Origin of the sequence: Streptomyces sp. NBC_01497 (assembly GCF_036250695.1) — a bacterium.
GTDB lineage: Bacteria > Actinomycetota > Actinomycetes > Streptomycetales > Streptomycetaceae > Streptomyces.
The window spans coordinates 8,228,370-8,459,055 of record NZ_CP109427.1; the positions used below are offsets into that span (position 1 = coordinate 8,228,370).

192 protein-coding genes, 1 tRNA gene and 8 pseudogenes (2 of these 201 only partly in view) are annotated in these 230,686 nt (G+C 69.7%); 96 read left to right on the forward strand and 105 right to left on the reverse strand.

The features are described from left to right. From OG310_RS34670 to OG310_RS34705, 8 genes are all read right to left on the reverse strand, one after another. A protein-coding gene (locus tag OG310_RS34670; protein ID WP_329459814.1) for a Gfo/Idh/MocA family protein crosses the window boundary here: on the reverse strand, positions 1–558 show its start. It extends 648 nt beyond the left edge of the window; only the first 558 of its 1,206 coding nucleotides appear in the window; it begins with the start codon at positions 556–558; its stop codon lies off the left edge, out of view. Further along, positions 555–1,634 (reverse strand): glycoside hydrolase family 130 protein, encoded by a 1,080-nt coding sequence (locus tag OG310_RS34675; protein ID WP_329459815.1) that lies wholly within the window; start codon positions 1,632–1,634, stop codon positions 555–557. The genes OG310_RS34670 and OG310_RS34675 overlap by 4 nt, the downstream gene beginning before the upstream one ends. A gap of 8 nt (positions 1,635–1,642) precedes the next feature. Beyond that, on the reverse strand, positions 1,643–2,533 hold the full coding sequence (locus tag OG310_RS34680; protein WP_329459816.1) for a carbohydrate ABC transporter permease: 891 nt from the start codon (positions 2,531–2,533) through the stop codon (positions 1,643–1,645). Positions 2,534–2,537: 4 nt separating this feature from the next. Next, positions 2,538–3,467, reverse strand: coding sequence for a carbohydrate ABC transporter permease (locus OG310_RS34685; RefSeq protein ID WP_329459817.1), 930 nt, complete (start codon positions 3,465–3,467; stop codon positions 2,538–2,540). Positions 3,468–3,474: 7 nt separating this feature from the next. Then, the gene (locus OG310_RS34690; protein ID WP_329459818.1) at positions 3,475–4,761 is read right to left on the reverse strand and encodes an extracellular solute-binding protein; all 1,287 of its coding nucleotides are present in this window, start codon (positions 4,759–4,761) and stop codon (positions 3,475–3,477) included. Positions 4,762–4,827: 66 nt separating this feature from the next. After that, the gene (locus OG310_RS34695; protein ID WP_329459819.1) at positions 4,828–5,829 is read right to left on the reverse strand and encodes a LacI family DNA-binding transcriptional regulator; all 1,002 of its coding nucleotides are present in this window, start codon (positions 5,827–5,829) and stop codon (positions 4,828–4,830) included. Positions 5,830–6,857: 1,028 nt separating this feature from the next. After that, positions 6,858–7,049: a ferredoxin gene (locus OG310_RS34700; protein ID WP_329459820.1), complete on the reverse strand. Its 192-nt coding sequence runs from the start codon at positions 7,047–7,049 to the stop codon at positions 6,858–6,860. Between the two features lie 20 nt (positions 7,050–7,069). Further along, positions 7,070–8,287, reverse strand: coding sequence for a cytochrome P450 (locus tag OG310_RS34705; protein ID WP_329459821.1), 1,218 nt, complete (start codon positions 8,285–8,287; stop codon positions 7,070–7,072). A 108-nt stretch (positions 8,288–8,395) separates the two neighbouring features. Between OG310_RS34705 and OG310_RS34710 the strand changes: the two genes are divergently transcribed. The 4 genes from OG310_RS34710 (at position 8,396) to OG310_RS34725 (ending at position 11,669) form a co-directional block, all read left to right on the forward strand. Further along, on the forward strand, positions 8,396–9,037 hold the full coding sequence (locus tag OG310_RS34710; RefSeq protein WP_329459822.1) for a TetR/AcrR family transcriptional regulator: 642 nt from the start codon (positions 8,396–8,398) through the stop codon (positions 9,035–9,037). Positions 9,038–9,437: 400 nt separating this feature from the next. Continuing rightward, positions 9,438–9,662, forward strand: coding sequence for a hypothetical protein (locus tag OG310_RS34715; protein WP_329459823.1), 225 nt, complete (start codon positions 9,438–9,440; stop codon positions 9,660–9,662). Between the two features lie 317 nt (positions 9,663–9,979). After that, a complete protein-coding gene (locus tag OG310_RS34720; RefSeq protein ID WP_329459824.1) occupies positions 9,980–10,636 on the forward strand; it encodes a hypothetical protein in 657 nt (218 codons plus the stop codon). Between the two features lie 178 nt (positions 10,637–10,814). Continuing rightward, positions 10,815–11,669 (forward strand): SAM-dependent methyltransferase, encoded by an 855-nt coding sequence (locus OG310_RS34725; protein WP_329459825.1) that lies wholly within the window; start codon positions 10,815–10,817, stop codon positions 11,667–11,669. Positions 11,670–12,122: 453 nt separating this feature from the next. Here OG310_RS34725 and OG310_RS34730 read toward each other — a convergent pair whose 3' ends face one another. The 3 genes from OG310_RS34730 to OG310_RS34740 form a co-directional block, all read right to left on the reverse strand. After that, a complete protein-coding gene (locus tag OG310_RS34730; RefSeq protein ID WP_329459826.1) occupies positions 12,123–12,836 on the reverse strand; it encodes an SDR family oxidoreductase in 714 nt (237 codons plus the stop codon). A gap of 256 nt (positions 12,837–13,092) precedes the next feature. After that, the gene (locus OG310_RS34735) at positions 13,093–13,884 is read right to left on the reverse strand and encodes an SDR family NAD(P)-dependent oxidoreductase (RefSeq protein ID WP_329459827.1); all 792 of its coding nucleotides are present in this window, start codon (positions 13,882–13,884) and stop codon (positions 13,093–13,095) included. A 310-nt stretch (positions 13,885–14,194) separates the two neighbouring features. Further along, a complete protein-coding gene (locus OG310_RS34740; RefSeq protein ID WP_329459828.1) occupies positions 14,195–14,770 on the reverse strand; it encodes a TetR/AcrR family transcriptional regulator in 576 nt (191 codons plus the stop codon). Positions 14,771–14,999: 229 nt separating this feature from the next. On the opposite strand from OG310_RS34740, the gene OG310_RS34745 reads away from it, so the two are divergent. After that, positions 15,000–15,614 carry a TetR/AcrR family transcriptional regulator gene (locus OG310_RS34745; protein ID WP_329460517.1) on the forward strand — a complete coding sequence of 205 codons (615 nt, stop codon included), beginning with the start codon at positions 15,000–15,002 and terminating at the stop codon, positions 15,612–15,614. Positions 15,615–15,845: 231 nt separating this feature from the next. After that, a pseudogene (locus OG310_RS34750) lies at positions 15,846–16,391 on the forward strand (MHYT domain-containing protein); the annotation flags it as partial. 303 nt (positions 16,392–16,694) lie between these two features. Here OG310_RS34750 and OG310_RS34755 read toward each other — a convergent pair. The 4 genes from OG310_RS34755 to OG310_RS34770 all read right to left on the reverse strand — a co-directional run bounded on the left by OG310_RS34755 (position 16,695) and on the right by OG310_RS34770 (position 23,110). Next, entirely contained in the window at positions 16,695–21,278 is a 4,584-nt protein-coding gene (locus tag OG310_RS34755; RefSeq protein ID WP_329459829.1) for a caspase, EACC1-associated type, read from the reverse strand. Continuing rightward, positions 21,278–21,664 carry an effector-associated constant component EACC1 gene (locus OG310_RS34760; RefSeq protein ID WP_329459830.1) on the reverse strand — a complete coding sequence of 129 codons (387 nt, stop codon included), beginning with the start codon at positions 21,662–21,664 and terminating at the stop codon, positions 21,278–21,280. The genes OG310_RS34755 and OG310_RS34760 overlap by 1 nt, the downstream gene beginning before the upstream one ends. Positions 21,665–21,876: 212 nt before the next feature. Further along, the gene (locus OG310_RS34765; protein ID WP_329459831.1) at positions 21,877–22,098 is read right to left on the reverse strand and encodes a carbohydrate-binding protein; all 222 of its coding nucleotides are present in this window, start codon (positions 22,096–22,098) and stop codon (positions 21,877–21,879) included. An 82-nt stretch (positions 22,099–22,180) separates the two neighbouring features. Beyond that, the gene (locus OG310_RS34770) at positions 22,181–23,110 is read right to left on the reverse strand and encodes an NADP-dependent oxidoreductase (RefSeq protein ID WP_329459832.1); all 930 of its coding nucleotides are present in this window, start codon (positions 23,108–23,110) and stop codon (positions 22,181–22,183) included. 75 nt (positions 23,111–23,185) lie between these two features. Between OG310_RS34770 and OG310_RS34775 the strand changes: the two genes are divergently transcribed. Both OG310_RS34775 and OG310_RS34780 read left to right on the forward strand, forming a co-directional pair. After that, positions 23,186–23,566, forward strand: a complete 381-nt coding sequence (locus OG310_RS34775) for a winged helix-turn-helix transcriptional regulator (RefSeq protein ID WP_329459833.1) — start codon at positions 23,186–23,188, stop codon at positions 23,564–23,566. Positions 23,567–23,884: 318 nt separating this feature from the next. Continuing rightward, positions 23,885–24,259, forward strand: coding sequence for a DUF488 domain-containing protein (locus OG310_RS34780; RefSeq protein ID WP_329459834.1), 375 nt, complete (start codon positions 23,885–23,887; stop codon positions 24,257–24,259). Positions 24,260–24,298: 39 nt separating this feature from the next. Here the strand turns inward: OG310_RS34780 and OG310_RS34785 are convergent, their stop codons facing one another. Beyond that, positions 24,299–24,688 carry a winged helix-turn-helix transcriptional regulator gene (locus OG310_RS34785; protein WP_329459835.1) on the reverse strand — a complete coding sequence of 130 codons (390 nt, stop codon included), beginning with the start codon at positions 24,686–24,688 and terminating at the stop codon, positions 24,299–24,301. Positions 24,689–24,897: 209 nt separating this feature from the next. Here OG310_RS34785 and OG310_RS34790 point away from each other — a divergent pair, with 209 nt between their 5' ends. The 3 genes from OG310_RS34790 to OG310_RS34800 are packed head-to-tail and all read left to right on the forward strand — an operon-like array spanning position 24,898 to position 26,661. Beyond that, positions 24,898–25,293: an alcohol dehydrogenase catalytic domain-containing protein gene (locus tag OG310_RS34790; RefSeq protein WP_329459836.1), complete on the forward strand. Its 396-nt coding sequence runs from the start codon at positions 24,898–24,900 to the stop codon at positions 25,291–25,293. Further along, on the forward strand, positions 25,290–25,859 hold the full coding sequence (locus tag OG310_RS34795) for a zinc-binding dehydrogenase (protein WP_329459837.1): 570 nt from the start codon (positions 25,290–25,292) through the stop codon (positions 25,857–25,859). The genes OG310_RS34790 and OG310_RS34795 overlap by 4 nt, the downstream gene beginning before the upstream one ends. A 37-nt stretch (positions 25,860–25,896) precedes the next feature. Next, on the forward strand, positions 25,897–26,661 hold the full coding sequence (locus OG310_RS34800) for an SDR family oxidoreductase (protein WP_329459838.1): 765 nt from the start codon (positions 25,897–25,899) through the stop codon (positions 26,659–26,661). 20 nt (positions 26,662–26,681) lie between these two features. On the opposite strand, the gene OG310_RS34805 is transcribed toward OG310_RS34800, so the two are convergent. From OG310_RS34805 to OG310_RS34820, 4 genes are all read right to left on the reverse strand, one after another. Next, on the reverse strand, positions 26,682–27,821 hold the full coding sequence (locus tag OG310_RS34805) for a PP2C family protein-serine/threonine phosphatase (RefSeq protein WP_329459839.1): 1,140 nt from the start codon (positions 27,819–27,821) through the stop codon (positions 26,682–26,684). A gap of 215 nt (positions 27,822–28,036) precedes the next feature. Then, the gene (locus tag OG310_RS34810) at positions 28,037–28,276 is read right to left on the reverse strand and encodes a non-oxidative hydroxyarylic acid decarboxylases subunit D (protein WP_329459840.1); all 240 of its coding nucleotides are present in this window, start codon (positions 28,274–28,276) and stop codon (positions 28,037–28,039) included. Positions 28,277–28,338: 62 nt separating this feature from the next. Beyond that, entirely contained in the window at positions 28,339–29,763 is a 1,425-nt protein-coding gene (locus OG310_RS34815; protein ID WP_329459841.1) for a non-oxidative hydroxyarylic acid decarboxylases subunit C, read from the reverse strand. A 51-nt stretch (positions 29,764–29,814) separates the two neighbouring features. Beyond that, positions 29,815–30,405: a non-oxidative hydroxyarylic acid decarboxylases subunit B gene (locus OG310_RS34820; protein ID WP_329459842.1), complete on the reverse strand. Its 591-nt coding sequence runs from the start codon at positions 30,403–30,405 to the stop codon at positions 29,815–29,817. A gap of 171 nt (positions 30,406–30,576) precedes the next feature. Here OG310_RS34820 and OG310_RS34825 point away from each other — a divergent pair, with 171 nt between their 5' ends. After that, positions 30,577–31,464 carry a helix-turn-helix transcriptional regulator gene (locus tag OG310_RS34825; RefSeq protein ID WP_329459843.1) on the forward strand — a complete coding sequence of 296 codons (888 nt, stop codon included), beginning with the start codon at positions 30,577–30,579 and terminating at the stop codon, positions 31,462–31,464. A gap of 267 nt (positions 31,465–31,731) precedes the next feature. On the opposite strand, the gene OG310_RS34830 is transcribed toward OG310_RS34825, so the two are convergent. Then, the gene (locus OG310_RS34830) at positions 31,732–32,613 is read right to left on the reverse strand and encodes an alpha/beta fold hydrolase (protein ID WP_329459844.1); all 882 of its coding nucleotides are present in this window, start codon (positions 32,611–32,613) and stop codon (positions 31,732–31,734) included. Between the two features lie 156 nt (positions 32,614–32,769). Here OG310_RS34830 and OG310_RS34835 point away from each other — a divergent pair, with 156 nt between their 5' ends. Both OG310_RS34835 and OG310_RS34840 read left to right on the forward strand, forming a co-directional pair. Beyond that, positions 32,770–33,339 (forward strand): TetR/AcrR family transcriptional regulator, encoded by a 570-nt coding sequence (locus OG310_RS34835; RefSeq protein ID WP_329459845.1) that lies wholly within the window; start codon positions 32,770–32,772, stop codon positions 33,337–33,339. Positions 33,340–33,441: 102 nt separating this feature from the next. Next, positions 33,442–34,620: a GDSL-type esterase/lipase family protein gene (locus OG310_RS34840; RefSeq protein WP_329459846.1), complete on the forward strand. Its 1,179-nt coding sequence runs from the start codon at positions 33,442–33,444 to the stop codon at positions 34,618–34,620. Positions 34,621–34,931: 311 nt separating this feature from the next. Here OG310_RS34840 and OG310_RS34845 read toward each other — a convergent pair whose 3' ends face one another. Then, positions 34,932–35,420 carry a GNAT family N-acetyltransferase gene (locus OG310_RS34845; protein WP_329459847.1) on the reverse strand — a complete coding sequence of 163 codons (489 nt, stop codon included), beginning with the start codon at positions 35,418–35,420 and terminating at the stop codon, positions 34,932–34,934. Between the two features lie 282 nt (positions 35,421–35,702). Between OG310_RS34845 and OG310_RS34850 the strand changes: the two genes are divergently transcribed. Together OG310_RS34850 and OG310_RS34855 are read left to right on the forward strand one after the other, a co-directional pair. Continuing rightward, positions 35,703–36,506 (forward strand): SAM-dependent methyltransferase, encoded by an 804-nt coding sequence (locus tag OG310_RS34850; protein ID WP_329459848.1) that lies wholly within the window; start codon positions 35,703–35,705, stop codon positions 36,504–36,506. Between the two features lie 568 nt (positions 36,507–37,074). After that, the gene (locus OG310_RS34855) at positions 37,075–37,320 is read left to right on the forward strand and encodes a hypothetical protein (RefSeq protein ID WP_329459849.1); all 246 of its coding nucleotides are present in this window, start codon (positions 37,075–37,077) and stop codon (positions 37,318–37,320) included. 155 nt (positions 37,321–37,475) lie between these two features. Here OG310_RS34855 and OG310_RS34860 read toward each other — a convergent pair whose 3' ends face one another. From OG310_RS34860 to OG310_RS34870, 3 genes are all read right to left on the reverse strand, one after another. Then, positions 37,476–38,024: a GNAT family N-acetyltransferase gene (locus OG310_RS34860; protein WP_329459850.1), complete on the reverse strand. Its 549-nt coding sequence runs from the start codon at positions 38,022–38,024 to the stop codon at positions 37,476–37,478. Positions 38,025–38,209: 185 nt separating this feature from the next. Further along, a complete protein-coding gene (locus tag OG310_RS34865; RefSeq protein WP_443078806.1) occupies positions 38,210–39,013 on the reverse strand; it encodes a restriction endonuclease in 804 nt (267 codons plus the stop codon). 551 nt (positions 39,014–39,564) lie between these two features. Continuing rightward, positions 39,565–40,395 carry an oxidoreductase gene (locus OG310_RS34870; RefSeq protein WP_329459851.1) on the reverse strand — a complete coding sequence of 277 codons (831 nt, stop codon included), beginning with the start codon at positions 40,393–40,395 and terminating at the stop codon, positions 39,565–39,567. Positions 40,396–41,679: 1,284 nt separating this feature from the next. On the opposite strand from OG310_RS34870, the gene OG310_RS34875 reads away from it, so the two are divergent. The 3 genes from OG310_RS34875 (at position 41,680) to OG310_RS34885 (ending at position 45,483) form a co-directional block, all read left to right on the forward strand. Beyond that, a complete protein-coding gene (locus OG310_RS34875; RefSeq protein ID WP_329459852.1) occupies positions 41,680–43,260 on the forward strand; it encodes a Re/Si-specific NAD(P)(+) transhydrogenase subunit alpha in 1,581 nt (526 codons plus the stop codon). Between the two features lies 1 nt (position 43,261). Further along, the gene (pntB, locus tag OG310_RS34880; RefSeq protein ID WP_329459853.1) at positions 43,262–44,677 is read left to right on the forward strand and encodes a Re/Si-specific NAD(P)(+) transhydrogenase subunit beta; all 1,416 of its coding nucleotides are present in this window, start codon (positions 43,262–43,264) and stop codon (positions 44,675–44,677) included. A gap of 545 nt (positions 44,678–45,222) precedes the next feature. After that, positions 45,223–45,483 carry a chaplin gene (locus OG310_RS34885; RefSeq protein ID WP_329460519.1) on the forward strand — a complete coding sequence of 87 codons (261 nt, stop codon included), beginning with the start codon at positions 45,223–45,225 and terminating at the stop codon, positions 45,481–45,483. Positions 45,484–45,966: 483 nt separating this feature from the next. On the opposite strand, the gene OG310_RS34890 is transcribed toward OG310_RS34885, so the two are convergent. Both OG310_RS34890 and OG310_RS34895 read right to left on the reverse strand, forming a co-directional pair. Further along, a complete protein-coding gene (locus tag OG310_RS34890; protein WP_329459854.1) occupies positions 45,967–48,186 on the reverse strand; it encodes a M64 family metallopeptidase in 2,220 nt (739 codons plus the stop codon). 1,206 nt (positions 48,187–49,392) lie between these two features. Further along, a complete protein-coding gene (locus tag OG310_RS34895; RefSeq protein ID WP_329459855.1) occupies positions 49,393–49,881 on the reverse strand; it encodes a spore-associated protein A in 489 nt (162 codons plus the stop codon). A 783-nt stretch (positions 49,882–50,664) separates the two neighbouring features. On the opposite strand from OG310_RS34895, the gene OG310_RS34900 reads away from it, so the two are divergent. The 3 genes from OG310_RS34900 to OG310_RS34910 all read left to right on the forward strand — a co-directional run bounded on the left by OG310_RS34900 (position 50,665) and on the right by OG310_RS34910 (position 53,368). After that, positions 50,665–51,576 (forward strand): helix-turn-helix transcriptional regulator, encoded by a 912-nt coding sequence (locus tag OG310_RS34900; protein WP_443078923.1) that lies wholly within the window; start codon positions 50,665–50,667, stop codon positions 51,574–51,576. Between the two features lie 66 nt (positions 51,577–51,642). Next, complete coding sequence (locus tag OG310_RS34905) at positions 51,643–52,692, forward strand: SDR family oxidoreductase (protein WP_329459856.1); 1,050 nt, start codon at positions 51,643–51,645, stop codon at positions 52,690–52,692. Positions 52,693–53,291: 599 nt separating this feature from the next. Further along, positions 53,292–53,368, forward strand: a tRNA-Met gene (locus OG310_RS34910). A 459-nt stretch (positions 53,369–53,827) separates the two neighbouring features. Here the strand turns inward: OG310_RS34910 and OG310_RS34915 are convergent. Then, on the reverse strand, positions 53,828–54,196 hold the full coding sequence (locus OG310_RS34915) for a DUF1330 domain-containing protein (RefSeq protein ID WP_329459857.1): 369 nt from the start codon (positions 54,194–54,196) through the stop codon (positions 53,828–53,830). A gap of 676 nt (positions 54,197–54,872) precedes the next feature. Between OG310_RS34915 and OG310_RS34920 the strand changes: the two genes are divergently transcribed. The 4 genes from OG310_RS34920 (at position 54,873) to OG310_RS34935 (ending at position 58,198) form a co-directional block, all read left to right on the forward strand. Continuing rightward, positions 54,873–55,334, forward strand: a complete 462-nt coding sequence (locus OG310_RS34920; RefSeq protein ID WP_329459858.1) for a putative quinol monooxygenase — start codon at positions 54,873–54,875, stop codon at positions 55,332–55,334. After that, positions 55,331–56,083: an SDR family oxidoreductase gene (locus tag OG310_RS34925; RefSeq protein ID WP_329459859.1), complete on the forward strand. Its 753-nt coding sequence runs from the start codon at positions 55,331–55,333 to the stop codon at positions 56,081–56,083. The genes OG310_RS34920 and OG310_RS34925 overlap by 4 nt, the downstream gene beginning before the upstream one ends. 101 nt (positions 56,084–56,184) lie before the next feature. Beyond that, on the forward strand, positions 56,185–57,018 hold the full coding sequence (locus OG310_RS34930; RefSeq protein WP_329459860.1) for an SDR family oxidoreductase: 834 nt from the start codon (positions 56,185–56,187) through the stop codon (positions 57,016–57,018). Between the two features lie 253 nt (positions 57,019–57,271). Then, a complete protein-coding gene (locus tag OG310_RS34935) occupies positions 57,272–58,198 on the forward strand; it encodes a LysR family transcriptional regulator (protein WP_329459861.1) in 927 nt (308 codons plus the stop codon). 152 nt (positions 58,199–58,350) lie between these two features. Here the strand turns inward: OG310_RS34935 and OG310_RS34940 are convergent, their stop codons facing one another. After that, a complete protein-coding gene (locus OG310_RS34940; RefSeq protein ID WP_329459862.1) occupies positions 58,351–60,444 on the reverse strand; it encodes an MFS transporter in 2,094 nt (697 codons plus the stop codon). Between the two features lie 133 nt (positions 60,445–60,577). Here OG310_RS34940 and OG310_RS34945 point away from each other — a divergent pair, with 133 nt between their 5' ends. From OG310_RS34945 to OG310_RS34955, 3 genes and pseudogenes are all read left to right on the forward strand, one after another. Further along, entirely contained in the window at positions 60,578–61,027 is a 450-nt protein-coding gene (locus tag OG310_RS34945; RefSeq protein WP_329459863.1) for a MarR family winged helix-turn-helix transcriptional regulator, read from the forward strand. Positions 61,028–61,485: 458 nt separating this feature from the next. Further along, positions 61,486–62,159, forward strand: a pseudogene (locus tag OG310_RS34950) (NAD(P)-dependent oxidoreductase). Positions 62,160–62,614: 455 nt separating this feature from the next. Then, positions 62,615–63,097, forward strand: coding sequence for a hypothetical protein (locus OG310_RS34955; RefSeq protein ID WP_329459864.1), 483 nt, complete (start codon positions 62,615–62,617; stop codon positions 63,095–63,097). A 395-nt stretch (positions 63,098–63,492) separates the two neighbouring features. Here OG310_RS34955 and OG310_RS34960 read toward each other — a convergent pair whose 3' ends face one another. Then, on the reverse strand, positions 63,493–64,206 hold the full coding sequence (locus OG310_RS34960) for a tectonin domain-containing protein (protein WP_329459865.1): 714 nt from the start codon (positions 64,204–64,206) through the stop codon (positions 63,493–63,495). Between the two features lie 737 nt (positions 64,207–64,943). After that, positions 64,944–65,903 carry a prolyl aminopeptidase gene (gene pip / locus OG310_RS34965; protein ID WP_329459866.1) on the reverse strand — a complete coding sequence of 320 codons (960 nt, stop codon included), beginning with the start codon at positions 65,901–65,903 and terminating at the stop codon, positions 64,944–64,946. A 478-nt stretch (positions 65,904–66,381) separates the two neighbouring features. On the opposite strand from pip, the gene OG310_RS34970 reads away from it, so the two are divergent. Together OG310_RS34970 and OG310_RS34975 are read left to right on the forward strand one after the other, a co-directional pair. Continuing rightward, positions 66,382–67,131, forward strand: a complete 750-nt coding sequence (locus tag OG310_RS34970; RefSeq protein WP_329459867.1) for an oxygenase MpaB family protein — start codon at positions 66,382–66,384, stop codon at positions 67,129–67,131. Between the two features lie 122 nt (positions 67,132–67,253). Continuing rightward, positions 67,254–67,871 (forward strand): TOPRIM nucleotidyl transferase/hydrolase domain-containing protein, encoded by a 618-nt coding sequence (locus OG310_RS34975; protein ID WP_329459868.1) that lies wholly within the window; start codon positions 67,254–67,256, stop codon positions 67,869–67,871. 345 nt (positions 67,872–68,216) lie between these two features. Here OG310_RS34975 and OG310_RS34980 read toward each other — a convergent pair whose 3' ends face one another. The 3 genes from OG310_RS34980 to OG310_RS34990 all read right to left on the reverse strand — a co-directional run bounded on the left by OG310_RS34980 (position 68,217) and on the right by OG310_RS34990 (position 70,827). Further along, the gene (locus OG310_RS34980; protein WP_329459869.1) at positions 68,217–69,530 is read right to left on the reverse strand and encodes a YcaO-like family protein; all 1,314 of its coding nucleotides are present in this window, start codon (positions 69,528–69,530) and stop codon (positions 68,217–68,219) included. A gap of 82 nt (positions 69,531–69,612) precedes the next feature. Beyond that, a complete protein-coding gene (locus OG310_RS34985) occupies positions 69,613–69,765 on the reverse strand; it encodes a hypothetical protein (protein WP_329459870.1) in 153 nt (50 codons plus the stop codon). Positions 69,766–70,134: 369 nt separating this feature from the next. Next, positions 70,135–70,827: a VOC family protein gene (locus OG310_RS34990; RefSeq protein ID WP_329459871.1), complete on the reverse strand. Its 693-nt coding sequence runs from the start codon at positions 70,825–70,827 to the stop codon at positions 70,135–70,137. Between the two features lie 249 nt (positions 70,828–71,076). Between OG310_RS34990 and OG310_RS34995 the strand changes: the two genes are divergently transcribed. From OG310_RS34995 to OG310_RS35010, 4 genes are all read left to right on the forward strand, one after another. Continuing rightward, positions 71,077–71,457, forward strand: a complete 381-nt coding sequence (locus OG310_RS34995; protein WP_329459872.1) for an antibiotic biosynthesis monooxygenase family protein — start codon at positions 71,077–71,079, stop codon at positions 71,455–71,457. A 67-nt stretch (positions 71,458–71,524) separates the two neighbouring features. Then, entirely contained in the window at positions 71,525–71,713 is a 189-nt protein-coding gene (locus OG310_RS35000; RefSeq protein WP_329459873.1) for a hypothetical protein, read from the forward strand. After that, entirely contained in the window at positions 71,710–73,107 is a 1,398-nt protein-coding gene (locus tag OG310_RS35005) for an RNA-guided endonuclease TnpB family protein (protein WP_329460521.1), read from the forward strand. Before OG310_RS35000 ends, OG310_RS35005 begins: the two co-directional genes overlap by 4 nt. 41 nt (positions 73,108–73,148) lie before the next feature. Continuing rightward, the gene (locus OG310_RS35010) at positions 73,149–73,355 is read left to right on the forward strand and encodes a hypothetical protein (protein ID WP_329459874.1); all 207 of its coding nucleotides are present in this window, start codon (positions 73,149–73,151) and stop codon (positions 73,353–73,355) included. Positions 73,356–73,668: 313 nt separating this feature from the next. On the opposite strand, the gene OG310_RS35015 is transcribed toward OG310_RS35010, so the two are convergent. Beyond that, positions 73,669–74,271: a transglycosylase SLT domain-containing protein gene (locus OG310_RS35015; RefSeq protein ID WP_329459875.1), complete on the reverse strand. Its 603-nt coding sequence runs from the start codon at positions 74,269–74,271 to the stop codon at positions 73,669–73,671. A 1,320-nt stretch (positions 74,272–75,591) separates the two neighbouring features. Between OG310_RS35015 and OG310_RS35020 the strand changes: the two genes are divergently transcribed. The 4 genes from OG310_RS35020 to OG310_RS35035 all read left to right on the forward strand — a co-directional run bounded on the left by OG310_RS35020 (position 75,592) and on the right by OG310_RS35035 (position 82,987). Beyond that, on the forward strand, positions 75,592–77,826 hold the full coding sequence (locus tag OG310_RS35020; RefSeq protein WP_329459876.1) for a serine/threonine-protein kinase: 2,235 nt from the start codon (positions 75,592–75,594) through the stop codon (positions 77,824–77,826). 532 nt (positions 77,827–78,358) lie between these two features. Then, a complete protein-coding gene (locus OG310_RS35025; RefSeq protein WP_329459877.1) occupies positions 78,359–78,790 on the forward strand; it encodes an SRPBCC family protein in 432 nt (143 codons plus the stop codon). A gap of 1,314 nt (positions 78,791–80,104) precedes the next feature. Continuing rightward, positions 80,105–81,901, forward strand: coding sequence for an FAD-dependent monooxygenase (locus tag OG310_RS35030; RefSeq protein ID WP_329459878.1), 1,797 nt, complete (start codon positions 80,105–80,107; stop codon positions 81,899–81,901). Between the two features lie 585 nt (positions 81,902–82,486). Next, a complete protein-coding gene (locus OG310_RS35035; protein ID WP_329459879.1) occupies positions 82,487–82,987 on the forward strand; it encodes a GNAT family N-acetyltransferase in 501 nt (166 codons plus the stop codon). Between the two features lie 917 nt (positions 82,988–83,904). On the opposite strand, the gene OG310_RS35040 is transcribed toward OG310_RS35035, so the two are convergent. The 4 genes from OG310_RS35040 to OG310_RS35055 form a co-directional block, all read right to left on the reverse strand. Further along, entirely contained in the window at positions 83,905–84,642 is a 738-nt protein-coding gene (locus OG310_RS35040) for an SDR family oxidoreductase (RefSeq protein ID WP_329459880.1), read from the reverse strand. 523 nt (positions 84,643–85,165) lie between these two features. After that, the gene (locus OG310_RS35045; protein WP_329460522.1) at positions 85,166–85,633 is read right to left on the reverse strand and encodes an HAD family hydrolase; all 468 of its coding nucleotides are present in this window, start codon (positions 85,631–85,633) and stop codon (positions 85,166–85,168) included. Positions 85,634–85,646: 13 nt separating this feature from the next. Further along, the gene (locus tag OG310_RS35050; RefSeq protein ID WP_329460539.1) at positions 85,647–85,898 is read right to left on the reverse strand and encodes a hypothetical protein; all 252 of its coding nucleotides are present in this window, start codon (positions 85,896–85,898) and stop codon (positions 85,647–85,649) included. A gap of 373 nt (positions 85,899–86,271) precedes the next feature. Beyond that, positions 86,272–86,814 (reverse strand): RBBP9/YdeN family alpha/beta hydrolase, encoded by a 543-nt coding sequence (locus OG310_RS35055; RefSeq protein ID WP_329459881.1) that lies wholly within the window; start codon positions 86,812–86,814, stop codon positions 86,272–86,274. A 352-nt stretch (positions 86,815–87,166) separates the two neighbouring features. On the opposite strand from OG310_RS35055, the gene OG310_RS35060 reads away from it, so the two are divergent. Beyond that, a complete protein-coding gene (locus tag OG310_RS35060) occupies positions 87,167–88,570 on the forward strand; it encodes an FAD-binding oxidoreductase (protein WP_329459882.1) in 1,404 nt (467 codons plus the stop codon). 367 nt (positions 88,571–88,937) lie between these two features. On the opposite strand, the gene OG310_RS35065 is transcribed toward OG310_RS35060, so the two are convergent. The 4 genes from OG310_RS35065 to OG310_RS35080 all read right to left on the reverse strand — a co-directional run bounded on the left by OG310_RS35065 (position 88,938) and on the right by OG310_RS35080 (position 96,997). Beyond that, on the reverse strand, positions 88,938–92,081 hold the full coding sequence (locus tag OG310_RS35065) for a BTAD domain-containing putative transcriptional regulator (RefSeq protein ID WP_329459883.1): 3,144 nt from the start codon (positions 92,079–92,081) through the stop codon (positions 88,938–88,940). 874 nt (positions 92,082–92,955) lie between these two features. Then, positions 92,956–94,242 (reverse strand): MDR family MFS transporter, encoded by a 1,287-nt coding sequence (locus OG310_RS35070; protein ID WP_329459884.1) that lies wholly within the window; start codon positions 94,240–94,242, stop codon positions 92,956–92,958. Then, positions 94,239–95,510 carry an ATP-grasp domain-containing protein gene (locus tag OG310_RS35075; RefSeq protein ID WP_329459885.1) on the reverse strand — a complete coding sequence of 424 codons (1,272 nt, stop codon included), beginning with the start codon at positions 95,508–95,510 and terminating at the stop codon, positions 94,239–94,241. Before OG310_RS35075 ends, OG310_RS35070 begins: the two co-directional genes overlap by 4 nt. A 131-nt stretch (positions 95,511–95,641) precedes the next feature. Beyond that, positions 95,642–96,997: an aminotransferase family protein gene (locus OG310_RS35080; protein WP_329459886.1), complete on the reverse strand. Its 1,356-nt coding sequence runs from the start codon at positions 96,995–96,997 to the stop codon at positions 95,642–95,644. Positions 96,998–97,219: 222 nt separating this feature from the next. On the opposite strand from OG310_RS35080, the gene OG310_RS35085 reads away from it, so the two are divergent. Together OG310_RS35085 and OG310_RS35090 are read left to right on the forward strand one after the other, a co-directional pair. Continuing rightward, complete coding sequence (locus tag OG310_RS35085; protein WP_329459887.1) at positions 97,220–98,404, forward strand: LLM class flavin-dependent oxidoreductase; 1,185 nt, start codon at positions 97,220–97,222, stop codon at positions 98,402–98,404. A 13-nt stretch (positions 98,405–98,417) separates the two neighbouring features. Then, a complete protein-coding gene (locus OG310_RS35090; RefSeq protein WP_329459888.1) occupies positions 98,418–99,422 on the forward strand; it encodes an alpha/beta fold hydrolase in 1,005 nt (334 codons plus the stop codon). A 123-nt stretch (positions 99,423–99,545) separates the two neighbouring features. Here the strand turns inward: OG310_RS35090 and argJ are convergent, their stop codons facing one another. The 5 genes from argJ to OG310_RS35115 all read right to left on the reverse strand — a co-directional run bounded on the left by argJ (position 99,546) and on the right by OG310_RS35115 (position 106,106). Continuing rightward, positions 99,546–100,727, reverse strand: coding sequence for a bifunctional glutamate N-acetyltransferase/amino-acid acetyltransferase ArgJ (gene argJ / locus OG310_RS35095; RefSeq protein WP_329459889.1), 1,182 nt, complete (start codon positions 100,725–100,727; stop codon positions 99,546–99,548). A gap of 180 nt (positions 100,728–100,907) precedes the next feature. Next, positions 100,908–101,882, reverse strand: coding sequence for a clavaminate synthase Cs1 (cs1, locus tag OG310_RS35100; protein ID WP_329459890.1), 975 nt, complete (start codon positions 101,880–101,882; stop codon positions 100,908–100,910). After that, positions 101,879–102,829, reverse strand: coding sequence for an agmatinase (gene speB, locus OG310_RS35105; protein WP_329459891.1), 951 nt, complete (start codon positions 102,827–102,829; stop codon positions 101,879–101,881). Before speB ends, cs1 begins: the two co-directional genes overlap by 4 nt. Positions 102,830–102,868: 39 nt before the next feature. Next, positions 102,869–104,389, reverse strand: coding sequence for an asparagine synthase-related protein (locus tag OG310_RS35110; RefSeq protein ID WP_329459892.1), 1,521 nt, complete (start codon positions 104,387–104,389; stop codon positions 102,869–102,871). A gap of 1 nt (position 104,390) precedes the next feature. After that, positions 104,391–106,106: a thiamine pyrophosphate-binding protein gene (locus OG310_RS35115; protein WP_329459893.1), complete on the reverse strand. Its 1,716-nt coding sequence runs from the start codon at positions 106,104–106,106 to the stop codon at positions 104,391–104,393. Between the two features lie 397 nt (positions 106,107–106,503). Here OG310_RS35115 and OG310_RS35120 point away from each other — a divergent pair, with 397 nt between their 5' ends. The 5 genes from OG310_RS35120 to OG310_RS35140 all read left to right on the forward strand — a co-directional run bounded on the left by OG310_RS35120 (position 106,504) and on the right by OG310_RS35140 (position 112,398). After that, positions 106,504–107,496 (forward strand): aldo/keto reductase, encoded by a 993-nt coding sequence (locus OG310_RS35120; RefSeq protein WP_329459894.1) that lies wholly within the window; start codon positions 106,504–106,506, stop codon positions 107,494–107,496. 173 nt (positions 107,497–107,669) lie between these two features. Beyond that, the gene (locus OG310_RS35125) at positions 107,670–108,104 is read left to right on the forward strand and encodes a nuclear transport factor 2 family protein (RefSeq protein ID WP_329459895.1); all 435 of its coding nucleotides are present in this window, start codon (positions 107,670–107,672) and stop codon (positions 108,102–108,104) included. A 40-nt stretch (positions 108,105–108,144) separates the two neighbouring features. Continuing rightward, positions 108,145–109,344, forward strand: coding sequence for a serine hydroxymethyltransferase (locus OG310_RS35130; RefSeq protein WP_329459896.1), 1,200 nt, complete (start codon positions 108,145–108,147; stop codon positions 109,342–109,344). A 66-nt stretch (positions 109,345–109,410) separates the two neighbouring features. Beyond that, complete coding sequence (locus tag OG310_RS35135; protein WP_329459897.1) at positions 109,411–109,986, forward strand: flavin reductase family protein; 576 nt, start codon at positions 109,411–109,413, stop codon at positions 109,984–109,986. 594 nt (positions 109,987–110,580) lie between these two features. Further along, positions 110,581–112,398 carry an AfsR/SARP family transcriptional regulator gene (locus OG310_RS35140; protein ID WP_329459898.1) on the forward strand — a complete coding sequence of 606 codons (1,818 nt, stop codon included), beginning with the start codon at positions 110,581–110,583 and terminating at the stop codon, positions 112,396–112,398. A gap of 331 nt (positions 112,399–112,729) precedes the next feature. Here OG310_RS35140 and OG310_RS35145 read toward each other — a convergent pair whose 3' ends face one another. The 6 genes from OG310_RS35145 to OG310_RS35170 all read right to left on the reverse strand — a co-directional run bounded on the left by OG310_RS35145 (position 112,730) and on the right by OG310_RS35170 (position 118,167). Then, a complete protein-coding gene (locus tag OG310_RS35145) occupies positions 112,730–113,326 on the reverse strand; it encodes a hypothetical protein (protein ID WP_329459899.1) in 597 nt (198 codons plus the stop codon). Next, a complete protein-coding gene (locus OG310_RS35150; protein WP_329459900.1) occupies positions 113,323–114,633 on the reverse strand; it encodes a hypothetical protein in 1,311 nt (436 codons plus the stop codon). The genes OG310_RS35145 and OG310_RS35150 overlap by 4 nt, the downstream gene beginning before the upstream one ends. After that, positions 114,630–115,424 carry an ATP-binding cassette domain-containing protein gene (locus tag OG310_RS35155; protein ID WP_329459901.1) on the reverse strand — a complete coding sequence of 265 codons (795 nt, stop codon included), beginning with the start codon at positions 115,422–115,424 and terminating at the stop codon, positions 114,630–114,632. The genes OG310_RS35150 and OG310_RS35155 overlap by 4 nt, the downstream gene beginning before the upstream one ends. Before the next feature lie 22 nt (positions 115,425–115,446). Continuing rightward, the gene (locus OG310_RS35160) at positions 115,447–116,247 is read right to left on the reverse strand and encodes a hypothetical protein (protein ID WP_329459902.1); all 801 of its coding nucleotides are present in this window, start codon (positions 116,245–116,247) and stop codon (positions 115,447–115,449) included. Beyond that, on the reverse strand, positions 116,244–116,783 hold the full coding sequence (locus OG310_RS35165) for an RNA polymerase sigma factor (protein ID WP_329459903.1): 540 nt from the start codon (positions 116,781–116,783) through the stop codon (positions 116,244–116,246). Before OG310_RS35165 ends, OG310_RS35160 begins: the two co-directional genes overlap by 4 nt. 727 nt (positions 116,784–117,510) lie before the next feature. Then, positions 117,511–118,167: an alpha/beta hydrolase gene (locus OG310_RS35170; RefSeq protein ID WP_329459904.1), complete on the reverse strand. Its 657-nt coding sequence runs from the start codon at positions 118,165–118,167 to the stop codon at positions 117,511–117,513. Positions 118,168–118,374: 207 nt separating this feature from the next. Between OG310_RS35170 and OG310_RS35175 the strand changes: the two genes are divergently transcribed. Then, positions 118,375–119,064: a formylglycine-generating enzyme family protein gene (locus OG310_RS35175; RefSeq protein WP_329459905.1), complete on the forward strand. Its 690-nt coding sequence runs from the start codon at positions 118,375–118,377 to the stop codon at positions 119,062–119,064. 279 nt (positions 119,065–119,343) lie between these two features. Here OG310_RS35175 and OG310_RS35180 read toward each other — a convergent pair whose 3' ends face one another. Next, positions 119,344–119,859 (reverse strand): hypothetical protein, encoded by a 516-nt coding sequence (locus OG310_RS35180; RefSeq protein ID WP_329459906.1) that lies wholly within the window; start codon positions 119,857–119,859, stop codon positions 119,344–119,346. A 375-nt stretch (positions 119,860–120,234) separates the two neighbouring features. Between OG310_RS35180 and OG310_RS35185 the strand changes: the two genes are divergently transcribed. Further along, positions 120,235–120,357 (forward strand): hypothetical protein, encoded by a 123-nt coding sequence (locus tag OG310_RS35185; RefSeq protein WP_329459907.1) that lies wholly within the window; start codon positions 120,235–120,237, stop codon positions 120,355–120,357. A gap of 36 nt (positions 120,358–120,393) precedes the next feature. On the opposite strand, the gene OG310_RS35190 is transcribed toward OG310_RS35185, so the two are convergent. Continuing rightward, on the reverse strand, positions 120,394–120,981 hold the full coding sequence (locus tag OG310_RS35190; protein ID WP_329459908.1) for a TetR/AcrR family transcriptional regulator: 588 nt from the start codon (positions 120,979–120,981) through the stop codon (positions 120,394–120,396). Positions 120,982–121,037: 56 nt separating this feature from the next. Between OG310_RS35190 and OG310_RS35195 the strand changes: the two genes are divergently transcribed. Then, complete coding sequence (locus OG310_RS35195) at positions 121,038–121,958, forward strand: alpha/beta fold hydrolase (RefSeq protein WP_329459909.1); 921 nt, start codon at positions 121,038–121,040, stop codon at positions 121,956–121,958. A 455-nt stretch (positions 121,959–122,413) separates the two neighbouring features. On the opposite strand, the gene OG310_RS35200 is transcribed toward OG310_RS35195, so the two are convergent. Continuing rightward, a complete protein-coding gene (locus OG310_RS35200) occupies positions 122,414–122,722 on the reverse strand; it encodes a hypothetical protein (RefSeq protein WP_329459910.1) in 309 nt (102 codons plus the stop codon). Positions 122,723–123,287: 565 nt separating this feature from the next. After that, the gene (locus tag OG310_RS35205) at positions 123,288–124,622 is read right to left on the reverse strand and encodes a YhgE/Pip domain-containing protein (RefSeq protein ID WP_329459911.1); all 1,335 of its coding nucleotides are present in this window, start codon (positions 124,620–124,622) and stop codon (positions 123,288–123,290) included. A gap of 739 nt (positions 124,623–125,361) precedes the next feature. Here OG310_RS35205 and OG310_RS35210 point away from each other — a divergent pair. The 5 genes and pseudogenes from OG310_RS35210 (at position 125,362) to OG310_RS35230 (ending at position 130,988) form a co-directional block, all read left to right on the forward strand. Continuing rightward, on the forward strand, positions 125,362–125,565 hold the full coding sequence (locus tag OG310_RS35210) for a cold-shock protein (protein WP_069775160.1): 204 nt from the start codon (positions 125,362–125,364) through the stop codon (positions 125,563–125,565). 1,103 nt (positions 125,566–126,668) lie between these two features. Then, positions 126,669–126,937 (forward strand): annotated as a pseudogene (locus OG310_RS38655) (transposase); the annotation flags it as partial. Between the two features lie 14 nt (positions 126,938–126,951). Beyond that, positions 126,952–127,632, forward strand: coding sequence for an enoyl-CoA hydratase/isomerase family protein (locus tag OG310_RS35220; RefSeq protein WP_329460523.1), 681 nt, complete (start codon positions 126,952–126,954; stop codon positions 127,630–127,632). 167 nt (positions 127,633–127,799) lie between these two features. Next, positions 127,800–128,261 (forward strand): winged helix-turn-helix transcriptional regulator, encoded by a 462-nt coding sequence (locus OG310_RS35225; RefSeq protein WP_329459912.1) that lies wholly within the window; start codon positions 127,800–127,802, stop codon positions 128,259–128,261. Positions 128,262–129,002: 741 nt separating this feature from the next. Beyond that, positions 129,003–130,988, forward strand: coding sequence for a potassium transporter Kup (locus OG310_RS35230; protein ID WP_329459913.1), 1,986 nt, complete (start codon positions 129,003–129,005; stop codon positions 130,986–130,988). Positions 130,989–131,750: 762 nt separating this feature from the next. On the opposite strand, the gene OG310_RS35240 is transcribed toward OG310_RS35230, so the two are convergent. Beyond that, entirely contained in the window at positions 131,751–132,344 is a 594-nt protein-coding gene (locus tag OG310_RS35240; protein WP_329459914.1) for a TetR/AcrR family transcriptional regulator, read from the reverse strand. 123 nt (positions 132,345–132,467) lie between these two features. Between OG310_RS35240 and OG310_RS35245 the strand changes: the two genes are divergently transcribed. Continuing rightward, positions 132,468–133,577 (forward strand): FAD-dependent oxidoreductase, encoded by a 1,110-nt coding sequence (locus OG310_RS35245; RefSeq protein ID WP_329459915.1) that lies wholly within the window; start codon positions 132,468–132,470, stop codon positions 133,575–133,577. Positions 133,578–134,032: 455 nt separating this feature from the next. Here the strand turns inward: OG310_RS35245 and OG310_RS35250 are convergent, their stop codons facing one another. The 7 genes from OG310_RS35250 to OG310_RS35280 all read right to left on the reverse strand — a co-directional run bounded on the left by OG310_RS35250 (position 134,033) and on the right by OG310_RS35280 (position 143,329). After that, complete coding sequence (locus OG310_RS35250) at positions 134,033–134,977, reverse strand: S66 peptidase family protein (protein WP_329459916.1); 945 nt, start codon at positions 134,975–134,977, stop codon at positions 134,033–134,035. After that, the gene (locus tag OG310_RS35255; protein WP_329459917.1) at positions 134,974–135,981 is read right to left on the reverse strand and encodes an ABC transporter ATP-binding protein; all 1,008 of its coding nucleotides are present in this window, start codon (positions 135,979–135,981) and stop codon (positions 134,974–134,976) included. The genes OG310_RS35250 and OG310_RS35255 overlap by 4 nt, the downstream gene beginning before the upstream one ends. Further along, positions 135,978–137,006, reverse strand: coding sequence for an ABC transporter ATP-binding protein (locus tag OG310_RS35260; protein ID WP_329459918.1), 1,029 nt, complete (start codon positions 137,004–137,006; stop codon positions 135,978–135,980). The genes OG310_RS35255 and OG310_RS35260 overlap by 4 nt, the downstream gene beginning before the upstream one ends. Then, the gene (locus OG310_RS35265; protein ID WP_329459919.1) at positions 137,003–137,917 is read right to left on the reverse strand and encodes an ABC transporter permease; all 915 of its coding nucleotides are present in this window, start codon (positions 137,915–137,917) and stop codon (positions 137,003–137,005) included. Before OG310_RS35265 ends, OG310_RS35260 begins: the two co-directional genes overlap by 4 nt. Further along, positions 137,914–138,975 (reverse strand): ABC transporter permease, encoded by a 1,062-nt coding sequence (locus tag OG310_RS35270; RefSeq protein WP_329459920.1) that lies wholly within the window; start codon positions 138,973–138,975, stop codon positions 137,914–137,916. The genes OG310_RS35265 and OG310_RS35270 overlap by 4 nt, the downstream gene beginning before the upstream one ends. Further along, positions 138,968–140,806, reverse strand: a complete 1,839-nt coding sequence (locus tag OG310_RS35275; protein WP_329459921.1) for an ABC transporter substrate-binding protein — start codon at positions 140,804–140,806, stop codon at positions 138,968–138,970. The genes OG310_RS35270 and OG310_RS35275 overlap by 8 nt, the downstream gene beginning before the upstream one ends. A gap of 435 nt (positions 140,807–141,241) precedes the next feature. Continuing rightward, positions 141,242–143,329 (reverse strand): prolyl oligopeptidase family serine peptidase, encoded by a 2,088-nt coding sequence (locus OG310_RS35280; RefSeq protein ID WP_329459922.1) that lies wholly within the window; start codon positions 143,327–143,329, stop codon positions 141,242–141,244. 350 nt (positions 143,330–143,679) lie between these two features. On the opposite strand from OG310_RS35280, the gene OG310_RS35285 reads away from it, so the two are divergent. Genes OG310_RS35285 through OG310_RS35295 form a run of 3 tightly spaced genes read left to right on the forward strand, consistent with a single transcriptional unit; the run spans position 143,680 to position 146,284 of the window. Then, positions 143,680–143,964 carry a hypothetical protein gene (locus OG310_RS35285; RefSeq protein ID WP_329459923.1) on the forward strand — a complete coding sequence of 95 codons (285 nt, stop codon included), beginning with the start codon at positions 143,680–143,682 and terminating at the stop codon, positions 143,962–143,964. Next, positions 143,961–145,493: an N-acyl-D-amino-acid deacylase family protein gene (locus OG310_RS35290; RefSeq protein WP_329459924.1), complete on the forward strand. Its 1,533-nt coding sequence runs from the start codon at positions 143,961–143,963 to the stop codon at positions 145,491–145,493. The genes OG310_RS35285 and OG310_RS35290 overlap by 4 nt, the downstream gene beginning before the upstream one ends. Then, a complete protein-coding gene (locus OG310_RS35295) occupies positions 145,487–146,284 on the forward strand; it encodes a serine hydrolase (protein WP_329459925.1) in 798 nt (265 codons plus the stop codon). The genes OG310_RS35290 and OG310_RS35295 overlap by 7 nt, the downstream gene beginning before the upstream one ends. Positions 146,285–146,406: 122 nt before the next feature. On the opposite strand, the gene OG310_RS35300 is transcribed toward OG310_RS35295, so the two are convergent. From OG310_RS35300 to OG310_RS35310, 3 genes are all read right to left on the reverse strand, one after another. Beyond that, on the reverse strand, positions 146,407–147,342 hold the full coding sequence (locus OG310_RS35300; RefSeq protein WP_329459926.1) for a LysR family transcriptional regulator: 936 nt from the start codon (positions 147,340–147,342) through the stop codon (positions 146,407–146,409). Between the two features lie 228 nt (positions 147,343–147,570). Next, entirely contained in the window at positions 147,571–147,945 is a 375-nt protein-coding gene (locus tag OG310_RS35305; RefSeq protein WP_329459927.1) for a fluoride efflux transporter FluC, read from the reverse strand. After that, the gene (locus OG310_RS35310) at positions 147,942–148,469 is read right to left on the reverse strand and encodes a fluoride efflux transporter FluC (protein WP_329459928.1); all 528 of its coding nucleotides are present in this window, start codon (positions 148,467–148,469) and stop codon (positions 147,942–147,944) included. The genes OG310_RS35305 and OG310_RS35310 overlap by 4 nt, the downstream gene beginning before the upstream one ends. Positions 148,470–148,995: 526 nt before the next feature. Here OG310_RS35310 and OG310_RS35315 point away from each other — a divergent pair. Genes OG310_RS35315 through crcB form a run of 3 tightly spaced genes read left to right on the forward strand, consistent with a single transcriptional unit; the run spans position 148,996 to position 150,208 of the window. After that, the gene (locus tag OG310_RS35315) at positions 148,996–149,490 is read left to right on the forward strand and encodes a fluoride efflux transporter FluC (RefSeq protein ID WP_443078808.1); all 495 of its coding nucleotides are present in this window, start codon (positions 148,996–148,998) and stop codon (positions 149,488–149,490) included. Continuing rightward, complete coding sequence (locus OG310_RS35320; RefSeq protein WP_329459929.1) at positions 149,487–149,837, forward strand: DUF190 domain-containing protein; 351 nt, start codon at positions 149,487–149,489, stop codon at positions 149,835–149,837. Before OG310_RS35315 ends, OG310_RS35320 begins: the two co-directional genes overlap by 4 nt. Continuing rightward, positions 149,837–150,208 (forward strand): fluoride efflux transporter CrcB, encoded by a 372-nt coding sequence (gene crcB, locus OG310_RS35325; protein WP_329460525.1) that lies wholly within the window; start codon positions 149,837–149,839, stop codon positions 150,206–150,208. Before OG310_RS35320 ends, crcB begins: the two co-directional genes overlap by 1 nt. 406 nt (positions 150,209–150,614) lie before the next feature. On the opposite strand, the gene OG310_RS35330 is transcribed toward crcB, so the two are convergent. Both OG310_RS35330 and OG310_RS35335 read right to left on the reverse strand, forming a co-directional pair. Beyond that, positions 150,615–151,670 (reverse strand): PP2C family protein-serine/threonine phosphatase, encoded by a 1,056-nt coding sequence (locus OG310_RS35330; protein ID WP_329459930.1) that lies wholly within the window; start codon positions 151,668–151,670, stop codon positions 150,615–150,617. A gap of 780 nt (positions 151,671–152,450) precedes the next feature. Then, the gene (locus OG310_RS35335) at positions 152,451–153,995 is read right to left on the reverse strand and encodes an FMN-binding glutamate synthase family protein (protein ID WP_329459931.1); all 1,545 of its coding nucleotides are present in this window, start codon (positions 153,993–153,995) and stop codon (positions 152,451–152,453) included. Between the two features lie 504 nt (positions 153,996–154,499). Here OG310_RS35335 and OG310_RS35340 point away from each other — a divergent pair. Further along, entirely contained in the window at positions 154,500–154,940 is a 441-nt protein-coding gene (locus OG310_RS35340; protein WP_329459932.1) for a VOC family protein, read from the forward strand. Between the two features lie 395 nt (positions 154,941–155,335). Here the strand turns inward: OG310_RS35340 and OG310_RS35345 are convergent, their stop codons facing one another. Continuing rightward, on the reverse strand, positions 155,336–156,190 hold the full coding sequence (locus OG310_RS35345; RefSeq protein ID WP_329459933.1) for a helix-turn-helix transcriptional regulator: 855 nt from the start codon (positions 156,188–156,190) through the stop codon (positions 155,336–155,338). A gap of 252 nt (positions 156,191–156,442) precedes the next feature. On the opposite strand from OG310_RS35345, the gene OG310_RS35350 reads away from it, so the two are divergent. Beyond that, entirely contained in the window at positions 156,443–157,435 is a 993-nt protein-coding gene (locus OG310_RS35350; RefSeq protein ID WP_329459934.1) for an aldo/keto reductase, read from the forward strand. Positions 157,436–158,189: 754 nt separating this feature from the next. Here the strand turns inward: OG310_RS35350 and OG310_RS35355 are convergent. Continuing rightward, on the reverse strand, positions 158,190–158,585 hold the full coding sequence (locus OG310_RS35355; protein ID WP_329459935.1) for a hypothetical protein: 396 nt from the start codon (positions 158,583–158,585) through the stop codon (positions 158,190–158,192). 185 nt (positions 158,586–158,770) lie between these two features. Next, the gene (locus OG310_RS38660) at positions 158,771–159,052 is read right to left on the reverse strand and encodes a hypothetical protein (protein WP_443078809.1); all 282 of its coding nucleotides are present in this window, start codon (positions 159,050–159,052) and stop codon (positions 158,771–158,773) included. Between the two features lie 482 nt (positions 159,053–159,534). Between OG310_RS38660 and OG310_RS35365 the strand changes: the two genes are divergently transcribed. From OG310_RS35365 to OG310_RS35375, 3 genes are all read left to right on the forward strand, one after another. Beyond that, positions 159,535–160,185 (forward strand): serine hydrolase domain-containing protein, encoded by a 651-nt coding sequence (locus OG310_RS35365; protein ID WP_329459936.1) that lies wholly within the window; start codon positions 159,535–159,537, stop codon positions 160,183–160,185. A 235-nt stretch (positions 160,186–160,420) separates the two neighbouring features. Further along, positions 160,421–160,564 (forward strand): hypothetical protein, encoded by a 144-nt coding sequence (locus OG310_RS35370; protein ID WP_329459937.1) that lies wholly within the window; start codon positions 160,421–160,423, stop codon positions 160,562–160,564. A 405-nt stretch (positions 160,565–160,969) separates the two neighbouring features. Beyond that, complete coding sequence (locus tag OG310_RS35375) at positions 160,970–163,693, forward strand: glycoside hydrolase family 97 catalytic domain-containing protein (protein WP_329459938.1); 2,724 nt, start codon at positions 160,970–160,972, stop codon at positions 163,691–163,693. Between the two features lie 441 nt (positions 163,694–164,134). On the opposite strand, the gene OG310_RS35380 is transcribed toward OG310_RS35375, so the two are convergent. Then, positions 164,135–164,968 (reverse strand): PIG-L family deacetylase, encoded by an 834-nt coding sequence (locus OG310_RS35380; protein WP_329459939.1) that lies wholly within the window; start codon positions 164,966–164,968, stop codon positions 164,135–164,137. A 1,132-nt stretch (positions 164,969–166,100) separates the two neighbouring features. Between OG310_RS35380 and OG310_RS35385 the strand changes: the two genes are divergently transcribed. From OG310_RS35385 to OG310_RS35395, 3 genes and pseudogenes are all read left to right on the forward strand, one after another. Next, positions 166,101–166,676: a YdeI/OmpD-associated family protein gene (locus tag OG310_RS35385; RefSeq protein ID WP_329459940.1), complete on the forward strand. Its 576-nt coding sequence runs from the start codon at positions 166,101–166,103 to the stop codon at positions 166,674–166,676. A 297-nt stretch (positions 166,677–166,973) separates the two neighbouring features. After that, positions 166,974–167,186, forward strand: a complete 213-nt coding sequence (locus OG310_RS35390; protein ID WP_329459941.1) for a hypothetical protein — start codon at positions 166,974–166,976, stop codon at positions 167,184–167,186. Between the two features lie 471 nt (positions 167,187–167,657). Continuing rightward, positions 167,658–168,233: pseudogene (locus OG310_RS35395) on the forward strand (TMEM175 family protein); the annotation flags it as partial. A 69-nt stretch (positions 168,234–168,302) separates the two neighbouring features. On the opposite strand, the gene OG310_RS35400 reads toward OG310_RS35395, so the two are convergent. After that, positions 168,303–169,049, reverse strand: a complete 747-nt coding sequence (locus OG310_RS35400) for an SDR family oxidoreductase (RefSeq protein WP_329459942.1) — start codon at positions 169,047–169,049, stop codon at positions 168,303–168,305. Positions 169,050–170,323: 1,274 nt separating this feature from the next. Between OG310_RS35400 and OG310_RS35405 the strand changes: the two genes are divergently transcribed. Beyond that, positions 170,324–170,677: a hypothetical protein gene (locus OG310_RS35405; protein WP_329459943.1), complete on the forward strand. Its 354-nt coding sequence runs from the start codon at positions 170,324–170,326 to the stop codon at positions 170,675–170,677. A gap of 7 nt (positions 170,678–170,684) precedes the next feature. Here OG310_RS35405 and OG310_RS35410 read toward each other — a convergent pair whose 3' ends face one another. The 5 genes from OG310_RS35410 to OG310_RS35430 all read right to left on the reverse strand — a co-directional run bounded on the left by OG310_RS35410 (position 170,685) and on the right by OG310_RS35430 (position 176,403). After that, complete coding sequence (locus OG310_RS35410) at positions 170,685–171,455, reverse strand: transposase family protein (protein WP_329459944.1); 771 nt, start codon at positions 171,453–171,455, stop codon at positions 170,685–170,687. Positions 171,456–171,809: 354 nt separating this feature from the next. Continuing rightward, positions 171,810–172,886, reverse strand: coding sequence for a CU044_5270 family protein (locus tag OG310_RS35415; RefSeq protein ID WP_329459945.1), 1,077 nt, complete (start codon positions 172,884–172,886; stop codon positions 171,810–171,812). Then, complete coding sequence (locus OG310_RS35420) at positions 172,883–173,539, reverse strand: RNA polymerase sigma factor (protein WP_329459946.1); 657 nt, start codon at positions 173,537–173,539, stop codon at positions 172,883–172,885. The genes OG310_RS35415 and OG310_RS35420 overlap by 4 nt, the downstream gene beginning before the upstream one ends. 1,037 nt (positions 173,540–174,576) lie before the next feature. Continuing rightward, positions 174,577–175,164, reverse strand: coding sequence for a hypothetical protein (locus OG310_RS35425; protein WP_329459947.1), 588 nt, complete (start codon positions 175,162–175,164; stop codon positions 174,577–174,579). 741 nt (positions 175,165–175,905) lie between these two features. After that, entirely contained in the window at positions 175,906–176,403 is a 498-nt protein-coding gene (locus OG310_RS35430) for a peptidylprolyl isomerase (RefSeq protein ID WP_329459948.1), read from the reverse strand. A gap of 212 nt (positions 176,404–176,615) precedes the next feature. On the opposite strand from OG310_RS35430, the gene OG310_RS35435 reads away from it, so the two are divergent. Further along, positions 176,616–176,948: a DUF5133 domain-containing protein gene (locus OG310_RS35435; RefSeq protein ID WP_329460526.1), complete on the forward strand. Its 333-nt coding sequence runs from the start codon at positions 176,616–176,618 to the stop codon at positions 176,946–176,948. Positions 176,949–177,851: 903 nt separating this feature from the next. On the opposite strand, the gene OG310_RS35440 is transcribed toward OG310_RS35435, so the two are convergent. Beyond that, positions 177,852–178,319: a winged helix-turn-helix transcriptional regulator gene (locus OG310_RS35440; RefSeq protein ID WP_329459949.1), complete on the reverse strand. Its 468-nt coding sequence runs from the start codon at positions 178,317–178,319 to the stop codon at positions 177,852–177,854. 109 nt (positions 178,320–178,428) lie between these two features. On the opposite strand from OG310_RS35440, the gene OG310_RS35445 reads away from it, so the two are divergent. Further along, entirely contained in the window at positions 178,429–179,733 is a 1,305-nt protein-coding gene (locus tag OG310_RS35445) for an MFS transporter (protein WP_329459950.1), read from the forward strand. Between the two features lie 785 nt (positions 179,734–180,518). Here OG310_RS35445 and OG310_RS35450 read toward each other — a convergent pair. Together OG310_RS35450 and OG310_RS35455 are read right to left on the reverse strand one after the other, a co-directional pair. Further along, positions 180,519–180,734 (reverse strand): DUF6243 family protein, encoded by a 216-nt coding sequence (locus tag OG310_RS35450; protein ID WP_329459951.1) that lies wholly within the window; start codon positions 180,732–180,734, stop codon positions 180,519–180,521. A gap of 543 nt (positions 180,735–181,277) precedes the next feature. Continuing rightward, a complete protein-coding gene (locus tag OG310_RS35455) occupies positions 181,278–182,177 on the reverse strand; it encodes an aminoglycoside phosphotransferase family protein (RefSeq protein ID WP_329459952.1) in 900 nt (299 codons plus the stop codon). Positions 182,178–183,115: 938 nt separating this feature from the next. On the opposite strand from OG310_RS35455, the gene OG310_RS35460 reads away from it, so the two are divergent. The 3 genes and pseudogenes from OG310_RS35460 to OG310_RS35470 form a co-directional block, all read left to right on the forward strand. Beyond that, entirely contained in the window at positions 183,116–183,640 is a 525-nt protein-coding gene (locus OG310_RS35460) for a hypothetical protein (RefSeq protein ID WP_329459953.1), read from the forward strand. Further along, positions 183,637–184,026: a RidA family protein gene (locus OG310_RS35465; protein ID WP_329459954.1), complete on the forward strand. Its 390-nt coding sequence runs from the start codon at positions 183,637–183,639 to the stop codon at positions 184,024–184,026. Before OG310_RS35460 ends, OG310_RS35465 begins: the two co-directional genes overlap by 4 nt. A gap of 126 nt (positions 184,027–184,152) precedes the next feature. Next, positions 184,153–185,052 (forward strand): annotated as a pseudogene (locus OG310_RS35470) (amidase); the annotation flags it as partial. Between the two features lie 924 nt (positions 185,053–185,976). Here OG310_RS35470 and OG310_RS35475 read toward each other — a convergent pair. Both OG310_RS35475 and OG310_RS35480 read right to left on the reverse strand, forming a co-directional pair. Next, a complete protein-coding gene (locus OG310_RS35475; RefSeq protein WP_329460527.1) occupies positions 185,977–186,789 on the reverse strand; it encodes a class I SAM-dependent methyltransferase in 813 nt (270 codons plus the stop codon). A 659-nt stretch (positions 186,790–187,448) separates the two neighbouring features. Continuing rightward, entirely contained in the window at positions 187,449–188,267 is an 819-nt protein-coding gene (locus OG310_RS35480; RefSeq protein ID WP_329459955.1) for an SDR family oxidoreductase, read from the reverse strand. A 119-nt stretch (positions 188,268–188,386) separates the two neighbouring features. On the opposite strand from OG310_RS35480, the gene OG310_RS35485 reads away from it, so the two are divergent. The 4 genes and pseudogenes from OG310_RS35485 (at position 188,387) to OG310_RS35500 (ending at position 192,845) form a co-directional block, all read left to right on the forward strand. Further along, entirely contained in the window at positions 188,387–189,097 is a 711-nt protein-coding gene (locus OG310_RS35485) for a TetR family transcriptional regulator (protein ID WP_329459956.1), read from the forward strand. 667 nt (positions 189,098–189,764) lie between these two features. After that, entirely contained in the window at positions 189,765–190,853 is a 1,089-nt protein-coding gene (locus tag OG310_RS35490; protein ID WP_329459957.1) for a sulfite oxidase, read from the forward strand. 101 nt (positions 190,854–190,954) lie between these two features. After that, positions 190,955–191,548 (forward strand): annotated as a pseudogene (locus tag OG310_RS35495) (IS5 family transposase); the annotation flags it as partial. Between the two features lie 274 nt (positions 191,549–191,822). Continuing rightward, a complete protein-coding gene (locus tag OG310_RS35500) occupies positions 191,823–192,845 on the forward strand; it encodes a DUF4331 family protein (RefSeq protein ID WP_329459958.1) in 1,023 nt (340 codons plus the stop codon). 371 nt (positions 192,846–193,216) lie between these two features. Here the strand turns inward: OG310_RS35500 and OG310_RS35505 are convergent, their stop codons facing one another. Both OG310_RS35505 and OG310_RS35510 read right to left on the reverse strand, forming a co-directional pair. Then, positions 193,217–193,429 (reverse strand): hypothetical protein, encoded by a 213-nt coding sequence (locus OG310_RS35505; RefSeq protein ID WP_329459959.1) that lies wholly within the window; start codon positions 193,427–193,429, stop codon positions 193,217–193,219. Positions 193,430–193,532: 103 nt separating this feature from the next. After that, on the reverse strand, positions 193,533–196,991 hold the full coding sequence (locus tag OG310_RS35510) for a glycosyl hydrolase (RefSeq protein ID WP_329459960.1): 3,459 nt from the start codon (positions 196,989–196,991) through the stop codon (positions 193,533–193,535). Between the two features lie 1,029 nt (positions 196,992–198,020). On the opposite strand from OG310_RS35510, the gene OG310_RS35515 reads away from it, so the two are divergent. Further along, the gene (locus tag OG310_RS35515; RefSeq protein ID WP_329459961.1) at positions 198,021–198,896 is read left to right on the forward strand and encodes an NAD(P)H-binding protein; all 876 of its coding nucleotides are present in this window, start codon (positions 198,021–198,023) and stop codon (positions 198,894–198,896) included. Positions 198,897–199,183: 287 nt separating this feature from the next. Continuing rightward, positions 199,184–199,843 carry a restriction endonuclease gene (locus OG310_RS35525; RefSeq protein ID WP_329459962.1) on the forward strand — a complete coding sequence of 220 codons (660 nt, stop codon included), beginning with the start codon at positions 199,184–199,186 and terminating at the stop codon, positions 199,841–199,843. A 91-nt stretch (positions 199,844–199,934) separates the two neighbouring features. Here the strand turns inward: OG310_RS35525 and OG310_RS35530 are convergent, their stop codons facing one another. Beyond that, on the reverse strand, positions 199,935–200,579 hold the full coding sequence (locus OG310_RS35530) for a dihydrofolate reductase family protein (RefSeq protein WP_329459963.1): 645 nt from the start codon (positions 200,577–200,579) through the stop codon (positions 199,935–199,937). A gap of 533 nt (positions 200,580–201,112) precedes the next feature. Continuing rightward, the gene (locus tag OG310_RS35535) at positions 201,113–201,610 is read right to left on the reverse strand and encodes a MarR family winged helix-turn-helix transcriptional regulator (RefSeq protein WP_329459964.1); all 498 of its coding nucleotides are present in this window, start codon (positions 201,608–201,610) and stop codon (positions 201,113–201,115) included. A 115-nt stretch (positions 201,611–201,725) separates the two neighbouring features. On the opposite strand from OG310_RS35535, the gene OG310_RS35540 reads away from it, so the two are divergent. Next, positions 201,726–202,046, forward strand: a complete 321-nt coding sequence (locus OG310_RS35540; protein WP_329459965.1) for an FAD-dependent oxidoreductase — start codon at positions 201,726–201,728, stop codon at positions 202,044–202,046. Here the strand turns inward: OG310_RS35540 and istB are convergent. Together istB and istA are read right to left on the reverse strand one after the other, a co-directional pair. Continuing rightward, positions 202,012–202,782 carry an IS21-like element helper ATPase IstB gene (gene istB / locus OG310_RS35545; protein WP_329453874.1) on the reverse strand — a complete coding sequence of 257 codons (771 nt, stop codon included), beginning with the start codon at positions 202,780–202,782 and terminating at the stop codon, positions 202,012–202,014. The two genes, OG310_RS35540 and istB, sit on opposite strands and share 35 nt — an antisense overlap. Beyond that, a complete protein-coding gene (istA, locus tag OG310_RS35550; RefSeq protein ID WP_443078513.1) occupies positions 202,779–204,131 on the reverse strand; it encodes an IS21 family transposase in 1,353 nt (450 codons plus the stop codon). The genes istB and istA overlap by 4 nt, the downstream gene beginning before the upstream one ends. A gap of 199 nt (positions 204,132–204,330) precedes the next feature. On the opposite strand from istA, the gene OG310_RS35555 reads away from it, so the two are divergent. After that, the gene (locus OG310_RS35555) at positions 204,331–205,647 is read left to right on the forward strand and encodes an FAD-dependent monooxygenase (RefSeq protein ID WP_329453872.1); all 1,317 of its coding nucleotides are present in this window, start codon (positions 204,331–204,333) and stop codon (positions 205,645–205,647) included. Between the two features lie 1,522 nt (positions 205,648–207,169). Here the strand turns inward: OG310_RS35555 and OG310_RS35560 are convergent. Together OG310_RS35560 and OG310_RS35565 are read right to left on the reverse strand one after the other, a co-directional pair. Next, a complete protein-coding gene (locus OG310_RS35560) occupies positions 207,170–207,607 on the reverse strand; it encodes a DUF2267 domain-containing protein (RefSeq protein WP_329453871.1) in 438 nt (145 codons plus the stop codon). 408 nt (positions 207,608–208,015) lie between these two features. Then, positions 208,016–208,456 carry an Hsp20/alpha crystallin family protein gene (locus tag OG310_RS35565; RefSeq protein WP_329459973.1) on the reverse strand — a complete coding sequence of 147 codons (441 nt, stop codon included), beginning with the start codon at positions 208,454–208,456 and terminating at the stop codon, positions 208,016–208,018. A gap of 133 nt (positions 208,457–208,589) precedes the next feature. On the opposite strand from OG310_RS35565, the gene OG310_RS35570 reads away from it, so the two are divergent. Then, positions 208,590–209,246 carry a type III effector protein gene (locus tag OG310_RS35570; protein ID WP_329453870.1) on the forward strand — a complete coding sequence of 219 codons (657 nt, stop codon included), beginning with the start codon at positions 208,590–208,592 and terminating at the stop codon, positions 209,244–209,246. 520 nt (positions 209,247–209,766) lie between these two features. Here OG310_RS35570 and OG310_RS35575 read toward each other — a convergent pair. Beyond that, positions 209,767–210,159 carry an ATP-binding protein gene (locus OG310_RS35575; protein WP_329453869.1) on the reverse strand — a complete coding sequence of 131 codons (393 nt, stop codon included), beginning with the start codon at positions 210,157–210,159 and terminating at the stop codon, positions 209,767–209,769. Between the two features lie 832 nt (positions 210,160–210,991). On the opposite strand from OG310_RS35575, the gene OG310_RS35580 reads away from it, so the two are divergent. Continuing rightward, positions 210,992–211,330: a MerR family transcriptional regulator gene (locus OG310_RS35580; protein ID WP_329453868.1), complete on the forward strand. Its 339-nt coding sequence runs from the start codon at positions 210,992–210,994 to the stop codon at positions 211,328–211,330. 252 nt (positions 211,331–211,582) lie between these two features. After that, positions 211,583–212,458 carry a SigB/SigF/SigG family RNA polymerase sigma factor gene (locus tag OG310_RS35585; RefSeq protein ID WP_443078512.1) on the forward strand — a complete coding sequence of 292 codons (876 nt, stop codon included), beginning with the start codon at positions 211,583–211,585 and terminating at the stop codon, positions 212,456–212,458. A gap of 714 nt (positions 212,459–213,172) precedes the next feature. Here OG310_RS35585 and OG310_RS35590 read toward each other — a convergent pair. The 3 genes from OG310_RS35590 to OG310_RS35595 all read right to left on the reverse strand — a co-directional run bounded on the left by OG310_RS35590 (position 213,173) and on the right by OG310_RS35595 (position 214,963). Further along, the gene (locus OG310_RS35590) at positions 213,173–213,346 is read right to left on the reverse strand and encodes a hydrophobic protein (RefSeq protein WP_329453867.1); all 174 of its coding nucleotides are present in this window, start codon (positions 213,344–213,346) and stop codon (positions 213,173–213,175) included. 67 nt (positions 213,347–213,413) lie between these two features. Then, complete coding sequence (locus tag OG310_RS38665; RefSeq protein ID WP_443078811.1) at positions 213,414–214,025, reverse strand: MFS transporter; 612 nt, start codon at positions 214,023–214,025, stop codon at positions 213,414–213,416. Positions 214,026–214,267: 242 nt separating this feature from the next. Continuing rightward, positions 214,268–214,963 (reverse strand): type 1 glutamine amidotransferase domain-containing protein, encoded by a 696-nt coding sequence (locus OG310_RS35595; protein ID WP_329453866.1) that lies wholly within the window; start codon positions 214,961–214,963, stop codon positions 214,268–214,270. A gap of 118 nt (positions 214,964–215,081) precedes the next feature. Between OG310_RS35595 and OG310_RS35600 the strand changes: the two genes are divergently transcribed. The 4 genes and pseudogenes from OG310_RS35600 to tkt all read left to right on the forward strand — a co-directional run bounded on the left by OG310_RS35600 (position 215,082) and on the right by tkt (position 220,282). Continuing rightward, positions 215,082–216,038 (forward strand): LysR family transcriptional regulator, encoded by a 957-nt coding sequence (locus OG310_RS35600; protein WP_329453865.1) that lies wholly within the window; start codon positions 215,082–215,084, stop codon positions 216,036–216,038. An 813-nt stretch (positions 216,039–216,851) separates the two neighbouring features. After that, positions 216,852–217,179, forward strand: a pseudogene (locus OG310_RS35605) (IS5/IS1182 family transposase); the annotation flags it as partial. Between the two features lie 100 nt (positions 217,180–217,279). Further along, positions 217,280–217,945 (forward strand): HAD family hydrolase, encoded by a 666-nt coding sequence (locus OG310_RS35610; RefSeq protein WP_329453864.1) that lies wholly within the window; start codon positions 217,280–217,282, stop codon positions 217,943–217,945. A 99-nt stretch (positions 217,946–218,044) separates the two neighbouring features. Next, positions 218,045–220,282, forward strand: a complete 2,238-nt coding sequence (gene tkt / locus OG310_RS35615; protein ID WP_329453863.1) for a transketolase — start codon at positions 218,045–218,047, stop codon at positions 220,280–220,282. A 338-nt stretch (positions 220,283–220,620) separates the two neighbouring features. Here tkt and OG310_RS35620 read toward each other — a convergent pair whose 3' ends face one another. Next, positions 220,621–221,457, reverse strand: a complete 837-nt coding sequence (locus OG310_RS35620; protein WP_443078511.1) for a cytochrome c oxidase assembly protein — start codon at positions 221,455–221,457, stop codon at positions 220,621–220,623. Continuing rightward, a complete protein-coding gene (locus OG310_RS35625; protein ID WP_329453862.1) occupies positions 221,457–222,023 on the reverse strand; it encodes a DUF2243 domain-containing protein in 567 nt (188 codons plus the stop codon). Before OG310_RS35625 ends, OG310_RS35620 begins: the two co-directional genes overlap by 1 nt. Positions 222,024–222,813: 790 nt before the next feature. Here OG310_RS35625 and OG310_RS35630 point away from each other — a divergent pair. Next, positions 222,814–224,625: a thiamine pyrophosphate-requiring protein gene (locus tag OG310_RS35630; protein ID WP_329453861.1), complete on the forward strand. Its 1,812-nt coding sequence runs from the start codon at positions 222,814–222,816 to the stop codon at positions 224,623–224,625. Between the two features lie 126 nt (positions 224,626–224,751). On the opposite strand, the gene OG310_RS35635 is transcribed toward OG310_RS35630, so the two are convergent. Both OG310_RS35635 and OG310_RS35640 read right to left on the reverse strand, forming a co-directional pair. Then, positions 224,752–225,072 (reverse strand): hypothetical protein, encoded by a 321-nt coding sequence (locus tag OG310_RS35635; protein WP_329453860.1) that lies wholly within the window; start codon positions 225,070–225,072, stop codon positions 224,752–224,754. An 850-nt stretch (positions 225,073–225,922) separates the two neighbouring features. Next, a pseudogene (locus tag OG310_RS35640) lies at positions 225,923–226,042 on the reverse strand (IS5/IS1182 family transposase); the annotation flags it as partial. Between OG310_RS35640 and OG310_RS35645 the strand changes: the two are divergent. Then, positions 226,023–226,211, forward strand: coding sequence for a manganese catalase family protein (locus tag OG310_RS35645; RefSeq protein WP_329453859.1), 189 nt, complete (start codon positions 226,023–226,025; stop codon positions 226,209–226,211). The pseudogene OG310_RS35640 and the gene OG310_RS35645 overlap by 20 nt on opposite strands. Positions 226,212–226,287: 76 nt before the next feature. On the opposite strand, the gene OG310_RS35650 is transcribed toward OG310_RS35645, so the two are convergent. Then, positions 226,288–226,728, reverse strand: a complete 441-nt coding sequence (locus OG310_RS35650) for a DUF2267 domain-containing protein (RefSeq protein ID WP_329453858.1) — start codon at positions 226,726–226,728, stop codon at positions 226,288–226,290. 270 nt (positions 226,729–226,998) lie between these two features. Further along, positions 226,999–227,436, reverse strand: a complete 438-nt coding sequence (locus tag OG310_RS35655) for an Hsp20/alpha crystallin family protein (RefSeq protein WP_329453857.1) — start codon at positions 227,434–227,436, stop codon at positions 226,999–227,001. 126 nt (positions 227,437–227,562) lie between these two features. Between OG310_RS35655 and OG310_RS35660 the strand changes: the two genes are divergently transcribed. Further along, positions 227,563–228,231: a hypothetical protein gene (locus OG310_RS35660; protein WP_329453856.1), complete on the forward strand. Its 669-nt coding sequence runs from the start codon at positions 227,563–227,565 to the stop codon at positions 228,229–228,231. A gap of 636 nt (positions 228,232–228,867) precedes the next feature. Here the strand turns inward: OG310_RS35660 and OG310_RS35665 are convergent. Further along, on the reverse strand, positions 228,868–229,425 hold the full coding sequence (locus tag OG310_RS35665; protein ID WP_329453855.1) for a hypothetical protein: 558 nt from the start codon (positions 229,423–229,425) through the stop codon (positions 228,868–228,870). An 87-nt stretch (positions 229,426–229,512) separates the two neighbouring features. On the opposite strand from OG310_RS35665, the gene OG310_RS35670 reads away from it, so the two are divergent. Continuing rightward, entirely contained in the window at positions 229,513–229,770 is a 258-nt protein-coding gene (locus tag OG310_RS35670) for a hypothetical protein (protein ID WP_329453854.1), read from the forward strand. A gap of 213 nt (positions 229,771–229,983) precedes the next feature. Next, positions 229,984–230,686, forward strand: partial view of an alpha/beta fold hydrolase gene (locus tag OG310_RS35675; protein WP_329453853.1) — the 5' portion only. It continues 101 nt past the right edge of the window; only the first 703 of its 804 coding nucleotides appear in the window; its start codon is at positions 229,984–229,986; its stop codon lies off the right edge, out of view.

Below are 230,686 nucleotides of genomic sequence, written 5' to 3' on the forward strand. Positions count from 1 at the left end.
GTCGAAGAAGTGCACACCGTGTTCGACGAAGATGCCGCCACTGCGGGCGGGGTCCCAGAACCAGTGGTCGCGGTCCAGGTCCTCGTCGGCGGCGTCGTTCTCGAACAGGAAGCGCCGGGGCCGGTCCAGCAGCCCCTCGGCCATCAGCCGTTCGACCGCGCGCAGCAGCGGGTTGTAGCGCAGGACGTGGTCGACGGTCAGCACCGTGCCGGATCGCGCCGCCTCGGCGCTCACCCGCGCCGCGTCGGCCTCGGTGAGGGCGAGCGGCTTCTCGCAGAAGACGTGGCGGCCGGCGCGCAGGGCCCGGACGGTGAGGTCCGCGTGGGTGTGGGGCGGGGTGGCGAGGGCGACGACGTCCACGTCGTCGCGGGCGAGCAGCGCGTCGAGCCCGTCGCACACCGAGGCGCCGTGGCGGGCACCGAGCGGCTCGGCACGGCGCCGGTCCGGGTCGGCGACGCCGGTGATCCGCAGGCCGGGCAGGCCGGCCACGGCGTCGAGGACGTACGCCCCGAACGCGCCGCAGCCGACCAGCCCGACTCCGAAGTGGCCGGAGCTCACGCGGTGCGCTCCAGTACCGCGACGCCGATGTGCGCGTCGGCCATGCCGTAGAAGACGTACCGGGTGCCGTCGACCTCTTCGATCGCGGTGGGGAACACGACGTTCGGCACGGTGCCGGAACGTTCCTGCTCCGTCTCGGGTGCCATCAGCGGCTCGGCGGAGCGAGCCAGGACGCGCGAGGGATCGGCCGGGTCCAGGATCATCGCACCGGCCGCGTAGGAGACCCGCTGGTTCGGGACGAACGGGTCGTCCCCCATGACGCCGGAGACACCGTGGTGAATCAGCAGCCAGCCCTCGTCCACCCGGACCGGGGCCGGACCCGCGCCGATCTTCAGCGCCTCCCACGGGTACGCGGACAGCGCCACGAGCCGGTGGTCGCGCGGCCGGGCCAGGGCCCGGATGTCCCGCTCCACCTCGGCGACGGGCACGTACGAGATCCAGATGCCGGGGCGCTCGTCCGTGACACCCGCCGGCAGGTGGACGCCCTCACCGGGCCGGAACCAGCCGAGGTCCCACATGGGGCGGTGCAGCATCGCGTACGAGGGCTCCCCGTCGGGGCCGGGGACCGGCTCGGGGAAGTGGACGACGTCCTTGTTGGGGAAGAGGTTGAGGTCCGTGTCCAGGTCGGGCTGGTAGGCGAACTGCACCGGGCCCAGGCGCGTCCAGTCGGTCAGGTTCTCCGACACCGCGAGGGCCGGCTTCGGGCCGAGCGGACCGTAGGCGACGTACGACATCACGTGCAGGCCGAGGCTCGGGACCCAGGTGGTCCTGGGGTCCTCGACACCCGCGTTGTTCTTGCCGCGTTCCCAGCCGGCGTCGGGTTCGAGGACCGTGCCGCGGCGCTGGACACCGGACGGCACGCCGTCGGTGAAGGTGACCTCCGCGAGGCCGACGCGGGAGACGTTGCCCTGCGAGACCAGGCGGGGCAGCAGGTGCAGCGTGCCGTCCGGCGTACGCCCGGACGCGGGGTTCAGGACGCCTTCCGTCTCGTTGGCCTCGCCGGGCAGCGGTGACATCACCACGCCCTTGCGGACCAGCCGGAACGGGATGTGGTGGTGGGGGTCGGTATTGCTCATGGCGCGGGTCAGCCCTTTATTCCGGAATCGATGTTCGTGTGGGTGAAGTGGCGCTGAAAGATGAGGAAGAGCACCACAGCGGGAGCGGCCAGCACGCACGCTCCGGCCATCAGCGCGCCGGTCGGGTTCGACACGGTGCCCTGGAGATTGCTGAGGAAGCCGGCGAGTGAGACGGCCAGCGGCTGCATGTCGGCGTTCTTCGTGACGAGGAAGGGCCAGAGGAACTCGTTCCAGGGGCCGATGAACGTCAGCAGGGCGCCCGTGAGCAGCGCGGGGCGGGCCATCGGGATCGCTATCTTCCACAGGATGCGCAGCTCGCTGGCGCCGTCGATCCGCGCGGCCTCGAACAGGGAGGCCGGCATCTGCAGGAAGAACTGCCGGAAGAGGAAGACGGCGGTCGAGTTGATCGCGAAGGGGAGGATCATGCCCGCGTAGTTGTCGCCGAGTCCGTAGTCCCGCACGACCAGCACGTACAGCGGCAGCGTCAGCAGCTGGAACGGGATGGTCTGGACGAGCAGCAGGACGGAGAAAGCGCCGCTCCTGCCGCGGAACTCCAGGCGGGCGAGGGCGTATCCGGCGAGCACGCCGAGGACCAGGGTGCACAGCAGCACACCGACGGTCATGATCCCGGAGTTGACCAGGGACCTGCCGAGCGAGAGGGCGCCGTCGATCGCCGAGTAGTTGCCGCCGGTCAGGCCACTGGGCGCGGCCGACGACAGATCGCCTGCCGTGACCTTCCGCAGCGACCCGACCACCATGTAGTAGAAGGGGAAGAGGAACGCGAGGGCGCCGAGGAGCAGGACGCCGAGCTGGACCGCGCGGGTCGCCCGCCGACGCGAGTGCCTGGGGGCGAGGACCGGCTCGGGTCGGGCGGTGGAGGCGGGGGCGTGCGTGCTCATGGCGTCAGTTGCCCCTCTCGGTGAGCTTGCGGGTGATCAGGGATATGGCGAGCACGAGGACCACGAGGACGACGCCGAGCGCGGCCGCGAAGTCGGGGTGGCCCTGCTCGATGCCCTTTTGGTACATGAGCAGGACGGGGGAGGTCGACGAGTTGTCGGGACCGCCGCCGCCGGTGAGCAGGTACGGCTCGCTGAACAGGTTCGCGCCGGTGACGATGGCGTACACCGTCACCAGGGTCGTGGCGGGCCGGACGCCGGGCACGGTGATCGACCAGAACTTCCTGACCGCTCCCGCGCCGTCGACGGAAGCCGCCTCGTACAGGTCGTTGCCGACGTTCTGCAGCGCGGCCAGGTAGAGCATCACGAAGAAGCCGAGCTGCTTCCAGGTCACGAACAGGGCGATCATCGGCATCGCGAGGTGCGTGTTGACCAGCCACGACGGGTCCGGAGCCAGACCGCCGAGGGCGTGGTTGACCAGGCCGTCCGAGCCGAAGAGGAACTGCCAGACGGCGACGAGCGCCACGCTGGCGGTGATGTACGGCAGGTAGTACGCCGCACGGAAGAACGACCGGAACGGCATCTTCGCGTTGAGGGCAGTGGCGAGCACGAGGGCCAGCACCACCGTCAGCGGCACGTTGATGACCAGGAAGATCCCGATGTTGAGGAAGGACTTCCCCACCACCGGATCCGTCAGCACGTCACGGTAGTTGGCGAAGCCGACCCACGGACTCGGCGCGTGGGCGCCGGGCGCCGTGAAGTAGAAGCGGTGGAAGGAGATCCAGATCGTGTAGCCGAGGGGTATCGCGAAGACAGCCAGCACGTACAGCAGGTACGGGGTGACGAACAGCGCGCCGATGCCGGAGCGGCGGCGCCGGTGGCGCGAGGCGGTGCCGCGGGCGGTCAGGACCTGCGCGGGACGTTGTGTCAGGGTCATGGTCGCCTCAGTACTCGCCGAGAATCGTGGCTGTCTTCGCGGCGGCATCGCGCAGCGCCGACGAGGGGGACTGCCGGCCGAAGACGACCGAACTGGTCCATGCGTCGCGGAAGGTCTGCCACACGTCGATGGAGCCGGCGACGTTCGGCACCTCCACCTCGCGCTTCGCCTGATCAGCGAACGGCTTGTACGCGGGGTTCTTCGCGAAGAAGCCGGCGTACTCGTGCGCGAGGTCCTCGCGCACGGGCATCTGGCCGGTCGTGGAGAGGAACTTCCCGTCCTCCTGCTCGGAGGTGGCGAACTTCATCACGTCCCAGGCGGTGGCACGGTTCTTGCACGAGGAGAACATGCCGATGGACTTCTGGTCGCTGAAGGTGTGGATCTGCGACGCGGGCCGGCCGTCGGACGTCGGCACCGGTACGACACCCCAGTCGATCTTGTCCTTGTACGCGGCGATGGCCCAGGGGCCGACCGTCGCCATCGCGGCCTTGCCGTCCGCCAGCGCGTCTCCGGGATAAAGCTCTTGGGGAGCGAGCTTCTCCTGGTAGAGCGAGCGCCAGAAATCGGCGACCTTGAGGCCGGCGGGCGAGTCGAACTGCGGCTTGCCGTCGACCACCAGGGACGTGCCGCCGCTCTCGGCGGCGAAGGCAGGGTAGAAGTCGAACCAGGACTGGAAGAACTCGCTGCTCGGCGCGGGCCAGATCGCCGCGTCGGTCGCGCCGCTCTTCACGAGCTTGCGCGAGGTGGCGAGGAACTGGTCGTACGTGGCCAGCCGGGGATGCTCGGGATCGAGTCCCGCCTTCGCGAAGATCTTCTTGTTGTAGAGGATCATCACCGGGTTGCTCTTCCACGGCAGCTGGTAGTACTTGCCGTCTTCGGAGCGGTACTGCCCGGCGAGGGAGCCACTGCGGGACTCGATGTACTTCTTGCCGTCCGGGAAGTCGTTCAGCGGCACGAGGCCGGCCTGCTTCTGGAACTGCGGCACCGAGGCGGGAGAGGTGTTGAAGACCAGGCACGCGCTGGTCCCCGCGATGATCGAGGCGCTGATGGCCTCCTCGGACGTCTTGCCCGCGGGGATGTTCTGCGCCCTGACCCGCTGATCGGGATGCTGCCTGTTCCAGTCGGCGACCATGTTCTGGCCCCACTGGACCTCTTGGGCGTTGTTCGACAGCCATATGGTGATCGGTCCGCGCGACTCGGCCGCGGTGGCCGGGTCCGGAGCAGATCGCGCGCACGCCGCCGCGGTGCCCGCAAGGGCGATCACGGCCAGCGCGGACGCTGTTCTCCTGAGCATGGTTCTCTCCGAAATGTGCACGCCCGGCCTCGTTGCCGGACGGAGTCCCCCGGGTCGGTCGTCGGCTCAGGGCGTGGGGCCGGCCGGAGCCGGGCCTATCGACGCCCGGGGAAGGAAAGCGGCCGGGGGCAGGACGACATCGGGTGCGCTGCCGTCCGCGATCACGGTGTGCAGAGCACGGGCCGCGGCCTCGCCCCACCCCCTTGCGTCCGCCCGGGCCGAAGCCAGCGGCGGATGGGTGTACTGGGCGAGTGGAGTGTCGTCGTAGCCGACGACGGACAGCCGCCCGGGCACGGGCACACCCAGCTCGTGTGCGACGGCGAGTCCGGCGGTGGCCGCCAGGTCGTTGCCGTACACGATCGCGGTGGGAGGTTCGCCGAGCGCCAGCAGCTCCCGCGTGGCGTGCGCCCCGCCTTCGGCGGTGAAGCCGCCGGGGCGCAGCGGACCCCGCGGCAGGCCCAGTTCCGTCATGGTGTGCTCCCAGGCCAGCCGGCGCCGACCCGCGTGCCGGAACTCCCGCGGGCCTTCGACGTGGGCTATCCGGCGGTGGCCCGCCGCCGCGAGCGCCCGGACCGCGGCGACGTAAGCGGGCTCGTCGTCGAGTTCGACCGCGCAGTGCCCCTCGGCCCACTCGGCCCGTCCGACGACGACGGTCGGCAGGCCGAGCGACGTCGTGAGTGCGGGACGGGGGTCGTCGACCCGGAGGTCGGTGAGCAGGACACCGTCGACCCTGCGGTCCGCGGCGAGTCGCTCGTACACGGCCCTCTCCCGGTCGGGGGAGGCGATGTGGAGGACCAGGCCGTCACCCACCTCGGACAGAACGGCCTCGATGCCCGCCGTGAAGGCCGGGTAGAACGGGTCCGCCCCGATGAGGTCGGGCTCCCGGGTCAGGACCAGGCCGAGAGCGCCCGCCTTGCCGAGCGAGAGAGCCCGCGCGGGACGGCTGGGCTGCCAGCCCAGTTCCTCGGCGGCGGCCAGGATGCGGGCCTTGGTCCCGGCGGCGAGCCCGGGACGGTTGTTGAGAGCAAAGGAAACGGAGCTGCGGGAGACCCCCGCTCGTTGCGCCACGTCGGCAATCGTCGGTCGCCGCATCATCAGCCCTCTCACCGTCGAGCGACGCCCCGGCACCGCACTGAACCGGTTTAGGCGCCGGTAGTGCCGTCACTAAATCGGTTTAGATGCAGATCTGGCAAGAAGAGGGGGCGTGTGACCTCGGTCACGTGACATGGAAGGCCCCGAGGAACCCCTTCGCGATGGCGAAGCAACTGGCATGTCCGCGGGCCGTGTTGCGACCCGACCGGGAGGGCGGCAGGAGATCGCTCTCGTGGGTCCCGGGCCCCCGCGCATGCGGAGTCCCGGGGAGAGGGTGGCGCCGGTACGGCGGAGGAGTGTCGGCACCCGCTCCGCCGCAACGGCGACGCTCGGGCACATGCCGCGCGATCCCACAGGGCCCGCGTGCCGCTGAGCGGTCGGGCGCGGGGGCCGAGGACGGTCCGGCGCGTGCGGGGCGGTGGCGTGGTCCACGGCCGCGTCGCACTGCCCCGGCGGGCGGGAGGCACCGGGGGCTTCGCCGGGTCGCGGTGCCGGTTCGCGCGTCCGGACGCGGCTCCACGCCGGCAGGGAACGGGTTCTCGAACGGTTACGGCATCGCGGGGAGCGGGCCGCAGCCCATGCCGCCGTACGACCTGTGGCGGCAGCAGGGAGCCGTTCGGACGGGGTCCACGACGGCCTGAGGGGGGCCGGTCGGCTGGCGTTGACGGTCGTCCGGGGAGGCAGGCGTGTCTCAGTCGCGCCTTCGCCGCCCGCCGTCTGCGACGCCGTCTGGTCTTCATCGCCCGGCCGATCCTCGCGGCCATGCCGGGATCCGGGATACCCGGCTGACGCGGTACGGGCTGTGGCCCATCAGTGAGCGGGGAGCGGGGAGCGGGGAGCGGGGAACGCGATCGGGAACGGAACTCCGGGCCCCCTCGACAACGCTGTGGACACGAAACACACCGCACCGCACCGCACCGCACCGCGCCCGCGCCCGGGGGCCGGCTCGACGGGGGAGAGCGCGGCACCGCGCCCCAACCGTGTGTGCCGGCCCCCGGGAGGGTCTACTCGACGACGCGCACCGCACCCGACGGGCAGAGCATGCCCGCCTCGCGTGCCGCGGTGCGGGTCTCGTCACCGGGCTCCGCGGCCAGGACCGTCACCACGCCGTCGTCGTCCTGGTCGAAGACCTCCGGCGCCGTCAACGCGCACAGGCCTGCCCCTACGCAGACCTCCCGGTCTGCGGTCACCCGCATGGCTGCTCCTTTCGCCGCGGTCACCAGGTGACCGGGAGTTCGTTCACACCCTGGATCGTCGTGCCCGGTCGCAGTGTCAACCGGTCGACCGGTACCGTCAGCCGCAGGTTCGGCAGCCTGTCGAACAACGCCGAGAGGATGACCTCCAGTTCGAGGCGGGCCAGGTTCTGGCCGAGGCACTGGTGCACCCCGTAGCCGAAGGCCAGGTGGTGGCGGGCATCGCGCCGCACGTCGAACGTGTCCGGTTCCGCGAAGACCGAACCGTCGCGGTTGGCGATGGAGTTGGTGACGATGACCCCCTCACCCGCCCGGATGCGCTGCCCGTCGATCTCGATGTCGGCCGTCGCGATACGCCCTCCGGCGATGTCGGCGATCGCCAGGTAGCGCAGCAGTTCCTCCACCGCGCCCGGCACCAGCGAGCGGTCGTCGCGCAACGTGGCGTACTGGTCGGGGTGTTCGAGCAGGGTGATGACGCTCAGCGAGGTCATCGACGCCGTCGTCTCATGGCCGGCGACCAGCAGCAGGATGGCCGTCGAGACGAGTTCCTCGCGGTCGATCGTGCCCTTCTCCAACTGCTCCGTGACGAGGGTGCTCAGCAGGCCCGGCCGGGGCTCGTCCCGCAGGGTGTCGACCAGGCCGCCCAGATAGCTCTCCAGGTCGTCCCGAGCGGCAAGCGCCCCCGCGGCGTCCGGCGACTGGATCAGCCGCTTGCTGGCGTCCTGGAAGAAGTCGTGGTCGGCGTAGGGCACGCCGAGCATCCGGCAGATCACCATGGACGGGACGGGCAGGGCGAACTGGCTGACGAGGTCGGCGGTCGGCCCGGCGGCGATCATCTCGTCCAGGAAGCCGTGCACGATCTGCTCGATCTCGGCCCGCATGCCCTTGATGCGCCGGACGGTGAACTCGCTGATGGTCATGCGCCGCTTCGGGCCGTGTTCGGGTGGGTCCAGGCTGATGAACGCCGGCCGGCGATCCCGGAAACTCTCCACCCGCCCCGAGGTCGCGGGGAAGTCGGCGTGCGTCCGGTCGGAGGACAGCCGGGGATCGGCCAGCAGCTTCCGCGCCGTTTCGTACCCGGTCACCAGCCAGGCCTCACGACCGTCGTACAGGGTGACCCGCTGCAGCGGCCCCTCCCGTTCCCGGAGGTCGTTGTACTGGTCCGGCAGACGGTAGGGGCAGGTGCGGTCGCTGGGGAAGGAGGGGGCGCCTGATCGTGGCGTCGCAACGGTCTCGGTCATCAGTCCCTCGATGTGCTCGACGCTTAAAGAACGGTCAGTTCTCTAATCTGAGGCTAGGGTGATCGGTCCGAGGTCTACAACGGGTGATCCGACAAATGGCCGGGAGTCATGCCTCCAACCACCGGGGACGCGCTGGACCGTTCGGTCGGCGACCATCGAAGAAATCCTCGCCGCCGAGGTGAGGAGTTGGAGCAGGCCATCCTGACGGCGGCTCTCGAAGAGCTCGCCGAGGTCGGTTACGCCGGGCTGACGATGGAACGCGTGGCCGTACGGGCCCGCACCGGCAAGGCCGTCCTGTACCGCCGCTGGCCCGGCCGTGCCGAACTCGTCGTCGACGCCTGCGCAGCCCACCGTCTGACCGATGTCGACCCGCCCGACACCGGCGCCCTGCGCACCGATGTGATCGCCGCGCTACGGCAACTCTCCGCCAAACTGGCGGCCTCGCACGGCGACATCCTCCGCGGCCTGCTCACCGAGGCCATGCACGATCCCGAGTTCGCCCGGCTGGTCCGCGAGCGGGTCCAGACCGCGGGCTCCGGGCCGATCCAGGGGGTCCTGTGGCGTGCCGTGGAGCGCGGTGAGATCGAGTCGTGGGTCCTCGGCTCGCGGCGCGCCGCCGTGGCGGTCGACCTGCTGCGCAACCAGTTCCTGCTGCACGGGGCCCCGATCCCCGAGGATGTCATCACCGAGATCGTCGACGAGGTCTACCTTCCCCTCCTGCTCGCGCCGCCCCTCACGTCCCCCGAGTAACTCTCCTCGGTCCGCCTGACGAACGGGACCGCGAGGGACGGGCAGGGCGGAGGGAAGGGCCCGGCGGACCGGGAGCGCCCCGGCGGCAGGACGACGGGGGTGAGGGCGAGGGCGCTCACGCCGAGCTCCTGAGGAGGCCCGTTCAACCCAGGGGATGGCCGAGGGGCGGCGGCGTGGCCGGGGGCAAGGCACTCACGCAGGCCCGTGCCCGGACGTCGAAGGCGCCCCGTGACGACCACGCGCCGCGCCGGTGCGCGATCACCCCGGGCGCCTCCGCCCTGATGGCCGTGCCCGGCTGTCTCCGGGACGGCGCCCGCGTCCGACCGGCCGCTGACGCCCTCTACGATCATGCTCAGGAGCAGCAGTGCTGACAGACTCGCCGCGACGACGATGAGGCCCCATGTCATACCGTCCCTACCCCGACGCCCCCCGCGCCCTGCGGCAGCTCGACCGGCACGCACAGGGGCCCGTACGCCCCCTACGCCGGCCGTCGGCGCTGGAACGACAGCTCGCCGAGCAGGCTCACACCGCGCTTCGTGCGATGGGGCGCAGTGCCCGCCCCGTCGGGGGGCAGCCGCACGCGAGACCGAAGCTCGATGTCTGGAAGCTGGCCAACGACAGGTAGCCACAGCCCGACGCCCCGTCCTCCGCCCGCCTGACGGGCGCGCGGCGTCGCCGTGGGGGACTCCCCGTTCATGGGCCGTGGTGGCGCCCCGGTCGAGCCACTCACCAACCGCTCCCGCGCCGCCCCTTGCTGCGCGTCCTGTGGCTCGGTCCTCCGAAGCCGTGCAGTGGCCGTGGGACCGGACACCGTCCGGTGGACTGGTTCCGCACACGTGATCGCCCCGGGCATGTGCCCGTGGTGTGACCGTGAAGCCCCACCGGGTGGTGGGCCCGCCGGTTGAAGGGCGCGGGCCTCCCCGCCCGCGATACGGTCCTGACATGTCAGGACCAGCGGAACCCGCACCATCGCCCTCTCCCGTCACCGCGGACGACGTCGGCCTTGCCGTGCTGCTCTCGGTGGCCGTCCTTCGGGAGGCACCCCCGGCGGCGTGGGACCGCAAGGCCGGTTCGTTGGAGTGGGACTGCTGGGAGACCGCCGAGCACCTGGCCGACGACCTGTTCTTCTACGCCGTCCAACTGGGCCCGCAGCGGCCGCCGCTGGACACCCATGTCCCCTTCGCCCTGAGCCGGAAGAGGCCGGGCGGACCGGCCAACTTCACTTTCGCGGACCGTGAGGCGGGCCCGGCCGGCCTGCTGCAGGTACTGGAGGCGAGTGGCGCACTGCTGGTGGCCATGGTGCGAACGACCCCGCACCGGGTCCGCAGTCACCATGCCTGGGGAGTGTCGGATCCCGAGGGCTTCGCGGCGATGGGTGTGGTCGAGACACTCGTGCACACGCACGACCTGGCGGAGGGGCTCGGGCTCACCTGGTCCCCGCCCGCAGAGTTGTGCTCGCGCGTACTCGCCCGGCTGTTCCGGGAAGCCCCGGAGAGCGCGGATCACTGGCTCACCCTGTTGTGGGCCACGGGGCGCGCCGAACTGCCCGGGCACGCACGGCTGTCCACATGGCGCTGGGACGGCACACCACGGTCGTGAGCCGGACCTTCGGGGTTCCCCGGTGCGTCCATGGTGTGCGCGGGGGCACCGCACACGGGTACGGGCAGCTCAGCACTCTGTCGCGAGTCCGGGGGAGACCCCGCCCCGGCGCAAGGACTAGGTTGGGACGGGAGCAGGTAACGGCCCCGGTTCGCAGGGGTGTTGTGGGAGGGTACGTATGGATACGTCGTGGATGGACCGTCAGCCCGCGCAGCCGGCGGTCGAATTGGAAACGGGCAAGGCACATCCGGCGCGGTTGTACGACTACTTCCTGGGTGGCAAGACGAACTACCCTGCCGACCGGGCCGCCGCGGAGGCGATGCTCACCGGGGGGCTGCCGACTGCCCGTCGTGACGCACGTGCGTCCAGGGACTTCATGATCCGGGCCGCGACCTACATGGTCGACCAGGGCGTACGCCAGTTCCTCGACATCGGGACCGGCATCCCCACTTCTCCCAACCTGCACGAAGTCGCGCAGTCGCGGTCGCCCGAGTCCAGGGTCGTCTACACGGACAACGACCCCATCGTCCTGGCGCACTCCCGGGCCCTGCACACCAGCAGCCCCGAAGGGCGCGCCGTCTATCTGCCCGCCGACGCGGAGGACCCGGACACGATCCTGGGGTCCGAGGCTCTGCGTGACACGCTCGACCTGAGCCGGCCGGTCGGCCTCACGCTGCTCCTCCTTCTGCACTGGCTCCCCGCGGATGCCGGAAGCCGGCTTGTGCGGCGACTGATGAACGAACTCGCGCCCGGCAGTCACCTGGTCGTCTCCTACCTGGCGCGGGACCTCTTCGACAACGAGGGCGACGCCGCCGCCCTGGAGGGCACTTTCGCCAACGGCAGCACCAACAAGCTGCAGGGCGCCACCAGGCCCGAGGTCGAGGCACTGTTCGACGGACTGGAGATGGTGGAGCCCGGCCTCGTCCCGACGAACCAGTGGCGCCCGACCCTGGTGCCGGTCCAGGTCGGTGATCCGGCGCTGGCGGCGAAGGGCGTAGTCCCGGCGTGGAGCGGGATCGGCGTCAAGCGGTGACCTGGCGTACGGGGGATCGCGCCCCCGCCCCCGCCCGACTGCCCGTGGGTGCGGGCCGGGCCGGCGAGCGCTGAGTACGTGAGGGCAGGCCCCGAGGGCGCCTGACACAGCGGGCCGGGCCGTGGCCACGCACGGATCGGGCGGTGGACCGTGCCGATCGCCGCGTCCGCCTCCCGCGCTCGAAGGCTCTGCCGCCTCCGCACTCCGCCTTTCCCGGACGTGACCAGCTACCTTGGCGTCGCCCGGTGCGTACGGGGCGGACAGTGGCCGGCTCGGCTCTCACGTGGGCTCCGTACGGAATGCCACCGCACCGCGCGTGCCACGGACGCGCGGTGCAGAGCGTGGCGGGCCGGATGTCCGACGCCGGGCGCGCCGATGCTGTGGCGCGCGCCCGCCTCATGGACCGCGGGCGCGGATCACGGGGCGCACCCGGGCCGGTACTTCGCGGGAGTGCTACCGCTGTGCGGGAAGCCCCACGTACACGTCTTCCGGTGCGCCGGAGAGTCCTGCCTTGGCGTTCCTGCTCTTGTCGTCCCCGATCACTTCCAGGGCGCGGGCCTCGATGCCGTCTAGCGCCAGTGCCGCGACCTTCACCGGGTCGGCCTTGTCCGACGCGTCGACGTAGGAGGCCATGTCGGTGTCCATGTAACCGACGTGCAGCGCCGTCACGTCGGTGTGCTGCGCGGCGAGCTCCTGCCGGACGACGTTCGTCATCGCCCAGGCGGCGGCCTTCGCGGCACTGTAGGCGCCGTAGTTGGGGAAGTGGACCCAGGAGAGGACCGACAGCACGTTGAGGATGGCGCCGCCGCCGTTGCGGGCGAGGGCGGGGGCGAAGGCACGCACCATGCCGAGCGTTCCGTAGTAGTGCGTCTCCATTTCGAGCCGGACGTCCGCCATCTCGCCACTGAGGAAGTTGGTGTGGGTGCTGATGCCCGCGTTGTTCACCAGGAGGGTCGTGTCCGACGCGATGGCCGCGGCTTCGGCGATGGAGGCGGGATCGGTGATGTCGAGCCGGAGGGGGACCACTCCCGGCAGATCCACGGTGCTCGTGTCGCGTGCCGTCGCGTAGACCTTCGCCGCCCCGCGGGACAACAGCTGTTCGGTGAGGTGGCGACCGAAGCCACGGTTCGCACCGGTGACCAGCGCGACAGAGTTCTCGATGTGCATGATGTCTCCTTGACGAAAAGGATGGTGGGACGGCCGGGGTGGGTCTGCCGTCTCTTACGGACCCTGGCGCCGTCGTCCGCAGGGGGCGCTCAGGACAGCCGTGGATGGAATGCGGAGCCGGGCGCGGGCGCCGGAGCGCGTGGTGTGCCCCGCTGGCTCGGGCAGCAGCGGCCTCACGGCGAGCGGCGGCCGACGTCCCCGGGCCGGGGAGCACATGGTGGTTCCCGGCCCGGGGCGGGGCCGGACCCGCCGAGCCTCAGCCGCGGTAGCGGTTGGCGGGAGTGGAGCGGGAGAGGTTGGGGACGAGGGTCTGCCGGGCCTTCTCGAACGCCTCCCAGTCGCTGATGTCGGGCAGGGAGGGGATGGTGACGGGTTCCCCGGCGTCGAGGCCGGCGAGCGCGGCGTCGACGACGTCCTCCGCGGTCATGACCCACTCGTCCGGGAACGCCGAGAGCTCGATGCCCGAGCCCTCCCAGAACTCGGTGCGTACGGCGCCGGGCAGTACCGCCTGCACGGTGACCGGGCTCTCGGCGAGCTCCTGCTGGAGGGCCTGGGTGAGGGTGAGGACGTAGCTCTTGGTGCCGCTGTAGACAGCGCTGACCGGCAGGATGTTGAGGGCGAGCGCGGACGAGACATTCACGATCGTGCCCCGGCCACGGGCCGTCAGCCCGGGCAGCACCGCGGCCGTGAGGCGGGTCAGCGACGTCACATTGAGGGCGATCAGGGCGCCGAACGCGGACGGGGCCAGGCCGTTCAGGGGAGCGAAACCAGATCCGCCCGCATTGTTGATCAGCGCTTCGATGCTCTCGTCGGTGCGCAGCCGGTCTTCCACGGCGCTCAGTTGGGCTTCGTCGGTCAGATCGGCGGCGAGGACCTCCACCTTCCGGCCGGTGCGGGAGGCGATCGCGGTGGCGAGGGTCTCCAGCCGGGACGCGTTACGGGCGACGAGGACCAGGTCGTAGCCGCGGTCTGCCAGGCGCTGCGCGTATGCGGCCCCCAGACCGGCCGAGGCGCCGGTGATGACGGCGGACTTGCGAGGTGTGCTCATGGTGGGTCTCTCTTCCTTGACATGCGGGTGACCAGGGGCGGTTACCGGCATCCGGCCTTCTTGGACGAAGAGCCGGTCGCGGGATTTAGATTACACACTCTATCTAAGAGGTTCCACTCGGTGGAACCTCCGGCCGGACGCGGTCGCGACGGTGGCAATGCCGGCGCGGGCGGCGCACGTCCTTGAGTGGTGGGGGTCGTCGTCGTCTCCGGCGGCGCGGTGCGGTGCGATCGTTTCTAGAACGATTAGTGCAATATTGGCTCATGCCTGACCCCTGCTCGACGCGGGGGCGGGCTCGGTCGAGCGGGGTTCAGTCGAGCAGGTTCAGGGTGGCCCGGAGGTCGGCCATCAGGGGATCGAGGCCCGTGCCGGCCCGGACGCGCACGCGAAGGCCCAGCCAGACGTTGAACAGCGCCGCGGTCAGGACTTCCGGGTCACCCGCGCCGGAGATGCTGCCGTCGGTGCCCCCGCGGATGATCTGGTCGAGCAGGAGCCGGCGAGTGCGTCCGAAGTGGCTGTCCACGATGGTGAAGGCCTCCGGATCCCCGGGTGCCACCTCGGTCGCGGTGTTCACGGCCAGGCAGCCTCGCCTGAGCACCATGCCTGTGGTGATCGACGTTTCGAGCAGGCGTTGGACCGCCTGGCGCCCGTCGGGCGCCAGCTCGGCGCTCTCCGCCGCCATGGCTTCCTGCTCTGCCACGTACTGGGTGAGCGCCCGGACGAAGAGCTTGTGCTTGTCGCCGAACGTGTCGTACAGGCTGCGGCGTCCCACGCTCATGCGCTCGACGAGATCCTGCAGGGACGTCTGCTCGTAGCCGCGTTCCCAGAACAGGTCCATGGCGCGGCGCAGGACGCTGTCCGGGTCGAACTCCTTGGTGCGGGCCATGGGGACTCCCTTCCGTGTCGTGCTCAGTCAGCGTACCTATTGAGAACGGTTAGTGCAAAAAGAAGCCGACCGTGGTCGCCCGGTGACAGGGGTGGAGCGGTCGTCCCCGCCTCGGAGCCCTGTCTCGAAGCCTTGGGCCGGTGCCTTGGGTGGCGCTCGCTCCGGGCGGCGATGAGTCGACGTATCATAGATAGTCGGACTAATCTAAACCGCAAGGTGGTGGGTGGCCATGAGTCGCGTTTCGCAGGCGCAGGCACAGGAGAACCGTGCGCGGACCGTCGCGGCCGCTTCGCACCTCCTGCGCGAGCGGGGGGTCGACGCCCTCAGCATCGCTGATCTGATGAAGTCCGTCGGCATGACCACCGGTGGCTTCTACAAACAGTTCGCTTCCAAGGAAGCTCTTGTCTCGGAGGCGACGGACCACGCCTTCGGGGATCTCGCGACGCTTCTGACGGGCTTCGACGAGCAGCACGACGATCGGGCGGGCGCGCGAGAAGCGGTGATCGACTTCTACCTGTCCACCGAGCACCGCGACCACCCCGGCGTCGGCTGCCCGGCCGCAGGCCTGGCCGGCGACATGGCCCGGGAGGCGGGCAGGGGAGAGGCCCACGTCCCCTATACGAACGGCCTGGAACAGTTCGCGCAGTGGCTCTCGGGGTCCGATCGGGCCGAAGGGGATGAGCAGGGCGGGCGCGCCGAGTCCGACGGCCTCGCCACCATGGCGACTCTGGTGGGCGCGGTCCTGCTGGCCCGGGCCGCGGTGGGGACCGATCTGTCGGAAGCGATCCTGAAGGCGGCGCGCCAGGCGCTGGACCCGGAGAAGGGTACTGCCTCGGCAAGGTAGTCACGTCGGCGTCGCGCCAGGGCCTCCGCCACGGCGGCCTCGCGTGAGAACGGTGGTACGCCACGTCGGCCTCGCGCCGGAATCGCCATACGCCACGTCGGCCTCGCGCCAGAACCGCCGTACGTCGCCTCGGCACTGCGCCACAGGGGCCGTGCGCCCCGGCGGCCTCGTACCACGACGGCTTCCCCCCACGACGCCTGCGGCGTGGCCGGCGAGGGCGGGGCGGCGGCGGGAGCCACGCGCACGAACCTGCTGGCAGCCGGCGTCATCACCGGCCTGGGTGTCGCGGCCATGCACTACCTGGGCATGGCGGGCATCCGTTTCCAGGGCCATCTCCTCTACAGCGTGCCGATCGTGGTGCTGTCCGTGGTCATCGCGCTCGTCGCGGCGACAGCGGCCCTGTGGGCGGCCGTGTCCGTCCGGGGTTTCCTCGCCAGCCTCGGGGCGAGCCTGGTCATGGGGATCGCTGTGACCGGCATGCACTACACGGGTATGGCTGCCATCCACGTCCCCGTGCAGGACCGTTCGGCAGCGGCCCTCGGTCCTTCTCCCAGGTCGCTGCTGTTCCCGATGCTGATCGGGCCCGTGGTGTTCCTCCTCATCGCGGGAGTGGTCGTCATGTTCGATCCCCTGCTCATCCTGGGCGAGGGCGAATGGTCGCAGTCCACCACCACCGTGCCGGAACAGGGTCACACCGCGGTGCGGAGCCAGGAACCGGACACCGGCTTCGGCAACGCTTTCGGGGTCCAGAACTCCCGCAGATGGAACGACGAGTGACCAGCACGCCGGGTACCCGGTCGCGATCCCACGCGCCGGGCAGGCCCCGTGCGCGGCCCGCCCGGCCGTGCTTCGGGACGCGGATCTTCTCCAGCACCGCCTCGCGTTCCGCGCGGTCGGCCAACCGGCCCAGGGCGGCCCGATCGGGGAGAGCGGGGCGGCCATGTCCCTCCGTACTCTGATGGAGTTCGGTGGTGAACCGCTGTGCGAGGGTTCCCGCCGACGGCGTGCCCGGCGAGCCCTCTCAGGGGCGCGGTCCCGGAGACGAGGGGCGCGGGCCGGTCCGGATCTCTCCCTCTCCTGTCATTCGCCGCACGGATCCTGGTAGGCGTGGATCTTGCCCACCAGTTGTGCCCACCGAGTCCGGCTGAGGGGACGCGGGTGGAGAGCGCAGAGGTGCCGGTAGGCGTCCGCGGGCTGGTAGTCGGTGAGCTCGATGCCCTCGTCGCCATTGGGCAACCGGCTCGTCGTCATGGCGAGGGTGTGGCCGTCGGGGCTGAACTCGCCCGGCTTCGCGGCCGGATCAGGCAGCGGGCCCCTGTCCGATGGGCTGTTGGGGTCACTGATGTCCCACAGATGAGCCTGCCCGATGAAGCCGGGCTCGCCGGCCAGCACGCGGGCGTCCGGGCTGAGGGTGAGGCTCGACAGCTCGCTGTCGCCGGTGACCACTGCGGTGCGCTCCGGGTGCGTGGCAGTCTCGCCGACGTCCCACATCGTGATGGCGGAGTCGTTGGCGGTGGCCACGGTCAGCGTGTGTTCCCCGATGAAGGCCGCGCTCTGCACCTTTGCCGGGATCCGGCTGGAGGGTTCTGCTTTCGTGTGGGGGAGATGCTTCAGGTCGAACAGGTACAGCGCCCCTTCGAAGCCGTACATCGCGAGCAACTGCGTCCTGTTGTTGTAGGCGAGGCCACTGAGGTCCTGTGGTTGTCCGAAGGTGTTGAGGCGCCGGGGCTTGCCCGTGCCGCCGATCTTCCACAGGCTTGCACCGTCGTCGTCCCAGACCAGGAGCCTCTCGTCGTTCAGCAGGTGCAGGAGGACCTGCGAGCCCCTCCGTGTGCTCTTCACCGGGATCGCGCCGACGGCCTTCGGACGTTTCGGATCGGCGATGTCGAAGACCGAGATCGTCGACTGCCCCGCGATGCCCACGGCAATGACGCCGGCGTCATTGGAGACGGTGGGAGTGCCGGTCACCCGGAACTGGGACAGGTGCGCGGGGTGTCGGGGGTCGTCCATGTTCCACAGGGAGATGGTGTGGGCGCTGGTGTCCTGTGCCATCAGTGTGCGCCCCCCGCCGATGAACGCTGCTCTCGTCCACTGCCGCGGGAGAGTCGCGGCTACCTTCGGGTGCCGGTGGTCCGCGAGGTTCCACACCTGGGCGCGCTGGTGATCGACGTCGCCCGCGATGACGGCGAGCAGGCTGCCGTCGTCGCTGAACCCGGTGCCCGGTACGTCCGTGCCTCCCGGGTTGAGGTACCCGGGCAGGAGGGGGCTCGGTGTACTCCACAGGCCCAGCGAGCCGTTCTCACCCCCACTGAGGAAGGTGGCACCGTCGGCGCTGTAGGCGACCGCGTAGACGGGCTGGGCGGTGGGGAAGCTGCTGAAGACGTCAATCTGCTGGTCGTCGGCACCACCGGATGCCTCCCACTGTTCGACCGTCCCGGTCCCGTCGGCGGCGAGGAACGTCCTGCCGTCCGGCTTGAAGGAGATCGACAGAATGTCGCCGGCACCGCTCTCCGTGAACTCGTCCACGTTCCTGGCGGTGGGCCGGTTGATCTTCGTGGTGTCCCACACCGCCATGGATCCGAGCGATCCGCCCGCGGCCAGCAGGGTCCCCTGCGGGTTGAAGGCCAGACTCCAGGTGGAGTCGGTCTTCAGGGTCGCCGTCGGGTCCTTCGCGGCTCTGCCCTGCTCGTCGATGCTCCACAGGGTGACTCCGGCTGTGCCGCCCCGGCCGGGGGCGGTTGCCGCGGTGGCGACAGCGAGCGTCCTGCCATCGGGCGCGAAAGCGACGGCGTGTACGTCAGCGGTGCCAACGGTCAGGTCGGGGAGCGCCGTCGGCTGGTCGCCGTGCGTGTCCCACAGGTGGACGACCCCGTGGGCGTCGGTCACGGCCAGCTCCGAACCGTCCGGGCTGTAGGCGATGTCCTGCGGAACCAGCGCGGGGCTCTCCCGGTGCGCTGTGGACACGGGCTCGGCGGGATGGGTCACGTCCCAGAAGGTCAGGGTGCGCTTCGTCTGCACGGCCAGCGTGTGTCCGCCCGGCTGGTAGGCGATCGCCGCGAGCCCGTCGGTGTGGATGACCTTGCCGGCGGCCGGTTGCTGGAGATCTGAGATGTCCCACAGCTTCACCGTCTTGTCCTTGGACGATGCCGCGACGGTGCGGCCGTCACCGCTGTACGCCACGTTGAACACCCTGCCCGTGGCGCCGGTCAGCGGGGCGGGGGCGCTCGTCACGCTCGAGTGCAGCACGCTGGCGCCGGCCTCGGCGGTGTGGGAGATGGTGTAGGCGGCCAGACTCAACGAGAGGGCTGTCGCAGGATCGCCGTCGCGCAGGGAGTCCGCGAGCAGGCCCAGCTGCCTGGAATCGATGGTGTCCCGACGGGTTTGCGCCAGTTCGCTTTTCCGCACGGCGATGCCCCCGCTGACGAGGGCGGCCACGAGCGCGCCGACACCGGCAACGGCCAAGGAGCGGCGCAGCCGGTGAACGAGGACGCTCCGTTTGAAGAAACGCTCCTCGGTCGGGGTGAGAACGGCTCGACTGTCGCGGTCCGTGAACCGCTCCCGTGCCGCAGCCAGGCGCGCACCGCCGAGCAGGGCCCCACTGTCGTGCTTCTTCTTCCACTCACGTGCCGCGTCGGTGAGCTGACGGTGGATCCGCAGTGCGTCCCGGTCCTGGTCGATCCACCCGCGCAAGGTCGGCCACCAACGCAGAAGGGCCTCGTGGGCGATCTGGGCCGTGTGACCGTCGACGGTGATCAGCCGGGCATCGGCCAGCGCCTGGAGGGCCCTCGAAACGCGGGCGGCCTCCTCCTCGGACCGCCCCTCGGTGAGCTCGTTCAGGTCGGCTCGCCGACGGGCGTCCTCGAAGTCCTCACTGACGTTCACCATACGCAGGAGCAGTTTGCGTGCCGCGTCGCGAGCGTCGGCGTCGAGTTTTTCGTAGACGAGGTCGGCCTGCCGGGTGATGGCATTCCACACCCCGCCGCCGTCCTCGTAGCGCTGGATGAGCAGGTCCCTCCCCTCGCTGTGTGCCCACGTCTGCTCAAGGGCGTACGAGAGCAGGGGGAGGAAGCCGTGCTCGGTGGGGTCCTGACGGCCCGCGCCGATACGAAGGTCACGCAGCACGACCCGGCTGAGACCCTCCTCCATGCGGTGGCCGCTCAGCGCCGCCGGGCGTTCGATGGTGTCGCGCAGCTCGTCGGGTGTCATCGGCGTCACCGGCACCTGGTGGTCCCGGAACGTCGGGGCCAGGTCCGGATAGGCCAGGCACTGACCGTAGAAGTCCGCGCGGACGGCGATCAGGACCAGTGCCGCCGCGGGCAGCGTCCCGTCCGGTTCACCGGCCGTGCGGAGCGCGGTGATGAAGGCGCGGCGCTCCGCCTCGTCGGCGCACTGGGTGAACAGCTCCTCGAACTGGTCGACCAGGAGCAGCAGTCGCCCCTCGGCCTCGTCGCCTCTGCCGAGTGCCTGTCTGATCACGGCCGAAAGCTGCTCCGGGTGCTTGCGCAGTCGCTCGGCGATCACCTCCTGCGAGGTTCCGGCGCCCCGGGCGAACCGTCCGGCCAAAGTGGCCAGGGGGTGCGGCCCGGGAGCCATCGACAGGTGCGGCCAGGCACTCGCGTCGGTGCCCCCCAGCTCTCCCCGCCTGATCGCCGGCAGGAGACCGGCCTGCAGCAGCGAGGACTTGCCCGATCCGGACGCTCCGACGACCGCTATGGGCGCACCTTCGTCGGACCACTCCGCGATCTTGTCCAGGACGTCGCCGACCAGCCGGTCGCGGCCGAAGTAGTAAGCGGAGTCGTCCGCGGTGAACGAGCGCAGACCGAGGTAGGGGCACGGCAGCCTGGCCCCTGTCTCCTGGGTCCCGGATCCGGACATCTTGTGCGACGGCCGGGTCGCGACAGCGGCGGTATTGGGTGCGAGAACCAGGTCGTCCCCGCCGCCGCTGAGGTGACGCTGCGGCGCGGGCAGACCCCGAGGCGGCAGAGTGCGCCGCAGATGCCGGTACGCGGCCTCGACCGTCAGGTCCGGCAGCCCTGCGGCGCTGCCCTCCCGTAGGAAGTCCAGCAACTCGCCCGTGAAGGCCGTGTACGGCGCCCCGGCGGGAGCCAGGGCCTGCTCGTCCGCCGCCGCCGAGGCCAGGACGTATGTCCCGCCGAGCGAGGCGAGTTCGAACGCGTGGGTGGCCGCGGTGCCGAACGGGCCCTTGGCGCGCCCCGCGAAACAGCAGTCGAGTACCACGACGACCGAGCGCGCCCGGCACTCGCTCAGGGCCTCGCGCACGGCCTTGTACGGCAGGGCCTTGTACATCAGACCGGCTACGGGATCGTCGGTCGCCTGCGTGGCGAGGTACAACTCGTTGCCGGAGCTGACCAGTCCGTGCCCCACGTAGTACAGCAGCAGCACGTCGGTCGCCTCGGAGGCGACCTCGCTCAGCGCTGTGCCCACGGCGTCAGGGCCCCTCGGGTCGGTCAGGGAGCGGAGGTGGTCGGGGCGAAGACCGCAGCGTTCCACCAGAATCCGGCCCAGCTCCCGCACCGTCGCGTCCACTGCCGGTACGTCGGGAAGCGCCGATCCCGGTACGTGGTGACCCGACCCCACGATCAGCGCCCGGGACCCCCGCGAAGCCAGTGCGGTCGGCCGGTGCGGCAGTGCGGACAGCGCCATCAGACCTCCGTCTCTTCTTCGGTGGCGGGACCAAGAAGCTCCAGGAGGCGCTCGACTGCCTGCTGCACCTCCTCCGGTGTCTGCGGCCGGTCCACGTCCGAACTGACCTCCACCGTCGCACCGTCCGACCTGATGACCTTGATGTCCATCCGCCCCGTCCGGTGCCTCAACCAGGTCACGGCGGCCGTTGCGAACACCGTGACGGCACCGCCGTTGCCCAGGGCGACCGTCAGGGCGTCCAGACCGGAGCCGAGAGTCCCTTCCGCCGGTGCGACGGTGACGAGGTGCACCCGGCCACGCAGGGAATCGTCGGACACCAGCCACTCCCGCAGGGACCGCAACGCGTCCCCGGACTGTTCCCCCATCACTTCCACCCGTATGTCCACACGGACACTGTCGCATCAACGGGTCAGGCAACAACAGCAGTTGACAGTCTCCGCACAGGAAGACCGGATACTTCCGATGCACAGCGGGCCATCGACCGCTCAGCGAGCAGGAGGGCGCCGACATGCTGACGCCCACACGCCGACCCCGCTTCGGGTGGCGCGTGGACGGTCACGGCAAGGGTCGATGTCGCCTGCCGGGCCGGGGGAGTCGGTCAGCCCTTCGCGGTCGGCCGGGTGAGCGCGAATGAGTCGATGTTGGCGATGCCCTGGCCGCCCACCGCAACGAGGTACACGTCGTGGACACCCTTGGTGAAGGCGATCGGCGTCGACTGGCCGGTATAGGTGTCGAACCCGTCGGTGTTCAGGACGGTGGCCGTCCCGAGGAGTGGTCCGGTGCGACTGTCGACGCGGATCTCGAAATGCCCACCGCTCATCACCTCTTGCCGGGTGGCAACAGGCCGGTCGGTACCAGCCGTTCAGCAGGGGGCCTCGCCCACACGAGGCCCCCTGCCGGGATCAGACGGTGAGGACGAGCTTGCCCTGGAGATGACCGCCTTCGAGCAGCCGGTGCGCGTCGGCGACGCGCTCGAAGGGGAACGTCTCCTGCACGTGGACCTGGAGCCTGCCCTGTTCGACGAGTTCGACGAGACCCCGCAGGGCGACCGGATCGGGGTCGACCGCGATGCCGCTGAAGCGCATGCCGGCCGCCGCGTATGCGGCGGCGAGTTCCGCATCCTCCTCGGCGACCGCCGTCACCAGGTGACCCCCTGGGCGGAGCACTTCGAGTGACCGCTCGACGGTGTCGCCGCCGATCGTGTCGAGCACGACGTCGATGTCGCGGACCGCCTCGGTGAAGTCGACCGCCGTGTAGTCGATCACCTCGTCGGCGCCGAGCCCCTCGACGAACTTCCGCTTGCTCGCGCCTGCGGTCGTGATCACGTACGCGCCGAGCGCTTTCGCGATCTGGATCGCGACATGGCCGACCCCGCCGCCACCACCGTGCACCAGGACGCGGTCTCCCTCCCTCACGGCGCCGAGATCGACGAGGCCCTGCCACGCCGTCAGCCCGACGATCGGCAGCGCCGACGCCTCGACATGCGAGAGCGACGCCGGCTTGCGTGCCAGGTGCAACGCCGGCGCCGACACGACCTCGGCGTACGCGCTCGCCGCCCGCGGGAAGAGCGGCATCCCGAACACCTCGTCGCCGGGCCTGAACCGCCAGGTCTGCGGCGCCTCCTCGACCACGCCGCTGATGTCCCAGCCCAGGATGAACGGCGGCCGGCCGATCAGCGGGAACTCACCGGCACGCAGGCGCGCCTCCAGGGGGTTCAGCCCTATCGCCTTGACGCGGACGAGTACCTCGGTCGGGAGGGGCCGGGGCTCGGGCGCGTCCACGACGGTGAGCACCTCGGGACCGCCGAGCGTCTGCTGGGTGATGACTCGCATGACTCTCCTGGCTTTGAAGGGGGGAGAGAATCCAGGCTATGTATCCGACAGGAACCTCCAGGTACCTTTGACGCCATGAGCGGTTTCGGTCACGGTGACTCCTTTCTCGCCGACTGTCCGGCGCGTCTGGCGGTCGAGTTGATCGCCGACAAGTGGACGGCGGTCGTGCTCTACGGCCTCAGCAGGGGACCGGTGCGCCACGGCGAGCTGGTCGAGCTGATCGGCGGCATCTCCCGCAAGATGCTCACCCAGACGCTCCGACGGCTGGAGGCGCACGGACTCATCCGGCGGCACGCCTACGCCGAGGCGCCGCCCCGCGTCGAGTACGAGCTCACCCCGCTCGGGGCGACGCTGATCGATCCGATCCACATGCTGACGGAGTGGGCGAGGGCGAACGGCGACGCGGTGCTGGAAGCACTCGACACCGATGCCGAGCCGGCGGCCCACAGCGATTGAGGCCCGGGGAACTGGGATGACGTCTTCGGTGGCCGATTGCGCGGGCAGGCAGCGGTGCCGGCGCACTCACGGACGGTGTTCGCGAAGCGGACGGGCGAGGCCCGCGAGGTCCCGTCGGTCACCGTCTTCACAGCGGGATGGAACGTTGCGGATGGAACACCGCGGCCGGCCCTTCGTACGGGCCGGATCGACCTGACACACGTCGCTCGATGAGCCCCGGTGCCGGGCCGCCGATAGAGTCGTACCTGATGCCCGGCCTCGTCTCGGGGTCTGCAGCGGGGGCGCCGGGCAGCCCGATCGGGAAGGGTGACGGCGGCCATGGCCGGACGTTTCAACTGCCAGAGGATCTATGAGGACTCCACGTCGCAGGAGGGCAAGCGCGTGCTCGTGGACCGCCTGTGGCCGCGTGGAATGAGCAAGGAGCGGGCACACCTGGACGAGTGGCTCCGGGATGTGGCGCCGTCGACCGACCTGCGCCACTGGTACCAGCACGACCGGGATCGCTTCCCCGGCTTCCGTGACCGCTACATCGCCGAACTCGAAGACGCGGACCACCGCTCCGCGGTGGAGCACCTGCGCGACCTGGCCGACCACGACAAGGTCACTCTGCTCACCGCCACAAAGGACATCGATCACAGCGAGGCCGCGGTGCTCGCCCAATGGCTGGACACCGCCGGCACCTCGCGTTCTTAGCGTGGCGGCCGCGCTACACGAGGCCGGCGGTCCGGGGCGTCACTCCTGTCCGGCGTCGAACGTCGTCCGTGAGTCGAGGATGCCGACCGCGTGCTCCTCCGCCCACCGGGCCAACGCCTGAACCGTTTCCAGCAGAGTGAGTCCGCGGGCGGTGAGGGCGTAGTCGACGCGCGGGGGCTTGGTGTCGCGCACGGTCCGCGTCACGAGCCCGTCGCGCTCCAGCCTGCGCAGTGTCGCGCTGAGCATGCGCTGGGTGATGGGGCCGCTGAGGCGGCGCAGCTCGTTGAACCCGCGTGTGGTGTCGGCCAGTCTGCAGATCACCACGACGGACCACTTGTCGCCGATGCGCTCCAGCACGTCGCGGATGAGGTCACGGCTCTGTTCGCACACTGCGGGATCCGTGTCGCCGCGTTCCCTGACCGAGTCCATGGCGAAAGTATACGAGCGGAACCAGGTACGGCCCCCGCCATCGGGTACGGGCCGGATCGCCTCGCGTGATCTCGGTCCGGGGTGTTCTCTCAGGGATACCTGAGCACTTCGAAGTGCCTTCTTGCCGCATGGTTCCCCGTTCCGGAGACTCGATGTCAGGTACGGAATGCGTACCTGGTATTCATCGGGTACTCACTGAGGAGCTGTGCGTGCGAGCTGTGGGGTTGTACGAGTTCGGAGAGCCGGACGTATTGCGGGTGGTGGATCTGCCGAATCCGAAGGCCGGGCCGGGGGAGGTCCGCGTGCGCGTTCACGCGGCCGCGGTCAGTCCGGCGGACACACTGCTGCGAGCCGGTGTGCTCGCGGAGCGGTTCCGCGAGGTTCCGGGGCCGTACGTTCCCGGAATGGACATCGCGGGCGTGGTCGACGAGATCGGCCCGGAGACCAGGACCGACCTGCGCGTGGGCGAATCGGTCATGGCGATGGTCATGCCGCTGGGGATCGCCGCCGTCGGCGGCTACGCCGAGTACCGGGTGCTGCCGGCCGGCTGGGTCGTCCGCGCCCCGAGGGCCCCGACCACGCGCACGCTGCCACCCTGCCCATGAACGGGCTCACCGCGCTGTGGACCATCGACCTGCTGGGGCTGCCCGGCGGATCGGTGCTGGCCGTGGCCGGGGCGGCGGGGACACTCGGCAGCTACCTGGTGCAACTGGCCGAACAGGCGGGACTCACCGTGATCGCCGATGCCGCACCCGCTGATGAGGACCTGGTCCGCGGTTTCGGCGCGGACAAGATCGTGGCCAGGGGATCCGGCATCACCGAACGGCTGCGCGCCCTGTATCCCCACGGCGTGGACGCGCTTGCCGATGCCGCCCTCATCGGCCCCGCCCTGTTCGGAGCCGTCCGCGATGGCGGCACATTCGTCCGCTTCCGAAGTGCCGGGGAACCGGGCGGTTACGAGTCCGACGCGACCGGCAGGATCGCCGTGCGGACGACTTTCGTCCCCGATTACGCCGGGCGCACGGACAAACTTCACCAGATCCGGGAACTCGCCGAGGCGGGCGTCCTGATCCCGCGGGTCGCGCAGACCTATTCCGCCGACGAGGCCGCTGCAGCACACCGGCGGCTCGCCGCGGGCGGCGTACGCGGCCGGCTCGTCATCACCTTCTGAATCCCCCGACTACCAGCACAACCAGGAGTGGTCAGCAATGTCAGCTCGCTTCACGGACAAGGTGGTCCTCATCACCGGCGCCACCTCCGGCATGGGCCGTGCCGCCGCCGAGCGGATCGCCGCGGAGGGGGCGAAGGTCGTCCTCGCGGCACGCGGCGAGGAGGCCGGGGAGGCACTGGCCTCGGAACTGCGTTCCCGCGGTGCCGACGCCCTCTTCGTACGCACCGACGTGACTGCGGAGGCCGACGTCGCGGCGTTGGTCCAGCAGGTGGCCGATCGGCACGGGCGCCTCGACGGGGCCTTCAACAACGTCGGCGCGGCCACCGCGATCGGTCCGCTGACCGACATCGACAGCAAGGCCTGGGACGCGGACCTGGCGCTCAACCTCGGCAGTGTGTTCTTCAGCCTGAAGCACCAGATTCCCCTGCTGCGGGCGTCAGGCGGCGGTGCGATCGTGAACAACGCCTCCAACCTAGCCGTCACCGGAGCGGCCGGGATGGCCTCCTACAGCGCCGCCAAGCACGGGGTCGTCGGACTCACACGGTCGGCCGCCCTCGACACGGCGGCGGCGGGTGTCCGTATCAACGCGCTCGTCACCGGCGGCGTCGACACCCCTCTGCTCCGAGGCAACATGGGCATGCCGCCGGAGGAGGCCGTCCGGGTTGCGGGCGCGCATCACCCGCTCGGGCGGATCGCGCAGCCGAGCGAGATCGCGGCGTTCGTGGCCTTCCTCCTCAGTGACGAGGCGACGTTCATCACCGGAGCCGCACTCGCCATCGACGGGGGCCTGACCGCAGCCTGAGGGACGAGCGGTGCGGGTGCTCATGACGGTGAAGGCATCGTCGTGGCGGACCTGGCCGGGGCCGGGGCCAGTGTGATGGCCAGGACAGCCACGTCGTCCGCGAGTCGGCCCTCGGTGTGGGCACTCACCTCGTGGAGCAGGCGCTGGAGCAGTTCCTCCGGTTCGGCCGCAGGGAACGTGGCGGCACGCTCGGCCAGCGGATAGAAGCTGCCCTGGGGCGAGCGCGCTTCGATCACGCCATCGGTGTAGAGCAGGAGGGTGTCGCCGTCCGTGAAGGCGAATGTCTCGCTGTGCAGCCCGGAGGGTCCCAGATTGCCGAGACCGAGCGGCGGCGCGGGGGAGCCGGCGTGCAGGACGGTGACCTGGCCGTCGCGCAGGAGCAGGGGCGGGGGGTGCCCGCAGTTGATCATCGTGCCGTGTCCGCACCCGTCGGGCAGGTCCAGGACGAGGGCGGTGACGAAGTGCTCGCCGGGATCCTGTTCGGTGTCGGCGGCGTCCTCGATGTCGGCGCCGACACTGTCCTCCATGGCCTGCACCATCTCGGAGAGGGTCTCGCAGTGGCGGGCGCTCTCCCGGAAGGCGCCGAGGACCACGGACGCCTCACCGATGGCGGCCAGCCCCTTCCCCCGGACGTCGCCGATGATGACCCGGCTGCAGGACCGGCCCGTGTGCACGACGGCGAAGAGATCGCCGCCCATCTGGGCGTCGGTGTCGGCTGTGCGATACCGCCAGGCCACCCGCAGCGGTCCCACCCGTTGCGGCGGTGGTCGCAAAAGAACGCGCTGTGCGGTCTCGGCCACCACCCGTACCCGGCTCAGTTGACGGCTGTGCCGCTCCCGCAGGTAGCAGAAGAAGACCACCAGGGCCGACAGCACCACCAGCGCGATGAACTGCCAGACGTGATTGGGAGTGCCCAGCCCCCCGTTGAGTTCGGCCAGCAGAGCCTGTGCGCCCGCCGCGACAGTCCCGATCATGGCCGTCTGCCACGGTCCGGCGAACGATGCGGTCAGGGCCGGCGCGATCACGAGCATCGGGCCGAGATGGACATTGTTCGGCGACACCAGACCTGCCGTGGTGATCACGACGATCAGCGCCAGGGGGACAGCCAGCAGTCGTCCTGAGGCACGGCTCGGGAAGTCATCCAGCCACCGGATATCCATGAGTCCATTGTCGGAGCCATTCGTACGAAAAGCACTGTATGTGACTGTGTGGCGTGCCTGGCCTGTCGTACGGCCGACGTCTCTGGACTGCCCGGGCACGCCCGGCCGCCGTCAGGCGGGCCCGGCGGGGCCGGACACCGTCACGCGGGCCGGCCTCACCGATCCCGGGGGCTCGTGTTCTGCGGGTGAACGTGGTGGTGTGCGCCGCGACCCCGTCAGCCCCGCTTGATCACTGCTGGGCGGGCGGGTACCTCGATCGCCGCGTCGATGTCCGCCCGGGTCATCCTGAAACTGTCGGGATAGGCGTCCCGGGTGGTGCGCCTGTCCGGCTCGCTCGTGCGCCAGCAGTACAGGCACTGCTGGCACTGGAGTACGTGCCAGACGCCCGGCACCGGCGAACTGAACAGTGTCTCGATGTCGCTGTACGCGCACCGCGGGCAGATGGTCGCGGTCATGGGGGGCCTTCCAGTGGGTCGGATCGGGCAGTGCGTTGAGCGGTGGGATCCGTCGGGGCAGGTCAGCGGCGGGCGGCGAGGTGGCGCAGCCGGGCGAGCCACTCGTCGGTTTCCGGCAGGTCACGGACGGGATTGCCGGCGTGGCCGCCGCTCTGCGCGCCGACCGGTGTGGTGGCGTCGATGATGAGCTTGTCGACGATGCCCGGTGTCGTTGCCTGCGGGGCCAACTGCATGACGGACATGTTCGGAACGTGGACCAGGTCGTCGGCCGGGTTCATCTTCGTGGACAGCGCCCACATCACCTGGGGCAGGTTGAAGGGGTCCACGTCCTCGTCGACGACGATGACCGTGGCGGCGTAGCCGAGGCCGTGCGGTGTGGTGAGCACCCGCATCCCGACGGCCTTGGCGAAGCCGCCGTAGCGCTTCGCGGTGGAGACGATGACCACCAGGCCGTGCGTGTACATCGCGTTCACGGCCTGGACCTCCGGGAAGTCCTTCTTCAGCTGCTCGTACAGGGGTGCACAGGTGTTCGCGGCCATCAGGTAGTCGATCTCGGTCCAGGGCATGCCGAGATGGAGGTGCTCGAAGACCGGGTGGGTGCGATGCGAGATCCGGTCGATGCGTACGACCGGCAGGGCCCGTCCGCCGGAGTAGTGGCCGGTGAACTCCCCGAACGGCCCCTCGATCTCCCGCTTGTGACTTTCGATCACACCTTCCAGGACGACCTCGGAGCCCCACGGGACCGGCAGCCCGCTCAGCGGCGCCCTGGCGATCGGAGCGGGCGCGCCGCGCAGGGCGCCGGCCAGCTCGTACTCGTTCTCCTCGTACTTCATGGGAGTCGACGCGACAATCGAGATCACCGGGTCGTTGCCGAGCGTGATGGCGACCGGCAGGTCCTCACCGGCCTCCTCGGCCCTGCGCAGATGCTGGGCCAGATCGTGTACCGGAACCGGCTGGATGGCGAGTTTCCGCTTCCCCTTCACCTCGATGCGGTAGATGCCGACGTTCTGCTTCCCGTTGTTCTCCGCGTCCTCGGGGTCCCGGGAGACAACGGCGGCCTTGTCGATGTAGAACCCGCCGTCCCCGTCGTTCAGGCGGATCAGCGGGAGCACGGAGAAGATGTCGACGTCGTCGCCCTCAAGCGTGTTCTCGGCCCAGGGCGGATTCTCGCGCCACTCCGGCATGATCGGGAACTCGGCCCAGCGGCGTACGAACTCGTCCACCTGCTCCTTGATGCCCGTCTCCTTGGGCAGGTCGAGGGCGAGCGCGTGGTTGGCCCACGAGCCGTGCACGTTCATGGCGATGCGAGCGTCGGTGAAGCCCTGGACGTTGTCGAAGTACAGGGCGGGCGCGGCGTCGCCGAGGCGCGTCGCCGCGCCCGCCGCCGCGGCGATGTCCGGCTCCGGCATCACCTGGTCGGTGATCCGCAGCAACTGGCCCTGGTCGTCGAGGGCCTTCAGGAAACCGCGGAGGTCGTCGAATGGCATGAAAACTCCTTCTTCGGCCCGGGGGAGGAACGGTCGCCCCGGGGTCGGACATCACAGGGCGTGCTTGGTCTCCCGGGCGGCCCGCATGCCGTGCCACCTCTTGGCGGCGGGTGCGGGGAGGTCCAACTGATCGAGGACGCGGGCCACGACGTGGTCGACGATGTCGTCGACGGACGCCGGGTGGTTGTAGAAGGCGGGCATCGGCGGGACGATGCGCACACCCATACGGGAGAGCGCGAGCATGTTCTCAAGATGGATCTCGCTCAGCGGCGTCTCGCGCGGCACCAGGATCAGCCGTCGCCGCTCCTTGAGGACCACGTCGGCGGCACGGCCCACGAGCCCGTCGGCGTATCCGGCGCGTATGCCCGCGAGTGTTTTCATCGAGCACGGCACGACGACCATGCCGTCGGTCGTGAAGGAGCCGGAGGAGAGGGGAGCGGCCTGGTCCTCCGCGGCGTACACCTCGTCGGCGAGCGCGCCGACGGACCGTACGGACAGACCCGTCTCGAACTCGACGGTCGTGCGCGCCCACCGCGAGAGCACGAGATGGGTCTCCACGTCCGGCAGCCGTCTCAGGTTCTCCAGCAGGCGGACACCGAACACGGCACCCGTCGCGCCGGTCATGCCCACGATCAGTCGCACAGTGTTCTGCTCCTCGGGTCTTGGCGGAGGCGGGCAGCAGGGACATTTCCAGTCAGTGCGCTCTCCTTGAGACGTGCGGACGACGAGAGCCCACAGGGTCGGCAGGCGTTGTCCGCACACGTCACGCTAGGTCCGGAGGAGACCGTCGTGGTTGTAGTGTCGGGACACGTTATGGACAGAAACGGACAGCACAGTGTGGCCGAGGTGCCCTACCAGCCATCCGCCGGGACGCCGCCCGGCGCGGAGGTCCTCGGCTTCCCGGCCCTGCTCACCCGTGCGCAGCGGCATGGGGTGGCGCCCTACTCACCGAAACGACTCGCCTTCCACGAGCTGATCGCCGTGAGGTCAGGTGTGCTGCGCTGCTCGGTGGACTTCACCGAACACGAGCTGACGGCGGGGGACTGGCTGTGGGTTCGGCCCGGCCAGATCCAGCAGTACCGCTCGGATCTCGGCGCGGCAGAGGGCACCCTCGTGCTCTTCCAGCCCGGTTTCCTGGACACCCCCACCGCGGACGTGGCCCGCGTCGACCGGCCGGTCTGGAGTTTCGCCCGGATCCCGGAGCCCGAGGGGGAGCGGCTCAGGGGCATCCTGGACCTCCTGGAAGGCGAGTACCGGAGGTCGGAGGGCACACCGCCCGACGTGCACGTGGAAGTGGTGCGCCACCTGCTCGCCGTGCTCCTCCTGCGCCTGGCCCACGCGTACGGCGGTGAGGAGAACGCGGAGGCCGCCAACGATGCCTTCCGCCGCTTTCAGCAGGCGGTGGAGCGCGGTTTTCCCGGTTGCCGTCGCGTGGAGGCCTATGCGGCCCGACTGGGCTACAGCCCGCGCACCCTCACCCGTGCGACCCGGGCCGCGACCGGGCGCAGCGCGAAGCGCTTCATCGACGACCGCGTCCTGCTGGAGGCCAAGCGCCTCCTCGTGCACACGAGCCTGTCCGCCACCGCGATCGGCGAAAGGCTGGGCTTCTCCAGTGCCACGGTGTTCACCAAGTTCTTCCGGCAGCGGGAGGGTGAGACGCCGGCGGCATTCCGGGTTCGCGCGACGGCCGCCACGCCGTGACCGTTGTTGCTGTCGCCGCCACTCCTGTCGCCGCCACTCCTGTCGCCACTGCGACAGAGCAGGCCTGAACAGAGCAGGCCGGAACGGGAGAACGGGCGGGCACTGTTCTGTTCTCGGCGGTGGCGGCAAGCCGCGCCGCTGAGCGGCTCGTGGGTCGACCACGCGACCACAGCGTCCGGTCACCCGGGTCCGGGCGCCTCCAGGCGTCGGGGCGCGGTGTGTTGAGCCCTGAGTGAGGCCTCGAAACCCGGCCGTGCGACCGAGCACTCAGCGCATGTGCGCGTCCAAGGCGTCGATGATCTCGCGCCAGAGCTCACGTGGACGGTCGTGTCCCATGTCGGCAACGAGCAGGAGTTTCGCTCCGGGCACCAGGTCGGCGGTGCGCTTGCCGCCGCTCGGATCGATCAGTGTGTCATCGAGACCATGGACCACCAGGGTCGGTACGCGAAGTCCGCGCAGCGCGTCAGCGCGTGAACCGCCGAGGACCATCGCCCCGAGTTGGCGTCCCACGCCCGCCGGGTAGTAGGCGCGGTCGTAGCTCTCCCGGGCCAGCTCCCGAAGGAGCGCGGGGTCGCCGTAGCGCTTCGAGGACCACACCAGTTCTCTCTCCGCCGCAGCGACATACCCGTCGCGATCCGACGGCTTCGCACTGAGGAGCACCGCCTGGGCCTCGGCGCTGGGACGGCCGTGGTCGGGTTCGCCGGTCGAGGACATCATCGACGTCAGGGTCAGGACGCGGGCCGGCCGGCTGATGGCCATGGTCTGGGCGATCATGCCGCCCATCGAGGATCCGACCACGTGAGCCCGTTCGATGCCGAGCGCGGAGAGCAGGCCGAGGCCGTCGTCGGCCATGTCCTGCATTCTGTACGGCATCATCGCGAGGGCCGGCGGGATGTCTCCCGCAGTCACGAGGCCGATGAACCGGCCCAGATCGACGGGGTGCTCGTCGAACCTCGTGGACAACCCGCAGTCGCGGTTGTCGTACCGGATCACGTAGCGCCCGCGTCCGGCGAGCGCACGGCAGAAGTCCTCGTGCCAGGCGATCATCTGGGCACCGAAACCCATCACGAGCAGGACGGGCGGGTCCGAGGGATCGCCGAAGGTCTCGTACGCGATGGACACTCCTGGTGAGACTTCGGCGATCGGCATGCGGGGGGTGTCTCAATGCCGCCTGCCGCCGTGCATCCGGATATCGACGACCAAGGCGTCGTCGGGCCCACATCCTCTGCCTTCCCGGGCCATGGCGCATTTGCCTAAAGCCATTAGGTAAATGCATAATGGGCTTCGCCGAACGGGAGGAACATCATGGTTCGAGCAGGGCTGACGCCCGAGCGCCTGACCCGGGCCGGGGCCGACATGGCCGACGAGGTCGGCTTCGACCAGGTGACCGTCTCGGCGCTGGCCCGCCGATTCGACGTCAAGGTCGCGAGTCTGTACTCGCACCTGAAGAACTCCCAGGACCTCAGGACCAGGATCGCGCTGTTCGCGCTGGAGGAACTCGCCGACCGGGTCGCCGCCGCCCTGGCCGGGCGGGCCGGCAAGGACGCCCTGGCCGCCTTCGCGGACGCCTACCGCGACTATGCCCGGGAGCATCCCGGCCGCTACGACGCCGCCCGTCTGCGGCTCGATCCCGAGACGGCCGCGGCCAGCGCCGGGGTGCGGCACGCGCAGATGACGCGGGCGATCCTGCGCGGTTACGACCTGACGGAGCCCGACCAGACGCACGCGGTCCGGATGCTGGGCAGCGTCTTCCACGGCTACGTCAGCCTGGAGATGGCCGGAGGCTTCAGTCACACCGCCGTCGACTCGCAGGAATCCTGGGACTGGGTCGTGGATTCGCTCGACGCCCTGCTGCGCCATCGCGCCGCCCCTTGACCAGCAGCGGGCCGAATCGCCGGAGCCGAGCGGCGCACCGAGCACCGGCCATCGGGAACCGGCGTACCCGAACATCCGGAAAAAGATCAACAGGCTGGGGCAATGAACACTGAGCGCGACTGGATCACCACACCTGTCACCGCGGACATCCTGCGCGGCTACCTCGACGCGGAGACCACCGCGCACGGCCTGCTGCCGCATCGGCTGCCCGCTCGGGCCCGGCAGCAGATCCCCGACAGCCAACTCGCCGTGGCCGAGGCCCAGCCCTCCGGCGTCCGCCTGGTCTTCCGCACCCGGGCCACCACCATCGAACTGGAGACGCTGCCCACCAAGCGCGTCTACCAAGGGTTTCCGGCCCCGGCGGACGGTGTCTACGACCTGCTGGTCGACGGCCGGCTCGCCGGCCAGACCACGGTGACCGGCGGAAACGTCCGCACGGTCACCGACATGATCAGCCAGGCATCCGAACTGCGTGCGGGTCCGGCCGGCACCGCCCGGTTCACCGGCCTGGCGGCGCATGACAAGGACATCGAGATCTGGCTTCCGCATACGGAGATCACGGAACTGATCGCCCTGCGCACCGACGCCCCGGTCGAGCCGGCCGGGGAGCACGGCCGCAGGGTGTGGCTGCACCACGGCAGTTCCATCAGTCACGGTTCGAACGCCGCCCATCCGACCGCCATCTGGCCGGCCCTGGCAGCGGCCCGGGGCGGAGCGGAGCTGGTCAACCTGGGGTTCGGCGGCAGCGCGCTGCTCGACCCGTTCACCGCCCGTGCGATGCGGGACACCCCCGCCGACCTGATCAGCCTCAAGATCGGCATCAATATAGTCAACAGCGACGCGATGCGTCTGCGTGCCTTCGGTCCCGCTGTCCACGGATTCCTCGACACCATCCGTGAGGGGCATCCGAGCACGCCGCTGCTGGTCGTGTCCCCCATCCTGTGCCCGGTCCAGGAAGACACACCCGGCCCCCTCGCTCCCGACTTCGACGGCGGGACCCTGCGGTTCAAGGCCACGGGCGATCCGGCCGAACGCGCTGCCGGGCGTCTGACGCTCAACGTCATCCGTGGTGAACTCGCCCGGATCGTCGGACAGCGAGCGGCTGACGACACGCATCTGCACTACCTCGACGGCCGCGACCTCTACGGCGCGGCGGACCACGCCGAACTGCCGCTGCCCGACGAGATCCATCCCGATCCCGCGGGACACCGCCGCATCGGCGAGAACTTCGCGCGGCTCGCGTTCGGCGACGGTGGTCCGTTCGCCGTCAAGACCGGCTGACGGACGTCGCGGTCACGCACACCGTGATCGCGGCGCGAGCCTCGCTGGCATCGGAGGTTCCCGCCCGCTCGCCAGGTCCGCCACTTCGCCCACCGGGGAAGTCGCGGCGAACGCTCGTACCGCTCCGGGCGGTTGTCCCGGAACCAGGCCCGGCCCCGCCCTCGAACATCACCGAATCCGAACTGAGCGGGTTCGCCCGGTGGCGCGCCGGCCCGCGTCCGCCCGCGCCGGCCCACCTTCGCCCGCGTCCGCTTGCGGACGGGCACAGCGCATCGGGGCAGGGGCCGGCTCCGAGGTTCGAAAAGAGGCGTTCACAGGGAGCGGTACATGACGTGCAGTCCGACATAGCCAGCGGTCGGATGCCGGAATCCCTCCGGCAGTGTGCCCAGGACCTCGAAGCCGAGCGACCGGTACAGCTTCACCGCGTGGACGTTGGTCTCCACAACCGCGTTGAACTGCATCGCGCGATAACCCGCCGCGCGCGCCCAGTCCACTGTGTAAGCGCACAGCGCCCGCCCGACACCCTGCCCGGTGTGAGCCGGGTCCACCATGTAACTGGCGCTCGCGATGTGCGAGCCGTTGCCCATGTGGTTGCGATTCATCTTCGCGGTCCCGAGGACCGTCCCCGAGTCGTTCACCGCGACGACCGTACGGTTCGGAGCCGACAGCAGCCACCATTCCCGGCCTTGGTCCTCGTCGAGATCCGTCGGATAGGTGAAGGTCTCACCCGCGGCGACGATCGTATGGAAGAAGGGCCAGATCGCGGGCCAATCCTCCGCGCCGGCTTCCCTGATCAACATGCATGACAGCATGCCGTACGGCCGCGGCACGGCCCAGGCCTTTTCACCCGGAGCGCCCGAGACGGCCCGCGGAGGCTCAGAATCAGGCTCCGACCTCCTCGTTCTCCGGTTCGACGCCGTGTCGTGCCGTACCTCGTGGCGGGCCGGACGGCCGAACACCTCGCCGGTGGCAAGTGGCTCCGCCATGATCCGACGTGCGGTGCGCGTGGTCACCACCGTCTAGGGTATGAACGGGAGTTGACGACCACTATGAGAGGGCGCGCAATGCCGGGTTCGGGCTGGATGGACGCTTCGGCGGCGGGGCCGATAGATCTGCACACCGATCGCCCCCACGCGGCGCGGGTCTACGACTTCGTCCTCGGCGGCAAGACGAATTACCCCGCCGACCGGGAGGCGGGTCGCAAGACGCTGGAGGCGCTGCCGACCGCGGGGCGCGACGCCCGCGAGAACCGCGGCTTCATGAGGCGTGCGGTGACGATCGCGGCCGAGGCGGGAATCCGGCAGTTCTTCGACGTCGGTACCGGGATTCCCACCTCCCCCAACGTGCACGAGGTGGCGCAGGGGATCGCGCCCGAAAGCCGCGTCGTCTACACGGACAACGACCCGATCGTTCTCGCGCACTCGCGCGCCCTGCACGCCAGCACGCCCGAGGGACGCACCACCTACCTTCAGGCGGACGCGGGGGATCCTGACACGATCCTGCGGGCACCGGGGTTGCGGGAGACCCTGGATCTCGGCGAACCCGTCGCTCTGAGCCTGCTCCTCCTGCTGCACTGGCTGCCCGGCGACCCGTACGCGGTCGTGCGGCGCCTGATGGACGCGCTCGCCCCCGGGAGTTACTTGATCATCACGCACCTGGCCAGCGACATCTTCGACGGCGTCGCGGGCGTCGAGAAGACCTTCGTCGAGTCGGGCACCAGCCTCCGCGCCCGTTCCGGCCCGGAGGTACAGGGCTTCTTCGACGGCCTGGAGCTGCTGGAGCCCGGCGTCGTGCCGTGCAACCTCTGGCGTCCCGCGCTCGCCGCGGTCGGTTCGGTGAAGGCCTTCGAGGTGCCGGTGTACGGGGGCGTCGCCGTCAAGAGGTGAGTCGGTGGCCGGGGGTGCGGTGGCCCCGGTGATGCTGCTTCGGGACGACGCTGTCCGCATCCAGCGGGGCTGCCCAAGTGCCGCGTTTCGTGGGGCCGGTGCCGCCGGGCGGCAGGGGCAGTGCACGGGCGGGAGCGGCCGCCTGGTGGCGCAACGCCCGGATGCGGTGCCGTGTGCCCGGTCCCGAACGCGACGGACGGGGGTGGGACAGGTACGGGGTGAGCGTGCCGCGCGAAGTCCGAGGCGGAGCTCGCGTCGAATCGGAGGACGGCACGTGCGGCGCAGGCCGGCAAGGACCGGAGGCTCCTCCGCGAGGCCTGGCGGCCCTGGGCTCCGCGAGACCGCTTCGGTGCCTTGCGATGCACGGCACCCGACGACGCGGCCCATCGGACGCTCATCCGGCCGCTCATCCGGCCGGGACTCCTGGGAGAGCGATGGGCAAGCTCTCATCCTGCCCCCTGATCGGGGGACCGCGGCCGGCTTGCGGGCACGTCAGCACGTCCGGGTGCGGTCGGACCTGCCGGCGAACCTCGCACGGCAGCCGCCGGCGCAGGGGAGACTGGTAGGCATGATGCCGCGTGTCGAATGTCCTTCCTGCAACCGCCTCATCGCGGCCGCGCCGGTGTCCGGGCGGCCGGGCATGGGCCGGATCTTCCGGCATGACGAGCCGGGGGTGCGCCGGGAGCGCTCCGGTTCGCTGGTCTCCTGTCCCGGATCGCTGGACGTCGTCACGCTGCCCGATCCGGGCATGCAGCTCGATTTGTTCGGCGAGGCAGAGGAGCAGCAGGAGCACGATGATCCGGTCTTGTTCTAGGCCGGCGGCCCGAGGGGTGTGGCCGGTGTCGTCCAGCGCCTGCGGGGCCCGGCCGATCGACAGGGGGTCGCGCGGGACGACGCCGGCCGTGGACTGGTGCCTCCCGGTCCGGCGAGCGCTGAGGGGTCGCGTACCTCCGGCTGCCGGGCGCGAGCTCAGGCGGGCGGCGTTACCGGAGACCACACGCCGAACCACTGTTCGGCGCCCCAAGCCTCGAACCGTCGCACCTCGGTGAAGCCCAGTTTCGCCGCGAGGCGCATCGAACGGCCGTTGGCGGTATGGGTGCAGAGCACCACCGGCTCACCGGGAAGCGCGTCGGCGAACCAGCCGAGAGCCGCCGCGCACGCCTCGGTGGCGTACCCGCGTCCCCACGCCCGGGGCAGGAACAGGTAGCCGAGTTCGGCCTCCCCGGCGTCGGGACCGACATGGCTCCGATGCTCCGCGTCGCGCCGGTTGAGTTCGATGGTGCCGATCATCGCCCCGTCGAGTTCGATCACGAAAAGCCCGGGGCGCCTGCCGGGCGTCCCGGGCAACGCACGCTCCAACTCCGCATGCTGTCGAGGGCCGCCCAGGTAGGCACCCACCTCAGGCGATGCCAGCAACTCGACGAACGCCGCACGGTCCCGGGCCTCGGATGCGCGGAGCACGAGCCGGTCGGTCCTGATCGGAGCGGGCGGCCAGGAGACGGGTCCGACCTCGGTCATGGCGGGCAACTTATCGCAGGCTCCGGATCGTCGTCGCGGACGGCGTGGTGGAAGGCCGCAGAGGGAGTTCCAGAGGGACGTCAACTCCCCTTACCGGCAGGTGGGCTCAGGCGAAGCCGACCTGAGTGCGGGGGATCGCGTTTACGATCCGCAGCCCGTAGGGGCCTTCGTGCCTCGGCCACCTCTCAGGCTCCGTCCACCATGGCGGGGCCCCAGGGGGCGGGCCCCGAGCCCTCCGACCAGGCAGCGAGGGAGTCGCCGTCCACGCAGCGGATACCGCACTCCGCGGCGTACTCCCGCGCCGGTGCGGTGAACTGACTGGTGGTTACGACGGCAGCGAGCTGGGCTCCGTGTACTGACCAGCAGGTGCCGCCGAAGCGCTGGAGATCCTGGGAGCCGACCTTGTGGGCAGGACCGTACTGCTTGCACTGCACGACGACGCGCCGGCCGTCCGGTGCGGTGGCGAGGACGTCGGCGCCCAGGTCACCGGCGCCGCCGACAACCGCGACATCGTGGCAGCCGTCCCGTTCGCACAACGCTGCGACGGCCGCCTCGAAGCCGTCAGGGTCGAGGGCCGTGAAGTCGACGGCAGGCGCGGGCGCAGGCAGTACGGCGGTGAGGCCGTCCTGAGCGGTGGCGGGAGCGAGGTCGAGCGTATCTTCGCCCCCACCGGCCAGGGAGGGCGCGAAGGCCTCGCCGAGCGGAGCCGGCTCGATGAGTTCCCGGTCCGTCCGCGCCATCCCGGCCCGGGCGGCGCGACGCAACTCGCCGGCTCTCGGCATCGCCCGGAACAAGGTGTAGAGCATGGGAACCGCGAGTATCGCGAGGAGTACCGCAGTGAGTGGATGCGCCCCGGCCCAGCGCGCGAAGCACACGAAGAACAGCGCGGCGGCTGCGAGCAGGGCGCCCGCCATGGCGAGGATGACAACCGGCCGGGGCATCGACCCTGTCGCTCTGAGGCGGCCGGTGCTGGTCCTGGTCTCCCGCATCAGCACGGGGCCTCCTCCACGTCGTCATGAACCCGCTTCGACGGACGTGTGCCCCGAACAGCGCAATCCATGATCAACAAGCCGAGACCCGCGCCAAGCCCGTGGGTGGAGCCCGGTCAGGAACACGCCCACGAGCCCGCTCGCGGGCGCATTGTCGGCTCAAGGCCGATCCCGACCCACGAGGGCGTGGTGGTGCCTGTTCGCGGGGGTGCGCCCTTTCGCGCGAGGTATCGACTCGTCCCTGATCCGCGTTTCCCCCGCATACGGAGGTGCAGTGCTGCTTCCGAGGGCCGGCTGAACCGAGGAAGGGCTGCACGACCTCCTCACGAGGTGGTCGGCGTGCTGTGCGGAAGGTGGAGGAGCCCTCGCGCCCACCCGCCGGGGAAGTGGCTCGCTCGGTAGCGACGCGTACTGCGCGGACACCAGCGCGCAGTCTGCCCGCGCGGTCGACACGGCCCTGTCTGCCCACCCGCCCCGGCGAGCTGGAGCCCCGGCGGGCCCCGGTGGGGCACGGCCGCCGCGCGGAGCCGGAGCCGGACCCGGCCCGATCGTCAGTCGTGGTCGGTAGTGACGGCAACGCCGCGCCAAGCGTCCATCTCCTTGCGAACACTGGCCAGTTTGGCGTCGACGACCTGCAGGGTGTCCGTTCCGAGCTGGAGTCGCAGCGGCGGGTCGGAGGCGGCGGCCACGTCGACGATCGCGCGGGCGGCCTTGACCGGGTCGCCGGGCTGGGCATGGTTGATGTCGGCGACACGATCACGCACCGCGCCGGAGGTCGCCGCGTAGTCGTCGATCAGGTGGACGCCGGTCTGCAGGCTCGACGGGTCGAGGAAGTCGGTCCGGAAATATCCCGGCTCGACGATCGTCACGTGGATACCCAAGGGCGCCAGCTCGGCGTGGAGAGCTTCGCTGAACCCCTCGACCGCGAACTTCGTCGACGCGTAGATTCCCCAGCCCGCCCCGCCGGCGAAGCCTCCGACGGAGCTGATGTTGATCACATGCCCGGAACGCTGCTGCCGCAGCGTCGGCAGCACAGCCCGCTGTACGGCGAGGACACCGAGCACGTTGGTCTCGTACACCGCACGCACCGCCGTGTCGTCGGCCTCCTCCACCGCGGCGAGAAGACCCCGGCCGGCGTTGTTGACCAGAACGTCGATCCTTCCGAAACGCTCGACGGCGGCCGCGACACCCTCCTCGATGCTGTGGTGATCGGTCACGTCCAGGGGCACCGCGAGCAGCGCGTCGCCGGCGTCGGGAAACCGGCTTCGGACGGCGTCAGCGCTGCGCGCGGTGGCCGCGACCTGATGGCCGGCGGCCAGTGCCGCGCGGGTGATCTCCTGGCCGAAACCCCTGGACGCTCCTGTCACGAACCACACACTCATCGTTGCCTCCTCGTGGATGACGTACGCACACCGTGCCCGCGCCGGTGGGGCGTGGCGCTTGAGCACCACGGCCGAGACCGGACGACTCCGCTCCGGACCGCCGGCGACTGTTTCGCAACCGCGACCGACCATGCGGAGCCCGCCCGGCCTGCCGGGCAGCCGTCCGGGCACGCGCGGGTGACACGCGGTTCGGCCCGGTGCCGTTTCGGCCGGATGGCACATGCCTCCCTTCGACCCTGCCACGGGCCGGGACCGGCGGCATCATCGGCATCCCGCGCACGGCGGGGGAGGGGCACGCGGTGCCCGGCGCCACCGCTTGGGAGAGCCGATGCGCGGGACGCGAAGGCGGGAGGACAGGCCTATCCGCTCGGGCACCTGCCCCTTGTCACGGAGGCTCGCCATCCATGGCCGGCGGATTCTCCCCAGAACGTGGAGCCCGGTCGTCTCGTCCGGCGGACACCACGCCGCTGTGCGTGCCCGCGGCCACGTCCGCGCGCCCCCGGAAACGCCGGGCAGTGCACGACGTGCCGAGGGGCCACATCGGCAGACTCCCGCTACCCGCTACCCGCTACCCGCTACCCGCTACCCGTCGCCCGTCGCCCGTCGGTCGTCGCGCGCGACCCGGGACCCGGGCCGATCCGGTGAAGGGACCGTCCCGCGCCAGCGAAGCGCCGTCCCGCTCGGCAACGCAATCAAGGGGCCCGCGCCGTCGCGTCTCTCTCAGGGCGGCACGCCACGGGCGCTGTCGCAGGGCGAAAGCCCTCAACTGGCCTCTCCTCGACGGTGCATGAGAGCGAATCAGACCTGGCCGCGGACTCGCGAGGCCACCGGCCCGACGCGGCCGTCGGGCGGGCGCCCCTGCGTGCGCTGCTGCCGAGGCAGGCCCTTACGAGGGGTTTTGGCCTGGGGCGGCCCGGGGTTCCTGGGTTGCTTGTTCCCAGGCCGATCTCGGCGTGCCAGACTGCCCCGCAGGCCTCCCCGGCCCGGTTGAAGGGCGATCGTGCCGGAGCGATCCGCTGGTCGGCCGCGGGATGCGGATGCGTTGAATTGTCGAGATGTCGATCTGCCCGATCCTGGCCGCCGCACCACCGGCCTGTCCGCCCCGGAGCCCGGCGGGTTCCGTATCCATCACTTCGTTCCGGCGCGTCCTGGGCCCTGCGGACCGGCACGCGAACCCAGCAAGTCACGGTGCGCGCAGGTGTCCGCCGCCGCCGATCCCAGGAAGCGCCGCGCAGGGCCGAGCCACCACCCGGACCATCGTCGAGAACACCCATGGAGCAGACCATGCTCACCACTGACCCACTCACCGCTGAGCCCAGAGCGGCGTCGCCCATGCTCGTCGGAGTCGCGCGCGAGGCGCCCGGGGAGACACGAGTCGCCGCGACCCCCGCGACCGTCAAGCAACTGATCGGCCTCGGGTACGACGTCCTGATCGAGTCGGGGGCGGGCGACAAGTCCTCATTTCCCGACCAGGCGTACGCGGACGCCGGGGCACGGATCGGTTCCGCCGACCAGGCGTGGGGCGCGGATGTCGTCCTGCGCGTCAACGCGCCCGAGCCGCTGGACGTCGCGCGGCCGAAGGACGGCGCCACCCTCATCTCGACGCTAGCGCCGGCTCTCAACCCCGGGCTGGTCGACGCGCTTGCCCAGCGCCCCGTCACCGTCCTCGCGGTCGACGCCGTCCCGCGGATCAGCCGGGCGCAGTCCCTGGACGTCCTGTCCTCGATGGCCAACATCGCCGGTTACCGTGCGGTGATCGAGGCGGCCCACGAGTTCGGCCGCTTCTTCACCGGCCAGGTGACCGCGGCGGGCAAGGTGCCGCCGGCGAAGGTCCTGGTGGCAGGGGCCGGGGTCGCGGGCCTCGCCGCCATCGGCGCGGCGTCGTCACTCGGCGCGATCGTGCGGGCCACCGATCCTCGTCCGGAGGTCGCCGACCAGGTCGGTTCGCTGGGCGGGCAGTACCTGCCGGTGGTCGTGGACGAGAGCGCCCAGCGCTCCAGTGACGGCTACGCCAGGGACACCAGTGAGACGTACGACCGCCGGGCCGCCGAGATCTACTCGGAGCAGGCCGCCGACGTCGACATCATCGTCACTACCGCTCTCATCCCCGGCCGCTCGGCCCCTCGCCTGATCACCGCCGCGGACGTCGCGTCGATGAAGCCGGGAAGCGTCATCGTCGACATGGCCGCGGCCCAGGGCGGCAACGTCGAAGGCAGCCTCGCCGGACAGCGCGTGGTCACCGACAACGGGGTGGTCATCCTCGGCTACACCGATCTCGCCGGGCGCCTGCCCGTGCAGGCGAGCCAGCTGTACGGCACCAATCTGGTCAATCTGCTGAAGCTGCTGACCCCGGGCAAGGACGGACGGCTAGTCCTGGATCTCGATGACGTGGTGCAGCGCGGCATCACGGTGGTCCGTGAGGGCGAGAAACTGTGGCCACCGCCGCCGGTACAGGTCTCGGCCGCTCCCGTGCACAGCGCGGAACCGGTGGCCGAGAAGGAGGAGCGCGAACCGCGGTCCCCGGCGGTCAGGCTGGGCCTGGTCTTCGCCGGCGCCGCAGCCCTCTTCGTCGTCAACGCGCTCGCACCCGAGCCGATCCCGCGGCACTTCACGGTGCTGGTGCTGGCGATCGTCATCGGTTACTACGTCATCGGCCGGGTGGCGCACGCCCTGCACACTCCTTTGATGAGCGTCACGAACGCCATCTCCGGAGTGGTGGTGGTCGGTGCGCTGCTCCAGGTCGGCATGCATGACACCGTGATCCGGATCCTGGCCGCTGTCGCGATCCTGCTCGCCTCCATCAACGTCTTCGGCGGCTTCGCGGTGACCCGCAGGATGCTCGTCATGTTCAGCAGGGGGAAATGACATGACGTCACAGTCCGTCGCCGTCGCGGCGTATCTCGTCGCGGCCCTGCTGTTCGTTCTGTCGCTGGCCGGCCTCTCCCGCCACGAGACCTCCGCCAAGGGGTGGCTGTACGGCGTCGTCGGAATGGCCGTCGCCCTGGCCGCCACGATCGGGGTGGTCGCCTCCGACAGCCCCGGCTGGGGCATCTACCTGGTGGTCGGCGGGATCGTGGTCGGCGGGGCGATCGGGTTGTGGCGGGCCCGCGTCGTCGAGATGACGGGTATGCCGGAACTCATCGCCGCGCTGCACAGCTTTGTGGGCCTGGCAGCCGTCCTCACCGGCTGGAACGGCTACCTGGAGGTGGAAAGGGGCGGTCGGGGCGGCCTCGACGGCGCGCTGCTGCACATCCATCACGCCGAGGTCTTCATCGGGATCTTCATCGGCGCGGTCACCTTCACCGGTTCCATCGTGGCCAACCTCAAGCTCAGCGGAAAAATCGACTCCAAGCCGCTGATGCTGCCGGGAAAGAATCTGATCAACGTGGGCGCGCTGGTGGCGTTCGCCGCACTGACCGTGATCTTCATCGTGCACCCGGCGCTGTGGCTGATGATCGCGGTCACCGTACTGGCGCTCGCACTCGGCTGGCACCTGGTCGCCTCGATCGGCGGCGGTGACATGCCGGTCGTCGTCTCGATGCTCAACTCCTATTCCGGATGGGCTGCCGCCGCGGCCGGCTTCCTCCTCGACAACGACCTGCTGATCGTGACCGGCGCCCTCGTCGGCTCCAGCGGCGCCTACCTGTCGTACATCATGTGCCAGGCGATGAACCGGTCCTTCCTCTCCGTCATCGCTGGGGGCTTCGGCATCGAGGCCGCGGCCGGTGGGGGCCAAGAGCAGGGCGAGCACCGGGAGACCACGGTCCAGGAGACCGCCGATCTGCTGGCCGACGCCCGCAGCGTCGTCATCGTCCCCGGCTACGGCATGGCCGTGGCACAGGCGCAGTACCCGGTCGCCGAGCTCGTACGCGGTCTGCGTGAGCGGGGCGCCGAGGTGCGCTTCGGCATCCACCCGGTCGCGGGCCGGCTGCCGGGCCACATGAACGTGCTCCTTGCCGAGGCCAAGGTCCCCTACGACATCGTGCTGGAGATGGACGAGATCAACGACGACTTCGTCAACACCGACGTCGTCCTCGTCATCGGGGCCAACGACACGGTCAATCCGGCTGCTACGGAGGACCCGAGCAGCCCGATCGCGGGCATGCCGGTGCTACGGGTGTGGGAGGCCCAGAACGTCCTCGTCTTCAAACGGTCGATGGCGACCGGATATGCGGGCGTCCCCAACCCGCTCTTCTACCGGGAGAACTCGCGGATGCTCTTCGGTGACGCCAGGTCCAGGATGGAGGAGATCGTCCGGACGTTGACACCGGTCCGCGTCTGATCTGCGCAGGCACATCGCATCAGGGGCCGAGCCTGCCCTCTGGGATCCGCCGCGGGACCGGTGCGGCACCGCCCGTCCCCGGTGCGCGCCGGTCCCCGGGCCCCGGCCCGGAGGCGCCGGGTCGTGCTCGGGTCGACGTCCGGCGGTGGAGCGCGGCCACGTCGACCGGAGGGGCAGGGCTGAGGGTGAGCGCACACGCATGACGGCTACCCGGTCGGCGGGCCTGCCGGGATGCGTGAGGCGCGTGCCATGGGCGTACGGCAAGGCCGTGGTCGGCACTCCTGACGACACAAGAAGCTGTCCGCTAACGGTAAAGGGGACCTTCACCTGCCGGAGGGGCGGGCACGGGCATCTGCCCCGCCTGCGGGGTGTGGCGCCGGATAGAGGTCTGATCCGAGGAGTTACGAAAAATAGCAGGCATAATTAATATAATTCGATCTAGTTTATGAGCTCCTTGGGTGATTTTCTATGCTGTCCGACTAACGGCCCGGGGCCAAGGGGACTTCATCCTCATCCGCTCGACCTCGAACGAAATGAGGACCAACATGCGTATCCGGACTGCTTGCGTCGCCGCATCACTGGCTGCTGTCACCGTCCTCGGTGGCGCGGGAGCCGCAGCCGCCGACGGCCACGGGGGCGAAGGCCACGGCGCCAACGCCCAGGCCGCGGCGATTGGCTCGCCGGGTCTGCTTTCCGGCAACGTCATCCAGGTCCCGGTCCACGTGCCGGTCAACGTCTGTGGCAACAGCATCAACGTCATCGGATTGCTGAACCCGGCCGCCGGCAACGCCTGTGTGAACCGCTGACGCAGCTCCGGCCCCCGCAGGTGCTCTCGCTCCTCGACCTGGTGCGAGAGCACGTGTGAGGTCATGTGAGAAGCCCCGGACCCGCGTTGCGGTCCGGGGCTTCTCACATGCGCGACCAGCCCGGAAGCTCCGATCGTTCAAGCGGTGCGGAGAAGGCAAGCGGGCGGAGGAGTAGCGGCACACGCCGCGCCGGCCCGCACCGCACGCGCGGCCGAGGGAGCCGGACCGGGGTGCCGGCGGTGGAGGCGCCCCCGAACTCCTTGCGCGGGAACCGTCCGTGACAGCACCGATTTTCCCAGCTCCTGCCCGCGGGGGCCGCCCTCCGCCCGGCCTCAGGGGAATGCGAGGCGCAGGACGAAGGGGCGGTGCCCACCTCTGGTGGAGGTCCGCGACGGGCGAGGGCTCAGGTTCGTGCCTGCCCTCGCGTTGACGCGGCGCATCCGGGGGTTCGGGGACGGACCACCCCCCTGCCCCTGGCGCCGATCACTCGTAGCAGGCGAACCGGTTGTAGGGGACCTGGTAGGTGGCGTCCACGTTCTGCTTCCCCGAACCGTGGGGGCCCTTTACCGTCGCGTGCGCGGTCACGGTCACGCTGCCCGTTTCGGTGGTCGGCTCGCCGGTGCGGAAGACCGCGGTCACCTTGCCGCCGGCCCGGACATTCTTGAAGGTCTTCGAGCCGTACGCCGTCTGCACCGTCAGAGATGCACGGTCCTGCGACCGGTTCTGGGCGGACACCTCGATGCGCGTCTCGTCCTTGACGCAGCGGGTCACCGCGTTCGACGTGACGGGGATCGCGCCGGGCGCGGGCGGGTCCTTGGGCAGGACCGTGACGGTGAACTTCTTCGCCGGTGCGACGTTGCCGGCGGCGTCGACGGAGCGGTACTCGATCTGGTGCGTGCCGTATCCGGGGGAACGTTCGGCGAACGGCGACGTGGACAAGCCGCCGCTCCCGAGGTTTCCGTAGATCAGATCGTCGACGTTCGTGCCCGTGGGCGTGAAGAGGAACGGCTTCGAACTGTCGGTGGGCCAGCCGAAGTAGTGGAACCAGCCGTCGCCGTCGACCCGGAACTCGGAGAACAGCGCACCCTGCTGGTCGTCATGGGCCGTCAGCGCCAGGCTGAAGGAGTCCGTGACGGTGTAGTGCGGCGTACCGTCGCTGTTCTTGGAGACACTGACCGGGTCCGACACGGTGTAATCCGTGGTCGCCGGAGTGTCGTCGACGGTCCACTGCTTGGTGGCCACCGGCGACGTGCGGTTGTGGGGATCGCTCACACCGACCTGGACGCGGTGGGTACCCCTGTTGAGCCCGAGGCTCGCGAGGTGGAGGCTCGTCGAGTGGCCCACGACACGGCCGTCGAGGCGCCAGGTCACATCGAGTGCGTGGTCGCGCGGGTGGCCGGGGTCGACCCACAGGACGTCGGTCGCGCCGACCGGCTGGGTGTCGGGCGTCGCCAGGCTGATCGTCGGAGCGCCGTCCTGCCCTGCCGGGCCGGAGGCTGTTCCGACCGTCCACTCGCGTGTGGCGGTCATCCTGCTGCTGTCGCGCAGGGCGGGATCACGGACGAAGTCCGTGTCGTCGACCACCTTCACACTGATCGTGTCACCCGGTCGCGCGTGCAGGTCCCGTACGTTGACACTGCGCGCGTTGCCGGTTCCGCGGACGACCTTGCCGTTGACACTCCACGTGGCGTCGAGATCCTCGTGGACCGGATGAACGGTGTCGATCCACACTTCGTCCGTGGGGCCGACCGGGCCGTCCGTCGGTGTCGAGTCCTCGATGAGGTCGACAGCGCCCGAGAGGGCGGCGGTCATCTGCTCCCGGCTCACCTGGTCCATGTAGTACCCGAGGGTCTTCATCATGGAGTGCTGACTCGGCCGCCAGACCCCCTCGGTGTAGTACATGCCGCCCTCGAACCGGCCTATGGTGCCGCCGGATTCGCTCTTCTCCCCGAGCCAGCGCCACCACTTGGCCTTCTGGTCGAGCATCTGCTGCTCGGTCAGGAGCGTGTGGTGCACCGAATCGGGCTCCCCACCGGTGTACGTCCCGCTCGTCACGCCCCGCGTGTAGTAGTCGTACTCGTCCTGGAGACCACCGGCGGAGTGCCCGAGTTCATGCGGAGCGATCAGCGCGGACATGGCGTTGCCACCCGTCGCCGTGGCGTAGGAGCCTCCCGCACCGCCATAGGTGTCGCTGTTCGCGAGTGCGAGGATCTGGTCCGCCTTGGGCGCGAGGGCCGCGTACTTCTTCGCGGCGCCGTCGTCCATCACCAACAGTCGCTGGATGCCGGTCTTGGAGCAGCCGCTCCACAACTTCATGCTCAGCGGCGTCGTGCGCACCGGCGACGTCAGCTCAGGATCGCAGCTGATGCCCGATTCCTGGGACGGTGTCTCCACCGCGTAGACGTTGATGTAGTTCCGGTAGCTCTTGTACGGCTGGAGCCCCCAGAGCACGTTCAGTTGCTTGTCGACCTGGTCGAGGAACGTGGGCATCTCCGCGGCGGTGTAGCCGTCACCGAGAACGACGAGGTTCCAGCGGTTCGAGGGGTCGCCGGTCACCTGGATCGGGACGACCGTCGCGTCGTCGGTGGCGGCGGCACGTGTGGGTGCCGCCGCCTGTCTTTCCGCGCCCATAGCGACGGGTGCGGCGGTCAGCGTGCCGAGCGCCATCACCATCGCGAGGAGTGGACGCCATAGCCGTTTCACCGAAGTTGCTCCTTGAGCTGTGTCGTGACGTGCGATGGCCAAGAGGCCGGCGGCGCGTCGGGTTCTGATGGGGCGGTGCCGCGGCGCCGCCCGGAGAGTTGGCCGGGACCCGTGACACGATGTCACCCGGTGGCGGTGGCGGTGGCCCGCTGCCGCTCCACGGAGCGGGATCACGCTCGGCTGCGGCATCAACGGCCGTGCGGTGGGGGCCGGTCGGGCAGGCGATCAGAAGGTGCCGACGGGACCCGGCGTAGCCGTGCGGCGGCGCGATCGGGTTCGCGGGAGGAAGCGGCGGCCGCCGAATCGCCGGAGCGGGTGACCACACACGTCCGCCTCATGTCGTCGTCGGCCCACGGGCCGACCGGATGCCCACCTTCAACCACTTGAGCGGTCGCTTACTGTAATCACCTTGCGCGCAGCATGACAAGAGCATGGAGTCACCGGCTCCTGAGCCGTATCCCGAGCAAGTCGGCCCCACGGCTTCGCCGGTGGTCCGGTGGGCGGGCCGGTACGCCGCAGGACCACCACGGACGGGTCCGTCGCACTGGGTACGGAGCCGGTCGGGTGCGCCGTTCACCGAGGTCGGTTCGGCGATCGGAGCGGATGAATCCTGAGCGAGTGAGAGCCTCCGGGTCGGTGTGGACCGGCACATCGCTACGGAACGATCAACAGCGTCACGCCCTACCGTGACGTACCCCCGCCCGGGACGAGCCGTCCGCGTCCGGCCGGGCGTGTCCTGGTTGACGGCCGGCCCCTGCGGTGGGTCGCCGAAGGTTCCAGGTCTACACGCAGGGGGTCGGCGGTGGGCCGGCGTTACGACGACCTGCTGAGGCAGACATCAGCAACCGGCCCTCCAGCCCGCACCACAGCCCGCGCCGGCCCTCCCCTCATACCAGGCGGGGGACCGTCAACGTCCGTGTGCTGCGGTGCTGGGGACCGGCCGCACTGCCTACCGCGGACGCGCCACGCGCGAGAGCCCGCCATGTGCCGGCCGTGTCCTCAACCTGGCGGGTCCGCCGGTCAGTACGCCTGAGCCGGTCACGCTCAGGACACGAGACGTCCACCGCCCCGGGCGCGGATCGGGCGCTGTGCCCGGGGCAGTCCCGAAAGCGTCGATGACCCGTCCGCGCGACGTCAGCCATCACAGCAGCCGCGGCGCGAGCGCCGACGGAAGGTGCTCCCCACCGCCTCGGCCCGAACCCTCGGCTACCCGCAGTGGACGTGCTCTCGGAACGCGCTGTACCCGTTGATCAGGCCTCCCCAGTCGATGCAGGTGCCCGCCGCGTGGACGTAGACCGGCCCCGCGTACGTCTGGAAGTTCCCCTTGTCGATCGTGTCGGTTGTCGCGTCGGAACGCGAGATCCAGGCGTTCATGGGGACCGCGCTGCCGGAGGTGTTGCGGACGGTGACCACACAGTTGTAGCCGGTGGACGCGTTGTAGGTCAGGTACACGTGGCCGAGTGTCGTGATCGGCAACGTGTCGATCACGCTGTAACCGGAACCGCAGGCGCTGTTGTACGTGGCGGGTGCGGCCGCCTGTGCGGGCATGGCAGCGGCGACGGCCGGCCGGCCCAGGTCGACCGTCGCGTGCCTGTTTCCGACCGGTCGGTCAGGTGCCGCAACCGCACTGGTGGCCGAGCAGGCCAGCAGAGCACCGGCGGTGGCCACCGCCGCGGCTATCACGCTGTACTTCATGAACTCCCCCTGAAATCCTTCTGGATGGTCTCAACGCCAACCAGGGTGACAGTGATCCTCCCTCCACGGAAGACGATGATCCGAACATGGTGGAGACCGGCACCCGGGCGACCGCAGGCTCCGGTCGCCCTGGAGGGCATCGTCTTCGTCCGATGGCACACTGCTCTGTCGGCCACCCGGCAGGGCACGGCACGCGGCGGGCCTGTCCGTCTCGGCACCCACGCCGTCAGCACCATCGATGGTGCTCGCACTGCCGTCCGCCTACGCGGCTGGCTTCTCGTGCTTGCCTGTCCGCGTCGTTGTCCGCCGGACACGCAGGCGGGTTTCAGCTGCAGCAAGCACAGGGAGCGAAGCTTGCGCGTCCGAGCACTGGGATCCGGTCGGCATGTCCCTCGTCGACACCTGAACTCCAGGGGAGGGTGAGCCCGCGACGACGGCGTCACAGCACCGCCCGATGCCTGCCGTGACCGTGTGAGGCTGGGCAGGTCGACCTGGCCCGGAGCGGCGGGTCGGTCCGGCGGCGCTCGCCCCGGCGTCGGAGAGCATGACCGAGGAGGGCCGGACATGGTTGACCGCCTCGATATCCACCAGGCAGGACCTCGTGCCACAGCTGCAGGGTGTCGGCAGAGCCTGACATCCGACCCGCGAAACCCTGAGCGAAGCCTCCAGGCTTTGTCGCCCAGATCTTCGCTCCGCCTGGGACCAGGGGTACCAGGCGCGTCCGGGACCACGCACCGCATCCTTGAGGGTATGAGGCGAACGAATTCGGACGAAACCGCCGCAGTGGCAGGTCCGGGGCAGGCGGGAACTCGTACAGCAGCCCCGGCGCGGCAGGGGGACCGCGCCCTGGGCGACTTCTTGCGCGCCTTGCGAGGCCGGGCCGATCCGGTGCGGCTGGGAATGCTCGACGACGGCAGGGTGAGGAGAGTGCCGGGGCTCCGGCGCGAGGAGCTGGCTGAGCTCGCGCACGTCAGCGTCGACTATGTCGTCCGTATCGAACAGGGACGCAAACGGCGTGTCTCCCGGGCGGTCCTCACGTCGCTGGCGGACGCACTGGAGCTGGGCGCGGACGAGCGGCGGTACCTGTTCGCGGTGGCCGACGTCATCGTGTCGCCGGCTGATCGATCCGTCGCGGAAGAGGACCGTGTGCCGGACAACGTCCGGCGGCTGCTTGAGGGGCTCACCGCGCTGCCTGCCCTGGTCCTCAACCGCCGTATGGACGTACTTGCCTGGAACAAGGCCGCGACGTGGCTGCTTGTCGACTTCGAGGCGCTGCCAAGAGCCCGGTGCAACCTGGTGACACTCGCCTTTCTGGATCCCGCCTATCAGTCCCTGTTCGGTGCGGGCTGGGAGCCCATGGCGAAGGAGTCCGTCGCCGCCCTCCGTATGGAGGCCGGACGGAGCCCGGATGACGCCGCACTCCAGGCACTCGTGGGCGAGCTGTGCGTCCGGGACACCCGATTCCGTGATTGGTGGGCGGCCCAGTCGGTCAGCAGCCCGAAACTGCGCCGTAAGACGTACCACCACCCGCTCGCCGGACCTCTGACGCTGGACGCCCAGGTGTTCTCCGTTGAGGGGAGCCCGGGCCTGTCCCTGGTCAGCTACAGCGCGGTCCCCGGCTCTCCGTCCGAGGAAGCCTTGCGGTTCCTCGTGCAGTGGAACTCGGAAGGCCCGGGCGCCGACAGCCGGACGTAGCGAGGGCTCGCGGCTGCGGGCTCCTCGCCCGGCCGCCCGCAGCCGGGTCGGCTGAGGCCGGCCGCGATGGGGCGGCACCCGTGCCCGTCGCGCCCTGGACACACCATTCCACCGCACAGAAAGCAGAGCAGAGTGAGTGAGCACCACACATGGACGATGCCTGACCGCAGGGGATACACGGCGATCGTGACCGGAGGGAGCAGCGGCGTCGGATTTGAGGTCGCGAAGCAACTGGCCCGGGCGGGCAGCCGGGTGGTCCTTGCCGTCCGTAACCGGGAGAAGGGCCGGGTCTGCGTTGAGGCCATCCGCGCTGCGGTACCCGGCGCCGCCGTGGCGCAGGAACATCTGGACGTGTCCTCCCTTGCGTCGGTGCGCGAGTTCACGGCACGGCTCACCGAGGCCGGCACTCAGGTGGACATTCTGGTCAACAACGCCGGCATTATGGGCGTACCCCGACGGCAGTTGTCCGTCGACGGCTTCGAACTCCAGTTGGCGACCAACTTCCTGGGTCACTTCGCCCTGACGGGTGGGCTCCTCGGGATACTTCGCGCGTCGCCCCGGGGCGCCCGCGTCGTGAACATCGGAAGCCTGGCCGTGAACTTCCCCACGACCCGGCTTGATCTGGACGACCTGCAAGGGGAGCGCCGCTACTCGGGAATGCGGGCATACGGGCAGTCCAAGCTTGCCGCGTTGCTGTTCGCCTTCGAGCTGGGCCGCAGGAGCACCCTCGGGTCCTGGGGTGTCACAAGCACCGCCGCACATCCCGGTTCGTGCACCACGAACCTCCAGGTGACCGGCAATCGCTTCGGCAAGGACACGACGAAGCGGCCCGTCAACGCCACGACACTCGTGATGCGCCTTCCCGGCCTGCACCAGGGGGCCGACCAGGGCGCCCTGCCTGTGCTGCGGGCTGCCACCGATGTGGACGCCCTGTCCGGTGACTACTTCGGCCCGTCCCGCAACTTCGAGGCTGTCGGCGCGCCCCGGCCCGCCCGGGTCCCTCGCCTCGCGCGCCAACAGCAGCTCGCGACGGACCTGTGGGTTCGAGCGGCGGAGCTGACCGATACGCGCTGGCCCGGGGAGAGTTGTGCCCCGGCACCAGCGAATGGTCAGTGACACGGTGAGCGACCGGCGGGCCCCGGCCCCTCCTCCGTCGTCGGGTGGGTGCGGGAGTGGTAGCGGGAGCGTGGGCTGGGGTCCCGGGAGCCGTTGCAACACAAAGAAGCAGCACCGTTCGGCGGGTACGTAGCGATGGCGCGGCTCGATCTCGGTGGCGCATCCGGACCGGGCAAGACCGGGCAAGTTCCCGGACTCGCACGCGGTCCGGTGTCGTAGTGGACGCGCCTCTCCGGAGTCCCCCTGCGGGCGAGGACGACGCGAAGATCCGCAGATCCCCACTCCCCGCATGCCGGCGAGACGGAACCTGGGCGCATACAGGCGTCGGCATGACCGCCAGTCGAAGGGCCGGGGCCGGACCACCTCGGGACGTAGGACGGCTTCCTGCAGCCGCCGGGTGGTCTCGCACCGACGCTCAACTCCGTTGCCACACCGCGCAGAACGGGCGATCTGGGCGATGAGCGAGGCATCGTGGAGTCCGAGGCAGGGGAGGCCCCGCTCGGGCCGAGCAGGTTCTCCCCCTGTTGTGCCTACGAGACTGCACCTTTGCCGACGTGCGCGGGGGCGGCCCCGGGATGCCGTACAGTGAGCATTACCGACGCGGGGTGGAGCAGCTCGGTAGCTCGCTGGGCTCATAACCCAGAGGTCGCAGGTTCAAATCCTGTCCCCGCTACCAACTCCGGCCCCCCCACAGCACAACGGTGAGGGGGCCGGATGCATATCCGGCTCACAGGCCCCACGTGGCGCTGCCGACCGCCGCTTCCCACCTCGGGCGTGACCGCCAGGAGGGTGAGTGGGCGCGCCCTGGGATCGGGCAGGGCGAACGGGCGGAAACGAGCCGGGCCGCTCCTCGATACCTCACCGCGGCCACCCTGGTCGTCGGGCTTCGATCGTGAGCGCCACCATCTCGACACCGGTGGCAACAGGGGGCCCCGAACTCCGCGCCGCCCGTCATCGTCATCTGGCCGGACGCGCGGCAGCGTTCGCCCTCAGGAGTTGCTCCTTCCCCAGGACCGGGGAAGTCGGGACGCCGACCGAGCCGTGGCCGCGCCTCTGACGATGCCTCTCGCAGGTGGTCCATCGGTCCCATGAGGCAAGACGCAACCAGTTCACCACAGCGCTTTGACCCAGAGTGCTATGCGGTCCCGGAGGACGGGTCTTCCTTGACCGCTCCCCGGATCTGCTGGGCGAAACCACGGACGGTGTATCCCTGAGGGAGGCTGTCGATCAACACCATGTCGGAGATGGAGTTGTTGACGCGCAGCGGTCGGATACGCCGGTAACCGGGTGAGTCGTACCACCGTTCCGCGGCGGAGCGGTCGGGGAACTCCATCAGGACGACCGACCCGGGCCAGGTGCCTTCCACGACGGTGGCTTCGCCATTGGCGAGCCATCTTCCGCCGAACGGCTTCGCTGTCTCCTCTACCTGCTCAAGATAGGACAGGCCCGCCTCGTTGGGGATGCCACCGGGGATGCGCAGGTGGTTGATCAGATACGTGCTCATATCCCAGCTCCCAGTTCAGTGACTGCCTTTTCACGTCCTTACCAAATCATATCCGCACGTATCGGTCCTGCGGCGGTATGGCGCGAGAGCCGAGGCATTTCGGTGACCTGCTTTTCGGTGCCCTGGCTCGATGGGTGGACTGGTAGGGCATGAACCGGTTGGTGTGGCGGCGTCGAGACCTCGCCCCGGCATGGCCGGGAACCGGGCCGCGAGCCATGGGACCGGCTGTCCGGCGCTGGTCCAGCCGCGGCACCAGTAAGGCGAGGCGATTTTCTCCCACCGCGCGGTCGGCGGGCTGTACACGCACGATGTCGTGGACGTGCCCCCCGGAACGGCATGCGGCGCAACCGCGCGCTCGGCATGGTCCTGACCCCGTAGAGGCTGTGCCGCCGCCGTTGGTTCCTTCCCCTTCCGCACCGGGGCCGCCGGTTGAGCGAGTGGCCTCACGCCGGGCGCCGGCATTCGCCCTTCGCGCAGCCACCCCACTGTCGCCTCGAACAGCACCGGCGCTCTCCTACCGGCCGCAGAGACCCGCGCGGCCACCCGTCCCGGAACTCGGCCTCCAGGCATTGCCATGCGCAGATCGCATGCTTGCGATGAAAAACGATCGCTTGTGCGCATGGATTGGCGGGGCCATCGTGGAGATGTCCCCACCGCGACGACAAGGAGAAACACAGTGAGCGCGTCAGCAGACAGCACCGTCGGACACGCGGGTCACACCGTGCAGACGGGGCGGGAGCGGGGCCAGGCCGTGCCGGGCCCTGATCCGGTGTGTCTCGTCACCCGGTTCACCGCCGTCGACGATGCGGCCGCCAGGGGGCTGCTCGACGAGCTGCGAGCGATCGAGGGGTCGGTCGTGGCCGAGTACGGCCACCTCACCTACGACGTCTTCGCCGACCAGGACCATCCCCTGGACCTCTACGTGATCGAAACCTGGGCCGGCGCCACGGACGCTCAGCGGCACGAGGACCTCGTGCTCGGTAACGGCACCGTGCAGCGCGTCATGCCGCTCCTGACGGCGCCGCTTCGCACGCTGACCCTCCTGCCCGTCGCGACTGACAGTGCCGGTGCCACATACCGGCCGGCCCCCGTCAGGGCGCAGAGCGGATCCAACGACAAGGAAGCTGAACAAGAATGAAGACGACAGGACGGAAGGTGCTGATCACCGGCGCCGGCACCGGCATGGGGCTGGAAGCCGCCAAGAGATTCAGCGACCTGGGCAGCCGCGTCATCATGGTCGCGCGCAACGCGGACCGCCTGCGCACCGAGGCAGCGCGACTTCCGGGCGCCATCGCGTTCCCCGGCGACATCTCCAACGAGGAGCAGGTCGCGCGCCTGGTGAAGTCCGTCGTGGCGGAACACCCCGACCTCGACACGGTGCTGCTCAATGCCGGGGTGACCCACACCTACAAGCTGTTCGGCATGGAGGACGCTCCCGCCCACGCGGAAGTCGAGATGCGCACGAACTACCTTTCGGCGGTCCGGCTCATCGACGGTTTCGTTCCGCTGCTGCGGCGGCAGGCCGACCCGGCGCTGATCGTCACCACCTCCGGGGTCGCCTTCGCTCCGGACATCACCAACCCGACCTACAGTGCCACCAAAGCGGCACTGCACTCTCTGACGCAGTCGGTCCGGCTCCAGCTCGAACGCGACGGTTCGCCGGTCAGTGTTTTCGAATTCATGGCCCCGCTCGTCGACTCGCCCTTCTCGGCCGCTGTGATCTCCGAGCAGAAGGTGTCTGCCTCCGATGCGGTCGCCGAGCTGTTCGACGCACTGGAACGCGACGAGTTCGAACTCCACGCCGGCCTGACGAAGGACATCTACGAGGCGCTGCGCAGTTCCTCCGACGCCGCGGTGCGTGCCGTGAACGCCGCGACCGGCGGCTGACACCAGCCATGTACGCCCGCACCGGCACTGCCGCCGCCCAGCTCGACATGCGGCAGGACATTCAGCACGACATTCAGCAGGATCCATCACAGGAGAAGACCATGACCACCTGGCTCATCACCGGAGCGTCCCGCGGCATCGGCCGCGAAATGGCCGAGCAGGCCCTGACCCGCGGCGACCGCGTCGCCGCCACACTGCGCCGCCCCGAGCAACTCGACGACCTCGCTGAAAAGTTCGGCGACCGGCTGTGGCGCGCACCTCTGGACGTGACGGACAGCGCCCAGATCGAGGACGTGATGGCACGGGCGTTCGCCGACCACGAGCGTATAGACGTCGTCGTCTCGAACGCCGGTTTCGGCGTCTTCGGCGCCGGCGAGGACCTCAGCGACGAGCAGGTCGAGGGCGCGATCGCCACGAATCTCACCGGCTCGATCCAGCTCGCCCGCCGTGCGATCCCGCACCTTCGCGCCCAGGGCGGGGGCGTTTTCGTCCAGCTGTCGAGCATGGGCGGTCACATCACCTTCCCGGGCTTCGCGATCTACCACGCGACGAAGTGGGGAGTGGAGGGGTACTTCGAGGCGCTGGCGGCCGAGGTCGAGCCGTTCGGGATCAAGACGGTGCTCGTGGAGCCCGGAATGGTACGGACGAGCTTCTACGACGCGGCCGCACGGGTCCCGCTGAGCGAGCCGTACCGCGGCGGTCCGGCCGACGTGCCGGAGCTCCGGGTCGAGGACATGGTCGCGAGCCGGTCCGGCGTCGCCCACGCCACGATCGAGGCGGCTCTGTCCGACGACCCGCCGCTGCGTCTGCTGCTGAACTCCGACGCCTACGAGGCCGTGACCACCACGGTCCGTGGCCGGCTCGCGTCCCTGGAAGGCCGGCGCGAGGCCGCCTACGCCGCGGACGCCGAGTACCCGGTCCCGCTCGGCGGCTGAGAGGAACATGCCGGGGAGCCCGTGACTGAGCGAGCGGCAACGAAGCAGTCCGGGCAGGGCCACGGACGACGGCGGGCCCCGGGCCGAGGATGGCGTGAGGACCCGCCCTCGTGCGTCCCCCGTCGTACTCCCCGTGTCCCGCGCGTCCTCACGCGTGCGCCTCGTCACACGTCCCGCTTTCGCGTCGCCGCGCCATGCGCGGCATGAAGGGCCATCCTTTGCCGACCCCACGGCGCACGCATATCGTCCCACCATGCCGGAACTGACGTTGACGGGCCTGCGGGTCACGCTTGAAGTCGCTCAGCGCGGGTCCTTCACCGCGGCAGCCGAGGCTCTCGGCTACACGCAGTCTGCGGTCTCCCGCCAGATCATCGCGACGGAAGCCGCCGTGGGGGCCTCGCTGTTCGAACGGCACGCCCGTGGGGTCAGGCCGACGCCGTCCGGCGAGGCCCTGCTGCGGCACGCGCGGCACATGATCGCGCACGTGGAGGCGGCGGAACTGGAGATCGCCGGGCTTCGGGACCGCCTCGCGGGCCGCCTGGCCGTCGGCGCCTATCCGACCGCGGCGGCCGCGCTGGTGCCGCGCGCCGTCGCACGCCTGCGAGAGGCGCACCCGGCCCTCACCGTGAGCCTGTGGGAGGCGGGCAGCCCCGCCCAGCTACGCCGCCTTCGCGCCGGACGCCTTGAGATGGCCGTCGTGGCGATCGGGGACGGGCTCCCCGACTACGACTTCACCGGGCTGCGCATCGAAGTCGTACGAAGTGGCCGCGGCATGGGCGTGGCGGTCGGCGCGGACCATCCGCTGGCCTCCCGGGACTCCGTGCACGTCGACGACCTGGCACAGGAAGCGTGGATCGTGGGAGTCGGCGGAGAGGGGGAACCCCAGTTCGGTGCCTGGCCGACCCTTGAGGCTCCGCGCGTAGCCTACGAGGCCCGCGGCTGGCAGACACGCCTGGGCCTCGTCGCAGCGGGACTGGGCGTCTCGGTCCTGCCCGGACTGGCCGCGGACACGGTCCCGCACGGCGTGAAGTGGCTGCGCGTCGACGACCCGGCCCTCGTGCTCAAGAGAGAGACCCTCATGGTCACGGCCACCGACGCGTCGACCGCCGCGAGAGCCATGCTCCAGGCCGTGCGCGACGAGATCTCCGAATCCGCCACGGACGGCGAACCCCTCGTGTGACAGTTCCGTCGGGGCACTCCGTGCTCCGGGGCGACGACGACTCCGGTGGCGAGTTCCCGAGAAGCGAGGACCGGAAGCCGCAGCTCCCGTCGGGTCCCGGCATGTGCCGAGCGTGATGCCGACCCCCGCTCGCGTGCCGGTCCCTACCGTGGTCAGGCGCCGGTGAGCGCGTCGAGGTCGCCCGTCCGGAGGATGTCGGCCTGCTGGGGGAAGACCTTCTCGATCAGAACGCGGTGCACCTCGGCGTCGGGGTCGGAGGTGGCGTCGGCGAGGACGAACAGGCGGTAATCCTGGTCGGCCGCGTCGCGCAGGGTGGAGAGTACGACGCCTGAGGTCGATATGCCGGCGACGACGAGCGTGTTGACGCCCTTGGGGCGCAGGTCGCGGTAGAGCTCGGTGGTGCTGAAGGCGCCGAACCGGGTCTTGCGCACGACGATGTCGCTCGTACGGACCTCCAGTGAGGCGTGCAGCGCGGCCTCCGGGCTGCCGTCGAGCAGGAACCGGCTCTCGGCGATGGCGGCGAAGGATTTGCTGTGCGCGGGAATCTCGTCGAAGTCCTCCTCGGCGAAGGCGACGCGTACGTGGACGACCTGGATGTCGTGGTCCCGCGCCCAGGCCAGGGCCTGCCGCGCGTGGTCGAGCACCGGCTCGGCGTCGGCGATGGAGCCCAGGACGGCGTTCTGGTAGTCCATCAGCAAAAGGGCGGTACGGGCCGGGACGATGGCTGGGGAAATGCTGGCCGCGGACATGGGGTTGTTCTCCTTGCGGGGTGAGGGGACCTCGTCCGACGGCGCCTTCAGGCGCGGGTCGAACACGGACATCAGCAGCACGACGGCGCCGATGCCGATGAGGATGAGTGAGACGTGGTGCAGACCTGAGTCGCTCACGTGGGTGCGGAACACGCTGCCGGTGATCGTCGCCGAGGCGATCGAGCCGATGTAGCCGAACGTGCGCAGCAGGCCGGACGCGGTGCCGAGCTTCTCGGGAGGCGCCTCGCGGTACAGGGTGGTCTGGTTGGCGAGGTTGCTGATGCCCGACATGATGCCGAACAGCGCGGTCACGCCGATGACCGCGATCACCGGGGTGGTGCTGGTCAGGAACAATGCCGATATCGAGCCGGCCACGAGCAGGAGCGCCGCGAGGATCAGCGGCCCCCGCACGTCGACGTGGTTGGCCACCAGCCGGGCTGCGATCGCCGAGAGCAGGCCCATCGGCAGCAGCACGAGCCCGGCCGCGTAGGCGGACAGCCCGTGCGCGGCCTCCAGCCACTGAGTGAGCCCGTAGAGCATGACGTAGACGCCCAGCAGGCTGAGTCCGTTACGCAGGTAGGTGCGGGTGAGTGCGCCGTTCGAAGCGAGCAGCCGGACGTCGAGGAACGGGTTGGCCGCCCGCAGTTCCCACCAAACGAGGGCGGCGGCGAACGCGACGGCGAAGCCGAGCGCGGCCCAATGCGGCTCTCGCAGCGAGAGGAGGAAGACGAGCAGCGCCGTCATCGTGGCTCCGAAGCCCAGGACGCCGGGCACGTCAATGCGAGCGAGGACGTCGCGCGTCGCTCGGCCCCTGATGACGTCGGTGTCCTTGGCTATCCAGGCCAGCGCCATCGCGAAGGCGAGGACGGTAAACGGCACGTTGACGAGAAACGCCGCACGCCAGCCGAACCATCCGACGAGCAGGCCGCCGATCGCCGGTCCGATCGCCACCGTGACGGCGCCGGCGATGGCCAGGCTGCTGAGTACCTTGCCGGGAGGCGCGTCGAGCCCGATCGCGGTGGCTCGCCGGCGGATCAGCAGCATCGCTGCCGGGTAGCCGGCGGAGGTGCCCAACCCGATCAGTACCCGTGCCACGACCAGCATCGGCATGTCGGTGGCGATGCCTCCCAGCAGGCCACCGAGGAAGACCACGACGATCCCGGTCACGAAGACCCGCCGGGGGCCGAACTCCTCGGACAGGCGCCCCGCGGTCGGCTGGGCTATCGCGCTGGTCAGGTACAGGCAGGAGATCAGGATCGCGGTCTGGCCGACGCTCACACCCACGGAGGCGGCGATGGCGACGAGGGCGGTGGCGATGACTGAGCTGTTGACGGGGTTGAGTGTCGCGCCCATGAGCAGCGGCGCGACGAATCGCGGACCGAAAGGCCGCTGACGCCACGGCTGCGCACCCGGTGCGTGCGCGCCGGTGCGGGATTGGTGCTGGTCGTCCGGTGCGTGCGCGCCGGCTCCAGCACCTGCGCGGCCGGTCGAATCCATGGCGAATCTCCTCTCGTGCTCGGATGGATGAAGGCGGCGATCCTCCCGTCGTCCCGCTCGGGACCCTGAGAGATGTGCAGGCTGCCTGACAAATAATATAGCAGGCTACCTGCCTATCTGTTATCGTCGACCCATGGGCGCCGAGGAGAAGCGGGTGGATGAGACCGCGGCTGAACTGACGAAGGCGATGACGCGCCTGCGGGCACGGCTGCGCAGCGAGAGCGCACCTGATGAGATGCCCTGGACGTGGTCGCAGCTGACCACCCTCGGCCGCGTCGTCGAAGAGGGGCCGACGACGACCAGCGCACTCGCGCAGGCCGAACATGTGCGTCGCCAGTCAATGGCGGAGACCCTCTCCGCATTGCGCGGGCACGGCCTGATCATGTCCGAGCAGGACCCGGACGACGGGCGGAAAACGCTGATCAGCGCCACCCGAGAGGGGCGCGCGCTGATAGCCACGATTCCGGCGGCGCGGGAAGCGTGGCTGGCAGGCGTACTGCAACGCCTGCTGCAGCCGGGCGAGCAGCAGGTGCTGCTGCGGGCGGCCGAGATCATGAACAGGATCGCCGACGCCGACGGCTGACCGTCGGCGTCGGGCAGTCGGGGTCGGGCGGCTGGGGGTGGGCGGCCGGGTGGGGGCCGGATGCCACCCCCGGTGGCCTGCTGTACGGCGGGCAGGGCCTGTGTAGAGGCGTTCGTTGTTCGTGATGGGGGAGCGAGTGCCTCCATCCTTGTGCTTGTCTCGTGCTGTCCTCCCGAGCGCCCCCGACTGCCCGGATCGCATGGATGGTGGGCGATGGGTGGTGGCTTCCCGGGAGAGCTGTCGGTTGCCGGATCCGTGCGGGGACACTGCCTGGGACAAAGCACTGGTTCGGCTGAAGGATTCGGTCGCGCGGATCCGGTGAGGACCGTGCCCTCGGATCCGAGCGGCTCGCTGTCCGTGACCGATCCCAACGAAGACGAAGCCGGGGTGACCATTGGTGGCTTCGGTTGGCAGATGTCGGGTGCATCATATGGTGCCCGATGTGCTTCTGACGCCCGATCACGGTCGGCCAGGAGGGCAGCGTCCAGGCCAAGATCACGATCTTCGGTGTCAGCGGGACCCTCGGCAGCCGGATCCTGCGTGAGGCACTTGACCGCAACCGCTAGGCGACCGCAGTGGCGCGTGACACTGCCAAGGTCATGGCTACTCATCCGCATCTGACCGTTGTCACCGGCGATGTCCTCGACCCCGGATGTGTGGCCGAAGTGGCGGAGGGACGCGACATCGTCATCAGCGCGGTCAGGGGCGGCGGTCCGGCAGGTGCGGCCACCATCGAGCGTGCTGCCAGATCCCTGGTCGAGGGGTACGCACGTTGGGCGCCGACGCCGCGCGCCTGATCTCGGTCGGCGGCGCGGGCTCACTGCGCATGCCGGACGGCAGCCAGGCCTGGGACATGGAGGGCCTGCCGGATTCCGCTGTGCGGATCATGCACGCCCACGGTGACGCCTTGGACTTCTTCCGCACGGTCCCCGACGTCGGGTGGACCGTTTTCAGCCCGGCTGCCGCGATCGAACCCCGCGAGCGCACGGGTGGCTACCGCACCGCTCTGGACGATCTGGTCATCGATGCCGGGGGGAGCAGCAGCATCTCCGCAGATGACTACGCCGTCGCCAGCATCGACGAGTGCGTGGACGCCCATCACGTAGGCGAGCGCTTCACCGCGGGCTACTGAACGCGCCACTGAAGTCCCGGAAACGCGCTGCCGAAAGTTCACGTCTATGTGATCACCCTTGCGCGGTTCAAGCGGACGCGCGTGCGGGCTTCGTCCGATCTGCGCTCTGCCACGCAGCGCACGAAGAGTCCACGGGAACTCGCCGCGGTCCCGGTCCCCCGGGGGGTGCCCGAACGCCCCCGGGGCGTTCGGGCACCCCCCGGAACTCGCCGCGCTCCCTGCCGGCGGGTTGACGACGGTGGCCCTGTGCCGACGGCACGGTCCGGGACGGCGAGCAGTTTGCGGCGGCCAGTCTCCGATGAAGCCACATCACTGACTTCGACTTGTCATGCCAGTTTCAACACGCGTAGACCGGGGGAGGCATCCGCTTGTCGGCATCCCGCGAGTCCTCGCCCCTGGTACGGCGCGGATTCCGGTTGGGGAGCGCACTGTGCTCCGACACTCTGGAGAGTCAAATGAAGGTAAGAGCACTCCTCGCGCCGGCCGTCCTGGCCGCCGTGGCAACGGTCGGCGTCATTTCGGCCCCATCCGCCAGCGCCAGCGGCACCAAGCTGACGCAGGCCCAAGCGGCCTCGCAGTTCCGGGCGGCGGGCATCACCTGGAGCTCCAGCGGCAACTGCACCACCCGCTCCAACTCGACCTGCACGTCCTTCGATCAGATCAACTCCGGCACGGTTGACACGATCATCACCCTCAAACAAGCCAGCGGCTGCGCCATCAACATCACGGGCGGCACCGAGGTAGGCCACGCGTCCGGCACCTACAGCCACTACAACGGCTACAAGGTCGACACCTCGCACAACTCCTGCCTCGACGGCTACGTGCACAACAGTTTCACCTCCATAGGCCTGCGCGGCGACGGCTACCCTCAGTGGAAGGCCGCGTCGGGCAACCTTTATTGCGACGAGGGAAACCACTGGGACATCACCGCCTACTGACACGCTCCGCAGGTGCGTAGGGGGCCCTCGTGCCCGCGGTCCGTCCCGGTCGTGAGGTGGACCGAGGGCTGACTGGGGCGTACGCGGCGACCGCCCACCGCGGCGCCCCGGCGTCGAGGGCTGGGCGGCGTCCCGCTCCTCGCGCTGCCCCCGCCCGTACCGCCCCGTGCGGGTCCCCGGACGCGTACGGACGTCGCCCTCTTCGCGTATGGCGACGGGCAGTCGGAGGCGGTCCGCCTCGCGGGCGCGGGTGACGCCGGGCGGATCGTGCCGGAGTGGACGGCGTTCGCGTCGGTGTCGCGCTCGACCGGGCGACGTCGCGGCGGGGGACCGGCCACGTCATAGTGCGGGCCCCGGACTCTCTGGCCGGGGCCCGCAATGATGAGGGGCGGAGATCAGCTGGGCTGGTCTCCCGTGTAGCGGTAGATCTCGTTGCCGCTGTTGATGTGCCACGCGTTGCCGTCGGCACCCGCGGCGACGTCAGTGGCGGTCCCGGGGATCTTGACCCACGGATTGGCGCCGCTGGCGTCGTTGTTGGTGTATCGGTAGATGCTGCCGGCGGGATCGACGCCCCACACGTTCGTCCGGGAGCCCACCGCGATGCGTTTGAGGCTGCCGGGGACGTTCACCCACGGATTTGAGCCGTCCTGGTCACCGGTGTACCGGAAGACCTGGTTGCCCCTGTTGACGCCCCACACGGTGCCGTCAGCGCCCGCGCCGATGTCACTCAGGGCCCCGGGGATCTTGATCCAGGGATTGGCGTCATGGTTCGTGTACCGGTAGATGGCGTCGGCGGAGTCCACCCCCCACACATTCGTCCTGGAGCCCGCGTCGATGCGGACCAGGCTGCCGGAGATGCTCGGCCACGGATTCGAAGCACCCTGGTCCCCGGCATACCGGAAGATCTGGTGGCCCCCGTTGACGCCCCACACCGTGCCGTCCGACGCAGCGCCGATGTCACTCAGCGCCCCCGGAATGTTGATCCAGGGGTTGGCATCGTAGTTGGTGTACCGATAGATGGCGTTCGCCGCATTGACACCCCACACCGTTGTCCTGGACCCCGCCGAGATGGCAGTGAGACTGCCCGCGACCTTCACCCAATCCGCCATGCCCAAAACCCTTTCCATGAGCCGGTATTGAGTGTCATCTTCCGCGAAGAGACGGGGCAATAAGGTAGGCGAATGTTTGTCCTCATGCCAAACAAGACAGTAAATCGGTGTTTTGACTCTTATCGCCCCGCCGGGCGGGGGCATCAGGGCCTCGGCCGGAGGCATTCCGGCTGGAAGCGCTGTCCCACGCTGCGGGTATCGACACAAGCGCCGACCCATGCCTGCACCGGGAGGGCCCCGCGCAACACCTCGGCCGGCACCGGCCTCGGCCGCCTGGCCGACGAGAGCCCGAATGAGGCCGGCGATCGTCGTTGAGCCACTCGTCCGCTGCACGGCGGCGCCGTCCGAGGCGGCTCCAACGTGTCGGAGTTGAAGATGAGCGTGAGGGACGGGCTCCATTCGCCACGTTGTTCTCGCGCCCGACGGGCAGGCTTTCATCCGGCCGCACCGGTCGCACCGGTCGCACCGGTCGCAGCGGCCGCAGCGGCCGCACCGGTCGCGCCACGGAGGGTGCACTCGTCGCCCCTGTCATTCTCGTCGCCCTGGACGCGCGTGCGGATTGGAGTGTCCTGGGTGCCCGTGCGGTGGCGCAGTGCGCAGGGGACGCCCGTCTCGCGCCAGTGGCGCGCGAGCTCACGCATCTCCAGCAGCTCTGCCCTGGGGGAGCGGCCCCGGTGCTGTGACCCAGCAGCGCCTCGACGAGAGCCGGCGAACCCGCATCGGCCTCCTCAGGGGAGTCAGCGGTTCTTGAACTCCTCGATGGCGTCCCGGAGTACGTGGCCCGCGGCGTCGCTTCCGGCATGCCCCGCGTCCTCGATGATGTGGAGCCGTGCGCCGGGCCACGCCTTCGCCAGTTCCCATGCCGTCCGGACCGGGCAGCCCATGTCGTGCCTGCCGTGCACGATCACCCCTGGAATCCCGGCCAACTTGTATGCGTCACGGATCAGTTGATCTTCCTCCAGCCAGGCGCCGTTACTGAAGAAGTGCGCGCAGATCCGGACGAATGCGATCCGCGCGTCCGCCTCCCGGTCGCTGTACATGCCGGGGACGCCGTTGGGCTCGTCGGTGATGACGGCATCCTCCCAGGCGAGCCAGTTCGCGGCGGCCTTCTCGCGAACCGCATGGTCGGGGTTCTCCATCAGCCGCGCGTAGGCCGCGAGCAGTTCGCCGTCCCGCTCGCCCTCGGGAACGCCCGCGCGGAACCGGTCCCACGCCTCGGGGCGGAACCGCCTGGCGCCCCGGTAGAGCCACTCGATCTCCGAGCGGCGACTCGTCATCACCGCCTGGATGACGATCTCGGTGACCCGTTCGGGGTACTGCTCCGCGTAGGCGAGGACGAGCGTCGGGCCCCAGGAGGCGCCGTTGAGCAGCCACTTCTCGATGCCGAGGTGTTCGCGCAGCGCCTCCATGTCGTCGATCAGGTGCCGCGTGGTGTTGAGGCTCATGTCGGTGGCAGGGTCGCTGGCGTGCGGGGTGCTGCGGCCACAGTTGCGCTGGTCGTAGCGGATGATCCGGTACGCCTCGGGATCCCAGGCCCTCGTGGGGCGTCGCGAGGCGCCACTCCCCGGGCCGCCGTGGACCATCAGGGCGGGTTTGCCCTGGGGGTTGCCGAGTTGCTCGTAGTAGACGCGGTTGCCGTCCCCGGTGTCGAGGAAACCGGCATCGTAGGGACGTGTCGGCGGATAGAGATCGACCATGACCGCCGATCCTAACGAGCCCGTGCATGGTTGGCGGTGGAGCGTCGAAGCCCGTGATCGCCGACCTTGGTGGCCGTGGAGAGGAATCGGGCACGCGCGGCAGCCGGCCGCAGCCGGCGGATCACCGGGCGGGCCCACAGCCGACGGATTGGTCGATTCGTCACGGATAAAGACCCGTTGTGGTGAGTGGCGCGAATGACACCAGGCCGGGCTCGCGTCACGTCCTCGCGCCGGCGGGGGCCGGGACGCAGCGGTGTGCTGAGCGTCTGTCGGGCCGGGGCAGGAACGGGGCTGTCGGCAGGGGAGGGGTGCCGCGAGGCATGGCGCGGCGGCCGGGAGGCCTGGCGGGCCTCGGTACGGCGAGCCGCGCTCCCCGCCCGGTCGGTGCCATTGCGTTTGGCGTGTGGTGTTCGCGGTCTCCCCTAGGGTGATGGATTCCCGTCATCGGAGCGCTGCGGCGCGGTAGGGCGACACCACAATGATCAGTGAGGCAGCGGCACACGAGGTCTACCGTCAGCTGGCGTTGCTCGACTTCCCCGAGGAAGTGCGCATGGGGCTGAACCTGGGCTTCTACCGTACGTTCGCCGTGCCCGGCATCGCCACGGTACTGACGACGACGGGCAAGATGATCGAGCGGCCGAAGGAACGTGCGAAGGCGACCGGTGCCTTGATGTACAGCCTCATCGAGAACGGCCTCGACACGCCCGAGGGCACTTCCGCTGTGGCGCGCCTGACGGCCCTGCACGCTCATCTCCCGGTCGACGAGGCTGAGTTCGTGTACGTCCTGGGGGCGTTCTGTACCGCACCGCTGGAGTACATCGACCGGTACGGGTGGCGGCCGGTCACACCTGCGGAACGGGAAGCCGCCTACGTGTTCTACGCGGGGCTGGGCCGCCGCATGGGAATAGCCGGTGTGCCGGGATCGTATGCGGCACTGGAAGCTTGGATGTCCGACTTCGAGGTACGCACATTTGAGACGACAACCGAAGGCCGGGCGCTGCTTGAGGCCACCAGCGGCCTCCTGGCCTCGCGACTGCCACGCGTCCTCGCGCCGCTGGCACGCAGGGCCGCGGACACTTTGTTCGATGAGCGACTGCTGACGGCATTCGGGCGCAGGCCGGCACCCGGAGTGGCCCGATGGGCGATGCGGAGAGGACTCGCGTCGCGATCCCGGATCCTCCACGCGCGCCGACGCCTGAATGGCCCGGGCGGGCGGCAAGGAGCGTGACGTGGTCGGTGGCCTCCAGGCCACGTGTACCTCAGCCGGGCCGGGGCCCGAGGACCGTCGAATCGCCGGGGCCGTCGGAAAATCGTGTGCCGAACCATTCCATGGACGTGCAGACTTGCTCTGTGGCGGACGTGAGGGAGTTCCGGGATGCGCTCACGGCTTGGGCGAAGGGCGGTCCTGACGGGCCGGCGCGCGACCTGGCGGAGAGCCTGGGGGCGCGCACCGCGGTGCTTCTGGAAGGGCTGAGTGATCTCGCCGCCGTCGAGGCGTTGGCCGCCGGGCGGGGTCGGGACCTGGCCGCCGAGGGAGTGGTTGCCGTGCCGATGGGCGGGGCGATGAGCGTGGGCCGTTACGCCCGCCTCCTCGGGCGGCCCGGCCTCGGCCTGCGTGTGACGGGACTGTGCGACGAGCGCGAACAGGGCTTCTACGAGCGTGGTCTGACACGGGTCCAGGCGCCGCCCGAGGACGTCCACGTATGCGCGGCGGATCTGGAGGACGAACTCATCCGCGCGCTCGGCACGGCAGGAGTCGAGGAGATCCTGCACGCCGAGGGCGACTTCCGCGCCTGGCGGACCTTCCAGCGCCAGCCCGCACAGCGCGGCCGGGAGCTGGGCCAGCTGCTGCGGCGCTTCCTCGGCACGAAGAAGGGCCGCAAGATCCGCTACGGCCGTCTCCTGGTCGAGGCCCTCCCGCCGGACCGGACGCCGCCCCCGCTCGACGGCCTCCTCGCCGGGCTGTGAGGTCGTCGACCGTGCCAGTGGGTACACCGAGCGGGTCCGGGCAGCCCGGCAGGTGACCGCCGGTCGCATACGACCAGTCGGGATTCGAATCGATCAGCCACGGTTTCGCGGTGACGACCGCGCAGCCTCGCCCCGGTCCCCGTCCCTCCGCGGCTGAACACCGATGAGCAGATCACACTGCCGACCATCCTGGACCACCTACGGGAGCCGGCCCTCGCGAAAGCGGCCGGTGTCCCGGAGCCCGAGGTGCACGGCCAGGCCGAGGAGACCTCCGGGACGTTCAGCCCCACCACGGGGACGCGTCGGTACCGTTCCCTTCGCGTACGGGTGGCCCCAGCCGGAGCGCTACGTGTCCGACACTCGTCCGTTGCCCCCGCCTGCCGTCTGTGACGAGGGAGACAACCCGGTCAGGGCGGTGCGTCCGCGCGGTCCCGGTAGGACGAGTTGGCCGCTCGTGACCAGCATGAAGCGTTCCATGCCGGGGATGATCACGTTCAGGACGGACAGGTGGTCGCTCACATGACGCTGCCACACGCGCGGGGTGAAGCCCGCACGGTGCAGGGTCTCGCAGAGCGCCTCCAGGTACTCGGCCGGGGTGGCCGGGGCGGGCGTTTCGCTGAAGGGGATGCGGGCGGTCCGGGGGATGCGGAAGTCGGCCAGGTAGCAGCGGTGCAGCGCGGGATAAGCCTCAGTGCAGACATACCTGCGGCCCTTCTCGCCGGATGCGGCTCTCAGGCCGCTGTGTGTCTGGATCAGTTCGTTCAATGCCTGCTCTGCCGCGAAGCAGGCGGACAGAGAAGCGCCGAAGCCCCGCAGGAGGCTCGGCACCGCGGGCTCGGTCGCCGGGCTGTGGGCCCAGTAGGCGGGCACACCCACATCGGTGGTCATCTCCAGCAGCCACACCCGCCGATCGAGGCGACGTTCGGCCTCCTCGTGCAGAGCTGCCAGTGCTGCGGGCAGAGTGCCGGTGTCGATGACGGGCAGGGTGGCCGGGGCCGGGGAAAGGAACTGTCCGATCAACAGTATCGAGATGGCGTCGCGTTCGATGACTTCGTTGATGGCGTGGACCATCGCCTCGGCCGGAGTGGCCCCTGCGGCCCAGCCATTGGTGACGGAGTACCTACGCAGGGCCGTGTAGTCGTAGCTGTCCCCGGCGGCGGCACGCGCCGCCGCTTCCTGATGGAGGTAGTCCGGCGTGGACAGGAACACCGGCACGAGCATCTCGTCACCGGCGTGGCCGGGCAGGGGCGTGTAGGGCAGGCAGGCGATCGGGACGTCAGGGCCCTCGGCCAGCAGGGCACAGGCCGCGTCCCGCGCCAGTTCGCCGGCAGCCGCCTCGTGGGCACCGCGTAGCACGACGCTGGTCTGTGGCGGCATTCCGGCACTGAGGTGGTGTTCCAGCGCTTCGAAGATCGCCCCGACCCGGGCGGCCTGCCGTCGGCCCTTGCCGAAACCCGTTCCCCGCGTCACCGGCACGCCGTCCTGTTCGAGGACGCAGCGCCATGCGCCGGGTTCGTCCGTCGTCAGCGGATCGAGGCGGGCGCTGAAACCGAGTTCGGCCACGGCGACCAGACCGTGCTGCCACGCCTGGGCAAGGGGAACGCCCCGCTCACCGTAGTGCGGGACGTCGCTACGGGCGCTGGATGCTGAACTCGGCATGGCGAGGCCTTCCCCGGGAGGGCTGACAGGGCAACCGGTGGCGGGTGCGCGGCGTCTCACGGCTGCGTACCCGCCCGTCGCATCACGCGCGGTGGGCCGCCGCCTCAGCCGTCTTCGGCTGCTCGGCGTCCTGCTCTTCCAGCTGATCCAGCAGTTGCTGCTCGCTGGCGAACAGTTTCACCTCGGTTGGAGGGGTGGGAGAGAATCTCCAGTTCTGCCCGAATACATCGCCCATGATCTTCTCCTTTGACGAGCGTTCGCGCCCCGTAGGCCTTCGGAGTCGTATGGCCTGCTGGGGCTCATCAGTTGACGCCCGGCGACAGTCCACTGTCGGGGACAGCCACCCGGGCCGGGCCGGACACCCGGGACCTGCCCAGCCGGCGCACCTTCCAGCCGCATCCACGGCACAGTCCACTCGCCCAGTCGAGCGCACGCACAGCGCACGACGTCGACCCACTGCGCCGTGCGTGCCCCACCCGATCAATCGCCTGAAACGCCACCGCGCGGTTGCCACGAGATGGGACGAGCTCACCGTCCGCCATGAGGCGACCGTCTTGTGGAAGCCCTCAACGAGTGGCTGTGACCAGCACGGTCGAGGGACTTCTCAGCTGTCCCGACCCTGCCATGTGGTCAAACAGGCTTCGTTCCCCTCCAGGTCGGCAAGTACCCAGAAAGCGGGGGCGCGGGTCGCGGACACAAGTCGGCCTCCAGCCGCCAGTGCGGTCTCGATCCGCCGGTGTGCCTCGTCATGCGGAACACATATGTCGAAGTGAATGCGATTGCGCTGTGGGCGCGCCCGGTCCATCTGCTGGAACCAGATGGCCGGGCCCTGCCCGACCGGGTCGATGAGCGGATCCTCCGGTCCCTCGGCACCCGCCTCATCGGTATAGCCCAGCACCGCCTTCCAGAACGGCCGAATCCCGGCGATGTTCAGTGCATCAACCGCGATCTCCAGAAGCTGGACGGACCGCGCTGCCCCGGTTCCGATCTCGGGCTCCGCCAGAAGCCCGAACCTGCCGGCGGTGGCGGATATCTGACGCGCGAGTTCAGCATCTCGGGCAGTAACCGCTGCGCGGTCCAACGACTGCAGAGTGAAGACGACCCGATCCGAGCGGACATCGACCCGAAGGTGCTGGTCGGCGTCGTCGCCGCACACCGCGACCGCGTCCGCCGCCAAGCCCATCGCCTGAGTCAACGATCCGACCCGGACCGACGTTCGCAAACTGCCCAGCAAGAAGCGCCACCCGTCGTCCCGGACCGCATCCGATGCTTCCTGCCGACTCAATATCTGCTCCATGGCCGCATCCTTGCAGCCGCGCTGCCGGCCAGGCCGCAGTACTTCTGAAACGGGCCCTCGTGGCACATCAGACGACCTTCTCCGTTCGGATTCCGGGTCTCGCGCGCCGTTCTGTGAGCCGACGGCTCGTGGCCGTTTCCGGGAGCTGGATGAGTGCTCGGACAGCCTTGGTCAAGGGCCGGATCCCTTATGCCTCCCGTTCAGGAAAGACGCTGGAACGTTGCGCGCATCCCGCTCTACGGTGACGCCATGAGCATGCACCCGGAAGCGACTGTCGCGCCCGTCGAGGCCCATGAACCTCCCTACTACGTGGCGGTGTTCACCACGGTGCGGACCTCGCACCAGCTCGGCTACAGCGACACCAACGCACACTTGGAAGATCTGGTGCAGGACGTGCCCGGGTTCCTGGGGATGGACCACGCGCAGACCCCTGGCGGGCTGTCCATCACCGTCGCGTACTTCCGCGATGCGGACGCTCTCACGGAGTGGCGGCGCAACGCCGAGCACCGCGCGGCGCAAAAGCGCGGGCAAGACGAGTGGTACCAGAGCTACACGCTGCATGTGGCGAAAGTGGAGCGGAGTCACGGGTTCACGCGAGCCCAGGTCCCGCAGAGCTCGACAGCACGCTGACCAGCCGACGTCACGTGGCGAGCGCCTGCCACAACGTCAGGTCGGGGCATGCGCGATCATGATCGTTATGGACGCTCGTTTCCTTGGCATCGCTGATGTGGCCGAAGTCCCTTCCGTGGCGGTCGTGGTCGACGTCATGCGTGCTTTCACCGTGGCTGCCTGGGCCTGTGCCCAGGAGGCAGAGAAGATCGTCTTGCTGAGTCGCTGGACGAAGCCCTGGCGCTCAAGGCCCGCCACGGGGATTGGCTGGCGCTGAAGGATGGTCCGCCCGCGCCCGGGTTCGACATGGTCAACTCGCCTGGCCTGCTGCGCTCTGTCGACCTCGGCGGACGGACCGTCGTACAGAAGACCACGGCGGGGACGGTCGGCGCTCTCGCGGTCAAGGAAGCATCTCTGGTGCTGTGCGCCGGCTTCGTGGTGGCGGAGGCAACGGCTCGGCTCCTACGGGCACGCGAGTGTGACAGGGTCACGTTCGTCGTCACGGGCGAAGATGGGCAGGCCGATGAAGATCTGGCATGTGCTCAATACATCGCTCGCAGGGCCACCGAGGCCTGGACGGATGCTGCCGAGTTCGTCCGCCGCGCTGCCGCGTCACACGCCGCCATCGAGCTGGCGGAGGGGGTGCGTCAGGGAGTCCATCCCGATGACGTTGCGCTCTGTCTTGAGGTCGACCGGTTCCCCTTCGCCATGGTGGCGACCGTGGAAGGCCCGCTCATGGTCCTGCGTCCGCACGCGATGCCTTCGCCGACTGACGAGGACACCCGGCAGTCGGTCCGGTTCACCGCCAACGCCGGATGGAAGATCACGACCGGAGGGAAGCTCCGGCTGCCGAAGGTCGGTGACGTTCCGCTCAGGTGGTCGCGCTCCCTGCCGTCCACCCCGTCCACGGTGACCGTGCTCAAGGACAGCGCGGGACGGTACTTCGCTTCGTTCGTGGTCGCAACCGAGCCCGGGACGCTGCCCGCCACGGACAGCGTGGTCGGCGTCGACCTGGGACTGACGCACTTCGCGATCCTCTCGGACGGCACGAAGATCGACAGCCCCCGCTTCCTACGCCGGGCCGAGAAGAAGCTGAAGAAGGCGCAGCAGGATCTCAGCCGCAAGGCCAAGGGGTCGAAGAACCGGGCGAAGGCCCGGGTCAAGGTTGCGCGTGCCCACGCACGGACGGCCGATGCGCGGCGTGAGTTCCACCACCAGCTCTCCACCAAGCTGATCCGCGAAAACCAAGCGGTTGCAGTGGAAGACCTGGCGGTCAAAGGGCTCGCCCGCACCCGCCTCGCCAAATCCGTGCACGACGCCGGATGGTCGGCGTTCACCACGATGCTGGAGTACAAGGCGGCGAAGTACGGCCGCACTTTCATCCGCATCGGACGCTTCGAGCCGACGTCCCAGGTGTGCTCGCAGTGCGGCGTCAAGGACGGCCCCAAGCCCCTGCACGTCCGTACGTGGACATGCAGGGCCTGCGGCGCCCACCTGGACCGGGACATCAACGCGGCGGTCAACGTCGCCAAGGCGGCCGGACTGGCCGTATCAGCCTGCGGAGCGCGGGTAAGACCGGGACTCGTCCCGGCACAGCGCGAAGAAACAGGAACCCACCCGAAGCCCCAGCCGGCGACCACCGGCAGACAGACGGGAATCTCCGTCCTTTAGGGCGGAGAGGATGTCAATCCGCGTCCAAGTCCGCGGCCACCATGCTCACGGTGCAGTACGCCAAGTCCCAGCCGGGCATCAAGTTCAACGCGGTCGAGCCCGGGACGACCGCGACCGACCTGACCGCGGCATTCGGAGTCGGAAGGACGGCGGAGGAGAGTGCCAGGGTCGTCGTGCGTCTCGCAACTCTCGACGAGAACGGTCCGACAGGCACTTTCCAGGACGAAAACGGGGAGGTGCCCTGGTAGTTGTGTGGAACGCGACGGGGCGGGCCGAACGGGCCGGCCGTCGACTGTTTCCACCCGCCCCGACGGCACGCGGAAGTGGCGAGAAGGCGTGCTACGGCACCTTCGCGGCACCGTCCTCCTTGGGGTCTGAACCCGTCATCCCGTCGACCTGCTGCCCGGCCGGTTGGCATCGATCCTGGATGCCTGCGGGCCTTACCTTCGGGGCACACGCCCAGCCTGCAGCCGTGGCCAGGGGCTGAGTCGCAGCCGGCCCTGCGGAGTCGGCCGTCCCACGGCCGCAGAGGGCCGTGGGGTGTGCGGTCAGTCCGCCGGATCAGTAGGCGGAGTTGACGTTGTCCATCGAGCCGTACTTGTCGGCCGCGTAGTTGGCCGCGGCGACGATGTTGGCGACGGGGTCGGTGAGGCTGTGCTTGGTGCCCTTGACGTGGTACGTGTCGAAGGTGGGCTGAATGACCTGGAGCAGGCCCTTGGAGGGTATGCCGTTGCGCGCGTTCACGTCCCAGTTGTTCTGTGCCTTGGGGTTGCCGCTGGACTCGCGCATGATGTTGCGGTGCAGGCCCTCATAGCTGCCGGGGATGTGCTTGACCTTCATGATGGCCAGCGACTCGCGGATCCAGCCGTTGAGGTCGTTGCCGTACTTCTTGCTCTTGACGATCTCGGAGACGGTGTCGGCGCGCTTGGCGCCGGGGGCCTTCTTCGCCGCTGTGGCGTGGTGGGCGGCCTTCTCGCCGTGGTGCTGGGCGGCAGTGACGGTGGAGACCGACACGGGCGCACTGTGGGGCGCACTGTGGACGGGCTCGGCGGCGTGGGCCGAGTGCGGGGCCAGGGTCAGTGCGCAGGCAGCGGCGCCGGCGGCCGCGATTCCGGCCACGGAGGTCTTGCGGACGTTCAGGGCGCGGCGGGTGGTGGCAGTCATGGGTGTACCTCTCCATTAGGGGACGTCGTGGGGAGGCCGACAGGGGGGTCGGCGACACGGGTGAGGCGCTGGGGCCGTGTCTCGTGTCGTGGGGCCGGTGTCTGGATGGCGGGCGATGTGCTCTGCCCGGTCCGGCGCGGCTCCCCGGTACCTCCAACACCTTGCGGGAGGGCCCCGGCCGCTGGCAATCATGTGACCTACTACGCCATATAGTGACAAAACGGACATAAGCGTGAGAGGCCTTGCGCCACAGGGGGAAGGCCGGTCGCGGGCCTACTAGGCACAGTCCTGTGTGACGCGGGCCCTATGCCCGAGCTCACAAGCAACCGGTCCCCCAGCCCCCGGATGTCCACCGCGCGTCACATCCCGTACACAGCGACGCCGCACCCAAGGGGCGCGTGGGCCGCCTCGGCCACACCCGCGCCGCTGGTGCCGAGGAGGGCCGGGCTCGATCAGGGCGATCCCGATGGCGCGCCCGGCTTCGGCGGTGTCCGCATCAGCATGGCGTCGGGTGCCGCAGGTGCCCGCTCGACGGGGATGCGATCAGGCCGGCGCAGATGGCGTGGCCCGATGCGTCGATGATTGCCGTGCGCACGCTCTCGACGGCCGCCGAGTGGTCGAAGGGACAGGGTGTGCGGATCCCGCGTCACCGCCGTGGAACTGCGGCGGCCCGGCGCGGGCCGCACATCCAGCACCCGCGTCATGCCCCTGGGCGAGAAGGTGCTCACCGCGCCTGCCGAGGAGTTATTCGGTCGGTGCGTCACGGCCCGATCACCCAGTGGTTTCCCTGGGCTTCCCCGCCGGAGTTCGCCAGAGGGGGAGCAGGACAGCGGCGGCCTGCCGAGACACCTGACCTCGGGCTTGGCAGGTGGCAGGTGGCAGTGGTGACCGCAGCTACCGCTACGAAGGGCGCGGTGGACACCCCGCTCGACTCCGCCTTCCGGGGCGGCGAGTGGGGTGACCGCCACAGTGCTGCCCGCATGGCCAGAAAACCCGTGGTCCGAAGAACTCGTGCGCCCGGAGAACTCATGGCCGAAGAACGACGGCCTCGCCTTCGGGTACCCCGTCGGGGACCAGCCGTCGTGCGACTACCCGGACCAGGGGCTCCCGTTCGGCCACGGGGCCTTTGGATGTTCCACGAAGCGTCGAAGGCCCGCCGTGCTCCTCTCGGTCCTCGTCGTGTGCGGCATGTGGGCAGGCCTGGCCTTCGTGTTCGTCACCCGCTTTGCCCTGCCGCACTGCCCTGCGGCTAGTTTGTGTGCAGGACAGGTACACAAACCCGTGCGTGCACAGGTGCACGGGGACGGGAGGTCGGGAAGAGTGTCGCTGCGCGGAGGTGATCCAGCCGAGATCGGCGGCTATCCGCTTGAGGCGCGGCTCGGCTCGGGTGGCATGGGCACGGTCTTTCTGGCCCGGACGAGTTCGGGGAGACCTGTTGCCATCAAACTGATCCACCAGCAGTTCGCGGGGGACGACGAGTTCCGGATCCGTTTCCGGCAGGAGGTGGCGGCGGCGAGGCAGGTGAGCGGCGCGTTCACCGCCGCCGTGGTCGACGCTGCCCCCGAGGCCGAGCAGCCGTGGATGGCGACGACCTATATCGAGGGGGACACGCTCGCCCAGCACCTCGCCGCGAGGGGCCCGCTGGGCGGAGCGGAGCTGAGGAGGCTCGCCATCGGGCTGGCGGAGGCGCTGCGCGACATCCACCGGGTGGGGGTGGTCCACCGTGACCTGAAGCCCTCGAACGTCGTGCTCTCGGCCGAGGGCCCGCGCGTCATCGACTTCGGCATCTCGCGCGCCGTGGACCAGCAGACGCTGACGATGACGGGGCGGGTCATCGGTACGCCGCCCTTCATGTCGCCGGAGCAGTTGCAGGCGCCGCGTGGTGTGGGGCCGCGCTCCGATGTCTTCTCGCTGGGGACGCTGCTGGTGTACGCGGCGACGGGCCATGGACCCTTCGACGCGGACAGCCCCTACATGACGGCGTATCAGGTGGTGCACGAGGAGCCGACGCTGGGTGCCGTCCCGGCGGTCCTGCGGGCAGTCGTCGAGTCGTGCCTGGACAAGGAGCCGACGGGGCGCCCCTCGGCGGACGAACTCCTCGTGCTGCTGCGAGACCTGCCGGCCGACCTCGGCGGGAGCGACACGAGCGGAGCCGGCGCGGGCCGCACCCGCGACATGATCACCCAGCACGACATCGCGACGCCGCCCATCTCGGCGCCGATCGCTCCGGTAGACCGAGGCACCGGGGCCACCGGCACCGCCATCGGCCGCCGTCTGCACGGCCGATGGCGTCCCGTGCTCGCGGTCGTGGTCGCGGTGGCAGCGATCGGCGGGGGAGTCGCCGTGCTGAAGGCAGGCGGCTTCGGGGGGAACAGCGGCGGCGACAGGGACAACAACGTCGCGCCGTCGGGCGCCGCACTTCCGGACGGCTTCGAGCCGTGGCGCAAGACCGTGCCGGGCGGTCAGGAGGACATCCCCGACGAACTGCGCTGCCTCGCGCACGGCGACGCGCTGTTCTGCGGGGGCGGCGGTGTCGTCGCGACCCGCATCCGGGCGGTGGACGGTTCGCGGGTGTGGACGGTGAAGAGCCCGGGCGTCCCCGTCCAGGGTGTGCACCTGGTGGGCGCCACCGGCGATACGGTGCTCGGATACCGCTTCGCCGCCCAGGACGACCCGCAGGACCCTGCCAGCGAGGTGGTGGCCATGGACGCCGACAGTGGCCGGGAACTGTGGTCCGTGCCGTCCGGCGCCCAGTCGGAGGCCGTCACGGGCCGGTCCCAGGACGCCCTCGTGGTCGGTTCCACCGTCGTGACGGTCGACGCTTCGAACTCCCGCTTCGAGGACCGGGACGCGCACAGCGGTGACGTCAGGTGGGCGACGTCGTTCCCCGCGGGTACGCAGTGTGCTCCCGTGCCGGTGGGCCCACAGCTCTTCGCGATGTGCGCGACGGATGCGGAGGTGGATGCCTCGGAGGTGCGCCATTCCACCCTGTACCCCGTCGACCGTGCCTCGGGGTCGCTGGGCAGGCCCGTCGCGGTCAATGGGCCCGCCGCCGTGCCGATGGGGGTCGCCGACGGCAAACTCGTACTGCTTCAGGGGCACATGGACGGGACGGCGCTGGCGGGCTACGACGGGGTGGCGCGGGTCGACCCGGCCTCAGGCAAGGTCACGTACTCCCGACTGGGCAGGACGTACGAGGGGACGCCCGGTATGGCGGGCGGCATCGTCTACATGAGCGGGCAGACCGGTCTCATCACCGCGTTCGACCCAGCGACCGGCCGGAAGAAGTGGTCGCGGCAGACAAGCGTCGAGGGCGCGTCGGGCCCCGTCGCGGGAGCCGACGCGCTGTATTTCAGCTCGGCCACCGGCCGGGTGGTCGCGCTGTCGCCCCACGATGGCAAACCCCTGTGGACCACGAACCCACAGGCCGATGGTTTGACGGGTGACCAGGGCGCGAGCCCGCGTGTGACCGTTGTGGGGCGTGAGGTCGTCGTGGCCGCGACCCAGAACACGCTCTTCGCCTTCGACGCGCGGAAGCCGCCGAAGGCGGGCTGACCCCGGCGGCACCGGCCGCAGGTGGTGTCTCCCTGCGGGGTACGCCACCTGCGGCGAAGGCCAGGGGCAGACACATCGGTGTCCCCATAGCCCGTAGAGGAATCGAGCCGATGGCGCCGTGACCGATGCGGGTGGGGGTGATCGACCGCAGGATGTCCCGGCTCCCGGCTCCCGGCTCCCGGCTCCCGGCTCCCGGTCCCGGCTATCGCGGCCCGGACCACCGCCCCGAGCGCACACCGGGCAACTACCCGGCTCCTCGGACTCGCAGCCACTCTCTGCTTCTACGAACGACTCCTCAGGGTGAAGGGACCGACAGGCAGGCCGGGTTCGCCCGTGCCGAGAGGGCGGCCTGATCGAGGGCCCCGGGGTGCCTGGAGCGGCCACGTCAGCCCGGCCGCACGCGCCCGCCGCCCCCGGGTTCGTACGGCGCCACTCGCTTGTGCGTGGAGCGTGTTGTGGAGGGTAGCCGGGCGGCAGACGCTGATTGGCCGTAGCCGGCGAACCGGACACGGCCCCGAGGAGAGGTCCGCCCGTGTCGTCGTCCTTGATGGAATCCGTGGATGTGCAGGTCCCCGTATCGGTGAGCTGGAGCCTGTGGAGCGATGTGACAAGCTGGCCGCGCTTCCTGCACCACGTGGAGCGTGTCGATCGCATCGACGACCGTCACTTCGCGTGGAAACTCTCCCTGCCGGGTGCCGACAAGATGTTCGTGGCCGAGCTCACCGAGGTGGTTCGCGAGGACCGGATCGCGTGGCGGACAACGGAGGGGGTACACCACGCGGGCGTGGTGACCTTCCATCGGATCAGTGACACGGCGAGCCGGGTGGCACTGCAGATCGAGTACGACCCGCATGGTTTCATCGAGCACTTGGGGGCGCTGACCAACCTCGACTCGACTCTCGCCAACTACGACCTCGGGCAGTTCCAGCAGTTGGCCGACGAGACGGCGGCGCGCGGCCGTTGACCTCTGCCGCGACTGATGGCTGAGCCGGGTGCCTGGCGACCAGCCGCAACAGTGCTTCCTCTGCCTGCTGCGTCAGCGCAGTCACTCGCCGGCGGAGGCGAGAGCTTTTCCAGCGTGCCGCAACGAGCCCCCGCGGTCACCGGGAGTGCGGCGGTCGACTGCGGGGGCTCAGTCGGCGTCCGACGCTCACCTTACGAGCGGCGTCCTTCCAGTGGATTGCGGCTGGAGGGCGCCGCTTTCGCCGTGGAGGGCGACGGCTGGCCGCACCCGCGAGGAGAGCAGTGAGGCGTGTCGCTGCGAGCCGCCGGCAGCGAGGCGATGGGCCGCTCTGCCGGACGGATGACTCGCCAACGGGGGAGGCCTGGCCCGCCGGGCGCCGGCAAGGCGGAGAGCACGCACGGGCGCGGCCCCAGGCCGATTCCGGTCCGCAGAGACGTGGGCGTGGAGATCGATGTCCAGTGGGGCGGCGGGATGTCAGCGCAACGCGATCCGGATCGTAGTGGAGCCGGCGGGGTCGTGGGTGCGCACGGTGTATCACGGCCCGTCGACGTCGCGCGGCCTGTGATCCGTTGACTGCTCCGTTTCTGGGGGTTTGTTGGTGGATCCGCTCCGGACGCTGAACGTGCCGCGCCCTGCGGGCGGGCGCGTCGTGATGGACCTCGGGCCTCGCTGGGCGCCCCCCGGAGAGCGTCACGGAGCCCTGGGCGTCGTCGTGCCCTTGTGGGCCCCGGACGGGGAGTCGCGCGAGAGCGTCGCGGGGACGGGACGCTGCGAAGGCAGAGCCGGTCGGGGCGAGGGGGCAGCAGGCCTGGGGCGGCGGAGACCGACGCCGCGGCCGGCAGGGGTGGCAGTCGCTGCGAGCAGCACGGCGGAGTCGGCCGCGTGCCCCGTGCCGGAGCGAGGGGACAGCCGCGTAGGCCGGCGCCATTGCGTCCCCCGACCGTGTGCGCGATCAGCGGCGCGCGCTCGGGACGCTGGAGCCGCCAGTCCAGGCAGCCGGGGCCGTAACCACGAGCTTCTGCCCACGCTGTAGCTCTCCGACCGTGGTCGACGAGCCGACAGCCGTCCCCTGTGCGGTTGGTGGTGAACCGTCAGGCCCCTCCGTTGCTAATTGACTGATCAATCAACTCTGAGCATAATCATCCCGGACCGGCCCCCGACATCGGCCACGGCTGCACACAGAGACCTCCAGGCGTGAGCGGCGCGTGAGCGATCGCGCCGGGTTCGTCATGTCGCGTGAGCCGGACTCGGCTGCGTGAAAGCGGGCTCTGCCCATCTCCTTCTACGGCGACCTCGCCACAATGCGGAAGAGGCATGAAAGTGTCCCAGGAAATCGATGCACACGTTCCCGTCCTGATAGTTGGTGGCGGCGGAGCCGGCCTCACCTCGTCGATCCTGCTGTCGAGACTCGGCGTCCCTTCGCTCCTCGTCACCCGCCAGCCGACCACGACACGGCTGCCACGCGGTCACATCCTCAATCAGCGTTCTATGGAAATCCTGACCGACACGGGCGTCTCTGCCGACATCAGGGCGAAGAGCACGCCTCCGCAGAACATGAGGGGTGTTGCCTGGTACTCGGGACTTTCCGGCGAAGGGCCCAAGGACGCGCACGGCCGCCGTCTGGGCTTCGTCGAGGGATGGGGCGCGGGCTACACGGACCCGGACTACGTCGCGGCGAGCCCGGAGGCCGCCACCAATCTCTCGTTGCTGCGCTCGGAGCCGATTCTCAAGGCGCACGCCGAGAGTCACCCCCTGGCGACGATCCGGTTCCATCACGAACTGGTCGATCTGGAACAGGACGCCGACGGGGTGACCTCCACCATCCTGGACCGCGGCACCGGAGAGACCTACCGGGTGCGGTCCTCCTACGTCCTGGGTGCTGACGCCGGACGCACGGTGGGCGACCTCGCCGGCGTGAAGGTGACCATGCATGACACTTTCCGAAAGCTGATAAGCCTTTACCTGTCTGCGGACCTGTCGCGCCAGCTGCCCAGCGACGATTCCATTCTTACCTGGGTGTTCAATCCCGACTTCCCGGAGCACCTGGACTACGGTGCCGTGCTGGTGCCGCAGGGCCCGGATCACTGGGGTCGGAACTCAGAGGAGTGGCTGCTCGCCGTGTCCAGGCCCGACCTGGACGAGTCACAGCCCGAGAAGATGCTGCGCTGGGCCAGCGAGGCACTGGGCATTCCCGACCTCAAGGCGGACGTTCTCGGTGTGAGTGAGTGGTACCTGGAGCGCTTCCTGATCGACGATTTCCGGGCCGGGCGGGTATTCCTGTTGGGCGACGCCGCACATCGTCTCCCCCCGTCCGGAGGGCTGGGCCTCAACAGCGCGATCCAGGATGCCTACAACCTGTGCTGGAAGCTCGCCGCCGTGCTGGCGGGGCGAGCCGGAGACGCCCTGCTGGACACGTACAGCGCCGAGCGCCGACCGGTGAACCTGAACAACATCGAATGCTCGATCAAGGCCGTCAGCGGCCAGGGGTCGATGGCCTCGGCGCTGGGACTGTCGACGGACAAGAGCGCCGAGGAGAACTGGACGGAGCTGAGCCGGTTCTGGGAGGACTCTCTTCCAGGCGCCGCCGAGCGGCGGCACGAGTTCAACGAGTGGCTCGCCGCAAGCACGCTCGAGTACCACCAGCACAACGTCGACTTCGGCTACACCTACGACTCCACCGCGGTCGTCGGTGACGGATCCCCGGCGCCCGTCTCCCCTGACGAGATCCGCCTGTACCAGCCCAGCACCAGGCCCGGTCATCCGCTGCCGCACGCGTGGGTGGAACGCAGCAACGAGCGCCTGGCACTGCGCTCACTGGTTCACGACGGACACTTCGCGCTGATCGCCGGTGAGAACGGTGCGCGGTGGGTCGAGGCAGCCGAGAAGCTCGCGCAGGCAGAAGGCATTCCGCTGCGCACCGCGCGGGTGGGACTCGGCGCGGTCGACCTCATCGACATCCGGCTGGCCTGGCAGCGCAACCGTGAAATCTCTGCGGAGGGAGTTGTCTTGGTGCGCCCTGACGGGTACATCGCCTTCCGCTCGGTCGACGCGGCCGACGATCCGCTGGCCACCCTCACCGCCGTCTTCCAGCAGGTGCTCGCCACCGGCTGACCGGACTGGAAGGGCTCCGCCACCGACGTCGGCCGGAACACCGTGAAACCACTGTTGTACGTGGCGCTCGGGAGAGTCCGCACTGCCCGCAACCCGCAACCCGCAACCCGCAACCGGCAACCCGCAACCGGCAACCCGCAACCCGCAACCCGCAAGCCGCACAGCAGCCCGCAGCTGCAGCCCCAGCCGCAGCGAAAGTAGCCCAAGCTGTCGCGATCGACCCGTCCATAGGGGCCGGATGATCCGGTGGCTACTTCCGCGGCGTCGCAGAGCCGCACGTTCGGGAGGCGTCGCACTGGCCTCAACGCTTCGTTGGTGATGGTGTGCGGATCCTGAGCGGGGGCGTCGCAAGTGCCTTCTGGGCTGGGGTGATGAGGCTTTCCCGGGCTTCTGTCATCACAGCGAGAAGGCACTTTCTGCGTGGGGACCAGTGGGCCGCCTCCGCAGCTTGCGTCTCCGCCGGCCGGGGGTGGTGGCCCACGTCGGTTCCCGGCTACTGCTGTGACTGCGTGGTTCACGGTTTCGGGCGAAGACCGGACGTTATCCCGTTGCTGTTGCTTCCGTCAGTGCGGCAGGGTCTGCGTCATGGTGGAACTACGTACTGTGGAATCGGACGACTGGCCGATCTGGCGGGAACTGCGGTTGGCAGCCCTGGCAGAGGCGCCCTACGCCTTCGGGTCGACACTTGCCCAGTGGCAAGGAGCCGGTGACAGCGAAGACCGCTGGCGTGCGCGTCTGGAGATTCCCGGCGCACACAACGTCGTTGCGGTGGTCGACGGTCGTCCTGCGGGGATGGCGAGCGGCGTTCCCGTTGAGCATGCGGAAGACAGCGCCGAGCTGATCTCGATGTGGGTCAGTCCCGCGGTCCGGGGCGGAGGGGTCGGCGACTGTCTGATCCGGGAAGTCGCACGGTGGGCCGTGGAGCGAGGCGCCACGTCCTTGAGTCTGTCCGTGATGCCGGACAACAAAAGGGCTGCCGCTCTCTACGAGCGCCACGGATTCATGGACACCGGTGTGCCGGGTGACCCGCTGCCGGATGGCATGGGCAACGAACAGGTCATGGCCAAGGATCTGACGAACGGCTAGGCAGGGCACCTTCTCGCTTGCTCACGCGCCCACGGCGAAGGGGCGCCCGCCTCGGATGCCCTTCTCGCCGCGGATGCGGATGCGGACGCGCTCGCGGCCTTCGGCGGCCGAGCGGCCGGGGTGACGGGCGTTGGCGTCACGCCAGGACAGGCAGGCAGGCGTGCGGGCCGGGCAGGGCAGGGCTTCGCACCGTAGGCTGTGCACCGGGAGATTCGGGTGGTCGGGGCGGTGATGCTGAACTGTCCCAATCACCTCGCCTGGGCCTCGATCGGGTTGCCCCAAGAGGCGTAGGCCGGCTGACGCACAGCTCGACCCGGACACACTGCGCGCAGGCGTGCGGGCACGCGGCACCAGGCACGACTCGGCCAGGAACGTGGTCGAGGTGACGGTGAGGTTCCCCGACACTGGGAGGCCCTCTCCGCCCTGCCCCTGCCGCGCGAACGACCGAGGGGGCTGTCTGCGGTTCCGTCGGCGGGCGGCAGCGCCGTGACGTCCGCGTCCAGTGCGGCGGTGGCGTGCGCCCGTGTCCGGGCACACGGCAGTGCAGGCTGTACGGCCTCCGGCAGGCCGCGTCACGAGGCGGTCGAAGCATCATGGTGAGCACCGGAGTCGGCAGTCGCGCCGGAGGCACCGCTCACCTGCCCTCGTGACCCGCACCGGTGTATGACGTTCAACCAACCCTTCAGGCGGTCAACGCCGTTCGTGGGTCGCGGCGATGAGGACGGCGATGTCGAGGCGGGCCGGGGGCTTTCCGAAAGCGGCAAGACCCCGGCTGTTTCCGCCTCATGTGATGGCACCGCGCTCCACTGCGTACCGTGCCTTGCGGACCTCACGGTCGACGCGGACCTCACGGTCGACGGGGGAGGCCCCGGCCCGCCGTTCCCCGGTGCGCAGGATCGACGGGGTTTCGCAGTGGATCAGAACATGCCTCCGCCGGCGCCGATCGTCTGGCCGGTGATCCAGCGGCTCTGCTCGGAGACCAGGAAGCGGACGACATCGGCGATGTCGTCCGGCTGCCCGACCCGGCCGAGTGGTGTGTTCGCGACCTCGGCGTCGATCACCGCCTGCCCGGCGTCGACCAGGGCCGACGTCAGGACCGCGCCGGGCAGCACGCTGTTGACCGTGATGCCGCGGGCACCCACCTCGTGGGCCAGTACCCGGACCAGGTGGTCGACGGCGGCCTTGCTCGCCGCGTAGACGCCGGTTCCGGTACGGGGCATCAGAGTCAGTCCGGCGGAGATGGCAACGATGCGCCCACCGTCGGGGAGCCGGATCGCGGCCTCACGCAACGCGATGAACGCCGACCGCACGTTCGTGGCGAAGATCGCGTCGAACTGCTCGTCGGACGTCTCGACGATCGTGCCGTGGTTCACGTTGGCGGCGTTGAGCACCAGGATGTCGAGGCGGCCGAACTCCTTCTCCGCGACATCGAACAACCCGCGCAGTTGCGTGGCGTCGGCGATGTCAGCGGGTGCGGCGACCGCGGTGCCACCGGCGCGCTGGATGCCGCGTACTACGTCCTCGGCCTGCTCGCGCTCCGGCGGGTAGTAGTTGACGACTACGCCGGCCCCGTCCTCGGCGAGGTGTTCTGCTATCGTCCTGCCAATTCCCCGCGACGCACCCGTCACCAGCGCGACCTTGCCCTGCAGTGCCATGGAATGACCTTCTTCAGTGGGACCGGATTCGCCCGGCGCAGAATGATGACGGTGGTCAGACTACGGTTTGCGGTGGGCCCCCCGCACCCACGACCCCCACCCTCCGGACGACCTCTCCAAGCCGTTCGGGCAGCCGTCTTGACTGACCGTGGACCGCGGGGGCACCCACCGCGAGCAGGACGAGTGGGCGGGCTGGAGGCTCGACAAGCCATGCGGAGTGTGCTGCACCCTGGGCGGGGGAGGTACAGCACGTTGAGGTCAAGGGCGCCACGGGGTCCGGGACGGAGCGTCGGGCCGGCGGACAACGAGGATCTGTACGCCCGGGGACAGGCGCGACACAGGTCGACCGTGCATCGTCAGCCACACCGAGGTCGGCAACCGGACCGACCCGTATCCGGGAGTGGCGGCAAGGCCACGCTCTTCACCGGTCAAAGGGCCGCCGAGCAAGGCATGGGACTCCGTGGGGCGTTGATCCGGGCCGTCCCACTCACGGCGGCCCACTCACGGCGGCTGTGAGAGCCGGTCAGGCGTCCGTGCCGGGAAGATGATCGGGGAGGTCGGTGAGCTGTTCGACGCGGATCACCGTCTGATCCGCCGTCGGGGATGGTCCACCGGTGACGAAATCGATGCCGCGGTCCAGCCAGATGCCGGTGAGACCCGCACGCGCGGCCGCGTGTACATCGCTTTCCAGCATGTCGGCGACGTTGACCGCGTGCGCGGGGTCCGTCCCCATCCGCCGGCAGGCAGTGGCATAGGCGACGGGCTTGGCCGCACCGAGCTCAGTCGGGGTCAGGACCGCTTCGAGGTATTCGAGGAGGCCGAAGCGGTCCAGCTTGGCGCTCTGCTGCTCGGGGTCCCCATTGGTCAGAACAGCCAGACGCGGTCCTCGGGGAAGAGGTCTCAGGGTCTCCAGACACGGCTGGACATCGGGGTAGCACCGCCAGGACTGCTCGAACACGGTGAGGTAGCGCTCGGCGATCCAGGCGTCCAGAAGGTCCGGAGATTTAAGGAAGCGGCTCGCCGAGCATCGGCAGGAAGGAACGGAGCCTGCGTCGGTGGTGCTCTGCGAAGGAGCACTGACCGGCCAGGTACTCCCGCATGTCGCGCGCCTCCAGCATCCACCACAACGTCCCGAGCTCCTCCGGTGAAGCCGCCCGGTTCGGGGCGGCCTGGACGATGTGGCCGATTGTTTCCCAGACCGCGCTTCGATGATCAACCAGGGTGCCGTCCAGATCGAAGAAAACCACATCAGCCATGCGGCGATCGTCTCGTAGTGCCGGCCCCTTGCGCGAGTGCTTCTCGTCGCGTGCGCGGGTGAGCCGACTGAGCGCCGCCGTTCACCGCCCCGTTGCTGCCCGCTCTCCCGTCGGCCCGAACGTCCGCAGGGGATCACGGTGAGGACCCGCTCGATTTCGAGGAGGCGCGCCAGGCGCTGCCGTCAGATCAGTGGCCCACACGCCGATGTGGAAAGACGCATCTCGTGACGACGCCGGCGCCGGCTCTCGCTTCGCCGAGGACCGGTGCTACGGCGACACGCCGCACTGTTCCGACGCACCCGCACCGCGTGGGTCGCCGATCGGCCGGGGCAAGGAGCCGGGGGAGTGGAGCCGGCGCCCGAACAGGTGGGAATCAGTCGGCGGTCTCGGCGAGGAGGTCTCTGAGCAGCTCCTCACCCTGGGGCCATGGGCCGAAGCCTGCCTCGGGGTTGACATGGCCTGCGTCGCCGAGGACCACGAACCGTGCGCCCCACTGGTCGGCCAGCAGACGGGACGAGTCGATCGCTGCCCAGGGGTCGGTGCTGCTGGCCGCCAGGACAGTCGGGAACGGCAATGGATGCGCCGCGGGTGGGCCGAAGCCCGCGATCGGCGCGCCCCGGGACGCCGAGTAGCCGATATCGGGCGGCGCCACCAACAGGGCTGCACGGATCTGGCCGTTGTGTCGGTGAGCCCAGTGAGCGACGGCGTGACAGCCGAGGCTGTGTGCGACCAGCACGACCGGTCCTGTGGCCCGCTGGATGGTGTCATGCAATGCGGCAACCCACTCGTCCCGGTCCGGTCGTTCCCAGTCGCGCTGCTCGACCCGAACGGCGCCGGGCCGGTCCCGGATCCAGTGGGACTGCCAGTGACTGAGACCGGAACCACCCAAGCCCGGCACGACGATCATGTTCTCCATGACGGGGACGGTAGCGCGCCGCTCCCACTGTCATCGAGCACCCCCGGGCCGAACGCCGACTCGGACCGGTGGCGGCGCGATGGGCGGGGCGGAGTCTGACGGTCACGCAGGCGCTGTCGCCACACCCCACCGCCTCGCCCCGTACCGGCCTGTCGGTCCCGATCGACGGCTGGGTCGAACCGCCGAGTCGGCTGCGACATTTTTGTGGCCTATGTCCATATTTAAGTGGTTATCGGCTAAATCTATGTGGCCGGCCGGGCCGGACGGTGTGAACGTGGAGAACGGGCACGGAGTTCCGGACCTGTCCGGCATACCGGCTCCGGAACATTCCCGTGCCCAGAGGATGTATGTGATGACTTTTAGTGATTCATCCCTGACGTCGGTCCTGCCGGAGGACGCCATGGTCCTCGGGGCCGCTGTGGCGGGTTCGGTTCTGCTGCCGGGCGACGTGGGATACGACGACGAACGTGCCCTCTTCAACCAGAATCACGACCTGGCGCCCGCGGTGATCGTGGTGGCGGAGAGCGCGGCCGATGTCCAGGCCGCTGTCAATTTCGCGGCGAGGCAGCAGCGGCCGGCCCTGGTGAAGACCACCGGCCACCAGATGGTCGGCCCGGCGCACGGCGCCGTCGTGATCGCGACCCGTCGGATGGATGACGTCGCCATCGACACGGTCGGCCGCACGGCGCGGGTGGGCGCCGGAGTCCTGTGGGCCGAGGTCATCGAGAAGGCGGCCGCGGTCGGACTGGCTCCTCTGAACGGATCGAATTCAACGGTGGGAGTCTCCGGTTACACCCTGGGCGGGGGGCTCAGCCCGACGCTCGGCCGTTCCCACGGCTACGCCGCGGACCACGTGCGCTCACTCGACGTGGTGACCGCGGACGGCGAACTGCGGCATGTCGACGCGCGGTGCGAACCCGAACTGTTCTGGGCGCTGCGCGGCGGCAAGGGCAACTTCGGAGTGGTCACCGCGCTGGAGTTCGACCTGTTCCCTGTTCCCCGGCTCTACGGTGGCGGGATCTACTTCCCCGGCGAGCGGATGGACGACGTACTGCGAGCCTGGACCGCCTGGCACCCGCGCACCCCGGAGACCATGGTCTCGTCGTTCGCTGTGCTGCGGTTGCCACCGCTGCCCGAAGTCCCCGAACCGCTGCGCGGGGCATTCGTGGTCGCCCTGCGCTTCGCTTACACCGGCAGGGCCGAGGACGGCGAGCGGATGACAGCGCCGCTGCGGGCCGTGGCCCCGGCGGTCCTGGACACCGTGAGGGACATGCCGTACACCGAAGTCGGGTCGATCCACAACGAGCCGACCCAGCCACTGCCCTATTACGAACGAAGCATCACTCTGCGGGAGTTCCCCACAGAGGCGCAGGACAAGCTGGTCGAACTCGTCGGCCCGGACTCCGACACCACCATGTGGATCGCCGAACCACGCGCCCTGGGCGGCGCATGGGACCGGGAGCCGGCGGTGCCCAACGCGGTGGCGACCAGAGGTCTGCCGTACGTCCTGCTGGGCGTCGAGGTCGGTCCGCTGTCTCAGGAGCAGCAGCACAAGGAGTCGGTCGCCGCGCTGCTCACGGGTATGGAGACCTGGCGGGGTGACCGGCCGCTGGTGAACAACCTCGCCCCGGAAGAGGCGGCCGACGCCGCCGCGATCTACGGCCCCGAGCGTTACGAGCGCCTGGCCGCCGTCAAGAAGCTCTACGACCCGGCCAACATGTTCCGGATCAACCACAATGTGGTGCCCGCTGCCTGACCGGACACCGGCCGACCGGGCAGCGCCGGACGGATGCGCTGCCGCATCGCAGATCCCGGCGCACCCGGCCCACCCCGGGTACCGGTGGGGACACCGTCTGTTTGGCGCTGTACGGACCGGGCCGTGGGCCAGGACGGACGACACACCGCTGATGTCCACGTGTCGGGGGCAGGGCGGAGAGGAAGGCCACGGTCTCCGCGATGTCGATGCCGCTCAGGTACGAGATGCCGTGGAGCAGACCGGCCCTCATGCCGCCGTTCCGTGGGGTTCGAGACGGGTGGTCAGGGCAGTCAGCACGGCTCCCGGCCGTCGACGGCACCCGACCTGACCCGGCCGCGGGCGGGCAGGGCGCCGACCAGAGTGCCGTTCACCGGTCTTCTTCGTCTGCGTGCCGCACGGGGGATGCCCTGTGCGACCACGGGCCGCCGTCGGTGCCTTCGCGCCTCGCGGTGTGCTCCTTGAGCAGGCTCGCGAAAGGCCATTGAGGCCGCAAGTAGACGTATTCGCCCCGCTCCTCGATCTCCCGTGCGGCCAGAGCGATGGTCCGCCGTGCCTCGTCCTCGGCACCCGTGTACAGCTCGGCGTCCGCGAGCAGCCCCAGGTGCAGGGCCCGGCGGAGCAGTGTCCGGTGCTCCGCCGCCTCTCGCAACGCGCCGCGCATGCGGGCCAGTCCTTTCTCGCGCAGGCCCTGATGCACCTCGGCCCAGCCGAGCGGGACGGCGAGCATCCTGTGCCAGTAGGTGAGCTGGCACCGGGCAGCCAGATCCAGCCCTGCCCGGCCGGCCCTCCAGGCGCCTTCGACGTCGCCTTCCACGACGGCGAGTACGGCGTCCACGTAGCGGGCGAAGGCGCGGTCCCACGGCCTGTCGTAGTGGTGGGACTTGGTCAGTCGCAGGAGGTCCGAGCGGTGGCGCAGAGCTTCGGCCTGATGGCCGCTCAGCCAGTGGGTGAGCGCCAGGTAGGCGCGGTAGTCGATGCGCTGGTCGTGCAGCAAGGAGTTCAGGCGGAGTTCCCCGTCGGGAGCGACCAGGAGCCGGTCGATGATCTCGACCCCCTGGTTGAGCACGGTGAGTGACTCCTCCAGACGGCCACTGACATGGAGTGTGACGCCTTCCGCGTAGCAGCCCGCTGACTTGGCCTGGTCTCCGCCACCGTATTCGGCCAGCTCGTGCAGCAGGCCGGCACTCTCGGCCGCCGTGGCGTACCGGCCCTCGGCGATGGCGACGATGGCCTGCGTGTGCAGCAGTTCGGTCGGCTGTGTGTTGTCGAGCAGATGCTCCAGGTGCAGGGCTCGTCCGAAGGCGCCCTTGACCCGCCGCGAGCCGTAGCCCTCCAGAACGGCCCCCAGCCACATCAGCCTCTTCCTCAGGAGTAGTTCGACGGCGAGCGCCTCCTCGTCCGCCGGCAGCTCCGCGAGGACGGAGGCCACGTCTTCCAGGCGGTGCTTGGCGTCGGTGTGGAAGAAGCGCTCCTGGGCCTGATCGGCCAAGTCCAGCAGAGGATGCACTCCTTTGCCCGCACCGAGGGCCCGGGCGGCCTCACGGCAGTGGTGGCGGATCTCCGCGGTGTCGTCCCCGGCCCGGTACCGCGCGGCCAGGGCTGTCGAGACGTCCTGGTGCCATCGGGCGCGGGCGACGGGCTGTGCGTCCTCCAGCAGGAAGTCGCGAACGAGGCCGTGGCGGAAGGACAGGAGGTTCCCGTCGGCGGCGTCAGGGCGCAGGAGCCCGGTGACAAGGATGTCGTCGACGAGGGTCTGAGGCAGTCCGCGTGAGGCGAGTACGTCGCACAACAGGTGCTGCCTGACACGCGTGCCGATCACGGCGCAGAGGGTGAGGACATCGTACGCCTCGGGGCTGCAGTCACTCAGCCGCTCGTACAGCACCTCACGCACGTCGAAGGGGACCGGTCGCCGGTGCGTGGGATCGGCCGACGTCCGCGTCGCGCGCAGGCCCTGCAGCAGGAACGGGTTTCCGCCGGTGGCGGTGTGCAGTCGCCGCACCTCGTCCTGGGGCGGTGTCGAGCCGCTGACCGTGGCGATCAGCTCGCCGCTCTGCGCCTCGGTGAGGCCCCGTAATTGGACGGTACTGGCATTGCTCTCCTGCAGGATGCGTCCCACGGCCCGCCGCAAGCTCTGGTCCTTGAGCAGGTCGTGGTCGCGCAGGGAGGCGACGACCAGTACACGGGCCCTGTTGATCTGGCGGGTGAGCAGGTGGAGCAGATCCAGCACACGCGGATCCGCGTAGTGCAGATCCTCCAGGAGGCACACCAACGGGCCTCGTTCCGCGGCGGAGAGCACGGCCTGGCACACCCACATCTGACGCTCGAAGTGCTGCGCGGACGTCCACTCGCCCGGAGTCGGGAGATCGATCGGCGCGCGCTGCCCGTCCTCGCCCTGTAACTGCTGGACTGCCTGCTCCCAGACCCAGTAGGCCGGTGACGACGGTACGGCGCTGCATGCGGCGGAGACGACCCGCACCTCGGGACCGGCCATGCGGGCCACTTCCCGGAGCAGTTGTGTCTTGCCGATGCCCTGCTCCCCGATCACGAACAGCAGGTGACCGCCTTCGTGAGTGGAGTCCGCCAACAGGCCTTTGAGTCGGGCGAGTTCTTCCTGGCGGCCGATGTGTCGCCGGTTGGGTGGGGACGCGGGCGCGGCTGAGGCGGTCGTCGACACCGGCACCTGCGGGTGCGGCGTCCGGGTGTCGTGCGCGCAGGGGCCGGCGAGGGAGGACGCGCTGGCCTCCGGGGTGCTCGTGAGTTCCTGGCGAAGGATCTCCCCGTGCAGCGTCTGCAGTTCCCGGCTCAGATCGACCCCGAGTTCCTCCGCCACCGCGATGCGCATCCGTTCGTACGTGAGCAGTGCCTCGGCCGACTGGCCGGAGTGGTACTGGGCTCTCATCAACTGGCTGCCCAGCCGTTCTTGTCCGGGGTTGCGGCGCAGTTCTTCGCTGAGCTGGAGGGCCACCTCCTCGTAGGCGCCGAGCCGGAGGGATGCCTGGGCCCACAGATCCAGCGCGCGCAGACGGATCTGTTCGAGGCGGTCCGCTTCCGTCACGGCGAATTCGTAGTCGCAGAGTTCTCCCAGAGGCCGGCCTTTCCACAGATCGAGGGCCGACCAGGCGACTGTGCGCGCCCCTTCCGTGTCGCCGGATTTGAGCAGTCTCCGACTGTCCTTCACCTTCGCCTCGAATATCACCGCATCGACAAGGCGGGCATCGGCGTCCAGCTGGTATCCGTGGAGATGGTGGGCGACCCGGATGGATCGGTCATGATGCCCGAGTACTTTCCTGAGCCGGGACACGTAGGCCTGGAGTGTGCCGGTGACCTGGCGCGGGGGGTTGTGTCCCCAGATCGCCCCGATGATCGAGGGCAGGGGGACCACCCTGCCCACGTGGGTGAGGAGGATGGCGAGGAGCGCGCGCTGTCTGGGCGGGCCGAGCTCGATGTACTTCCCGTCCGAGCTCAGACTCAGGGGACCGAGAATCTCGAATCGAAGGTGGGACGCAACCACGTCGTCTTGCGCAGTGCCGCTCCGGCTCACATGCATCGATCCCTCAGCTCGAAGTGTCGGTCCGACGGCCCATGGCCCCCCGCACCGCCGCTCTCCCTGTGCAGAGCCGGCGGAAAGGCTTGCCGCCGACGCCGGTGAATATGCAGCAGCAGGGTTCCGGTGCTGTCCCGGCCCACTACCTCTGCGGAACCCGGAAGCGGCCAAGGAGGTATCAGCTCACCTTTCGCCACCTCGCGGGCTGATAGGCACGTCAATGTTCTGTTCCTGGTGATTGGGCCCACGCCGCGGCCTCGGACCGGCTCCAACTACACGCCGTTCATCCCGCCGACGGCGGGCCGCCGGGCGGGACAGGCGGCGAAACCTGCCCGGAACGGCGGTTGTAGACGATCCGGAACGGAGGTTCGCGACGACGGAGGGCAGGGGAATCCGGGTGTCGCGCGCGCCCGGGAAGGGGCCGGTGCCGGCCGTCCGTAGCGGTACGCGAGTGGCGCCCGGCGGAGATCAAGCGCGGGCTCGCGTACGGGACCCGCTTGAAACCGTGCTCGTACAGCTGGACCTCATGGGGAGTCGGGTTCGGGTTCCCCGTACAGGAACCCCGTTGCGGCAGTTCCGTGCCACCGGTGTGTCCGCGAGGCCCGTCGTGGCGCGGGCATCCCGGGCTCTTGCGGGCTGTCGTGCGACGGGCGTCCACGGCCCGGCTGGGCCCGGGTCGTGGCGGGCGTCCCCTCCGGGTACCGACGCGGACTGCAGAAGACCGGACTGCAGAAGACCGGACTGCGGGAGGACGGACTGCGGGAGGACGGCGGCCCCGCAGCCGTCCCGCGGCTCGCCACGTGGTGGACGTAGAACCCTCAGCAGGGCTCTCTCCGTCCGGTCACGGCGCTACCGCGTCCGTGCCCTCGGACAGCGTCACGGGGGCGGACACCGCGCGTCTCAGCCGTCCGAGCAGCAGGTGGGCCGAGGCCGCCATCAGCGCCAGGATCAGGCACATCGTCCAGACGACCGCAGTGTTGAACGTCTGGATCAACTGCCCGCTGATGAGCGGCGCCAGGGCCACGGAGGCACTCCACACGGACAGGAACCAGCCCTGGTAGGTGCCATGGGCGTGGGGCGGCGCCAGGGCGGCGACGAGCGCCATACAGGTGGGCCACACCACGATCTCTCCCAGACTCCAGATCACCACGGTCGCCGCGTATCCGGGCAGGGAGTGGACGAGAGCGGTCAGTGCCAGACCGACTCCGGTGGTGACCGTGGCGGCGGCGAGAGCGGACTCGGGACGCAGCCGCCCGGCCAGTCGGGTCAACGGCAGCTGAAGGACAGCGATGACGAGGCCGTTCATCATCATGGCCAGGCCGTAGTCGCCCGGGGTGAGATGATCGGCCGTCATGGTCAGGGGCAACGCGACGAGCGGTTGTTGGAACAGCACCCCCAACAGCAGGATCGAGCCGAGCAGGACCAGGAAAGGCCGGTCACGATGGACGGCGGGGGCCGGCCGGGCGTTCGTACCGGCCTGCGTGCCGCCGCTCTTCGCGGCCGGGGCGGGCCGGGTCTCGGGCACCCATCGGTAGACGACGGCTCCGGCGGCCAGGTTGGCCAGCGCGTTGACGACGAAAAGGATGACGAAGCCGTGTTCGGCAGCCGAGCCGGCGGTCACGGCAGCCACGGAGAAGCCCAGGTTGGTGGCCCAGTAGAGCAGCGAGTAGGCGCGCGGCCGATCGGTCGGGTCGACCAGGTCGGCGACGGCCGCCGCACGGGCGGGCCGCGTGGCGTTCAGCCCCACCCCCACCACCAGCGTGCCGACGAGCACCAGCGCTTCGGAGCGCGCCGTGCCGAGTACCACCATGCCGGTGACGGCCAGGGCCTCGCTGGCCAGGAGAACCGCGCGGCGGCCCAGGCGGTCGGCCAGAACCCCGCCCAGCAGTGACGCGATTCCGCTGCCGACGCCGAACACGGCGAGTGTCAGGCCGGTGAACGAGGCCGAGTAGCCCCGTTCACCGGTCAGGTAGATCGCCAGGAACGGAAGGACGAACCCGCCGGCCGAGGTGATGAGCATCCCTGCCCAGAGCCACCAGAACGGGCGGGGGAGTCCGCTCACGGCGGTGCGCAGAGGACCCGCGAGGCGTTGTGCGCCACGGTGCACCGCGCCGTGGCGCGTGCTCAACTCCTCTCCTCCTCGTACGCGACGTGCAGCGTGCTCGCGAGGTGATCGCGGTAGGCCACCGCCTCCGCGTCCGACGTGTGCCGGGAGAGCACGATGGCCGGGTACCCGGACCAGTCCGGGTAGGGGCGGAGCAGCGCGCCGGGACCGACCGTCTCCACTACGTGGTCCACCCGGGGGTCCTCGCGCACTGCCTCCAGGCCGCGCACGCCGCTGATCCGGCCGCCGGTGCCGACCGGGACGAGGTACGCGGCAGCGACGCCTGTGGGTACGGGTTCCTCGCTCCAGCACAGTGGTTCCAGGCCGAGATGGACACGCAGGGCCTCCGCGGCCAGGTCGATGCCGCTGCTGACGTGGACGAGGTAGTGCATGAAGCCCCCGCCACCGATCCGCGCGCCCGTCTCCAGGAGAACCGGCCGTATCCCGCCGACCAGCCTCAGCTCGGTGTGGGTGGTGCCTTCTGTCAGGCCGAAGGCGTGGTGCGCGGCGATGACCTCCGCCTCGACCGCCGCCAGTACCTCGGCCGGCAGCCGGGCGGGGGCCCGCAGGGTCGTCTCCTCGAAGTAGGGGCCCGTGAGCTCACCCTTCCAGCTGATGGCGCAGACACGGACCTTCCCGTGGTGGATCAGGGACTCGGCGGAGATCTCCGGACCGTCCAGATACTCCTCGACCAGCACGCCCGCTTCCTCGGCTGGCGCGTCGGCGCTGCGCAGGTGGGTCTCGACGAGTTCCCAGGTGCGGGCCACGGCTTGCTTCAGGTCGTCCTTGTCGTCGACGCGGATCACACCGAGGCTGGAGAAGCCGTTCGCCGGCTTGACCACGACGGGAAAGCGCAGGGCCAGCGCGTCGGTCCAGCCGTCCGGATCGTCGAGCACCGTGAAGCCGGGGGTGCCGAGCCCCGCCTCCCGCAGAAGGCGGCGCATACGGCGCTTGTCGCGTACCACCGCTGCCGCCTGATCGGTCAGGCCCGGCAGGCCCAACTCCCGTGCGGCGCGCGCCACGAAGGGCACGACCTTCTCGTTGCCCGCCATGATTCCGCCGAACGGTTCACGCCGGTAGCGGTCGGAAAGCACAGCCAGAGCGGCCTCCTGGTCGCCGTCGATGTCGAGCGGCAGCACTTCGACCACCGCGGCGGCTCGCGCGGCCGCCTCCGGGGTGTCGTCACCCCGGAGGACGAGGATCAGGTCGATTCCCGCGCGGTCGGCCGCGTCGAAGACCCAGGGAAGGGTGGACAACTGTCCGACGAGAAGGAGTTTCGGACGCTGTGGCATGGCGTTCTCCGATGGTCGATGCAGAACGAGGGGGGTGGCCGGCCGGGCCGGTACTGCCTCGTCCCGAAGTCTGCTCGGTCGACTTGAGGCAGACTTGCAAACCGCTGGACGTGGCGCTGGGCGGGGAGCTGTCAGCGCACGTGACCGTCGGGGTCCGTCCGGCTGAGCACCGACCGCAGCCCCTCGACGAGTTCGTCCGCCTCGTTGCGTGTGAACACCAGCGGCGGATTGATCACCAGGGCGTACGGGTTGGTGCGCAGGATGATGCCCGCCGTTTCCCGCAGGGCGTCCGACACCTCGCCGGTACCCTTCGGCAGCGAGGAGCGCGTCTCCTTGTCCGACGTCAGTTCCACGGCCATCTGCAGGCCCAGCCTGCGTACCTCTGCGACGACCGGCACATCGGTCAGTTCCTCAAGCCTGCGGCCCAGATAGTCACCGATCACCGAGGCGTTCGCCAGCAGTCCCTCACGTTCGATGATGTCGAGGTTGGCGAGCGCCACCGCGCACGCTGTGGGGTGCCCGGTGTACGTGTAGCCGACGGGGAAGCCGAGTTCGCCGGTCACCTGCGCGGCGACCTCCTCGGTCGTCAGGACCGCGCCGTGCGGAAGATACCCGGACGTGATGCCCTTCGCGGTGACCATGATGTCGGGGGTCACCCCGTAGTGGTCGGCGGCGAACCAGTGGCCGGTGCGTCCGTAGGCCGTCACGACCTCGTCGGAGATCAGCAGGATGCCGTAGGAGCGCAGGAGTTCCGCGACCCGCGGCCAGTAGTCCTCCGGCGGGACGATCGCGCCTCCGCCACCCATGACCGGCTCGCCGATCATGGCGGCGATCCTCTCCGGGCCGATGCGCTCGATGCTCTCGCGCAGTTCCGCCAGGCAGAAGTCGCTGACGTCGGCGCCGTCGAACAGATCCCTGCGGTACGGGTGCGGAGGGGTCAGAAAGTGCACGTCCGGCAGGGAAGGCCCGAAACCCTGGTGGTAGACCGGGGATCCGGACACCCCGCCGCTGCCGTAGCCGACACCGTGGTAGGCCATGCGGCGGGAGAGGACCCAGGTCCGCTGCGTCTCGCCGCGGCGGTGGTGGTAGAGCCGCGCCATGCGCAGGGCGATCTCGTTGCCCTCGGCCCCGCCGCTGGTGAAGTACACCTGGCTCAAGCCCTCGGGACTCAACTTCGTCAGCCGGGTGGCAAGTTCGATGGCGCGGTCGTTGGTGAGGGTTCCCCAGGTGTGGAAGTACTCCAGGCGGGTCATCTGGTCCGCCGCCGCCCGGGCGAGTTCCGCGCGCCCGTGTCCCACCTGGCACACACCGAGCACCGCCGAGGCGTCCAGGTACTCGCGGCCGGCGGCGTCGCGGACGCGGCTGCCGGAGCCGGACACCAGGACCGTCCGGTCGGTGCGGTGGGCGGGCAGTGTGGGATGGATGAGGGTGGCACGGTCCGCTGCGACGAGCCCTGTTTCGAGCACGGCGGGGGCTTCAGAGGTCACGGGGCGCTCCTTCGGAAGGCTGAGGCTGCTCCTCACACTCGCGTCGCCCGCTTGATGAACGCTGGACGCCCCGCTGTGTGTTCGGCCGCCGCGCCGGTCCCCGCGAAGAGCCTTTTCAGCCTCGCGACAGACACCACGTCAAGCGGACGCCAAGGGCCCACTGGGACGATCGGGTCTCCCCCCGCATCCCCTTCTCGGTGCTCAGACCCGAAAGGATCCCCGGTGAAATCGATCCTCTTCTACCTGCCGACCGTCGGCAGCCACGCACAGGTCCTGCGCGGCATGTCGGGCGTCAACCCGCAGAACTACCAGAACATGCTCAGGCAGCTCACCCAGCAGGCCCAGGCAGCCGACGAACTCGGCTACTGGGGACTGTCGTTCACCGAGCACCACTTCCATGTCGAGGGGTTCGAGGTCTCCAACAACCCCATCATGCTCGGCCTGTACCTGGCCATGCAGACCAAGCACATCCGCGTCGGGCAGATGGCCAACATCCTGCCCTTCCACAACCCGGTGCGACTCGCCGAAGACCTGGCCATGCTCGACCACATGGCCCACGGGCGCACCTTCGTCGGCATCGCGCGCGGCTTCCAGAAGCGCTGGGCCGAGATCATGGGCCAGGTGTACGGAGTCGGGGGAACACTCTCCGACGCGGGGGAGAACGACCGTCGCAACCGCGCGCTCTTCGAGGAGCACTGGGAGATCCTCAAGAAGGCGTGGACGACGGAGACCTTCTCGCACTCCGGTGACCAGTGGACCATCCCCGTCAAGGACTTGGAGTTCGACTACGACGCCGTGCGCCGCTACGGCCGAGGCGTCGACGAGAGGGGGATCGTCCACGAGGTGGGCATCGCTCCCAAGCCCTATCAGCGTCCTCACCCGCCGGTGTTCCAGCCCTTCAGTTTCAGTGAGGACACCTTCCGCTTCTGCGCCCGTGAGGGCGTGGTGCCCATCATGATGAACACCGACGACCGGATCGTCCGGCGCCTGATGGACCTCTACCGTCAGGAGGCCGAGGCGGCGGGGCACGGCACACTGCGGCGGGGCGAGCGCATCGGCGTGATGAAGGACGTACTGGTGTCGAGGGACGCCGACGAGGCCCACCACTGGGCGGCGCGCGGCGGCGGTTTCATCTTCGAGAACTGGTTCGGCCCCATGGGTTTCACCGAGGCGCTGCGCAACGTCGGGGAGAAGGGGCCGATCGGCTCCGACTACGCGACGCTGGTCGACCGGGGCCTGGAGTGGGTCGGTACCCCGGACGACATCAACCGCAAGATCGAGAAGCTGGTGGAGCAGCACGACCCGGAGTACCTGCTGCAGTGCCAGTACTCCGGTCTGATCCCGTCGGATGTGCAGTTGCGCAGCCTTGAGCTGTGGGCCACCGAGATCGCGCCGAACTGGCTGTGAACAGGAGCACACAGTGGACCACGACGTCTTCGAAATCGACGAACTGCCGCTGCTCGGCGGCGGGACCCTCACCGACGCGCGGATCGGCTACGCCGTGCACGGGACACTCGACGCGGACGGCTCCAACGCCGTCCTGTGCCCGTCCTTCTTCGGCGGCGACCACACCGGCTACGACTGGCTGATCGGCGCGGGCCGGCCGTTGGACACGCGCCGCTACTGCGTCATCACCGCGGGCCTGTTCGGCAACGGTGTCTCCAGCTCGCCCAGCAACCATGCGACGGGGGCGGACTTCCCGCTGATCACCCCGCAGGACAACATCGCGGCCCAGCACCGGCTCCTTACCGAACACCTGGGCGTCCGGGAGCTGGCGCTGGTCGCCGGATGGTCGATGGGCGCGGCGCACACCTACCAGTGGGCGGTCTCCCACCCGCGGATGGTGCGCCGGATCGCGCCGGTCTGCGGTGCCGCCGTGACCAGCGAGCACAACCGGGTCTTCCTGTCCGGCCTGGCGGCGGCACTGGCCGCGGACGGGGGTGCGGAGCGGGGGCAGCGCGCGGCGGGCCGTGTCTTCGCGGGATGGGCGGCCTCGCATCCCTTCTGGGCGGAGGAACGCTACCGGGAACTCGGATTCGCCGGCCGGGACGACTATCTCGCCGGCTTCTGGGAGCCGTTCTTCGTGGCCGGGCCACCCGCCGAGGACCTGCTGGCCATGGTCCGCACCTGGGAGCAGGCGGACGTGGGCGCGACCCCCGGCTTCCACGGCGACACCGCGGCGGCGCTGGCCTCGGTCACGGCCGAGGCGGTGCTGCTGCCCGGCGCCCTCGACCAGTGCTTCGCCGTCGCGGACGAGGAGCGGGCCGCCACCCTGCTGCCGCACGCGGCACTGGAGGTGATCCCGGGCGTGTGGGGCCACCTGGCGGGGGCGGGGGCGAACGGCGCCGACCGCGACTTCGTCGGCAGCGCGCTGACCCGGTTGCTGGCACGCCGGACGGCGGTGGCCGCGGCACCGGCCGGGTGACGACCGGCGCCGCGAGGAGAACAGGAGAGACCGGGAGGCGGAGAGCCCGGGAAGAGCGACACGGTCAACGAACCAGCGGACGGCGCCTCCGGCGCCGTCCGCTGCCGTGCCGACGCCGACGGGTCACGTCGAATAGTCGGCGTTCAGCCGCACGTAGCCCTCGGTGAGGTCACAGCCGTACACGGTGAAGGCCCCGTCCCCGATGCCGAGATCGATGCCGATGACGACCTCGCTGCCGTTCATCTCCGCGGCGACGGCGGCCCGTACGCTCTCCTCGTCGTGCGCGCCGGCGCGGCCGGGCGGGTAGACCCCCACCTCACCGAAGCGGATGGCCACCCGGTCCTGGTCGATGTCGGTGTCGGCGGAGCACTTGCCGATCGCCATGGCCACACGGCCCCAGTTGGGATCCCCGCCGTGCACCGCGGTCTTGACCAACGGGGAGTTCACCACGGCCTTGCCCACGCGCTTGGCCTGGGCGTCGTCACGGGCGCCGCCCACCCGTACCTCGATCAGCTTGTCCGCGCCCTCGCCGTCGCTGGCGATGTCCTTCACCAGCGCCAACGCGACCTCGTACAGGGCCTCTTCGAAGTCATCCGCGTTGACTTCGCCCGCGAGGCCGTTGGCGAACAGGGCCGAGGTGTCGCTCGTCGAGGTGTCGGTGTCGATGCTGACGGCGTTGAAGGTGCGGTCCATGACACGACGGAAGAGGCGGTCCTGCTCCTCCGCGTCCAGCCGGGCGTCGGTGGCGAAGAAGGTGAGGAGAGTCGCCATGTCGGGCTCCATCATGCCGACGCCCTTGGCCATGCCGACCAGGACCGCGTCGCCCACCCGGCGGCGGACCAGCTTGGGCCGCGTGTCGGTGGTCATGATGGCCCGGGCGGCGCGTTCGAAGCCTCCCTCTGGCAAGGGCGCCCCCAGCGTCTTGATGTGGTCGCGGATCGCGGGCATCGGGTACTGCCGGCCGATGACGCCGGTGGACGCGATCATGAGCTCGTCCTCGGGCACCCCGGCCGCCCGGGCCGTCAGCGCGCGCACCTCAAGCGCGTTGGCCATCCCCTCCTCTCCGGTTGCGACGTTGGCGTTGCGCGCCAGGACCACCACGCCCCGGGCGCTGCGGTCCGCGCAGGCCGCACGGCTCACCACAACGCTCGGGCCGGCGAAGCGGGAGCGGGTGAAGACCGCACTCACCGTGGCGGGTACGGCGGACAGGACGACGGTGAAGTCGTCGCGTCCGTCGTCCAGAAGGCCGACCGGCGCGGTGTGCACGCCGAAGCCCCGCGGTGCGAAGGCGTCGTCGTCTGTCATGTTGATTCGTCTCCTGATCGGGTGTGGCGGCTGTGGGCCGACGCTACAGGTCTCGATCCGTAGCATGCCGCCCGCGACGCGGTCCGAACCGTACTCGGCGCGCGCGGGCGCGGGGGAGCCGGGCGGCGCGGGAGCTCCGTTGCTCCCTCGCCACCCGGCTCCCGGTGCGGTGCCGCGGGTTCAGCCGCGGGGGGTGAAGCTCACCACGTCGCCCGCGCGCTCGCCGCCGGACAACTGCCCGTTGCGCTCGGTGCGGATATAGACCCGGTGCAGCCAGCGGTCCCGCCCGTCCCACCGGGGAGTGAAGGGGGTGCGGGCGTGCGTGGTACGGAAGTTGTCGACGATGAGGAGATCGCCGGGGGTCAGGTGGACCGCCTCGGTGACCTCGTCCAGCGCCTTCGACAGCGCGTCGACCGCTTTCACATCCCCGGGCTCCGTCGGGGCCAGCAGCTCCCGGTCGTAGCCGAGGAAGGGATCGTCCCGCTCCCCGTACAGCGGCTTGACCCGGGCGATCGCACCGGGGTCCGGCACACCGCCGCGGAAGGCGACGTCCACGCAGCACGGCATCTTCCGGTCGTAGAGCCGCGCGAGCGTCTCGCTGCTGAGCAGCGGCAGCGCCTTGCGCACCGATGCGACCAAAGTGGCCGCCGTGCGGTCGTGGTCCGCCCGCGAGCAGGCCAGCATCACGTAGTTCGGCTGGAGGTGGTGGTAGGCCATCTCCGTGTGGAACTCCAGCAGAGTCTCCGACGTCTCGGAGGACAGGTAGTGGGCGTTCGGCGACGGGTACACGTCGTGGTAGACGGTGCCCGAACGCAGCTCCTGGTAGCCGGTGTGCAGACCCAGGCGGCGTCCGATGACCCCGAGCACGGCCTCCATGACCATCAGCGGGCGGTCCTCAGGCGCCGGTGTGCTGGTCGGGGTGGTCGGCAGGACTTCGGTGGCTTCCACGGGCAGACCCCGCAGCAGCAGGTAACCGTCCTGGTTGCCGCGGGAGTTGAAGGAGTCCAGCTCGCCTGCCAGGGCGGCCGGCAGGTCGAGGGACGCCGCCTCGGCGGAGTCGAGGAAGGCGTACAGGTCGGCACGGGGGACGCGCGGCAGCCGCTCGAAGAGCGCGAGCAGGTCCCCGGCGAATGGGGTGCAGTCCACGACTGTCACTGGGCATTCCTTTCGTGGGTGTGGGCGCGGGCGTACTGGTAGAGCAGCTCCGCGCCGATCTCGGTGGCGAGGATCGAAGTGATGCCGCCGTGGTCGTACAGCGGCGAGACCTCCATGACGTCGAAGCCGACCGGCCGCAGGTCTCCCACGGAACGCAGCAGAGCCAGCACCTCGCGTGAGGTCAGGCCACCGGGTGCGGGAGTCCCGGTCCCCGGCGCGAAGGCGGGGTCCATGACGTCGACGTCCACCGAGACGTACAGCGGGGCGTCGCCGGCGATCTCCCGAACCAGCCGCGCGGTGGCGTCGGTGCCGAGGGCGGTGAACTCGTCGGTGGTGACGATGCGCACGCCGTGCCCGCGGGCGTAGTCGAGTGAGTCGGGCTTCGGGTTGTGTCCGCGTATGCCGATCTGCACCATGCGCCCCGGGTCCACGAGCTTCTCGTCGATGGCATGCCGGAAGGGGGTGCCGTGGTGGTACTCGCCGCCGTAGAAGGCGGGGTTCGTGTCGCTGTGCGCGTCGAGGTGGAGCACGGCCAGCGGCCCGTGCTTGCCCGAGACGGCCCGCAGCGCGGCGAGTGTGAGCGAGTGGTCGCCGCCCAGCATGAGGAACGCCCCGTTGTCGGCGAGCAGTTCGGTCAGCCGGCGCTGGGCGTGGTCCATCGCGATGTGCATGTTGAACGGGGTCAGATCGATGTCACCGGCATCGACGCACCGGATCAGGTCGAACGTGCCGGGCCCCCGGTCGATGCCCACCCCGTGGATGAGTCCGGACTCGTTGCGGATGGACCGGGGGCCGAAGCGCGCCCCAGGACGGTAACTGGTGCCGCCGTCGTACGGTGCGCCGACGACGACGACGTCCAGGCCGCTGGGGTCCGGATCGTGCGGCAGGCGCATGAAGGTGGGGATCTGCGCGTAGCGGGGGGAGACATTGATGTCGATGCGTTCCACGCCGTCATGACTCCTTCGGGTCTGCGGTGCCACGATCCGTCACGAGCCGGCCCCCACGCGGTGCCGCAGCCGGTCGGTGACCGACTGGACGGCCTGCGCGGTGTCCACCTCGTCCGGGTGCCGTCCCGCCACCACCACCTCGTCGAACAGTTCCCGCACCACGAGGCGCTTGGCCTGGTGAACGCGGGACGGCTCGATTCCGGCGTCGCCGAGCAGCCGGCTGAATGACGACGTGGTACCGGAACCCTCGTGCACGCCGAGCTTGGGACGGGTGACGGTCTGCGCGGGCAGTAGGTCGGCCATGGCGGCCCGCAGCACCCACTTGTCCTGCCCGTAGCGGCGCTTGAGCCCCGACTCCACGGCGACCAGGAGGTCGAGGACCTCGCGGTCCCAGTACGGATGGGTGGACCAGTGGCCGCCGATGCCGGAGAGCACCGGCGACATCTCGTTGAGCCCGTCGTACGTCGCCATGTCGTGGGCGAGCGCGCTGTCCAGGGCGGGCAGCCGGTCCTCGCGGTGCATACCGCCCAGCGGGATGTCGGCCCCGTACCCGGTCAGGATGCGCCGGCCCGGGCCCTCCAGCCGCAGATAGAGAGCGGTGAGCGGCAGCAGGTACTCGATGATGTCCGGATCGAGGGACTCCGCCGCCCAGACGGCGTGCGGCAGGCGGCGCAGCAACTCGGCCGTGGTGATGGTGACCTCGCGATGCACCGTGCCGAGGTGGTCGGCGACGACGCGGGACTGCGGGAACTCGTCGGCGACGTCGGTCCCCATCGACACGGTCCCGATGGGTCCGTCCGCCTCCAGGGCCGCCAGCGCGGCGACACTGGAGGAGTCGATCCCGCCTGAGAGGACCACGAGCGGCGCCGTCGGGCCCGAGCGCGCGCGGACCGCGCGCAGCAGGCTCCGACGGACGGCGTCCACCGCGTCCGCCTCCGGCAGGATCCGGCGGTGCAACGGCGGCGCCCACGTCCGGTGGGCCGTGCACGTGCCGCCGCCGAGGGCGATCTCCAGCACGGTCCCGGCCGGGACCTGGTGCACACCGGGCAGTCGGCGCACCGGGCGGGCAGCGCGCAGCGTACGACCCGCCGCCACGCCCCGCAGCGCCTTCGCCTCGGTCGCGGCCGCCACGCGGCCCGGCGCGACGCTCAGGTAGACAGGGACCGAGCCCGCGTGGTCCGTGGCGAGAAGGACCCGGCCCGCGGCGTGCACGAGGACCGCGAAGCGCCCGTTGAGAAGGCGGAACGCGTGCAGGTCGTAGTGCTCGAAGAGCGCGAGGACGAGCTCCGCGTCGTTGGTGGGGCCGGCGCCGGACGGCAGCAGCGAGCGCAGTGCCTCCTGGTTGTAGAGCTCCCCGGCCAGCACGAGCGAGGCGTTCCGTCCGCGCGCCCTGGCGCCGTCCGGGTCCCCCGTGTGCACCAGGCCGCTGAACACGGTACGTCCGTCCAGGTCCTCCCTGGTGTCGTCCCGGAGACCGGCCGTCGCCAGGGGCGCGAGCGGGAGCGGTCCTTCCCCCTCCCGCACGGCGGCGAGGAAGCCGGTCGCGGCAGGCAGCGTCATCTCAGATGTCCAGAGCGCCGAAGCCGCCGGCCTTGAAGTCGTAGTTCACCGGTACCTCGATGAGGAACGGCCGTCCCAGCGCGGCACCCTTGCGCAGCGCGGCGACCAGGTCCTCCCGGCTTGCGGCCCGCACCGCCTCCACGCCGTTGGCCTCGGCCAGCTTGGTGAAGTCCACGCCGGTGAACTTGACGACCGGGTCGAAGGAACGGCGGTGGCCGAGGTTCTGGTAGAGCTCGATCAGTCCGTTGGTGTCGTTGTTGACCACCACCGTGACGATCGGCAGGTTGAGCCGTGCGATGGTCTCCAGGTCGGCACTGTTGGAGTGGAAGCCGCCGTCGCCCGCGATGAGGAACGTCGGCTGCCCGGGCCGGGCCATCTGGGCACCCATCGCGGCGGGGATGCCGTAGCCGAAGCTGGAGCAGCCTGCCGATGTCAGGAACCCGAAGGGCTGGTCGGCGCGGGCGAAGAGAACCCCGTAGTGGCGGAAGAAGCCGATGTCGGACACGATCGTGCCCTCTCCCGTCTCCGCCGTCTCGGCCATCACGGTGTTCATGCAGTCGATCACCTGGTGCACCCGCATGCCGTCCGCGTAGGTCTCGGGGTCCGCGAGGAACTCGGCGATCCGCTCCCGCAGCGGGGCGATGTCATGTGCGGTCTTCGGTGTGAGCCGGGCGGTGCGCTCGTCCACGTGTTCCACGAAGGCGAGCACGTCGGTGACCACGTCCACATCCGGCTGGAACACCCGCGGCACGGGGTTGACTGTGGGGGACACCCGCACGGTCTTCTTCTCGCCGCCCCGCTGCCACATCGACGGCCGCAGGTCCTCCGCGTAGTCGTAGCCGAGGGTGATGATCACGTCGACGGGACCGAACAGGGTCTCCAGCGCGGGGAAGGAGAGGATGCCGTCCATGTACCCCGTGACGGCACCGTAGTTGAGCGGGTGGCCCTCCGGCAGGACACCCTTGGCGATGTAGGTGGTGATGACGGGGATGCCGAGCCGTTCCGCGAGCGCGCGGACGGCGGGTGCCGCGCCCGAGCGGATGGCGGCGGCGCCCACCACCAGCACGGGGTGCTCCGCCTCGGCGAGCAGTTCGGCGGCCTCGTCGGCTGCCGCCTGCCAGCCGTCCTGCACCACGCCGAGGGGTTTTTCAGGCGTACGCGCCGGCGGCCGGGACGACGCGGTGTCCGTCTCGGCGCCGAGCAGGTCCACCGGGAGCGAGATGAAGCTCGGCCCGACGGGCTCGGTCATGGCCGCCGAGACCGCCGAGTCCACCAGGTCGGTGATGTCGTCGGGGCGCTGCAGTTCCGCGGCGTACTTGGTCAGCGGGCGCATCACACCGACGGCGTCCACGCACTGGTGGGTGTCGTTGTGGAAGATGTCGTACGACTCGGACTGCGCGGCCAGGGCGATGACCGGCGAGCGGTCGAGCACCGAGGTGGCGACGCCGGTCGACAGGTTCGTCATACCGGGTCCCAGCGTGGCCCAGCAGGCCTGCGGCCGGCCGCTGATCCGGGCGAGTACGTCCGCGGCGACGCCCGCGGTGAACTCGTGGCGGGTCAGGACGAAGTCGATCCCCTCCACCTCGTCGAAGAGAATGGACGCGGCTTCCCGGCCGACCACGCCGAAGACCGTTTCGACTCCGTGGTCCCGCAGGCGTCGAAGCAGGGCGTATGCGGTCGTGGGGTTGTTGCTCGGAGTGGCGGACACGCGCGACATGGAGACTCCTCATGCGTACGGATGTGGCTGCGTTCGTGCGGCTGCGTTCGTGCGGGCCGCGGACTGTGCCCCGAACGCGTCGCTGCCTTCAAAGGCCGGTCCGGCCCGGCACGCATCACCCACTGTGGCGACCCCGCCTTGCACGGAAACGGATGTTTCCCTTGCAGGCAATTCATCCGGCCGCGATTCTCTCCGCTATTCCGATACGGCGCCGAACGACCCACGTACTGCGTGGCGTTGTGGACATCAGGGCGGACCGTTACCGTGCTGCAGTCCGGAGCACGCGGCGCACCGCCCGTCCTTTCCCGCGGCCCCCGCGTCCTGGCCATTCGGCGGCTTCGCATTCCGGGAAAACCTCCGGACCCTGCCGCACCCCACCACCACCGGAGGTTTCGCCATGCCCCCGTTCCACGCCCTGCCCCGGCGCACCCTGCGGGAACTCGAAGTCAGTGCACAAGGGCTGGGCTGCCTGCCCACCACGGAGTTCTACGGCCGTCCCGACCCGGGACGCTCACTCGCCACGATCCGCGCCGCCCTGGAGGCCGGAGTGAACCTGCTGGACACCGCCGACGTACAGGGCCTGGGCGCCGGCGAGGAACTGCTCGGCCGGGCCGTCGCCGGACGACGGGACGACGTGGTGATCGCCAGCAAGTTCGGCATGGTGCGCTCCGCCGAAGGCTTCCAGGGACTGTGCGGCGAACCCTCCTACGTACGTTCCGCCTGCGAGCGCTCGCTCCGGCGCCTGCGCACGGACCGCATCGACCTCTACTACCAGCACTGGATCGACCCGGCGGTTCCCGTCGAGGAGACCGCGGGCGCGGTGGCGGAACTGATCCGGGAAGGCAAAGTGCGCCACTTCGGACTCAGCGAGCCCTCCGTCGCCACACTGCGCCGGGCCGACGCGGAGTACCCGGTCACCGCGGTGCAGAGCGAGTGGAGCCTGTGGACGCGCGACATCGAGGCCGAGATCGTGCCGGTCTGCCGTGAACTGGGGATCGGCGTCGTCGCGTACGCGCCGCTGGGCCGGGGATTCCTGGCCGGCGGGATCACCACGCAGAGCGACCTGGCCGACGAGGACTTCCGCCGCGGCCAGCCGCGCTTCGCCCCCACCGCCCTGGCCCGCAACCAGGAACTGCTGCGCCGCCTGCGTCCCCTCGCCGTCCGGCTCGGCCTGACCCTGGCGCAACTGGGCCTGGCCTGGCTCCACCACCAGGGCGCGGGCGTCGTCCCCATCCCGGGCACCAGCGACCCGGCCCACCTGACGGAGAACCTGTCCGCCGCCACCGTTCACCTGCACGAGGACGATCTCGCCGCGGTGGCCCGTGCCGCCGCCCTCCCCGTTTACGGCGAGCGCTACACGCCCGCGATGCTCGCCATGACCGGCAACTGAGCCTTCCTGCAAGTCCGCAGGCAGAACGCCGTCAAGCCGCCGTCAAGCCGCCCCTGCCATCGTGGCGCCAGGCCGCCGGACGGCCGGGAGAACGACACCGTCCGCCGAGGCGCGCGCCATCCGGGACATCCCATCGGCTTTGGAGGTCGTTCATGCCCGCGGCAACAGCCCCTATGACGGACGAACAGCGAAAAGCCGTCATCACCGCCTATCTCAAAGCCTTCGACAACGGCGGGACCAGTCACGACGGAATCCCCCTCATCGACTTCTTCTCCCAGGACGCGCTCTTCTTCTTCCCCAAATGGGGCCTCGCCCACGGGAAGAGCGAGATCAGCCGCATGTTCGGGAATCTCGGGGAGACCGTCAAGTCGGTCGAGCACCATTTCTCGTCGTTCAACTGGATCACCACCGCAACCGACGTGCTCGCGGTCGAGGGCACCACGCACGGTGAGCACCGCGACGGCCCCTGGCGCGTGGGCGTACCCGAATGGGGCGCGGGACGCTGGTGCGGAGTGTTCGAGGTACGCGGCTTCCTCATCGACCGCGCCTTCATCTACATGGACCCCGACTACGCGGGCAAAGACGTAGCGCGTTACCCGTGGCTCTGACAAGAACGCCCCCGCCCACACCACCCGTACAGGAGCACTGATGGACGTCCTGGCCGCACTCCAGCGCAAGCCCAGCCTCAACCTCTTCCCGATCGAGAACCGCCTCTCGCCGAGGGCCGCAGCGGCACTCGCCACCGACGCGGTCAACCGCTACCCCTACTCCGAGACGCCCGTGGCCGTCTACGGCGACGTCACGGGACTCAACGCCGTCTACGACTACTGCGTCGACCTCACCAAGGAGTTCTACGGCGCCCGCCACGCCTTCGTGCAGTTCCTCTCCGGACTGCACACGATGCACACCGTCCTCACCGCGGTGACCCCCCGCGCCGGCCGGGTCATGGTCCTCGCCCCCGAGAACGGCGGGCACTACGCCACGGTGACCATCTGCGAGAGCTTCGGCTACGAGGTCGGCTTCCTCCCCTTCGACCGCGAACGGCTCCAGATCGACCACGCCGCACTGGCCGCCCACGTCGCCGAACACCCGGTCGACGTGATCTACCTGGACGCCTCCACCACCCTGCGTTTCCCCGACGCCCAGGCGCTGCGGTCGGCCGCCCCCGCCGCGACCATCTGCCTGGACGCCTCACACCTGCTCGGTCTGCTGGCCGCGGCACCCGGCACCCTTCTCCTCGACGGCGGCTTCGACAGCATCTCCGGCAGCACGCACAAGACACTGCCCGGACCGCAGAAGGGCCTCCTCGTCACCAACAGCGACGGCCTCGCCGAAAAGGTCGCTGCACGTATCCCCTTCACCGCGTCGAGTTCCCACTCCGCGACGGTCGCCAGCCTGGCGATCACGCTGGAGGAACTCCTGCCCCACCGGGCCGACTACGCGCGTCAGGTCATCGCCAACGCACGGCGCCTGGGCGAGGAACTGGCCAGGCGGGGATTCGACCTGCCCGGCGAGAGCTTCGGCTACACCGACACGCACCAGGTGTGGCTGCACATGCCGGAAAGCAGCGGTACGCACGCGTGGGGACGACTGCTCACCAGCGCCGACATCCGCACCACGACGGTGGTCCTGCCCAGCAACGCCAGGCCGGGACTGCGGCTGGGCACCCAGGAACTGACCCGCTGGGGCATGAAGGAAGACGACATGGCTGCGGTCGCCGAGCTGCTGGCGCGCCTCCTGCTCCGCTCCGAGGACTCCCGCAAGGTCGCCGCGGACGTCGGTGACCTCGCACGGGAGTTTCCCGGGGTGGCCTACGTCGGGCAACCCGTCCCGGTTGCCGCCGCCTGAGTCCCGGAGAGGCGTGCCGTCCCGCACCTGCGGCACGCCCCGGCCGGCAGCACCGGAGGAATGACGATGAAGCCCTCCCCGCAGGACCCGGGCCCCGCACGCATCGACGGTCCGCCGGTGGCCGGCGCGCTCCTGCGAAGGGTGGCAGCCCACCACCCGACCGGAGTGGTCCTGGTCACCGGCCCGCCCCCGGCCCCTCACCAGCTCCCGCCCGCGATGGTCATGGGGACATTCACCTCGGTCTCGCTCGACCCGGCGCTCATCGGCCTGCTCCCGGCCAAGTCCTCCACCACCTGGCCCCGCATCCGCACGGCCGGTCGCTTCTGCGTCAACGTGCTCGCGGCTGACCAGGAAGAGCTGTGCCGGAACTTCGCCGCCGCGGATCCGGGACGCTGGAAGGTCCCGTACCGACGTGGCGCCGGCGGTTCTCCCGTGCTGCTCGAAGCTCTGGCCTGGTTCGACTGCGAACTGGCCGGCGAAGTGGACGCTGGAGACCACTGGTTCGTCACCGGCGCCGTCCGCGACCTGGGGGTCCAGCGGGGCGACCCGCCCCTGGTCTTCTTCCAGGGGCGTTACAGCCACTGCCGCCCCCCTGCCGACTCACCCGTGCCTCAGCGCGGCACGGGCGCGACCTCCGCCTGACACCGGGGAGTGAGGCGTATCCGCGCGCCGGACGGACGCCGGGGCGGCCCCAGGAGCTGAGGAGGAAACACGAAGGAATCCGCGGACGCCTCGCCCCGCTCGTCGTTCACGCGGAGGACGGGCAACGTTTCGACTCCGACCGGCCGGCAGGGCGGTATCGGGCCTCGAAGGGCCGGGGACGCGGAAAGAACGCGGCACGGTTCGGGATTCACCGTCATCTTCCCGGCCGCGCCCGCCTCGCGGTCGCCGAAGCAGAGCCGCCGCGTGATCGGCGGCGCCGGTCGCCACTTCGAAAAGTCGCAGCGCTGCCCCATGGCCCCGGCGCCGCGAGAACAACGAGAAGAGGACGGGCCAGGCTTTCAGCGTGCGCCGGCCGTACGGGCGTCCAGAGAACAGGGACACGGATCGCGGACACGCCGGACAAGCAGGACGGAAGCAGAATTGGCACGGCACGCCACTGCCGTCAACAACTCTGCGTGACACCCTCGTTCGGCATTTCGCAAGGCTCAACTGCCAACGCGTCCCCGGCATGGCGAGGATGCTCCGGGGGCATGTACACGGTCACGGGGACCGACACGGGTTGGAGCACGAGCATTGCAGTCGAACCCCCAGCTCAAGGACGTGCGTTTCCGGATCCTGGGTCCGTTGGAGGGCTGGGACGGCGACCGCCGCCTCAGGCTCGGCGGATTCGTCAACGAGCGCGTTCTGGTGATGCTGTTGCTGGAGGCGGGACAAGTGGTCCCGGCCTCTCGACTGATATGGGCGGTATGGGATCAGCGGCCGCCGGCCACAGCTCTCCAGCAGATACGCAAGGCCGTCGCCGATCTGCGCCAACGCGTTCCCGGTGGACGCCACATGATCGCCACTGAGCCACCTGGCTACCGTGCGATGGTGGCGGACGGTCAAGTGGACCTGAAACTCTTCGACACCCGGGTGCGTACCGCGAGGAGGGCACACGAGGAAGGCCGTGTCGATGAAGCCGTCACGCACTTGCGGGCCGGGCTCGACCTGTGGCGGGGGCCCATCCTCGCCGGGACCGGCGGACCCGTGATCGAGGCCGCCGCCGCGGGCTGGGAGGAGCGCCGTATCGCCGCGACCGAGCGCAGCTTCGACCTCCGTCTCGCCCGAGGTGAGGCCGGCGAGCTCGTCAGCGAGTTGCGTGAGGTCATCTCCACGAATCCGCTCCGCGAGAACCTGCGCGGGCAGCTGATGCTCGCTCTTCACCGCTCGGGACGCCGTGGCGAGGCGGTGGAGGAGTACGCCCGGCTGCGCACCCTGCTGTCGGAGGAACTCGGCATAGAACCCAGCCCCCGCCTCTCGGAACTGCACACGGCGATCCTGCGTGGCTCCCTCGCGCTGGAGGCCCGGGTGCCGGTGGCGTCGGCCGAAAGGGCTCTTCCGCGCACGCTGCCGCACGACTTGGCGGACTTCACGGGGCGCCAGAAGGAAATCGAACAGCTCATCGCCGCCGTTTCGGCGGACACGGGACGCGCGGGACCGCACGTCCTCGTGATCGACGGCATGGGTGGAAGCGGCAAAACCGCTCTCGCGGTCCGGGTGGCCCATCTCCTCGCCGACGAGTACCCGGGCGGGCAGCTCTACCTCGACCTGCGGGGTTTCACACCGGGGGCGGAATCCCTTTCCACCCAAGAGGCCCTCGGGACATTGCTCGAAGTGCTGGGCATACCGCAGGAGAACTCCGTCGCGCACGAGCCCCATGCCCGTATCCCTCTGTGGCGCGACGCGACAGCCGACCGCCCCTTCATCCTGATACTCGACAACGTTGCTGATGCCGCACAGATACGGCCCCTGCTCCTCAGCTGTGCGGGGAGTCTGGTGATCATCACGAGCAGGACCCGGCTCGCCGAACTCGACGGAACCACCGGGCTGACCCTCGACCTGCTCGGAGACGAGGAAGCCATCGGGCTCCTCGGCCGCATCCTCGGCACCGAACGGGTCACCGCGGAACCCCGGGCGGCACTCGAACTCGTCGGGCTCTGCGGGAACCTGCCACTCGCGCTGCGCATAGCCGGCGCCCGTCTGCGCAAACGACCGCACTGGCCGCTGAGCCACCTGGCCGACCGGCTCCGGGACGGCACCCGCACGCTGGCCGAACTGCAGTGCGGCGACGTCAGTGTGGCAAGCGTCCTGCGTACCTCGTACGAAGCGATCCCGCCCGAGCACCAGAGTGGTTTCCGAACACTCAGTCATCACCCCGGAGACGACCTCGACATCACGGCCGCGGCGGCCTTCCTGGGCACCGAGCCGCACCGGGCCGAAGAAACGATGGAGCTCCTGCTGGACGTGCACCTGCTCCAGCAGCACACTTTCGGCCGGTACTCGTTCCACCACCTCATCCGCAGTCTCGCCCACACCCTTCCCGCTCTGCACCCGTCCCTCATCTCCTCGTAGGGCTGTGGCGTGGCAGCGGGGGTGGCTGTGGGTACGGGGGCAGCTCCGCCCGGGTGGCCGTGTCCTCCTCGTTGGAGGTGGGGGCAGGTGGGCCCATTCTTCGGCCAGGGTGCGGTTGAGGCGTTCGACCGTGCCGTGGGTCCGTGGCCGGCAGGGCCGGGTTCGCCGCTGGGCGATCCCGGCCGCGCCAGGCTGTTGCGCCACAGGTGCGCGAGGCCGCAGCGGTCGTCGACAGCGGAGTGGACGCAGCCGTAGCGAGGTCGTTCCCTTCGACGCCGGGGCCCCGCTCCGCGACCTGTTCCGCCCTCGGCAGACATCACCATCCGCCCACTCAGACGTTCTCCGGCGATGTCCGCAGGCGGGGGCCCCGGCTCACGTAGGCGGCGGTTCCCCCGGCAGCGAGTGCTGCTGCGACCATGGCCGCGGGTCGACTGTCGGGCAGCTGCGTCTGCCAGGTCAGCGCCTCACCCGCAGGGCCCGTGCCCACAAACGTCGCCGCGCCGAGCGTCCACCCGAGGGGCAGGAACCACGCCCGCGCGGTGCCGATCGTGACCGCGCCCAGGGCGGTCAGGCCCAGCAGGCCGGCGGTGTCGCGGACGACACATCCGAACGGGCCGAACCGCGTGCCGGTGAGCAGCGTGGCCGCCAGGAGTATGAGCATGCACCCCAAAGCCGTGCCCAGGTGGGACATCCGCAGCCACCCCCACGGCCTCGCCGCGGTGCGGTCCAGGGTGTCGTCCGGTCCGCCGAGCGTGGGGGTGAGGACGGCCACGAGGAGGAGCACCGTCAGAGCGAGCACGGTGCTGCTCACCTCGCCCGCGTCGCTGAAGACCGTCGCCGGTATCCACGCGAGGGCCGTGGCCGCGACGGCCGCGCCGAGCGCCGTCGCGACCCGTCGCGAACGGACGTAGAGCGTCAGCCCCCTCATCGGGCGCTGCGGGTCAGGATGCCGGCGGTGTCCTGGCACTTTAGGGCGGCCTGTCGGACAGCGGTCACCCGGGCGTCGGCCTCGGCCCTCGGCAGCGCCTTGAGCCCCTTCCAGAGCTTGACGGCCTGCGGGTCGTCGGATTCGAGGCCGTCGGGACCGGCGGTCGGCTCTCGGTTGAGCAGCCAGTAGGCCGCAGCGGTGGCGACGTGGAAGTTCTGGGTGTCGACGCAGCTGACAGGGCCGGTGAACACCGCGGTGAGCATGGTCGCTTCGAGCCTGCCTGGCTGGGCGAGGTGACCGTGCTTGTCGATCGTGATCGTCATCAGCGCGGTGTCAGCGCTCGACCGCGGTGAGGTGGGGGGAAAGAGCGTGGTGGTGTCCTCGTGCGCCGTGACGACCGAGGTTGTCGCCAGGAGTCGCAACGCGTGTCGGGCCTTGGGGGTCACCTGGGGCAGCAGTCCTTCGTGCGCCCGACTGACGCAGACCCGTGGGGCGTCCGCGGTGCACACCAGTTCCTGGGCGACCGGGTCGAGCGTCCCCCGGGCGTAGGCGGCGCCGGTCGGCACGACCAGGGCCGTGGCTGTCGCACCGATGGCCAGTGGCAAGAGCGCGGCGAACGCGCGCTTACGGCTCCGGGCGGCGAAGAGCACGACGCCGGCCACCGCGACCGCGACCATCCAGAGCGCCTGGGCGACGCTGACTCCGCCGCTGACCGTGTCGTAGTCGCTGAACCTGCTCATCCCCATACTCGGGGAGAAGGCGGCCATGAGCCCGTCGTCCGAAAGGGCGTGGGGTGCGAGGATCAGCAGCACGAAGCCGGTCACGGCCAGCGCGGGTGCGGTGGCGAGCGCGGGCAACAGACGTCCGACGGCCAGCCCGAGCCACACCGAGGCGATCATCGCGACCAGTCCGACGCCCACGACGGCAAACGCGGCCGGCGGCAGATAACGCGCCGTGCCCGCGATACGTGGTGCCGCCGCGAGGAGAGTCACCAGGTACGCGACGAGGACCGCCAGCCCGGTCGTGACCAGGATCGGCACGATCCGCCGCGGTCGCGGTCGCGGCACACTGGCGAACAGCTCGGCGACGTGTGCCCGGTGCTCGCGATAGGAGTGCCAGGCACCGGCGGCCATCGCGATAGGCGAGAGGACCGCGAGGTATTCGCGCTGCGTCATGACCAGCGCCATCCACCCTGTGGACCATCGCCCCGCGGTGGCCTGGAGTACGATCGCGCCGCCGACGACGATCAGGAGCGCGGTGCCGAGAGCGGCCGACCGCCGGAGCTGGATGGCGAGGACGCGGGTCATGCGTTGCTCCGGTGCCGCCGCAGGAGTGCGGAGTAACCGCGCTCCGCTGGGCTGTCGCCCGCGTCGCCCCGCCCGCCGTGGGCGATCAGGTCGGCGGGGGTGCTCTGGAAGATGAGTCGGCCTTCGTTCATGAGGAGAACCTCGGTGCAGGCGGCGACGACGTCCTCGACGAGGTGGGTGGAGACCAGCACACAGCTGTCGGCGCCGAGGTCACGCAGCAGATCGCGCAAGTCGAAACGCTGCTCGGGATCGAGTCCGGCGGTGGGCTCGTCGAGCAGCAGCAGTTCGGGATCGTTCACGATGGCCTGAGCGATGCCGGCCCGGCGCAGCATGCCGCCGGACAGCGCCTTCATCCTGGTGTCTGCCTTACTGGTGAGACCCACCCGATCGACCGCACGTTGCACGGCGTCGGGTATCGAGGTTCTGGGCATCTCCTTGAGCCAGGCCATGTACTCGACGAACTCGCGGACGGTGAACCGTGGGTAAAAGCCGGACCGCTGCGGCAGATAGCCCAGTTCGCGACGCACCTCGCGCAGGTCGGTGCGGCCGTCGACCTGCGCGCCGAGCAGCGTCAACGACCCGCCGTCAGGCTTGACGACGGTGGACAGCGCGCGCATCAGCGTGGTCTTGCCGGCACCGTTCGGGCCCAGCAAACCGTGCACGCCTGCCTTCAGAGCCAGGTCGAGGCCATCGACGGCCAGGTGCCGGCCGGCCCGGACACGCAGTTCTCTCGCATGGACGAGCCAGGGGTGAAGGGTGGGGGCCGTTTCGGCAGCACGTACCGATCGCACAGTGTCTCTCCTCGTTACGGGGTCAGTTGCCGCTGGTCAGGCGGCGGAAGTGGGTGGAGGCGAACGGAATGATCGCGGCCAGCGCCACGGTGGTCACCAGCCAGACGCCGCTGCTGCCCGGCTGCAGGACCGGGGACAGGGATCCGGTGGCCAGGCTCGGCAACAGGACGGCCGCGGACCAGGCCGCTCCGAGTCCGATCGCCGCGCGCCGCACGCCGATGAAGGCGCCGAGTGCGAGGGTGGCCGCGGTGAAGGCCAGGCAGGGCAGCAGGACGAGGGCCAGGGAGATTCCGGTGCTCACACCCGCCGCCAGCAGCGCCGGAAGCACGACGACGAGCACCGCGAGTGCGCGCCGCAACACCATGGCCAGACCGGCTGCGGGCGTGGTGGCGATCAGTTCCCAGACCGGGTCGATCCGTCGGCTCCAGGCCACCGCGACCCCGGGCAGCGGAGCCACCGGGGCCAGCAGCAGCACGAGCGACGGCAGCCTCGGCTCGGCGGAGTCGAGGAGCACACCGCAACCCACGACCGCTACGGTCACCGCGAGCCAGGGCAGCAGCGTCCAAGCAAACCGGCGTCGGCGCACGGCCCCTGCCCGTGTGCGTTGCCGGGCAGGAAGCGGGCTCGTATGGATCGCCTGGTCGAGCGAGACGGCGACACGGTCGAGCAGATCCGTCATGGCGGGAGGGGCGTTTGCGGCCAGATGCCCACGGCAGGCAGCGCACGCGTCGAGATGGACCTCGATGGACCAGAGCACGGCATCGTCGAGCCCGCGCCCGCCGTCCGCGTAACGGGCCAGAACCATGGTGGTGGGATGAGTCATGAGAGCGCCTCCCGCAGCGCGATCCGGGCCCGCCTCGCGCGGGTCTTCACCGTGCCTTCCGGCATGCTGAGCAGCACCGCCGTCTGCCGGACCGACAAGTCGTCGAGCACCATCGCCTGCAGTACCTGCCGCAACTCCGGTGGCAGCCGCAGCAACGCCTGTTCGAGGTTCTGATCGACGCGGTTCGCCATCACCTCGTCCTCGGCGGCCGGCACGGTCGTCTCCGCCACCGCAAGGGTCGGCAGCCGCTCCTGCCGAGCGCGCCGGCGGAACGCGTCGACCAGACGGTTCGCGGCGATCGTCCAGAGCCAGCCGACGGCACTGCCCCCGGTCACGGAGCCCGCGTAGCTGCCCGCTGCCCGCCACACCGCCAGGTAGGTCTCCTGAAGCACGTCGGCGACGACGTCGTCGTCAGCGCAACGGCGGCGGAGCCGCACCGCCAACCAGGGCGAGGTGCGCCGGTACAACGCGTCGAAAGCCGCCCGGTCACCGCCGGCGATGCGACGCACGAGTTCTGCCTCGTCGAGTTCTGCCATGCCTTTCACGCCCAGGGAGACGACACGAGGGTCGATTCAGGTTCTCGGACGGCTCGGCGCGGACCGAGAGCAACTTCGCCGCACGCGGAGGGCCACCGGTGGGGGTGCCTCGTCGAGCACGGGATCGCCGGTTCGGGTTGCGTGCGCCGACCGGGCGGCCCCGCACGGTGAGCGACGAGAAGGTGGCGGGCCCGGTGGCCAGGATGCTGGAGCGCACTCGGCAGGACCCCACCTATGGGTGGGCACGGTCGACGGCCAGCGGACGGGCATGCCACAGTCGACGGTCCCGGGTCTCCAGGGCTTCCGTCTCCAGCCGCACCGAGGCGAGACATCTCTGCTGCCGACCGGCCCGTACGTCGATTTCACGTTGTCGCCGGTCTCCGCCTGGACCTCCGGAGCGTGCCCTGGTCTTCTGTGCTGACGGGTGCACGGGTGCACGGGTGCACGGGTGCACGGGTGGACGAGTGCACGGGTGCACGGGTGGACGAGAAGGCGCAGACCAGGCCCTGAACCGACGCCCGCCGGCTTTGCCGAGGATGCCCGGTGTCCCCGAAGGCCAGACCATGGACCACTTCCGGCACGACATCGTCGAACGCTTCGCCGTATATCCGCGGCGAATTCCCGACTCGGAGAACCAGGCCAGTGTGGTCGGGAGTGGGAGCGGAGCCTCGCCTTCGGACCGGCGACGTGTGATGGAGCCGGCGGTGGCGTGTCGTAGGTGTCAGTCTCAGCCGGCGGTGAGTCCGAGGATGTGCCGAGCGGTGCCACCGGGGTCGACGATCTGGTGCAGATGCGCGCCGGGCAGGTGTGCGGTCCGCCAGCCGCGTTCGTGCGCTTCCGTGGCCATGTCGTCGTAAGGGGGGCCGAACAGCAGGTAGGAACAGGGGTGGTCGTCCCAGCCGTCGGGGACTGGGACGCGCTGTTCGTAGTAGGAAAGAGGCAGCGTGGGCTGCTCGGAGACGACCTTCTGCCGCATCTCCGGTTCAGAGAACATGGGCGCGATGTCGGCCTCGTCCCACCAGTCGGTCCAGCGCGGCAGCGTGCCGTCCACGGCCATGGGCCGCAGGAACTCCAGGAGTTCGGGTGGGGCGACGGGGGTAGACCCGTTGCGGGCGGGTAGCGCGGCATCGACGAAGACCGAGCCGGTCACCGGATGATCGAGCCCCGAGCGGATCGACGGGAGGAACAGACCCGCGTTGCTGTGTGCCACGAGCACGAGTGGGCGATCTGTCGGGATGGTCGCGAGGTCGTCACGCACGGCGGCAGCGATCCGCGGCCAGAACGGCGGTTCGCCGGCGCCCACATGCAGGAGGGAAGGCACGCGGACCTGGTATCCCGCGGTGGTCAGCTGTTCGGCCACCGGCTTCCACGTGGAGGGGCCCACTGACGGACTGTGTACGAGAACGAAGATCGGTTGCATGCGAGCATCCTGCCGCTGCTCCGTCTGCGGTCGCGACCGCCTCGGCTGACGGCGAACACCGGGTATGCGGTGGAGCGGGCTTGCACGGCGTTCCACCAGCAGGCGGCAGGCCTCGGGCAGCACCCGAAGCCGGACGCTGACTTCGCGGGTCTCCACTAGGATCAGCTGCCCATGGGTACGGATGCGGGAAACAAGATGATCTCGGTCCCGCCGGGACAGGTGACGCTGTCGGATCGGCGGACACAGCGCAGTTGGCTGGTCGAGCTCGCGCCGTACCAGTTGGCCGCGTTCCCGGTCACCCAGGCGCTGTACGCACGGATCTCCGGCCGGCGGCCGGGCGCCGTCTGTGGGGATCGGCTGCCTGTTGACGGGGTTTCCTGGTGGGACGCGGTCCGGTTCTGCAATGCCCTGTCGAAACGTGAGGGGTTCGCGCCTGCCTACAACCTCCGCGCTGACGGCGAAGCCGTCGAGTGGGATGCCTCTGCCGACGGGTACCGGCTGCCGACCGAGGCCGAGTGGGAACACGCCTGCCGTGCCGGGACTGCAGGACCGCGTTACGGGCCACTCGACGAGATCGCTTGGTACCGCGGCAACTCGCAAGGACGGGTACACGAGGTGGGCGCCAAGCGGGCCAACCTGTGGGGTCTGTCCGACATGCTCGGCGATGTCTGGGAATGGTGCTGGGACATCTACGATGCCGAGGTCTACGGGGACTACCGCGTGCTTCGCGGCGGTGGTTGGTTCGACGAACATTGGAGCTGCCGGGCCTCCGTGCGGCGCCGCAGCCATCCGACGTTCCAGGTCGACGACGTGGGATTCCGCATCGCGCGGTCCAACTGGGCTGAGTCTGACCATGCGTGATCACCATGGGCGTAGCCGCTCCAGCCTCCGTCGGCTTCCGTGACCAGGCGGGGCGTCTTGTCGTGGCGTGGCAGCCGGCGCCGTTGCGAAGGCGGGTGCCCGGGGGCCTGGAGAACACGAGGGCGGATCGTGGAACCCTTCCGCACTACGGTGTGAGTCGATGCCTATCGTGAAGTGCTCAGTCCCGTACAGACGCACGGACTCAGTAGCTGATGCGGAGGCCCGCCCTCGGTTGAACATCGGACCCTCTTCGTCAGCGCGCGCTGAAAGGCCGGCGGCTCAGCGCTCCGGTCCGGCCGGCCCCGACCGCTGGGCGGCGGACAACCGGGACTTGGCGATATTGCGGATACGGCGGGTGCGGCCACTTTCCGCCAGGACGTCCAGAACAGTCATGGCTGAGCAATGTTCGGCGCTGTGGAGCTGTAGCCAGTTGGAGGCCGCGAGCAGGTTCTCGGCGTCCCACGGCTCGCTCAAGGTCATCGCCCGCAGCAGGGTCCACTCCTTGAGGCGCCGTGCGGAGAACTCGTCCACTCCGACAGGGGAAGCCATCTCCAGGCGCCAGGCAGGATAGCCGGGACCCGTGAGCAGTTCAGCGGCTCGTCTGTCGAGGTACTCGCAGACGGCACTGTTAGCCATCCTCTGATCCGGATCGGCGAGTACGTGGGCGACGAGGGCAGCCGCATCCGCCGGGCCCACCTCGTCGAACGCCTGCTGGTAGCGGGCAAAGCGAACGTGCTCGTCCGGGTCCCAGTCGGGATCGTCCGCCGACACCGCGCCGCTCGGCACCACCGTCACCCCTCTCAGCCGGTTCGGGAGGGAAGCCTGCCACAACCCTGGCACTCCGATGCCTGGCGAAGCCTCGCGGGGACCCGCACAGGGTTCTGGTCATACTCCGCGTCGCGGAGGCCGGATCGGTCAGCCGGTGGATGACCGTGCCGGGGGAGCTTGGGGTCGCCGGCCGTGGCCTCGGCCCTTGACCGGGACACGGAGCAGCGGGACGAGAGCGCTGATCGGGCGTTTCGAGTTGGTGACGGCCGCTTGGCGGAACCTGTAGGTGGAGTCGAGCACCCGCAGGATGGTGGCGGGTGCGAGCAGTGGGTCGATTGCGGCGCCTTCTCTCCAGCGGGTAGGCGTGGTCCGGATGCGTCGTGTCCGCAAGCCCTCGCATCTTTGGCGAGGCCATGGAAGGCGGTCGGCGCGCTCCGCATCACCGGCGTCACCAACGTCGCCGCCGCCAACCGCCACCGCGCCCGCGACAGGACCCGACTACCGGCACTACTCGGCATCACCTGACGACTTTGCCGGGGCTCTGGGTGTCCGTCGCACTGTTCAAGGGAGTGGATGTGGCCTCCCGGGGATTCGGGCGGCGGCTGCGGCAACGGTCGCCAGGTCATCGCCCGAGAAGCCGGCGCGGCTCAGAACCGCCAGGGATTTGTTCGTCGCCAGCGTGCACAACGCCAGCTCTGCCGCCTCCTGCTCACCGGCCCCCGCCGCCAGCAACGCCTGCTCCAGCATCGTCCGCAAACCATCCATCACCGCGCGGACCATCGCCTGGCTCTCCGCGTCGAGCGCCGGGAACTGCGTCGCCGACACCGTGACCAGGCAGCCGTCCGGGACCGTCGGGTCGGCGATGCGGTTCAGGGTGACCTGCAGGAAGGCGGCCACGGCGGCGCTGGGGCTCGGGTGGGGGCCGGACAGTGCCTGGTCGAACAGCGGGTGGTAGGTCTGCACGTACCGTTCGAGGCTTTTGCGGAAGAGGGCGCTCTTGTCACCGAAGGTGCCGTAGAGCGAGCCCCGACCCAGGCCCGTGCCCTCGGTCAGGCGGTCGATCGACGCCTCCGAATAGCCCCAGCGCCAGAAGACGTGCATCGCGCGTCGTAGTGCGTCATCCACGTCGAATTGCTTGCGGCCCGCCATGGTGCGTAGCCTACCCATCTTGTTCCGATCGTTCCAAGATGGGTAGGGTCGCCCGCATGACAACCTTGAGTTCGCTGCGGCTGCCCGACGGGTTCACCGACGTCTTCACCAGTCGGCTCGTGGAGTTGAACGGGCTGCGGCTGCACGCCGTCACCGGCGGGGACGGCCCGCCGGTGCTGCTGGTCGGCGGGTGGCCACAGACCTGGTACGCCTGGCGCAAGGTGATGCCCGCGCTCGCCCGCGAGCACACCGTCATCGCCGTCGACTCGCGCGGGGCCGGGCTGTCCGACAAGCCCGACGACGGTTACGACGCGGGCACACTGGCCGACGATCTGGTCGCGCTGATGGCTGAGCTCGGGCACGACCGGTTCGACCTGGTCGGCCACGACATCGGCATGTGGACGGCATACGCCCTCGCTGCCGATCACCCCGAGCGGGTGGGCCGGCTCGCCGTCGTCGACGCCATAATCCCCGGGCTCACGCCGGCCCCGTCGGTCTTCAGCCCGGCCGCGGTCAACCAGCGGCTCTGGCACTTCGGCTTCAACCGGCTCACCGACCTCAACGAGGAGATGGTCCGGGGGCGCGAGCGGCTTTATTTCGGCTACCAGTTCGCCAAGAAGGCCGCCACCCCGGCCTCGATCCCCGCGTACGCCGTCGACGTCTACGTCGATGCGATCGTCGCGGACCCTCGGGGGCTGCGGGCGAGCTTCGCGTACTACCGGGCGCTGGACGAGACGATCGCGCAGAACGAGCAGCGCAAGAGGACCCGGCTGACGCTGCCCGTGCTCGCCATCGGCGGCGCGCTGTACAGCGGCGCGATGGTCGCCGAGACGATGCGACTGGCGGCCGACGACGTCACCGAGGTGGTCCTCGACGACTGCGGCCATTACGCAGCCGAGGAACAGCCGGCGCGGTTTACCGAAGCCCTGGAGGACTTCCTCGGTCGCCAACCGGTAGCGGGTGTGCCGCACGGCTGACACATGTGGCGAAGGTTCGCCATCTCTGCTGTGCTCCCCCACCCATTCACGTTATGGCGCCTCGCGCGCGCCAAGGATCGACGGCGACGCGTATGCCGTCGGTGCTGCGCGAAGATGGACGTGAACCGGCCCGCGAAGCCGAGCCGAGCGTGTGCCGCCGCTTCGGGCGGTCAAGGCCCGGTTCTCGTTGTCCAGAAGGACAACCGCTCCAACTGCGCGGTGGCTCCCCGTCCGTAACTCCGCCAGAGTCGGCAGAACAGGGTCGAGGCGGGCGAGGGCTTCGTCACGGACGTCGAAGTCGTCGCCGCGGGCCGGCTGACGGCTTCGACGTCCGTGTAACGGGTGTCGAGCAGCACCAGGAGAGCGTGGCGGCACCCCTGGAGGTGGCGCCCGAACCTTGATGCGCCGCCCCATCCGTCGAGGGGGCACGGCCTTCCTCGGCGCTCAATTCAGCGTCAATTCCGGTCGCTGGGCGTGGTGGTGGGCGTCGGAGACGTCGACGACCGCACCCGCTTCACCCGCACTGCGGCGGGGCGTCGGTACCGCTTGGCCGCGCGGCCGAGCGGTACCCACGCGGACGTGGCGCGGTCGGGGCGGCGGCCGGCCACGAGTACCGGGCCGCCGGGGACCGTGGGGATGTGGCGCAGGTCCTCGAACCCGAGGGCGCCCAGTGCCTCGGCCATCCGGTCCGAGGTCAGCGCGCTGCCACCGTTGCCGGGAACGACAGCGAGGCACTGACCCTCCTGGAGTACCGCGAGGGGCACACCACTCGATGGGCCGCCGGCCGGGACCGTTCCGTACTCGCGGCCAGCCTGGCAGCCGTGACCCGCGCGGCCGGAACCGTCCCCGCGGCGGTCGCCGTTCCGTAAGGGCGAGGGGCGCCGCCTCCTACCACGTCATTGCGCGACGGTGGTGGGGGAGGGGCGGTCGTTCTGCCTCGCGGCCATTCGGCCCGGCGAGACGGGCAGGACGGTCATCGCCGGGCTGGGGGCTGGGGCTGGAGGTGCTGGGTTGGGCCCGGGCCGGCTACAGCCCGCGCCCCTCGGCAGGACCTGATGGCCGGGTGGAGGGGGGCGCGCCTGAGGAGGGCGGAGTGATCCGGCTGCGTGCCCGCAACGGCAGGTCCGGCCTCACCGGCTCGTACTGGGGTTTTCCGTCGACGTCCACACGGCGTCCATCAGGGGTGGCCGCGGGGACCGGGGCCGCCAGCCCCGACCGGCCAAGGGGACGACCGCGGCGAGGCGGGACCGGGCCCTCGCCCCGCACCCGGACACCACTCGTCACCGTCCGGGTCGTTGCCCGCCACGAAGCCCGCGACCTGGAGCCCCGTCACGCGGAGGGCCTTACCAACTGATCCGGAGGGACCCGGTCCAGCCCGCGGCGGTCGTAGATGGCGGTGATACCGAAGCCGAGCACCAGCGCCACCACCAACCCGATGCACAGCCACAGCCAGGCACGCTCCAGGCCGGCGCCACCGCGCGCGTCGAAGTAGATGATCGCCCGCACTCCGCCGGTGATCTGCCGCATCGGCTCGAACCAGGCCAGACCGCGGAAGAAACCGGAGACCGCTTCGAGGGGGATCGTGGCGCCCGCCGAAGGAAGCGCGAGAGCAACGAAGAAGAACATGCTGACGATCTGTCCGAGACCACCGAAGATCGCCATGATCGCCTGTACGCCCAGCCCCACTACCGCGCCGGCACAGACGGCGAATACCCACAGCAGGAACAGGTGGGGCAGGTCCAGATCAATGATCACCGCTGTCGCCAGCACCATCCCGCTCGCGGTCACCGTGGCGAGCACCGTGGACATCACCATCTTGACGGCCAGGGTGTGGGTGCGGGTGATGTGCAGGGGCGCCCGCTCCCGCCGTACCGGTCCGAATTCGCTGGGTGCGTAGCCGAGGGCCCCGTCCACCCCGTTGTTGATGATGGTGGCACCGAGGAAGCCGCCCAGCACGATCACCAGGGTGAGGTAGAACGCGCTCAGACCCAGACCCGTGCGCTGGCCGATGGCGTGACCGGGTGCGGTGACCGTGGCGACCGGATCAGCGAGCAGCATCTCCTGAGGGGCGGTCGGCCTGGCCCCGGTAGCGGTCAGTTGCTTGCGCAACTGGAGACCGGTCTGCCGGGCGGCAGCGGGCACCACCACCTGCTCGATGCCGGCGGCGAGCGAGGAGGCAAGGCTGCCGGCGGCCTGGTTGGTGAGGAGGGTGACGTGTGGTCGCACGGTGTTCACTGGAGCGCCGGGGCGGATGATCGCGGTGAGCGAGGCGGTGAAGTCCGCCGGGACGACGATCGCCCCGTACAGCCGTCCGATGTTGAAGCGGTCCTTGGCGGCCGCAGGGCTCAGGATCTTCCATGCGACACGGTGGTGCGGGTCCGGCGCATCGGCGATGCCCCGCACGAACTGCGCGCCGATCGGTCCCCTGTCCTGATTGACCAGGGCGACGGGCAGGTGGTGCGCCGAACCCTGCGGGTCGGCGATGCCGCCCGAGTACAGCAGCGCGAGCAGGAATGTCACCAGGGTCACCAGAACCGAAGGGAAGGCCCAGACGGGCCACTTTCCGAGGACCTGCCGCGCGGTGACCAGCGGCGGCAGGTAGGGCGGTTGGGAGGGCGAGGACGGCTCGGGCGGCTGGGGTGGCTGGGGCTTGTTGTTCGGCACGGATGGGGCCCTTTGATCTCTACTCGATCTGCTTCTCGCAGGCGCCGCGGTCGGTGGGGAGCGCCGCCTGCAGGGGGCGTACCCGATTCGGCGTCCGAGAGCGCAGCCGTTGCGCCGATCGGGATCACCCGGGAACCCGGCAATCGGCCCAGGCCCAGGCCGGCTCCTGGAGCGGCCGGCTGTTGTGCGGGGACGGCGCACCGGGCGGTGCTCTTCGCGGTGAATCACTGCGTGCAGGCCCGGACGCCGCCTGGCGTACGGGGTCGAGGCACAGCGCGCGGTGGTTGCTCAGGCCGAAGGGCGCCGGGTCGCGGCGGCGCCGGTGGGGAGGAGTGTTCAGCGCAATTGGCGCCGGCGGTCTCTGCCGGTGTCGACAGCCGCATCGTCGCTCCTCCGCTCGGGACGACATTTCCTCGGATGAAGCCACTGCCGAGACGGACACATCATCTCTGCGCCACGGCGAATATCTGTTGCCGTGACGGGAGAAATTGCGGTTTTCCCAGGCGAGTCTCGCGCACGTCGTGCCGCAAAATTCAATCCGCCGCCGGGGCGCAGGCCTGTGCTGTGCTAGGGTAAAGATCAGTTGCAGTAGTGGTTCCCAGAGTCTGATTGCCTCCACTGTTTTTGCCAAGGTGGGAGCATTTTTATTTTTCCGGTGCTTTCCGGATGGGGTAATCATCACGGCGACGCTGAGCTCGCACAGTGCGGGCGCAGGGCACCGCCCCGAAGGAGATATGACATGGCTACTGGCACCGTGAAGTGGTTCAACGCGGAAAAGGGTTTCGGCTTCATCGAGCAGGATGGTGGCGGCGCTGACGTGTTCGCCCACTACTCGAACATCGCCGCCCAGGGCTTCCGCGAGCTGCAGGAGGGCCAGAAGGTGAACTTCGACGTCACCCAGGGTCAGAAGGGCCCGCAGGCCGAGAACATCGTTCCCGCCTGACGCTGACGAATCGCTGGGGCCTGCGCCTAAGGGTGCAGGCCCCAGCTTTTTTGCTTCTCAGAGTTCGCCCTGTATGCCAACGGCCTCACGGGGCGGCGCAAAAGAGCCCGTTCGGGTGGCGTTTCGATCCGCATCACGGTAGGAAAAGGCCGCTCTGGTCTTTCGTGCGGTTGCTCGGATTTATCTCGGCGGGCTCCCGCGCCTCTCGGTGTCATGGGAAGGTGCATTCTTCCCGTCTTCGTTTTCAGGAACACGCCACTCGCACGAACGGCCGCCACTCCCGCACGGACGGCCCTGCGGGTTCCTCGGGCGGCACCGTCGGTTCTCAGTCCTCGCACCGACGAGCGCGTACCGTTCCGGTTTCTCCTCGCACCAGTTGGCCGGGACCGTGGTCCGGTCACCGGGTCCGGTCATCGCCGCGGACGTGGTGCCGGCGCGTGCGTGCGTTCCGCGTGAGTGATGTGCCGGCTGGTCCGTCACGGTCCAGCCCTGCTGAGTTCGCCAGCTCACTGATCGTTCACCAGCAGGCTCTCGTGACCGCCGGAGCCTGCTCACTGTCGAGCCGCTGAAGCACCTGGGACAGCTCATCGTTCTCGACCAAGTCGCCGAGCGACATTGGTAATTGTTGAGGGCCGCATCGCGGACGACGAGGCCGTCCGAGCCCCAGAAACAGCGGCCTCTCAGACGTTCCCGCTCGCCGCTCGCCGCTCGCCGCTCACGCCTGCGACACCGGCGGACCTCGCTGACGGCCGATGTATTCACGGGGACAGGTTCAGCCGCTTCGTGGAGCACGTTGTCCAGCGTCGCCTTGTGGCTCGCCCGGCGCGCAAGCCGAGCACGCGGGACGAGGTGGCATTCATCCGGAAGACCACGACCTGCCTGACGCCGCCTTCGTTCGCCCTGATCCGGCGACGTCCTGCCGCCTCGACGAGCTCGGCCTTCCCGTCGCCGGGCAACGGCTCGATCCTGACCGTGCCGCCTTGGCCTGCCGGGTCGTTGCAGCGGAGCGCTGGTACCGCCGTAGTGGATGTGAGGTTCGACCCGAGCCGCCGTCGTGAGCCGGCTCGCGCAGGAGCCGCTGGGCCGGCTCCGCCCTGGACGACACCGGGTTGAAGACTGTCACCGCCGAAGAGATGCCTCGGACGGTGGCGGTAATGGACCCGTTCCCCGTCGTGTGCCCGGTCGGTGACCCTCTGGACCGGTGCCGCCGCCGGGTACAGCGGAACCTGTACGGCCACCGAAGCCTCGCCGGCGACCCGCTCCACGCGGGCGTCGAGTCCTGCACACCGATGCGGATCTGCTCACCGACAAGCAGCACCAGCGGATCCAGGCCCTGTTCACCGCAGGCGATGGCGACCAGCAGGCCGAGGTCGGGACGACCCGGGGATCCTTTTTGAGAGCGCGGACCCTGATTACTTCCTCGCGCACTGGGACCTCGCCGACGACGGTTCGCTGCTCGCGGACCACCCGCCGCAGGTGGAGGGCCAGGCGCCGTTCAGTGACCTGGTGATCCGGTTGAGCAAGCTCCCGGTGCTCACCGTGAGTGCGATCCGCGGGCGCGTCCGTGGTGCGGGAAGCGAGTTCGTGCTCGCCACCGACATCCGGTTCGCGAGTCGGGAGCGCGCCGTGCTGGGCCAGTTCGAGATCACGGCCGGCGTCATCCCGGGCGGTGGCGCCGTCGCGCGCTTGCCGCGTCTCGTCGGGCGGGCGCGGGCGCTTGAGATCATGGCGGGCGGGGAGGACTTCGACGGCGCGCTGGCGGAGCGTTACGGATACGTCAACAGGGCGGTCCCCGACGCCGAGTTCGACGCGTTCATCGACGCGTTCGTGACGCGCGTCTCCGGCTTCTCGGTCAGCGCGATCCGGGAACTGAAGGGCGAGGTCAACCCGCAGACGCTGCCGAAGGATGACGAACTCGCCGCGCAGTCGGACCTGTTCTTCGCCGCGCTGGCGACGCCCGAGGTGCAGGAGTGGGCGAAGCAGGCGTTCGAGAACGGCCTTCAGCAGGTGGGGCCGTTCGAGGAGGACCTCGCCGAGCACTCAGCGAAGTACGCCCCGAAGCGATGAGCTGGGCGAGGGGGGCTCGACGGCATTGACGGACGGCGCCCGCCATACGTGCAGGAGCGGTGGCCCCGATGGAGCGATCTGTCGGGCATGGGTCACTCGCGGCCGGCGGTTGAGGGAGTGCGCCACCCTGACTCTGGAAAACCGATTCAGGGTGGTACCCTACGGTTATGGGTAACGTGCCGAATGACCCCTGTGCCATCGCTCGCAGTCTGGGAGTGCTGGGCGAACGGTGGACTTTCCTCATCCTTCGCGAGGCGGCGATGAACGGCGCGTCGCGGTTCTCCGAGTTCCGCAAGGCACTGGGCGTGGCCTCGGACGTACTCAACGACCGCCTGGGCACAATGGTGAACCACGGGGTGTTCGAGAAGGTGCCCTACCAGGACCCGGGAGAGCGAGCCCGGTCCTCATATTCGCTCACGCCCGCCGGTCATGAACTGCTCCTGATACTCGCCGCGTTGCAGCAGTGGGGCGACAAGAACCTCCCGTGGGCGGAAGGCCCCAGTCTTCTGCGCCGGGTCAGGGGAACCGACCAGGCGGTTCGCGTGGGCTTTGTTGACGATCATGGACGCGAGGTCGGTCCGGACGACTTCACGCTGGTCCGCACCGCCAGCTACCCGACCGCCGACTGACCCGTCACCCCATCGACTTCTCCCTCCTCTGATCTGCGGAGGGAAGATCGCCTCAGCGGCCCTCGGCTCGCCGGTCATGTGACCGCGCAGCCGGCGGTCCATCGACGGTGTCGACTGCGAAGACCACCGCGACACGTCTTCTGAGTTCCGAGAATCTCCGCGCCGTTGTTTCTTTCGGCAGCCGCACCGCAAGCTGTGCCGGACCGCGCTGACCGATTGGCCAGGCCTGTCCCGCACGCGGGCCGCAACGCTCGCAGAAGCCCGACACGCCACAGGCCACGGTAAAAGACCCACCTCCTGAACAGCTGCGCCACACTCGGCGTCGGCGACCGCGCGGCGGGTGTGGCCGAGGACGTCGACCGGCCGCGACCCGCACGCGCCCCGTGCCCAGGACCGCTCCCGCGCCCACCTGGGCCGTCCCGGAGCGCCGTTGACCCCCCGTCCGGTCGCCGCAATGTCCGCCTGACCGCAAGGTTCGCCTGACCGCCTGACCGCCTGACCGCCTGACCGCCTGACCGCCTGACCGCCACCGCCTGACCGCCCGTCCCGGCGCCGGCGCGGGCGGATCGGTCGGTTGGGTGGATCTCCACCGGGTAGCAGCTACCCCGACCTTGGCATGGGGCGTTCCGCTGACGCTTCTGTGACCCGGCGTCCGGCGGGTGGTGCGGGTGCGCGCGGTGATCGGGATATCGTCCGCGTGGTGCGCCGAACCGGGCCCCTGGAGCGCGGAGGAGGATCGTCATGCCCCACGGCAGGCGGGGGAGGGTGCCGGACGGCCGTTCGGCGCTGCCGAGGCCGGAGGTGCGGCGCCCGGCTCCGGGCACGCACGACGCGGCGCGGCTGGGCATGGTGATCGGCGCCCTCGGCATCGTGTTCGGTGACCTCGGGACCAGCCCGCTCTACACGCTGCAGACCGTGTTCAGCCCGGACGACCCGCACCCCGTCCTGGTCTCCGCGCGCAACGTGTACGGCGTCCTGTCGCTGGTGTTCTGGTCGGTCACCATCATCGTCTCGATCACCTACGTGCTGCTCGCGATGCGTGCCGACAACGACGGCGAGGGCGGCATCATGGCGCTGATCACCCTGCTGCGGCAGGGGAAGGCGAAGCGGGGCCGGCGCGCGGTGGCGGTGCTGGCGGGGCTGGGGATCTTCGGTGCCTCGCTGTTCTTCGGCGACAGCATGATCACGCCGGCGGTCTCGGTGCTGTCCGCGGTCGAAGGGCTCAAAGTCGTCGAACCGTCCCTCAACGACGCCATCGTGCCGATCACGGCGGCGATCATCGTCGTGCTGTTCCTGGTCCAGCGCCGGGGGACTGCGGCGGTGGGCCGCGTGTTCGGGCCGGTGATGATCCTGTGGTTCACGGTGATCGGCGCCTGCGGGATCGGCGGCGTTGTAGGCCACCCGGGCATCCTGCGGGCTCTGTCCCCCACGTACGCGGTCGGCTTCCTGTGCGGCCACTTCGGCACGGCCTTCTTCGCACTGGCTTCGGTCGTTCTCGCGGTCACCGGCGCCGAGGCGCTGTACGCCGACATGGGGCACTTCGGTCGCCGGTCGATCACGCGCGCGTGGCTGCTCCTGGTCTTTCCCGCCTGCATGCTGAACTACTTCGGCCAGGGGGCGCTGATCCTCCACAACCCGCACCACATCAGCAGCCCGTTCTTCCTGCTCGTGCCGGGCTGGGGGCGGTTGCCCATGGTGCTGCTGGCCACGGCGGCCACGGTGATCGCCTCGCAGGCGGTCATCACCGGCGCCTACTCGCTCGCCTCGCAGGCCGCCCAGCTCGGCTACCTGCCGCGGCTGCGCATCGCGCACACCTCCGAGTCCACCATCGGTCAGATCTACGTGCCCTTCATCAACTGGCTGCTGATGGCCTCGGTCCTCACTCTGATTTTTGCCTTCCGCAGCTCCACGGCACTGGCTTCCGCCTACGGCATGGCGGTCACCGGCACCATCACCATCACCACGCTGCTGTTCTTCTCGGTCGCCCGTGGGAGGTGGGGCACGCCGGTATGGGCGCTGGCCGCCGGCGGGGCCGCCCTGCTCCTGTTCGACCTGCTGCTCGTGGCCGCCAACCTGACCAAGTTCGTCCACGGCGGGTGGCTGCCGTTGCTGATCGGTGTCACCGCCTTCACCGTGATGACCACCTGGCAGCGGGGCCGCAGCATGGTCACCGCGGAGCGGGCACAGCGCGAGGGCTCCCTGCGCGAGTTCGTCGACGACCTGTGGCACCAGAAGCATCAGAAGACACCCGTCCTCCAGGTCCCGGGCACGGCTGTCTTCCTCAACCGGGACAAGCACACCACGCCGTTGGCGATGCGGGCGAACGTCGAGCACAATCACGTGCGCCACCGCCATGTGGTGATCCTGTCCATCCAGACCGAACCCGTGCCCCGCATCCGGGACAGCGAACGGGTCGTCGTCGACGACCTCGGCTACACCGACGACGGGATCATCCACGTCACGGCCCGGTACGGCTACATGGAAACCCCTGATGTGCCCGGCGCGCTCGCGCTGATCGATCCGGCCCGCACCGAGGGGCGTCTGGAGCTCGACGAGGCCTCGTACTTCCTGTCCAAGATCGAACTGCGGCGGGGGACGTCGCCCACGATGCGGGCGTGGCGGAAGCGGCTCTTCGTCGCCACCTCGTACATCACGGCCGACGCCGCCGACCACTTCGGCCTCCCCCGCGACCGCACCGTCATCATGGGCTCGAACATCGATGTCTGACCGGTCGCGGCCGGCAGGACGCGACCGCCCCAGGCGCGGAGGCGGATGTGACCCCGGCGGCAGTGTACGGGTGGAACCACCCGACGCGGTCGGTAGGCGTCACACATGCCCGCGCACGGCCTAGTTGAATTGCCCTGTGCGGTTGGGGACGCGGCTGGCGGGTGGTTGGCCACTCAGCGCGATAGGTCCGCCAGGGTCGCAGGTCCGCAGCCACCTCGGGAAGGTGTCGCGTCGTTCCTGCCCTGAGTATGACGTTTGACCTCGCGGGTCACCCGATCTGCCGGTCCGCAGTTCCGTGACGGCGGCGGCCGTTCTCCGGGCTTCGCGATGTCGGGTCACGAAGCACGAGAGTCGCCGCCGCGTAGGGGTCTCCCTGTCGGCACGTCCGCGGGCCACGCGTCGTGCACTGCGTCCCGCTTCGGGTTGAGTTGGTCATGGGGATGGGCTCCTCCGCTCGCGGCGCGGGCTCAGCGGCGCTCACCACCCCGCGGCCGGCAACGAGACCGCCGTCTTGATGCTGCGCCCCAAGGCGGACCTCGCCCGGCCGGCCGAGGACCCGGCCGACGCCCGTTCGGCCGCACCGGCCGCGCTCGAAACTCCGGACGGTATCGGGCGCCTCCTCCCTTACGGGGCCACGGTGCCGCTCCGGGCTGTCGGACGTGCCACGCGGCAGGCAAGGCCATCGCCGGCCGGCCCTGTCGGCGGGGGGACACCGCCTGCCACAGGCCGTGGAGCCATGGCCGGGCCCGTCCGGAGGACGGCTCAGCGGCCCGGGTGGGAGGCTGCCCAGCCGTGTTCGAGCAATGCGAAGGCCTCGTCGGCGGCTCGGCGCGGTTCGGCGTGCCGCAGGACGAGGCCGCGGGCCTCAAGGGCGAAACGGGCCAGGGCGGCGCAACTGATGTCGTTCTCGGGGGCGCCGACGGCCTCGGTAATGGCACGAGCGAGGGCCGCTTCGTGGCGCGTCCACATCCGGTGCGCGTAGTCGCGCAGTGCGGGGGTCTCCTGCACCATGCGCGTGAAGTCGGCGAACCGCGGGTCCGTGGCATGGACCGCGAACTGGGTCTGCTTCAGCAGGACGTGCTCGCGCAGCGCCTGCGGAATCGACTGGCCGGGGGCTCGGTCGTGCACGGCGGCCGTGAGCGCTGCTTCAAGGTCGTCGTCCTGGTCGAAGACCAGGGCTTCCTTGCCGGAGAAGTGCTTGAACAGGGTGGTCACCGAGACGTCGGCGGCGTCGGCGACGTCCTTGACGCCGACCTGGTCGTAGCCGCGGTCGAGGAAGAGTTCGAGTGCGGCGTCGGCCAGGGACTGGCGGGTCTGGGCCTTCTTGCGCTCGCGGCGCCCGGTTGCTTCAGTCACAGCCCCACCGTACCTCGAAGTGAATCGACTACGAAAGTGTACTCGTTGCACTTATTGGGTCGGTGTGCTTTCTTGGTCATGCCGGCCTCCCAGCGGCTCACCCACCTCCTGAGGGACACCCCCATGAACATTGCTCGTGATCCCCGCATCGCGGTTGTCGGCGCCGGCCTCGGTGGCCTCGCCTGCGCCCGGGTTCTGCAGCGGCACGGCCGCTCCGTCACCGTTTTCGAACGAGAGGCCTCCGTCGACGCCCGCCCGCAGGGCGGCACCCTCGACCTGCATGCCGACACCGGACAGGCCGCCCTGCGCGCGGCGGGGCTCCTCGACCGATTCCACGCCCTCGCCCGCCCGGAAGGAGAGGAGTGGCGGGTGCTCGACTTCGCCGACGCCGCTCTCCTGGCGCATGAGGGGCCTTCCGCCGCCGGCGGCCGGCCGGAGATCGACCGAGGCCAACTGCGCGGACTGTTCCTGGACTCGATCGCCGAGGACACGGTGCGGTGGGACCGAGCGGTCAGCGCAGTCGCACCGCTGACGGACGGCGCCTGCCGGCTGCTCTTCGGTGACGGCACCACCGAGGACTTCGACCTGGTGGTCGGTGCCGACGGTGCCTGGTCGCGTATTCGCCCGGCCCTGTCGCACGCCGTACCCGGATACACCGGTGTCACTTTCGTCGAGACCGGATTCGACCACTGCGACACCCGCCATCCCGACCTCGCGAGGCTGGTCGGCAACGGATCGATGCTGGTGAAGGGCGCGGGCAGATCCCTGGTCGCCCAGCGCAACAGCAACGGCCACATCCGCGCCTACATCGCGCTGCGCGCGCCGCAGGACTGGCACGTGTCTGCCGGTATCGACCTCGGCGACCAACGGGCCGTCCGGTCGCACCTGCTGACGATGTTCGACGGGTGGGACGAGGGCCTGCGCTACATCGTGCGCAACAGCGACAGCGGGTTCATCAACCGGTCCTTGTTCGTCCTGCCCGCTCCGCACACCTGGCAGCACGTTCCCGGCGTCACGCTGCTCGGCGATGCCGCGCACCTGATGCCACCGGTGGGGCTGGGCGCCAACCTCGCCATGCTCGACGGCTCCGACCTGGCCCACGCCCTCATCACGGAATCCAACGTGGACGCTGCCGTCCGCGCCTACGAGAGCATCATGCTGCCGCGCTCGATCGAGGCCGCGACGGGCAGTGCGCGGGGGCTCGACCACCTCGTTCCCGCGACCGCCCCCTGAGCCGGCCCACCACCCCCGGCCCAGCGGCCGTGCCCGCGTCGAATCATTCGCACTCTCCACGGCAGTCGCATCCGCTCCGGGGTGGCGTCATCACAGGAGCTCTCCGGTTCGATCACGTGATGCCGAGAGCGGCCGGCCCTCTGGAGGTGCCTCGGCCGTGTCCACGAAGTCCGGCGGCGATCTCTTCGCAGCCAGGGCGCAGCACTCGCCCCATCCCCGGCCCGTACGCCCTGCTGGGGTCACCCTTGCGATGCCGACCAGGCGCCACGGCGGCCGGTGGTGGCGGTGCGCGGCGGCGAGGCCCTGACCGTCGTCCGCCGCGCGGCACAGGATGACCTGCCGCACCTGCCCGTCTGAGGCCCCCGCGTCGGCCGTCGGTGGTCAGCCGGCAACAGCGAACGGCCGGCCGCTCCGGGTGATGTCCGGGGCAGCCGGCCGTTTCGGGCCGGGCGTGCTCACTCCTCCGGGTCGGTGAGGACCTGATCAAGGAACGTCAGCCGGGCCCCGTCGACGTCCAGGCGGGCCCGCACGCCGACCGGGAACGTCTGCATCCGCGTGTTGTGCCCGATGTTGACGCCCGCCAGCACGGGCACGCCGAGGTCACCGAAGCGCTCGTCCAGCAGCCGGTCCACGTGCGCGGGATCGCCGCACTCGGTGAACGTGCCGAGGATGATGCCGGCCACCCCGTCGAGGTAGGACTTCGCCCGCCGGATCTGGGTGACGATCCGGTCGATGCGGAAGGGCAGTTCGTCGACGTCCTCCAGGAAGAGGATGGCGTCCTTCGCAGGGTAGGAGGTGTCGGTGCCGAAGCTCGCCGCGATCAAGGACGCCGTGCCGCCGAGGGTCATGCCCTCGGCCACGCCGGGAACCAGCGTCCGCGCCCCGGGGAAGCTCAGCTCCTTGACGTCGCCCGGCGTGTACAGCAGCTTCATGAGCTCCGTGAAGTCGTATTCCTGCGGGCCCTCCCAGAAGCCGCCGCACGCCACCATCGGCCCGAACAGGGAGACCCAGCCCAGCTTCGTCGCGAGCGCCTCCAGCAGCGCGGTCACGTCGGAGTAGCCGACGACGACCTTCGGACGGCGCGGGTCGACACGGCTCCAGTCCACCAACTCCAGTGTCCGCTGGGCGCCGTAACCGCCACAGGCGAGGAAGACGCCGGCGTAGGCAGGATCGGTCAGCGCGCGCGTCAGGTCCCCGGCGCGCAACGTGTCCTCGCCGGCCAGGTAGTCGTAGATGCTGCCGGCGTCGCGGGCCGACCCGAAGACCTCCGGCACGAGGCCCACCGACCGCATGGCGGCCAGGCCCGACTCCAGGTGCTCCTGGTTGTCCACCGGCGAGCTGGCGCAGATCACGGCGACGGTGTCACCGGGGCGCAGTGCGGGCGGGCGCAGCAGAGTCATACGTTCTCCAGCGTTGTCGAGTTCAGGAGGTGGCAGGAGGCAGCGGAGACGTCCGGTGCCAGCACCGGCAGTTCGCGTCGGTCGCACGCGCCCGAGGCGCGATCGGCGGCCGAGGCGCCGGCCCACCGGCCGCAGCGCGGATGGAAGCGGCAGCCGGCGGGAATCGCGGTCGGGTCCGGCGGCTCACCGGTCAGCAGCGTCGGGCGCCAGTCGTCGGCACCAGTCGGTACCACGGACAAGAGGGCCCGGGTGTAGGGGTGTTGGGGTTGCAGCAGCACCTCTTCCACGGTGCCCTGTTCGACCACCCGACCCAGGTACATCACCGCCACCCGGTCGGCGATGTTCCAGGCCAGTCCGAGGTCGTGGCTCACCACCAGTGCCGACAGGCCGAGTTGGTCGCGCAGCCCGAGGATGAGCTTGAGGATCTCTCCGCGCACCGAGGCGTCCAGTGACGCCACCGGCTCGTCAGCGACGATGACGGAGGGGTTGAGCGCCAGCACACCGGCGATGACGACGCGCTGCTGCTGGCCGCCGGACATCTCGTGCGGGTAGCGGTCGAAGTAGTCCTCCGGTGGCCGCAGTCCGGCCTGGGACAGCGCCTCGTGCACCCTGAGCGGCAGTCCCTCGGTGAGCCCGTGCAGGCGTGGCCCCAGGGCCACCGCGTCGTAGACGTTCTGCTTGGGGTTCAGGGCGCCGCCCGGGTCCTGCAGAACCAGTTGGGTGTGGCGCCGGTAGCGTTTGAGCCCCTTGGCGGAGTAGTCCAGCGCCGTGTCCTCGTAGAGCACCTCGCCGCTGGTCGGTTCGACCAGGCCGACGAGTGCCCGGGCCAGGGTGGACTTGCCGCACCCCGACTCACCGATCAACGCGACGATCTCGCCCTTGCCGATGCGCAGATTGACGCCGTCGACGGCGCGGGCCGGGCCACGTCCGCGCGAGGCGGGGTAGACCACCGACAGGTCGCGGACCTCCAACGCGGCCGACGACTGGCTGGGTTCGCTTCTCACGCCTTACCTCCGTGGTCGGGCAGCACGCGCACACACGCGGCGTGCCGGTCGGGCCCGGCGGGCCACAGCCGCATCTCCTCGGTGCGGCAGACAGGAAGCACCCCGGGGCAGCGGGGCGCGAACTCGCAGCCCGTTCCGATCTCCGACGGACGCGGCGGGTCGCCGGCCAGACCGGCCGGGGCGCGCCGCGAGGCCGGGTCGCCGATGGTGGGAAACGCCCGCGACAGAGCGCGGGTGTAGGGGTGCTCGGGCTGCTGCAGCACCTGCCGGGAGGGGCCGAGCTCGACGATCCGGCCCGCGTACATCACCGCGAGCCGGTCGCAGGTGTGGGCCAGGAGAGACAGGTCGTGGGTGATCATCATGACGGCGATCCGCGACTCCCGGACGGTCTCGGCCAGCAGCTCCAGGATCTGGGCCTGCACCATGACGTCCAGCGCGGTGGTGGGCTCGTCGGCGATGATCAGGTCGGGGCGGCAGGCCAGCGCCATGGCGATCATCACCCGCTGCCGCTGCCCGCCGGAGAACTCGTGCGGGTAGCCGCGCACCCGCCGGGCGGGGATGCCGACGCGGTCGAGGAGTTCGGTGGCGCGCCGCTCCGCGTCCTTCACCCGGACCTTGTCGTGCAGCACGATCGGCTCGGCGACCTGGTCCAGCACGGTGTGCACCGGGTTCAGCGCGCTCATCGCGCCCTGGAACACCACCGACGCGCCGGCCCAGCGCACCGCCCGCAACCGTACCCATCTGGCGGTCAGCAGGTTCTCGCCCTGGTACAGCACCTCGCCGGTGACCTTCGCCCTGCGGTCCTGGAGCCGCAGCAGGCTGAGGGCCATCGTGGATTTGCCGCAGCCGGACTCCCCGGCGATGCCCAGTGTGTCGCCGGGCGCGAGGCTGAAGTCGACCCCTCGTACGGCGGGGACTTCGTGGTCGCCCTGGCGGTAGGTGACCCGCAGGTCGCGGACCTCCAGCAGCGGTGTGTCGTCGTGGTTCGTCGGGTTGGTGGCCGCGTCCGCGGTCTTCGTGGTCAACGCTTGTCCTCCGTCCGCGGGTCGAGTACGTGTTCCACGGCGCGGCCGGTGAGCGTGAAGCCCAGGACCACCACGAGGATCGCCAGACCCGGCGGCAGCAGGCACCACCAGGCGTCGGCGGTGAACGCGCCGTTGAAGAACGCGTTGTTCAGCAGCTCGCCCCAGGTGATGCTGGCGGGGTTGCCCAGACCGAGGAAGGTGAGGGTGGCCTCGGACAGCAGCGCCCCGGCCACCGTCAGGGTGCTGGACACCAGGATCAGCGGCATCACGTTGGGGAGCACCTGCCGCAGCATGATCTGCCGGTCGCCGGCGCCCAGCGCGCGGGCCCGCTCGACGAACGGGCGCGCCTCGACGGCCAGCGTCTGCGCCCGCACCAGACGGGCGGTCGCGGTCCAGGACGTGGCGGCGATCGCGATGGTGATCGAGGTCTCGCCCTGGCCGAGCACCGCCGCCAGCGAGATGGCCAGCGGCAGGCTGGGCAGCGCGATGAACCAGTCGGTCACGTGCATCAGCGCACGGCCGACGAAACCGCCGTAGTGGCCGGCCAGTATCCCGATCCCCGCGCCGATGACCACGGTCAGCACGGTGGCGATGACGCCGACCCGCAGTGATTCCCGTGAGCCCCAGACCATCAGGAGCAGTACGTTGCGGCCCGCCTGGTCGGTGCCCAGCGGGTAGTGCCCGCCGGGCGCGGCCAGCAGCGGTCCGTTCACCGTGGTGACGTCCAACTGGTCCTGGCTGATGAACAGCGGCGAGAGCAGGGCGAGCAGGGAGAACAGCAGCAGCACGGCCACCCCGGCCACGCCGGACCTGCGGTGCCAGAAGGCGCGGGCGAAGCGGCGCGCGCCGGCGAACCGGGCGGGGACGGCCGCCGCGACGTCCTGGGCGCGAAGGGCCTGCGCGGCGCTCACTGGGCGCGCACCCGCGGGTCGAGGAGCCGGTAGGCGAGATCCGCCAGGAGATTCATGATGATCACACTCGCGCTGAAGACGATGAAGGTGCCCTGAAGCAGGGGCAGGTCGGGGATTTTGAGCGCCTCGTAGGTGAGGTCGCCGAGGCCGGGCCAGGAGTAGACCGCCTCGACGGTGACGGCGCCGCTGATCAGGGTGCCGAGGTGCATGAAGATCATGGTCACCGAGGGCAGCAGGGCGTTGGGCAGGGCGTGGCGGCGGCGCACGTGGTCGTCCCTCAGCCCCTTGGCCCGAGCGGTCAGCAGGTAGGGACTGCCGGTCTCCTCGATGATCGAGGACCGCATGATGGTCACGTACTGGGCGTACACGACGAGGATCATGGTCAGCGCGGGCAGTACCAGATGCTGGGCCACGTCCACGTAGTGCCGCATGCCGCTCTGCGGCAGGGACGGGTCGCTCATGCCGCCGGTCGGCAGGAAGCCGTGGATCGGGCCGATGCCGACACTGCACACCAGCAGCAGGATCATGCCCAGCCAGAAGGTGGGCACCGACCACAGCGTCAGCGCGATGGACGACGTGATCCGGTCGAACCGGCTCCCGGCGCGCCAGCCGCTGCGCTGGCCGAGCCACAGCCCGAGCAGCACCGAGATCACGAAGGACGTGCCCATCAGCAGCAGCGTCGGGCCGATCCGGCCCATCACCAGGGAGGCCACCGACCGCTGGTACTCCCAGGAGTAGCCCAGACGGCCGTGCAGGGTGTCGTTGACGAAGCCCAGGAACCGCTGCCAGACCGGCTTGTCCAGGCCGAGTTGGGAGCGCAGCTGGATGAGTTGCGCCGGACTGACCGGCCGGCCGCGGGTCATGGTGCGGACCGGGTCGGACGGCATCATGTTGAACAGGACGAAGCCGATGACCAGGGTGACGGCGAAACTGACGACGGCCGCGCCGAGTTTGGCGGCCAGATAGCGGGCCCAGGGCAGCCGCGGCGCGCGAGGGCTCCTCGTGGGCAGCTGGACGACCTCGGCGGCCGGATCGGTGGCGGTGACGGGATTACTCACGGTCGTCCACCCCCGCCCTGCGCCGGACCACGGCGACGCCCGCGCCGACCACGATGACAGCGAAGGCGATGCCCAGCCACAGGCCGACGTCGCCGGAAGACGAACCGCCGCCGGCCTTGGGGGTCGCGTCCAGCCAGCTCCAGAACGAGCTCTGCGCCGGGTAGGCACCCTGCGCGTCCGGCTTGCCGGTGTTCATGCCGGCGAGGTCGGAGGACAGCGCGATCTTCGTGGTGCTGTTGTACAGCATCAGGTCGACATCGGCGTTGTAGAGGATCTGCTGCATCTGGTCGACGGTCTTCGTCCGCTGCGCCGGGTCGAACTCGGTCTGCTGCTTCGCGAACAGCTTCTCGTAGGCGGGGTCGCAGAAGAACGAGTCCGTGTTGCCGCCGCTGCCCTGGTCGTCGGGGAGGGTGGTGCAGCTCTGGATCCCGAGGATGTACGTCGGGTCCGGGCCGTTCGTCCAGGCGTCCATCAGCATGTCCCAGTCGCCCTTGCCCAGGTCGCTGTTGAGTGCGCTCATGCTCATCGGGTCGATGACCACCTTGATGCCGAGGGCCTTGAGCCAGCCCGCCACGTACGGGGCTATCGCCGCGTCGGTGGAGTCGTCGGAGTGGATACCGAGTCTCAGGGCGAGCGCCTTGCCGGTCTTGGGGCTGATCCGGATGCCGTTCGCCCCGCGCTTGTAACCGGCCTTGTCCAGAAGCTGGTTCGCTTTCGCGGGGTCATATCTCTGCTCCTGGCCGGGCGAGGGCTTCCACACCCACTGCGACCAGGCCGGCGTCAGGTACCCCTCACCGACCGTGCCGTAGCCGTCGATGACCTTCTTGAGCAGGGTCTGCTTGTCCACACCGAGGGATATCGCGCGGCGCACCCGCGGATCGGTGAGCGCGGGGTTGCCGGTGCCGAGCGGCTTGCCGCTGCGGGTCCTGGCGCCGGGGTTCAGTTCGAGCCCGGTCCAGCCGTTGCCCACGGACTCCGCGGTCGAGACGCCCGAGTCCCGCTTCAGTGCGGTGTACTCGGTGGCGTTGACCCCGTTGATGTAGTCCAACTGGCCGGAGCGCAGGGCCGCGACCGCGCTGTCGCTGTTCTTGTAGAGCTGGTCGACCATGTGGTCGTACGCGGGCGCGCCCAGGATGAACGACTTGTTGGCGTCCAGCGTCGCGTACTGGTCGGTCTTGTAGCCGGTGAGCTTCCAGGGACCGTAGCCGACGACCGGGAACGAGTCGTTCCTGTAGTCCTTGAGGCCCGCGACGTGCGCCTTCCAGATGTGCTCCGGCACGATCGGGATGCTGTAGATCGGGGTGCTGACGTAGGTGAGGTTGGACTGCGGGTGCTTCGTCCTGATCACCAGGGTGGTGGGGTCGGGCGCGGTGACGGACGTGAAGTTGGAGACCAGCGAGCCGTTGGCGGTGGCCGCGGTCTCGTTGGTCATGATCAGATTCAGCGTCCAGGCGGCGTCCGCCGCGGTCAGCGGACGGCCGTCACTCCACTTCAGCCCCTTGCGGATCTTGAAGGTCCAGGTGAGGTGGTCGGACGATATCGACCAGGACGTGGCCAGGTAGGGGCTGGGCCGCCCGTCCTTGTTGATCACGGTGAGCGTCGGGTAAATGCTGCCGAAGATGTCGAGGGAGCCGTTGAAGTAGGACGTGAACGGGTTGAGGGTGTCCACCCCCGAACTGTCCATCGCGACGCGGAGCGTTTTCCCGGGGGCGTTGTGCGGGGTGGCGGCCGCCGCCGGACTCACCAGCGCTGCCGGGGCGGCCAGGGACAGGGCACAGGCGGCTGTCGCGGCCAGAGCGGTGCGCGGCCTGTGGCGTTCGCGCAGAACCATAGAGGATCTCCGAAGTTGGGAAGGAGAGGGCTGTGCAGGCCCGGGCAGGTGCGTGTGGGGAAGGGGGTACGTACGGGGGGAGCCGGCCGGTCCATCAGTGGCGGGTACGCGCCCGCCGGCGCCTCGGGCAGGTGCGTAAACGGCGGGTGGGCCTGGGCATGAGGTGGGTACGCGCTGCTCCACGGTGAGTGCGCGCCGCTGCGAGGCGGGTGCGTGCGGGCGCCGGGGTATGCGCCGTGGTGTGTCCTGCCCGCGGGCCGGTGGCGCGCCGGTCGGGCGCGGGAACCGACGGGACCGGTGCCGACGTCATGGCATCCGGTGGCATAACCGCACCTCACGATCGCCTGAAGCTCAGGTGGAGAGAATGACAACCCATGGGGGAACGGCGGCGTTCCATGAGCGGTTGCGTCTCTGAGCATCGAAGTCTTCGATGCCTCAACTCGGGCCCATGACCTGGGCGTAGAGAGCGAGCTCGGCGCGCAGGCAGGCGAGTGTGGTGGCGCCGCGGCGGAATCCGTGGCCCTCGCCCGGGAACTCCAGGTGGCGAAAGCACAGACCCGGTCCATGGGCCGCGTCGACCGCTTCGACCATCCGCCGCGCCTGGTCCGGGCGGCAGATCGGGTCGTCGAGTCCCTGGAACATGACGAACGGCACGGTGATGCCTGCCGCGTTGGCCAGCGGCGACACCCGGCGGTGGTGCTCCTCGTCGTCGGGCAACCGGCCGACCAGCGACTCGATGTAGCGGCTCTCGAAGTCATGAGTCGCACCGTGCGACCAGGTCAGCGAGTCGCTGATCGGATAGTAGACGGCGCCGCAGCTGAACACGTCGCTGTGGGCGAGGGCGGCCAGGGCGGTCCAGCCCCCGGCCGAGCCGCCGCGGATGGCGGTACGCCGCGGGTCGGCCAGTCCCTCGGCGGCCAGCGACCGTGCTACGGCGACGCTGTCCCGCACGTCCACCACGCCCCAGGCGTGCCGCAGCCGGTCGCGGTACGCCCGCCCGTATCCGGTCGATCCGCCGTGGTCCACCGACGCCACCGCGAAACCGCGGCTGGTGAACAGCGAGAGCGCCAGGCTGCGCGTCGCGCCGGTGCGGTTGGTGGGCCCGCCGTGGACGTCGATCAGCAGCGGTGGGAGTGCGTCGACCGGCCCGGAGTGGTCGGGGTTGGTCGGCGGGTAGTAGACGTAGGGCACATCCCAGCCGTCCGAGACGGCGACCCGGCGCCGGGGGAGTGACAGCCAGCGGCGGTACGGCTCCTCGGCCGGGGCGACGCACCGGCGTACGACAGCGGGCGCGCCGGCGGCCGCGGCAGCCGGTGCGCCGGTGGCCGCCGCCGCGGGTGCGGTGGGGAGCGTCACCCGCAGTGGCGTGGCGCTCTCGGTCGGGCTCGCCGCCACCACGGCCACCGAGTGCGCGTCGCCGCACAACCCGATCCCGAACTCGGTCCATTCCTCGGCGATCCGTGTGACGGAGCCGTCGGCCGGGTCCCACACCACCAGGGACTGCTCGTCGCCGCCCTTCGCGAAGACCACGCCCGCCTCGGTGACCGCGAACGACGTGGCCCCCACCCGCCAGATCGGGTGCGAGCACTCGGTGTCGGTGCGCAGCACGCAGGCCGCGGCGGCCGGGCGGCCGGCCGCCAGTTCGACCCGGTGCAGGTTCCACCAGCCGTCCGGGTCCGCCATCGCGTAAAGGGTGTCCGGGCCGGCCCATTCGGCCTGCGGCACGGAGACGCCCGGGCCGCCGAGGACCCGTACCGGATCGACCGCTCTGCCTTCGTGGAGCGGGGAGACCATCAGATCGCTGGTGTCCCACGGCATGTCCGGGTGGTTCCAGCCGATCCACGCGAGTCGCCGCCCGTCCGGGCTCACCCGGACCCCGGACAGGAAGTGGTGTGAGGACGCCACCACGCGGACGGCGTCCGGGTCGTCGCCCGCCGCGCCCGACAGCGGCACGGCCACGACCGCGCGTACGGTACGCGGCGCGGGGTCGTCGGGCGCGCCCCCCGTCGGCACGCGGGTCACCTCCCGTACGCACCAGACCTCGTCACCGTCTGGGCCCAGGACCGGGTCGGCGTACGTGACGCGGAACCCGGGCGGGTCGGCCGGGGTGAGGGGAGCCGGCGCGGTGCCGACGTCGGAGCCGGTCCCGGGGCCGGTGGCGCCCGCCGCCGGTACCCGAGCGGCGTACAGGCGCTGATCGGACGTCCGGCAGAAGACGAGGAGGTGCGTCCGTCCGCCCGGCACGACCAGGTACGGGCGTCCGCCGTAGCCGATCGCGCGGCTGCCGACGGGCCAGTCCGGTCCGAGAGCCTCCTCCGGCGCTCCCTCGGGCTCGGCGCGGCGCAGCAGCCGCACCGCGGCGGTCGCCGGGTCGGGTGCGAGCCACCAGGTCTCGGCGCCGGCCACGGCGGGCCAGGACGGCGCGCCGGGCTCCGCCGCCGCCAGTTCGGGGCTCAGGGGTGACGGCCAGTCGCCGTGGCGGCGGACCTCACGCGGGTCGGCGGTGTCCTCGGCCACGGTCATGGGTGCTCCTCGTCGTACGTCTCTGTCGGGTTCGTGCGGCTCGGTCAGCCCGGTCCTGCGGATCGGGCTTCGCGGGCCGGTTCGGCGTTCAGCGGATCGGTCACCGACGGTTCGGGGGCCGCCGGTTCAGCGCGGCCTCTCGCACGGTCTCGCACCGGGTGGGGCGGAGCCGATGTGCCTGATGAGCCGACATCGTCGCCGTCGTGGAGGGCGCGATCGCCTGGGCCGGAGGGAACTCATCGGTGAGCGGCGAGGTTTTCGTGGGTGCGGCGCCGGAACGTCCGCCGCGCGGCACGCTGATCCCGATCCCCCGATCCCCCGACCAGCCGACAACCCCAGCGAGGCAGTCCATGAACCAGCCGTCCACCGCGGTCGGCGCGCACCTGCCGACCCCGGACCGGGCGTGTTCCCACGCCGCAACCGGTCCCGCCCGGCGGGGGACTGCGCCCGCCACCGCACCCGGCGCAGGCGCGGCCGACGGTACCGGCGTCGGCGCAGGTGCTGTCCTACGGCGCCGCCTGCCGCAGCGCGCGTCGGGCCACGGCGTGTGCGCCGCACCGCACGGCGACGCGGGGGAGGACCTCGCGCAGCCGGTCAACGCTGTTCCCGTCGGCGACAGTTGCGAGGTGCGGTGAGAGCGCTCCACTTCGACCTGCTGATCCGGGGCGCGGACATCGCCGACGGCACCGGCGCACCGTTGACCGCCGGCCGGATCGGGATCACCGCGGGCCGGGTCCATGTGCTTCCGCCGGACGCCCCCGCCCACGCCGCCCGGGTGCTGGACGTCCCCGGCTGCGTCGTGGCGCCCGGTTTCATCGACGCGCACACGCACTCCGACCTGTCCACCCTCGACCGCACCGGGACGGTGCCGGCGCACGCCGCGGTGCTCCAGGGCGTGACCACCGAGATCTGCGGGAACTGCGGGGACAGCGCGTTCCCCGCGCCGTATCCGGACTTCGGCGCGTTCGCCCGCGCGCACGCCGAGGCCGGCCGGCCGAACCATTTGGCGTCGCTCGTCGGACACGGCACCCTGCGCGGCGCGGTGGTCGGGCCCACCGACCGTGCCGTCACCACGGCCGAACTCGACTCCATGTGCCGGGTGTTGGACGAAGCGCTCGGCTCGGGCGCCGCAGGCCTCTCGACCGGCCTGATCTACACCCCCGGCTCCTACGCCGACACGGCCGAGGTCACGGCCCTCGCGGCCGTGGCGGCCCGGCACGGCAAGCCGTACGTGACGCATTTGCGCGACGAGATGTCCCGGGTCGAGGCCGCACTGGAGGAGGCGGTGCGGATCGCCCGCGACAGCGGCGCCCCCCTGCACGTCTCGCACCACAAGACGGCCGGCCGGTACGGATGGGGCGGCACCGAGCGGACCCTGCCGCGCCTGCTGGCGCTTCGAGCCGAGGGAATGGATGTGACCTGCGACGTCTACCCGTACACCGCCGGGAGTACTGCCCTCGCCGCGATGCTGCCGCCGTGGGCGCACGACGGCGGTACGACGCGCCTGCTGGAGCGGCTGCGTGACACCGGTGAGCGGACCAGGATGCGCGCCGCCATCGCGGACGGCGCGGCCGGCTGGGAGAACACCGTGGGCAACGGCGGCTGGGACCGTATATCGGTGGCCGGCGCCGTGCGCCATCCCGAGCTGCAGGGCCGGAGCATCGCCGACATCGCCGCCGAGCGCGGCGCCGATACCCTCGACGTGGTCGCCGATCTGCTGCTGGCCGAGGAGGGGGACGTGACGATCATCAGCCACTCGATGCGGGAGGACGACGTCCGGCGGGTGCTCGCCGCGCCGTTCGCCATGATCGGTTCGGACGGAGTGCCCAGGCCCGGCCTGCCCCATCCGCGCTGGGGCGGTACGTTCGTCCGCGTTCTCGGGCGCTATGTAAGGGAGTTGGGCCTGCTCGGCCTTACGGAGGCCATCCACAAGATGACCGGCGCCACCGCGACCCGCTTCGGTCTGCCCGGCCGGGGGGTGCTGCGCGACGGCGCCCACGCGGACCTGGTGGTTTTCGACCCGGCGGCCGTCGCCGACCGGGCCACCTTCGCCGACCCGTTGCTGGTTCCGAGCGGAATCCGGCTGGTCGTGGTGGCCGGAGCAGTGGTGGTGGAGGACGGCGCGGTGACGTCGGCACGGCCGGGGCGGGTGCTGGCGTGCTGAGCGGCGGTCGTCCGTCGCAGCTGCCCCGCAGCGTCCCCCCGGACCTGCCGGGCGTGCTGTCGGTCGCGGTCCCCGGCATGGTGGAGCACCGCGCCGACGAGGTGCTGCGGCTCGCCAGCGTGGGCAAGTTGCTGTTGCTTGCCGAGGTCGCCCACGGCCTCACCGACGGGGATCTGCGGGCCGACGAGCCGGTGGACCTGCTCGACGAGGACTACTGCGGCGGCTCCGGACTGCTGACCGGTCTTTCCGCGCGCCGCTGGACCGTCGCCGACCTGGCCCTGCTCACGACGTCGGTGAGCGACAACACCGCCACGAACGCCCTGATCCGCCGGGTGGGTCTTGAGCGTGTCAACGACAGGGCGTCGGCGCTGGGGCTGGGCGCCACCCGGTTGCTCGACCGGATTCGCGAGCCGCGGCTGCCGGAGCACCCGGCCACCTTCGCTGTCGGCACCGCGGCGGAACTGGCCGCGCTCGCCGGGCGGATCGCCGGGGACGAGCCATGGGCGCGCCTGCTGCTCGGCTGGATGGCCGGCTGCTGCGACCGCGCGATGGTCCCGGCCCTCATCCCGCACGACCCCGAGGACGACTCGGTCCGCGAGGTCCCCAGCACGTCACTGTGGGTCGCGAACAAGACCGGTGTCGACGCGGGGGTCCGCTGCGACGTCGGTGTGGTCCGCGGCAACCGGCAGGTCTGCTACGCGGTCCTGGCCAACTGCGCCCCGGGAGAGGAGTTCGCCATGACGCGGGCGATGCGGGAGGTCGGGGCGCGGATCGCGGTGTGCGCGCGCTGAGCGCGGTGCGTACGGGCGGCCGGCTGCACGTCCCGGAACGCCGGGCGGCACGGCACGAGAGCGACGTACGGGCGCGACGTACGGTCCGGGCGGCGACAGCCGTGGCCACCCGGCGGCCGCGGTCAGTTCGCGGCGCTGCCGCCGAGACGTCCGGTGGCCAGCAGGTTGGAGGCGGCGCTGCCCAGGTAGGCGGTGAAGCTGCTCAGCACCGGGTTCGGGTTCTCCGTTCGCCAGGCGACGCCGATCTTCCGGTGCAGCAGCGGGCCGGACACCCGGCTGACCTGGACCCCGGTGGTGTCGTTGATTCCCAGACTCGGGACCAGCGCGATGCCCATGCCGGCCCGCACCAGCCCCACGATCACCTCGTAGTGGTCACTGCGACACCGGATGTTCGGGACGAAACCCTCCAGAGCACAGGCCCGTTCGAGCACGGAGAGCACCGGTGTGCCGGTCCCGAACGACGTGATCCACTGCTCCCCGGCCAGCTCCACCAGCCTCACCTGGCCGCGGCGAACGGCCGGATGCCCGGCCGGCACCACCAGGAGCTGCGGTTCGTGGAAAAGTTCCTTCACCTGGACGCCCTCCGGCGGCACCCACGGGTCGAGTGCGTGCTCGAAGACCACCAGGGCGTCGATCGCACCCTGCTGGACGCTGAGCGCCAATTCGTGCGGCTGCCCCTCGACCAGTTCCAACTCGACCCCGGGATAGCGGCGCGAGAACCGGGACAGCGACTGTGGCAGCAACTGGTAGCCCGCCGACGCGAAGAAGCCGATCCGCAGATGCCCGGAGTCGGCGCGTGACTGTGCCCGCAGGTCCTTTTCCGCCGAATCCAGGAGGGCCAGGACTTCCTGCCCGCGCAGCGACAGCCGTCGCCCCGCCGCCGTCAGACGCAGGCTCTGCGGGCCGCGCTCGACAAGACTGACGCCGGCGTCCTTCTCCAACTGGGCCAGTTGGTGCGAGACGGCGGAGGGCGACAGTCTCAGTTGGCGCGCGGCGCCTGCGATGCTCCCCGCCTGGTCGACTGTGGCCAGTATGTGCAGGCGGTGCGTGTTGAGCATGCCGGAAGATTATGCCGCGTCGCCTTCGGCGGGGAGAGCCGATGGCCATTTTTTGTGCATTCTGTAAGGTCAGAGCCCGGTTCTCGCCGCAGCCGGACCGTCCCGTTCGGCCTGACAGGGCATTCAGCCCTGTCGATGCGGTTCGGTACGAGCAGCGACGGTATGCCGATCGGTGCGCAGGTGGTCGCCACCTTGCACGCGGATTCGACGGTCCTGCGCATCGTCTCGCTAGCCGAAAACGGCCTGGGCGAGGGCGGCGCCGACGTAGGCGGCGCCGAGGCCGGCGACGATGCTGACGCCGGCGTTGGCGATGGCGAAGTAGCGGGAGCCGGTTTCGGCCAGGCGCAGGCTCTCGAAGGAGAAAGTGGAGTAGGTACTGAGCGTCGCGCACAGGCCGGGCCCGATGAGGTGCTGCACGGCCTGGGGGACGGTGGTGGCGGTGGCGGCGCCGGTGAGGAAGCCCAGGGCGGCGCAGGCGGCGATGTTGACGGTGAAGGTGCCCCAGGGGAAGACGGTGTCGTGGCGGGCCTGAACGGCGCGGTCGGTGAGGTAGCGCAGGGGGGCGCCGACGATGGCGCCGGTGATGACCATCAGCCAGTTCACGCCTGGTTCCCTTCGCCGTTGGTGCGGGGCAGGGCGATCAGGCGGGTGAGGGTTGTGGTGGCCCAGATGGCCAGCATGGCCGCGGCGAGGGTGCCGGCGACGTAGAGGAGGGCGGTGCCGGCGTGGTGGCCGTCGAGGAGGTTCTTGGTGTCGAGGGTGGCGGTGGAGAAGGTGGTGTAGCCGCCGAGTATGCCCGTGCCGAGGAACGGCCGAGTCAGCGGGTGTGCGGTGAAGCGTTCGGTGATCAGGACCATGAGGATGCCCATGGCGGCGCAGCCGGTGACGTTGATCCAGAACGTGGTCCAGGGGAAGGCGCCTGTTCCAGTGGGCCAGACGAGGGTGGCGCCGTAGCGGGCGCAGGCCCCCAGGACGCCGCCGGCTGCGATGGCGGCGAGGACCTGTGCCTGCTCGCGGCGCCGGCCCCGGCCCCGCTCGGGCGGCCCCGGGGCGATACCGGTGCCGGGATCGGCGGGTTCCGCGCTCCGGCCGGCGGGTGGGTCGGTCCGGGTGTCGTCAAAGGCCATGCGTCAGGCTCCTACCTGATCGGCTGGACCGCGCGGGCGCGCGGAAGGGTCAGGTAGGGACCGTTGTCGGCATCGTCGCCGCGGTTGGTTACGGCGGGCCCCACCGCCGTGCAGCCATGGGTGCGAATGCTGCGTTGTCCAGGGTAGCGAGTCGCCGTGGGCGTCCGGCCATCGGGCCTGTGGAGCGCCGTGCGCCACGCGGCCCCTTGGCGGTTCGCTCTGCCGTCGCTCCAGGGTGGAGCGCACGGGAGCGCGGGGGTGTTGCTCCTGGGCCCGGCACGAGCGCCATGCTGGGCTGTCGGGACGCGTTTCCGTACCCCGACACGACCGCCACGCTGCGGTGTCGGGACGCGATCCGGACGCCGTGACCCGCTAGGCTGCGGGGGAGTTCAGGGCCCGGTGTGTGCGGGCCCGCGGCGGTGGGGCCCGCCGTACCCGAACCGCGGCACGTGCTGCCGCCAACGGTCCCTACTCGTGACCAGTCGCGTCCGCGTTCGGCGGGCGGGGACCACGTGTAGGGGGAGCCGTGCGTTCGAACGACAGCGAGAAACCGGCAGCCCCGGAGCCGGTCGATCCCGATGTCGGCCTGTCGGATGCCCGGCAGCGCCGGGAGTCGCGCCGCTCGCACTACGCAGTTGTCGCGGTCATCGCGGTGGGCGGCGCCCTGGGGGCGCTGGCCCGTTTCGGTGCCGGCCGGGCGTGGCCGACCGCTGCCGGTTCGTTCCCCTGGACCACGCTGGTGGTGAATACCTCCGGTTGCCTGGTCATCGGCGTCTTCCTGGTCACGGTCACGGAGTTGTGGTCCGCGCACCGCCTGCTGCGACCGTTCCTCGGCACCGGAGTGCTGGGCGGATACACGACCTTCTCCACCTACTGCGTGGACATCCAGCGCCTTGTGCACGGCGGGCACGCCGGCACCGCGCTGGCCTATCTGGCCGCAACGGCCGCGGCCGCGCTGGCCGCGGTGAGTGCCGGCGTGTGGACGACGCGCCGGATCTGGGAGAACTGGAGTGAGCGATGAGCTGGAGCACACAGGAAGCACTGCGGCTGACCGTGCTGATCGACGACACCGACCGATGGCACCACAAGCCGATGTGCACCGAGATCGTGCACCGGGCGCACGCGGCCGGACTCAACGGCGCGTCAATCTTCCACGGCGTGGAGGGCTTCGGCGGCCGGCAGATCATCCACACCACGAGGCTGCTGTCGATGGCGGATGACCTGCCCGTGGCCGTGGTCATCGTCGACACCGAGGAACGCCTACGGGATTTCCTGCCCGGCCTGGAAGAACTGGGCATCCAGGGCCTGATCACCCTGGAGCCGGTCCAGGTCGTCCGCTTCGAGCAGACCGTAGGCCCGCGTCCGTGATCGATTTCCTGCTGGTGCTCGCCGGCGGTGCGGTCGGCGCCCCGGCGCGCTACCTGACCGACCGGGCTGTCCAGGCCCGCCACGACACTGTCTTCCCCTGGGGCACCTTCACCGTCAATGTCATCGGATCCCTGATCCTGGGAATCCTGACCGGAGCCGCTCTGTCCGGTAGCGGTGGGCATCACGTGCAGGAGCTGCTGGGCACGGGGTTCTGCGGGGCGCTGACGACGTATTCGACGTTCTCCTATGAGACGTTGCGCCTGGCCGAGGACGGGGCGCGCTTGTTCGCCGCGGCGAACGTCGTCGTCTCCGTCGGCGCCGGCCTCGGTGCCGCTTTCGGCGGCTTCGCCCTCGCCCAGGCCGTCACATGAGCCGGGCTCGTACGCCGCAAGGGAAGGCGGCCGGGCCTGGCATGGGTGGCCGCGGAGGTTCGTGTTCGCGTTCGGCACGGTGAGCCTGCTCGCCGACTCCCTCTACGAGGGGCCCGGTTCCGTCACCGGCCGCTCATCTAGGCGCGAGCGCCATGGTGGTCGGCGTGGTGACCGGCTTCGGCGCGGTAGCCGGCGGCATGACGGACGTGGCTGTGCACTCCTGGCGAGGCCCCGCTCGGTTCGTGGCGGACGCCCGAGATGATGGCGCTCACGCCGCCTGCGCAGCTGGCAACCTGCGCGGCATGTGCGGACTCTCCGAGCCGGGCCCCGGTGGCTCGCACGGGGAAGGACATCGCCACTGCGCGGAGGCGCTGCGTGCCCGGGTCCTCCGCGCTCACAGCAGTGCTCACGTGACGATGCCGGACCCCGGCCCCCGAGTGACGGCGAGGATGGCCATATCGTCCTGCTGCCCGCCCTGCGTCCAGCGGTGTACATCCGCGGTCAGGGCGCTGACCAGGGATTCGGGGTTCGCGAAACGGAGTCCGACGAGTCGGGACAAGAGGGGATCGTAGAAGACGCCCTCGTGGTTGCGTGCCTCGGTGACACCGTCAGTAACCATCAGCAGTAAGGCCCCGAACGGCAAGGACAGGACGTCGGTCGCGGGATCGTCCGGCGTGGAGGAGGGCGTGATCTTGGCCAGTCCCATGCCCAACGGGAGCTGCGGGAAGCTCGCGTCGAGTCGTATCAGCTGTCCTTCGTGGACCAGGTACGGTGCCGGGTGCCCGCGGTTGAGCAACCGTAGTACGTCGCCCTCGGCGGACACCTCTGCCAGTACGGCCGTGGTGAAGTCCTCGGTCGAGATCCCGGCCGGCAGGCTGCGCCCGGCCTCCCTGGACAGTGCGTCGTCCATCCGTTCCGCCAGGGCTGCCAGGTCGGAGGCGTACTCGGCCTCCTGGCGGAACGCGCCAATCGCCACCGACACCGAAGCGACAGCCTGAAGGCCCTTGCCACGCACATCACCGATGATCATACGAACGCCGAATGGCGTGTCCTGTACCGCGAACAGGTCACCGCCGATCCGGGCCTCGGCCTGGGCCGCGGTGTAGCCGGCGGCGACCGTCAAGGGGCCGACACGGGTGGCGGGTTGTGGCAGCACCGCCAACTGGACTGCCTCTGCTACGTCTCTCGCCTCTGCGAGGTCGCGCCCCTGGCGCCCCATCAGCACGTTCACTGCCAGGGCCAGGACCCCGATCAGGCCGATCACCGCCAGATCCACCAAGAGCGCTGTCGCAGGCCGCCCTCGGTAGAGGTCCAGGCCCGCCGAGGCCGCAACGGCCGCGCACCCGAAGCCCAGAGCGACGCGGAACGACAGCATCGCCCCGGCGAACAGAGGCGAAGCAGCCAGCAGGGGAAGCCCCATGTACGGCTGAGGCGCGAAAGCGGTGAGCAGCCCGCCGGCCACGAGGACGCATGCCGCGAGAACCCACGGAGCCTTCCTCTGCGTGCGACCGAATCCCTCCACCGACGCTTCCTCCTGGCACACAGAGCCCTAAGAAATCAGAAACTCGCATAATGCCAGAAACGCCACCAACCGGGACCCCGGCACGCGAAGCCGGGCGGAGGGCGCGGCCCACCGCCGCGGTGCCGCGTCGTTTGTGCTGGGCACGATCCGCCCCACGGGAGCGCGGCGGCGGCCCGCGCATCTCCACCAGCCGCGGAGGCCGTACGAGGTGCGGCGTGAAGTGGCGGCGCGGGCACGGGGGTTGGCCGGTCGACTGTGGACGGCTTTCCCCTCATGCGCCAGGGACGCCTCGGTGTCCGGCCGCAGGGTCTTCGCGGTGGCCATGTCCGCAGACGCGCCAACGAGCTCCCAGATGGGGTCGGTGCCGGATGCCTGTTCCCAGGGCCGATCGGCACGAAACCCGCCCCTGACAAGCCCGTATGGGCGGCCGGCGCGGCCACCGCTGCCGGCGCGGCCACCGCTCGGCAGGCTCATCTCACCGTCAGTGGCGCAGGAGACATCCTCACCGCCGTCCGGCGCCACACCGCACCGCCGGACGGGGCACTTGCGACAGGTTGCCACGGAGCTCGGGCCTGGGCGCCGTCCACGCGAGCGGACTCGGAGCCCGGGCCGCCCGTACGGACCGTTCGCGGCCGGGAAGGGCGAGGGCGACGCGGCTGGCGCCGGGCACGGGCTCCGAGCAGCGGAACGTCGAGCGCGATACTCGTCGCCGTCGGCGTGTCAGACAGCCGGCCTCGGTTCGGAGGCCGGCTGGGTGGCGATCAGTGCGGTGATGTCCTCGGCGAGGTGCGGGCCGAGCTCGCCCCAGCCGTCCTTGTAGCCGTAGACACCGGACAACGTGCGGGCGTCGTAGTCACCGTTCAGGATCTCGATGTCGTTGGCCGTGATGAGTGCCGGGTGAGCGACGCCGACGGCCGCTGAGACCTTCATCAGCTCCTTACGCAGGCTGCGCAGGTAGACAGCGGCCCGGGTGGCCTTCGAGGTCGGGTCGAGGCCGCGGCTCAGCCGCGGGTTCTGGGTGGCGACGCCGGTGGGGCACTTGTCGGTGTGACACTTCTGCGACTGGATGCAGCCGATCGACAGCATCGCCTCACGGGCCACGTTGATCATGTCGGCACCCAGAGCGAAGGCGACCACGGCGTTCTCGGGCAGGCCGAGCTTGCCGGAGGCGATGAAGGTCAGGTCGTCGGTCAGCCCCAGCTCGGCGAAGGTGCCGTAGACCCGCGAGAAGCCCATCCGGAACGGCAGCGACACCGAGTCGGCGAAGATCAACGGCGCCGCCCCGGTGCCGCCCTCACCGCCGTCGACGGTCACGAAGTCGACGCCACGGTCGCCACGCGCCATCAGCGCGGCCAGCTCCTGCCAGAAGCCCATCTCTCCCACCGCGCTCTTGATTCCGACCGGCAGGCCGGTCTCGGAGGCGAGCAGTTCGACGAAGTCGAGCATCGAGTCGACATCGCTGAACGCGGTGTGCCGCGACGGGGAAGCGCAGTCCTTACCGAGCGGGATTCCACGAATCTCGGCGATCTCCGGGGTCACTTTCGCGCCCGGCAGCAACCCGCCCAGCCCTGGCTTGGCGCCCTGGGAGAGCTTGATCTCTATCGCCTTGACCGGGGCGCCGGCGACCACGTGCTTGAGCTTGTCGAGGTTGAAACTGCCGTCCTCGTTGCGGCAGCCGAAGTACGCCGTCCCGAGCTGAAGGATGAGGTCGCCGCCATTGCGGTGGTACGGCGAGAGGCCGCCCTCTCCCGTGTTGTGCATCGTGCCTGCCAGCGCCGCCCCTTTGTTGAGCGCCGTGATCGCCGCGCCGGAGAGAGAACCGAAACTCATCGCCGAGATGTTCACCACGCTCGCAGGCCGGAACGCCTTGGCGCGCCCGCGCGGCCCGCCCAGCACCTTGGCCGATGGCAGCAGGGCCTGCGGGTCATGCACGTCGGGCAGCGGGCCGGCGAAGGTCCGCTGCTTCACGTATGCGTGCCCCTGCATGTGCTCGACGTCATTGTCGGTTCCGAACCCGAAGTAGTTGTTCTCCCCCTTCGCCGACGCATAGATCCAGGTGCGCTGGTCACGGCTGAAGGGGCGCTCCTCGTCGTTGGAGGTCACGATGTATTGCCGCAGCTCCGGCCCGATCGTCTCCAACAGGTAGCGGGCGTGTCCGATCACGGGGAAGTTCCGGAGCAATGCGTGCTTCTTCTGCACGAGGTCACGGGCGCCCACCAGCGCCAATGCGGTTGCGGTGGCGGCGGCGATGCTCCGGGCACGCATGAACGTTCCTCTCCTCGATGCTCGACTCCACCGCCACGCGGTGGCAGGCGTCGTCTTGTGTCGCTGTTGGCGGCGGGCACGACCAAACGGGCGTCAGCGTCCGCCGGACAACATCAAAACTGATAGTAGAAGTACGGGCGGATGATCACGTGATCAGGGTCGTCGGGTGGTGGCCGGCCCAGCGGTGAGTGATCCATGCCACGCCGCGATACTGCGAGGAGTGAGGTGATCCCGGACCCACGGGTGGCGCACTGGGTGCCGGCGCCGGCCGCCGGGATCGCTTCGTCGGCGCGTACACCTCGGCGACGAGATTCAGCTCGGCGGTGACGTACCAGAGCTTGTTCGCACAGGCACCGTGACGATGTGCATCCCCATGCCCGGATGTGCGGGCCTGCCGGGGATCAGCGCGGCCCCGGATCGCGCCGGTCGAGAACGTCTCACTGGCTCCGTCCCAGGAGGATCAGCGGCCACCACCGGCTGCACGAGGAAGAAGGAGAAACCAGCATGGCGATTCAGCGGATGGACAACGTCGGCATCGTCGTCGAGGACATGGATGCCGCCATCGCGTTCTTCGTGGAACTCGGTATGGAGCTGGAGGGCCGGGCGGAGGTCGAGGGACTCTTCGCCGACCAGTGCACCGGACTCGACGGTGTCCGATGTGAGATCGCGATGGTCCGGACCCCGGACGGTCACAGCCGGCTCGAGCTGTCGAAGTACCGCAGCCCCGCGGTGATCAGCGCCGGGCCGCGCAACCGGCCGCACAACATTCTGGGCACGCACCGCGTCATGTTCGCCGTCGACGACATCGAGGACACCGTTGCCCGACTGCGCCCTCACGGCGCCGAACTCGTCGGCGAGATCGCCCGGTTCGAGGACACCTATCTGCTCTGCTACCTCCGCGGCCCGGCGGGCATCATCGTCGGACTGGCCGAGCAGCTGAGCTGAGAGGGTGGAGCCGCACCATGCGGCCGAAGGAGGTCATCGAGGTTCTGAACCCACCGATCGGCAAAGAGCTGCTGGGCCCCTGACGTGGCCCGCCTGGCCCCCGCAGCACCCGGCTCATCCCGGCCCGCATGCGGGGGTTCTGGAACCCCGCGCAACAACCGGCTCGCCTGGCGGTGCATCGAAGCAGACGTCCCGGCCCGGCCGCCTGCTCGAAGATGAGGAATCGCCGGCCCACCACCCGGCGGGACGGGAAGAGCCCTCACCACCGGCGAGGCGTACCGACGGCCGACCCACCACAAGACGTGCACGGAACCCCGACGAAGCAGTGAGAAATACGGTGGGATTCGAGATTGTCCTGGCCTACGACGGTTCGGATGTCCCGTGGCAACTGCCGGCTACGCCCTGTTTTCGTTTGTCAGGGCTTTGGCCTCTTCGCGTGCTTTCACGAAGGCTGCCTGGTCATCGGGGATGACGAGGAAAATCGTCACTCCCGGAACACCGTCGACCGTGATGGATGCGTTGTTGAATCGCAGGCTTCCTGCGTCCGGGTGGAGCAGGGTCTTCTGCTCGGCACGCCACTCGGATACTTGGTAGTTTCGCCACAGCCGGCTGAAGAGGGTGCTTTTTCGTTCGAGTTCTGCCACGACCTCGTCCAGCCGGTCCGTTCCCGGGTAGCGTCCTGAACTCATGCGTAGCATTCCTACCATCTCGGTGACGGACTGCTCCCATTGTTCGCCGTAGAGATCTTGGGCGGAAGGTGAGATCAGCATCCAGCGCAGGGCGTTTCTTTCACCCGGTGGCAGGGCGTCGAAGTCGGTGAAGAGGAAGACCGCTGCCTCATTTGCGGCGAGCACGTCGAGGTAAGGGCCGCACGCGATAGCGGGCGTACTCCCGAGGGCGTCCAGGACCAGTCGAACCCTGCTGTCCGTGGCGGTTTCGGCGCCGTCGGTATCCGGAGTGTCCGCATGTGCCACGCCCGCCAGCGTGTACAGGTGGGCTCGTTCCTCCTCGGACAGCCGCAAGGCATGTGCCAAGGCGTCGAGCACCGACGGGGAAGCGGTGACCTGACGGCCTTGTTCGAGACGGGCGTAGTAGTCGAGGCTCACTCTGGCGGCATCCGCGACTTCCTCTCGCCGGAGGCCCGGCACACGCCGGTGTCCTCCGGCCCTGGATCCATCAGTATGCGGACTCAGGCGGGCTCGGCATGCCATGAGGAAGGAACCTAGCTCGGCATTGCGTTTCGTGCTCACGATCGCGATTCCGTGGGGGCGGTGGCCATACGTTGAGCCTAGCAGTCGCGTTCCTAGGAACCGCTGGGCAACCCTTGTGGACAAGTTGAGGACGGGTCCATGTGTTGAACTACTGGAACGCGGAGAACGAGGCTGATGTGGCGGCTGATCTCAGGCCTCCAGCTTCTTGCGTGACGGGAATTTCTCTTTCACTTGAGTATGTCCCACTGTCGTTCGTCGTTCGATGATTTCGATACGGAAAGGCTTCACATCATGGATACCAGGTCGCTAGGGAGCCAGGGACTGATCTCGTCCGCCGAAGGCCTTGGCTGCATGGGACTCTCAGGTTCATACGGGGCCGCGGACAACATGGAATCCGTCAGGACCATCCACCGTGCGATCGAGCTCGGCGTGACGACATTCGACACAGCTGACCACTACGGCGCCTTTTCGGGTGAGAGGCTGCTGGGGCGTGCGCTGTCCGGAAGGCGCGACCAGGTCCTTGTCGCCACCAAGTTCGGAGGCGCCGAGATGGACGACGAGGGACGAACGATCGGCCCGGCCAACGGCCGTCCCGAATATGTGCGCGTCAGTGTTGAGCGTTCTTTGCGCAACCTGAATACGGACCGAATCGACCTCTACTACCAGCACCGGGTCGACCCCCGCGTGCCGGTGGAGGAGACCTTCGGCGCGCTGGGAGAACTGGTCGCCGCAGGAAAGGTGCGCTACCTCGGACTCAGCGAGGTGCGGCCCGAGACCATCGTGCGGGCGCACACCGCGGCTCCGCTGTCCGCCGTGGAGAGTGAGTACTCACTGTTCGCCCGCGAGGTGGAGACGAACGGGGTGCTGCGGACCGTCCGAGAGCTGGGGATCGGATTTGTGTCGTACGCGCCGCTCGGCCGGGGACTCCTGACCGGCGGAGTACCGTCTGCGGACGCGATCGCAGAGCAGGACCTGCGCCGGATCTTCCCACGCTTCCAGAAGGAGAATCTCGACGCCAACCTGGCACTGGTCGAGCGGATCACTCGTATCGCGACCGATCTGGGGGTGACCAGCGCCCAGATCGCCCTCGCTTGGCTGCTGGCACGTGGGAACGACATCATCGCCATCCCCGGTACCCGTAAGCGTTCACACCTGGAGGAGAACGTGGCTGCAGCCGCTCTGTCACTGGATGTGCAGACACTCCAGATGGTGAGCCAGGCCGTCAGGAACGACGAGATCTCCGGTGATCGCGCCTCCGCCCTGGATGCCGGAATCCAGCGGTAGCGCCGAAGCGGTGAACCGCGCCCTCCGGCCTTGCGCTGGTGCCGGTCGGTGTGGGCCGGATCCTGTCCGTACGCGTCAGCGTCCGCATCGTGCTGCTCGGTGTTCACACTCTGCCACTCGCTGTCTGCCCGGGTGCGGCGGGCGATCCAGTCCGGATCGCGTACGGTGCCGTGCCCGCGTCTCGGTGACCGGGGGGCGCATCACACGCCGCCGACACGTGCCCCTTGCCGGCTGGATGGGGTCCGGCCTTCGGGCCGGCCCCCGAAGCATGCCCGCCGGACGCCCGCACAACGAATCATCGACCTCAAGCCGTTCGCGCATCGAACTCTCCTGACCAAGGGATCGAAGATCCGGCGCAACACCGCAGGAAACGCACTGTGTCAGGGCTTCTTGAATCACTGGTGCTCAGGGGGTTGCCCCGCGGGAGGTACAGGCTTCGCCCGATCCGCTGGCGGTCGCGGCCGAGTGAGTGAGCATATGGCGTGAGATCCTCAGCGGTCACTCCGGTGTCGACGCCGGCGACCGGCGCGATGGCGAGTGCCGGCAGGGGCGAGTCGGTGCGATCGGGGCACGCAGAACCAGAGCGCCACCTTCAGCGCGCCACTCGGCACCGGTAACGTGTGGGGGAGAGCCTTCATGTGGCGTCAGATATGGCGGCTTCGGCGACGCGGTTCGACAAGGTCACATCACCGACTTGGTCACGAACGTGGTCACGAACGTACGTGTCCAGCGCGCTTACCGGCGCAGGGCGCTGTCACCAGGGCTTGCCGCAGTACCTCCTGCCGCTGTCGGTCACGAGACAGGCTCGCGCCTGATAGCCGTGGTCGGGCATCCATGTGATGCCCGTGTACATCCGGTGTGCGGAGCTGACGTCCCCCTCGTAGTCCAGGTGCCACGAGTGGTATTGGTGGCCCTTCCGGTACAGATCGACCAGACAGTGGTGTCCCCAGGACTCGCCGCGCGTGCGGACAGAGGGTTTCGCGCGGGTGCCGGTCCACTGCAGCCACGCCTCGCAGCCGTGGCCCGACGAGGACTCGGCCGTCACGACCGTGGACTTGATGTAGTGGACGGAGGCTGCCTGTGCTGGGCTGTTGCCTGCGGCGGCGATCAGGATCGCCGCCATGGCGACAACCGAGTCTTTCATCTTCATGCTTGAGGCCTCTCAAGATGCCGGCTGATCGGCACCAGGATCGCCCGGGAGGATGCAGCTTCGGTTGGTGAATACCGTCACGTGCTACCTAGTTCGAGAGCAGTTCGAGCTGTTCTTCCAAGGGCGCTCCAAGAGGGGCCGCAGCCCTGTCGAACGGGGCGGGGCGGCCCGCGGGCATCCCCCGATCACTGACGCCACACGCGTCCCCCTCGCGGCCGGCTGACCGGCGGCAACGCAACGATGTCGCCCGTCGCCTCCCGTTGCTCGAAGCAGTACCGCCCGTGCGGGACAAGCGCGGTCGGCCCCGGCGGTACGCCGAGCTGGCGCTCGGCGACGCCGACACGTACCGCCGCGTTGCCCGCGCGCTCGGTGTGAATCGGCTGATCGCCGGCCGGGGCACCGAGAACGGCTCCGTCGCGGTCGTTGTGGAGCACCAGGATCGGTAACGGATGCACGAGTTCCTGCACACCGGGTCGTTGAAGGCCGCCTTGCCCCATGAGTGGCTCCAGGGCGCCTACCTCACGGTGGATCTGTCATCCGGCAGGGGCCCTGCAGTTCTTGTGGAGGCGCCGGAAGCATCGCCCGAGCCGACACCCCCCACTGGGAGATCGACTCCTGACCCGAACGCTCATTCCGGGAAGAGTTCTCAGCGCGCAGTGCGTGCTGTCGAGGTACGGATCCTCGCTGTCGGGCACGAACTCACGAACTCCATGGGGTGGCGATGCGCGGGGACCCCTTGCCGAGCCACTGCTCGACCCCAAGGCCTCGAAGCGCTCGCGCTCTGTCTCCGTGATCCCCGCTTAACGAGCCGACGTTGGCGGTCCGGTGGCGAGCACCACCGGCGCCCGCGGAAACGGGGGTCCGGCCGGATTACCCACCCGCGACCGATCCGCACCCCTGCCGCCGGGGGCTCTCCAGCTCTCCCCACCCCGCTCCCGTCGCCATCGCGATGAGCCACGCGCCGCTCTTCACGCCGGGCGGCGGCCGTTGGGCGTACTCCAACACCAACTACCTGCTCGCCGCGATGATCGCGGAGAAGGCGAGCGGTGGCCAGAGCTGGCAGGAACCGGTCGAGCACCGCGTGATCGCTCCGCTCGGGCTGCGCCACACCTACATCCCAGGCGCTGACCCTTATCTCGTGGGCCCGCACGAGCGCGTCACCACCACCGGGCCCGACGGGAAGCTCCTCGACCTCACCGACCAGAGCTTCCAGCACACCGCTGACTCCGGTGTCGTCAGCACCCCCGCCGACCTCGACACCTTCTTCAGCGCCCTCGCCACCGGCAAGCTGCTGCCGCCCGCCCAGTGGGCCGAGATGCGCACCACCGTCCCGTACGACGACCTCCCCGTCCCGCCTGCCGGCACCCAGGGCGGCTACGGTCTCGGGCTGCGCGTGATCCCGCTGAGCTGCGGTGGTACGTACTCCATGCACGAGGGGGACGGCCTCGGCGTATACGGCCGCCCCGCTGTGTCCGCCGACGGTCGCCGCGCGGTGACCCTCGCGATCACCACCACCACGGCGCTGATCGACCAGGACAAGGTGAACCGCGGAGTGGAGGCTCTGACCGACCACGCGCTGTGCGACGAGGTGACGTCGTAGCGGCCGATCGTGTGTGGAACCCTGAGATCGCGACTCCTGTGGGAACCGCGCTGAGCAGGGACGATCGTGACGATCGGTGGTTCGTCCGCGTCGCGTGGAAGGGGTCTTGGCTGGAAGGAAAACTTCCCGACCGCTCTATGTCTGCCCGTCATGGCTCCTATGTGGACGCGGTTGCCCGAACCCTTGGAGAGACTTCCGGCCCCGTCACTTTCGTCATGGTCCGCCGGGCGCTGACGTGAACATGCCCCAGCCGGACGACGTCGACCGGCAGAAGAACGTCGAAGATCGCGTCGTCACGGACGCCGGACGCACCATCGGCCGGGCGCCGGCCGACCTGGTCAACTGCCTCAACCCCGCGACGATCGGCCTCGGCGGGTGAACTCGACACCCCCGGAGCGCCCTTGGTGGCCGGCGTCCTTGAGTCCGTCGCTATGCCCAGCCGGCCAGTGCTCAGGCCGTCAGTGTCCGCGGTGGCCTGCTCTGCCAACGCGCCGAGCCGCTGGGCGCGTTGGTCACGGCAGCGGCCCTGTGACCGGTGGGCCGCTGACCGCCGACGCCGGAGCCGGCGTGGTCCGCAGGCGGGATCCACCGCGCGGCGCGGGCGGCTACCAGCCACAGCGAACTCGGCCCAAGTGCTTGACGTGTGTGTGGGAGTCCGGTGACATGTGGGGGAGTTACTTGGAAAAAAGTTCGTTAATGTTCGCCTGGCGACTATCGAGCCCACGACGGAGGCCGATCAGGTTCGGCTCCTTCCTCGTTCGGTAGTCCGAAGCAAAGGACATGCATGCGACCAAGGCGTGAAAAACTCCGGCACGTGGTGATCGGCGTGGCCCTGTCGGCGCTTCTGGGCAGCGGGCTGACCGTGGCGGCTGCCGTGCCGTCCACCGCCGCACAGCACTCCTCCGACACGTGGACAGTGAATGACCCCGGCCGCTCGACGCTGAGCGCACAGCTCGATTTGGATTCCGCGGGTGAGCTGCACCTCGCGGTGGACCGCGGCGGCGTGCCGGTCCTGCTGCCGGGCCGGCTCGGACTCCGCACCACGCAGTACGACCTGACGACGGGTCTGCGACTGGTGAAGCGTCAGGATCACACGGTCCACGAGTCCTACCGAATGACCACGGGTAAGCAGCTCCAGCGTTCGGCCACCATGAAAGAGGCGACCTTCACGTTCCGCACCTCGGACGGCGCCCAACTGGGCGTCGCGGTGCGGGTGTCCGACGACGGCGTCGCTTACAGATATCTGCTGGACGGCAAAGCTCCGGTGACCGTGACGGGCGAGGCCTCGACGTTCGAGCTGCCGACCCAGGCCAAGGCCTGGGTCCAGCCGTACTCGCCGAGCTACGAGACGGAGCGGACCGAGACCACCGCGGGCGCGGCCAACGCCGCCCAGCCCAGTACGTGCACCGGCGACACCTGTTCGTTCGGCTACCCGACACTCTTCGAGGCCGGGAGCACGTATGTTCTGCTGACGGAGGCGGACGTCGACGGCCGGTACTCCGGGAGCCACCTCGACCATACCGACGGCAGCGGCGCGTACTCCGTCGCACTGGCGTCGGACGCGCCCGTCACCTCGGACGGGCCGCTGGCGACGCCGTGGCGCACCGCGATCGTGGGCACTTTGGACACCGTGGTCGGCTCGACCCTCGTGGACGACCTCGCGCCGCCGTCGAAGCTCAAGGACACCTCGTGGATACGGCCGGGCGTGGACGACTGGTCCTGGCTGAGCAACGGGTCCAGCCCCGGGGACTTCGACCGGCAGAAGGACTTCGTCGACTACGCGGCCGAACACGGACTGCAGTACACGCTCGTGGACGCCGGATGGCAGGCGAGCTGGGTCCCGGAGCTGGTCCGCTACGCGCGGGCCAAGGGCGTCGACGTGATCCTGTGGTTCGCCTGGACCGACCTGAAGACCCAGCAGCAGCGCGACACCTGGTTCCCGAAGCTCAAGGCGTGGGGCGTCGCGGGGGTCAAGGTCGACTACATGGACTCCGACTCGCAGTCCACCTTCCAGTGGTACGACGCGATCCTGCACGACACGGCCAAGGCCAAGCTGATGATCGACTTCCACGGCGCGACCATTCCCCGCGGCCTGCAGCGCACCTGGCCGCAGGTGATGAGCGTCGAGGCGGTCCGCGGTGAGGAGAACGGGCAGAACCCGACCCGCGACATCTTCCTCGCCTTCACCCGCAACATCGTCGGCTCGATGGACTACACCCCGACGTGGTTCTCCCGCCCGAACCGGCAGGACTCCCTGGCGCACGAACTGGCGCTGCCCGTGGTCTACGAGTCGGGCTGGACGTCGCTGGGCGACAACCCGGAGGGTTTCGCGGCCCAACCGGTTGCCGAGCGTTACCTCGAACAGCTCCCCACCACCTGGGACGAGACGCACCTGGTCTCCGGCGGGCCCGGTGCCCAACCGGCCGGTGACCGGCAGGCCGTCATCGCCCGCCGCAACGGCGATCGCTGGTTTGTCGGCGGGATCCTCGCCGGCGTGAGCGACACGATGAAGGCGCCGCTCGGCTTCCTCGGCAAGGGCAAGTGGCTGGTGGAGACGGTCGGCGACAGCAACGGCCAACTGCAGCGCACGATAAGGACGGTGACCGCCAAGGACACCCTCACGGTCCCGGCAGCCGCCAACGGCGGGTTCGCCGCCCTGGCCTGCCCCGCCACCAAGGGCCGCACCGACTGCGAGAACCCGGTGATCACCGCGCCGGCCACCTCCCTGACCCTGGACCCCTCGACCACGACCGCGGGCCCCGGCGTGAAGGTCGGGATCGACGCGACCTTCGAGCTTCCGCAGGGAACGGCCCTGCACCAGGTGCGGATGACGGTGGACAGCGACCGCCTCCCCGCCGGCTGGAGCGCCAGTGGCCCGGAGGTGAGGACCGGCTCGCTCCGCGCGGGCCAGGCGCTCGACGGCCACTGGACGGTGACGGTCGGCAAGGACCAACCCGGCGGTGAGGTCGACGTACCCGTGGTCGCCACCTACGCCAACCCCGCCGGCGGGAAGGCCCCGCCCCTCCACGTGGAGGAGGTCGTGCAGGTCTCCATCCCGCTGCACGGCACGGTCTACGCCAGTGACCAGCCCTTCGTCACCGAGACCAACGGCTACGGACCGGTCGAACGCGACCAGTCCAACGGAGAGGCCGGCGGGCAGGACGGACACCCCCTGACCATCGGCGGCACGATGTACCCGAAGGGCCTGGGCATGAACGCGCCCGGCCAGGTACAGATCGACCTCCAGGGGCGCTGCACCAGCTTCGAGGCCCACGTCGGCGTCGACGACGAGACGGGCGGGCAGGGCAGTGTGACATTCACCGTGCTCGGCGACGACGGCAAGCAGTTCGCGGCCACCGACGTGGTCCACGGCGGTCAGAGCGCGGTCGACCTGACTGCCGACGTCACCGGCGTGCACACCCTGAGCCTGTCCGTAGGCGACGGAGGCGACGGCAAGAACTACGACCACGCGGACTGGGGACTGGCCCGGCTCACCTGCGTGAACTGACATCCGCGGTACCACACCCAGCAGGCATTCGGCCCGCTGCTCTGTCACCTGTACGAGGTGACGGGGCAGCGGTCGGGCGGTGGCTCAGGTCAACGAGCCGTCCAGCGAACAGCGACGTCATACAGTTCGGTCTCCAAGCGCCGGTAGCCCGCGCGTACGCAATCCCGCAGGTCCCGTGCTCCGCCAGGCCAGTCCGCTCCACCGAGACCGACCTGCGGACTGGACCTTTCGAGTCAGCAGCCCGCAGGTCTCCCACCCGTGCTGTGGTGTGTGGACGAGCGCGCTATCGGGTCGGGAGCGGGCACGCTTCGCCACTGCCGGCGAGGGCCTGGAAGGGACTGTTGGAGCGGAACTCCCGTGGGCATGTCTTAGGGGCGGGTGGTCCACTTGATCGCACTGCGCCACCCACGACGTTTCCCGGGCCCCGGTCGGACGGACAGATCAGCGCAGTCCGGCGAAGAGATCGTTCTCGGGCAGGGCCCCTCCGGTGGCGTCCTTGACCCGTACGAAGGTCTCCACGCCCATCAGCTCGCCGAACATCTCCTTGCCCATCTTGAGGAAGAGGATGTTCTCGCCCTGACTGGCGTGCGCGGCCAGCGCGTCGAATTTCTGACCGCTGAATGCGGTGGTGTCCACCCAGGTGGTGATCTCGTCGTCGGGGAGGCCGATCTCGGCCATCGCGGCGGCCTCGGCAGGATCCGGCTCCGGCATGTCCTCCTGAAGCTCGCGCACCGTCTCCCCGAACCGTTGCATCGCCGAGCGGGGCATCGTCGTCCAGTACACCTTCGGTGTCAGCGCGGTCATCTCCAGGGCCGCCATCGTGATGCGGTGGGCCTGGATGTGGTCGGGGTGGCCGTAGAAGCCGTTCTCGTCGTAGGTGACGACCACATCGGGCCGGTAGTGCTCCATGAGTTCCGCGAGCCGGGCGGCGCCTACCGCCACGGGGGTCTGCCAGAAGGACCCGGGGGCGTCGTTGCTCGGCCATCCCGCCATCCCCGAGTCGGCATAGTCCAGCATCTCCAGATCGCTGACCTTCAGGACGTCACAGCTCGCCTCCAGCTCGTGACGGCGCAACAAGGCGACGGCCGCCGGGTCGTGCCCTGGCTCGCCCGGCTTGACACCCCCCGGTCCGTCACCGCAACCGCCGTCGGTACACGTCACGAGGACCGTGCGGATGCCTTCCGCCGCGTACCGCGCGAGGACCCCTCCGGTTCCGGTGGCCTCGTCGTCGGGGTGGGCGTGTACTGCCATGAGCGTCAAGGGCCGGTCATTCATCAAAAAGTTCTCCTGCAGGAATACGTCGTGGTCTTACGTGCATGGTGGGCGTACCGCGATCCTGGGGTCCGGAGCCTGGTGGGACTGACGACCCTGCGGTATCCGAGCGCGCCGCGGATCGCTCGGTCGATGCAACCGTGCCGGCCGGACCCCTGTTCCCGACGCGCCCGCTTGCCCTGCCATGCGTCGGCGTTTCAACGCGAAGGAGGCACGGGCACGACCCGCGCGTCTCAGCGCCACGGATCCGACCATCCGGCATCAGCCGTGAGAGTAGCTCCTGCACGCGTGCGAGGCACCGGTTGCGACGTGTCACCGACATGCCGCGTCGGGCGGGCGCGGGGACCGTGGGCGACGAGTGGCACGGACGGTGATGAGGGCGAGGCCGAGAGCCTTGAGCTTCGTGTTCGGCGGACCGGCCAGCAGCGGTCCGTCGGTACACCGCGCTCGGTGTACCGAGTAGCGCAGGCGCCTCGGTTCAGCGCTGGATCGGCGGAGCGAGTTCGGCCAGCACCTCGTTGAGGGGGCCCTCGCGTCGTCCGTTCTTGGGCTCCCTCGTGGACACGGGAACGACCGCGCGCCGATCCTGATCGGCCGGGCGCCCTGGAGTACTGCCGGCGCCTCGTCTGCCTGGGCCTGACTGCGCAGCCGGATCTCTACGCCGACCTACGCTGCGGCCGAGGCCGAGGCCGAGGCCGCGACTGCACCGGCCCGGTCTGCACTGACCGGGTCCGGATCGCCGCAGTCCACCAGGCGATCCGGACGGGAGTCTTCAAGGTTGAGGGGTGCAGAGGTGTCCGCGGGCTCGGCGGGTGGTGACGCAGCGTGTCCGGGCCTGCATGCGCAAGGCGTCCACTATGTTCGGCCAGGAGAGGTGCAGGTCGCAGGCTGCCCGGAGGACGGTGGATCCCGCGCCGCGCGGCCGGCGCCCGGCGGGAGTGCGCGGCCGGGCGGTGAGCCGGGTGCTGGCCTGTATGTGGGGGGATCTGCTCGGTGAACGACCGGCGCGGGCAGCAGCCAGCCGCTCGACCCGCGCGACGGACACCCCGTCGAGGCCGAGGGGCAACGTCAAATCGTCGAGCAAGCCCGGGGCCGTGCCCGTGTCATGGCCGGCCGGGTGTGGTTCGCTGCCGGGATGACTCAGGACTTGGAGATCCTCACATTCGAATCCGCCGAGGCATTCGAGGCATGGCTCGGCGAGAACCACGCCGTCTCGCCCGGCGTCTGGCTCAAGCTACGCAAGAAGGGCCCCGGAATCGTCGCGCTGGACTACGCCCAGGCACTCGACGTGGCACTCTGCTTCGGCTGGATCGACGGCCAGAAGGCCAAGTTCGATGACCACTGGTGGCTCCAGCGGTTCACCCCGCGCAGGCCGAGCAGCAGGTGGTCCAAGGTCAACAGGGACAAGGTGGCCGCCCTGATCGAGCAGAGCCGGCTGCATCCGCCGGGGCAGGCCGAGGTCGACCGCGCTCAGGCGGACGGCCGCTGGGAGGCGGCCTACGACGGCGCGAAGACCTCAGCAGTGCCGGAGGACCTCATGGCGGCGCTGACCGACGCCCCGGCCGCGGCGGCGTTCTTCGAGACGCTGGACCGGCAGAACCGCTTCGCCATCCTGTACCGGATCCAGGACGCCAAGAAGGCCGAGACCCGGGCGCGCCGGATCGAGAAGTACGTAGCGATGCTGGCGAAGGGTGAGAAGCTGCACCCGTAGTCGTGGAGAGAACCCGTGGTGTGATGCCCGGGGCTCCCGGCGCGCCCGCGGCCCCGGCAGGAGCCACCCCCTCGCTGATCGTGACGGGTCATCAGAGGCACTGAGCAGGGCGCCCCGCTGAAGATGAAGCCCCCTGACCGGCCCAAGGGCCAAGGCGGGGACCATTGCTGTCCTGCGGTGTCGGCCTCGACCACCTGCCACATCGTCAGTCAGGGGGGTGGCCTGCTCCATGCTGACCGGGCTGCTGCCGGAAACCGGTGTGAACGCGGAAACCCCGAGGATCAACGGGTAGGCGACATGCCTGTTCTGACCCTTCTGCTGGGCGGTTGTTCGAGCGGCCAGTGGATCCACGGTCTGCTCGAACTCGATCAGCTGCACTCGGGCCACTTCCTGGACGCCGTCGGCGGTCCGGTCGTATCCGCCGCAGTGGCCCTCGGCGGCCGGCGGCAGTTGGCCGAGGTCATGTCGGGTCTCGGGATTGGCTGCTGGTTCCCCTACTCGGCTCGATGAGCCTCTTACGCTGCTGAGCCGTTGATGCTGCTGACCGTAGGGATCCAGGTGGCTCCGGCAGTCGTCCTTGGCGTCGCCGTCGGTTGTCTCCCTTGGCGTGGACTACTTCCTGGGTTGATCGAGAGCCCCGCACGACAACCACCCTCTCACCGCATGAGAACGCAGCCTGCCCCGGGAATGTCCCCGTCCCCATGGCTCAGGTCAGGCAGTATGTGCTGCCGGCACGTCGACGAGGGACCGATGTTGGTGTCTTTGACCGTGCGACGCACTCCGCACACCATCGTGTTATCAGCACGAGAAGCAAAGCTTGCTTCACGGTCATCAGAAGACTCCACTGCTCCCGTCCCGAGCCGCCCGCACACGCCTCACCGAAAGGAGCCTCATGGCCACCGACCCCTCTGCGTCGAAAGGTCGGGCGCTCGCCGTACCTTCCAGGCAACCGACGCCGGGCGGGTGTAGGCGTTCAGTGATGGGGTCTTCGCCGTGGCCATCACTTTTCTCGCCCTGGGCTTGGTGACGCCGAAGCACGAAAGCAGTGAACTGTCGCACGCGCTGCTGCACCAATGGCCAGTATATATTGGTTACTTCACATCATTCGCCTAGATCGGCGTCATTTGGCTCAATCACCATCAGGCGTTCACCCGAATTCGCATCATGGACCGGGAACTGCACGTGGCCAACCTATCCTTGCTCTTCACTACGGCCGCACTGCCTTTTCCGACGGGCGTACTCGCCGAAGCGCTACAAGAAAAGTTCAACAGTAACGACGTGCGCACCGCCGTCATCCTCTACGCGATCATCGCCGCCGCGATGTGCGCCAGTTGGGGATGGATCTACTTTCACCTCGCCCGCCACCCCGGCCTGCTCGACGCCACCACTGCTCCCCGTTTCGTCCCCGAGGGCCTCGCCCACTCCATCGTCGGGGTCATTGTCTACCTCCTCGGGGGCGGACTCGGCTGGGCCATCAACCCCGGCATCGCCTTGGTGGCGTTTGTCCTTCTGCCGCCCTTCTACTTTCACGGCAGTGGAAGGAGCGCCCGCCAGTAGGAGGCCCGCCTGGCGGCTCCTCGCCTTCATCGTGGGGCCGGCCAGTCCAAGTCCCTGGCAAGGCGCCTCTCATATGGCTCCGCCGTTGATGTAGATCACCTGGCCGTTGATCCAACGGCCGGGGCCGGCGAGGAAGGCGATGGCGCCTGAGACATCGTCGGGTTCGCCGAGGCGGCCCAGAGGTGGTTCGGCGGAGATGCGCTGAATGACCTCGTCGGTTTTCCCCTCGAAGAAGAGCGGTGTGGCGATGGGCCCGGGAGCCACCACGTTCACGGTGATGTCCCGCCCGCGCAATTCGCGCGCCAGGATCAGGGCCATCGCCTCGACGGCCCCCTTGGTTGCCGCGTACGCGCTGTAACCGGGCCGGCTGAATTTGGTGATCGAGCTGGAGAAGTTGATGATCGCCCCGCCGGCACGGAGTCGCCGCGCGGCTTGCTGGTTCACCACGTAGGTGCCGCGGAGGTTGACGCGGAGCAGCCGGTCGAACGCGTCGAGGTCGAAGTCGACCATCGGGCCGACCGGCATGATCCCGGCCGCGTTCACTACGACATCGACTCCGCCGAACTCCGCCTCGACCTGGTCGAACATGGCGGACACCGCGGTCTCATCCGAGACATCCGCACGCTTTGCCACAGCAACGCCACCGTCCTTGACGATGCTCTCGACCGTGTCGGTGGCCTGGGCCTCGTTCCCGGCGTAGTTCACCACAACCTGGTAGCCGTTCCTGGCGAGATAGGCCGCCGTTTCCCGGCCCATGCCTCGCGTACCACCGGTAACGATGACCACACGGTCCGCACTCTGTCCTGCGTCACTCATCAGGTGCTTTCCTCTCATTCCTGTTCGCCGTTTTGGCACACGACCCCCGTGCATGGAGCGGCCATGAATATCTGGTGCCGGAGGTCAGTCGCGTATTACGTCTCAGAACCGCTCTGACAGGGGCCTTTGATCACTGCGGTATGTGTGGCACTGACGCTCCAACGGGAATCCTTCGAGCGGACACCCGCACGTTCAGGGTGACGGCATTGCACCGGCGCTCGGTGGCCCGCATGCTCAATCGCCGCCCGAGCGGGCGGCGTGGCCTTCCTGCCATTTTCTGTCATTTTATGTGGCAGGTATGACGTCCGCATGTTCGTCACCCCTCAGGCCCGGTTCCGCTCGGCCGGCGGGAGCGGATCCCGGACGGCAGGCACCCGATCGTCCCCCCGCCTCGCAGGCAGAAGCGGCGCTGCTCCGAGCGGCCACCGGAGAGATCTGCGGTGCGCATCGCCTTGAGTCGGGCCGCGTCGCCTCGGGGATGCTCGAAAGTGATCGACCCAGCAGCCCCGGCTGCGTCGATCACGGTCCACGTTCCGGCCGGCCATCTCAGGCCGCCGCGCCGGCGAGGGCAGCCGCCGTGGCCCTGCTGATCACTCCCGGCCGGCGTGGCGACAGTCGCCGGCCTGTCCCGGTCCGGCAGGCATCCTCGGTCCTGGAGCCACCTGCGGACGCCGATCCTCGGAGGGGTACGGGGCGCGCGGTATACCACCTCCGCGTGTGGCGGTTCCACGACCGCTGTGGGCTCGCTGTACATCAACGGCATCCCGCAAACGGCATCCCGCACCGCACCACCGCCGAAGAGATCTCGCCTGAGCATGGTGCCGGGTCTTGCCGACGCCGCGCGGACAGGTGAGCCCACCCGTCGTAACCAAGGTGCGCCGACCTCCTCATCGCCGTGCTGATGTGTGTGTCGGAGTTTCCGTGGCAGGTGCAAGATAGTAATAAAGCTTGACAGTCAAATATAGTTACCATGTACGCGTACCGGTGTCGGCGCCACGGCTTGCCGGCTGCCGGACCACTCGCGTTGTCCGGAGCCCGGCTCTACTGGCTTCTTCATCGCCGGGCCGATCGCGTGCTCCGCTTTGCCGGGCGCGGCGTGCGCGAGACAGCGGAGCTGTGGCAAGGCGTGCTCCAGGACTTCCCACGGTGACGGTGAACACCAGGCGGGATGTCGGAACAATCAACGTCGCCATCGAATAAAGCGGACGCTTCGACAGCAAATATCACACTTCTATCGTGAGTAGCAATGCAGGCGAACCGATGGAAAGTAAGAAATGACTGACAAGAAGGTTATTGCCGTCCTCGGAGCTACCGGCAATCAGGGAGGCGGACTGGTCCGGGCTGTCCTCGACGATCCCCGCGGCGCCCTTCGCCGTACGGGCCATCACGCGCAACGCGGATTCCGAGCGGGCTCGGGCACTCCGGACAACTTCGCCAAGGCCCTGAATGAACCCGTGCTCTATCGCCCGATGAGCATTGAGCAGTTCCGCGCACAGGGACTACCCACCAGCAACGAATTCGCCAACGTGTTCCGCTACTACCAAGACGCTGAGACCGCGTTCGTCGGTGACAGGGAGCTGAACCGCGTCCGCCGCCTCAAACCGCGCCTGCAGTCCTTCGAACAGTGAGGCTTTTTCAACCTGCGGTTGAGCTGGCGTGATGCAGGGTGAGTACGGCCTGGACGAGGCCGGTGATGCGGGTGGTCGAGCAGCGAAGTTTGCGGAGTAGTCGCCAGGACTTGAGGGTGGCCATGGCTTGCTCGACGAGGGCTCGGATCTTGGCCTGAGATCGGTTCACGGCCTGCTGACCGGCGGAGTGAGCCTCCCATCGGCCGCGGAAGGGGACCCGGATCGTGCCGCCGGCGCCGTGGTAGTCCTTGTCCGCCCAGCAGGGGGGGTGGGCCTGGGCAAGAGCATCGATGATGCCGTGTTCCCGGGCTGCGCGAACGTCGTGGACGGCCCCAGGCAGTGCCGGCGAGGCCCACAGCAGCCGGCCGAACGGGTCGGCGATGACCTGCACGTTCATGCCGTGTCTCTTGTGCTTGCCGGAGTAGTAGGGCCGGTCGGCAGCGATCCGGTCGATGGGCAGGAGAGTCCCGTCGAGCAGGACGTAAGCCTTCGTCGATGCGGCTTGGACAGCCTCGTCGAGGGTCGGTGCGAGGGCGGCCAGGAGGTCGACGGCCTCGCTGATGTAGCGGTAGACCGTGCTCGTCCCCATCTCGAAACCCGCTGCGAGCTGGGCGTACGTAGGCCCGTTGCGCAGATGCGCCAACACCAGCAGAGCTTGACGGCCGACCGATAGCCGGCGCCAGCGGCTTCCGATCCGGCGACGGTGTTCGCGCAGACGAGTGGCGAGGTACGTCAAGGACCGACTGGACACGTCCAGCCCGCACCGGTAGACAAGCACGTGAAGCCTCTGGTGGGTATCGGGTGATCTTGGTCGTGAACCCGTCTACCAGAGGCTTCACTCATGTGTCGAACCAACTGAGCCGCTACCGGGCGCAAGTTGGCAAAGGCTCAGTGGCTCGGGCTCCACCTGGGCTTCTTCACCCGCCTGTGAGGTGCCCCGACGACTCACTGCCCCCGTTACGCAGCGAACCGTTGCGTAACGGGGCGTCGTCAGTGAGCGTGGTCCTCGGCCGTCATCTGACGTCCATGTTCATGGCCCCAACCACCGGGCCGAATGGACGTCAGCCACGGCATCGACGGTTCCCCATGGGGCCCGGTGCCGCGGCCCTGACGGTGACCCAGATGTGCGGCCTCAGTCCAGGTAGATGTCGTACTGCTCGACGTCACCGGGCTTGAGCTGCATCTTCGGGTCGGTCTTGACGCTGGAGAGCTCCGTGCCCAGGGCGCGTCCGGTGTGCTCGTCGAGGATGATCGTCCACCGCACCGTTCCCCTGAAGTCCACGCCGTACGCCTGGCCCTGGCGCCCCGCGCGGTCCTTGACCGGACCGAGGTCACGCAGGCCGGACTGCTCGGCGAGCAGGCCGTCGATCGCGGCCGTCTGGGCAGGGCCGGGCGTCCACTCACGCAGCATGGACTCCAGGGAATCGATCGTCCAGTACGCGCTGCCGCGGGTGTCCGGGTTCTTCTCCGCCAGGTAGTCGGCGAGGCCGCGGACGGTGCTCGGCGGCGTGCTCCGGAAGTAGGCGGACTTCTCCCATGAACCCGCCGGCTTGTGCGTACGGCGGATGACCCGGCCGTCCTTGAAGTCCTCCACCTCGCCGCTGCCGTCGGCGTTCCAGCGGTCACGGGACTCGTCCACCGGTACCACCTCCGGCTTGTGCTTGCCGTCGTCCCACATCCCCAGTGCCCACTCCCGGAGGTGGGTCCCGCGGTGTGCGGCGCCGGGGGAGCCGGCCAGGGCGGCAGCCCGCTTCGCGACGGTGGAGAGCGGCACGGTGGCCCGGGAGCTCTCCACCTTGAGCGGGGCGGGCGCGGCGACGGCCGTCTGACCGCTGCTCCCAGTGACGGCGAACCCCGCCACGATCGCCGCGACGACAGCGGCTGCCGCCCCGAGGGACATCGACCGGCCGGGCGTCAGCCGGCCGAAGGGCGAGGGGCGGCGCGCGGCGGGGCGGGACGTGGCGGACTTCGCGACCTCGGACGTGGCATCCGTGTCGTTGATCTCGTTCAGCAGGTGTGCTTCGAGCTCCGCGTGACGGGTGGACGAAAGCCGGGGGACGACGGGCGGCGGGGCCATCTCACGCAGCGTGGCGAGCTCGGTGCGGTCGCGGGCCTCCTGCCACTGCTGGTTCCCATTCTCGATTGCGGGGCCCGCCGGACGGGGGGACGGGGTGGCAGTGTCAGAGCGGCTCCGGAACAGGGCGTTCATGCGAGGTTCTCCTCGGTGAGTCGAGTCGGAATGCTGTCTCCGCGCTGTATCTGTCCGCTGTCTCCACGGAGTTCCCGGCCGCGTGCGCTGTGTGTGTCGTCGCGCCGGGTGGCTGTGTGCCCTACGGAGTCACGCAGCTTGGCGCGGGCGCGGGACAGCCGGGAGCGCACAGTGCCGACGGGTATGCCCAGGGCCTCGGCGGCGGAGGCGTAGTCCAGCCCGCCCCAGACGCACAGGGTGAACACCTCGCGCTCGGTGCGCCGCAGCCCCTCCAGCGCGGCTGTGGCCGCCGCCAGCTTCTCGGCGTCGGCCAGCCGTCCGGTCACCTCGTCGGCGAAGTCCGGGACGGTGTCGGCGCGTGGCATCCGAGCGAGGGCTCTCTGGTGCCGCCGGACGGAACGGGACGTGTTGCGCAGGACGTTGGTGGCGATGCCCAGCAGCCACGGCCGCAGACTGCCGGTCTCCTCCGGGCGCAGCCGCTCACGCGAGCGCCACGCCTCCAGGTAGGTCAGGGAGACGACGTCCTCGGCCGTGGCCCAGTTCCCTGTGGACCACAGGGCATGGCGGTACACGGCGTCCGCGTGCTCCCGGAACGCCTCGGCGAGCGCGGTCGGGTCACCTTCACGGAGACGGGCGTGGGTTGATTGAGTCACGTGGATTACTGTCCGACCGGTCTGGCGGGTTCCTGTGACGTGTGTCATGGACCGTGGGTGCCAGGCGCGCTGAAGCGGGGCTCGAACGGAACAGGACGGAGGGAGAGGAAGCCGGCGCCTGACATTACCTGAACGACGTGCCATGGGCGGGCTTGGCTTCTGACCTCGCCTGACGGCGGGGTAGCGCTTGGTGGTGGACCGTCTCGCGAACTTCCTGGCCTGTGATCACGGGGCTCGGTGGAGACGTCACCCGGTGCTTCCTTCCGCGGGTCGCGTTGCTCGCGGGCCCCGGCCGCATGCTGGTGGGCGCGACGGATCGCGGAGTCGATGCCCAAATCCCACGTGATCACACTCTTCGCACGGGCCAGGAGCTGGAGCCGGGCGAGGACCGGATGCCGGGTGCCGTTCCGCTGCCATCGGCGGAACAGGTCGCAGACCCGGTCCTACGGCCCGTACCAGTCAGGACCGCTGACGACCGACCGATCGCCCTCTGCGCGCGCCGGGCGTCACCACCAGGCCGGACGAGGACCGCAGGCGCTCAACGAGCGCACCCGCGCTCCCGCGATTTGCCGCAACTCCGCAGGAACCCATAGGCCGCGAACGGCACGGCGGGCTCATTTCGGCAGATCGACCTGCGTGGCGACAGGAGCGCCGGACGGTCGCACGCTGTCGGGCGTAGTGATCCCAACGGCTACGGGCGCCGGAGCGTCCAACGCCTCGCGGAGAACGTCGCCGTGCCGGGGGTGGCGGGGGGACGGGGCAGCGTGGAAACCGCGCCGGAGTACGGCCTCGGCCACTCGGGTCGAGGGCGCCCTCTGGGCGGCGCTGCTGGTGTCGGATGCCGTTGCTGCGCTGCGGCAGGCCGCCGGGTCTTCCGAAGCTAAGGGCTGTCCCGTAACTGCTGTGAGTGCCTTGTGGGCGTCCAGTTCGCCCCAATTGGTGAGGGCCTCAGCGGAGCTGTAGATCCGGACGGACCCGGACAGGCTGATCCGGTAGCGGCACTCTCGCCAGCCTTGTGCTGAGTTACGGGACAACCCTTAGCCTCGTAGCCGAGCCTCCATCGTCACCGCCAGAGCGAAAAGCAACTGCCTGTCGACGGCGTCCTCGTGCACCGTCAGGCGGTACCAGTCGTCGAACACCTTGGGCTTGTCGATGCTGAAGACGGGCTCGCCGTCCCGCGTGAAGTCGAAGTGGTATTTCACCAAGGCACCGGCGATCTCTCCGACCGTGTCGAAAAGCATCAGCAGCCGCCGGCCCCGCGCAGTCGCGATGCTGCGTTCGGTACCGGTGAGCCTGCCGAAGCCGGGCTGCTCGAACTCCCAGGTCGTGCGGTCGAGCGACTTCTTCGGCAGCACCCCGAACGAGCCGAGCACATGGCCCTCGCGGTCGAATGCCTCGTAGCCGGTGAGGGCGGCGAGCCAGCCTTTCGAGCTCTCCCGGATGCTCACCAGCTTCTCGCCGCGCTGCTCGTCAGCATAAATGTCCAGCTTCTCGGACATCTTCAGCTGCTTCTCGGCGTAGCCGAGTGACGTACCCGGTTTCCCGTTCCCGTCGTCGGCGCAGATCCGGTACTTGCGCTTGAGACCGAGCGAGGTCTTGCGTACGTGGTAGGTCGAGGTCGGCACGCTGCACAGAGTATTCGGCCTCGTTGCGACACTGACGCCGACGGGCGGCCTTCCGTTGCTTCGGCCCGTGTGACGCGGATCGCTCGAAGGGCTGTGACGCCGGAGCTTCGCGGATAGGGCCCAGGCCTTCTCGTGCTCGGCCAGGCGGTGGCGAGCGGTCTCCTTGACGAGCTCAGTCCGGGGTGGTCGCGCCTTGACCCTGCCCCCTCCAGGCCGGTCTCCGTTCCCAGCACCGGGTCCTTCGGTTGCCCTGCTTCCGTTGCGGGTGGCGGACAGCCGTCGGTCGGCAGACGGCACGTCGGCTGGTCCGTGCGGCGGCTGTGCGTCCTCGATCACGGAGAATGCGCGGTCGCCTCGGGCGGGGGCCCGATCCCGCCGGCCGGAGGCGGCCCTGGGTCCGCCTGGCACGTGCCGCAGGGCGGCCGACTGCTCGGGGGTCTGTCCTTGCGGCGGCTCGGCCTGAGGACGCCTTCCAGGCGCGGGCACATGCAGGCGTCGGTGGTGCGAGCGTGCTCGGCATGCTCGCACCACCATGGACATCTTCCCGGCCCGTGTCTCCTGGGCGGGGCCAGAGGACGGTGGCGCGCCGGGTGCGGAGCGCCACGAAGGTCGGGTGCCGTGTCGTGCCGGTCACGACCTGGGACAGCGGGTCCGCGTCCGTCGCCGTGTACACCGCGTGCACATCAGTTGGGCAGCGTGGTGTCCACCTCGTGCTGCACCCTCCTGCGGTGCTTCGGGGATTTAGACCGCGCCGCTCTCGGCGATGGTGATCTTGGCCTTGGTGGCGCCGTTGCCCGAGCCCAGGGACTCGATCCTCTTGACGAGGTCAAGACCGTCCTGGTCGGCGACCTCGCCGAAGACCACGTGCTTGCCGTCCAACCACGAGGTCACGACAGTGGTGATGAAGAACTGGGAGCCGTTGGAGTTCGGCCCGGAGTTGGCCATCGACAGCAGGCCGGGTCGGTCGTGCTTGAGAGTGAAGTTCTCGTCTGGGAACTTTTCACCGTAGATGCTCTTCCCACCGGTGCCGTTCCCACGGGTGAAGTCGCCGCCTTGCAGCATGAACTCGGGGATGACCCGGTGGAACGAGGAGCCGGCGAAGCCGTAGCCCTTCTCGCCGGTGGACAGTGCGCGGAAGTTCTCCGCGGTCTTGGGGACCACGTCGTCGAAGAGGTTGAAGTTGATGCGCCCTGCGGGCACGTCGTCGATGGTGATGTCGAAGTACACCTTGATCGTCATCCCGCCATCCTTCCATCGCTCGCTGGTGCGAGTGCGCCGCCCCCGCCGTACGGGTCCGAACGGCACGGTGGATCCCGTGCGATCCATGATCCTCGCCGGGGCACGGGGCACGGGGCACGGGGCACGGGGCACGGGGCACCTCGTGCCGGCCGCCGACTCACCGCGATGGTCAAGCCGGACCCGCGCCTCCACTCTCACCATGCCACCAAGCGCTGGCGCCACCCGCACAGGACCGCCCAGCCCCGGCTGGGCGCCGGCCGGGGCGGTCTGTTCCGGCCCGCGCCTGGCACCACCACCCGCGTAAGCTACCGCGGCACAGGGCCAGGCACCCGCGACGCGCCCCGCGCCAGCGGGTCGCCGTTGCTGTCCGTGTCCCCGGCGCCACGCGGACGGGGAACACCGAGTCCCGGCAGCGCCTCGAAGACCACACCGACACGCTGTGCGTGTCCACCGGCACTCGCGACGTGATGAACGTCGCACTGCAAGTCGCCCGGCAACGCTTCGCCGAAGGCCGAGCCACCACCCGCAACGCTGTCGCTGCCTGATCCTGTCGGGAGGGCGGTATTATTTCCGGGTTTCAGGTGTGGATTCGGGCCGTTGAGGGCGGCCCGTTCTATGTGGGGGGAATGGCGTTGGGCCCGGTGACGCGGAATATTTTCGTGGAGTACAGCCAGTACTACATTCACGGTGGCCAGTATGACGCCGGGAACTGGTCCTTCAGGGACTTCAATGGCCTTGTAGGGGTCTTGGACGCCGATGGGTATCCCGCAGACCCGGGCGAATTCGCCATCGTAGTCACCGTTTGAATTCCGGAGAAATTCGTGTGACGGTCGAGGTCCTTTCTGAACCACCGCCTACGGTAAACCGTGAGGACTGGGACGAGATCGTCGAAGCGAGCCTCACCCTGGGAGGCCGGCCTCGTCTGTCCACGTCGATGCCTACCGACGGGCTCAGCGAGTTGCCTGACTTCACCGTGGCCGGCCCTGGACCCTACCGGGTCCGCGTCCATGCGAGAGGAAGGGACGCGGCGAACGAACTCATCGCTCTCCCCTCGGGGCGGGATCCCGTCGAGGAACATCTGATCCAGGTGTGGGCCGCTGTGCCGGCTCCGCTGCGAGTGCACCAGCAGACAGACGTCGTCGGCAAGTCAGCGTTGCCCGGCCCTTAGCCGTACACAGTCGCAATGGCGAGGCATTCGCATCGGGCCGGCGGGAGGGATTCCCCTCGTGGCTCCCATACGAATCGCGTCGTCGCCAGGCGATCGCACACCACGACCGGTCCAGTCCCTCCTGGCGGTGGTCCGCTTGCGCGCGTTGTGGGCCGCTGCCGCTGCCGCAGCCACAGTCGCTTCGTCCGGGCCCGCTGCCACTGCCATGCGGGCCCATCGCGGGGCGGGACCGCCGTCGTGCGGGCCCATCGTGTGCGGGCCCGCCGCCTTGCAGGGCGGGTCAGTCCGCCGGGGGGACGTCGGGGGTGCGCACGGCGACCAGCCCCTCCGGCGGCAGTTTCTCACCGTCAGCACCGACGAATGCCAGCTGGGCCGTCGCTCCGGAGTCCGCGGTCATGAATTGGGGAGACGTGCCGTCCGGCCTGGGGCGGTGGGAGCGACCCCACTCGGCCAGTGCCGCCATGACGGAACTCAGGCTCCGGCCGGCATCCGTCAGGACGTACTGCTCGCGCGTCCTGGCCCCTTGCTCGCGGTATGTGGTGCGGGTCATGAGGCCTTCGTCGACCAGACTCGCCAGCCGTGTGGTCAGCACATTCGGGGCGACGCCCAAGGCGTCTCTGAATTCCTGGAAACGTGTGGACCCTGCCACCAGCGCCTCCCGGATGATCAGCAACGTCCAGCTGTCGCCGACCACTCCGAGGCTGCGGGCGATGGAGCAGGTCGAATCCTTACCGAGCACCTTGGGCATGTCCTGAGTCTATCAAAGCTGAGTTGCTCGGAAATTCTCAGGGATGCTAGCTTGCTCTGCGAAACCCAGCCTGGAGCCGGGTTGCCCTCCCTCGCGCATTGGAGCCCCCTTGCCGTACTCAGGAACACGCGCCGGCTACTGGACGGCAGGCGCCGTCGTCGCCATCGCCCTGTGGACCAGCGCGTGCCCCACCATGACGTACCCGCTCTACCAAGGCGACTGGCACGTCTCGACCACGACGATCACCTGGATCTTCGCGGCCTATCCCATCGCGCTCATCCCCGTGCTCGTCATCTTCGGCAATCTCTCGGACCACATCGGGCGACGGGCCTCGATGCTGCTCGGACTGGCGGGCGAACTCGTCGGCGTTCTGCTCTTCGCAGCCGCCGACGGCGTCCCGATGCTGTTGGCCGGGCGGGCCTTCATGGGCCTCGGCGTCGGCCTGTCCATCGGATCCGCGAGCGTCGCGATGGTCGAGTTCAGCAAGCCGGGCCGGGCGAAGCGAGCGGGTGCGGTGAGCACCGCGATCTCGGCGCTGGGCATAGCGCTCGCCATGACCGTGGGGGGCGCGCTCACGCAGTACGCGCCCTTCCCGCTACGCCTGAACTTCCTGGTCCTGGCCGCGGTGATAGCTGCAGTCGCCTTCTTCGTCGCCAGGATGCCGCACCACACCCGGGGGGCGATGACGGGGAAGTGGCGGATGCGTCCCCTCCACATACCGCGCCACAGCATGCACGTCTTCGTCGCGGGTTCGATCGCTTTCGCCTCTTCGTTTCTGCTCGGCGCGATTGTCCTGCCGCTCGGTGCCAAGATCGCCAACCAGCTGGCCGGCTCGACCAACGCGCTCGTGACCGGCGCTCTGCTGTCCGTCTTCGCCGTGTGCATCACATTCTTCGCCCTGGCCGCCCGGCGCATGGACGTCTGGCTGGTGGTGGTCGTCGGAGCGGCCGGGGCGATCGTCGCGGTCTGGCTGTTCGTACTCACCGGGGCTGTGCACTCGCTCGCGCTGTTCTTCCTCGCCTCAGCCGTCGCCGGTGCGGCCTACGCCTTGAACTTCGCCGGCGGACTGACCGTGTTCAACCGCTACTCCGCACCGCAGCACCACGCGAGCATGGTCTCAGGCGGCTACCTCGTCGGTTACCTCGCCCAAGGCGTCGGGGCGCCCGCCCTCGGCGCCGTCGTCACGGCCCACGGGCTGATGTCCGGCCTGCTGACGGGAGCCACGGCGTTCAGTGTTTTCTTCGCCGTTGTCATCGTCGGCGGGATCGCCGTTCTCGTCCCGCTCCACCGTGCGGCACAGCACGGCGCGGCCGCCGAACCGGCGCCGCCCGAGCAGGAGCCGGCGCCTGCGGCCCTCGGAAACCGCACCCACAGCACACCGGCACAGGAACACCAAGAGGTCCCCAAGCCCTGAGCCCGAGCACCGGCGCCGCCCGCGCGCGACCCGGCCCGTGAAGCACACGCGCTACGCGACCCGTCGTCCGGCAGCGGTGCGAACACCCATCACACGCCCACCGTGGCCGCAGGCCGAGGCGGCGGGTGATCGCCTGGCACAGCGGGCAGGTCGGGCCACGGTGCTGAGTGGTAACAGCGCCGCGTCCGGACATCCGGAAGAACGTCTGCCGGTCAGCAGTACTGTCCGCACCGTCGCCGTCCTGGGGGAAGGGGCGAGGAAAAGCGGTCGGCCATTGGGCTCGGCGGGCGATTTCGCTCCGGAGAGCGCGGCCGGAGGCCCGGGACTACGAGCGGTCCGCCGGGCGCGCGTCCGGGGAGTCGCCCGCGGCACGATCGGCGGGACGTCCCCGTCCAGGCAGCGTCACCGCTGCACCGCCTCAAGATCGTCTCCTGGCTGCACGCCGTCCTGGCGGGCAAGGGGGAAACACCTCCGCGGCAACCGCCGCAGGGCACTCACCTCCGAGTGAAGGCACCACCGTCGTAGTGTGCTGCACACCCCGCCTCGGCTCCAGCGTGGCGAGCCCTGGTACGAGACGTCGACGACCCGGACCCGGCGCCGCGAACACCGCTCTTGTGATCCCGCGGGGCTGCTGAATCTGCGGCTGCCCGGGGCGGTGGGCTGAGCCGCGAGTGGTCGGCCCAGAGCCGAGTGGGACCGGCCGTGCCCACCACGGCCGCAGGGCCCGGACCGCGCGTCGCGGTCCGGGCCCTCCCCGTGCGGTGCCGCCCTGCGGCGGCGGTGCCTCAGCTCTGTGCGGTGTCGTCGCCCGCCTGCCCGGCGTCCTCAACTGAGCCCGCCTTCTCGCGCATCTTGCGCACCAGCTCCGCCTTCTGGTCGGCCGCGCCCTGGCGGTCGAGGTTGCGGTGCGGACCGTTGTTCTGCCGTTCGGTGCGGGACAGCTTCTTGCGCTGGCCGCCGCCCATGCCCACGGGGTTGTTGATGTTCTTGCTCACGGTCACGGGTTCTCCCGGTAATGATGTGAAGTGACTTACGGATGCGTCGGTGGAGTACGGGCGGCGACGTCGAACGACGTCAGCAGGGGCCCATCACGCTCTCACTCGTAAATCGGCGTCTGGAAGAACATGACAAATACGTTACCCGGTTCCGTCGGCCCCGCCCACCAACCTTTTCGGTTCCCCGGCGTCGGCCAGGCCTTCTGCGAGCGCCCGGGAGCAGACGTTTCCTTCCGGGAATCTCAGCACCGATCTCAGCATGCGCCAGTGGCCGCGGCCCGCCCGGGGCGCGCCTGCTCCCCGACGCGGGCGGCGGCGATCACGCCCAGTTGCTGACTGCTGTGGTGAGCAGGGGCTGTCGGATCGGAGTGAGCAGGGACTGTCGGATCGGTGGGCTCAGGTTTCCGGCGTTGCCAAGGAGATCACCTGATGAACGCTTCCCACTGAGGGAACCGAGGAGCGTACCGATGGATGCCTGTTCGGCCGTATCCGCTTCACCGCCACGGGTCGGCGGTCTACCCGCACCTGGGCAATCGATCGACGCGGGTGTCAAAGGCCCTTCAGGACGCGATCAAGCGCCGACCGGCCTGCGGGTCCCCAGTTCGGCTTGCCGCCGGGCAGGCCGCGGTCCCCGTTCTGGCCCATCAGCATCAGGAACAGGCTCTTCATTGCGGCCAGCCCACGTGCCCGTCGGACCGCCGCCTGGTCCGCCTGCGCATAGCTGTCGAAGAACCGTGAGGCGCCGCCCGCGGGGAGCAGCAGCCAGGCGGCCGCAAGGTCACAGGCCGGGTCGCCGGCGAAGACCGCGCCGAAGTCGATGACGCCCGCCAACGTCCCGCCCGCTGTGACGACGTTCGCGGGATGCAGGTCGCCGTGCACCCACACCCGCGGACCGTCCCACCCGGGAGCAGCGGCCGCGTCGTCCCACACGGCCCGGATGTCGTCCTCGGCGAAGCGGCCGAGGTCCACGGCGCGAAGGAAGTTCTCGAAGCCCTCCGTGCACTCCCTGGGGTGAGCGCCGAGGTCCGAGGCGTCCGGCGCCTCGGCGGGCGCCTCCACATGAAGGGCCCTGAGGAAGGACGCCAGGATGTCGGCCGCATGCTCGCTGCGGGTGACCGATTCGTGGTCCATCGGCGTGCCCTCGACCCATGTCATGACGGTCCAGATCTTGGGGAAGCGCTCGGACGGCGCACCGTCCCGCACGGGGACCGGGATCGGCAGCGGCAGACGCGGGGCCAGCGTCGGCAGCCACCGGCGCTCTTTGAGCTGCAGATCCGGGCTGGTGTCCATGCGCTGCATCCGGACCGCCAACTCGTCCCCGAGGCGCCACATCTGGTTGCCCCAGCCGCCCGCCACCTCGCGGATGGGCAGCGCGGCCAAGTCCGGATGCTGGTCCCGCAGCAGGTCGCGGACCAGATCCTCGCTGATCTCAATCTCGGATTCGATCATGCGGAATCACCGTACCCGGCGCGCGCGCAGGCGACCATGTTCCTCGACGAATCCAGCTCCCCGGCTGGGAACCCGAGCCCTCGCGAAGAACCTGTCGCTGAGTGTCGTTGAGCCTATGGGCCGTTTTCGCATGGCTCATCGTGTGGACCAGAGGAAGGTGCCGGCGATGTGCAGTCCGGCCAGGTAGATGGTCGCGGTCTCTCGTAGCGGTTCGCGATGGCGCTCCACTGCTTGGGGTGGTGGATGCATCGCTCGACTGTGTTGTGCTGCTTGTTTTGTTGGCCTCGCGGTCGAAGGCCGGCGGCCTGCCGCCCCTGCCCGCCCCCCGCAGTCGGTGGTCACATTGGTCCGCCAGGATGGGGATCACTGCGCGCTTGCCGCCCTCGCGCAGGTGATCGCGGTTGGCGCGGGAGGAATATGCGTTGTCCGCCAGGACCATGTCCGCTCTCGTGCGGGGTCGTCCACGGCGTCGGGGGACGCGCCGCGCAGACGCAGACGGGCCGTGACATCGGGGAAGGCGGGCGTTTCACCGGTCTGTCCGGCGGCGAGGACGAACGCCAGAGGCCGATAGCGGGCATCGGCCCGGAAGTGAATCTTGGTGGTCGGTCCGTCGCGGGGAGCGGCGGATGGTGTGGTCTGTCGATTCGCCGGCCGGCGCCCCTATTCGCGGCCCCGGCGGCATGCTGGTGAGCGGGCACGAGTGTGGAGTCGACCGCGACCGACCAGCTCAGGAGCGCGCGGACCGTGCCTCGGCCGCAGCCCGGCACTTCTGGTCCGAATACCTGGACGGTGTGACATACGAGCCGCTGCCCATCGCACCGCCGAAAGAGCCGGACAGCCGGCGCGGTGGAGCGAGACGAAAGTGACCGTCGCGCCCGCCACGCACAAGGCGCTGCGGAAGCTGGCGCGGCGGGAGGGCAGGCTTCCCCCTGAAGCACGTGCTACTCGCGGCCCACTTGAGGGTTCTGAGCGACCTGCACGGTCAGAATACGGTCACCACCCATGTGTTCACCGGCGGCAGGCTTGACGACGAGGGCGGTGACGAGACGCTGGGCCTGTTCCTGAACTTCACCCTGGTGCGGCTCGACACCACTGGCCTGTCGTGGCCGGCCGTCGCCGCCGAGGCATTCACCCACGAGCGCCGTGCCCTGCCCCACCGGCGCTACCCTCTGCTCGACATCGAACATGATCTTGGCATGAGCCGCATAGCTCCAACGGCCTTCAACTACACGCAGTTCCACTCGTACGCGGAAGTCGCCCGGCACGGTGCGTTGCGCGACGTGCAGTGGTTCGAACACACCCAGTTCACGGTGCTGGCCAACGTCGGGCACGACATCCACCAGGAACGCATCGTCGTTACCCTCAACGCCGACGGACGTCGGATCGGCGAGGATGATCTCATCCAACTGGCCGAGCGATACCGCGTGGTGCTCGACGACATGGCGAAGAAGGAGACCGAATGATCAGCCGCGACCCCCAGGACGTGCACGCTCCGGTGGCGGAGTACACCCATCAGATCGAAGTGAGCGCACCCGGCCGCTGGCTCGTGCTCTCGGGACAGATCGGCATGCGGCAGGACAGCAGTGTGTCACCGGATCCCATCGAACAGATCGACGTAGCCCTGGAGAACCTCCGGAGCAACCTCGACGCCGCCGGCATGGTGGTGAGTGACCTGGTGAAGGTGACCTTCTACCTGGTCGGCGACATGGACCCGGCGGCACGACGCGCCACCGTCGCCAAATTCTTCGGCGACCACCTGCCCACGACCACACTCCTCTACGTCAGCGCCCTGGCCGCCCCGACACTGCGTGTCGAGATCGATGCGTGGGCGTTCCAGCAGACGGCCTGACGCCGCTTCGGGACCGCCGGCCGCGGCCTCCCGGCCGCGGCCACTCACAACCCACTCGGAAGGACACCATGAACACCACCCTGCTGCCCGTGGAAGACGCGGTCGACGTCTTCCAACAGTCACGGCAGCGACTCGGCAGGATCGATCCGCGGCCCCGCCTCGGCCTGCGGCGTGGTGGGTTTCAAACCCAGCCGCGGTCTGATCGCCGCCGGTCCCACGGCACACGACGTCACTGGACTCACCACCAGCGGAGCACTGGCCCGGACCGTCGAAGACGCCGCGGCGCTGATCGACGTGCTTGCCGCGCCGCGCACCCGTGAACCGGGTTTCGCAGGGCAGGATCCACAAAAGTGGAGCCTGTACGCGCGCAGCAGAGAGACGCCGCACTCCCTGCGGGTGGCCCTCATCGACACACCCGCAGTGCCCGGAGTCGCCATCGCCCCCGACTGCCGGGCGGCGCTCGCGTCAGCGGCAGACCTGCTGGACGGCCTCGGCCACGTCGTCGTACCCGCCCAGCTCATTACCGACGGGGCGCTGGGCCGTGCCTTCCCTGTCGCGTGGTCCGTGCTCGCGGCCAGCCGTCCGGTGCCCCGGGAACAGGAAGAAGGGCTCCTCCCTCTGACCCGGCACCTGCGCACCCAGGGATCCGCGCACAGCGGCGCGGATTTCGTCCATGCCCTGCAGGAGTTCCGGGCCATCACCGCGCGCACGGCCGCGCACTTCAGGACATTCGACATCGTCCTGACACCGACGCTCGCGGCACCACCCCTGCCGGTAGGAGACCTGAGGAACGACGCCAACCCGGCGGAGGAGTCCGCAGCCATGGTGGCCCACTCTCCGTTCACGTGCCTCTACAACGTGACTGGCCAGCCGGCGGTCAGCCTTCCACTTCACTGGACACAGGACGGTCTGCCGATCGGAATCATGCTGGCGGCCCATCGGGGTGAAGACGCCCTGCTCCTGGCCCTTGCCGCACAGATGGAATCGGCCCGTCCGTGGCAGCAGAGACGGCCACCGGTTCGGTAGACGCCAACTCGGTCTGGTGGATGCCACATCCATGGGCCTGCTGTTCTTCGGAGCGAGCAGCGAGCAGCGGGCAGCGGGGGCGCCGAGGATGCCCTTCCGGGCACGCGTCCAGATCGGCACCGGCGGCCCGAACCAGTGTCCCCGACCTCCTGTGTCCCCCCGGTCCCCGCACGCCGCTCCGGGCGTCACACCGCGTGTGATCCGGCGTCGGGGCACGGTACGGATGCGCTCTGTCCTCGGTCGGCGAGCTCCGGCACCTGCCGCTGAACCTCGAAGCCTTCTACCTGGGGCAACAGGGGTTCTTCCACGCGTTCGCCGAGATCCACCACGGTGGCCGCCGCACCGCCGAGGACGTCGTGCGGCGCCTCTTCGAGGACATCTTGGCCATGCGGGACGAGCTGCAGACGCAGGGGACCTGGAACAGCAGACCCTCGCCACCCTCACCCGCCACGTCCAGGCTCGCTTGAATCGGGAGTGGCGCGATCCGGCCTACCTCATCGCCGGCCCGATCACCCAGACCCCGCAGGCCGTGCGCGAGTAGAGATGACAACCCGGCCGCAGAGCCTCAAGGGCCTGACGGACTCGCCCGTGGGCCTCGGCATCCATGCACGACCACGACGCGACGAGCCTGGACCTGATCTCGCGTGTCTTCGCCGGCCGGGACGGAGACCTTGCACCGGACACGGCGTTCGCCTCGGCAGGCTGCTCGCCGGAGCAGCGATGGTTCACACCTCGGATGCTCAAAGTCGCCCGGGCAGGCGCCGCGTCAGTCGATCGTCCCCTGAGCTGGAGGGAAGCCCATGAACCAGGTGGCCCGCCCACTTCTTGACGGAGCGGCGGCCGGGGCCGCCGGAACTACCGCGCTCGACGCCGTCGGCTACGCCGACACTGCGCCGCGCATCATCCAGGAAGCCGGGAGGTGCGCTACCGGCGGACCGCCGAGATCAGTCCGCCGGGCCGCTCCTCGCGCTGCGCGGGGGTGCTGATCGGGCGGCCATAGGCGGCGGCGCGCTCGCGCAGGGTGTGACTGTCGGCCTCCCAGCCGTGCCCGGCCAGCCAGCCCACCGGGTCGTCGGGCATCTCCGAGACCCACATGGAAGCCGCCGATCCTGGCACGGCGTCCGCGCCGAAGCGCTCGATCACGCCGCGCGAGCCCAACGTCAGCCCCATCCGACTGCCTGCCGCCGACTGCGCGGTGATCCGGGCCAGCAGTAGTTCCACCGCATCCTCGGGCAGATAGATCAGTAGCCCTTCGGCGATCCACGCGGTCGGCGCGGCCGGGTCGTGGCCTGCGGCAGCCAGCGCGCCTGGCCAGTCCGCACGCAGATCCACTGCGACGGTGCTCCGCTCGCAGCGCGCGACGGCCCGTTCCTTGTGCAGCACCGCCGCCTTGAAGTCCAGTGGCGCGGCAGTGTCGACCTCGAACAGCCGGGTGCCCTCGGGCCAGTCCATCCGGAAGGCCCGGCTGTCCATGCCGGCGCCGAGCAGTACGACCTGCCGGACCCCGGACGCGGAGGCCTGCTGCAACAGGTCGTCGAGGAACTTCGTCCTGATGACGATGGAGAACGACACGGCCAGCCGACGCCGTCGCGCGGCCTCGTCATCGGGCGGCGGCGAGGAGGGCCACAGGCCGCCGGCGGTGGCGAAGGCCTGTGCCAGTGGGTCGCGGAACAGCGCGTTCTCCCGCTCGGTCTCCAGCGCCCGCACTCTGGCCACCCCCACCGCCGTGGCCCACACCCCCGACGGCTGCACCCGCTCCTGCTCCGCGCTCACCGCGTCAGCCTAACGGGCTCGTGCATGGTTGGCGTTGGCGGGTCGAGGCCCGTGGATTCGCCGCCGGGGTTCGCATCTGCCGATTACTTGTGAGGGTGGAGTCTGTTGGTGGGAGAGGTGTCCGGCAACGGCTTGGGAGATGCCGCTCATGTGTTCACGGCGGCGGCCGTGGTGGCGTGCGAGCGCCCGCCACGTTGACCGCTGGCCCCGGATCGTGTCGCCGTCCACAGACGGCTCCGCCTCTCCTGTCCGCTGGAAGCCGACCTGCGGCGGCCCTGGGAGGAGCCCGACCCGCCGCACAAGCTCACCGCGCCCCGCGTCCGGTGAGGGTTCTGGAATCTCCGCACGAGAACCGGTTCGCCGGATGGTGTACCGAAATCCACCGGCCCGGCCGCCCACCCGGCTCAGAGAACCGCCGCCCCGCCACGCGGCATGACATCGGCGTTCGTCACCGCCGGCCCGTGCGTACCAGAGGCCCGTCCACCACAAGATCGATACCAGCCCTGGCGAAGCAGTAAAACAAGCTATAGGCCCTCTCGTCCAGATCCTGTCGGCCACACGCGTCAAAGAACAGGTGCTACCGGCGTGTTCAGACCGACGAGGCAGGTGAACCACGGGCGCGTTCAGGCGGAACCTGTCGCCGCCGCGCTCTCGCGCTGCGCCTCGACCTCCAAGAGCCGTGCGGACAGGGACGCGTGAATGGCTGTGTAGGCGTCGGTGCCGAGGAGTAGCCGGCGGGGCGGCCGCGGGCTGTCGGCGGTGGCGATGACGGCCCGGGCGAGAGCGGCCGGATCGCCCTGGGGCGGGAAGAAGTCCTTCATCACCTGTTCGCGCAGTTTCTTGTAGGCGGGCAGAACGGGTGCCTGCTCGGCGCTGCGCGTGTTCGCGTCGGTGCGGAACCCGCCGGGCTCCACCAGAGTGGTGGTGATGCCGAACTCCTCGACCTCCCGGGCCAGTGCCTCGTAGAAGCCCTCCATGGCCCACTTCGTGGCGTTGTAGATCCCCACGAACGGAAAGGCGGACTGTCCGCCGACGCTGGAGAACTGGATCAGGTGGCCGCGGCCCTGGCCGCGCAGGTACGGCAGCGCTGCCCGCGCCAGGGTCATCGAGCCGAGTACGTTCGTGTCCAGCTGGCGTCGCACCTGCTCGTCACTCGGTTCCTCGGCCGCGCCCACCAGCGAGTATCCGGCATTGGAGACGACGACATCAATGGTGCCGAAGGCGGCGAACGCGTCGTCGACGACGCGTCGCACCTCGGCGGGCCGGCTGACGTCCAGTATCGCCTGCCAGAGCTGGCCGCCGTACCGGTGCGCCGGTTCGGCCAGCGCCCCGGGGCGGCGCAACGTGGCGGCGACACGGTCACCACGGGCGAGGAGCTCCTCCGTCAGTGCCCGGCCGAAGCCCGTGGAGGTTCCGGTGATGAGCCAGGTCTTGGACGCCATGGGTCGATCACTCCTTCAGCCGGCTACCCGGATCGAGATTGCGCACAAGCTGTGCGTAATAAGCCTACGACCACACCGGCATCCAGCGCAATGCACACCTTGTGCGTTATCCTCGGAGTGTGACGACGGACTTCCAGCGCGCACGCTCAGCCGAGGACAAGCGCCGACGGGCCGAAGCGCTCGTCGAGGCGGCACGTTCACTCGCCCTCGAATCGGGCGTCTCGTCCGTGACCCTCACGGCCGTCGCGCGGCGCGCGGGTGTCCACCACTCCGCCATGCGGCGCTACTTCAGCTCGCACAAGGAGGTCCTTCTGCGCCTGGCCGGAGAGGGCTGGGTACGCTGGGCGGACCGTACGTGCGACGAACTGCGCACGCGCGGAACGCTGACTGCGGCCCAGGTCGCGGAGGTACTCGTCGACGGGCTGGACGCAGATCCGCTCTTCTGCGACCTGCTCGCGAACGTTCCGCTGCACCTCGAACACGACGTCGACATCGCGCACGTCCGCGAGTTCAAGCACGTCAGCCATGCCGCGGTGAAAGAGCTCGTAGAGGCCACGCGCACCGCGCTGCCGTCGCTGGGCTCCGAAGGAGCGCTGGACCTCGTGCGATCGGCCAACGCCCTGGCGGCAACGCTCTGGCAGGTGGCCCACCCGCCCGCGCCCCTGGCCGCCGCCTACGCGACGGAGCCGGAGATCGCGAACACGGCGCAGACGGACTTCGCTCCCACGCTGAGGCGCCTGCTGACCGCTTCCTCTATCGGCTTGACGGCACTTCGGGAGACGGCGGAACTCCGGCGGCCTCCGGTGTGCCGGCCCCCGGAGCGCCGCTGAACGCCATGCTGTCTGCAAGGCACGCGCGACGGGACGCCACGCGGGACGCGAGGCCGCCGGCGTGCGGAACCGGAGCCGCTGGAAAGTGGCTGTGTTCACGAGAACCGGTTCGGGTAGCTGCTCGTTGCTCGCCCTCGGGCTGTGACGCCGTGTCGGCCGCTGGCTGTCTGTGGCCGCGGGGACTGGACGGCCCGGCAAGCACCCGCAGCACGTCTGTCTGGTCACCGGGCCCGCAGATCGGTGCTGCTGCCACTGCCCCGATGGGCACAGCTCCGGCATTGATCGGACGCGAGGTCCCGGAAACGATGACGGTACGTTGCTGGGCGATAGCGGAGGCCGTGGTGCGGTAGCGCAGGCCCGAGCAGGTCACGCCCGCCATGCTGACTGCGACCAGGATGATGTCGGCCGCCAGGGCCTGGGCACTGCCGCCCTCCTTGAATGTGGCCACCGCCAGGCCCAGCACCATCACGTTGGTGGCCGTGCGGAGCCAGGCGGGGCAGGTAGGCGTTTTGTGGCCAGGTGATACCGGGTGCGGGTGGAGGCGTCTCCTGGCTTGTCCATGACAGGTCGCAGTTTGCACGTCGTGCCGGTCACATCCCGATGGCGAGCGGGAGATGCGACGGCGGCTGCGGCGATTGCGATGCTCCTCGCGGGTACCCGCCTGGGCATGAGCGTATGGGAAAAGCGGGACGACATGGTGGTGCACGAGGAGGAGCCGTTCAACGCGGAGCCTCCTCCCGGAGCGCTGGCCGGCCGTGCCACGACCGGGCTGGAGTCCTTCTACAGCCGCAACCACGGCCCGATCCCCGACCTCGACCCTGATCAGTGGCGCTTGCGCGTGGACGGTCTCGTCGACCGGCCGCTGGAGCTGTCCCTCACGCAGTTGCGAGGGGAGTTCGAGGAGGCGGAGGTGACCGCGACACTGCAGTGCGCAGGAAACCGCCGGGCAGGGCTGATCGCCGTCCGCGACATACCCGGCGAGGACCCCTGGGGGCCAGGGGCGACCTCCACCGCACTGTGGGGCGGAGTACGCCTGGCCGACGTCCTGCTCCGCGCCGGGCTGCAGGCCGCCGCACGTCATGTCGCCTTCGCTGCTCCCGACATCTCCGATCTCGCCGACCCCTCCCAGCCCTACGGCGGTTCCATCCCGGTCCACAAGGCCATGGAGGCCGGGGTACTGCTGACCTGGTCCATGAACGGTCAGCACCTGCCCCGGGTGCACGGCGGTCCGCTGCGCGTGGTCGTACCGGGCTGGATCGGCGCCCGCAGTGTCAAATGGCTCACCCGCATCACCGCACAGGAGCAGCCCTCCGACAACTACTTCCAGGCCACCGCCTACCGGGTCCTGCCCGCTGAGGCCGACCCCGTCAGAGCCGGGCCCGGGGACGGCATCTCGCTGGGCTCTCTCGCCCTGAACTGCGCGATTCTCGCCCCCGCCGAAGGTGCCGTTCTGCCCAGCGGACCCGGCCGGATCACCGGCTACGCACTGGCAGGCGACGATCGCCGCGTGGCGCGGGTCGACGTGTCCCTGAACGGCGGCCGGTCCTGGGTCCAGGCCGACGTCGACCCCGGCGAGGGACCGTGGACCTGGCAGCACTGGTACACCACCCTCGACCTGCCCACGGGCGATGTCGAGATCACCGCAAGGGCCTGGGACTCCACTGGAGCGGCCCAGCCCGAATCGCCGGCGCATCTGTGGAACCCCAAGGGCTACGCCAACAACTCCTGGTCCCGCATCAAGGTCAGCTGCCGCTGACACCTGCGACGGAATCCGACACCTCCGGGCGACAGCTGGAAGCGTTCGACGGCCCACCGCGGCGTCTGGGTCGTGTCTGATGACCGGTCTGGTGACGGGTCGTGGTGACGGTAGGGGCGTGGGAGCGGACAGAACGGCTGCTTCCTCGGGCTGATGGGTGTGGGCGGCCCTGGCGGGATCATCGGCAGGTGGTCAACGGGGTGCTGTGACGGTTGCGTACGGGGCGCCGTGGATGGACGTGCCCGAATGTGGGGGCCCTGGCGGACGGTCTACGAGCGGTTCGCCCGCAGGGAGGCGGACGGCGCATGGGCGGGACTGCTGGAGCACGTCCAGGTACGCAACGACGCGATCGGTGAGGCCGAATGGTCCATGTCGGTGGGCTCCACGATCAACCGCGCCCACCAGCACGCCGCCGGTGCCCGCAGAAGGGGGGCAGGCGGGAGCGAACCGGCGGATTCGGAACGCCCGGGACGAGGCAGGCCCCCGGCCGGTCCCGGGGACGGCCGACGGCCCAGGTCCGCCTGGCTGTGGACGGCCGTGGCCTCCCACTCGCCCTGGTCCCCACGCCGGGCAACATCAACGACTCCACCGTGTTCGAAGCGGCGATGAACGCGGTCCGTATCCCGCGCGCCGGCAAAGGACGCCCGCATCAGCCGGACCGAATCCTGGGCGACAAGGCGTACTTGAGTGGCGCATGAAGGTCCGCAGTCCGCTGATGTGGTGAAAGGCGGAGGCTCCGTGACCCGACCGCCCGTTTGCGGAGCAAGGTGAAGCCGGCCGCACCGCCATCCGGCTTGCCGCTGCCGAAGATTGCGCGTCGGGTGCCCGGTCCGAGCTGCGGGCCGACCACGATGTCACCGGCTCCTGAAGGCCTCCGCTCGGTCCGGCGAGCGTGTCACAACACCTCGCCGTCCACCTGGCGCAGCCGAACTCCCGACCATCTGAGATCGCGACGAGAACGGACCCCCCATGTCCCATCACCTCGACACCCCGCTGGCGGCGCAGAACGGCCAGCTGTTCATCGACGACCTCTATGTCTTTCCCGGCGAGGACAGCACGGTGTTCGTCATGGACGTCAACTCCAACATCACCGGCGTCTACGCCGAGCCGGGCTTCCACCACGAAGCGCGCTACGAGATCAAGGTCCACTTCGACGACGCGGGCGACGAGAGCCTGACCTACCGGTTCTCCTTCGGCGAGCCGGACGCGAACGGGCGACAGCCCCTGCGTCTGCACACTCTGACCGGTGCCGATGCGCGTGGGGACTCCGCCGAGGGCGTACTGGTGCTGGAGGGTCGCACCGGCGAGAGTGCGACCGCGGCCGGCGTCCGCGTCTGGGCCGGACGTGTCCAGGAAGCCTTCTACGTCGACCTGTCCCTGCTCTCCCTCGTCAACGGCGCGGTGGGCAAGGGCACCGCGGTGGACCTGTCCTCCTGGAACCCGCAGGAGGCGAAGAACACCTTCGCCGGTACCACCGTGGAGGCGATCGTCCTCGAAGTTCCCCACAGCCACGACCAGTTGCGCCCAGGGGTCCGTACCGGCGTGTGGTGCGCGACCAAACTGGCAACCGACGCCGGCGGCTGGCGGCAGATCAACCGCGGCGGCAACCCGATGATGTGGCCGATCTTCTGGCCCAATGACACGGACTTCTCACATCCCGCCAACACCCGCCACCCGTCCGAGGACATGACCGCCGACGGCCAGACGCTGGCCCGCCAGATTGCCACCATGATCGCGGCCACCGGAACCTCGGCCGATCCCACGGGCTACGGGCAGACCGTCGCCAGGCAGCTCCTCCCCGACGTGCTGCCCTACGTGATCGGCACCCCCGCCTCGTTCGGCTTCGCCGCCCGCAACGGCCGCACCCGCGCGGACAACGCACCCGAGGCGATGCTGTCCCTGGTCACCAACATGCCTGTGCCCAGCGGCCTCACTCCCGCCACCACCAAGGACCAGCGGACCGACCGGTTCCCGTACGTCGTGCCGGCGTGAACACGGATGCGCGCAGCAATGACGCCTTCCGCCCCACTCCACCGTTCCGCCTGCTCCGAACGGGGATGAAAAACCGGTTCGCAGGCAAAGAGCCGGCTTCCAGGGCGATGTGCACGGGCATCAGTCGCATCACGTGGCCGGTTTGATCACACGTGGAACGGTTCGTCGGAAGGCTCGGCTGGGTTTCCCGAGCCGAGCCTTCCGCGTGGTCGGCCGCCGCGAGGGCCGTCGGGAACCCGCGTGCGCCTCCACTGCCCTGCCGCCCCGAGGGAGACCCTCTCCACCGGCTCCACCGCGCAGCACGTGAAGAGGCCTGGGCACTCCGGGTGCCTGCGCCTGGTCGCGCGGGCGACGCCCCTCGGCCCGACTGGTCAGCAGCCGCTGTACCGGCGGGGGTGCCAGCCGTACACGCGTCCGGCCGGCGGTGGGGCGAGGCGAGCACAGCGGAAGAGGTGGTCGCGCTCGGGCGGGGCGAGGTGCGGAGTCCTGGCCGGCACGCTGACCGCCTGGGCCGACAGGTTGCCGGCCCGGCCCTGCTCCCACCGGACCGAGTAGTCCACCGGCGGACCGGGCAGCTCGGCCACGAACGGACTGATCCGCCTGACACGCCCACGGAGGGGAGTTGGAAGTCATGAACCCTGGTCGGGCGAGGGCTTGCCCGACCAGGGCTCATGGCGGGGGTGCCGTTCAGGCCTCCCGGCGTCCGTGTTCGACGACCAGTGTCACCGGGCCGACGAGTCCGGCGGGGTTGATCGCACCGGACCTGCTCACTCCGAAGGTGTCCCCGTTGTACCCGGTGGCGTACTTGGTGGTGGCCCCCGGCTGCATGTCGCCGAGGACGCGGTTGTACCAGCCGTTGGTGACCGCGATCTCCAGGGTGTTGTCGCCCTCGCGCAGGGCGTCGGTGGCGTCGACCCGGTAGGGGGCGCGCCAGACGATCCCCAGGTCGGCTCCGTTGAGCGTGACCCGGGCGATCTCGTTGACCTCCCCGAGGTCGAGCAGGATGCGGGACCCTGCGACCGTCCTGGGGTCGAGCGTGGTGGTGAAGGTCGTCGTGTAGTTCACGGTGCCGGAGTAGTACTTGACGTCGGTGACGCCGCTGGTCGACAGGTCGGTGAGCGCCGCCAGCCGCAGCGATTCCGGGGTGCCGCGCGGCGGGGAGAACGTCAGGTCCCAGGCGCCGGTACCACTGGGCGCCGGGGTCCAGGTGATGGCCGGGATGTCCGCGGATCCGCGCCGGCCCTTGCCCTCGACGATGACGAAGACGGAGTCCGCCGCGCCGAGCGTGAGCGGCAGGACGGTGCGGCCGGACCGGGAGTCGAAGGCCGTGGCCCATGTCCGGCCGGAGACCGCGTCCCACAGTTCCACGCTGTTGCCGACCGCTCGCAGGCTCAGGGTGGTGCTCACAGCGTTGGCGTGGTCGTTGTTGACGACGAAGTAGATGTCGGCGACGTCCGTGCACCGGTGGACCAGCGTGAGGGGGGTCGCCTCGGGGGTGAAGGTCCAGTCGGGCGGGACGCCGATCCGGGCCAGGGCCGCGTCGGGCAGCAGCCCGGTCAGCACGTGGCCCCGTCCCACCTTGCGGGACGTCTCGGCGCCGCTGCCCCACAGTTCCCGGGCGATCGCCTGGAACTTCTTGTCGGAGTCCGCCAGGCTCGGCGATCCGGTCGGCCTGGGGCCGCAGACGGCGCCGCCTGCCAGCACGAACTGCCGCAGCTTGTCGAGTACGTCGAGGGTCATGCGGTCCGCCATGCCGCCGAGGTACAGCAGTCCGTACGACTGGCCGGACCTGGTGACGAGCCGGTCCCCGCGGATCACGAGCTCGTTCAGGATGATCTCGTTGTTCACGAAGTCGTACTGGCAGGTGCCGGGGATGTCGGGCTGGGTGCCGAAGCCCGCGGGCCGGGGCAGCCACTGCTCGCTGAGCGGCGCCTCCTGGCCGTAGAAGTAGGCGACGTCCGCGACATTGGTCCCCTGGTTCAGCAGGCCCGAGGTGCGGCCCATCCAGGTGACGAACGGCCCGGCCAGCTCCGCCCAGGTCTGGTTGCGGGTGAAGTAGTAGCCGGTGCCGAGGCTGGTGCCAGGCCCGAGGTCCAGGGGCTGCTGGTCCGAACTGTGGACCACGAACCGGGTGATCCCGGCGATCAGGATCTGGTCGGCAAACGGCTTCAGATCCCGCGGCATGTACTGGATCGAGGTGCTGGTGAACGTTTCACAGGCGGCGTACTCGCGGCCGTACACATGGGCGATCGACGAGGCGCCCTTCATGTCCAGGCGGAACTGCTCGCCCACCACACCGCCGAGCTTGGCGGTCACGCTCCGCGACGCGCCCATGGGTATGTCGGCCTGGATGCGGATGGAGGTGTCGTCGCCGAAGAAGCCGCGCCGGTCCTCCTGTGCCTGGGAGTAGAAGTGCTCCAGGCCTCGTTGGTGCACCACCTCGCGGATGGTCTTGTAGTGGCAGTCCACCAGCAGGTCGGAGAGGGTCGTGCGCCAGTCCCAGAGGAACCTGTCGCTCTCGCCCGCGCTGTTCACCACGGTGCCGACGAGCACCGGCAGCCACGGCCCCGGGTCGTACCCGCGCCGGACCTCGAACTGGTGGACCATCGTGTCGGTCCAGGTCTGGAAGCCGGCCTCGATGCTGTCGCACAGCAGCCCGCTCAAACCGTCGTTGCCCCACAGGTCGGCCGGGACCGCGTCCTGGAACTGATCGAGGTACGTGTTCATGTACGCGCGCACCCGGTCCGCGTCGATCTTGTCGACTTCGAGCCCGGTGGCGGCGGCTGTCGTCGGGCTGTTCTGGTGACCGGTGAGGCTGTAGCCGAGGCGCACCACAACCCAACGTCCCTTGGGCGCAGTCCACTTCAGCGTCCCGTCGGCAGTCATCGACGCGGTGAGGTCGCGAACCGAGGACTTCTTCACGGCGGGCAGGCCGCCGCCGGGGGTGTCGACGAGATAAAAGTTGCCGACCGCCCCGAAGCCCGCCTTGTGCTCCCACTTGTGCACCGTCGGGACCGTCCGCAGCACCAGTTTCGTGAGCTGGAGGTCGGACCCGGTGACGAACACCACCTTGTAGTACCTGGCGGTGGTGGCAGTGATCGCGATGGTGCGCTGGGCGCCGGCGTAGAGGTTACCGCCTGTCCGGTCCTTCACTGTCAGGGCCGGCCCCCAACTGGCGCCGTCCGTACTGCTGTAGACCTCGATCTGGTCACCGGTCTCGATCAGGTCGACCCAGCCGCCGAAGTCCTGGCCGTTCAGCGCGATGCTCACGCCGCCGACGGACACCGGGGCGTCGTACGCGAACACCACCCACGCGTTGGCGTTGCGCAGGTACACCGGGTCGGTGACGGAGTCGTTGCCGAGCTTGGCGGCGTCCGCGTCGGGAAGCAGCACGCCCGAGGTCCCGTTCGTCCGCACCGGGCCGTCTGCGGTCTCGCTGTAGGCGCTGACATGGATGTCCGGCGCCAGGTCGGCCTGCGACCCGGCGGAGTCGTCCACCTTGTAGGCGAAGACCCGCTGGTCCTTGTAGTGGGTCGGCATGGGCGTCAACGCGCCGTTGTACGCCACCTTGTCCAGGAACGACCCGGAGCTGGTGAACGGTTGCGGCAGTCGTACGGTGACCGGGCCGCCGCCCTCCACCCAGGTCTCGGTCCAGACGTGCTTCTTCATGCCGTCCTCGGCCGCGACGAACGGCGCTCCGCTGATCGACCAGCCGGCCGACGAGGTGAGGGTGGCTTCGAGGCCCCGCTCGGCCGCACCCCGGATGGCCGCCGCCCACAGCGAGGTGAACTCCGGAGTCATGTAGACGACCGGCTCGTCCACGTAGCCGGCGCCACCGTTCCCGGTGAACTGCGCGAATCCGCCCACCCCGACCCGCTTCCACCAGTCCAGGTCCTTGACGATCCCCACGCTGGTGTCGTTGGGTGACATCCAGTGCCACCAGACCCGCGGTGCCCACGCGTTGGGCGGTGCCGTGAACGGACCGCGGAGGGCGGCGATGTCCGCTGCGACAGTGGACCCGCCGCCGGCCGGCGAAACCGCGGACGCGGGCGGGGCATTGAGGACGCCGCCCAAGGCGGCGGCGGCAGCGGCGGCGCCGCCTTGGAGAACGGCACGCCTGGTCGGGAACTGGCCTGGTCCGGTCATCGATGACCTCACACTTCGACACGGGTACGGCAGCGGGAATCGGCGTGGGTGCTCCCGCCGTGAGACCGATCCGACCCCGGCGCCTTCGCTCTCGGAGGCGGGGGAGTGGTGAGCGGTGGGAGGCGTCCCGCCGTCGTGGGGTATGCGCACAGCTCGTGCGATCCGGTGGGTTGAGACGATTCAATCGGCGGGCACAGGCTAGCTGGAGAGGCGGGCGAGGGCAACGAGTTGGGTGAGGTGGAGCGGGACTGCCGGTGGGGTCGGGCCGTCTCGCCCTGCCCCGGCGCGGCTCCGGGCGGCTCGGCCGGCCTCGGGCCGTCGCGGCACAGCCTGTCCCGGGATCGTCGCGGTCCGGCTGCCCCTACCGACGGCGCACACGTTCGCAGTAGCCCGGACCCACCGGGGCGTCCCGCCGCCCGGGTCCGACCAGTCGCAATCCGGGGAGACCGATGGAGAGGTGGTCAGAGGCCTCGGTGCCGACTGCGGCGATGCCGGGCGGCCCGACGGGGGGAGGCGACCCGGCCATGGCCGGACGGGTCGGAGCGTCCGGAAGGCATTGCGCCCGGCCTCGCTGCGGAAGCCCAGCGCCGGACCCGGGTTCTGGGCACATGGCGCCGCTGTCGGCCGGGTCCGGAGTGGGCATGACGAAGTGGCCGAATCGCTGTACGCGTGCGCCGGGCAGGCATGAGGCGGGAGGTGGCGAACCCGTGTTCTGAACGGATGTCAGGGCAAGCCGACCGGGCAGGTCGGCGTTGATCGCCCAGCCCTGGTGGGAGCGCGAGCTGGGGGCAGGTGCTGGGGCCGGTCGAGCGGTGCGCAGGGCTTGGAGCGCGCCTCCGTCCGAACCACCGGCCGTTGGCCTTCGCGCCGGCCCGGTGCTGGATGCGCATGGGGAGTTAGCTGCCTGGCCGCGGCGCCGCCCGTGCGAGCAGCGTGGTCAGGTGCGCGCGGTTCCATCGGGCTCGCTCTGACCACGGCAATATTCATGACCGAGTTGCATTTTTAACCTAGTAACGTTTTTATGGCGGCATGAACCAGACAGACACTCCCCCCGTGCTCGTCATCGGCGGGACGGGCCGGGTCGGCCGCGCGGTCATCGAACAACTCCTTGAGGCGGACGTGCCGGTCCGCGCCCTCTCTCGTCGCTTCGAGGTGGCGGCGACGCTGCCGGCGCAGGTTGAGTTCTTCACCGGCGACCTCACCGTGCCCGAGTCGCTCGACCCGGCCTTGAAGGGCGCCGGGGCGGTCTTCCTCGTCTGGACCGTCCCGCCGCGGACCGCCGCGGCGGTCGTCGAGCGGCTGGCAGCTCACGTGCGGCGGGTCGTCTTCCTCTCCTCCCCGCACCAAACGCCGCACCCCTTCTTCCAGCAGCCCAATCCCATGGCGGTGCTGCACGCCGGCATCGAGCGGCTCATCGCATCCACCGCACTTGAGTCGACGATCATCCGGCCGGGAATGCTCGCGTCGAACTCGCTGGCCTGGTGGGCGTCCGCGATCCGGTCCGGCGAGGTTGTCCGGTGGCCTTACGGGGCTGTCGAGACGGCACCGGTCGACGACCGCGACGTCGCGGCTGTCGCGGCGCGGACGCTCTGTCAGGACGCGTACGCCGGAGGCGACTACGTCCTTACGGGACCCGAGTCGCTGACCCAGGCCACGCAGGTGGGCGTCATCGGTGACGTCCTGGGGCACCGGATCGCATTCGAGGACATGACGCCGGACGAGTTCCGGAGCCTGTCGCAGGGCACGGCGCCCTCGGTTGTCGACATGCTGCTCGCTGCGTGGAGCGCGGCGGTCGGACAGCCCGCGTACGTCACCACTGCCGTGGCCGACATCCTCGGGACGGCGCCGCGAACGTATCGCCAGTGGGTGGCCGACCACGCCACCGCGTTCACGCAGGGCTCGTAGTCTCGTGATACCGCCGAACGGCGAGGGCGCCAACCTGGCCATGCTCGACGGATCCGAACTCGGTGAGTCGTTCGCCGCGCACCCGGACGACATCGAGGGCGCGTTCGCCGTTTACGAGCAGCCGATTGTTCGGCCGCAGCACCGCTGTCGCCGAGGAGGAGGCCGCGACCTCGGACGACACCGCGATCGCAGGTGGGCGTCGAGAACTGGCGTCGGGCGCAGGTGCAGGCGCTGCGCTACCCCTGACCCGGCCGGAGGCGCTGCATCACCGCGAGTTCGAGTGCGCGGTGCGGGACCTGCTGGAGCGTGACGGCTGCCGGGACGCGGCACGAGTCGGTGGGGTGAACGATAGGGGAGCGGACGTCATCGCCACGGAACCGCTGGGCCGGTGCTGGGTCATCCAGTGCAAGCACCGCCAAGGGGGCCTGTCGGGCAAGCCGGTCGGTACACCGGATCTACAGGTCCTCAACGGCACGGCCCGGCAGTTGCACGGCGTCGGCATCGCCGTCCTGCTCATGAACGGCCGCTACACCAAGGGGTGCCTGCCGCCTGGCCAAGAGCCAGCGCCTGCACCTGGTCGACCGCCGCACGCTGGGGGAGCGGGCGGTCGGCTCCCCACCGCCGTGGGATCTGCTGCGACAGCTCCCGCCGCCGCGCGAGGCGTCGTAGCTGACGTAGCACCACCTGACGGTCCTGAGCGGGCCTTCGGCACGGGCAGCCCTCTGCGGTATCGGTCTGGCCTCGCAGGATGGCGCCGGCCACTGAGGCAGAGCGGATCGCGACCGAACGACGGCGGTGCGGCGCGGCCTGATGGATCTGGACCCCGACGCGCCTGCGGCCCATTGCTGCACCCGCCCGGCACAGCACCGGGCTGCCTGTTCATCCGTGTGGGGGCGGCCCGGCGCCCACGGAAGTGGACCCGCCGGCCGCCAGGTCGACCCGGCTGACCGCCTGAGGCGTAACTCGAACGGCTCGTCTCTGGGTTGCCCCGGGTGGCAGAAGACAAGCTGCCCGGGACGGCGCTGAGGGGCAGTCACGTCACTCTCGCCAGAACATGTGGTGCGTCACCCCGCTGGGACTGGGAACGACATCCAGGTGGAATCGGTCGACCAGTTCATCGGGGGACTCCCAGAGTCGCACGCCGGACCCGAACTTCACCGGCGAGACCGCCACGTGCAGGGTGTCGACGAGGTCGGCGTCGAGAAACTCCCGGATGGTGGTGGCCCCGCCACCGAGCCGGACATCCCGGCCCTGGGCCGCCTCCTTGGCCTCTCTGAGGACCGTCGCAGGGTCGCCATCGACGAAGTGGAACGTGGTGTCGGAGAGTGTGAGCGAAGGACGCTTGTGGTGGGTCAGGACGAACACCGGGGTGTGGAAGGGAGGTTCGTCACCCCACCAGCCCTGCCACTCATGGTCCTTCCAGGGCCCGCGCTGGGGACCGAACTTGTTGCGGCCCATGATCTCGGCGCCGATGTTGCGCGGGTAGTCCCGCGTGAGGTAGTCGTCCAGGCCCCGGCTCCCCCCGGGGTCGGTGCGCATGGGCCAGCTCGCCGTGGCACCGGCCCAGGCGAACAACCTCTCGGGCTCGACATGACCGAACGGCCTATCGAGGGTCTGGTCCTCACCGGCACCGATCCCGTCACTCGAGACGTTGAAGTTCTGGACCCTCAATAGCTGGGCCATGCGTTCCTCCTGTGATGGGGCGATACCAGTGGTGAGACTCTCCGGGCCAGGTAATCTCATCGCCGCCTCCGTGACTGCTCAGAACTCGGTCAACCAGCGTACTGACCTCTGAGGTTCACGCAGTTGGGCCGATACCCGTGGTGAAGCGCCGTGGTGAGGCGCGTCACCTGCGGAGCCTTGGTCGATTCGCTGGTTCGTCGAGGAAGCCTGAAGGAGCTGTCGCAGACGGCTGCGGGCGCATGCGGTCACGTCATTTCTTGGGCTCTGGCGCAACGTCTGTGGTAGCGGCAGGCCGAGTACGGAGTTCAGATCGGAGATAGTCCAGTACGGGTGGTAAAGGCGAGCGGCCAGTCGTCTGCTGTCGGCCGCCCGTTCAACAAGCGCTACGCCGCGTCGACTGCTTGCCTGCTGAGTTCCTCGAAGGAGACGCCCCAGCTCTCCCCCCAGGTATCCAGGTTGTGCGCGCAGTGCACACGCCGCACGAACAGCGACGAGGGGTGAGGTGGCTGCGGGACCGGGCGTGGTGTCTTTGGTCAGTCTTCGCTCTCGGGTGGGGTGCCGCCGGCGGCGACGGCGTCGAACTGTGTGCTCAGGTCGCTGGTCAGGCGGGTCAGCAGGCGGATGAGCTCGGCGCGGTCGTGGTCCGGCCACTGGGCGAGCGCTGCGGCGAACCATCCGTTGACGATGGTGGTGTAGCGGTCGACGATCCGCCGCCCGGAGGGTGTCAGGGCGATCAGGCGGGCCCTTTGGTCCTCGGGGTCGGTAACGCGCTTGATGATCGCCCGCTTTTCCAGGCTGTTGAGGTGGCGCGTGACGTGAGGTCCGACGACCTGCATGCGGGTGGCGATCTCGCCGACCCGCAGCGGGTGTTCGGCGGCGTTCAGGAGGACCAGAATCGTCATGGCAGGCCGGTCCAGTGCCAGCCCGGCGTCCTGGACGGCCTGCTCGTAGAGCTGTCCGCGATTGAGCAGGGTCCGCAGCTGCAGCAAGTGCGGCAGCAGTCCGGTGGTCGCGTCGCTGAGCGGATCCATGTCCACACTCCCTTAATGGATACCTAACCTAGGTATATTATCTCCTCCGGAAGCCGACCTCGTGGGGGGATCGGACCGCCGTCATTTATGATACCTAAGGTAGGTAATCAACGTCATGAACGAGCCCACTCGCACCACCGCGAAGGTGACCACGACCGACGTCCTGATCATCGGCGCCGGCCCCACCGGCCTGACCCTGGCCTGCGACCTGGCCCGACGCGGTGTCAGCTTCCTCCTCCTGGAACGCTCCACCACGCCCAGCACCGCCTCCCGCGCCAAGACCATCCAGCCCCGCACCATGGAAATCGCCGACGACCTCGGCGTAGCCGGGCGCGTCCTGACCGAGGTGTCGGCGTACGGCTTTAGCTCCCCAGTTGCGTACAGACGAACGTCCCCAGGTGTCAGGCCACTTCGGTCTCTCGCTCGAGGGCCTTGAGGCGGTTCTTCAGCCGGTAGCTGTTGCCGTTGATGGGGACTACTTCGCAGTGGTGGAGGAGGCGGTCGAGGATCGCGGTGGCGAGGACTTCGTCGCCGAAGACCTGGCCCCATTCGCTGAAGGTCTTGTTCGAGGTGAGGATGATCGAGCCCTTCTCGTAGCGCTTGGAGATCACTTGGAAGACCAGGTTCGCCTCGGCTCGCTCCAGCGGCTGGTAGCCGACTTCATCGACCACCAGGACACTCGGCCGCAGGTAGGAGCCGAGTTTGCTGGTCAATCTGCCGGCGGCCTCGGCGGTCTTGAGGTTGCGGACCATGTCGTCGAGGCTGGTGAAGTAGATCGAGTAGCCGGCCCGGCAGGCCGCGACCGCCAGCGCGACGGCGATGTGTGTTTTGCCGACTCCGGGCGGCCCGAGCAGGGCCACGTTCGCCTTGGCCTCGACGAACGACAGGGTCGCGAGGTCCTTGATCTTGCGCGGGTCGAGCTCGGGCTGGAAGGAGAAGTCGTATTCGTCGAGCGTCTTGTGGTGCGGCAGTTTCGAGGTCCTCAGGCCGCTGCGGAAGCGCCGGTCGTCGCGGACGGCGAGTTCCTCGGAAAGCACCAGGTCGAGGAAGTCGAGATAGCCCATCTTCGCCTCATCCGCCCGCCGGGTGTACTCGTTGACGGCTTCGGCCAGGTGGGGCAGGCCGAGCTTGGCGGCCGTGGTGCGGATGCGGTTGCCGGTCAGCTCGCTCAAGACGTGTCCTTGCTCTGGGAACGGGTGGTGAAGGGGCGGGTGCCGGTCAGCTCGTCATAGACCGACAACGGCCGGCGTCCGACCTCGATCCGGCTGGCCGCGGCCCTGTTCAACAGGGCCTGCAGCGGCCCGGATTCCTCACTGCGGGGACGCCCTTGGCGGGGTTGGAGCGGGATGTCGCCGGTGGTCGTCCGGCGCCCCTTGCCGGTGGGGAGGCCGTCCCAGTGCTTCTCCTCGACGACCCGCGCTCCGCGGCCGACCGCCCGCGGGTGCATGGCCAGCAAGGTCTCGCCGCTGGTATCGGGGGCGGTCGAATACAGCATGACCTGCGACTTCGTAGCGCGGATCTCGATCAGCTGGCGGGGTCGGACCTTGCGGGCGGGTACTGAGTAGAGGTTGCCGCCGAAGGCCACCAGGCAGTCCTTGCCGACCGGTCGCAGATGCCTTTCGGCCACCAGATACGGGGTGGGCGGCAACGGTCGTAGAGCCGCGTGATCGCGGGCAGCCCGCTCGCCGATGACTTCCCGGTGCGTCTTGTGGATCTGAGCCCGCCGGTGCGGCACCCACGCGGTGAACGCGGCGTCCATCTCATCGGTGGAGGAGAAGGCCCGCCCGGACAGAACATGATCACGGACGATCAGAACCTGGCGTTCGACCCGGCCTTTTCCGGTGGGCCGGTAGGCAGCCAGCACGTCGATGTCGAAGTCGTAGTGGCCGGCGAATCCGGCCGCCTCCGGATGCAGGGGAACCGCCTCACCAGGAGCGACGTGGCGGCGGACGACGGTCTTGGTGCGGTCGTAGACGATCGTCATCGGCGCCCCGCCGAAGTGCGCGAACGCCCGCCGGTGGCAGTCGAAGAACGTCTGCAGGTCCTGGCTGCTGGTAAAACAGCAGAACGGATCTCGCGAGTACGACAGGACCATGTGGAAGGAGTAGACCTTCGGGATGCCCATATGCGCGAGGATCTTCCCCTCGTCACCCCAGTCGACCTGGGCCTGGGCCCCCGGGATCACCTCGAACCGGCGGTGCATGCCCGCCAGTTCCCGCGGCGTGATCCCCAGTTCCTCGGCGACCCTCGGGCGGGCTTTCTGAACGTAGAGCTTGACCCGCTGATAGTTGCCCGTGAACCCGTACTCCCTGGCCAGCCGCTCGTGGATGACCGCGGCCTTCATCAAGATCTCTGCCCGGAGCATCGAATCGATCAGCGGCGCGAACTCGTCGATCACCCTCGCCAACGACCGCCCGTTCGTCGACCGCCGCGGCGGAGTCGCCGGCCCCGGTGCCGAGAGGTACTTGCGGACCGTCTTGCGGTCCAGCCCGGTCTCCCTGGAAATCTCCGACAGGCTCATCGCCCCGGACTCCAAGAGGCCACGAAAACGCCGCAGTTCCAACCAGCGACGTGGATCCAAAACCATCGCCGACCACCCTTCGCCACCCACACCGACATGCAGCAGAGTGCCGAAAGCGGCCCCTCAACACGTCAAGAACTGGGGACGTTCATCCGTACGCGGGTGGGGACGTTCATGTGTACGCCGACACGAGGGCCGGGTGAACGTCCCCACCCGCCGCTACGACGGTGAGCGGGTGGTCTCAGAGGCGGTGGAACTCGCCGGAGGGATGCACACCACGGACGCCCCCTACCCGCCGGTCTGGCTTTCCCAGCCGCGGTTCGAGCACATCCTGCGCGAGCGCCTGGCCGAGCTCGGCGGAACCATCCGCTGGGGAAGCCAGGTCACCGACCTCCAGCAGGACGACGACGGCGTCACCGCCACCATCGAGACCACGGCCGGGCCCGACGCGGGCGTAAGCGTCGTCCACGCCCGCTACGTCGTCGGTGCCGACGGCGGACGCAGCACCGTCCGCGCACTGGCCGGCATCGCACTGCACGGCACCTCCCTGACCGACCAGCGCTGGCACCTGGGCGACGTACGCGTCACCGGCCTCTCCCGCCACTGCCAGCACCTGTGGACCAGCAAGAAGGACGGCCTACTGTCCCTGTTCCCGCTGCCCGGAACCGACCTGTGGCAGTTCCAGGCCTCCATTCCCGCCGACCGGGCCGAGCCCGAGGAGCCGTCGCTTGAGCTGTTCCGCCGCATCTTCACCGAGCGCGCAGGAGTCCCCGGCGTGGTCATCCAGGACGTCTCATGGCTCTCCCTCTACCGGATCAACGTGGTCCTGGCTGACCACTACCGCTCCGGGCGGATCCTCCTGGCCGGCGACGCGGCGCACATCCACTCCCCAGCCGGCGGCCAGGGCATGAACACCGGCATCCAGGATGCCTACAACCTCGGCTGGAAGTTCGCCGCCCTCCTCGACGGCGCGGACCCGGCCCTGCTCGACACCTACGAGCACGAACGCCGCCCCGTCGCCCGCAACGTCCTGGACGACAGCACAACCCGCCTGGAAAACGTGATGCGCGCGGCAGCCGAGAGCGAAGGCGCCTCCGCCCAGCAGGGGCTCACCGACGACCACACCACCGGCTTGGGCATCTCCTACGCTGACAGCCCGCTCACCCACGGTCCCGGCGCGGGGGTCCGCGCCCCCGACGCACCCTGCCGCGATGCCGAGACCGGCCGCCCCACCCGGCTGTTCGACCTGCTGCGCGGCCCCCACTGGACCCTGCTCTCCTTCGGGGGCACCGTCGTCCAGCAGGCCCCGGGCGGTCCGCGTATCGTCCGGGTGAGCACCGACCTGGCCGCCAACGATGCCGGCGCCGTCATCGACACCGACGACATCGCCCACCACGCCTATGGAGTCACCGGCGACGAACTCGTCCTCATCCGCCCCGACGGCTACATCGCCGCCCGCCGCCCCGCCCACGACCTGCCCGGGGTTCTCGCCCTGGCGGCCACCAACGGCCTGTGACCCGCCGAGCAGGACGCGCGGCGGACAGAACCGAAAGTCAGCGATCCTCCGCGACATCGCCGGATGATCCGGGGCGCCGGACCCACGAAGCTGACCCTTGTCATCAGTGGATGCTGATGCCAGGTGCGAGCAGGCTGGTGAGCTCGGCGATCGCCCCCCGAGGTGGGGCTTGAAGGGGCGGCGGACGTTCTCCGTCCTGTTGTGCCTCGCCTTGGCCATCAGCATCAGCAGGGCTCGCCCCGGCCCCGCCGAGGTGCGTCAAGCCCGGAGTGGCGCCACTCGTGGAGGTCTCCGCCTGCCCCAGGCCCGTGGACCGCGGTGTGCTCGTCCAGCAGCGCGCGAGCCCGGCCGTAGGCGGCCGGGCAAGGCCGGTGTCCGGGCGGCCGACTCACGCGAGCCGGCCGACAGCCTTGCCGGGCCCTGGGCGCCGGGGGGCGACGAACCCGCCCCTGGGCGCGGCGCTTGGGCAGTCACGGCAGGAGGGCCGTGCCGCCTCCCAGCACACGGTCCCCAGCGAGAAGTCCTTGCGCCTGGCCGCTGCGTCGAACCGTGCGCTGGGCCCACCTTGCCTCAACGGACAGCGGCGGCCGGCCACGTCCAGGTGCTCGACGTCGACCTCTATCCTTCTCTCTCGCAGGTTCACCTCCCGGCGAGGGATCAGCCGGTCGATCGCCACTTCGACTGGGCCGAGGTGTCGGAGTCCGGCGCGGTGACCGCTTCGCCCACGCCGGAACCGCCCGCCCGCCGCGCCCACTCCATGCCCGGTTTCCGTAGCGTGCCCGGTAGTGCGGGGGTGAGCTTCGCCTGGCGCAGGTCTTCGAATCCTGTACGCGAGCTTCACCCTGGCCGGGCTCGACCTGGCCGTCGACCGTGATTGGTTCAGTGCGTCCGCGGGGTACCGGCCGGCCGGAGCCTTCGCGAAGGTGGGCACCCGCGCGGGCGTCAGGAGGCGGCTGTCCACGGTCGGCTCGGCCCTGTGTCCCGCCGGCGGCCCATTGACGCGCGCACCTGCTTCCCCAGCAGTTCGTCCACCGTCGTGCACGTTGCCTGCAGCGGGGTGAACTCAAGCAGGATGAAGCCGGCAGACGAGCACGCACCCCGGGCTGCGCCGTGGAGCCTGTCGCGACAGGCACGGTCCGCGACGGGGCTCCCCGTGTCCGACTCGGGCACGATCGGAACCGCTCGGGCGTGGTTGATGCCTCCGGAGTGGACGCTCGGCGCGGCGGCGCGGCGTGAACACTGCGGGTGAGGCGCTGACCTGGCTGAGACAGGCGTCCGACAGCCGACCCGCGGCGGTGGTGGCGGCAGTGCTCGATGCCACCAAGATCCCGCCCACGTGATGTGGGCCCGCGTCCTCGGACATCTCGGAAAACGTCTGACTGGTCCACGCCAGAGCGGGGTTCGTCGTCAGCGGACGATGCCGCAGGTGAGGCGGAGTGGGCCGCGACAGAGGCCGGCGCAGCCATCTGTCGATGGTGGCGGTGGTGTGGTTCGAGCGGTGTGGTTCGAGCGGTGTGGGGGGTCAGGCGGCTTGGAGGAGTTCGGCGCGGCCGAAGAGGATGGCGTAGCCGGAGGGGAGGTGGGTGAGGATGTGGTCGACGGTGGGGCCGGCGAGGTGGGCGACGACGCCCAGGACGGAGCCGACGTCCCAGCGGGTGGTGGCGGGGGTTCCGCCGGTGCGGGTGGCGAGGTCCTTGACGAAGGCCCAGCCTGTGAGGGACTGCGTCTGCGTTCCGGGGTTTTGCGCGGTGAGGATCCGTGCGGCTTCGTGGGGGAGATGGGCCGCGAGGTCGACGCGGTCGTGGTGGGTGAGTTGGCGTCCGAGGGCGGTCAGGACATCAGCCGTGACGGCCTCGGCTCTTTCGCGGGTGGGGTAGGCGCCGTTGTAGCGGACGCGTTCCAGCATCTGCGTGTACGACATGGTCGTTTCGCTCGGGGCCTGCTGAGAGGTGAGCTGCATCGGAGGGTGGGCCTTTCGCGGTGTTCGGCGGGGGACGTGGGGCATGTGCGGCAGCGGCCTGGGCCGGCCCCGGAGCGGTGCGGGGCAGCTTGCCGCGGGGGAGTGGTTGCCCGGCGGGTTGGCGCAACGAGCTGAGTCAAGCGTCGATGTTCGGAGGCGCGGTCGGCATTTTTCTCGTCTCGTGCCGGCGGATCCTGAACGGACCCTTCGCGGTGAACGGGCCGGAGGGCCGCGGCGGATTCGGCGGGCGGGCTCTGTAGTGCCCGCCGGGTCCTGCTCTTGCCTGAGGGCTGCGAACCGCCGTGCCCGAGGGTCATCTTCCCCGGGGGACTGGCGGGAGGGGTGCGGAGGACGGGCCTTGGGACGAGGAGAGGGGCCCGTCCTCCGCTGTGGCTTTGAGGCTGGGTTTCAGCCGCGGATGGCCTTGCGCTGTGAGCCGGGGGTGATGGAGATCTTGCGGGGCTTGGCGCGTTCGGCGATGGGGATGCGCAGGGTGAGGACACCTGCGTCATAGCCGGCGTTGATCTGCTCGGTGTCCAGGCTGTCGGCCAGCATGACCTGGCGTGAGAAGACGCCGAGGGGGCGCTCGGAGAGCTCCCTGTGGACCTCGTCGCTGTTGGCGGCGGGGCGGCGTTCGGCCTTGACGGTGAGCATGTTGCGCTCGACGTCGATGTCGATCGCCTCGGGGTCGACGCCGGGAAGATCGAGGGCGATGACGTACTCGTCGCCTTCGCGGTAGGCGTCCATCGGCATCGCCGAGGGCCGCGACCAGGTGCCGGACGACCCGTTCACCAGAAGCTGCTGGGTGAGCCGGTCCAGCTCACGGAAGGGATCGGTGCGCATCATCAGCATCAGAAAACACCTCCATGTGCGATCGGGCTGTTCTTGCCCGTGCCCTGTTGACTGCTCCTGTTGTAACATGTCATCAAGACGATGACAAGTGATGGTGTCGCCTGTCGGGTGACACAAAGGGAGGTAGCTCATGACCGCGGCCGACCAGGACCCGTCGCCCCCTCCCACCTCCTTCCTGGCCGCCAAGGAGGCTTTGAAGACGATCGAGGACGCCGTCCTCGCCGCCCAGCAGTCGGGGTCCGGCGGGCGGTCGGAACCTGGAGCCGGGGCGGACCAGGTGCTGGCGGCGCTGCTGCTGCTGCGCCAGATGCGCGATCAGCTGGCGGGCTGGGAGTCGGGCCTGATCGAAACCGCCCGCGAGGCCGGTGCGAGCTGGGCCGACCTCGCCGAGCCCCTCGGCGTCGCCAACCGCCAGTCCGCTGAACGCCGCTATCTGCGCCTGCGTCCCGGAGCCCCCGGCAGTACCGGCGAACAGCGTATCCAGGCCACCCGCGACCACCGCGCCGCCGAACGCACCGTCACGACGTGGGCCCGAGGCAACGCCGGCGACCTACGCCGGCTCGCCGGAGCGATCAGCGACCTGACCGATCTCCCGGACGCATTCCGCCGGCCCCTCGTGCGGGCACTCGGCCAGGACGACGTCGCCGTACTCCTTACCCCTCTGGCCGCCACCCGCGAGCATCTCGCCGCGAGTCACCCGGATCTGGCCGCCCGCCTGGATTCCCTCACCCGCCACACCGACGACCTGCGCCAAGCCAGCGGGGACGAACGCCACCCACACCGGTGACACGGCCCGCCGGCTACGGGGCCTTTCCCGCTCTCGCCGCCACATCGAGCACGGCTCATGACCTGTGGACCGGCGCTCGGGTGGGGCGTGATCGGCGTGCGTTCCCGGGCGATCGGTCGCAGCTCACCGAGACGGCGGACGCTGCGAACGCCGGTTGTCCGGACGAAGTCCCGCGTCCTCGTGGTCATGGGCGTGCGCGCGTACGCCAGTGAGGAGGTGATCGCGACGGTTCCCGCGAATCCGCCGCATTCTGGCTGATGTGCTCCATGGCCCGGCGCGGCCCGGCGCGGCCCGGCGCGGCCCGGCGCGGCCCGGCGCGGCCCGGCGCGGCCCGGCGCGGCCCGGCGCGGCCCGGCGCGGCCCGGCGCGGCCCGGCGCGGCCCGGCGCGGCCCGGCGCGGTACGCGCGTCGCCTTTGGTGCGTCGCCGCGATGGCCCTCACGGCATTGGAAGACGCTCACGGGGATCCACCCCACCGCCCGCCATCTGCTGTGAACGGGGTTGGCGCCTTGGCGTTGGCTTTAACGGGGGAGCAGGGCGCTGACGGTCTTGCCGCCGGATGGCCGGTGGGTCACGTTGGTGGAGTGGGCGAGGTCGTTGACCATGCCCCAGCCGAAGCCTCCGCCTGCGCCGTCCAGGTCGGGGGTGCGCATGCGCGGCGCCTGCGAGCTGGGGTCGTCGACGGCGACCTCGATGAGGTCGGGGTGGGCGGTGAGGTGGAGGGTGTAGGTGCCGCCGCCGTGTCGAACTGCGTTGGTGACGAGTTCGGAGACGACCAGGACGACGCTGTCGGCCGCATCGGAGGCGATGGCCGGCTGCTGGAGGGCTTCGAGGAAGCCTCGGGTGCTCTCGCGTGCGTCGGCGACGGTGGCCGGGGAGTGGACGGCCGTGGTGTTGCGGCAGATCGTGTCCATCTGGTCCCCCTGGTCTCTGGTTCGTCAGTGCCTGTCCCTGCGTACCCGCGGTTTGTGCCCTGCCGGGGCAAATCTCAACCCTTGCGGAGCGCGATTGCCTCACTGCTGGGCTAAGGGAAATCTGTGTCGGCTGGAGTAGACATTGGGGGGTGGGCGTGGTTATGGTTTCTCTCGTAGCCGAGATCGAGCGAGGGCCCGGCAGAGATGAACTGGCGGGCAGTTGTGCAGCAGTTGCAGTACGCAGGACGGTGCGGTGGTGGAGTTTCGAAGCCAGGGTTGTCGCAGGACGGCGACGGGACTGACGACCGCACCGGGTGGCCCGCGGTGATCAGGGGCCGCCGCCAGTAGCAGTGCGGTTCAGCAGTACCCAGCAGTACCCAGCAGTGAAGTCACAGAGCAGCACCTTGGTGAAGGCGTCGGCTGCGGGCGCGCGCACCGGGAGGTTCGGCAGTGGGGTTCCAAGCCAGGGCAGATGCACGACGGGCGACGGGGCTGGCTGTCGAAGAGTGGCGCTGTCACAGGTCACCGAGCAGTACGCATCACCAGCAGTATCGGCAGTAGGTACGTGATCGCTGAGGGAAGAACGGAGGAGTTGAGCGCCATCAGGATCGCCCGGGCGGAGTCCCAGAGCCCGGGTACCGCAGGACATCGATAGTGGGGTGGTCTCCGGTCAAGCAACCGCGATCCCCGCATGCCCCGTCCTCTCCCGGACGGTCGTGCGGATACAGAGGGCCGGCGCAGTATGAGGGCCGGCGGATGGTGTAGCAGTTCCTTCGGGGCCCTGGTGCCAATGGCACCAGGGCCCCTCCGCATGTTCCACGAGAGAGGTGCGATGGCAGCAGAGGTCTCCTACGGCCGTCTCGATGACGACGACTATCCCGCCTACACCATGGGCCGGGCCGCGGAAATACTCCACACCACCCCCGCTTTCCTGCGCGCCGTCGGCGCGGCCCGCCTCATCACACCCCTGCCATCCCAGGGCGGGCACCGCCGCTACTCCCGCTACCAACTGCGCATCGCCGCCCGCGCCCGCGAACTCGTCGACGCCGGCACTCCCATCGACGCCGCCTGCCGCATCGTCATCCTCGAAGACCAACTAGCAGAAGCCCAGCGGCTCAACGCCGAACACCACCGCACCGCTCAAGCCCAGGCCCCGTCTACCGCGCTCTGATACGGCTGGGACCTGCGGCCTTGCCTCCGCCACTTTGGTTCCTTGCCGCACACGCACGATGGCCGGAGGCCTGAGCGCGGCCGCGTCCCGGGTGAGCCTCGACCGCTGCGCGCAGGACGCTTCAGCGGCTGGCACCCGGCGCCCGCAAGCCTGGTGGCCCGGGGTCGATGACCTCGCGAAAGAGGCAGGTTTACTCGGCCGTGTGGGGGATAGCGGGGGTAGCGCCGATCAGCGTTTGAGGAGGTTCACCGTATGTCTGCCGGCTCCGCTCTTCCCGCCCCCGATCCCGCCCCCACGTCCGTCTCCGTGTTGACGATGGGTGAACTGCCGTGGGTGGAGGACCCCCAGGCGGTCGCCCCGTCCGACGCGCGTGCGCTGTCGAAGGTGTTCTTCGACCGGTTGCAGAGCGTGGAGGAGGGGACGCGTGAGTACGCGTACGCGCGCAACACCCTCGTCGAGATGAACATGACCCTGGTCCACTATGCCGCCAAGCGTTTCCACCGCAGGGACCAGATGGAGGACGTGGTCCAGGTCGGCATGATCGGCCTGATCAAGGCCATTGACCGCTTCGATCTCTCCCGCGAGACAGAGTTCACCACCTTCGCGATCCCCTACATCGTCGGGGAGATCAAGCGGTTCTTCCGGGACACCAGTTGGGACGTGCACGTCCCGCGGCGTCTGCAGGAGCTGCGGGTGGAGTTGGCCAAGGCCCGTGACGTCCTGCACGCGCGCCTGGATCGCGATCCGTCGGTCGCCGAGCTGGCCGCGTACGTGAAGCGGCCGCAGGAGGAGGTGGCCGAGGGCATCATCGCCGCCAACGCCTACAGCAGCGAATCCCTCGACATGCCCTACGACAGCGGCGACGGGGCCCGGGGCCGCAACGTCAGCCTTTCCGAGTTCACCGGCGCCCTCGATCCGGGTATGGAACTCGTGGAGGACCTCACGTCCCTCGCCCCGCTCATCGCCAAGCTCGGTGAACGCGATCGTCGGATCCTGCACATGCGCTTCGTCGAGGAGATGACCCAGTCCCAGATCGGTGAGGAGCTCGGCGTCTCGCAGATGCACGTCTCCCGACTCCTCGCTCGCGCGATCAAGACGCTGCGCGCGGGCCTGCTCACCTGTCAGTGAGTACTCCCTTCGTTACCGTGGAGGGCCGGTCGCCTGCCCGGTTGTCCGGGTCAGCGCGGGTACCGAGTGTTCGCTGTGAGAGTGGCAGGGCCTGCGGAGGTCGGGTCACGCAGGGGTGGGGCCCGCCGAGTCCAGCGGGCCCCACCCCTGCGTGTGACGCTGAGCTGTGGCGGACGCACGCGGATGAGCCAGCAGTTCTGGGGAGAGGTGGGCAAACGGACCCGGTGGAGCACGAGTCGGCGTCCGTCGAGCCTGTGGTGGACATCCCCGATGGCCGTCCTGCCGGAGACCGGGATGAAGGGCGGGTCAACGAGGTTGACAGGGCGCCGGGGCCCGAGGCGCCCCCACCGGTTTACTTTCGCGGGCCCGTCAATATGGCCGACGCCCGTGTTCCGGTCACCCCGCCAATAGCGGCGGGGTCGGTCTGCCGACGTACCGGGATGGGCGTTTGCCCCCCGGGCGACCAATTCCTGAACAGAGCTTCGGGCCTTGTTGGAAATGCGATTAACTGCCTTTCCGGCAAGGCCCGGATACGCGAGGGCGTCCGCCGCGTTGGAGGAGCGGTTCCCTATCGCTGCTACGAGGGCCGTCCCGGCCACTTCTGCGACTACCCGACACCGTGCCTCCCACCCGTTGCGTGAGGGGAAACAGACAAATGGTGAGGGCGGCCCACCGGATCCGGTGGGCCGCCCTCACCACTGCGCATGGACGCTTCTACCAGCGGTACCAGCGGCTTCGCTTGCCACCGCTGTGCGCGGCCGGGCGGATCAGGAAGCCCAGCGCCCACACGACGAGGACGATGATCGCGATCCACCACAGCAAGTGCAGAGCGAAACCCGCACCGGCGAGAATGAGTGCGAGAAGAAGAACGAGCAGAATGGGAACCATAGTTATTACCTCCGGAACGCCGTGTGCCCCCGCTGGGCGGCGCCATGTGCGGGAAAATCGCTCTCTCTTATCTGATGCGTACGTACCGCTGACCGCTGACCGCACAGGCCAGGCGCACAGGCCAGGCGCACCGGCGACCGCGGAGGCGCTCCTGACGCGTTTCCGCCGGGGCGATCTCGTCGCAGGCGAGCGGTGCGGGGGCATCGAATGCGGGACGACGGTCGCGTTCTCCTGCGCGGGCGACGGCGAGGTAGGCGTGGCGCGAGCAGGTCGAGTGACCCAAGGGACCATCGCGAGGTGTCGGCTTCATGTCAGTGAGCTTGTGGCAGCGACGGTTGACCTGGAGAGGCAGTTCTACGGTCGGTCGCCCCTGTCCGCCCGGCTGCCGAGGGCTTGGTGCTGTGCGCCTTGACCGCTGGCATGGAGCTGTACATCCCCAAGGTGGGTTCACCGCCATGTAGGTGGTACTTCGCAAAGGAAGACTGTCGGCGAGGGCGCCCAGCACGGACCCGGCCACGGTGACGGCCAGCACGGCGAGCAGGACCTGCCGCCTGCCGTGCCGGCCGCCCAGCCTGCTGAGCAGCGGCGTGCCGACGGCGCCGGGCAACAGTGTCGCCGTGGCGAGCCGGCTGATGTCGGTGGCCGAGGCGTTCAGGTCCTGCTGGAGGTGCCGAGGCAGGCACCGTCAGCGTCTGCACCATCGAGACCATCGTCGCGCCCGGCCCGAGGGCGAGGGCGAGGCCCCGCCCGCCGCGCGGCGGGCGGCTTGCCACCCTGACCGCGGCACGCCTGGCAGCGGGTCTGCTGCCGGGGATGGACGGGATGCGGTGGGCGGGGCATGGGGTGTCCGACCCGCGGTTCGGCGTTGTCATGAGTGGGTGTTCCCATGTTCGCGAGTGGTGTGCCGGCCGGGTGGATGGCTCAGCTGAGGGTCTTGAGGAGAGCGGCTGCCAGGGATGCCGAGGACTGGGGGTTCTGCCCGGTGTGCAGGGTGCGGTCGATGACCACGTGCGGCGCCCAGGGCTCACCTGCGGAGTACTCGGCGCCCAGGGCGACGAGACGGTCCTCCAGCAACCACGGCAGGCCGTCGGCCAGACCTGTGAGCTTCTCCTCGGCGGAACTGAAGCCGGTGAGCCGGTATCCGGCGAACGGCCAGGTGCCGTCCGCCTGCCGCGTCGCGAGCAAGGCGGCCACCCCGTGGCACACCACGGCCAGCGGTGTGCCCCCGTCCAGGACGGTACGCAGGAGCCGGGCGGAGTCGGCGTCCCGCGAGAGGTCCTGCATCGGTCCGTGCCCGCCCACGTAGAAGACAGCGTCGTAGTCGTCGGGATCGACGTCTGCCAGGAGGAGCGGGTGGCTCAGCCCGGCGACGCCGTTCAGCGCGGCAGCGGCCGCGGCGGCACCCTCGGGGCCGCCGTTGACCTCCGGCCGCAGGCTCGCGGGGTCGACGCTGGGCTCGATGCCGCCCGGCGTGGCGATCGACACCCGATGGCCGGCCTCCGTGAAGGCGCGGTGGGGCACCGTGAACTCCTCGGCCCAGTAACCGGTGCGGTGCTTGCTGCCGTCAGCCATCTCGAGGTGGTCGGCGCCGGTCATCACCATGAGTATCTCTGCCATGCCGTGTGTGCTCCCTGAACGTCCCGGGTTTACCGGGATGGAGCCGCCGGTGGACCGGCGGCCTGACATGGACGACACTAGGCCGCACACTCATCGGCAAACCAATAGGAAGCCCGACATGAACCATCAGAATTCCGATGTATCGCGAGGTGTGCCCGGAACTCGCCCGTCCGATGGCGGGTCGCTGGACCTCGGCCTGCTGCGGACCTTCCTGGCCGTCCACCGGGCCCGCTCGCTCACCGGCGCGGCACGGGCCCTGGGCATTTCTCAACCCACTGTGAGCGCGCAGGTACAGGCCCTGGAGCAGCAGTTGGGCCGCCAGCTCTTCGAGCGTCTGCCGCGCGGCGTGGCCTCCACCACGGTGGCCGACGCCCTGGCCGGCGAGATCGCCGCGCCGCTCGACGCGCTCGCGGCCGTCGCGGACCGTGGACGCTCCGACGCGGAGGCCCTTGCCGAACCGGTCCATCTGGGCGGCCCCGCCGAGATGCTCTCGGTGCTGGCGTTGCCCGCCCTCGCGCCGTTGACACAACACGGTGTCCTGCTGCGCGTCACCGCCGGACTCGCTGACGAACTGCTCGACGGCCTGCACGCCGGCCGCTTCGACCTGGTCCTGTCGGCCGTGCGGCCCAGGGGCCGCTCCCTGAGCGCCGTTCCGCTCATGGACGAGGAGTTCGTCCTCGTCGCCGCACCGGCATGGGCGGAGCGGATCGGGCCGCTCAACTGCAAGGATCCGGGGCCACTCCAGGGTGTACCGCTCGTCGCCTACGGCGAGGACCTGCCGATCCTGCGCCGTTACTGGCGCCACGTCTTCCGTACGCGCCTGTCCGCACGGCCCGCCGTCGTCGTCCCGGACCTGCGCGGTGTCCGGGCCTGCGTCGTCGCGGGCGCGGGCATCACCGTCCTGCCCCGTTACCTGTGCAAGGACGAACTCGCCTCCGGCACGCTGCTGGCCCTGCTCTCCCCGCAAGACCCACCCATCAACACCGGTTTCCTGGTCGAGCGTGCCGGTGCCCTCCCCCGTCCCGCGCTTGTCGCCGTGCGGACGCACCTCGTGCGGGCAGCCCGCTCCTGGTAACAGCCCGCGGGTTCACGCACGCACTCGTCGCACAGCGGCAGAAGACACCTCCGCGCTTACTGACCGCCGTGCGCGCACCGGCCCTGTGGGTCCGACCTTAAGGCCCGAGCCCTGGCCGTTCTGCACCCTCGCTCAGCCCGCGGACGAACATGACATCGGCGACAACCTTCCCTTGCCACGGCTGGGCCGTCACCGAGAGCTCTCGCCGGTAGGGAGCAGGCTGGTTGAGCTCAGTCATGGCCTCCGCCAGGGTCGGAAGCAATGTCGTTGTCGACGCACACGCCAGTAACGCGGGACCCGCCACGTGATGTGCGGATCTTCCGTCATTACGGCACGGCACGGCACGGCTCTGCCCAGCGGCGTAAGGCGATCACCGAAGCCGAGCCGGACCGGGCCCCGCGAACAGAACCACTCAGCCTGGCACAGGCAGGCGGCTGTGCAGTGGTGAAGGCCCGGCCGTCTCGGAACGCCTGACGGCGGGCGTGTCTCGTCGTCGAGGCGGGGGAGCGGTTGCTTCCGGGCTGGGTGGTTACCAGTCGAGTGGGAGCGGTACGAAGGGAGCGTCTTCCGGTGCGGCTTTGCGGGCCGCCAAGGCGGTCCTGGCGGGCTCGCCCGCCCGGAGGCGCAGCCGGGGGGAAGGGTAGTTCGAGTGTGTCGGCGAGTGGGGTGGCCGCGTCTTCGCCTCCAGGGCCCACTTGCTGGCGGCGTATCGATCGCGGCAGGCTGCGCGGCCCACGCCGGCTGAGGGCGGCCAGGCGGCGGCAGATCGACAGTCGCTGCCGACAGGCCACCCAGACGCCTCCGCGGCGTCCTCTCATGCCCCTGCTGGACACAATTTCGCCATATCCGTGGCTTATGCGGCCGGCCGCGCCACCAGCCCCGGCGACTGTTCGCGGACCGCGGCTACGACACGTACCGCCGCCTCATTCGGACGGCGGGTTGCACCGAAGATCGCGCGCCGCGGAGCCCCGCACGCTCCGGCCTGCGCAAGACCCGCTGAGTGGTCGAGCGCACGTTGGCCTGGCTCCACCGGTTCAAACGACTCCGCATCCGCTACGGAATACGCGCCGAACTCCACCTCGCACTCCTCCAACTCGCCTGCAGCATCATCTGCTTGAGACGACCCCGAACCTCATTCTGAAACGATCAGTGAGAGCCGGGAGCCGGTGTCCGCGCCGAGGATCGTCTCGCTCGTCTCGCGGGCTCTGTGTGGGCACCGGGTCGGCGGGTACTCGGCGGACGTGACCGAATCCGCAATCGCCGTTCTCGACATCGACGGCACGCTCATCGACTCCAACTATCAGCATGCGCTCGCTTGGTACCGGGCACTGCGCTCGGTGGGGGAGACCCGTCCGGTGTGGCGGCTGCACCGGCTGATCGGGATGGGCGGGGACCAGGTGGTCACCGCTGTGGGAGGCAGGGAGCTGGAACGTCGGGCGGGCGACCGGGCCCGCGAACAGCAGGGCAAGGAGGTCGACGCGCTGCTGGAGGAGATGGCGCCGTTGCCCGGTGCGCGCGAGCTGCTCGTGGCCATCAAGGAACGCGGTCACCCGCTGGTGCTGGCGAGCTCCGCTCAGCAGCGCCACGCGGACGTCTTCCTGGACAAGCTGGACGCCCGCGACATCGTCGACGCGTGGACCACCAGCGCCGACGTCGAAGCGTCCAAGCCTGCGCCGGACCTGCTGCGGGTGGCGCTGAGGAAGCTGGGCGCGCCGCCCGACGCGCCGAGTGTGATGGTCGGCGACTCGGTGTGGGATGTTGAAGCGGCGAAGAAAGCAGGGATGCCGGCGATCGTCGTGCGTTCCGGCGGCTTCGGTGACGACGAGCTGCAGAAGGCCGGCGCCGTCGCCATCTATGACACCCCCGGCGACCTCGCGAAGTCGCTGGACGACACCCCACTTGCCTGACGCTCCTGCCGCCCCAGGACCGTGCCCCCATGTTGCATGCCAGGTCCGGCCGTACGGTTCGAGCGTCCACCGCCCACCCTTGAGGGAGCACCGCAACAGATGACCGCCAATGAGACAGATCCCGACACCGGGGCGAAGAGTACCCGCCCCGAAGCACCCGCCGAAGCCGCGAGCGACGCGCCCACCGGCCATCCCTTCCAGCCGCACCCCACTCTCCCCGAAGGGATGGGCGACCTCGACCGGCGCGCTATCGACACCGTGCGCGTGCTGGCGATGGATGCCGTGCAGAAGACCGGCAACGGCCACCCCGGCACTGCGATGAGCATGGCTCCCACGGCTTACCTCCTCTTCCAGAAATGGCTGCGCCACGACCCGAGCGACCCGAACTGGGTCGGCCGTGACCGCTTCGTCCTGTCGATGGGACACTCAAGCCTCACCCTTTACATTCAGCTCTTCCTCTCCGGCTACGGCCTGGAGGTCTCCGACCTGCAAGCGCTGCGGACCTGGGGCTCTTTGACGCCGGGCCACCCCGAGGTCAATCACACGCCGGGGGTGGAGACCACGACCGGCCCGCTGGGCCAGGGCGTCGCCAACGCTGTCGGCATGGCGATGGCCGCTCGTCGCGAGCGCGGTCTGCTGGACCCCAACGCTCCCCTGGGCGAGAGCGTCTTCGACCACACGGTCTGGGCGTTCGCCTCCGACGGCGACCTCGAAGAAGGCGTCAGCGCGGAGGCGTCGTCGCTGGCCGGGACCCAGGAGCTGGGGAACCTGGTCCTGGTCTATGACGCCAACCGGATCTCGATCGAGGACAACACCGATGTCGCGTTCACCGAGGACGTCGGTAAGCGGTACGAGGCCTACGGCTGGCACGTGCAGCACGTCGACGACGGCGAGGACCTGGCTGCGGTTGATCGCGCGCTGGCCGCTGCCCGGGACGAGGCCGGTCGCCCGTCGCTGATCGTGCTGCGGACGATCATCGGCTGGCCCGCACCGAACAAGCAGAACACCGGCGCGGCCCACGGCTCGGCGCTGGGCGAGGACGAAGTCCGGGCGACCAAGGAGATCCTCGGCTTCGGCCCCGACATGGCGTTCGAGGTCGCCCCGGAGGTGCTGGAGCACGCCCGCCGGGTCGCCGAGCGGGGCGAACAGGCGCACGCGAAGTGGCAGCAGGGCTTCGACGCCTGGCGGGCCGACAATCCCGAAGGCGCCGCTCTGCTGGAGCGGCTGTCCACCCGTCGGCTGCCACAGGGCTGGGCGGACGACCTGCCGGCCTGGGACGCCGATCCGAAGGGCGTGGCCACCCGGAAGGCCTCCGGCGAGATCCTTGCCGCCCTGTATCCGGTGCTGCCGGAGCTGTGGGGCGGTTCGGCCGACCTGGCGGAGAGCAACAACACGGCGGTCAAGGGGGAGGCGTCGTTCCTGCCCGCGGACCGGCAGACCAAGATGTGGTCGGGCGGCCCGTACGGGCGCACGCTGCACTTCGGCGTCCGCGAGCACGCCATGGGCGCGATCATGAACGGCATCACGCTGCACGGCGGGACCCGCGTGTACGGCGGTACGTTCCTCACCTTCTCCGACTACATGCGCGGTGCGGTGCGGCTGGCCGCGCTCATGCAGCTCCCGGTCACCTACGTGTGGACGCACGACTCCATCGGACTGGGCGAGGACGGCCCCACCCACCAGCCGATCGAGCACTACGCGGCGCTGAGGGCCATTCCCGGCCTGGACTTCGTCCGCCCGGCCGACGCCAACGAGACCGCGGTGGCGTGGCGCACCATCCTGGAGCACAACGACCGCCCGGCCGGGCTCTCGTTGTCCCGGCAGAACCTGCCTGTCTTCGATCGCACACGGTTCGCGTCGGCCGAGGGTGCCGCCAGGGGCGGCTACGTGCTGGCCGAAGCCTCCGGCGGCACCCCCGACGTCATTTTGATGGGTACCGGCTCCGAGGTGCAGATCGCCGTCGCCGCCCGAGAGGCCCTGGAAGCCGACGGCGTCCCCACGAGGGTCGTGTCACTGCCGTGCTGGGAGTGGTTCGCGGCCCAAACCCGGGCCTACCGCGAGGAGGTGCTGCCGCCCACGGTCCGCGCCCGGGTGAGCGTCGAGGCCGGCGTGCCGATGGGCTGGCGCGAGTTCGTCGGCGACGCCGGCCGGATCGTCGGCCTGCACCACTACGGCGCCAGCGCGGCGTACACCGTTCTGTACGAGCAGTTCGGCCTCACCGCTGACGCAGTCGTCGCCGCGGCCCGGGAAAGCCTCGCCGCCGTCGTGGCGCCACCGGTGGCCCCCACTGGCCCGGACAGTGCCGGCGTCCTGCACACCCCTACCGCCGATCGCTGACCGCGTCGCCCGCGCCTCCCACCCAGCGAGCCCGAAAGGCACTGCCACGGCACAGAACGACAAGCCGGCGTGTCTCCCGGAGGGGCACACGACACCGACGCCGATCGGGCCCGTGGTCACGTGACGGCTGCCATGGCTGCGTGCCCAGGCCCTGATCGGCGCCGACGAGGAGCTGGTGGTCATCCGTGCCGAACCTGACCGCGCCAGGTGCGTGATCGTTGATCGCGAAGGTCCGGTCCTGATCGAAGGACCCCTGGAGGTCGTCTGTGATCGTCGAGCCGATGACCCTCCTCGCTCGGATGCCGGGACGGGCGCAGATGCGAACGACCCGGGATCGCTCAGCGCGGGGTGGCGGTGGCACTCAGCCCGGCGGGCCGTGACCGGGTGGCTGCCGTCCGGGTCCGCGGTTCGGGCCGCCACGTGGTCACCAGCGCACCGGCAAGCAGGAGTTCGGCGATGTCCCCGCCGTAGTACATGATCTCGGCGCCCTGTTGCACCTGGCTGATGGGGGAGTGGATGTCGATGAAGAATCCGCCGTACATGGCCTCGGCGATCAGGGCGTGAACGGTGATCGCGGCGCCGAGGCAGACGATCCGGGCCGGTACACCTGGCCGGGCGGGAGCTGGGTCGGGGCCTGCGATGACGTGGGCGAACAGGCACCCGGACGCGAAGAAGTGTGCGTCCATCAGCCAGTGCCCCGGGGTGTGCGCCATGGCGGTGTTGTACAGGGGGGTGAAGTAGAGCACCCCCAGGGTGCCGGTGCTGAGCGCGAGCGCCACCACGGGGTGGGCCAGGGCTCGCGCGGGCAGGCTGTGCAGTACCGCCGTCACTCGCCGCGCCCGAGCAGTCGGCAAGACGCGCAGCAGGAGTGTGACGGGCGCGGCGAGGACCAGCGCCAGGGGAGCGAACATGCCGATGAGCATGTGCTGGGCCATATGGCCGCGGAAGTCGGTGTGCGCGGCAGGACCCAGTGGTGGAAGCAGCGCGACGCCGAGTAGGGCGAGCCCGACGACGAAGGAGGCCGAGCGCCAGGGGTTCCAGCCCCGAGCGGGATTGCTGTGTCGTGCTCGGCGTGCGGCCAGCAGGTAGCCGCTCCCCACCGGGAGGAGGACCAGCGCGGTCAGTACCGACCCCACCAGACCGCCGTCGCTGCCGTCGTGCCGCATGCCGTCCATCAGGCCCGGCCTCCGGCACGCCGGGAGCCGTGTGGTGCGTCAGGATCGAAGGGACGGCCACTGCGCTGGAGGAGGTAACCGCCGATGATGAGCGATCCGCCCAGGACGAGGAAACCGGCATCCCACCACGCCTGGTAGGGGCCGCCGTGGACGTGGTGGATTCCCAGGATCTGGTGGTCCAAGATCCCCTCGACCAGGTTGAACAGCCCCCAGCCCGCGAAAATCCAGCCCCACAGCACCCGTGAGGCCCACACCGCCCGGCGATTGTTCGTGACTCGTGCATAGAGGATCGCCAGGCCCAGGAGGACGGCGATCCAGCACACGGCGTGGAAGATGCCGTCCCACACCGTGTTCATTTCCAGTCCCGACACCGTTTTCGGGTTGTAGTACTTCACCCCGATGCGGTCGTGGTTGGTGCTGGTGAGCATGTGGTGCCACTGCAGTAGCTGGTGCAACAGGATGCCGTCGACGAACCCACCGAGTCCCACTCCGAGGATGAGCCCCGGCGACTGCAGACTGTTCGGCACCGCCAGAACTGGTCGGGCTTCGTCTGCCGTGCCGGCCATCGCCTGTTCTCCGTCCGGTCGACAGTGCGCGTGGGATCATCTCGACACGTCTTCCCGCCCCGCCTGTCCCCTTCACTCACTGCCGGAATGCTTCCGCCGTTTCGCCCACACCCGGACTGCCCCAGCATGGGTTGTGTCGGTCCGCTTTCTGTCTCACAGCCGAAACGGACACCGAGGAGGATCAACGTGTCGGGACCCTGCACCGAGGCTTCTCCGTCGGATGATGTGCCACTGCCCCTCTTCAGCCCGAAATCGGATGCGCTCCGCGAAGTGGTGGGTCACCGCGAAATCACTGAGAGCCCGTCCGCCCGATCGTGTTCGGAGCCGGCTGATCAGTGCGGTTGCTGTTGCGGTACCGAGGAGACGCGTCCGGGATCGGTGGGCTTGCACCCACCGCATCTGGCGCTTTGCCCACCGTGTACCGCCGAAACGTCCGTTCCGCCGCGTGGGGCACACGGGCAGGCAGGGGCCGTATGGGGAAGGGCGGGGTGTCGGTCAACGGGCTCAGGGGGTTGGTGTGTCGCGCACTGCGTGCGCGTGTCAGCCAGAGGGTTCGGTGACCGAGCTGCCAGAGTGGGCCCACCCTGTGTGCGAGTGCCACACGTTGGAGGTGGACGGGGCGAAGGCCGCGTCGTTGCCTCGGTCACTGGCACGCCGTGTCCTGGGCGGAGGGACCTGGCTCTGCTGGCACGACACGTCGATGCCGGCCGCCGCACTGCCCACCTGAGCTGCCGCTATTTCCGCAGGCGCGGACTCGCCGGCCGATCGTTACGAGAGGAAGTCCGTGTCGATGAAGGTCTCCGACTACGTGCTCCAGCGCTTGCGTGAGTGGGACGTCGAGCACGTCTTCGCGTACGCGGGCGACGGCATCAACGGACTGCTCGCCGCGTGGGGGCGGGCCGGGAACAAGCCCCGGTTCGTCCAGGCTCGGCATGAGGAGATGGCGGCATTCGAGGCGGTCGGCTACGCGAAGTTCTCCGGCAGAGTGGGGGTCTGTGCGGCGACGTCGGGACCCGGCGCCATTCACCTGCTCAACGGTCTGTACGACGCCAAGCTCGACCACGTGCCTGTGGTCGCGATCGTCGGCCAGACCGACCGAACAGCCATGGGCGGTTCCTATCAGCAGGAGGTCGACCTGCTGAGTCTCTACAAGGACGTGGCCGCTGAGTTCTGCGAAATGGTCACCGTCCCTGAGCAGTTGCCGAACGTCCTCGATCGGGCGATGCGCACCGCGTACGGCAAACGTACCGTCACCGCCGTCATCATCCCCGGCGACGTGCAGGAACTCGACTACTCGCCACCCACGCACGCCTTCAAGATGGTCCCTTCCAGCCTCGGGCTCGGACGCTCCGCGCCGGTGCCGGAGGACGCGGACCTTGAACGGGCCGCCGAGGTGCTCAACGCGGGTGAGAAGGTGGCCATCCTGATCGGCCAGGGCGCACGTGGAGCCCGCGCCGAGGTGGAGCGGTACGCCGACGTCCTCAGCGCGGGGGTCGCGAAAGCTCTGCTGGGCAAGGACGTTCTGTCCGATGAGCTTCCCTACGTCACCGGCGCGATCGGGCTGCTCGGCACCCGCCCTTCCTACGAGCTGATGCAGGGCTGCGACACACTCCTGATGGTCGGCTCGAGTTTTCCGTACACGCAGTTCATGCCGGGCCTGGACCAGGCCCGGGCCGTGCAGATCGACATCGACCCCTTCATGATCGGCCTGCGTTATCCGTTCGAGGTCAATCTCGTGGGCGACGCCCGCGCGACCCTCGCCGCGTTGCTTCCTTATCTGAAACCGAAGAAACACGGTTCGTGGCGAAGGAAGATCGAGGAGGACACCGCCCGGTGGTGGGAGGTCATGCAACGCAGGGCCGCCGTCGACGCCGTCCCGATCAACCCCGAATATGTCGTGCACGCACTCGACGACCTGCTGCCCGACAATGTCATGATCTCGGCCGACTCCGGGTCCTCCGCGAACTGGTACGCCCGACATCTGCGGCTGCGGGGCGCCATGCGCGGGTCGCTCTCGGGCACCCTCGCCACGATGGGCCCCGCCGTGCCGTACGCCATCGGGGCCAAGTTCGCCCATCCCGAACGACCCGCGATCTCCCTCGTCGGCGACGGTGCCATGCAGATGAACAACATGGCCGAACTCATCACGGCCGCCAAGTACTGGCAGGACTGGCAGGACCCGCGGCTGGTCGTGGCGGTCCTGAACAACCAGGATCTCAACCAGGTGACGTGGGAGATGCGCGCGATGGAGGGCGCCCCCCAGTTCCTGCCCTCACAGGGCCTGCCCGACGTCCCCTACGCGGACTTCGCCCGCTCCATCGGCCTGGACGGCGTCCGCGTGGAGAAGCCGGACGAGGTGCGCGGCGCCTGGGAGCGCGCTCTTGCCGCGGACCGGCCGTTCGTCCTCGACTTCCGCACCGACCCGGCCGTCCCGCCCATCCCGCCGCACGCCTCGCTGGACCAGATCGCAGCGGCCGCGTCCGCCGTGCTGCATGGCGACGCCGACCGGACCGGGATGGTCCGCCAGGGCATCAAGGCCAAGGTGCAGGAGATGCTGCCCGGTCGCCACCAGCGCCAGGACCGTCCGGGAGCCCCGGACTGACCCCTCACGGCGACGGGCACCACGCGCGGGCCGTGCCACGGTGGCCCGACTCCTCCGGTCGCCGCCTTCTTGACCGGGTACCACGACCTGGCGGACGTCGTGTGTTCATCTTGCCGCGGGCCGTACTCAGCCCTGGTCCTCCGCGCGGCGTACGCCCTGCTGGTGCGCGGGCCCCGTTCCCTTCTCGGGGTCGCGCCGGGAGCGGTGCGAACCGCCGGCCGGCTTCTCACGCGCCGGCGAGGTGGTCGCACCCCCCGGTGTGCGCTCGGGATCCGGCGCCTTCATCGCGTCATCCTCGACGGGGCCGGTGGCACCGCCAGTGCGCGGGCCGTTCTCCGTCGACTCACTGTGGCCCCTGACGCGGCCCCCCTCTTTTCGCCCCTTGTAAGGGGGTACGGTCTTGCCGCGTGTGTCGACCCCCTCTGGGTCCTGCCGTTTGCTGGTCATGGCGCTCCCTGATGAGCGGCGGCGGTCGCTCAGCCGCCGGCCTTGAGGATTCGAGGTGTTCGCTCCGCGGGCACACCCGCCAAGATCGCGGTGTCCGCGTCTTTCTCCGCGGTCCCCTGCGGGCCGCTCAGCACGGCCGCCGGGGGCGGCGTTCGCGAGCCGTTCGCGCCGCGCTCCGCCCGAGGTTTCTTGTGATTTTCACGGCGCGTCTGCCGTTCAAAAACCACTCTTCCTCGGTCGGCGGAGTCTCGCCACGCGGGAACCGACCTCGGGCTCACCGCGCCGGAGAGCGTGGCGATGGTTCCACAGTGCGCAGGTCCGCAGCCCGGCCGCGCAGGGTCCGTTGCGCACGCGGATCCACACGAACCGGTAGGCCAAGGCGGATGCGCTGTCACGCGTGACCAGTAGCGGGTGGCCTCGGGCAGCGCACGAGAGGCCCCACAGGGCCCGGCGCGGATGTACGGCGGCCCGCTTGCCGGGGGCCTCGGCCACGGAGCCGTGGCGAGTGTCGTGCGGGGGCACACTCTCCTCTTGCAGGGCTCGTAGCGCCAGCAGGGGTGGCGCAGAGCGCGGAAGGTATACGGAACCGGCGTTCTCGACCCGCCGTGCGAACCGCCGAGCAGCTTTGTCTCGGCCGGCTGCGGCGCGACCACCCTGCTGCCTCCCTCTGCCGGCTCGCCATCTCGTTGATCCGCCCTCCTGGGTCATCCGTCGCGCCTCATCCATGCCCGGGTCACGCGTAATCGGTGACGGTGTGGGGACGACGGCGTCTCAGGGCTGTCTTCAACGGGCCATGCCCGCATGAGGAGTGGCGCGATGGTGATGGCTGTTTTCGTTAGGATTCGCGGTTTTTGTCGTAGCGTGCGGAGATGGCCCAGTACTGCTTCAACGTGTTGAAGCAGCGTTCGACGACGTTGCGCTGCTTGTAGCGCTCCTTGTCGAAAGGCGCGGTGCTGGGCGGCACGGATCCGCAGCAGGCGATCATCGCCGGTGGCGGGGCACTGCCCGCAGACAGCAATGGCTGCCTGTGGAACGGCCGCTACTCCGTTGCCGGCGGCACCCTCCTGGCGGACGTCTGCGCCAACGTGGCCGCCGAGGAGCAGAGCCGGCCCTGCAGACCGCCCGGCTCTACAACATGACCGACGACCCCGGCTTCAAGGACACGCTCAATTCGTGTACGACCCGGCGGCTTGCGGCCATTCACGACACCGCTGTTCAGGCCGCCTGTCTGAGTTCGGGCCGGCCGAAGAGGAGCGCCCAGCCCGTAGGGAGCTGGGCCAGGATGTGGGTGAGGAGTTCGGGACCGGCCAGTGCGGCGACGGCAGTGAGTACCGATCCTGTATCCCAGCGGGTGGGGGCGAGAGCGGTGTCGGTGCGGGATGCCAGTTCCTTGACGAAGCCGCAACCGGTGAGGGGCTCACCTTCGGGGTCGGGGGCCTGCGCGGCGAGAACCTGTGCGGCTTGCCGGGGGAGTCGCTCGGCGAGCTTCTCGCGTTCCGGCCTGGCCAACTGGCGGCCCAGCCCGCCGAGGACCAGACGTACAGCTTCCTCGGCGCGTTCCCGCGTGGGATAGGCGCCCGCGTATCGGATGCGCTCCAGCATCTGCTCGAAGCTGATCGTTGGCTTCAACTCGACTACCGGAACACTGTGTCGCATGGCTTGACTCAAGCCTTTCTGATCGTATCCAGACGCCCGTCCCTGCAGCCGGGTAAAGCCGAGCCGTGGGACTTGCTGAGGGGGAGCCGGAACTCTTTCCTGCGATCCACCAGGGTGCGCGACAGCCCGTGCTCTCTCTGGGACCAGTACCCGGATGCCGCGCGCTTATGGCACCTTCCTCGGTCCGGCCGCCCCTGTCGGCCCTTCGAAGCCTCTCTTCGAAGGGCCGACGGGGGATGAGGCAGGGGCCCGTGCGGCCCGTCCAGGCCTTTAGCCCGTGATCCGGCGCGGGCTGGACGACACACCGGCGGAGACCGTGATCTTGCGTGACTTCGCCCGCTCGGCGATGGGGATGCGCAGCGTCAGCACTCCGGCGTCGTAGGCGGCGTGAATGTGCTCCGTGTCCAGGCTGTCGGCGAGGACGATGCTGCGGGAGAACACCCCGAGTGGCCGCTCGCTGAGATCCATCCGCACCACATCGTCCTTCGCGGCGGGCCGCCGCTCCGCTTTGACGGTGAGCACGGTGTCCTCGACATCGACGTCGATCGCGTCCGGTGCCATGCCGGGAAGGTCGAACGCCACCACGTACGTGTCGCCCTCCCGGTAGGCGTCCATGGGCATCGAGGCCGGCCGGGACCAGGTCCCCGGGGCCATCAGCTGCTGGGCGAGACGATCGAACTCGCGGAAGGGGTCAGTGCGCATCAACATGGTCGAACACCTCCGAAGCTCCAGGCAACAAGTGCCAATGCGCTGGTCGTTGCCACTGTTGTAGCATGTCATCCAAAGGATGACAACTATCGAGGTCGTCCAGCAGACGACAAAGAAGGAGAGAATATGTCGGCACCAGAAGGCCCCCGGGCTCCGGAGAGCGTCGAAGACCCACCCCTGGTGACCGCCCACGCGGCCGTCACAGCCCTCCGCGTCATCGAACGGACCGTGCGTGAGGCGGCCCAGGAAGACGATGATCCGGCGACGACCACGGAGGATGTCCTCGCCTCCCTCGTGCTGCTCCGCGAGATTCGGGAGCAGTTGGCGGGCTGGGAGAACGGATTGATCGAGGCTGCCCGGGAAGGCGGAGCCAGTTGGGCCGACCTTGCCGCACCCTTGGGCGTCGCAAGTCGTCAGGCCGCCGAACGCCGCTACCTGCGCGGGCGACCGGACGCCACCGGGACCACCGGCGAGCAGCGCGTGACCGCCACGCGCAACCGACGCGCCGCCGACCGCTCGGTCAACGCCTGGGCACGGGACAACGCAGCGACCCTGCGCCGGCTGGCCGGCCAGATCACCGCCCTCACGGACCTCCCAGCCCGGTCGAGGCCCCCCATCGACCGCCTCGGGGAGGCACTCGGCGACAACGACCCGGCGCACCTGATCAGTCGGCTCGCCGACACCCGCCAGCACCTCGGATCAGACCACAACGACCTGGCCGCCCGTCTCGACGCCGTCACCGGACACGCCGAAAAGTTGCGGGAACACAGCCATCAGGAACGTGTCCGCAACTGAACATGGCACCACAGTGGAACAGACGATTACGGGAACCCCCGATACGTTCCGCGCACACCCGCCGGCCCCCGATCCACCGAGGCGAGCCGTGTACTTTCAGGCGAGGCAATCACGGTGGCGCGGCACAACTGACCGCCCCTACTCGGGGACGTCACCAGTCGCGTGGAGCACTACGAGCCCCAGCTCAACAGGGACCGCACGAACGATCCGGACGCCCCCCGGAAGATCTGCGCACCTGCCGCGAGGTCGCCCTCGGCGACGCGCTGCCCACGCCAAACGCGCCCTGCCCACCGGCCGGCTCGAACGCCGCACCACCAGCGCCACCCGCATCCAGGCCGGCCTGCCCAGGGGGTGGAACGTAGCCGACCAGACCCCGATCGACCAGACCCCGATCGACGACACCCCGGTCGCCGAGGCGACCGATCACATCATCTCGGTCCTCACCTGATCCGGGCCTGCGCGGCCGGATGCCCTACGAGGAAGGGGCTCAGGCAGGTGACGAGCGCCGCTCAGTCCAGCCGCCTACACGTCTTTAGTTGACACCGGCACGCGCCGAGGACGCGCCGGGATCGCGGCGACCCCGGACACCGAGTAGCCGACGGCCAGCGCTGCTCGGCGAACAGGGCAAGCGACGGGTCAGCTGCCGAGGCCGGTCATGCGGCGCGCCCGTTCGACAATGCCTCCCGCCTGCTTGGCGGGACGTTGCTGTTCGCCATGCAGGGCGTTGAGGATGACCAGGGCCCCTGTCAGTGCGGGGACCGCCCACTGGGCGATCCTCAGTTGCCTGCGTGCCGAGTCGAGGTCGATGGGGTGTTTCTCGGCCTTCTCCTGGTTGCCGAGCTTCTCCGAAACGGCCAGCTGCACCTTGCTGCCCAGGACGGCGCTGTAGGCGGTCGCTGCCAGCGCAGCGGCGGTGACCGCCCCCTTGGCGATGGTCGAGGCCATCACGCCCTTCTGTGTGGCGACACGGTGGGCGTTGTCCGCCAGCAACGCCGCCCCGCCGGCCAGGTGCGCGGTGATGGCGGCGGCGTTCACCGGCGTCCACACCGCCCAACCGTGGGCCGCCACCCGCTCCGTCGAGGCTGCTTCCTCGCCCTCACCGGCACGGTTGACCCCTACCGCGCCCATCAGGGCGCCTCCGAACCAGGCGGCCAGTCCCAGATCGTGCGCGCTCCGCCAACCCGTTACCGTCATAGTCTGCTCCAACAGTTCCTCGCGAGGACGGCGCGGGCGCGCCGATGCTCCCACACCACCACTTCTGCGACCGCTCTGCACCCTGACGTGCACTACCTGAGCGACACGACGGGTACGCCCGAGGTGGAGATGAACGGGGTGTTGGAGAGCGTCCGGGAGTTGGGGATCGGATGTGTGTCCTACGCGCCGCTCGGCCGGGGACTCCTGACCGGCGGAGTACCGTACCCGGTCGCGATCGCAGGGCGGGACCTGCGCCATATCCTCCCGCGCTTCCGAAAGGAGAATCCCGACGCCGACCTGGCGCTGGTCGAGCGGATTGCTCGGACCGCGACGGACCCGCGGTGACCGGTGCCCAGATTGCCCTCGCTTGACTGCTGGCGCGCAGCGAACCTGGGCCGCGGGGGGCAGGAGTGGGGCCGTCGGGACCGAGTGGCGGTGGTTTTGCGGCTACCTGTCTGACGACGAGCGTGCGGTCCGCGCGTACTGGAGCCTCGTGATCATGATCCGGGGGGCCAGGCCTCTGCTTCACCCGGATAGGGTGATGGGAAACTGGCGGGTATGGATATACGCCGCAGGAACAACGTGACCGTCACTGGCCGTGCCGACGGGCCGGTACTTCTTCTGGCGCACGGCTTCGGCTGCGATCAGAACATGTGGCGTCTGGTGCTCCCCACTCTGGCTGAGAGCTACAGGGTGGTGCTCTTCGACTACGTGGGCTCCGGCCGAGCAGATCCGTCGGCCTGGGATGAGCGGCGCTACAGCTCTCTGGAGGGTTACGCGCTCGATGTGCTGGAGGTGGCCGAGGAGCTGGACCTGCGGGACGTGACCTTTGTGGGGCATTCGGTCAGCGCGATGGTGGGGGTCCTCGCGGCCGCGAAGGAGCCGCGGCGTATCTGCCGCCTGGTCATGGTCGCCCCCTCGCCCCGCTACATCGACGACGACGGTTACCGGGGCGGGTTCAGCGCCGACGACATCGACGAGCTGCTGGAATCCCTGGATTCAAACTATCTGGGCTGGTCGGCGGCGATGGCGCCGGTCATCATGGGCAACGCGGACCGGCCCGAGCTCGGTCAGGAGCTGACGGCCTCGTTCTGCGCGACCGACCCGGACATGGCCCGGGTCTTCGCGCACACCACGTTCCTGTCCGACAGTCGTGAGGACCTCAAGACGGTCACGGTGCCGACGCTGATCCTGGACTGCCGGCAAGACGTGATCGCTCCCCGTGAGGTCGGCGCGTACGTCCGCGACGCGATTCCCGGCA

Coding starts and splice junctions, on each gene's coding strand:
- OG310_RS35560 (WP_329453871.1), bottom strand. CDS start 207,607: ATGCAGCTCACCTCTCAGCAGGCCCCGAGCGAAACGACCATGTCGTAC.
- OG310_RS35455 (WP_329459952.1), bottom strand. CDS start 182,177: ATGATCGAATCCGAGATTGAGATCAGCGAGGATCTGGTCCGCGACCTG.
- OG310_RS34720 (WP_329459824.1), top strand. CDS start 9,980: ATGTCAGGACCAGCGGAACCCGCACCATCGCCCTCTCCCGTCACCGCG.
- OG310_RS35415 (WP_329459945.1), bottom strand. CDS start 172,886: ATGAACGCCCTGTTCCGGAGCCGCTCTGACACTGCCACCCCGTCCCCC.
- OG310_RS35225 (WP_329459912.1), top strand. CDS start 127,800: ATGGGTAACGTGCCGAATGACCCCTGTGCCATCGCTCGCAGTCTGGGA.
- OG310_RS35125 (WP_329459895.1), top strand. CDS start 107,670: ATGACGGACGAACAGCGAAAAGCCGTCATCACCGCCTATCTCAAAGCC.
- OG310_RS34715 (WP_329459823.1), top strand. CDS start 9,438: ATGTCATACCGTCCCTACCCCGACGCCCCCCGCGCCCTGCGGCAGCTC.
- OG310_RS35150 (WP_329459900.1), bottom strand. CDS start 114,633: ATGACCCGCGTCCTCGCCATCCAGCTCCGGCGGTCGGCCGCTCTCGGC.
- OG310_RS34740 (WP_329459828.1), bottom strand. CDS start 14,770: ATGGCCCGCACCAAGGAGTTCGACCCGGACAGCGTCCTGCGCCGCGCC.
- OG310_RS35650 (WP_329453858.1), bottom strand. CDS start 226,728: ATGCGACACAGTGTTCCGGTAGTCGAGTTGAAGCCAACGATCAGCTTC.
- istA (WP_443078513.1), bottom strand. CDS start 204,131: ATGAGCCTGTCGGAGATTTCCAGGGAGACCGGGCTGGACCGCAAGACG.
- OG310_RS34870 (WP_329459851.1), bottom strand. CDS start 40,395: ATGAGTGTGTGGTTCGTGACAGGAGCGTCCAGGGGTTTCGGCCAGGAG.
- OG310_RS34865 (WP_443078806.1), bottom strand. CDS start 39,013: ATGCGGGAGACCAGGACCAGCACCGGCCGCCTCAGAGCGACAGGGTCG.
- OG310_RS35430 (WP_329459948.1), bottom strand. CDS start 176,403: ATGACGATCAAGGTGTACTTCGACATCACCATCGACGACGTGCCCGCA.
- OG310_RS35385 (WP_329459940.1), top strand. CDS start 166,101: ATGACTCAGGACTTGGAGATCCTCACATTCGAATCCGCCGAGGCATTC.
- OG310_RS35350 (WP_329459934.1), top strand. CDS start 156,443: ATGGATACCAGGTCGCTAGGGAGCCAGGGACTGATCTCGTCCGCCGAA.
- OG310_RS35530 (WP_329459963.1), bottom strand. CDS start 200,579: ATGGCCCAGCTATTGAGGGTCCAGAACTTCAACGTCTCGAGTGACGGG.
- OG310_RS34930 (WP_329459860.1), top strand. CDS start 56,185: ATGACCACCTGGCTCATCACCGGAGCGTCCCGCGGCATCGGCCGCGAA.
- OG310_RS35110 (WP_329459892.1), bottom strand. CDS start 104,389: ATGACGCTGCCTGCCGCGACCGGCTTCCTCGCCGCCGTGCGGGAGGGG.
- OG310_RS34800 (WP_329459838.1), top strand. CDS start 25,897: ATGTCAGCTCGCTTCACGGACAAGGTGGTCCTCATCACCGGCGCCACC.
- OG310_RS35160 (WP_329459902.1), bottom strand. CDS start 116,247: ATGACTCATCCCACCACCATGGTTCTGGCCCGTTACGCGGACGGCGGG.
- OG310_RS35285 (WP_329459923.1), top strand. CDS start 143,680: ATGAACCAGCCGTCCACCGCGGTCGGCGCGCACCTGCCGACCCCGGAC.
- OG310_RS35625 (WP_329453862.1), bottom strand. CDS start 222,023: ATGGCCGGCACGGCAGACGAAGCCCGACCAGTTCTGGCGGTGCCGAAC.
- OG310_RS35390 (WP_329459941.1), top strand. CDS start 166,974: ATGCCTGTTCTGACCCTTCTGCTGGGCGGTTGTTCGAGCGGCCAGTGG.
- OG310_RS34785 (WP_329459835.1), bottom strand. CDS start 24,688: ATGGACTCGGTCAGGGAACGCGGCGACACGGATCCCGCAGTGTGCGAA.
- OG310_RS34775 (WP_329459833.1), top strand. CDS start 23,186: ATGAGCGGTTTCGGTCACGGTGACTCCTTTCTCGCCGACTGTCCGGCG.
- OG310_RS35245 (WP_329459915.1), top strand. CDS start 132,468: ATGAACATTGCTCGTGATCCCCGCATCGCGGTTGTCGGCGCCGGCCTC.
- OG310_RS34770 (WP_329459832.1), bottom strand. CDS start 23,110: ATGCGAGTCATCACCCAGCAGACGCTCGGCGGTCCCGAGGTGCTCACC.
- OG310_RS35340 (WP_329459932.1), top strand. CDS start 154,500: ATGGCGATTCAGCGGATGGACAACGTCGGCATCGTCGTCGAGGACATG.
- OG310_RS35130 (WP_329459896.1), top strand. CDS start 108,145: ATGGACGTCCTGGCCGCACTCCAGCGCAAGCCCAGCCTCAACCTCTTC.
- OG310_RS35145 (WP_329459899.1), bottom strand. CDS start 113,326: ATGAGGGGGCTGACGCTCTACGTCCGTTCGCGACGGGTCGCGACGGCG.
- OG310_RS34945 (WP_329459863.1), top strand. CDS start 60,578: ATGGGCGCCGAGGAGAAGCGGGTGGATGAGACCGCGGCTGAACTGACG.
- pip (WP_329459866.1), bottom strand. CDS start 65,903: ATGGTCGATCTCTATCCGCCGACACGTCCCTACGATGCCGGTTTCCTC.
- OG310_RS35570 (WP_329453870.1), top strand. CDS start 208,590: ATGACCGCGGCCGACCAGGACCCGTCGCCCCCTCCCACCTCCTTCCTG.
- OG310_RS34675 (WP_329459815.1), bottom strand. CDS start 1,634: ATGAGCAATACCGACCCCCACCACCACATCCCGTTCCGGCTGGTCCGC.
- OG310_RS34875 (WP_329459852.1), top strand. CDS start 41,680: ATGCTCACCACTGACCCACTCACCGCTGAGCCCAGAGCGGCGTCGCCC.
- OG310_RS34805 (WP_329459839.1), bottom strand. CDS start 27,821: ATGGATATCCGGTGGCTGGATGACTTCCCGAGCCGTGCCTCAGGACGA.
- OG310_RS35175 (WP_329459905.1), top strand. CDS start 118,375: ATGGGTACGGATGCGGGAAACAAGATGATCTCGGTCCCGCCGGGACAG.
- OG310_RS34895 (WP_329459855.1), bottom strand. CDS start 49,881: ATGAAGTACAGCGTGATAGCCGCGGCGGTGGCCACCGCCGGTGCTCTG.
- OG310_RS34855 (WP_329459849.1), top strand. CDS start 37,075: ATGATGCCGCGTGTCGAATGTCCTTCCTGCAACCGCCTCATCGCGGCC.
- OG310_RS35135 (WP_329459897.1), top strand. CDS start 109,411: ATGAAGCCCTCCCCGCAGGACCCGGGCCCCGCACGCATCGACGGTCCG.
- OG310_RS34700 (WP_329459820.1), bottom strand. CDS start 7,049: ATGCGGGTGACCGCAGACCGGGAGGTCTGCGTAGGGGCAGGCCTGTGC.
- OG310_RS35665 (WP_329453855.1), bottom strand. CDS start 229,425: ATGACGGTAACGGGTTGGCGGAGCGCGCACGATCTGGGACTGGCCGCC.
- pntB (WP_329459853.1), top strand. CDS start 43,262: ATGACGTCACAGTCCGTCGCCGTCGCGGCGTATCTCGTCGCGGCCCTG.
- OG310_RS35190 (WP_329459908.1), bottom strand. CDS start 120,981: ATGGCGGGCCGCAAGCAATTCGACGTGGATGACGCACTACGACGCGCG.
- OG310_RS34980 (WP_329459869.1), bottom strand. CDS start 69,530: ATGCCGAGTTCAGCATCCAGCGCCCGTAGCGACGTCCCGCACTACGGT.
- OG310_RS35635 (WP_329453860.1), bottom strand. CDS start 225,072: ATGACCAGCAAACGGCAGGACCCAGAGGGGGTCGACACACGCGGCAAG.
- OG310_RS34725 (WP_329459825.1), top strand. CDS start 10,815: ATGGATACGTCGTGGATGGACCGTCAGCCCGCGCAGCCGGCGGTCGAA.
- OG310_RS34905 (WP_329459856.1), top strand. CDS start 51,643: ATGGGGCGGCACCCGTGCCCGTCGCGCCCTGGACACACCATTCCACCG.
- OG310_RS34745 (WP_329460517.1), top strand. CDS start 15,000: ATGAGTCGCGTTTCGCAGGCGCAGGCACAGGAGAACCGTGCGCGGACC.
- argJ (WP_329459889.1), bottom strand. CDS start 100,727: ATGACAGACGACGACGCCTTCGCACCGCGGGGCTTCGGCGTGCACACC.
- OG310_RS34860 (WP_329459850.1), bottom strand. CDS start 38,024: ATGACCGAGGTCGGACCCGTCTCCTGGCCGCCCGCTCCGATCAGGACC.
- OG310_RS34990 (WP_329459871.1), bottom strand. CDS start 70,827: ATGGAGCAGATATTGAGTCGGCAGGAAGCATCGGATGCGGTCCGGGAC.
- OG310_RS34730 (WP_329459826.1), bottom strand. CDS start 12,836: ATGCACATCGAGAACTCTGTCGCGCTGGTCACCGGTGCGAACCGTGGC.
- tkt (WP_329453863.1), top strand. CDS start 218,045: ATGACCGCCAATGAGACAGATCCCGACACCGGGGCGAAGAGTACCCGC.
- OG310_RS35620 (WP_443078511.1), bottom strand. CDS start 221,457: ATGGACGGCATGCGGCACGACGGCAGCGACGGCGGTCTGGTGGGGTCG.
- OG310_RS35600 (WP_329453865.1), top strand. CDS start 215,082: ATGAACCATCAGAATTCCGATGTATCGCGAGGTGTGCCCGGAACTCGC.
- OG310_RS35320 (WP_329459929.1), top strand. CDS start 149,487: ATGAGCTGGAGCACACAGGAAGCACTGCGGCTGACCGTGCTGATCGAC.
- OG310_RS35040 (WP_329459880.1), bottom strand. CDS start 84,642: ATGGCACTGCAGGGCAAGGTCGCGCTGGTGACGGGTGCGTCGCGGGGA.
- OG310_RS35000 (WP_329459873.1), top strand. CDS start 71,525: ATGGACGCTCGTTTCCTTGGCATCGCTGATGTGGCCGAAGTCCCTTCC.
- OG310_RS35405 (WP_329459943.1), top strand. CDS start 170,324: ATGACTGACAAGAAGGTTATTGCCGTCCTCGGAGCTACCGGCAATCAG.
- OG310_RS35510 (WP_329459960.1), bottom strand. CDS start 196,991: ATGACCGGACCAGGCCAGTTCCCGACCAGGCGTGCCGTTCTCCAAGGC.
- OG310_RS34955 (WP_329459864.1), top strand. CDS start 62,615: ATGAAGGTAAGAGCACTCCTCGCGCCGGCCGTCCTGGCCGCCGTGGCA.
- OG310_RS35060 (WP_329459882.1), top strand. CDS start 87,167: ATGACTTTTAGTGATTCATCCCTGACGTCGGTCCTGCCGGAGGACGCC.
- OG310_RS35660 (WP_329453856.1), top strand. CDS start 227,563: ATGTCGGCACCAGAAGGCCCCCGGGCTCCGGAGAGCGTCGAAGACCCA.
- OG310_RS34710 (WP_329459822.1), top strand. CDS start 8,396: ATGCCTCCAACCACCGGGGACGCGCTGGACCGTTCGGTCGGCGACCAT.
- OG310_RS35375 (WP_329459938.1), top strand. CDS start 160,970: ATGCGACCAAGGCGTGAAAAACTCCGGCACGTGGTGATCGGCGTGGCC.
- OG310_RS34810 (WP_329459840.1), bottom strand. CDS start 28,276: ATGACCGCGACCATCTGCCCGCGGTGCGCGTACAGCGACATCGAGACA.
- OG310_RS35210 (WP_069775160.1), top strand. CDS start 125,362: ATGGCTACTGGCACCGTGAAGTGGTTCAACGCGGAAAAGGGTTTCGGC.
- OG310_RS35035 (WP_329459879.1), top strand. CDS start 82,487: ATGGTGGAACTACGTACTGTGGAATCGGACGACTGGCCGATCTGGCGG.
- OG310_RS35440 (WP_329459949.1), bottom strand. CDS start 178,319: ATGCCCAAGGTGCTCGGTAAGGATTCGACCTGCTCCATCGCCCGCAGC.
- OG310_RS35380 (WP_329459939.1), bottom strand. CDS start 164,968: ATGAATGACCGGCCCTTGACGCTCATGGCAGTACACGCCCACCCCGAC.
- OG310_RS35010 (WP_329459874.1), top strand. CDS start 73,149: ATGCTCACGGTGCAGTACGCCAAGTCCCAGCCGGGCATCAAGTTCAAC.
- OG310_RS34835 (WP_329459845.1), top strand. CDS start 32,770: ATGGTTCGAGCAGGGCTGACGCCCGAGCGCCTGACCCGGGCCGGGGCC.
- OG310_RS34690 (WP_329459818.1), bottom strand. CDS start 4,761: ATGCTCAGGAGAACAGCGTCCGCGCTGGCCGTGATCGCCCTTGCGGGC.
- OG310_RS35365 (WP_329459936.1), top strand. CDS start 159,535: ATGAGCCACGCGCCGCTCTTCACGCCGGGCGGCGGCCGTTGGGCGTAC.
- OG310_RS34995 (WP_329459872.1), top strand. CDS start 71,077: ATGAGCATGCACCCGGAAGCGACTGTCGCGCCCGTCGAGGCCCATGAA.
- OG310_RS35655 (WP_329453857.1), bottom strand. CDS start 227,436: ATGTTGATGCGCACTGACCCCTTCCGCGAGTTCGATCGTCTCGCCCAG.
- OG310_RS34970 (WP_329459867.1), top strand. CDS start 66,382: ATGATCAGTGAGGCAGCGGCACACGAGGTCTACCGTCAGCTGGCGTTG.
- OG310_RS35580 (WP_329453868.1), top strand. CDS start 210,992: ATGGCAGCAGAGGTCTCCTACGGCCGTCTCGATGACGACGACTATCCC.
- OG310_RS34985 (WP_329459870.1), bottom strand. CDS start 69,765: ATGGGCGATGTATTCGGGCAGAACTGGAGATTCTCTCCCACCCCTCCA.
- OG310_RS34830 (WP_329459844.1), bottom strand. CDS start 32,613: ATGCCGATCGCCGAAGTCTCACCAGGAGTGTCCATCGCGTACGAGACC.
- OG310_RS35515 (WP_329459961.1), top strand. CDS start 198,021: ATGAACCAGACAGACACTCCCCCCGTGCTCGTCATCGGCGGGACGGGC.
- OG310_RS34850 (WP_329459848.1), top strand. CDS start 35,703: ATGGACGCTTCGGCGGCGGGGCCGATAGATCTGCACACCGATCGCCCC.
- OG310_RS35595 (WP_329453866.1), bottom strand. CDS start 214,963: ATGGCAGAGATACTCATGGTGATGACCGGCGCCGACCACCTCGAGATG.
- OG310_RS35355 (WP_329459935.1), bottom strand. CDS start 158,585: ATGAAGATGAAAGACTCGGTTGTCGCCATGGCGGCGATCCTGATCGCC.
- OG310_RS35335 (WP_329459931.1), bottom strand. CDS start 153,995: ATGCGTGCCCGGAGCATCGCCGCCGCCACCGCAACCGCATTGGCGCTG.
- OG310_RS34915 (WP_329459857.1), bottom strand. CDS start 54,196: ATGAGCACGTATCTGATCAACCACCTGCGCATCCCCGGTGGCATCCCC.
- OG310_RS35050 (WP_329460539.1), bottom strand. CDS start 85,898: ATGGCTGATGTGGTTTTCTTCGATCTGGACGGCACCCTGGTTGATCAT.
- OG310_RS34755 (WP_329459829.1), bottom strand. CDS start 21,278: ATGGCGCTGTCCGCACTGCCGCACCGGCCGACCGCACTGGCTTCGCGG.
- OG310_RS34935 (WP_329459861.1), top strand. CDS start 57,272: ATGCCGGAACTGACGTTGACGGGCCTGCGGGTCACGCTTGAAGTCGCT.
- OG310_RS34845 (WP_329459847.1), bottom strand. CDS start 35,420: ATGTTGATCAGGGAAGCCGGCGCGGAGGATTGGCCCGCGATCTGGCCC.
- OG310_RS35480 (WP_329459955.1), bottom strand. CDS start 188,267: ATGGCGTCCAAGACCTGGCTCATCACCGGAACCTCCACGGGCTTCGGC.
- OG310_RS34815 (WP_329459841.1), bottom strand. CDS start 29,763: ATGCCATTCGACGACCTCCGCGGTTTCCTGAAGGCCCTCGACGACCAG.
- OG310_RS35120 (WP_329459894.1), top strand. CDS start 106,504: ATGCCCCCGTTCCACGCCCTGCCCCGGCGCACCCTGCGGGAACTCGAA.
- OG310_RS34680 (WP_329459816.1), bottom strand. CDS start 2,533: ATGAGCACGCACGCCCCCGCCTCCACCGCCCGACCCGAGCCGGTCCTC.
- OG310_RS35490 (WP_329459957.1), top strand. CDS start 189,765: ATGAGCGTATGGGAAAAGCGGGACGACATGGTGGTGCACGAGGAGGAG.
- OG310_RS35310 (WP_329459928.1), bottom strand. CDS start 148,469: ATGGCCTTTGACGACACCCGGACCGACCCACCCGCCGGCCGGAGCGCG.
- OG310_RS35195 (WP_329459909.1), top strand. CDS start 121,038: ATGACAACCTTGAGTTCGCTGCGGCTGCCCGACGGGTTCACCGACGTC.
- OG310_RS35535 (WP_329459964.1), bottom strand. CDS start 201,610: ATGGATCCGCTCAGCGACGCGACCACCGGACTGCTGCCGCACTTGCTG.
- OG310_RS35165 (WP_329459903.1), bottom strand. CDS start 116,783: ATGGCAGAACTCGACGAGGCAGAACTCGTGCGTCGCATCGCCGGCGGT.
- OG310_RS34765 (WP_329459831.1), bottom strand. CDS start 22,098: ATGAGCGGTGGGCATTTCGAGATCCGCGTCGACAGTCGCACCGGACCA.
- OG310_RS34705 (WP_329459821.1), bottom strand. CDS start 8,287: ATGACCGAGACCGTTGCGACGCCACGATCAGGCGCCCCCTCCTTCCCC.
- OG310_RS34825 (WP_329459843.1), top strand. CDS start 30,577: ATGGACAGAAACGGACAGCACAGTGTGGCCGAGGTGCCCTACCAGCCA.
- OG310_RS35300 (WP_329459926.1), bottom strand. CDS start 147,342: ATGCTCAACACGCACCGCCTGCACATACTGGCCACAGTCGACCAGGCG.
- OG310_RS34960 (WP_329459865.1), bottom strand. CDS start 64,206: ATGGCGGATTGGGTGAAGGTCGCGGGCAGTCTCACTGCCATCTCGGCG.
- OG310_RS35400 (WP_329459942.1), bottom strand. CDS start 169,049: ATGAGTGACGCAGGACAGAGTGCGGACCGTGTGGTCATCGTTACCGGT.
- OG310_RS35575 (WP_329453869.1), bottom strand. CDS start 210,159: ATGGACACGATCTGCCGCAACACCACGGCCGTCCACTCCCCGGCCACC.
- OG310_RS34780 (WP_329459834.1), top strand. CDS start 23,885: ATGGCCGGACGTTTCAACTGCCAGAGGATCTATGAGGACTCCACGTCG.
- OG310_RS35590 (WP_329453867.1), bottom strand. CDS start 213,346: ATGGTTCCCATTCTGCTCGTTCTTCTTCTCGCACTCATTCTCGCCGGT.
- OG310_RS35585 (WP_443078512.1), top strand. CDS start 211,583: ATGTCTGCCGGCTCCGCTCTTCCCGCCCCCGATCCCGCCCCCACGTCC.
- OG310_RS34940 (WP_329459862.1), bottom strand. CDS start 60,444: ATGGATTCGACCGGCCGCGCAGGTGCTGGAGCCGGCGCGCACGCACCG.
- OG310_RS35075 (WP_329459885.1), bottom strand. CDS start 95,510: ATGCCACAGCGTCCGAAACTCCTTCTCGTCGGACAGTTGTCCACCCTT.
- OG310_RS35250 (WP_329459916.1), bottom strand. CDS start 134,977: ATGACTCTGCTGCGCCCGCCCGCACTGCGCCCCGGTGACACCGTCGCC.
- OG310_RS35465 (WP_329459954.1), top strand. CDS start 183,637: ATGATCAGCCGCGACCCCCAGGACGTGCACGCTCCGGTGGCGGAGTAC.
- OG310_RS34885 (WP_329460519.1), top strand. CDS start 45,223: ATGCGTATCCGGACTGCTTGCGTCGCCGCATCACTGGCTGCTGTCACC.
- OG310_RS35540 (WP_329459965.1), top strand. CDS start 201,726: ATGAACGAGCCCACTCGCACCACCGCGAAGGTGACCACGACCGACGTC.
- OG310_RS35030 (WP_329459878.1), top strand. CDS start 80,105: ATGAAAGTGTCCCAGGAAATCGATGCACACGTTCCCGTCCTGATAGTT.
- OG310_RS35275 (WP_329459921.1), bottom strand. CDS start 140,806: ATGGTTCTGCGCGAACGCCACAGGCCGCGCACCGCTCTGGCCGCGACA.
- OG310_RS35055 (WP_329459881.1), bottom strand. CDS start 86,814: ATGGAGAACATGATCGTCGTGCCGGGCTTGGGTGGTTCCGGTCTCAGT.
- OG310_RS34795 (WP_329459837.1), top strand. CDS start 25,290: ATGAACGGGCTCACCGCGCTGTGGACCATCGACCTGCTGGGGCTGCCC.
- OG310_RS35015 (WP_329459875.1), bottom strand. CDS start 74,271: ATGACTGCCACCACCCGCCGCGCCCTGAACGTCCGCAAGACCTCCGTG.
- OG310_RS35115 (WP_329459893.1), bottom strand. CDS start 106,106: ATGTCGCGCGTGTCCGCCACTCCGAGCAACAACCCCACGACCGCATAC.
- OG310_RS35630 (WP_329453861.1), top strand. CDS start 222,814: ATGAAGGTCTCCGACTACGTGCTCCAGCGCTTGCGTGAGTGGGACGTC.
- OG310_RS35230 (WP_329459913.1), top strand. CDS start 129,003: ATGCCCCACGGCAGGCGGGGGAGGGTGCCGGACGGCCGTTCGGCGCTG.
- OG310_RS34925 (WP_329459859.1), top strand. CDS start 55,331: ATGAAGACGACAGGACGGAAGGTGCTGATCACCGGCGCCGGCACCGGC.
- OG310_RS34685 (WP_329459817.1), bottom strand. CDS start 3,467: ATGACCCTGACACAACGTCCCGCGCAGGTCCTGACCGCCCGCGGCACC.
- OG310_RS35280 (WP_329459922.1), bottom strand. CDS start 143,329: ATGACCGTGGCCGAGGACACCGCCGACCCGCGTGAGGTCCGCCGCCAC.
- OG310_RS34735 (WP_329459827.1), bottom strand. CDS start 13,884: ATGAGCACACCTCGCAAGTCCGCCGTCATCACCGGCGCCTCGGCCGGT.
- OG310_RS34840 (WP_329459846.1), top strand. CDS start 33,442: ATGAACACTGAGCGCGACTGGATCACCACACCTGTCACCGCGGACATC.
- OG310_RS35500 (WP_329459958.1), top strand. CDS start 191,823: ATGTCCCATCACCTCGACACCCCGCTGGCGGCGCAGAACGGCCAGCTG.